We start from the raw sequence: 230,686 nt of genomic DNA, 5'->3' as shown, positions 1-230,686 counted from the left end.
ATCAGCCTCCCAATTCCACTCACTCCCATCATCATTAAGCGATGGGCTTAAGGCAAACTCAAAATGCTTCGCGTGAGGGATAAGCCCAAGATTATAAATCCCTCGTGGCAATGTGGAGATGATGATAAACTCATCGCTCTTAGCAGCAAGGTCATTTGGCAAAATAAGCTCATATCCTGATAACTTAGCGCGTGTGATAAGTGAGCCTATCTCCTCAATTTGCTCATTAGAAACTCCCGCTTTTTGCAATGCATCGCGCATACTTTGCTCTCCTTGCGTATCACCTGCACTCTCTTTTTCTAGCAATGCCACAATCTGCGGATAAGATTCTACGAGTTTAGCACTCTCACTTTTATCCTGCTCTTTTGCAGAATCCGAACAAGCACATAAGAAATACACACATAGCACATATACAAGTAGTTTTTTCATTGTTACTCCTTAGGTTAAGATGATGATAGCACTTTAAGTTCAGCACAAATCTTATCATATTTTTCTTGTGTCCGTGTTAAACTCAAGCGATTTTGCTCTAGCACGGCTTTAGGAGCATTTTGTATAAATTTTTCATTACCTAGCATAGATTCTAGCTTCGCTATTTCCTTTTCAAGCTTTTGTTTTTGATGGCTAAGACGAGCGACAAAAGAGCTTAAATCAATGCCGCTTAAGCGCACATAGCATTCACAATGCTCACCTACATCGCCCACACAGCCCTCAACCTTTGTTTGCGTAAAGTGCAAGTGCTCTATTTTAAGCATTTTGCATACAAATTGTGTAAGTAAAGACTCATCAAGTGGAGTGTGGATCTTCACATAGACATCGCCAATAGGCGCATTGCCAAGCTCAAACATAGCCTTCAAGCGACGGATACACACTATCACATCTTGTATTAGCTCAAATTGATGTATTAGCTTAGCTCCTGCATTATCGCTCCTATCCTGTGCCTTAGGATAAGGAGCAATCATAATAGAATCTGCAGATTCTATATCACTCGCGCTAAGGCTATGCCATAAATAATCCGTGATAAAGGGCATATAAGGGTGCAGGAGTAAAAGGGCGGACTTAAAAATTGCGCCTAGCTCATAGATAGAATCTTTACTCGCCTTAGCAAGCTCAACCCCCCAATCGCAAAATTCCCCCCACAAAAAGCGATACAAAATACTCGCACCCTGCTCAAAACGATAGCTCTCTAACGCCTGACGTACTTCATTTGTCGCTAAACAGAGACGTGCATACATATACTGTCCTAATGGCGTTTTTATCTCCATATCTTTAAGGTTTGCAAAGCCCTTTTGCTTTGCAATCTCGCCGCCAAGCTGCTCTAAATACATATTGAGGAATTGCGTGGCGTTATAAAGCTTGTTTGTAAAATTTTTTGTGTTTTCAAGCACCTGTGTGGAAAGCTTCACATCACGCCCTTGAGCGCATAATATCGCAAGAGTGAATCGCAGCACATCCGCGCCATAGGTTTGTATCATCTCTAAAGGATCAATCACATTTCCCTTGCTTTTACTCATTTTTTGCCCATTTTCATCACGCACAAGGGCGTGGAGATAGACATCTTTGAAGGGCAATGCTTGAAGCAAAGATTCCCCGCTTAAAAGCATACGTGCTACCCAAAAAAATAAAATATCAAATCCTGTGATAAGCAGGGAATTAGGATAGAATGTTGCTAAATCCGTATCGTCATAAAGCGAGGATTGAGCTTGTGTATCGCCATTGCCCCAGCCTAGAGTGCTAAACGCCCATAAGCCGGAGCTAAACCACGTATCAAGCACATCTTCATCTTGCTTTGTAATCATCTTATGGCATTTAGGGCAGGTGGGATTCTCACTCTCTGTGGCGACTTTCTCACCGCATTGGCAATACCACACCGGGATTCTGTGCCCCCACCAAAGCTGACGTGAAATGCACCAATCTTTTAACTCCCTCATCCACGCATTATAGTTATTAATCCATTGTGGTGGAAAAAAGCGCAATTCCCCATCATTGACTTTAGCAATCGCCTTTTGTGCGGCTTCCTTTTTGACAAACCATTGCTTAGAGATATAAGGCTCTACGACATTGCCGCAGCGATAGCATTTACCCACTTGATTGCTATAATCCTCTATTTTTTCGATAAAGCCTAGCTCTTGCAATCTCTGCACGATAGCCTCTCTAGCCTCTAGTCTATCCCTCCCCGCAAATTCCCCCGCATTCTCATTTAAAATACCTTTTTGGTCAAACACCACGATTGAAGGGAGATTGTGCCTTTTGCCCACTTCATAGTCATTCATATCGTGCGCGGGAGTTACCTTCACGCAACCACTTCCAAACTCCATATCAACGTGAGAATCCGCGACAATGGGTATAGGGCGATTAAGAATAGGCAAGATTACATTTTTGCCAACGAGATGTTTATACCGCTCATCGTTAGGATTTATCATCACGGCAGTATCACCAAAGAATGTTTCCGGGCGAGTGGTAGCCACGATAAGTGCTTGTGTGGAATCTGCAATAGGATAGCGCAAATAGTAGAGTTTGCCGTGATTTTCCTCATACTCTACTTCAATGTCTGATAATGCGCCATCTGCCACGCACCAATTTACCATATAGTAATCCTGCACGATTAAGCCTTGATTATACCATTGCACAAATGCCTTTTTAACAGCATTTTGTAAGCCCTGATCCATTGTAAAGCGTAACCGCGACCAAGCCGGGGTGATACCCAAATGACGCATTTGATTAAGAATCGCCCCGCCGCTTTTTTCTTTCCATTCCCACACTTTAGCGATAAATGCTTCACGTCCTAATGTATCCTTATCTAAGCCCTGTGCTAAAAGCTGCTTTTGTACGACATTTTGCGTGGCAATCCCTGCGTGATCTAAGCCGGGCTGATAGAGCGTTTTATATCCGTCCATTCGCTTAAAACGTGTGATAATATCTTGCAAAGTAAAAGTAAGTGCGTGTCCTATATGAAGCACACCTGTCACATTTGGCGGGGGCATCATAATGCAAAAAGATTTAGGGTTAGGGCTTTGCCATAAGTGCTTATTACCTGCTATGTCAAAATATCCCCTTTCCTCACACAGCCGATAAAATCGTGATTCTATATCTTTATGGGCATAGCCCTTTTTATTTTCTTGCGGATTTTGAGTTGTGGGATTCATAAAATGCCTTTGTGGTATTTAATTTGCTTTAAATTTTGAGTGTAATATAATACCACAATGCTAAAAACAAATGGAGACGAGTATGACTTATGAGCTAAAAATGCCTATTTTGGGCTTTGATGATGTCAAAAAGATAGAATTAGAAAAAATTGATGAGACATTTAGCAAGATTCGCGCACTTGATGGAAGCACACCCTTTGAGATGATTCTTGTTAATCCCTTCTCTTTGCTTAGCAATTATGATGTTACCATTCCTACGGCTGATGAAAAGCTACTTGATTTAGATGAAAGCAGGGGCGATAAGGTAGAGCTATATTGCGTGGTAGTGGTGCAAAAGCCTATTGAAAACTCTATTGTAAATCTTATAGCACCTTTTGTATTTAATCCTGCTAATGGCTTCTGCTTACAGGTTACTACCTTGCCTGTGGCACAATATCCGCAATTTAGCAAGGTGCAGCCTTTAAAAGAGTTTTTATCTAACGAAATTTTACAAACTCTCAATCAATAATCCCCCTCTCACTCCTATGCCGCTTTCACAACTTAATGCAGAACAAGCAGCGGCAGCAAGTGCGCCAAGTGGGCATAATCTCATTATCGCTTCAGCTGGCACGGGGAAAACCTCTACGATTGTAGGACGTATCGCCTATCTTTTAAATCAAGGCTATGCGCCTAAAGATATTTTACTCCTTACCTTTACTAACAAGGCAAGTAGCGAGATGATATTGCGCGTGGGGAAAATCTTTAGCGAAGATGTAGCTAAAAATATAGAATCTGGCACATTTCACGCAGTAGCCTATCGCTACTTACGGGAACATCAGCATATCCATCTCAAGCAACCCAAAGAACTGCAAATACTCTTTAAAAGCCTCTATGACAAGCGAGTATTTGTAGATAGAGAGCATAATAAACCATATTCCGCACAATATCTTTATGAATGCTACTCGCTCTTTGTAAATTCTGCTACCAAAAGCTCTTTTGGCACTTGGCTTATAGAGAGAAACCTCCAGCAAGAGCTTTACACGCCTATTTATGAAGACCTTATGGCAGAATTTAGCGAACTCAAAAATACCCATCACTATGCAGACTATAATGACTTGCTTTTGCTATACAGAAAGGCTGTATCGGGGCTTGATAAACCACTTTTTGCCGAAGTGCTTTGCGATGAGTATCAAGATACCAATCCCTTGCAAGATTCTATACTGAATGCGCTCTCCCCGCCAAGCCTCTTTTGCGTGGGGGATTATGACCAAAGCATTTATGCCTTTAATGGCGCAGATATTGGTATTATCAGTAGTTTTAAACATAAATATAGTGACGCGCAAGTTTTCACATTGAGCAAAAATTATCGCTCAAGCAAACATATCTTGCATTTAGCCAATAAAGTCATAGAAAAAAATGAACGCATTTATCCTAAACGTCTAGAGGTAGTCAAGCAAGGAGAATTTGCCCCTCCTAAGCTTATAGTCTATGATGAGCTTTTTTTGCAATATCAGGGCATTGCTAAACGTATCGCTACAAGTAACTTGCCCTATGAGGATACGGCGATTATTTTCCGTAACAATTCAAGTGCTGATGGGATTGAGGCGAGTCTAAGAGAGCTAAATATCCCATCTAAGCGCAAGGGAAGTGTGAGCTTTTTTGACACAAAGGAGGTGAGTCTCTTGCTTGATATTTGCTCCCTCGTGCATAATCCGCGTGATATGATGGCGTATATCCACACGCTAAGTTATGGCAAGGGCATAGGCAATAGTATCGCAAAGGATATTTATGAGGCACTTTTTGCCTTAGGTGCAGGAGACTGCCATAAAGGTATGTTTGAGCCAGACCACACTATAAGGGCATATAAGCAAAAGCATAAAAATACACAACTTGGGCTTTTTGATGATTTTTTTACTTTAGAATCTCAAGGGCGATTTGATGCGCACATCTCTCCATCTTTTGCCTCACACCCAATTTTACAGCACCCTAAGATTCACAAAGATGGCGCAATGTTTTTAAGCGATTTTTATGAAATGCTTCATCAAATCCACCATCTTAAAAGTCCTAAAACACTTGTAAGCTATATCACCCAATCTCCATTTTTTGTAGGCATTATGCGCTCACTTGCCAATACAAGGGCGAAAAATAAAGATGGTAGCATTGATAGCACGCGATTTGACAATGTCTTAGAATCTATCAATCGCAAGTGCAAACTTTTGTTTGATTTATCAAAAAACCATAATGATTTGGGCAAGTTTTTAAATGCGATGATTCTAGGCTCAAGCGAAGCCACGGAGGGAAGCGGGGTACACTTGCTAAGTGTGCATGCAAGCAAGGGGCTAGAGTTTCAAAATGTGTATGTCGTGGATTTAATGGAGGGGAGATTTCCCAATAGAAAGCTTATGAGCAAAAGTGGGAGCTTGGAGGAAGAGAGGAGGCTATTTTATGTAGCTATCACCCGCGCGAAAGAAAATCTTATCCTTTCTTTTGCCAAAAAGGATATGTTAAAAAATATTGATTATGCCCCCTCGGTTTTCTTGTATGAGGGAGAATTACTACACAAAGAGAGTGTGATATAGATTAAGAGTTGCCATATTGCTACGCTGTTGTGGCTATGCCACCGCGTAGTCTTGCTTTGCGGATCTAAAATCCGCTTCGCGCCTAAAGGATACACTTATGACTGCTAACGCATTCATCAAGTGAGTTTCATAGGTTAAATTCACTATTGCTACGCTATTTGCAAGTGTGGATAAGCACTTCGTGCATATATAGCTATGCCACCGCGTAGTCTTACAAATGGGAGCGAAACCTCATAAAGCTACCGCCGTTTTTTTAAGCAAGTCTTATCAAAGCAAAGTTTATACGTAGAATCTAGACAGCATTGTATGCAAAAATCACTTTTATTATGTTTTTATTTGCTTCAAGTTTATATATTATGCGTGATACAAAAACTTTAACACACAAAAAGTGAGGACAAAACAATGATAGGTTTTGAAAAATATTTGCGAGAAAAGCATTTAAAAATCACGCCTCAACGTATTGCGATGCTAAGTCAAATCTATAATAACGGGCATATGAGTGTAGAAGAAATCTACGATCAAATTAAATCAACATATCCTTCTATTTCTTTAGCCACTATTTATAAAAATATAAATGCCCTTTGTGAGGCAAATATTTTACGCGAGATCAAAGCCCCCAAAGATAAGCAAAAATATGAATTAAGTAGCGATAAGCATTTACACGTATATTGTGAGGTATGTGGCAAACTAGAAGATATTAAGCTTGAAACAAGTTATTTGGAAAATGATTGTGGGCAAAAAAGTGGTTATGCCATTTCTGATATTTCTGCTGTGCTTATTGGCACTTGTCCGCAATGCAAAGAAGATAAGCAAAAATTAGATGCTTAAGATTAGGGTATAGCCCTATCTTAAGTTTGTTTGTCTTCAATATGGGTAGTAGTTAAAAACATTATAACCCTACCTCAATCAAATTCATAAACCCCTTATGATGAAATAAGTCTCTTTATTCGCTTACAGCTCTCCTCTTTGCCAAGTGTGGCTAGCACCTCGCAGATACCAATCCCGCCGCTTTTGCCTAACAAAGCACATCGTAAAGCGGGCATTAGCTTACCGATTTTAAGTTCATATTTTGCAGCATAATGATGAAGATAAGATTCTATATTTTGCGTAGATTCCCATATATCACTCTCTGCGTCTTTAAATAGATTTTCTAAAGCCATAATAGCAGTGCTATCAAGCTTTGAGCGCATTTTTTCATCATATTCACAAGGAGCATTAAATACATCATTAAATCCTTGTGCAAACTCTACAAGTGTGCGGGAGCGGTCTTTAAGCGCAGGGTAGAGAATCTCACGCACCTTAGGGCTAAGCTTTGGCACATTAAATGCGCTCAAAAGCTCCTCAAGCATAGCATTATCGGTATTTTTAATATAATGCGCATTAAGCCATAAGAACTTATCCTCATTATAGGCACTAGGCGCACTATTAAGGGCATTGGGATTAAACAGCTCTAGCATTTCTTTGAGCGAGAAAATCTCCTTATCGCCATAGCTCCAGCCCAAACGCACAAGAAAATTTAAAATCGCTTCAGGCAAATATCCCATTTTATAGTAATCCATCACTCCCATTGCACCATCACGTTTGCTTAGTTTGCGCCCTTGAGGATTAAGAATCATCGGCACGTGAAAAAATCGTGGAATAGTAAAATTAAGTGCGTCATAAACAATAATTTGCTTTGGCGTATTGCTTAAGTGGTCGTCCCCTCGTATCACATCAGTAACACCCATCAGCGCGTCATCAACTGCTACGACAAAGTTATAAGTAGGTGTGCCATCACTCCGCGCGATGATAAAATCATCAAGTTCCTTAGCTTGAATACATATCTCGCCTTTCACGCCATCGCTAAATCGTATCTCCCCTTCAAGCGGGGCTTTTATACGCACCACAGGGGCAACTCCCGCCGGAGGTGTGCCATCAAAATCGCGATAACGATTGTCATAACGTGGTGTTTGCTTTTTAGCCTCTTGCGCCGCGCGCAGTGCCTCTAGCTCCTCCTTGCTCATATAGCAATAATACGCCTTTTTAGAATCTAAAAGCTGCTTGATGTATTGCTTATAGGTATCAAAGCGCTGACTTTGATACACCACTTCACCATCATATTCTAACCCCACCCAATTAAATGCCTCCACAATTGCTTTTGCTGCTTCTGTGGAATTTCTCGCTAAATCTGTATCCTCAATACGAAGTAAAAACTTACCACCATTTGCCCGTGCATAAAGATAGTTAAACAATGCCGTGCGTAAGCCTCCAATGTGTAAATACCCCGTGGGAGAGGGTGCAAAACGTGTAACAATATGAGCCATTTTATCCCTTTGTGAAACTTCAAATGCGTGAGTAGTATATAGTATTTTAACTTTTAAGTGGCTTTTGTAAGATTCCCAAAATATCATTTTTACACATTATAATACCGCATTCATTTTATGCGTAAGGATAGATATGTTTGCAATCACAGGGGGCGGCACAGGTGGACATTTAGCCATTGCTAAGGCTCTAGGTGAGGCTTTACAAGATGAGGGCAAAGAAGCCATTTATATAGGTTCGACTTTGGGACAGGATAAAGCTTGGTTTGAACATTCCTCACTTTTTAAGCAATGCTATTTTTTGCCCTCTGTGGGCGTGGTGAACAAAAGCGGTTTGGCTAAGCTAAAAGCCCTTTTTATACAATCTCAATGCGTTTTACAAGCACATAAGATTCTAAAAATTCATCAAGTGCAATGTGTGATTAGTGTGGGGGGATTTAGCGCTGGGGGCGCGAGTATAGCGAGTGTGCTATGTAGGATACCGCTTTTTATTCACGAACAAAATGCGATTAAAGGCAAACTCAATGCCATTCTCACACCCTTTGCTAAGGCCATTTTTGGCAGCTTTAAGGCAGATTCTAAACATTTTATCCGCACATCTTATCCGGTAAGAGATGAGTTTTTCACCTCTGCGCGAGTGCGCACACATATAGAGAATCTGCTGTTTTTGGGTGGTTCTCAAGGGGCAAAGGGCATTAATGACTTTGCCTTGCAAATCGCATCTAAGCTTTTAGAGAGAGGAATTACAATCACTCATCAATGCGGAGAGAGGGACTATGAGCGTGTGAAGGCAAAATATGAGGAAATGGGGATTTTAACAAAGATTGAACTTTTTGCCTTTGATACTCATCTTGTCAAGCGTTTGCAAAAGGCAGATATTTGCATAGCACGTGCGGGGGCTTCTAGCTTATGGGAAATGAGTGCAAATGGGCTTATTGGTGTATTTGTCCCCTATCCATACGCGGCAAAGGATCATCAATACTACAATGCGCTTTATTTTACAAATGAGGACTTAGGGCTTTTAATGCGGGAATCTGTCCTTGATATAAAGGCGGTTTTAGACTTTTTAGACACTATGCGGGGTGATGCTTTGAGCCAAAAATCGCAGCAAGTAATGGATAAGATTAAACCAAATGGGGCAAAAGAGATTTTAGGGCATATTGCTAGGCTAATGCAAAAATAATAAGACTAATAGCAATGCCAAACATCATACAAGCGACAATCCCTTCAAGTATCCGCCACGCAAGAGGTGAGGTGAAATAGTTTGAAAGTGCATTTGCCCCAAAACCTAGCAGCGCAAACCACGCCATAGAAGCACCTATACAGCCTATAAGAAAAGCTACTTGAGATTGAACACTCACTCCAAGACTACCAAGTAAGACAATGGCGTCTAAATATACGTGTGGATTTAGAAGCGTAATGCTAAGGGCTGCTCTAATAGTATGTGAGAGTGATGAATGAGTGCTATCCTTTTGTATGGAAATGCCTTTGTGTGATTGCAAGGCTGCTTTGCAAGAAGATATGCCATAGTAGCATAGAAATATTGCGCCCAAAATCGCTAAAATTTTACTCCATAGGGCAGATTCAGCAAATATACTCCCAAAGCCCAGCACGCCAACACTCATTAGCACCACATCGCACGATACACACGTAGCACATACAAACAAAGTATGTTCTTTTTTAATAGCTTGTTTGATAACAAAGGCATTTTGCGCCCCAATAGCCGAGCAAAGCCCAAAAGAGACGAGGAATCCTTGCCAAAAACTATACATATTGCCATAAGTCTACTGATTTAAAGGACTACTATAGGTATCCATACGTTTGATAATGCGCTCTTTATCCACACCTTCTGCAATAATAGGCTGATAATTATTAAAACTTCGCTCCCCGCTAATACGCACGGGGATAAAACTATGCAATTCGCTCCATTGAGGCAAATGCACGATTTGTTCCACTTTGGGATGAGTGATATAAATCATATCTTTGCTTAAAGATTCAAGTCGTTTTTGTCCATCATTAAAGGCAAAACGCACTTGATAGATAATACTATCTTTATCGGCAGGATTCTTAGCCCCGCCATAGACAAAATTCCCTAGAGAATAAATGATTTTTTTGCCCTTATATTCCTCTATGCCTTGCAGCACGTGCGGGTGATGCCCGATTATTATATCCGCCCCATTATCAATAGCAAATCTCCCAATTTCTTGCTGAATCTTGTTAGGATAATGCTCCCTCTCCTCGCCCCAATGAAAGCTAAATATCACTATATCCGCGCCCTTTTCACGCAAGGCTTTAATCTCATTTTTCACCTGCTCTTTAATGCCAAGATTCCACCCGCGATGTCCTGCCATACCGATTTTTTTGCCCCTTATTTCATAAATGCTTAAAATCCCCTCCCCGCTATAAAAAATCTGTGCGTTTTTAAGATGGGTTTGAGTGTCTTTAAAGCCTTGCATACCATAATCACGCGTATGATTATTAGCAATATTTACTGCCTCTATGCCCCCACGTTTTAGAATCTCCACATAGCTTGGGTCGCCTTTAAATGCAAAAGGCTTGATTAATCTATCCCCATTATGCGTAGTCAAGGGTCCTTCAAGGTTAGCTAGGCTCATATCATCATTTTCAAAGATATGCTTGACTTTAGCAAAAAAGTAGCCATAATCTCCGCCCACTTTCTTAAAATACCAATTAAATGTTTCTCCATTACTCCCATAATAATCCCCGAGGATATTATCGCCTACAAAACTTATGGTGATAATATCCCCCTCTTTTGTGCTTATGCCCTCTGGTTGCACTTCTCCTACCTTGCTACCAAAGCAACCGCCAAGTAGCAAAAGTGAAACTCCATATATCATAATATGCCGATAAAAACGCATTTTTCTCCTTTGTGTGTAAGGCTCTTTACTTGAAAATGGCATTGTAACGAAATCTTAAAAAAGTTTGCTATACTTCTGCTGACCCTTTCATCTAGCTGGCCAAGGATACCACCCTTTCTCGGTGGAAACGGAAGTTCAAATCTTTCAAGGGTCGCCACAGGGATAAAACCCTGCTTCTTATCTTATTAAGGATTTATTTGATGGATAGTGAGTATTATCAAGTGAGTCCATAGGTTTAGATTCAATATATTTTAAAGGATTATGGTGAAACTCATCTCGTGGAATGTCAATGGTTTAAGAGCCTGTGTGAATAAGGGCTTTATGGATTTTTTTACCCAAAGCAATGCTGATATATTTTGCATTCAAGAATCTAAAATGCACAAAAATCAGGCGGACTTTGACTTTAAGGGCTATCATAGCTATTGGAATAGTGCAGAGAAAAAGGGTTATTCTGGCGTGGTGGTGCTAAGTAAGCAAAAACCTTTAAATGTGGAATATGATATGGGTATAGCCCATCACGATAAAGAAGGGCGCATTATCACTGCTGAATATGATGAGTTTTATCTTGTCAATGTCTATACGCCCAATGCTAAACGTGAGCTTGAACGCTTGGATTATCGTATGGAATGGGAAGATGATTTTAGAGCATTTGTCGGAAATTTAGGCAAAAAAAAGCCTGTGATTATCTGCGGGGATTTAAATGTCGCACATAAAGAGATTGATTTAAAGAATCCCAAAACCAATCGCCGCAACGCTGGATTCACAGATGAGGAACGTGGCAAAATGAGTGAGCTTTTAGAATCTGGCTTTATTGATAGCTTTCGGTATTTTTATCCCACATTAGAGGGGGCTTATAGCTGGTGGAGCTATATGGGTAAGGCAAGGGAGAATAATACAGGTTGGCGGATTGATTATTTTTTATGCTCAAATGCTTTGCGAGAGCATTTAAAAGATGCGTTTATTTATCCGTATATTTTTGGTAGCGATCATTGTCCGGTGGGACTGGAGCTTGATATATAGCAGGGATTAAGGGTGAAAGCGCAGATTCTTAAATTGCTCCATCTTAAGCAACTCTATGGGAGATATGCCTGTGGAGAGCAATATAGTAGCCATTTTTATCGCCAAGTCCCCGCTGTGCCACTACAAAATAATTTAGAATCTGCAATTAAAAACTGCTCTTTATGTAATCGTATCAAGCATTGTAAAGAACCTAGCATAGGGCTTTTTAATCCCAAAGCTCCGCTTTGCTTTATTAGCGAAATACCCCTTATTGATGAAAAAGGGCAGTTTGTGCAAAATAAAAGTGCACTTATGTTAAAAAACATAATCGAACGTGTTTTTCATCTTTCCATATCGCACACCTGCATTCTTTCATTGGTAAAATGCGATGGGCATAATCTGCATATTGACAAAAGTGAGATACTCTCCTGTATGGGCTTTTGCCTCTCCCAACTGCAGAAAATCGCACCAAAAATATGTATTTTGCTGGGCAATCAAGTAGCAGAGCATATTTTAGGACAACATTTAGAAGGGGGTAGAATTTTATGGCACAATAACAAACAATTTTTGGTTACTTATTCCTTAAATGAACTTGTGCGCAATCCCTCTCTTAAAATAGAAACACACAATCACTTTTTGATTGCAAAGGGACAATTATGAAACAAATTTGCCTAAAAGCATTGATGCTTTTATGTCTATGCGGAATCTTTGCTATAAATGCTGTGGCAAAAAGCTATATCATCTCTCCACTTCCATTGCCACAGCAAGAAGTGCTTAATATCAGCACGGATAAATGTAGCTCTTCGTGTTTGCTCAATTATTTTGCAAAGGGGCAATTTTTCTCATTTATAGCGTTTTTTGACCCACAAAGTGAGAATGCAGAACTCCGCTCAAAACTTGCTAGTGTGCTTGAGGATTTGGGTATTAGCGATGCTATGATACCTACGACATTGCAAAGCAATGCAAAAATTAGACTAGCACTGCTAATGCCAAAAAAAATCATTGGGCGTTATAGTTCAAGCAGTATTGATACAATTTTAGCATACCTGATGGCAAGAGGAAATGATTTTATGTTTGAAGTATTCGATACAGGCGATGAAAGCCCCAATAATCTTGAAAATACTTACGAACGTATTGTGAAAAATCAATATGATTTTGTGATTGCTATTCTTACCCCAAATGGTGCACAGGAGTTTGCAAAGCTTGATATAAGCCTTCCTACCTACCTTCCCACAATCAATAAACATAGTATTCATACCCATATACCTAAGAAACTCCTTTTTGGCGGAATTGATTATGAGGCACAGATTGAACTCTTGCTTTCTTTAACAGGAGATAAAGATATTGTCGCTTATAATGATAGTAGCTCTGTGGGACGGCATCTAGGAGAAATATTAAAAAATAAAAGTGATAAAGTCGTATTTGAAGAAGTTGTAGATTTTCAATCAGCGACAACATTTTCCCAAAAATTAGAAAAACACGAAAAGTTTATTGCTGATAATGTCATCTTTTTTAATACCCCTGTTACCAAAACAGGGCTTATGGCTTCGCAGCTCGCACTCTCTAAGGAAGTGCCAGACAAGCTACTTTCTACGCAAATTAACTTTAACCCCTCACTTTTACTACTGATTCAAAAAGACGATCGCAAGAATCTATTTATCACAAATGTTATCAATAACCAAAACCAACGTCTTGTGGAATATGCAGCATTGCTTGGTGGGGATTTGCGCTATGACTGGGTGAATTATTCTACCGCCATAGGTGTAGAGCAGCTTATTTTGAATCATATTCATCGTGGAAATCATTTCTTTACAGAACGTATTAAAGATTCGCAAGTAGAATACGTAAACAGAATCTATAAAAGTGATGCGAAAAAATTCTATGAGTATAAATAAAAACTATCCTTTTATATTTAATGCAAATGAGTGCGACGGCTGTGGAGGGCGATGCTGCACAGGGCAAAGCGGATATGTATTTGTAAGCGTTTATGAAATGCAAAGAATCGCTTCAGCTCTTGCCTTGAGCTTTGAATCATTTTGTACGCAATATGTGCGTAAGGTCGGGTATCGGTTTTCATTTTTAGAAAAAGCACATTATAATGGCTTAGCCTGCATATTCCTTGATGGTGCAAGCGGCAAATGTAGCATTTATCCTTATCGTCCTAAACAATGCCGCACCTTTCCTTTTTGGGAATCTCACAAAAACCTTGATAGGCATTCTGTTATGCTGCTTAAAAGTCAATGCCCGGGTATATGCCCAAAGGAGAAAAAATGAGAATTATAATGGCACTATTTTGCTTTATATGCCTATCTTATGGGGCATTCAATGAAGATGATTATCTTTTTGAAGCATTAGATTATGAGGCACAAAATCAATTTGAGAAAGCACGAGATTTGTATTTAGTGCTTTATGAGGAAACTAAAAAGTTAGAATATTTTAAAGAGGCTATCGTGCTTTCTTCTAGTTTAAATAATCCCTCCGCTACACTTGATTTTGCTAATGAATATATCGCACAAGGAGGCGAAAAAGACTTAACACTGCGTAAAGTATTTTTAGATTGTTATTTGAAGCTAGGTTTGAGTGAGAGAGCCCTTGAAGAAGCAAAAAGTATTGCTAAAAGTGAGCCATCTCCTATACTTGATGATATTTTAGGTTCGCTCCTAGCAAGCAGAGGCGAATACAAAGAAGCATTAAAATATTTAAATCGGGCTTATAATGCGACCAAAAATCCTGATATTGTGCAAAAAATCATTGTCATAGAAATTGCACAATCCCACGAAAAAGAGGCATTGCGAATTTTAGATTCACATATTGAATCTTATGGCTGCACTGGGAGCTTTTGTAAATTTAGCATTGATGTATATGCGAGATTTGCCAAGGTTGATAAAATAGAGCAGTTTTTTGAACATATATTTAATGAAAACCCTACGATTGAGAATGCACGTAATCTTATTCTTATTTATGCCTATCAGCAAAAATTCAAGCAGGCTTCAAATATTGCCGCACAATTCCCCTTTAAAGGACAGATTCTCTTAGATTTGTATGTCGCACAAAAAGATTATCTCAACGCTTCTTTACAGGCAAAATATTTATATGAGGAAAATCAAAATCCTTATTATTTAGCATTAGAGCAAATCTACGCCTTTGAATCCTTAGAAAACAAGCATAATATGACAAAAATACATAGTATTGCAGAGAAACTTAAAACTGCCCTGAATCTTATGCAAACACCTGATAAAGACACACCCAAAGATCATCGTCTTAATGCTTCTTTACAAAACTTCCAAAGTAGTGAAGTGGGATTTTTCCTTAATTTTCTAGGGTATTTGATGATTGATTATGATATTGACATAAAAGAGGGGGTAGGACATGTCAAAAAAGCTTTAGAGATCTCACCGCTTAATCCTGCTTACCTTGATTCCCTTGCTTGGGGATATTACAAGCTTAAAGATTGTGCAAACGCCAAGGAAACCTTTGGTCTTATCCCTCAAAATGATGTAAAAAAAGAACAAGAATTACAAGAACATAAAAATCTTATCGATAAATGTGCCATTCCTTGAGAGTTATTAAGTCTAATTAAATAAAAAAATGATTATTCCAAAGCACGGCGAAATCTTGAAAGCAAAAATACACATACACCAATCTTGTTCATACTTACACCTAAAAACAGCTTTGACAACTTTTAGCATTCTAAAAGCCAGATTCTATAAACGAGTTTTACAATATAAATATCTCAAAACTTTTTGCCTTCATAATTTTTAGATTTCCTCATTAAAAGATGAGAATTTTGAAGCAATTCCCCCAATCTTCACAACTAAGTAATGAGAAAACCATAAGCTATACTCTGCTTTTGACAGAAAGAGGGCACTCTTTTTTATGCTAAAAAGCAAATTATCCTCTGCAAACAATAAGAAGCATAGACTCTCCTTAGTTTTAGAGCAAGCTTAGAGAAAAAGAAATATGCTAATTGAGAGAATAACACCCCCTCTCTCTTTATTTATCAAAAAAGCAAAGCAAAAAGTTTAACCATAATGCAGTGTATAAACACAATAGTTATGATTTTATACACTTTTAGATTATCAAGTAGGATCTTATATTTTCTACACTATAATATCCAAATAAAAAGGAGGCAATGATGTTTGACACCCTGACAAGCTCGTTTAAGAGCATTATGAATAAGATTCGCTTTAGCGATGATGAGAAGGCATTGCAAAGAGCATGTGAGGAGCTAAAAAAGACATTGCTTAAAAATGATGTCTATCATAAGGCTACAAAACATATCGTGCAAGTCGTGCAAGAGCACACAAAACAAGCAGGTATAGGCAAACAGAGCTTTAGTGCCGCTCTGCAACACGCCCTAGCAGATATTTTGCAATCATCAAAAGGCTATGGCATTAGCTTTTCCCCCACTCCGCCAAGTGTGATTGTGATGGTGGGCTTACAAGGAAGCGGTAAAACCACTTCGAGTGCTAAACTCGCGCTTTATTTGAAGCAAAGAGGTAAAAAAGTGCTGCTTGTAGCTTGTGATTTGCACCGTTTAGCGGCTATCGAGCAGCTTAGCCAACTCGCCCAAAGCATAGAAGTAGATATTTTCACGCCCAATCTTGCAAGTAAGCCAAATGACGCGATTTGCGTAGCTAAAGAAGCGAGACAAAAAGCTGTAGCGGGACATTATGATGTAGTGATTGTCGATAGTGCTGGGCGATTGGCTATTGATGAAGCATTAATGAATGAATTAGCCGCAGTAAAAAAAGCAATAAATGCCACAGAATGCCTCTATGTAGCAGATTCACTAAGTGGGCAAGATGGTATCCGCTCTGCGGGACATTTTAATGAAAAAATTGGCATTGATGGTGTGATACTCTCTAAATTTGATAGCGATACAAAAGGCGGTATAGCCCTCTCCATCGCTTATCAAATCGGTATTCCACTCAAATTCATAGGAAGCGGAGAAAAGGTCGCTGATTTTGATGTTTTCTTGCCTGATAGAATCATATCGCGCCTTATGGGAGTAGGAGATATAGTCTCCTTAGCAGAAAAAACAGCAAGTGTGATAAGCCAAGATGAAGCTAAGCAAATTACCAAAAAGCTCAAGAAGGGGCAGTTTAGCTTTGAGGACTTTATCGCACAAATTGAAAATGTTAAAAAGCTTGGCTCGATGAGCCAAATTGTCTCTATGATACCCGGGCTTGGCAATATGGCAAGTGCATTAAAAGATGTGGATTTAGATAAATCAAGTGAGGTGAAAAATATCCGTGCTATGGTCAATTCTATGACAAAAAAAGAACGTGAGAATCCTAGCCTACTCAATGGTTCAAGGCGCAAAAGGATAGCACTTGGGAGCGGACTAGAGGTAAGCGATATAAATCGTATCATTAAGCAGTTTGACCAAGCTTCCAAAATGGCAAAAAAGCTTACCCAAAAGGGCAGTATGCAAGAACTTATGAGTATGATGGGAAATTTAAAAATGCCAAAATAATGATTTAAGAAAAATTTGTCTTTTTGTGTCAATTTATTTGATATTTAGGTGTTACTAAAATGTTTAAAATCTAAAAACTCATCTTTTAAATCCTGTCATTATTAAATTTATATAATTTTGATTTAGGCATAGTTTTAAAACAAAAAATCAAAATTATAAGGAGACTATTATGGGAAATCGAGTAGAACACGACTTTATCGGTGAGCTTGAAATCACAGATGATGTATATTATGGGGTGCAAACATTTCGCGCATTACAAAATTTTAATATCACGGGCGATAAGCTAAGTAGCTATCCTAGTTTCATTAAGGCATTTGCACAAGTCAAAAAAGCAGCGGCTCTAGCAAATAATGAGCTTAATCTGCTTGATGATGCAAAAAAGGACGCGATTTGCAAAGCGTGTGATAGGTTAATTGCTGGGGAGCTAAGAGATCAATTTGTCGTAGATATGATTCAAGGAGGGGCAGGAACAAGCACTAATATGAATACAAATGAAGTGGTAGCTAATCTCGCTTTAGAAATTATGGGGCATAAAAAAGGCGAGTATCAATACTGCCACCCAAATGACCACGTAAATCTTTCACAATCAACTAATGATTCCTATCCTACAGCTATCCATGTAGCCCTTTATGATGAGCTTTCTGCATTAGCAAAGGATATGGAAGTCTTAAAATCTTCATTTGAAAAAAAATCAAAAGAGTTCAAAGATGTGCTAAAAATGGGGCGCACTCAGCTCCAAGATGCCGTGCCTATGACATTAGGACAAGAGTTTCACACATTTGCAGTAATGATGGGGGAAGACATTGCTAGAGTGCTTGAAGCAAGAAATCTTATCACTGAAATTAATATGGGCGGCACAGCCATTGGCACGGGCATTAACTCTCACCCTGATTATCCAAAAATCGTGCAAAAAAAGCTTTGTGAGGTTACAGGACACCCATTCCAAACCGCAGATGACTTGATTGAAGCGACACAAGATACTGGCGCGTATGTGCAAGTGAGCGGCGTGCTTAAACGTGTAGCCGTTAAACTCTCTAAAGTATGTAATGACTTGCGACTCTTAAGCTCTGGACCTCGAGCGGGATTAAATGAAATCAACCTCCCTAAAATGCAGCCCGGAAGCTCCATTATGCCCGGTAAAGTGAACCCTGTAATCCCTGAAGTAGTAAATCAAGTCTGCTATGCCGTGATTGGCAATGATGTGACCGTGAGCTTTGCGAGTGAAGGTGGGCAGCTCCAACTCAATGTGTTTGAGCCTGTAATTGCCTATGGTTTGTTTAATTCTATCTCTATGATGAGAAATGCTATGCTCACACTTGCGAGTAGATGTATTGATGGGATCACCGCAAATGAAAAGGTATGCAGTGATTTTGTGTATAACAGCATTGGTATTGTTACCGCGCTTAATCCTTATATTGGTTATGAAAATTCCGCTTCTATCGCTAAAGAATCTCTGCAAACAGGCAAACCTGTTAAAGAAATCGCCCTTGAGCGCAAATTGCTCACAAAAGAGCAACTTGATGAAATTTTCCAACCCAAAAATATGCTTAATCCACATATGAGTGCAGAAGATAAGGCGAAGTTTCAAAAACACTCACCTTTTGCATAGATCCTTTTTACAAACCTTAAAGATTTTAAGCATCAATTATTAAGAATCTTTAAGACATACCTTATTTTAATTTATATTAGGGGATATTTATGGAACATATACTTCTTATCTTGCAAATAGCAGTGCTGCTTGGGGCAATCTTTATTGGTATTCGGCTTGGAGGTATGGCAATAGGCTATGCTGGGGGCTTTGGCGTAGTGGTGCTATGCCTTATACTTGGTATGAAGCCCGGGGATATTCCTTGGGATGTTATTTTAATTATTATGTCTGTGATTGCAGCTATTGCTGCTATGCAATTAGCTGGTGGTTTGGATTATATGGTGCAAATAGCAGAAAAAATCTTGCGCAAGAATCCTAAATATATCAACTACCTCGCACCCACGGTTACTTACTTCCTCACATTTCTAGCTGGGACAGGACATACTGCCTTTTCAATGATACCTGTAATTGTAGAAGTAGCAAAGGAACAAAATATCAAACCCTCTGCCCCGCTTTCTATCGCTGTGATATCAAGCCAAATCGCCATTACCGCTTCTCCTGTAAGCGCGGCAGTAGTATATATGACAGGTGTGCTAGAGCCACTTGGCTGGAACTACCCTACCCTACTTCTTGTGTGGCTTATCACTACATTTAGTGCGTGTATGCTCACTGCATTTGTGATGAGCAAGTTTTTTCCGCTTGATTTGAGCAAAGACCTCATCTATCAAGAACGCCTTCAAGCCGGACTTGTCAAAGCTCCTATGGGTGCACAGCATATTGAGCTTAAAAAGGGGGCAAAGCTAAGCGTAGCAATTTTCCTTATCGGTGTGCTTTGTGTGGTAATTTATGCTACTTCTATTTCTGATGTCGTGCGTAAGCCCATACTTAATGCAGTAAGCAAAAATATCCCTGCGTATTATTTTGATGATAGAGTAGATTCTATTGTAAAAGAAGCAAAGGAAAATTTGAACAAAGAGGAATTTAATGCAGTTGCACCGAGTTTAGAATCTTTGAAAAAAGCTTATATGGATTCTAAAAGTGTGATTAAAGCGAGTGTGGCAAAGGGTGAGGCAAATCTAACGGCGACTTTCCCATTTAAAGAAGCAAAGAGTGCGCTTTATACGATTGCAAATGATGCAAATCAAAAAGCCCTTGAGAGTTTAGAATCTAGCCTTGCAGACTTAGAGCAAAATGTGGATTCTATCCTTGCTGACTGGGCGCAAAAAGACGGCATAGTAGCAAATCTTAGTGCAATGGTAAAAAGCTACATTGACCCTGTGCGATTGCCTCGCGATGGTGCAATAATGAGCTTTATGCTGCTGATTGCGACATTAATTACGATGTTCTGCAAAATTGAGAGTAGCAAACTCTTTGAACAAAGCACTTTTAAAGCAGGAATGACGGCTTGCATATGTGTGCTGGGTGTAGCGTGGCTTGGCAATACCTTTGTAGGCGGCTACAAAGAACAAATTGGAGATTTAGCTGGAGCTCTAGTAGAGGATTATCCTGCACTTTTAGCCATAGCATTATTTTTTGCAAGTATGCTGCTTTACTCACAAGCGGCAACAGCTAAGGCGATTATGCCTGTGGTAATTGGCGCACTTGGAATCACTGCGGCTAATACAGATTCTGCATATATTATCGTAGCGAGTTTTGCAGCTGTCTCCGCCCTCTTTGTTTTGCCCACTTATCCTACCCTACTTGGTGCAGTGCAAATGGACGATACAGGCTCTACACGTATTGGCAAATATGTGTTTAATCATAGCTTTATTTTGCCCGGAATACTTGCTATTAGCTTCTCTGTGGCTCTAGGCTTTATAATCGCTCCATTTTTTGCTTAAAAGATTTAAGTTATTTTGAATCAGCCAAGGACAACATGCATTACTTGGGAATCAAAATTAAATTATGCTTTAAGCAAAACACACTATAATGCGCTACTTAAAAAGTCAAAACTTAAGGAGATGAGATGGCAACAGTAATTAGACTTACTAAAATGGGACGCAAGAAAAAACCTTTTTATCGCATTGTTGTAACAGATTCTCGCAAAAAGCGCGATGGCGGCTGGATAGAATCTTTAGGATACTACAATCCTTTGGTAGAGCCAGCACTTGTAAAGTATGATACTACACGTTTGGAGTATTGGAAAAGCGTAGGTGCAAAGATGAGCGAAAGGGTGGCAAAACTCACTGCAAAATAACTAAAACAATAAAGAAGTAATTATGGTTGAAGATTTTATTAGAGAATATGCAAAAAAAATTGCTAATAAACCTGAGGCAATAGATATACAAATACAAGATGCAGAAGATAATACTCGTGAGATTCTTATCCTTGCTGATTCACAAGATGTGGGACGACTCATAGGGCGAGATGGCAAGATGGTAGGTTCACTCAAAACTTTTATCTCTAGCACAAAAGCCAAAAATGGTAGAAGTTATAGAATCGCCGTGCAAGCCCATTAGAATCTAAATGCCCAAAGAGCCAAAAAAGCAATCCTCTCTTCTTTTAGTCGCTAAAATCGGGCGGGTCGTTGGCATTAAAGGAGATTTAAAACTCTTCATTATAAGCGATTTCCCTGCTATTTTTACCCCTAAAGCCACATTTCATACTGCTACATTTGAGACACTTTGCATCCATTCATACAATGCTACACAAAATCTTGTACGTTTTGAGGGCTATACCTCACGTGAGAGTGCAAGTAAGCTTGTGAACTGTGAGCTATACTCTACCCTTGAGGAGAGCAGGGTGATGTGTAGATTGCAAGAGGGGGAATATCTATGGCAGGAGATGATAGGCGTGAGCGTCTGTGATACGCTAGGAGAGAGTAATATGAAACTCGGAGTGATCACAGATATTGAACGTATCGGCACATTGGATTATCTCATCATAGCCACAGATTCTATGCTTGTAAGTAAGGGATTAAGCAAACAATTTCTTATCCCTAATATCGCACAATTTGTGCTATCTCTCTCTCCTCAAGGTGTGATAACGCGCAATGCCCTAGCACTCCTTGAAGAAAGCTAAGATAATGAAATTTTCTTTTTTGAGTCTTTTCCCTGCACTGATAGAATCTTACTTTAGTGATTCCATACTCAAACGAGCCATACAAAATGGTTACATTGAAATAGAATGTATCAATATCCGTGATTACGCCCTTGATAAATATAAAAAAGTCGATGAACCTCCTATAAGCGGGGGTGCGGGGCAGGTGATGAGAGCTGATGTTTTAAGTAAAGCATTAGCACCACTCAAACAATCACATATCATTTTTTTAAGTCCTTGTGGGAAGCCTTTTAATCACAATGACGCCGCACGTTTAAGCCATAAAGAGCACATAAGTCTTGTATGTGGGCGATATGAGGGCTTTGATGAACGTGTGATTGAGGAATATGCTAATGAAGTTTTTAGCATAGGGGATTTTATCCTCACGGGCGGGGAATTACCCGCGCTTATGCTATGTGATAGCATTTCAAGATTTATTGATGGGGTGCTGGGGAATGCTCAATCTCTACAGGGTGAGAGCTTCGGGGAAAATCTGCTTGAAGCACCTAATTTTGCAAAGATTCATAACACATCATTTTCCGCCGTGCCTTCAGTGTATTTAAAGGGAAATCATAGTAAAATCAGCGGCTTAAAAAAACGCTTGGCGATATGTAAGACAAAGTATTTTAGACCAGATTTGTATCAAACATATCAAACATCTCTAAAGCGTGGGAATAGAAAGGAATAGTTATGAGAAATCGTTATATACAAAGCTTTAATGATATGCAAATTGGCGATAAGCAAGTGCCACAATTTAAGGCAGGGGACACTCTAAAACTAGGGATTAAGATTCAAGAAGGCGATAAAAGCAGGGTGCAATATTTTGAGGGTGTATGTATCGCTATTCGTGGCAATGGCGTGGATAGAACTTTCACAACAAGAAAAATCGGTGCAAATAACATCGGTGTGGAAAAGACATTTCCCCTTTATAGCGCAAGTTTAGAAAGCATAGAGGTATTACGTATAGGACGTGTGAGACGAGCTAAACTCTACTACCTGCGCACAAGAAAAGGCAAGGCTGCTCGTATTAAAGAATTACGCAAGTAGCTCCCTATTATTCACCCTTGCACTACACACCACATAGTTTTACCCCATAGAAAATGAGCAAAGTATCTGCAAGGCAGATAGATACAGAGCATATTTTCCTGCTTTGTGTCATTTAAACCTTTCTTTTATAAATTACAAGCACAAAAATATATGATGTAGCAGATTCTGCAAAAAAGTAAAAAGCTATCCACTTTTCTCTCAAAATAGAGGATAGTTCATTGCTTATTTTCCTCATACATTCCCTTTGGCAAAGGATAGCTTTAATCTTCACTTTTCTTTATAGTGCAGAGGAATTAAGCAGTGGGGTATATTCTTAGGCAAAAGAGGAAAGAATAATCGCATTTTTCTCTATTGACTAGATTATTTGTTTGCTCTCCTCTCAATGGTAAATAAAACCTTTGCTAGAGAAAGGGATATTCTATTTTTGTAGGGATTTTATCTTATTGCAGCCAACATCAAACATTAAAATAAAAATATTTTTAATCTTTCATTCGACAAATATCTATACGTTTTATCAAGATTCTATGAGTAAAAACGATGTGCTAGATAACAAATTCATAAGATAATATACATATACCTCCTATATGTATATTTACAAATATATGCCATAATCGTTATAATTTCAATGAAAGGATTGCTAATGAAAGAGGCTTCATTTTATATCGAACAAATGACTTGTCAGGCGTGTTCAAGTGGGATTGAACGCGCATTGAAACGTAAAAGCTTTTGCCACAGCATAGATGTGCATCTTATCAGTAAAAAGGCACATATCTGCTATGATGAAAGCCAAACAAGCCTTGAGGAGATTTTCGCCATTATACGCAAGATGGGCTATGAACCGCATTTAGGCGATACAGATTCTCCACACACCCCAAATCCTACGCACAATATTTTTATCAAACTCAATGATTTTATAGAATTTTTAGACGCGCGATTCTTAAACACACGCAGGAGGCTTACTCTAAGCATTTATTCTACATTCATAGTGCTTTTGCTCTCTTGGGGAGAGATGTTGCATTTATGGCATATCCCTTTTAGTGTGAGCTACCCTACTATGCTGTTTTTCACGCTTGTGGTTATGCACATTGGCAGAGGGTTTTACTTGCGCGGGTTTAAAGCCCTTTTTATACGTAATCCTAATATGGATTCACTCATTGCCATTGGGACAAGCAGTGCGTTTATATATAGTCTGCAAGGGCTATTTGGGATAGAAACTCATACATATTTTGATAGCGTATGCGTGATTATCACCCTTGTGCTGGTGGGAAAAAACATTGAGAATAACTCCAAAAAAGATGCGCTTGATAGTGCTTCTTTACTACTAAAACTCAATCAAAAGAACTTGCAAAAAGTGTGCTTAAATGAATCTCACTCACTTTCAAATGCACCCTGTGAGAGCATCCTTACTCAAGATGTGAAGGCAGGGGATATACTAAAGATTCTGCCCGGAGAGATGATTATGGTGGATTGCGTGGTAATAGAGGGGGAGAGTAGCCTCGATACTGCCGCGATTAATGGCGAGTCTCTCCCTATTTTAGCGCGTCCTAACGATGTGCTCTTTTCAGGAAGCATTAACCTTGATGGTGTGCTGTATGTCCGTGCAGAGAAAAATGCCAAGCAATCCGCTCTGGCACAGATTCTCCATCTCGTGGAAAAAGCCCAAGAGAGCAAAGCCCCTATCGCTTCACTTGCAGATAAGGTAGCGGGGGTATTTGTGCCGCTTGTGATATGTCTAGCTTTAGCTGCGGGGGCGTTTTGGTGGGGTATGCGGGATTTTGAATTTGCCTTGAGTATCTTTATCGCTACGCTTGTGATTTCCTGCCCTTGTGCGTTGGGACTTGCCACGCCAATGGCGATTCTCCACGCGCAAAGTGTTTCAAACAAAATGGGCGTGTTTTTTAAGGATGCTAAGAGTTTGCAAACTTTGAGTGAAATTACACATATTGCTTTTGATAAAACCGGCACACTCACGCAAGGCTTAAGCATAGAGCAGATTCGTATATATGATACATCAAAGAGTGAGCAGGAGATTTTTAATCTAGCTTATACTCTAGAATCTACGAGCACACATATCATCGCACAAGCCTTTCAAACGCACCCTTTAAGCCAAAACGCAACCCTCTATCCCATAAGTGAGGTGCAAAGTATCCTAGGGCAAGGCATTAAAGCCACTATCAACAACACTTCCTATATGCTTGGTACTCTTGGGATAATCCCGCCGCACTTACATAGTCAGCTTCACACACAGGCAGACAAAATTACTTTCTACCTTGCTACAAATGATTGTCTCCTTGCGGAATTTTCTTTACAGGATTATGTGAAGCCCGATGCAGCATTGACAATAGCGCATTTTAGGGCTAAGGGTATAGAATCTACCCTCATTAGCGGGGATAATGCCGCCAATACACAAAGAATCGCTCAAGCGCTTAGAATTACTAACATATTTGCTAAGGCAATGCCGCAGGATAAAATGCGTATTCTTAAAGAAAAAGCAAAGCAGCATAAGGTGCTTATGGTGGGCGATGGTATTAATGACGCTCCAGCCCTTGCCCTTGCGCACACATCAGCAGCCTTTAGCTCCCCACACGATATAGCTATGCAAAGCGCGGATATAGTAATCTATAATCATAAAGTGATGAGCGTCTATAACGCATACGCGTTGGCAAGGGCGAGTATTGCGAATATAAAGAGCAATCTTGTTTTTGCCTTTTGCTATAATGTCGCTTTTATCCCTTTAGCAATGGGCGCGCTAGGTGGATTTGGGATATTTCTGCACCCGATGTTTTGCGCATTGGCAATGAGCCTCTCTAGCATTAGTGTGGTGTTCAATGCAGCGCGATTAAGGCGATTTAAGATTCTATAATGCTGGGTGCTTACAGAATCTTACATACGTTTGGATAAATTACCTAGCCCCGATACGTAGCATTTTGTAGCTCATTACCATTTTATTAAGTGCAGATTCTGCTAATTCCACACATCGCGCATAAAAAAGCGCAATATCATCATTAGGAATATGAAGCGCACATACCATCATCGTATGCAGTATGTGGGAGATACTCCCCTCAAAGAGTATGCCTACAAATGGCAGCCGTGCGGATTGCTTAAGGCAGAGAGCGTGAATGCTATCAATACGCGTAAATAGCTCACGTTTGTTTGACACGATTCCATTTCTTCCCTCCACACCCTGACGCAAAGCCCCCAATATCGCCTCCTTATAGGCATTGACTTCATCTTCATAAAATCCCTTATGCTTAAACACAGCATTCCTATCCGCACACATATAGCCTTTAAGCTCGGCTATATATTTATGCTTATCAATATCACGGAGCGTGAAGTCATCTATACTTACCGCATGTGTGCAGCGGATATATGCTCCACTACCAAGATTCATTACAAGTTTAGGCTTAAAAACATTTATCGCCTTAGTCATCATCGCACTTGATAGACTAAATAGCGCATCTGCATATACTTCATACTCTCCATTGCCCTGTACTTTATAGGCGTTTTTGGGTATTGTGCTTTCTTCTTCTCTATAGTATGAGCCTTGCGCGTGTTTTGCTTTGCCCTTAATATAGCCGCAATCAAGTCCGCAAATAATCACCTCATCGCTCAATAAACACGCTAGAGCAAATCCCGCGTTCCCCACATAAGGCGCGGCAAACTCAATCACACTTTTTGCAGCATTAAAATACGCACTTGCACTTCCCCCACGCATAAACATATAAGCCTCTTTAGCAAGACTTATCGCGCTAGGCTGCACCATATTGCCGCATAAAAGCGTGGTATCGCTTAATGGCGCAGATTCTAAAACATCTTTGAGATAGGCTATGCGTTCAATTTCTATTTGAAAATCAGGGTTAATTCCCGCATTTTTAAGCGGTTTTAAAGCCGTACCACAGCTAAAAATAATCATATTGTGCGCATTTTGCTTAATAAAGGGTAGCAAATGGTCTAAACTCGAGCCATTACCCACCACACAAATAGGGGCATTCACGCGATTGGGAAGATTCAAAATAGGATAGGAAAGCCTCTCTTGCTTCCCAAGATTCATAAAGGTATTTTTCACCCCTATCATCTCATCATCAAAGCTCCCCCAACCACGTGCATTGACCGCATAGCTTTGCGCTACCTGCTCTTGTGCGTTTTGTAGCTTAGGGCTATCATACAAGCATAGCTCCAAGCGCAAGAAGTTATTTGTAATACGCTTATGCGTAAAATAATGCTGCACAAATTCCTTGTTTAACAAATCTTTCACAAAAAGATAGCAGGAGTGTTCATTCACCCGCTCAAATAAAAGCGGATAATCCACAAAATAGAGTGAGATTCTAAACAAATCCATATCTTCTTCAAAAAGTAAAAGTGAATGAAAAAAATAGCCCTTTTCAAGCAAAAATTGTAAAAACATACCCCCAAGAAGCCCAAAAATCGTCATATTAGGCAAAAAATATGTAGGCAGATGAAAGCGATTAGCCCCGCCAAAGTCATTTAGCATCATATCAATCATAGGATTACAAGCACTTGCAGTAAGCGGGAGGCTCTCCTCATCAAGCTTATGAAGAGCTAGATTATTTGTGTAAATTGTGTAGGCGGGATTATTGAGCGGATTTTCCGCTAGGGCAAGATTTTGCTCTAACATAGTGTGCTTAAGTGCTCCATCTGTTGCTCTTGTGGGATATACAAAGCTCTTAGAAAGCACATCAATGATATTGATATTGTGATTATGTAAATAGAGATTGTATTGCTTAATGGGGGCTTTCAAGGCATTAAAAAGCTTTGTGTTAAGCAAGGAGAAAAAATCCATATTAAGCGCGTATCGCTTAGCTGTATAAGACTCTAAAAGTCCTAATTCGCCACTCTGGCAAATCTGCAATAAACCCATAGAATGCCTAGAATCTTGTAGCTCACTCATAACATATCCATAGCATTACAACACCTCTGGGCGACCATTTTTCATAACGACTAAATCCTCGATTCTCACGCCAAATTCATTAGGCAGATAAATGCCCGGCTCAATAGAAAAAATCATATCATCTTCGATAATATCATCACTCAAACGCGATATGCGCGGGAGTTCGTGTATATCAAGCCCTACGCCGTGTCCTGTGCTGTGGATAAAATATGCCCCATAGCCACTTTTTTCAATCACATCTCGTGCAATGCTATCAATCTCCTTGCCACTCATACCGCTCCTCACCTTAGCGATAGTCTCTTCTTGTGCCTTTAGCACAATATCATAGATTTTTTGCATAAATTTATCTTTAAAATACTGTTTTTTACTGAAATGCACCTCGTCTCTTATCGCCGCTGTGCGCGTCATATCCGAACAATATCGCTTATATTTAATCCCCGCATCAAAAAGCAATATATCATTTTTAGTCAAAAAACACTTAGGGCTAGGCAGAGCGTGGGGCTTTGCGCCATTGGCATTAATACCTACAATTGGTTCAAAGCTTAAATCATACTCCCCAAAACAACTTAAAAACTGCATAGCTTGGTAATGAAGCTGCTTTTCACTAGGAGATTTTTTAAACATCTTGCCTATATATTTTGCAAAATGCTTGAAAGCTTTTTTGTTGAGCTTTTGACTTTTAGCGACAAGGGCAATTTCTTTGGGCGTTTTTTTGATACGCAAAAGCTGATGGAAGTTATCTCTAGGCTCTAGGGCGCAATCAATCTTATCAAGGGCTAGTTTAAGACGATCATAAAAGGCTAGATTTAGTTCTCGGGGGTTAAAAATAATATTTTTTACTCGCAACTTTTGCAATATCGCCTGTGTGCTTTGAATAAAATCTGTAGATTCTATTACTTCACTTGCATAGGAATGCTGCTTTGCCTCAAGGGTATAGCGGGAATCTGTAATAAAATAGCACTCTTCTCCCACCCGCAAGATTAACGCATTATCGCAGCTAAAGCCACATTCATAATATTGTGCGTTTTCATCAAATATGAGGTAGGTATGTGGGGGAGTTACTTTTTTCATGTTTTTTTGCTTTGTGCCTGCTGTGCCTTGAGGGCTTGCACTTCATTAACAATTTGCAAGATTCCAATCAATGCCAAATGATAGCCAAATGCACCAAAGCCCGTAATTACTCCTGCACTCGCTGCACCTGTATAGCTTTTTGCACGAAATTCCTCACGTGCGTGGATATTGCTAATATGCACTTCAATCACAGGCACACCGCAGCTTGCAATTGCATCAGCAATCGCAATAGAAGTATGCGTAAATGCTGCGGGATTAATAATTACTCCTGCGTATTCTCCACCGATACACTCTTGCAATTTATCGATAATCTCGCCTTCAAAATTGCTTTGAAAAAACTCTAATTCTGTGCCATTTTGCTTTGCCTGATTGGATAGGTTTTTATGAATCTGCTCTAATGTAAAATGCCCATAGATATGTGGCTCACGATGTCCTAGAATATTAAGATTTGGTCCTTGAATCACTAAAATTTTCATATTACCCCTTTGTGATTGTGATGTAAGGCATTATAGCAAAATAAAGGCAAGATAGTTAATTTCATTATGTCTTTGCTAAATCATAAATCTAAGGTGGTGCAAAATGATTATTGGACTTTTAAGGGCATATTGATGTTAGCTTCACATAAAGATTCTATCGCACAATCACCACATTTCTATTGTGGTAAGGCACACAATCATCCTATGAGCCTATCTAGTATTCCATAGAACAAGGTATTATAGAATCTTACACGCATCGCAATGATTCTGTATTGTCTTTTCTTTTTGCAATCGTGTTTGCCGCCAAAGGTGGCGATTCCAAGTATTCAAAGTGATATAAAAGCATTGCCAAAGCGATAGCTTCGTGCGGGTAGGGATTGATTTATGTTGCAAAAAAGTTTATGCCTATTCATAATAGCAAATTTGCCCTTGCACCACATAGCTGGAAGCAGCCTTTGCAAAGTCTATATGCCCTCTACAATAGAGAGGCAAGATACTGCCCTTCACGCTCATTACACCACGTATTGGCGAGATAACGCCACTATGTGAAGATATAGCAACTACGCGTTAGTAAGAAGATGTCTTTTGCTAGAATCTTAATGCGAGCAAGAATCTTTAAAATGTCGTGTGATACTTGCTCCCACAATGCAAGAGTCTAAGATATTGGGCTTTTTGATACAGAGTGTAAGAGTGCAAATCGCTGGAAATTGCGTTTTGAGTTTTTGAGTAATGTCAATAAGAGCAGATTCCAAAAGCTCATAAGTCCCATTCTGTAAGTATTGTTGTATGCTTTTGCATATATGCGCGTAATCAAGAAATGCTTGCGCTGGACTATACATATAAGTAATATCAGCTTCGATAATAAGCTTTTGCGGAGTGTACCGCTCAAATGGTAGCACCCCAATAATCGCCTCACAAGTGAGATTCTCAATATACAGAGTAATGCTTTCCTTCACAATACTTTGCTTTCCTGCCCACTAAAAAGTCGCCTGATATTAGGAATATGCGTATAGAGGATAAGTAATCCTATAAGCACTACAGGCGTATGCGTGTGAATCTGCGCGGTAATAGAAATACTATCTGGCAAAGGCAGAACATAAGGTAGCACAAAGGTAAGTATAATACCGCTTAAAACACCTACAAGCGATGAAATAGAAGAGATTTTAAAGACCTTGCCTACAACCCCCCAAATAATGAGACCACATATACCTTCAAGAGGAATAAGGAGTAAAACAGAACCAATTGCTGTAGCCACGCCCTTGCCACCCTTGAATCCTAAAAATGGGCTATAGCAATGCCCTAAAATGGCTAAAAGCGCGATAGTCCATTGCGTTTCATAGCTCAAACCCAGCATTTTAGCAATAGCCACCACAATTAAACCCTTTGTCGCATCAAGCACAATAGTAAGAATGGAAAAAATCTTAGCTTTTTTTTCATCTCTTTCTTTTAGGGCTCGATAGACATTAGTCGCCCCTATACTGCCCGAACCAGACTGACGAATGTCGGTTTTGTAAAATATTTTAAGCAAAAGCCAACCAAATGGAATCCCTCCAATAAAAAAAGCAAGGAGATAAAATATCACATTGATATTTGAAAGGATATACAGCAAACTAGACAAAACACTCATTACATTCCTTTGTATGTGATAATAAAAACGCAGATTATAACATTATTTGGCGATGAGTTGAAGTTTTGTATTTGTAAGTGTGCTAAACTCATCATCATAGAAATATACATTCTCTAAGCCTTCCCCTATAAGCTCTGTACCTAAGATACTTGCAGTATGCCCTGAATAGCATACAAGCACACATTTTTTATCTGGATTGTTTTTTATAAAAAAATAAATATCATAGGGGTTATTGAGATGGTAAGAATCTTTGATATGACACAATTTGTAATCTTCCTCATAGCGCATATCAATAATACAAAAACTTTCATCTAAATCTTTTGCATAAAGGGGTGTGGCAAGACTAAGATTGTTTTTTCCTTGCAGTTTCATAGACATTCCTTTAATTTTAGATTTGATACTATTGTATCGCAGATACGATAATGACATTTTCATTAAATTATTCAACCATAGATTTAAAGATATAAGTAGGCTATTTTCAGTCTCTAGATTTGCATAAAATGCTGATTATATAGAATCAAAGTTTGAGCAAAACAAAAAATAAGATTCTCAATTCATTTAATTCACAAGTTAAAGTATATCTTTACTTAAAATAATATTTTGTCGTCGTATTCTTGATGAAATCTAAGCTAAAATCCATATTTTTTGAAAAAAAATACAAGGATTAATCTAACTTGTTTAAAAGATATGCTAAAATTGCAATTTTCTAAACTAGCCATTAAAGAAGGAGACAATTTGAAACTGCTGGTTGTTGATGATAGCTCTACAATGAGAAGGATTATAAAAAATACCCTACAACGTTTAGGATATGAAGATATTTTAGAAGCTGAACACGGCGTAGAGGCGTGGCAGATTATGGATAGCACTGAAGGCATTCAAGTGCTTATTACCGACTGGAATATGCCTGAAATGAATGGTTTAGATTTAGTAAAAAAAGTTCGTTCCGATGAGCGATACACATCTATCCCCATCATTATGGTTACCACTGAAGGAGGCAAGGCGGAGGTGATTACCGCGCTTAAAGCAGGAGTGAATAACTATATCGTTAAGCCATTTACGCCTCAAGTATTGAAAGAAAAATTAGAAGTTGTGCTAGGTGTCAATGAGGACTAGGCTTCCACTTTATGCAAGGGCTGGATAAACAAACATATTGGGAGATTATTATCCACCCAAATGGCTTTGTAGAGCAATTTGCCGATTTTATACTTCAAAAAACTTCTTATGCTATTGAATACCTTGATATAACCCCATCAAATCCTTTTGCGATTATTTATAATGATGATTCTTGGAAAAGCATAGGTTTTGATATACAAAAAGCTAAACAAAGCACGCAACCCACACAAATTATTAGTCGCATAGGTAGAGATGATATTGATTTGCCCACATTTATAGAATCTCTACGGGATTTTGCCCTTTGGCTTACAGATATACATAATGAACGGATAGGATTTTACTATCATATTGAGGAGAAGCAAAACTGCGATTGGATAGCAGCCTATAAAGATTCGATTACGCCTGTGCAATGCGGGAGATTCTATATCCGCCCTTTATGGAGAGAATCTTCCCACAAGCAAGGCAAAAATGATAAAGAAATCATCATTAGTCCTGCCCTTGCCTTTGGCTCTGGACATCACGCAAGCACTGCTATGTGCCTTGAATTGCTAGGCGAAATAGATTTACAAAATAAAACATTGCTTGATGTGGGCTGTGGAAGTGGTATTTTAAGCATTGGTGCTTGTAAGCTTGGTGCAGAAGTCTATGCCTGCGATACTGATGAATGCGCTATTGAGGAAAGTCGTAAAAACGCTACATTAAATCAAGTCAATTTTAAGAAAATTTGGCAAGGTAGCATTGCTCAATCACCCTTAGATACGCCTATGCAATATGATGTCATAATGGCAAATATCGTCCCCTTTGTTCTCAATCTTTTACACGATGATTTGAAGGCAAAATGTAGAAAAAATGGGCTTTTGATACTTTCAGGGATACTTGATGAATATAAATTTGATATAATAAAATCTTTTAATGATTTTAATGTGCTAGAAACTCGCTGTAAAGATGAGTGGGTAGCCTTGAAATTAACTTTATGATAATAAAAGGGACAATATGGAAAATCCTAATGATAAAAAACCGCCATTTAAGCAGAATCCTTTTCTTACATTTGCTATTTTTGTAATTCTAGCTTTGCTTTTGTTTAAGCTATTTTCCCCTAGTGGAGGAGATTCACTCACGGATAGATTTTTGGGAGGGAGCGTTACAAAAGAGATTACATATAATGAATTAAAAGAGCTTATCTCAAGGGGTGAAATTGCCTCTGTAAGTATTGGACAGACATATATTAAGGCATATTCGGCTAGTAGCTCTCCGCGGATTCTCTACACGACAAAAAAAGTAGCTGACTTGGGGCTTGTACCTTTGCTTGATGAAAAGAAAATCGAGTATAGTGGCTTTAGTGAGGGAAGCTTCTTGGGCGATTTAGTAAATATGCTCCTACCTATTTTCATTATCATTGCGTTGTGGATGTTCCTTACTGCACGTATGCAAAAGAGTATGGGTGGGGGAATCTTTGGTATGGGAAATGCAAAAAAGCTCGTCAATGCTGAAAAGCCCAATGTCCGCTTTGATGATATGGCAGGTAATGCGGAAGCAAAAGAAGAGGTTGTAGAGATTGTAGATTTCTTAAAATACCCTGAACGCTATGCGGCTGTGGGAGCAAAGATTCCACGAGGGGTGCTTTTAGTAGGACCTCCTGGAACGGGTAAAACACTCCTTGCTAAAGCCGTAGCAGGAGAGGCTAATGTGCCATTTTTCTCTATGAGTGGGAGTAGCTTTATTGAAATGTTTGTGGGCTTAGGCGCTAGTCGCGTGAGAGATTTGTTTGAAATGGCGAAAAAGGATGCACCAAGCATTATTTTTATTGACGAAATCGATGCGATTGGGAAAAGCCGTGCAGCAGGAAGTATGGTAGGTGGCAATGATGAGAGAGAGCAAACACTCAATCAACTTTTGGCAGAAATGGACGGATTTGGTTCTGAATCTGCTCCGGTTATTGTATTAGCCGCTACAAACCGCCCAGAGATTCTAGACCCTGCATTGTTACGCCCGGGGAGATTTGATAGGCAAGTGCTTGTGGATAAGCCTGATTTTGAAGGGCGTTTGGAGATTCTCAAGGTGCATATTAAAAATGTAGCTTTGGCTCGTGATGTAGATTTACACGAGATTGCTAAATTCACAGCTGGGCTTGCCGGAGCAGATTTAGCAAATATTATCAATGAGGCAGCACTTTTAGCAGGGAGAGAAAATAAAAAAGAAGTAAGCCAGAAACATCTTAAAGAAGCAGTCGAGCGGGGTATTGCAGGATTAGAGAAAAAGTCTCGTCGCATTTCTCCCAAAGAGAAAAAGATTGTTGCTTACCACGAGAGCGGGCACGCTGTGGTTTCAGAGATGACAAAAGGTGCAGATAGAGTAAATAAAGTATCTATTATCCCGCGTGGTATGGCAGCACTTGGATACACATTGCACACGCCTGAAGAAAATCGCTACCTTATGCAAAAACACGAGCTAATAGCAGAGGTCGATGTGCTTTTAGGCGGACGTGCAGCTGAGGATGTCTTCTTGGGAGAGATTTCCACAGGAGCGAGCAATGACTTAGAGCGAGCTACAGGCATTCTAAAATCTATGATTAGCTATTATGGTATGACTGATGTAAGTGGGCTTATGGTGCTTGAAAAGCAACGCAATACTTTCCTTGGTGGTGGTGGAGCGCAGAGAGAATTTAGTGAGCAACTCGCACAAGAAATTGATACCCATATCAAAAATACGCTTGATGAACGTTATAATCACGTAAAGAAACTTTTAAGCGATTATAAAGAAGCGATTGAAAATATGGTAACCGAACTTTTTGACAAAGAAGTAATTGATGGTGCGCGTGTGCGAGAGATTATACAGGAATATGAGGCAGAGCATAATTTACCAACTCGCCTTATCCCTATTGAGGAAGAAGCTTAAGGAGACATTATGACAACCACACAAATCATTGCAAAACAAGGCTGGATAGGTGCATTAGTATTGCTTGGAGCGTTTTTGCTTACACTATGGTTTGATTGGAATCTATGTGCTTTTGTGTTATTTGTCCTCCTTGTGCTGTGGCTTATTATGTTTCGCAATCCAGAGAGAATCCCAAATATTAACGAAAGCAATGCTTTTACCTCCCCCGTCGATGGGATTATAAGAGATATTCAATCCATTGAAGGAGAAATAAACATTCTTATTGAAACTCGCTTCATTGATGTGGGTGTAATACGCGCTCCATACGATGTAGTCAAAGGAGAATGTCAGGAAAAAAGGGGATTAAGCCTTACGTGCTGCGCTAAAGATAAAACAAATCTGCTCAATGCCTCTATGTCGTTTCAAAGCTTGGAGGACAGAAAATTCACTCTAGATTTTTATCCTATTTTTTTCTCATCACATCATATTTTTGCTTCTAGCGATTTAAATGTAGGTGAGCGCATAGGCTTTATGAAAGCTGGTATGACACGCATTAACATTCCTCAACAAAAAGGGCTAAATGCCGCAGAAGTAGAACTTAAGGTAAGCATAGGTGATAGAGTAAAGGCATTACAAAGCGTTATAGGGTATTTTTATGAAGTTTAACCCACTTTTTATTCTGCCTAATCTCTTTACTGCTGGAAGTATTTTTTTAGGCATATTAAGCGTTGTCTATGCATCAAAAGCAAATTTTGAGATGGCTTGCTGGCTGATTTTACTCTCAATGATCTTAGATGGGCTTGATGGAAGAGTAGCACGACTTACTAATACTGCGAGTAAATTTGGTGTAGAGTTTGACTCTCTTGCTGATGTGGTAGCATTTGGTGTAGCCCCAGCTTTTTTACTCTATTTTTATATAGGTATAGACTATGGACGTTTAGGCACGAGCATTCCTGCATTATTTGTTATATTTGGAGCTGTGCGTTTAGCACGTTTTAATATCACTTCAATCTCTGAACCAAACTTTTTTATCGGTTTGCCTATTCCTTCGGCAGCTGTGATTGTGATGTTATGGATACTTGTTGATTTAAAATATGATTTCATTAAAACATACCATTATGAATATTTAATGCTAGGGGGAAGCTTTATTGTAAGTATTCTTATGGTGAGCAATATCCGTTATCCAAGTTTTAAAAAAATACAATGGAATTTTAAGTCATTTATTGCTGTTATTTTGCTGCTTGGCATTATCTATATTAGCCCGCAAGAAACTTTATGTGTGTTGATGAGTAGCTATGTCATCTATGGTATTGTGCGGCGGATTATTATTGTAATGAAAATGCGCTTTCATACAAAGTCTAACCAAAGAAGCAACGGTGCATAAACTTATATTTAGTGATTTTGTGTTAAACTAGGCTATTTTTAGAATCTTAAAGGGGTGAATATGTCCAAAACGAGTATGGCAAAAATTGACCAAGTAACAAGTCTTCACAAAAATAATGAGTTACAACTCCTTTGCTTTCGTTTAGAAAAAGGCAAAGATTTATATGCTGTGAATGTATTTAAGATTCGTGAAGTGATTAAATATAATGGTGCATTGACCGTTGTTACACACGAGAATAATAGTCTCGTAGAAGGGCTTATCACCATTCGTGAATTAACTATTCCACTTATTGATATGCGTAAATGGTTTTTCTATGATACTCACAATAAGGGCAAAGATTTGCGTAATTGTGGAGTGAAAAGAGAACCCGGAGAAGAAGACATTATTATGATCTGTGAATTTTCACGTTGGACTATTGGTGTAAGAATCTATGAAGCAGATAGAATCCTTAATAAAAAATGGACAGAGATAGAGCAAGGTGTGGGTGTAGGCGGTGGCGGACATAATGGCAAGCTTGTAAGCCGCACACGATATTTTGATGGACGTCTCGTGCAAGTAGTGGATATTGAAAAAATGCTACTTGATGTATTTCCATGGATTGAGAAAGACAAAGAAGAGGGCATTGCTAAAATCTCTCAAGTAGAAACAACTAAGAGTATTTTGCTCGCAGATGATAGCCCCACCGTGCTACGCACTATGCAGCTTATCCTTAATAAACTTGGAGTAGTCCATCACGACTTTATCAATGGCAAACATTTGCTTGATTATCTATTTGCCCCTACCACAGATTTAAGCTCAATAGGTATGATTATCACAGACCTTGAAATGCCTGAAGCAAGTGGTTTTGAAGTTATCAAACAAGTTAAAGCTAATCCTGCTACAGCGCATTTGCCCATTGTAGTAAATTCCTCTATGAGTGGAAGTAGCAATGAGGATATGGCGCGCTCACTCAATGCTGATGAGTTTATCTCTAAGTCCAATCCTGTGGAGATTGAAGCCGCAGTGAGACGATTTGCCCTCAAGTAAAATGCGTCTTGCCTCGACACTTTTTCATATTTCTACCCCGGCATACATCCTTGAAGAAGAAAAGCTTAATGCAAACCTTGCCTTATTAGATTCTATCCAAAAGCATAGCGGTGCAAAGATACTCCTCGCACTCAAAGGCTACGCGTTTTGGCGTGTGTTTGATAGGCTTAAAAATACATTAAGCGGTAGCACTGCGAGTGGGCTATACGAGGCGCAATTAGGCTATGAGCAAATAGGAGGGAGAGAGCAAGGTAAAGATATATGCGTGTTTTCCCCTGCCTATAAGCATAAAGAAATGGAACAGATTCTGCAATATGCCACACATATTATTTTCAACTCCTTTGCGCAATGGCAGAGCTTTAAACCCCTTATTGATACAAAAAATCAACTCCTTCAAGCACAAAATCTCCCTCCTATTGAAGTGGGTTTGCGTGTAAATCCTCTGTATAGCGAGGTAGAGCCACCTATTTATAATCCCTGCATTAAAGGCTCACGTCTAGGTATCACACCTCAAGCATTTGAGCGGGGTGTGGCAGAGCATGGATTAGAAGGTATTAGTGGGCTACATTTTCATACACATTGTGAGCAAGATAGCAGTGCATTAAAGCGGACATTGCCACATTTTGAAAGGCATTTTCAACGCTATATAGAGGGTAAAAAATGGATTAATTTTGGCGGGGGACATCATATCACACGCGAAGACTATAATTGTGATTTGCTTATATCGCTTATCAAGGATTTTAAGGCAAAATATCATACAGAAGTGTTTTTAGAACCCGGCGAAGCGGTGGGTTGGAATGTAGGATTCTTACTAGGTGAAGTCATAGACATCGTGCAAAATGAAATGTCTATTGCCATACTTGATGTGAGCGCCGCAGCACATATGCCTGATTGCCTTGAAATGCCTTATCGCCCCAATGTAACAAAGCTATCTCATCAAAATGGCTTTGAAGCCGATAAAGGCGTGGAGGTAGGAGCATATCGCTATCGTTTTGGGGGTCCTACTTGCCTTGCAGGTGATGTGATAGGGGATTATAGCTTTGATACGTCCTTATGTGTAGGCGATAGAGTGATTTTTGAAGATATGCTCCATTATACTATTGTGAAAAACAATACCTTTAATGGAGTGCCTTTACCCTCGCTTGGCGTGATTAATCCACAAGGCGCATACACGCTTCTTAAAAGCTTTGATTATATGGACTACAAGCAGAGAAATTAAATGATAGAGTTTAAGAATCTTTTGATGTTAGCCCCTCTTGCAGGATACACGGATTTACCTTTCCGCAGTGTGATTAAAGGCTTTGGCGTGGATATTACGGTAAGTGAGATGATAAGCTCTCACGCCCTTGTGTATAGTAATGCAAGAACTCTTAAAATGATTGAAAAATCTGCAGAGGAGCAGCCTTATAGCGTGCAGATTTCTGGCTCAAAAATAGAGGTTGTAAAAAAAGCAGTGGAGATTCTCAATACTCAAAGTGGCATTGATATTATTGACTTAAATTGTGGCTGTCCCGCTCCAAAAGTAGCCAATCACGGCAATGGAAGCGGATTGCTTAAGAATTTAAACTTGCTTGTAAAAATAGCAAATCTTATCAAAGAGAGTACTAAAACGCCCTACACAAGCCTTAAACTGCGGCTAGGCTTTGATAAAAAGATTCCCAATGAAATTGCCCAAGCGCTCAAAGATATATCCGCTGATTTTGTAGTGATACACGGACGCACACGAGCAGATGGGTATAAAAAAGAGCGGATTGATTATGATGCTATCGCGCATATTAAGCAAAATGTGCCTATGCCTGTGATAGCTAATGGTGAGATTGATAGCGCACAAAAAGCACAAGAGGTGCTTGCCCACACAGGCGCAAATGGTGTGATGATAGGTAGAGCCGCGCTTACTACGCCTTGGATATTTTGGCAGATTAAGCATAGCACGCAGGAGATTCCCCCCATTGTCAAAAAAGAGCTTGTTTTGGAGCATTTTGAAAAAATGATACAATTCTATGGGGAACGTGGGGCGATTATGTTTCGTAAGAATCTTCACGCGTATGCTAAGGGACACGAGGGCGCAAGTGAGTTTCGCCATCTTGTCAATAGCCTGAATGATGTAGATGTGATAAGGGCTGAGATTGAGCAGTTTTTTTCACATCATCAAATGGTATCGCAGGATTTCCCCCAACTTATCCATCTCAACAAAAGGACAAGTTAATGAAAAGTATTTTTCAATGCTGCCTTTTAATGCTTATGGTGGCGACAAATGTTTGGACAGAGGAAAAAGAAATGCAAGAAAGTCCATTGCTCGAGCAAATACGTAGTGCTGATGCTGAATTTTATCAAGGCGTGGTAATGTGGGTAAAAAATGGCGATGAGGCAAGTAAGTTCCTTAAAAATGCTTGTGATAAGAAGCACCCCGGAGCGTGTTTATATCTAGGCAACTATTATGAAATTAAATCTCAAAATAGTAAAAATGCTCAAAACGAACTTAAACAATCACAACAATATTATCAATTAGGCTATGAAAATAGTATAGAAGCGTGTAGAGAGGGCGCAATAGAATGGTGTGCTATACAGGCGGTGGCTCTTATTGATGGGCGAGGTGTGCCAAAAGATGTGCAAAAAGGCTTAGAGTATTTAGACATTATGTGTGAGCGTGATATGGAAAATGCGTGTTTTATGCTCGGCTCATATTATTTTTACGGAATAAATACCAAAAAAGACTTATCAAAGGCACAAATTTTTAACCATAAAGCATTAGAGCTAGATTCTAAAGCTTGCGATGAGCAAAGATTATATGCATGTGTAATGAGTGCAGAAATCTATCAACAAGGTTTAAGTGTGCAGATGGATTTATCAAAGGCAAAGGATTTTTACCATCGGGCGTGTAAGCTAGAAAATCAATTCGCCTGTGATTATGTGAATAAATTGAAGTAAGCAGCCCTTGCGGGCTATGCTTTTTAGTAGAGTTCAGGCTTCGGTGTTTGCTCATTTGATGCAGGAAGTTGGGGGTAAACCACTTCAGGTTTTTTACCTGTGAGTGAATGTAGGAATGCTTCAATACTTTTGGCTTCTTGATCGGTGATAGCAATGCCAAGCTGGATACTTCCCATTTCCTTAATTGCATCTTTAAGCGACCAAATCGCACCATTGTGGAAATATGGAGCAGTTTCAGCTACATTCCTTAGGGTAGGTGCTTTTACCATACCATTTTGATCTCCTTTAAAACCTCCAAGTTTCGCAAATTTATATTTTGCTGTCACTTCAAAAGGCTGCATTGAGCCGCCGAGATTCACTCCAGTATGGCAAGCGGTGCAACCCTTATCAATAAAAAGCTTCAATCCTGCTTGCGCCTCCTTACTTAAAGCCTTCTCATCACCCTCTAAAAACTTATCAAAAGGAGAAGGCGTAATCAATGTGCGCTCAAAGTTAGCAATCGCATCAGCAATATTTTCAAAACTTACTTTTCCATAAATCTTTTTAAACGCATTCACATATTCAGGTAATGAAGCAATCTTCTTGACGGCAAGATTTGCTGGTGTTGCCATTTCTACTTCATTTTCAATAGGACCCTTTGCTTGTTCAATCAAGTTTCCTGCGCGCCCATCCCAAAATTGTATCGTATTAAATACAGAGTTATATACAGTTGGGGAATTTAAATGCTGATGATTTGGGCTCCATTTATGCCCTACAGCAGCGGTAATCCCATCAGCACCACCTAATCCTAGATTATGGCAAGTATTACAAGAGATAAGACCACTTTTTGAAAGTCGTGGATCAAAATAGAGTTTTTTTCCAAGCTCTGCTTTTGCTTCACTAAAGGCACTTGATTTAACATTATTTTCTTTAAGAAATTTATCTATTTCTTTTTGATTCTTTGGCAAGGGTGCTAATCCTGCACTTTTTGCTTCTTCAATTAATGTCTTGGCATACAATGCCGGAACAGATACGAGCATCAATGAAGATGCCATAAGCAACTTAAGTAGTGTAACTTTCATCTTAAAATCCTTTAAATGTTGTTTTGGGTTGCAAGAATAAAATTTTTGTGTTTAAATATAGATAAAAATTATTAATAGATATAAAAAATTATTAGTGTATCTGTATTATTATTTTTACAAAATTATGAGATTCTAAATCTGTTATGAGCAATACAGCTTCACATAAGATTTTAAAGTCAAATCAAAAACGCATCTTTTAAGGTTTTTTAAACAAAGTTTTAAGTAAAATATCACCCTACATTGAATTTAAAATTTAAAGAAAGCAGGTGAAATTATGCCCGGTATCAAAGTAAGAGAAAGCGAGACTTTTGAAGAAGCTTACAGAAAGTTCAAAAAACAGACTGACCGCAATTTAGTAGTAACAGAAGTGCGTGCCCGTAGATTTTTTGAATCAAAAACAGAAAAGCGCAAAAAGCAAAAGATTAACGCGAAGAAAAAAATGCTTAAAAGACTTTATATGCTTCGCCGATATGAGTCTAAGCTCTAAGCAATCTCTACTAGCAATGCAGCCTTTGTATTGCTAGATACACCCCCCCCCCTTACCCCACCCTAACAAAATAACGCACAATTAGTTTCAAACTAATTGTTTTAGAGGTAATAGAATCTCTAGCCTATTATGTCTTTGTTTCTATAACTGGAGGGGCTTAAATGTGCAAGTGTAGCTTATCCTACCTCTTATTCCCCTCCTTAAAAAAGAAACAAAAGAATCGAGTGTTGAGTTTACTTAATGGGTAAAGCAAAACCCATAGAAACTGAAAGCCTTTTTGGGAGAATATTTTAAATCCATATAAGGAAATTTTATAAAGGTGCTAGGGCTTGATACATTTGTTTATGGGGTGGCGGAGCGGACGGGGCTCGAACCCGCGACCCCCTGCGTGACAGGCAGGTATTCTAACCGGCTGAACTACCGCTCCACAATTATAGAATCTACAACCCGCGATATTGTTTAAGCGGATTATCACAATAGTGGTGGTCGCTACAAGGCTCGAACTTGTGACATCCACCTTGTAAGGGTGGCGCTCTACCAACTGAGCTAAGCGACCATTAGTATAAAGAGAACAGAAAGCATCAAAACAAAAGTGGTGACCCCTAGGGGATTCGAACCCCTGTAGCCACCGTGAAAGGGTGGTATCCTAACCGTTAGATGAAGGGGCCACTTCTATTTTGGTGGTGACCCGTGTTGGATTCGAACCAACGGCCCATTCCTTAAAAGGGAATTGCTCTACCAACTGAGCTAACGGGTCATATTTGTTTTGCCTTATCTAACTTTTACAAACAAAAAATAGTAATGTGAAAACTTGACAAAAAAAGAGTGCAATTATAGTGAGTTTGCTCTTTTTTGTCAAGCCTTAAGCAATGCTATTAACATCTCAAGCGCTTTTGTACAGCTCTGAGATTGCACTGCGTATCTATCGCCATCAAATTGATAGCGTATTACCACAGCCTCACTGCCCTTTATCTGTGCACCGATAAATACACAACCCACAGGTTTTTGCGCACTTCCTCCACTTGGACCAGCAATACCGCTTGTAGCCAATGCTACATCTGCTCCACTTTGTGTAAGAATCCCCGCACACATCGCTCGCACTACAGGCTCACTTACTGCTCCATATATTTGCAAATCTTCTTGGTTCACACCAAGCCAAGAAGATTTAATTGTATTCGCATAGCTTATGATCGCCCCATCAAGCACATTTGATGCCCCACTAAGTGCGGTAAAATGATAGCTTAAAAGTCCTCCTGTGCAGCTCTCTGCGATACCAATCTTATATCCTTTGGCGCATAAAAGATATAAAGATTCCTCTGCTAGTGCCGCCTTTAGGCATATTTGTATGGTAAAATCGCTATCTTTTGGCTTCATTTGGTAACTCCTTGAGAGTAAATCTTACTTTTTGCTTCATTTTTTTTATAAAAAATACTACACTATCTCATCTTAAAATAAATATTCAAAACATCATAAAGGAGGTGGATTATGGGAAAGCAAGAAAAGCAGATTGTCATTAGACCTGAAAATGAGGCGAACATAAAAGATGTCTATAAGCGTAAAAATGGGTGTATGAAAGAGGATTTTTATATCCACGAGCTCACAAAGTTACAAATTGAACTCTTAAAGTTGCAAAATTGGGTAAAAGCTACTAATCAAAAAGTTGCCATTATTATGGAAGGGCGAGATGCAGCTGGTAAAGGCGGCACGATAAAAGCCCTAACAAGCCGTATGAATCCGCGGAGCTGCAGAATTGTTGCTCTGCCTAAGCCCACAGAGGCAGAAAAAACAGAGTGGTATTTTAAACGTTATATCAGCACCTTACCTAGTGGTGGGGAAATTGTCTTTTATGATAGAAGCTGGTATAACCGCGCAGGTGTAGAAAAAGTAATGGGCTTTTGCACCCAGGAGCAATACAAAGAATTTATTACACAGGTATCAAATCTTGAGCAAATGCTTATTTCAAGCGGAATGATTATCTTTAAATACTTCCTTGATGTGGGGAGAGAAGAGCAAAAACGTAGAATTTTGCGCCGCAAAACTGACCCGCTTAGAATGTGGAAACTTAGCCCTATTGATAGCAAATCTTTAGATTTATGGGAGCAATACACAGAAGCGTTTGAGAAGATGTTTGCGCGCACACATACGCACGTTTGCCCTTGGACGATTGTTAATACCAATGACAAAAAACGCGCTCGTCTTAATGTCGCACGTGATATTCTAAGCAAAATTGACTATGAGGGCAAAGACCAAACAAGTGTATGCCTTTTGCCTGATCCTAGCATTGTATGGACATATTCTCAATATCAATCCACCCATCTTGATCCTACAAAAGAGATTCAAAAACAGCTTGAAGAGCGCAAAAAAGCCAAACGTGCAGAAAAAAAGGCACAAAAAGCTGCCAAAGAAAGTACAACAAAAGACAAAAAGTCAAAACCTAGCACACCCACAATCAGGGCTAAACCTACAACACCAGAAGAAACGCTTGCCAAAAAAGCCAAAAGCACACAAAATTAAACTAAAAAACTTCCCTTAAGCCTTTATTAATATGAGGCTTACCTCCGCACTTCAGTAATCAAGCATAAATACTCTAAAGATTAACATTATCTTGCATTATCCCAAAAACATTTTGCCACCTTTATGAAGATAACTCCCTACTCTCTATCACCACTTACTGCATACCTTACAATGCGCAAAATTCAAGCATTTGAACATATCTCTACCAACTCATTTTATGCCTAAAAAGAAAAATATAATGCAATTAATATCTTCATATCAATACATAATATTATATTCTCAGGTTTTAATTGCTACAATTTATACAGCAATATAGAGCAAAAGGATTAATAATGTGTCCAAGGCTTTTATCTTTTATACTCTTTACGTTAATCAGTATCGCTTATACAAGAGATTGGGGCTATCATACAGATATAACACCATCTATTGATCAATTCACAATTTTATATAAAAATGATTCCAAAAGGCTTATTGGCAATAAACCCTCAATACAACTCAATTTCAATAACGCAAGCAATGCAAAGTTTAAAAACACCAACCACACCTTAGTGCAGCTTTATCTCCATACACCATTTAACCCACATATAAAAGAGCTATCTCTTCCTCCAGAAACTCATCTTTTTGACAAGGATAATCCAAAGCGGCTTCCTATGCTTACAGTGCTCTTTAAAGAGAGAAAAGAAAAATTTCTCCTAGAACACATCACACAAAACATTCCTAATAAAATCAATGAGCCTAAGGCTCTTACAGAACTTAATATCACCGATCTTATCCTTAATAGACACGGATACCATACATTTAGTGGTTGGCTTATGGAATCATATGGAGATGATATTTTGGTGCTAAAGACACCATTACAAGCCTCTAAAAAACGCCTAAAAAAATAAATCCTAGAATCTATCTCTTTATCCTCCCTACACTACATATATAGAGCAGTATCTTCACAAGACTTTCAGGGCGAAACCACACTCTAAGCGAAGCACACATACAACGTAAATATGCGCCATCTTTCGCCTGTGCTTGAAGCCACATTAGCACAATATACATAGAATCTTTGTGGGATACCCACTGCCCTCTCACACAAGCCAAGCACTACAAAGCTTTTTAGCACATCTTCAGCAAGTGTGATGGAATCTACTTGTGCTAATATGCAATCTACCCTATCTAATAGCATCTTGTTATGCATCTTATTCCACACGTAAGGTGTCAAAGTATGTGTATTAGGGAAAAGCAAATCATAGGCATTGGTATATACTCGCTCTTTTTACTCCATAAATACGTCGATTTAGAATCTCAAATATTTCAAACCTGCAATAAAGAGTGCAATGAAAGTCATAGACAGAATTAATGAATTACTTAAAGAGCAAAATCTTAGAAAAAAAGAGCTTGCTAATCGCCTCATTGATTTAGGTGTGCGTGCGAGTAAAACAGGTGAGACACCTACGATTTCTAGCATTTATGCCTATCTTAATGGCAATATTGAACTCAAAGCAGATATGATACCCTTCATCGCTGAAGCCTTAAATGTAAGTGAGCAGGAGCTTTTTAGCAACGCAGATTCTCTAAGGATCTTACGCAAAATCTATGCGCGTAATCCACTTTATAATAAATATAATCATATTATCGAACTTCTTGAATACATCTCCCCTAAATCCCTTGAAACCCTCGAAAAAACGCTTCTTGGCTACAAGCAAAAAACACTAGAGCTTAGTCACATTATCGAAAAGATATAAAATCTCTTAGCACACTACCTTTCTTATATCTACCTACAATCACCCAATGCAAAATAAGCCGCACATCAATCACAAGCAAAATCAAACATATAAAGCCACTCTTTAGAAACTCATCAAAGTAATTGTGTAGATCTCAATTATCAAATGTATATCTTTACAAGGATATGCTAAGGGCAGAATGCTAAAATTTTAGTTATTTTTTACAATCTGTTGCAAGAGAGAAAAATGCTAAGATATACGAGAGGTTAGGACATATTTTTAGCTCTCAAAATGAGGGTGATGTAAATGTAGATGGGAGTGATGTAAAAGCTGTGCTAGATGACGGGCAAGGTGCGACACTTTTTGGCTTTGGTGAGGGCACGGGTGATAACGCAGCCATTGAGGCAATGCGTATGGCAATAGAATCTAGTAAATGTATTATGCAAGGGGCTAAAGGTGTGTTAATAAACTTTGAAACGCACCCTGATTGCCCGATGAATACACTTAATGACGCAATGGAAATGGTGCATTTATCAGTTGATGAAAATGCAAATGTGCTAATGGGAATGAACACACGTGATAATATTCCAGCAGATTATGTGAGTGTTATTATCTTGGCAAAACATCAGCCTTTATCTTTCACATATACAAAACAGATTTAGTTTTTAGGATTTATCCGGGTAAAACACCGCCTTAAATTTAAAAAGCGATTAGTATAGCCTCATTTATATCTAAAAGCTCTTTTATATTGATTAATTAACTCGCCTTTTTGTTTGTTTGGCTACAATCTATCTTAATCGCTTTGCCTTATTTGTGCTATGGAAATAAAATCATTATTTGGAGACTCTAATGAAGCTTTTAGATAATCTCACACTTTTAAGAATCTGCATTATTTTAATCCTACTTAATACCATTATTTTGCTTGGCTCGCAATATTATGTCTATACCAAACATTGGGATTTATACTGGTTTAGCTCGTTTTTTTATCGCGAGTTATTACTTTGTGTGAGCTATTTTTGCATCTTTTGGATTCTCTCTTTGCTTCCGCACTCTCTTGGCAAAGCAATAGCTTGGATTATATTTAGCATAAGCCTTGTGTGCTTTATTATTGATGTATTTTTACTCTATACATTTGATACTAATCTCAATTCCTATCTTGTCATTGTCGCATTAGAAACTAATCCGCAGGAGAGCGCGGAATTTCTCCATAACTATGTGAGTGTAGGGCTATGTGTGCTGTATGTGTGTTTCACTCTTGTGTGTGCTGTGCTATGGCGGTGTATTAAGCCTATTCAACAAACGCGTAGGAGGATAAAGGGCATTCTTATATGGCTTATTGTAAGCATTGGAATCCTCCTTAGTATGGCACTTACACACACAAAGCCACTCAATGAGGATTGGCACGATATGCTCTATAACTACACCAGACAGATTTACCGCGCCCTGCATAGCACCTATACCTTTATGGAGGAATACAAAACCCTCAATGCCAAGTTTGAATCCCTCTCTGCACAACTCCAAGTCAAAAAAGCAAAAAATCATATAGAAAATATCGTGCTCGTCATAGGAGAATCCACCCAAAGAAACAAACTTAGCCTTTATGGTTATCCATTGCCTACTACACCATTATTAAATACTCTAAAAACAAATAATCCTAAGAATCTCCTTATTTTTAATGATGTTATCTCCCCTCACGCTCAAACTCACGAATCCCTCTCCCTCTCCCTTACCCTAGCTAATCAAGATTCACAAGGAATCCCTACTACAAACACAAAAGCAAAGCAGACAATAAAACCTTGGTATGAATCTCTTAATATCATCGATGCTTTCAAACTAGGAGGCTATCATACTTTTAGTATTTCTAATCAAGAGCCCGTATCTCTCTTTGGTAATGCTGCAGCAAGTATCCTTAAACGCGCCAATGAAGTGGAATTTGTGAATATCAATGACAAAATGAGCACGACTAAGTTTGATGAGAGCATTTTAGAATTGCTTGATGAGAGCTTGAAGCAGCCAGCCTATGCAGACTCTAAGCAGCATTTTTATGCCCTGCATTTGATGGGCAATCACGCAAAATATTATAATCGCTATCCGCTTGAGTTTGCGCATTTCACCCAGCAGGATATGCTTTGCACGCAGCATAATAGCGGAGATTCTATCAGTGGTGGCAGTATAGAGGAGAATATGCACTATGATAATGCCACGCTTTATGGCGATTTTATCTTAAGTGAAATCATTAAGCGATTTGCTACGAGTGATAGCCTTGTGCTATATTTTAGCGATCACGGCGAGGAAGTGTATGATTTTAGAAATTTTATCGGGCATAGTGATTCTAAAATCTCTCGTTTTATGGTGGAAATTCCCTTTATCATCTATGTGAGCGATACCTTTATACAAAAGCACCCAGCATTATATAAAAAACTGCAAAAAGCACAGAATCAACGCTATATGAGCGATGATTTGATCCACACATTGCTTGATATAGCAGGTATCACATTGAAAGGCTATGAGCCTCAAAGGAGCATAATAAGTAGCAATAAGACATTTTTAAACAAAAGAGCGCGTAAAGTGGGAGCAAAAGACAATGTCAAAGATTATGATAAGGATTTAAAATCCCAGCAAAGCTATATAGAACAAGGGCTATGCAGACAATAGCAGAGCTTTAAGGTTATGTAATGAGCTCAAAATATGGGTTTTATAAGTTGATTTCTATCCGCTTTCTCGCTTAGCTATCGTGATGCAAAACATCTGGAAAAAAGAGGGCAGTTTCGAGGATATACCTCTCACCTCCGCCGATGTTGCAAGTGTGGATAGGGTGAGGCTCTCTCCCTGATTGCAAAAAGATGTAATCCTGTAAAGGTAAAAAGCGGAGGCTTTATTCTTTTTTGGGCTAGGGAGAGGGAAACCTTTTTTTGTCCTTACAGGATTTCATCTTTTTGCAATAAATAAAGAATCTAAAAGTATTAAGATAAAAATATCTTTTGAGATACTAAATATCAAGCAAAACCCATCAATTTCACTCCCTTATCACAAACGCTAAAAACGCAAAATCAATAAGTCAAAAGAAACACCCCAAAAGCTTTGAGTCATAAAAGATTGAAGCCTTTTGCTTAGCATAATCTTTTTTTAAATATTGATATTTTATGATGTGGCTTTATTTTATCTTAAGGAGCGCAGGTATGAAAATACTCATTTGTAATCTAGGCATTGGCGGGGGCGGAGCAGAGAGAGTGCTTATAGACTTTCTATCCTATTGGCTAAGAGAAAGTCAAATGGGGGGGGGGGATATAAACCCTAAAAGCGATATAGATTTATTCTTAATTGAAAAGAAAAAGCAAGATACGTATCTGCATTGGTGTGAGGAACATCTCCACAAAGTTTTTACATTTCCCCATATTTTTGGCAAAGTGCGATTCTTAAATAAATTTTGGAAAAGACGTGTGCTACGCAATCCTACATTAATTAATTATTTCATCAAAGAACAATATGATGTCAATATCGGCTTTTTGGAGGGTATCAGCACGATATATATTTCTCAAAAGCAAGGCGGCAAAAAGATAGGCTATATTCACATTGCCCTAAATGAAATGAGAGAGGGCAAACGCGATAAAGCCGAGCTTGAGGCATATCTCAGGCTTGATAGCATTATTTGTGTGAGCAATTATGTCAAAGATTCCCTCCTTAAGCTTTATCCTCAGCTTTCACATAAGCATATCGAGGTGATTTATAATCCCATTGATAAAGATGGCATTATGCAAAAATCTCTCGCGCACGATATTCAAAAGGATAACTTTGTCTTTATGCAAGTAGGGAGACTCACATACCAAAAGGGGCTTATCACACTTTTAGAGGCGAATAAAATCCTGCAAGACAAGGGCTATAACTACGAGATATGGCTGCTTGGTGAGGGTGAGCGATACAAAAAAGAATTAGATTCTATATTAGCGGCTCAAAATGTCAGCAATGTGCGCTTTCTAGGCTTCCATAGCAATCCTTATCCCTTTATGAAAATATGTGATGTGATGGTGCTTGCTTCATATTTTGAGGGCTATGGGTTAGTTTTAGCAGAATCCTGTGTGCTAGGTAAGCCCATCATCGCAAGTGATATTCCCACGAGCAAGGAGATTTTGTATAATGAGAATCTAGGCGAGTGCGGAATGTTCTTTGAGAGTAAAAATGCCTATGCCCTAACCCAAGTAATGGAAGCGATGTATAATGCAAAGGATACAAGGGAGAAGTTTGCCGCTCAAGCATTGGCACATTCTCAATCTTTTGATGTGGCTAGGAGCATTAAGCAGCTAGAGGGGCTTTTGCAAGGGTAGCGCCCTATAAGTTTTGTGCGCCTTTGTGAATGCTTATAGGCTTTTAATCTTTTTTAAGCCCTAAAGTGCAAAAGCGACTTTTTGCCGCGATAGTTTTAAGATAGATATTGTGATTAGATTCTAGCATTGTGCGGGTGCTTTCAGGGTGATAGAGATGATAGGCGATACCAGCAAATTTGAGCCGCCGCAATTCCCCACCATTAAATAAAAATCTCGCCACAAATTCGGAATCTTCCCTCCCCCAGCCCTCAAACGCCTCATTAAAGCCATTTATCGCCACACAATCACTCTTATAAAAGCTCATATTACACCCGCGAATGCCCTTAATAAAGTCTTTTGTATCAAAAAAGCAAGCTCTAATGCGCGAAGTGGCAAATACCATTTGAGAGAGCAAAGCAGAGCGTTTTGCCTTAAATCCCCCATATCTAAAGGCATTCTCAAAGGCATTCTCCGCCTTATTTGTGAGAATCTCCTGTGTGGTTTTCTCATCTAAAATCACGCGAGAGCCTTGCAAAAACACACCTCTTTTAGCATAGCGTAAATGGTCTTTCACAAAATGAGGATTAACTATCATATCGCCATCTAGGATAATGATATACTCGCCACGTGCGGCATTTATAGCGCGATTGCGGATTGCACTTAGGCGGAAGCCTTTATCTGCGTGCCAAATATGCCTTAGAGGGCAGGGGAAATGGGCTTGATAGGATTCTATAAGGGCTTTTGTATCCTCAGTGCTGCCATCATCGGCGATAAGCACTTCAGTAGGCAAGTAGACAAGATGTTTGATAGAATCTAAGACAATTTTGAGGGCTTCTTTAGCGTTATAAGTGGTGACGATAAGCGAGCATAATTGGGGGGGGGGCGTATCTTGTTGCAATTCATAGAGCTTCATATATTTGAAAAAACTCCCCAAACCATTGCAGACACTAATCACAAAGCCCTTATAGCCATACAATATACCCTTGTTGAAAAAATAATTACGAAAGAATGTCCAAAAGCCGTGAATAAGGGCTTTTAATGGGCTTGATTTTTTATGTATATTTTGCTCCGCCCAAAGACTAGAGTATCGCTGTAATTTATCAAGTAAATGCGCGATATTATCATACGCATAGTGCTTTATGCCACTTTGCAAATGCACTTTTTGCGCGTTTTGAGGGATTATCACGCTTTCATGCACAATATTGTCATTAAAGGCTGTGAATCCTTTGTGAAAGAGCCGCCACACATAGTCTGGATACCACCCACACGCCTTAATCCACTCGCCATTGTAAAGATTCTTACGTGGCAAGGCGTAGATACAATGCTCCTGCATAGAATCTTGCATTGATTCTATAATCTCAAAAGTGTGGGATTCTAGCACTTCATCGCTATCAATGCTAAGTATCCAACTATGCTTAGCATAGCTTATAGCTAGGTTTTTCAATGCCCCAAAGCCGATAAACTCGCTTTGATGAATCTGCACATTACTAAATGCTTTTGCAATCTCAAGCGTCCTATCCGTGCTGCCATTATCAAGGAGGACTATATCATCAAAGCCTTGCAGAGATTCTAAGCACTCTTTGAGCGTATATTCAGCGTTTTTGACAAGGATTGTTACACTTATGGGAAGTGGTTTCATTTAAGCAAACTTTAATGTGGGATTGTAAGAGGATATTGTAGCAAAGTTTTATTTATGATGGCTTAGCTAAAATTGTGGCGCAATACTCTTATGCAAGGCTATAAGCGCAAAAATCAAAGGCTATTCTACCGTGACACTTTTAGCTAAATTGCGAGGCATATCCACATCATTGCCTAAACGCACGGCAATTTCTAGCGCAAAGAGTTGCAATGCCACCATCATTACAAAAAATTCCTCCATATAGCTTTGCGTATGTGGAATCAAAATCATATCATCAACACCCTTAATTGCCTCACTACTCACCGCACAAATAGTTGCATCACGCGCACTTAGCTCCTCTACATTGCTCTTAATCTTATCAAAAAGTAGGTGTCTAGGCATAAGCGCGAGGGTGAAAAGCTCTGCATCAGCTAAGGCAATAGGTCCGTGCTTCATTTCTCCACTAGGATAGCCCTCTGCGTGGAGATAGCTAATCTCTTTAAGCTTCAATGCCCCCTCTAACGCAAGAGGATAGAAAATATCGCGTCCAATAAAGAAAAATCCGTGTCCGTGCAAATATCGCTTAGATAAGCGTTTGATATGTTCGTGTATATGAGAATCTACCTCTGTGATTTTTGCTGCATTTATCATTTGGGTAATATGCGATTTTAAGCTATCGGGCGCGATATGCCCACGGAGCTTACCTATATACACGCTTAGAATCCACAGCAACATTATTTGCGTGGCGAAGGCTTTTGTGCTTGCCACGCCCTTTTCAATCCCAGCACGTGTGAGCAAAGAAATATGAGATTCCCTCACAATAGAGCTATTATCGACATTGCAAATAGCAAGGCTTTTTAAGCCATTTTTCTTAGCAAGTTTGAGAGCCTCTAGCGTATCAGCCGTCTCTCCACTTTGAGAAATCACAATAAAAAGCTCATTTTTATTCATTACCGGCTGTGCGTAGCGAAACTCACTTGCAATAAGCACATTTGTTTTGATTTTTGCCAATCGCTCAAAGAGATACTTTGCGCCTAATCCCGCGTGGTAGCTTGTCCCACACGCACAAATGCTAATGCTTGTAATATCATCAAAAAAGTGAGGTTCTATCTCATCAAGGATTATATCCCCCTCACTTACGCGCCCCATCATCGTTTCAAGCAGGACTTTATGCTGTTCATAAATCTCTTTTTCCATAAAGTAGCGATAGCCCTCTTTTTGTGCATAAGACTTCGTGCCTTCCAGCTTTTTAGCCCCTTTAAGTGAGCTAAATGCACCCATTTTCATCACACCCATATCACCATCTTCTAAATACACGACCTTATCCACAAGCCCAATCAAAGGTGCATCAGAGCTTGCAAAATAAATTTCCTCTGTATGTGTCGCGCTTTTACCAATGATAAGAGGTGAGCCATTTTTCGCATAGAAAATACAATCAGGGGCTTTTTTAGTAATAAGCAAAATCGCAAACGCCCCCTTAAGCTTGGCAATACTCGCCTCAAAAGCTTTAAGGCAATCAGCCGTATCTTTAAGCTGCTCTTCGAACAAATGCACGATAACTTCTGTATCGGTTTGAGAAAGGAAGCAATGCCCCTTAGATTCTAAATCTTGTTTGATTTCTTGGTAGTTTTCAATGATTCCATTATGCACGACATTGCTAAAGGCAGCGATATGTGGGTGGGCGTTAGCTTCAGTAGGTTTGCCGTGTGTCGCCCAGCGCGTATGCCCAATAGCCACGCCAAAATTGCTAGAGCTAAAATCTTTACATTTTGATTCTAAAGCTTCGATTTTCCCCACAGCACGAAAAGTATATAGTTCATCTTGGCTTAGCACGGCAATCCCCGCACTATCATAGCCACGATATTCTAACTCCTTTAAACCATTAAGAAGGATTTGCTTTTTCTCATTATTGCCAATATAGCCTACGATTCCACACATAAGATTTCCTTTTTAGAGAGTGAGTTACGAAACTTTCCGCATTTTACTATAAAATTATTCATAGCTTTTTACACAAGCACAAATTGCTATAAACAAATCTCTTATCGTGGGAATTATGAATATTAGACTATGCCCTTAGGATTATCTAAGCTAAATGCCTTATAGAATTTGCGAGGGTGGATAAGCATAAAGTAAGAATAAAGGCATAGCAAACTCCATTTAAGCCCTATCTAAAGCATATTTGACTGCGTTAAGATAGCTTTGTAAGCTCACTTTAGAATCTTGCTTATACGCCTTATCATACGCCACGCCGTGATCTACTGAAGTGCGTAAAATAGGGAGATTTAAACTCACATTAATGCTCTCCTCAAAATAAAGTGCCTTTAGGGGAGCTAATCCCACATCGTGATACATACTCACAAAATAGCGGAATCTAGCGCGATTTAAAGGCGAAAAAGCACTATCGGCAGGATATGCACCAAAAAATATCTCCTTGCCTAGCTCCGCATTTGCCTCCTGCACGGCTAGAGTAATGAGACTATCCTCATTACCCATCACGCCCTCGTCGCCACAATGCGGATTAAGCCCCAGCACACAGCAAGTTTCACTCAGTTTCACTGCCCTAGCAAAACGTAATAAAAACTCTTTCACACTCTCCTTATTCACACATTGACTGACTTCATTTAAGGCAATATGGTCGGTAAAAAGTGCGACAAAGAGCGATGGACAGCCTAACATCATAATGCCTTGCGTTTGAAAATATGATGAAAGCGCGTGTGTATGCCCGATATATGTTATTCCTGCCTTTTGCCACGCTTTTTTATGGATAGGGAGCGTTACTAAAGCCTCGCACTCTCCACTTTGAGCAAGTTTCACACCCTGCATAAAGCTCTCATAGCTATATTTTCCGCTTTGTGCGCTTATGCAACTTGGCTCAATCAGATGTTCTAAATGATATGTAAAATCTCCCACACAAGCCATATCCAAAGATACAGGGCATTTTAAAAGTACTCCTGCAGATTCTAACACATCTCTATGCACACAATAGAGCGGCTCACACCATTGTGCAATATATTGATGTGCTTTTAGGGCAATTTCAAGCCCTATGCCATTGACATCACCAATGCTAATGGCTATTTTTGACACATTGCTTCTCTCATCTGTATGATGGCACGTTCGAGCCCTACAAATACTGCCCTTGCGATAATGCTATGCCCGATATTAAGCTCACTGATATGCGGAATAGCCGTAATAGCCCCAACATTTTGATAGTTTAATCCGTGTCCAGCAAAGCACTCCATAGTGCGCACCTCCGCGCTAGAAGTCGCTAGAATCGCACAATGAGCGATATTCTCTAGGCTAATGCGAATTTCATTAAACAGCTCATTTCTAGGGAGATTTATATCTGCGATACAATGATGTGTGTGAGCGAGATTGCTATAAGCCATAAGGTGCAGATTAGCATATCTGCCCGTGTGTAGCTCTACGGCATTTGCCCCTAGCTCACGCGCTAAAAAAATAGATTCTTTTTTTGGGTCGATAAAAAGGGCACTTGCAATCCCTACAGATTCAAAGGCTTTTATACTCTCGCGTATGCTATTATAATGTGCTTCTATATCTAAGCCGCCCTCTGTGGTAATCTCCTCTCTTTTTTCCGGCACAAGCGTAATGCGATGTGGCTTTAAGGCACAAAGATAATCGATAATTTTCTCATCAAGGGCGGATTCTATATTGACAGGCAGGGGGCTTGATTGGACAATGCGCTTCACATCGCTATCGTGAATATGCCGCCTGTCCTCGCGCAAATGTAAGGTGATTTGGTTCGCCCCGGCATTTTTTGCCACAAATACTGCCTCCAGCACATCTGGCTCATAAATTGCCCTTGCCTCGCGCAAAGTAGCGATATGGTCGATATTCACACCTAATTTTACCCTCATAAATGCTCCTTAGATTCTATCGTTTATTATTTTTCCATCGCAATCACGCCACTGCGGATAATCTCTTTAGGGTTGAAAGTTTTTATCGCAGCAATAAATTGGCTAATGGCATTGGGCTTGTCTGTGGCAATAACGATGATGTATTTTTCATTAGCATTAACAATTTTGCCATTATACGCCTTGCATAGCACTTCTATATCTGCTAAACGCTCACTTAAAGGAATCTTTACTAACACGGCTTCTTTCTCAAGCAAATCATCGTTTGAAACCACACTCACCACAGGGATAAGCTTATGAAGCTGCTTAATAATCTGCTCTATCACCACGGCTGAACCTTGTGTTACAATTGTAATGCGCGAGAGATTAGTATTAGGGATAGGTGCAGTAGTCAAAGATTCTATATTATAGCCCCTTGCTGAAAAAAGCCCTGAAATCCGCGCTAAAACGCTATGCTCATTAATCACATTAATACAAATGCTTTTTTTAAGCTCTTTGTGCTTTGTTTCCATTATTTGCTCCCTTTAGAACTATTTTTGTTTTTTATGAAGTATCATCTCGTGCAACGCCCCGCCCGTTGGCACCATAGGCAGCACATCTTCGTGCCTATCTACTATCACCTCAATAAAAGCTACTTTTTTTGCTGCTAGGGCTTGTTTTAAAGCATTTTCAAATGTCTCTTTGCACTCTACTCTAAAACCCACACCGCCAAAAGATTCTATAAGCTTAATAAAATCAGGCTGCATACTTAAATCTACGTGGGAGAAGCGATTATCATAAAAGAAGCTCTGCCATTGCCGCACCATACCTAAGTAATTATTATTCAAAATCACGCTCACAAGGGGGATATTATACTCCACGCAAGTCATTAGCTCTTGGATATTCATTAAAATCGAGCCATCGCCTGTAATATTGATAATATGCTTATCCTCACGGGCGAGTTTTGCCCCAAGTGCCGCAGGTAGCCCATAGCCCATCGTGCCAAGTCCGCCGCTTGTGAGGAATTGACGTGGGAAGCTAAAGGGATAGAATTGCGCCGCCCACATTTGATGCTGCCCCACATCAGTGGTAATTATCGCCTTATCGCCTAGCATTTCGCCGATTTTTTGCACGACCCATTGAGGCTTGATAGAATCTGTGCTACCCGTATAAGTGAGCGGATTTTGCTTTGCTAAAGTGTGCAAATACGCCTTCCACTCGGCGATATGCTCACTATTGTATGTACTAAGCTCAATCATCATATCGGCTAATATATGCTTCAAATCCCCAACTATGGGGAAATCCACGCTTACAATCTTGCCAATAGAGCTAGGATCAATATCAATATGCGCGATTTTCGCACCCTTAGCAAAATCGCTTAATCTACCTGTTACCCTATCATCAAACCTCGCGCCCAAGCACACGAGCAAGTCGCACTCACTCACTGCCATATTCGCCGCATAGCTGCCGTGCATTCCTAGCATTCCTAGTAGATTCTCATCATTATGCGCTAACACCCCACGCGCAAGGAGTGTCTCCACACAGGGAATCCCTGTGCGATGGGCTAACTCCCGCACATCTTCACCCGCATTAGAGAGAATCGCCCCGCCCCCGATATACAAAAGCGGCTTTTTAGCGCATATAAGGGCTTCACAAAGCTTTTTGATTTGACGAGGATTGCCCTTAATCGTGGGCTTATAACTTTGCAATGTAATACTATTTGGATAGGTAAATTCTCCTAATGTGCCTGTAATATCCTTTGGAATATCCACCAGCACGGGACCCTGACGCCCACTTTTAGCGATATAAAAGGCTTCTTTCAAGATTCTAGGAAGCTCGGTAATATGCCGCACAAGGAAATTATGCTTCGTGCAAGGGCGTGAAATCCCCACTGCGTCAATCTCCTGAAATGCGTCTGTGCCAATTTGCGTGATAGGCACTTGTCCGCTAATAACTACTAGCGGGATAGAATCTGTATAGGCAGTAGCGATGCCGGTAATAGCGTTTGTAAAGCCCGGACCTGAAGTAATGATAGCCACGCCCACTTCTCCACTACTACGTGCATATCCATCGGCTGCATGCACCGCACCTTGCTCGTGCCGCGCTAAAATATGATTAAAATATTGTTGCTTGTAGATTTCATCATAAATATGTAAAACGGCACCACCGGGATAGCCAAATATGACTTTAACGCCCTCTAAATGCAAGGCTTCAATCACCATTTGTGCGCCTGTTAGCTGATTCATAAAAAACCCCCTTATCCTTCATTGTTGAAAAAGCTACATAATACCTAATTTTATTAAAAATCTACTTAGTGATTTTGCGAATTTTATTTTCTTAAAAATTATTAAACTTTGAGAATATTTTATGCTTGCAAATAATACAGCGAGGGTTCAACTCCTCAATATATGATTATAATTTCAAGGGTTTTTTATGATATATCAATATGTGCTACAATTGTGGGTTTTAAGCTTAAGGGGTAGATATGGATTCTTATGAATATGGTGAATTGCTAAAGACTTTACACACAAAATGCGAGAATATCGCAAAGATTCTCAATCCTCAAGCAATGCAAACAGAGCTAGATAAGATTGAATCTTTGCAAAGTGATGAGAGCTTTTGGAAAGACGCACAAAAAGCAGCGGAAGCAGCCAAGCAAAAGCGCAAATATGAGAGAATCTTGGGCAGTTTTAACGCAATGAAGCAAGAGCTTGATGACGCACAAGAACTCTATGAAATCGCTACAAACGAAGCAGATTCTGCTACATTAGAGCTACTTTTTGAATCCGCCTCTGCCCTACAAGAACATATACAAAAAAATGAAATACAAGTGATGTTGAGCGGGGAGAACGATGGTTCAAATGCGATTATTACCATTCAGCCCGGTGCAGGTGGGACGGAGTCGCAGGATTGGGCGAGTATACTCTATCGTATGTATTTGCGTTGGGGTGAAAGGAGAGGATTCAAAGTTGAGCTACTTGATTTGCAAGATGGTGAAGAAGCGGGAATCAAGGGTGCGGCGTTTATTATAAAAGGTGAAAATGCCTATGGCTATGCAAAGGCGGAAAATGGCGTGCATAGATTGGTAAGAATCTCCCCATTTGATGCCAATGCCAAGCGGCATACGAGCTTTGCAAGTGTGCAGGTAAGTCCCGAGCTAGATGATGATATACAAATTGACATCGAGGATAAAGACATTCGCATAGATACGTATCGCGCGAGCGGTGCAGGAGGACAGCACGTAAACAAAACAGAATCTGCTATTAGAATCACGCATTTCCCCACCGGCATAGTCGTGCAATGCCAAAACGATAGAAGTCAGCATAAAAACAAAGCCACTGCCATTAAAATGCTTAAATCCAAGCTCTATGAGCTAGAAATGCAGAAAATGGCGCGGAGCAGCGCTACGGATAAAAGTGAAATCGGCTGGGGACATCAAATCCGCTCCTATGTCCTTGCCCCCTATCAGCAAGTCAAAGATTTACGCAGTAATTACGCTACAAGTGATACTAATGGTGTGCTTGATGGAGATATTGATGCGCTTATAGAATCTGTGCTTATCCACCAGCATACACAAGCTTAAACAAAACCTTTTTCAAGTGCCATTTGATAATAATTTATCCTGTTTTGAGGTTTTTGAATCTTTCTAGCAATATGCTTTAAGGATTTAGTTTTTTGCTTTTTACAAGGGTGAGCGAGGTATATATTGCCAAGCTAATTTCAACTTGTATTTTAGCACTAGCCAATACTTGCGCATTTAAGCTTTTCGCCAGATTACCTACTCGCCCTTTATAAAAAAGAAACAAGAGAATCCCGCATTCGTTTGAAGTGATGGTTTGCTTAATAAGTATCAAAAAACCATAAATTTGAGCAAAATCTCTACATTTTCCTCACAATAGATTTAATATATCACTTTGCACAAGAAGCATATAAGTAATAGTCCCGCAGATAATGCTTAGCACGGGAATCTTAAAAGCAGTATGTATGCCTACCACCACACATACGGCGACAATCTCATTTAGCCCATAGGGATATTGGCTTAAATCCGTATCCTTAAGGCAATACACAATCAGCATAGCAATAATCGCACTTGGCAGCACTTTGCCTAAAAAGACAATATACGCAGGAGTAGATTTAGCAAAATCCAAAATGGCAGGAATCTGCTCAAGGCGGTATTTAGCCCAATGAGCGCAACAAGCAACATAGAATGATAGATTTCAGGCAACAAGGGACTTCCTCCTAAGGCTTAGCACAATGCAGATTCCTAACAACGCAGGAAGCAAGAAATGCCCCGAACCAAAGATACATAGACACACAAGGCTTATGATAATACCAATAAGTGCTGGAGTGCGCATAGCCTTATTACGCCATTGCTCGATAAAAATCACAACAAAAATCGCACTCATCACAAATTCTAAGCCCTTAGGCTCAAAGTGAAGATATTCACTCAATAATGCCCAAAGAGTGCAGCCCACCACCCAATAGCATTGATTCAAAAACGAGATAAAGAAATCAAACCATTGCCTATCCACTCCCACCTTTGGTGTCTTAAGATTTAAAAGTGCTAAAGTCTCATCGGTTAAGGAATAAATCATATAGTAAGATTTTTTACCCATTTGTTTAAAACGCTCCAGCATACTGATAGAGTAAAAAATTTGACGTGCATTAATCATTGATACAAGCAAGAAGCTCTCCCATAGCCCCACACCATTTGCCATAAGCCCAACAGCGATAAATTGTGTCGTGCCACCATAAATAACAATCGCCATAGCAAACGCCCAAAGTGCATTAAAGCCGGATTTTTGTAGCAAGATTCCAAACACAGCACCCATAAAAACATAGCCAAGCATAATGGGTATCGTATGCGGGAAGGCGTCTTTTAGTGCAGGGATAATGCAGGAGGGGCTAGGGGGCAGCATAAAAATTTGCTACATTTTTGTTTTCGCGCTGATCCCGAGCAGCTTTAGCCCAAGCGTGAGGCTATGGCTAACAACTTTAAGCACATAGAGATAATCATCTTGCTGTAGAGTTTGCAGGATTTTATGCGCATTATAGAATCCGTGCAGACTCGCAGCGAGACTTTTAAGATATTCGCATATTTTTTGAATCTCTCTATCGCGGAAGCTAGATTCTATCATTTGAGGGAGACAAAGGGCTTCAAACAAAAGCGCCTTTGCATCATCATTGAGGTTGAGGCTATCTTTTAAGGGTAGGTCACCCATTACAATCCCTGCCTTTTCAAATATCGTGTGGATTCGCGCATTGGCATAATTGATATAATACACAGGATTGCTAGAATCCTGCTTGTTTAGGTCATTGACATCAAATTCTAGATGTGTATCGGGCTTTTTAGAGAGGAAAATAAAGCGCAGAGCGTCCGCCCCGATATCTGCTACCACATCTTTAAGAAGGATAAAATTACCCGCGCGCTTACTCATTTTGTAAGGTTCTCCGCCTTTGAGAAGACTCACCATTTGAGACAAAAGCACTTCAAGCTTGCCCTCATCATAACCTAAAAAGTGAATAGCTGCCTTCACACGTGCAATATAGCCGTGATGGTCTGCACCCCAAATATTAATATAATGCGTAAAATCCCGCATAAACTTATCTCTATGGTAGATAATATCTCCAGCTAGATAGGTCGGTTCGCCATTTTCACGCACTAAAACGCGGTCTTTCTCATCGCTAAGTTGAGAGGAAGCTATCCATACTTTGCCCTCACTCTCGTAAATGCCCTGATGTGCTTTGAGGCTATTTAATGTGGCCTGCCATTGCGCATAGAGGACTTTTTCACTCACAAAGTTATCAAAGCTTATACCAAGCAATGCAAGATTTGCCTTAATCTCTTCTAGCATCGCATTCTTGCCAAAATCCGCCAATGTGGGGATAGAATCTTCACTTTTAAATATATCCTTTCCAAAGTGCTTTTCGCACTCTTTGGCTAAATTGATGATATACTCGCCCCTATAATAGCTCTCCGGATAGCTTACCTCCTGCCCTAAAATATGCTCTTGCGCTGCAAGGAGGATTGAAAGCCCTAGCATATCAATCTGCGCTCCCGCATCATTGATATAATATTCTGTATCTATCTCATAGCCTAGAAATCGCCCTACACGCGTGAGGCAATCCCCATATACCGCCCCTCGTGCGTGTCCTATATGTAGCGGTCCTGTAGGGTTCGCGCTTACAAATTCAATGAGAATGCGCTCTTTTGAGGCTGGATTCTGTACAGGTTGCGTGAGATAAAGCTTTGCTTGTTGATGTAAGAATGCGTGAGAGAGTGTAAGATTCACAAATCCATTGAGGGCTTCTACCCTTTCAAACGCTGCATCTTGCGATAATGCTTGAGCAATGTCTTGGGCTAGATGGATAGGATTTGTCTTTTTTACTTTTGCTAAGCTGAAGGCAAGAGGCGTAGCAAAATGCCCTAAATCCTTATTTTTAGGCTTCTCTAAGACAATAGAAACACCCTCATCATCTATTCCACAGCTCTTAGCAAGTATGCATTTAATATGTGAATACATTAAGCCTCTTGCTTTGTGGTAGTCTCTTTTGCACTTTCTTCTTTTGCTTGAGTTTGTTTAATGGAAGCATTTTGCGTATTTGTATCGTTATTAGCAGCTTCCTCCTCATCTTCTTTTATGGCTTTTTTAAAGTTTTTAATCCCACTGCCCAAGCCCTTAGCAAGTTCGGGAATCTTTTTCGCACCAAAAAGTAAAACAACTATAAGTAAGACAATCAGTAATTGCCAAATGCTAGGGGGTGTCATAGAATCTCCTTTATAAGAAATATAAGTATTATATCAAAAGAGTACAAGTATATGCTAAATGCATATAAATCGTGCTTAAGCCTCATTCTGCCATTGGTGGATAATCTCGCTAAATCTATCAATCTGCTGATATTTGAGTGAGCGAGTGATGGCGATAATAGCTTGTGTGGCGCTCTGTAAATCATCATTAATCAGCACATAATCAAAGTGTTGCAAATGCCGCATTTCATTATAAGCCTTTTCGAGGCGGTATTCTATCATCTGCATATCATCAGTTTTTCGCTCTATGAGGCGATTTTTAAGAATCTGCTTGTTTTTCGTGGTAATGAAAATAGATTTAGCAAAGTCCCCAAAATGTGCTTTAATGCTTTGATGTCCTTGCACATCGACATCAAAAAGCACGATTTTATCTCGCGAGAGAGCTTCTTGCACAGGTTTTAAAGAGGTACCATAAAAGTTTGTATGTACCTCCGCCCATTCTAAAAATACATTGTGTTTAATATCTGCTAAAAACTGCTCTTTACTCACAAAGTGATAATGCACTCCATCGACCTCGCCATCGCGCTTAGTGCGGGTGGTAGTGGAGATAGAAAAGTATATATCGGGGATAGATTCCATTAGGGCTTTTGTGAGGGTGCTTTTCCCACAGCCACTTGGTCCTGATATGATAAGCACCGCTCCCTTATTCATTTATTTTTATCTTTAAAGCTGATGTTGATGGTTACTTCTAGTCCATCAAGCATAGATTTGAAATCATCAGCTTGCAGGCTAGAAATGCTACTTTGGACAGAATTTGTGATAATGTTTTTAACAAATTCTTGTGATGAGGCAGCCTCTTTAGATTGAGCTTGAGGCTGTGCGGGAGCGATAGCTTCATCTTGGGCTTCTGTGAGAGAGGATTCAAAATCTGCGAATTCTTCCCCAATGGGCTCTTCAATGTCTTCCTCTTGGGGAAAATCAAGCTCCTCACCTAAGGCAAAAGCAACTTCTGGCTCTTTAAGCGAGCTAAAATCCTCTAGTTCATTATTTGGCACAGCGCTATCAAGGGCATTAAGGGCTAGGCTCACCTCATTGATTTGCTCTTTATCAAGCACAGGTTCATTGGTAGATTCACTTGATAGGACGTCATCAAGCGGAATACTCTCCACATCATTGAGCAAGTCATTTGTGAAATCCCCATCTCCTAAAAGTTCTTCATTGGGCTGGGTTTGTCCTAATATATTATTGATGTCCATATCCTCTGTATCCGCGCTCACATCATCTAAACTCTCGTCTCCATCTTTCCCTACTTTTTCCTCATCTATTGTTGCATCTGTTTCTTTTTCTAATGCTTCTTCATCTAAGTTATCTAAGCTTTCATCTAGGGCTATATTTTCCATTGTAGAAGATTCTAAATCAAGCACATCTGTGCTCTCTTCCTTTGCTTCTGTCTCCTCATTTGTATCTAGGTTTGTATCTAATGCTATATCATCGCTTATATTATCAAGCTCATCTAGGCTCTCACTTGATTCTGTTTGAGCGGTGTCATCTTGCGCCATTTCGGTCATATCCTCGATATTATCAGGGCTTGATTCTGTAATGTCTGCCATTGTTTCCTCGCTTTGCTCATTGTTTGGTGCTAATTGACTATCCTCTACTTTTTTTAATTTCTGGTTATCCTCCACATCTAAGGCAATATCATCTAAACTCTCGTCTCCATCTTTCCCTACTTTTTCCTCATCTATTGTTGCATCTGTTTCTTTTTCTAATGCTTCTTCATCTAAGTTATCTAAGCTTTCATCTAGGGCTATATTTTCCATTGTAGAAGATTCTAAATCAAGCACATCTGTGCTCTCTTCCTTTGCTTCTGTCTCCTCATTTGTATCTAGGTTTGTATCTAATGCTATATCATCGCTTATATTATCAAGCTCATCTAGGCTGCTTAGATCAAGTTCTGTATCTTCTAATGAGGTATTTGATACCTCATTACTTAAATTTTCAATATCAAGCCCCTCATTTTCAGCAGTGCCTGCTTCTTCTAAAGTGTTTGTAGTATTACCTAGTATATCAAGCGATTCTGTGAGTGTTTCTTCAGCGGGGCTTTCTTCATTTGGCAGAAGCAAATCATCAGAATCTGCAAGAAGCGAATCGATTTTGTTTAAATCATCATCAAGAGTATTGAGCGTAATATCAGCACTTGCCTGATGAGATACATTATGAGCACCATCATCTATATGCACATTACAACTTAACTGTGAGGTGATAATCTCAAGGATAGTTGTAGGCAAAAAAGGCTTTTGCACATAATCATCAAATCCATCAATACGTTTGGCGCCTTTATTATAAACAAGGCATTTGCGTGTGTCTTTGAGAGCTTCAAGATAAGTAGTTTTATCAAGCAAAAGACAATCATCATCAACGATAGCATAATCATATTTTAAATCTTTTAATTGGCTTGATTCTGTAATAATCTTAAGCTCTACGCCTGCCTTTTTAGCTGTGATTTCTACAAGCTTTTGGACGATTTGATTGGTGTTAATGAGCAAAAATTTCATAGAAGCTCCCGTTTTATTGCTTTTTTTGTGATAGTAACCTAAAATTATAGCCAAATCGATACTACAAAAGGAATAAAATGCGTCAAAAATTTAACAAAATATTAAAAATTTGCTTGATTATGGGGATGCTTCACACGATACATTTTGCAGAGGATAAGCTCTATATGCTACCCTATGAGCAAAAAGTAGCTTTTAATGCGCTCAAAAATGCACTTCAGGGCGCAAAAAGTGAAATAAAAATCAGCATTTATAGCTTTACATATAATGATATTGCAAAAATCCTGCGGGATAGCGCAAAAAGAGGTGTGAAAGTGCATATCATTTATGATAAGGAAGCCAATATGAATAATAAAACTTCGACGATTGGCTATCTTGCAAAATATAATAATATTTCAGTTTGTCTGCTAAGTGGTATACGTGCGGCAAATAAGCAATATTATGGCATTATGCACCAAAAAATGGCGATTATTGATAGGCAAGTATTGATTATAGGCTCGGCAAACTGGAGCAAAAATGCGTTTGAAAATAATTTTGAGACATTATTTATAAGCACCAATCAATCTTTTGTGAAAAAGGCATTGCAAAGCTATGAAAAGATGATGAATGCCTGCGTAGGATTCTAAATAAATCCTTGCGTGCTATAGCATTTCTTTGCGCTATTGTCTCTTGAAATACAAGACTCTTGCATAGCTTTTACATTTAGTGTATGGATTTTCACTTTGAAGGTGCGTGCTAAGGCACAATTTAGCCATTTTGTAAGAAATAAAATAGGCTTTGTATTTCGGGCAATCCCCTTACACAAGCAGAAATGCGGCACGAAGAACAGGAGCAAAGGCAACAATAGAATCTAACCCTACGAACTCACTTTACAAGTGTGGATAACACTGCGTGTATATTATGAACACTTCGTGCAAGTGATAAATTGCATAAGCAAGTCAGCTAATCCTTTCATCGTAAATGGTAAATGTATGCTTGGAAATAGCATTAGTAAGCTTTTAGGTATGTGGCTTTTTTCGTGTGATTTATTTTATATCAGTAAAAATTGAGATTTTATTCTAATTGTGTTATTGTAGTTTAAGTGCTACATAAATCTTACAAAAGGAGCTAAGCCCCCTTCCCCTTATAGACTAACCTTAAAAAGCTTTGATAGATACCACTCACTCCAGCAGCGCTAACCACAAGGGAAAAGGATTAATACAATGAATAAGGTTAAATCTTTTATCATATATACTTGAGCTTATCTATGATTTGCAAATTTGGTTCTTAAGGATTTAGATTCTATAATGTGAAGATTCTATAACTTGTATCAAGGAGTAAATATGACCATACAACTATCAGTGAGAGGTATGCACTGCGGTAAGTGCGTGGATAAGGTAGAAAAATTTGTAGGAGAGATAGAGGGGGTAAGCTTGATTGATGTCGATTTGCAAAAAGCGCAAGTGAAAGTCGAATTTAGCCCTCCGGCTACACAAGAAATGATTACTGAAGCGATACTTGATGCAGGATTTGATGTAAATGCGAACAATTCTTGATTTTTTCAAAAAGTTTTTTCCTTATATTAAGGGGCATTATGCTTCCTTTGCTATTGCTATTTGCGCTTCTCTTGTCGTGGCGGCTTGCACGGCAGGGATTACCTATCTCTTAGAACCATTGCTTGATACCCTATCGGGCAAAACGCCTCGTGCTAATCCGCTTTTTAGCTTTGATGAATTAGTTCAAAATGGCTCATTGGCATTAACTATGGTATCTATGATTGTGGGTGTGTATTTTGGCAAATCTGTTGGCACTTATATACAAGCTTATTTTATGAATCTCATCGGGCAGGATATTGTGCGGCAAATGCGCGATAGAATGCTTTCTCATATGCTAAGTCTTGAGATGGCATTTTTTAATAAAATGCGTGGAGGGGAGCTTATCGCGCGAATTACCAATGATATTGGCATTATCCGCTCGGCAGTATCAAACTATATCACAGAGTTTATTAGAGAGAGTGTTACGATTATTGGCTTAGTGGCAATTACGATTTATCAAAGTCCAAAATATGCTTTTGTATGTTTGGTGGTTATTCCTTTGGCAATGATTCCTATTAATCTCATCATCAAAAAAATCAAAAAATACTCCCGCACTATCCAAGAAAAAAATGCAGATATTACTTCTAAACTGAATGAAATTTTTAATAATGTCGAGGTGATTAAAGCAAGTAATGGGGAGAAGGTAGAGTATCAAAGCTTTTATACTCAAAATATGCAGTTTTTTAAAATCAATATGAAAGCTGTGCGGGTGGGTGAGCTAACCACACCTATTATGGAGCTTTTAGGGGCTATTATGCTTGGTTGCGTGGTGTATATGGCAATCATAGATATTTCACAAAATAAGCTAAGTGTGGCGCAATTTTCTTCATTTGTGGGGGCACTCTTTTTTATCTACACGCCTTTGAAACGACTAGTCAATCTCTATGCGCAAATGCAATCTGCCATAGTCGCAAGTGACAGAATCTTTGAAATCCTCAATCAAAAACAGCAGATTCACGACGGCACTTTGAGGCTAAATCCTCCCATTAACGAAATTACCTTAAAAGATGTGCATTTCCATTACAATGCAGATGTCTATGCCCTTAATGGTGTGAGTATAACATTTGCAAAAAATAAAATTACCGCGCTTGTGGGTAAAAGTGGCAGTGGCAAAAGCTCTATTATCAATCTTATTTTGCGTCTTTATGATGCTAGTAACGGAGAGATATATATCAACAATCAGCCTATCAAGGACTATACGCAAAAGAGTGTGCGCGATAATATGGCAGTGGTTACGCAGAGAATCTTTATTTTCCGCGATAGTATTTTAAATAATGTAGCCTATGGTGGAGAGATAGATGAAAAAAGGGCTATTGAAGCGCTCAAACTCGCTCACGCTTGGGATTTTGTAGCAGCAATGAGTGAGGGCATACATACGATTCTTGATGAGTTTGGCACGAATTTAAGTGGTGGGCAAAGACAGAGAATCGCCATCGCACGAGCGATTTATAAGAATCCTGAAGTGCTTATCTTTGATGAAGCAACTTCCGCCCTTGATGCACAAACAGAAGAGGCGATTAAGGAAAGTATCAAGGCTTTAAGAAAAGATAAAATTATTATTATCGTAGCCCATCGCCCCAGTACGATAGAGCTTGCCGATGAAGTAATACATTTACGAGAGGGACAAATCATCAAAAAAGAGCAAAAAGCATAAGGGCCTTATATTTAGCTACTGCCCTTATGTGTGGGGATTAAAGCTTAGATTTGATTTTCAGGCAAGAGCTTTGAGAGTGCTTTAAGCATACGTGTCCAAATGCTTGTATCTGGTGGGTAGCTAAGCGTTTGTATTTTACCCTCGTGTTCTCCCTCCCAATATGTTTTTCCGTGATTTTCATATACTTTCCACGCATCTTCCATATCTTCAATCAAATCAGCCTTAAGGGCTTTAGCAAATTGTGGATTATCAAAAATCACCACAGATTCTGTATTAAGATAAATTGAGCGTGGGTCAAGATTAAAGCTCCCAATCCACGTAATAGTATCATCAAATACGATACTTTTGCTATGCAAAGAAGCCTTAGACTTTGAGATTTTGTCCCTAAGCTTTGATTTGCCCTTGCCTAAATATTGATACTCATATACTTGTGCGCCGCCTTTCACAAGGGCATTGCGATACCTCTCCCACGCGCCATATACGACAAGTGAATCAGTAGAAGCAAGAGAATTGGTGAGAATCTGCACCTCTATACCCGAAGCAAGAAGTGTTTCAAAGATTTTCATACCCTCTTTACCCGGCACGAGGTAGGCAGCAGAGATGTAGAGATTATTATTTGTGCGATTTAGAATCTCCACAAGTGCCTTTGCAATAGGCTTTGGCGTTTGAGTATCTTGCACTTTTTGCGGAGCATCACCAATATATGTAGCATTGCCCCAATACAATGTTTTATTATTATATTTGTCTATGAGCGTGTGCATTTCTTCTTCGTATCGCTCCCATTGTGGATTAGCCTTGATTTTTTCCATAGAAGCTTTAAATTTTTTAATGGAGGATTTAAGCGGCAGGAGCGAGACGGGAATAGAGCGGTGAAAATTCCAATATTCATAAAAATTGTCTTTAGCATCCTTTGCTACTTTGCCAACAAAAAGCACATCAGTATCCACAAAATTCACATCAATATTTTGGTCAAAATAATTATCTGCAATATTGCGCCCACCGATAATAAGAGCTATATCATCAACAATAAAAAGTTTGTTATGCATACGATGATTGATTCTATCAAAGTCAAAGACCATTTCCGGATAGCGCAGAATCCTTGAGCGATTTTTATAAGGGTTAAAAATCTTTACTTCAATATTAGGATGGCTATCAAGGGCGATAATATCTGAAAAATCAGAATCTAGTCCATTATCATCAATAAGCAATTTGATAATAACGCCCCTTTGAGCAGCAAGCCAAATCTCGTGCATAAGGATACGAGAAGCCATATCATTTTTGTAAATATAAGTTTGCAAAATAATGCTTTTTTTTGCCATACGAGCGAGGTAGGCACGGCTTAAAAACGCATCAACACCATCACTTACAAGCACCCCGCCTGTAAGTGTGGGATTGTTTTTAAGTATTTTAATATGAGGCGCGGCAATGTTACTTGTTAGCGGGTCAAAGATGGGCGGGGGATTAGAGGAAAGCATTGAGGGATCTTTAATGTCTTTAGTCGATGCTACAATCGAGGAACAACCAGCAAAAACAAAAAGGCATACAAGAGTAAAAAGAGCGATATTCGTTGATGAAAGGAAAGTAGATTGTATGAAATGTATAAAGTGCATAAAAGTCATCTTAGAATCTACCCCTCTATAAAAAGGGGCAAAAGATTATTTCTTCAAACCTACACTTACCATTTTGCGACGCAAATAAGCGATTTTGCTTTGCAATGGGAGTTCTTTAGGACAGGTATCATGGCAAGCAATAAGGCTCATACAGCCAAATACACCATCATCATTACCCACAAGTTCATAATAATCCTCATCAGTTCGCTCATCGTGTGGATCAATCATAAAACGCACGATTCTATTCATACCCGCAGCACCTACGAAATCATCTCTCATTACTTTAGTTGCACAGCTTGCGATACAACAGCCACATTCAATACATCTATCAAGCTCAAAGATTTCATCGGCTACATTAGGCTCAATAGGCATTTCAAGTTTAGAAATATCAGGGGCGTGCTGTGTATGTATCCAGCTCTCTACCCGTTTTGTCATACCCGCAAACCATTCGCCTGTATTCACGCTCAAATCTTTAATAAGCTTAAATGCAGGAAGTGGCATAAGTGTAATAATGCCATCAGCGAAATCCTGTGTGAGTGTTTTACACGCAAGACGTGGGCGTCCATTAATCATCATCGCGCAGCTTCCGCAAATCCCTGCACGGCACACAAAGTCAAAGCTTAAATCCGGGTCTTGCTGCTCTCTAATCATACCCAATGCGATAAAAACCGTCATAGAATGTGCTTCTTCTATTTGGTATTCGCGAAAATGTGGCTTTGAGACCGCACTTTGTGGGTCAAACTTCAATGCTCGAATAGTTAGTATTCTTCCTCTTTGTTGTGTTGCTGCACTCATTGTTTGTCTCCTAATCGTTGATTTCTTGCTTTAAATTTTGGCTGGAGATTGAAGGGCATTAAAGCTTCTTGCAAAGCGTATCTATCGCCACCTTTAGCTTGGATTTCTTGCGTGATTTTGTCAATTTCAGCTTGACGAATCGCACTATTTGGGTGCTCTATAATCATACCCTTAGCTCCATACCCACGGAATCCCGGCGCGATTTCCATTTTCATAATGTCCAAATCTTCATACGTTACCGTTGGTAAAGTTTGATTTGGGTTTTCCCAGCTTGTGAGAGTGCGTTTTAGCCAATTTGCATCATCTCGTTTTGGATAATCTTCACGTGTGTGCGCACCACGAGATTCTGTCCTATCAAGCGCACCTTTTGCTACGCATAGCGCAATTTTAAGCATTTTTGGTGTGCGGTAAGCATCTTCAAGCTCAGGGTTATTGTGCATTTTCTTATTTTGCACACGAATATTCTTACTTCGTTTATAAAGCTCTTCAAGCTTATTAACAGCTTCTTGCAAACTTTTGCCATCGCGGAAAATCCCTACATCATTATCCATAATATCTTTCATCGCATTTTTTAACACATAGACATCTTCATTGCCTGTGCTATTGAGCAATGCACTAAGATAATCTTGTTGTTTTTGGACAAATTTTTCAAGTGTGGAAGTTTGCACATCAACTTGTGCCCCTTGACAATGTTCTGTAAAGTATTCACCAATAATCATACCTGATACCACAGCCTCACTCACAGAGTTTCCACCAAGTCTATTAAATCCGTGCAAATCCCAGCAAGCCACTTCACCCGCTGCAAATAAGCCTTTGAGATGAGTCTCTCCCTTATAGTTTGTGCGAACACCACCCATAGAATAGTGCTGCATTGGTCTTACGGGCGCCCAAACACCCGGTGTAGCAGGATCGATTCCAGCAAATGTCTTGCAAATATCCTGCACATCACGCAAGTTTCTCTCCACGTGTGCGCGTCCTAAGATAGAAATATCAAGCCACAAATGATCGCCATAAGGGGATTTAACACCCTTGCCATTGCGTATATGCTCAAGCATTCTTCGTGAAACCACATCTCTACTTGCCAATTCTTTCTTTTCTGGCTCATAATCAGGCATGAAACGATAGCCATCAACATCACGTAGCACACCACCATCACCACGACAACCCTCAGTGAGTAAGATTCCGCTAGGGACAAGCGGGGTGGGGTGGAACTGCACTGCCTCCATATTGCCAAGCTTCGCCACACCTGTCTCCATAGCAATTGCCGCCCCTGTGCCTTCACAAATCACGGCATTTGTGGTATTGCGATACACTCTACCATAGCCACCTGTGGCAAGAAGAGTGCCTTTAGAAACATATGCAGAAAGCTCACCTGTTACTAAATCCCGCACCACAGCACCATAGCATTTGCCATCTTGATGAATGAGTGAGAGGGCTTCTTTTCTGTCTTGGATATCCACACCAAGCTTATAGGCTTCATTAGCCACTGCATAAAGCATAGTATGTCCGGTAGCGTCTGCTGTATAGCAAGTGCGCCATTTTTTTGTGCCGCCAAAGTCACGTGAATGGATATAGCCGTGTCTAAAGTCATCTTCGGTAATAGTTACCTTTTCACCATTAATTACCGCAGGTCTATCTCCCTTTTGGATTCTCGTCCAGGGCACACCAAATCCTGCTAACTCACGAATCGCCTTAGGAGCTGTGGTAACAAACATTCTTGCTACATCTTGATCACAACCCCAATCACTTCCCTTCACAGTATCTGCAAAGTGTAAATCCTCATTGTCTCCATCACTCTTTACAGAGTTTCCTAGACTTGCTTGCATACCACCTTGAGCCGCAGCAGAGTGGCTTCTTTTCACCGGTACGAGAGATAATACAATCGTGTTTAAGCCTACTTGTTGTGCTGCTATAGAAGCCCTAAGTCCTGCCAAACCACCTCCAATAATTAAGGCATCACTATATACTACCTTCATTTATTCTCCTTTTCCTTGTGTGTGCTCATCTAAGATTCTGTATTCTTCTATGCTTTTGCTACTATCTAGTCCGTGTCCAATTTGCATATAAGCAATATATGACGCGATACCAAGCACAAGGCAGAAAATAGTAAGAGCAAGTTTAATAGCTCGCAAAGTTTTTATACCTAAACCTTCAAACCAACCCCATTTAATACAAAGCCTATAAAGCCCAATAGAGCCGTGAAACTCAACCGCGAAAAGCAAGAGCGCGTAAAGAAGATAAAAATCTTGGTGATAAAATCTATATGCAGATGCACTAGGACCAATATTTTCTGGCTGAGTAAGCATAATAAATACATGTGGCATAGCAAGGAAAAATATAGCAAAACCTGTAGCTGCTTGGATTACCCAATATGTCGTATCGCCGTGCTTCATTAAGTCCTTATGAACACGGAGTGCCAGGAATTGCTTGTAGTTAATAGGAAATTTTCTCATTGCTAAAAATGCGTGTGCTACAAGCACAATGATAACAATGGCAACAATTACGGAAACAATCCTTGGCTCACCTGCTTCACCAAAAATCATACTTCCTTCGAAGAACTTTGTAACCTTATACATCGCTTCCTTGCTGATAAGAATGCTGGACACAAAAAGCAAGTGAGCTAACATGAATAGCCCCAAAAACAATCCTGTCGCACTTTGCCAAAAATCAAGCCTTGCTGGGACATTACTTTTTTTTCTTTGAGGCGTTACTCCTGTGTAACTCTCAATTATCTTATCCTCTCGCATATGTTCTCCTGTTTGTAGTTTGACCTATTAAGCTAACACAAGGGCTATCTTGTGGTTATTTTAAAAAGGTGAGCCTACATTATAAGCAAATAAAGATTAAAGTTTTTTTATATTTTCTCTGTGTTATTCTCATTTTTGCAGATATTGTAATGTTATAGAATCTTAAGGAGCTAAAAGTCCATTGCTAAAGCTTTTTATGCCTTTTTGAAAAATATTTTCTCCGGTGCTAAGTGACGAATTGGAAAGTTTGGTATGACACTGAATACAGCTATTTAGCACGATATGCTCTTTTGCAAGGATGGGTGTTTGAATCTTGCGCATATCGTGACAGGCAAAGCAGTCTTCCCCACAGCTTCCCATATCAATTTGCGCCATTTTTGCCTCTGTATGACAGCTTTTACACACAAGCATAGGAGCGTGTCTTATATCATTTTTATAGTCTAGGTTTGCATGACAAGCCTTGCAATCCCCAGTGCAAGCAAATACGATATTGATACATAAGGCACAAAAAAGCCATATTATCGCTATTTGCCGCATTCACCCACCGCCAACAAAGTCTAAAATCTCCACTTCATCGCCATTTTGCAACACATAGCTTTCCCACAAGTCTTTTTTTACCACCTGTGTGTTAATAGCTATTGCCATTGCCTTATGAGCTATGCCTAAATGCTCTATGAGCGTTAGAATCGTGCAGTTTGTATCTAATGGATATGCTTTGCCATTGAGGATAATGCTATTCATACTTGCTCCTTATGGTTTTTTGTTAAAAAATGTAAAATAGCCATTTTTGATATGTTTTTGCGGTGTGCGTGAAAGCACCAAATCCCCCTCTTGTGTGTCTTTTGTAATCGTGCTACCTGCACCAATAAGCGTATTTTGAGCAATTTTCACAGGGGCGACAAGCTGCACATCACTTCCCACAAATACATTTTTGCCTATAATGCTCTTATGCTTTGCCTTGCCATCATAATTACAGGTAATCACTCCCGCGCCAATATTGCTCCCGCTATCAATCTCACAATCCCCCAAATAGCTTAAATGCCCTGCCTTAACGCCATTGAGGTTACTCGCCTTAGTTTCAACAAAATTACCAATATGCGTATTTTTGATATGACTTTTAGGGCGGATATGAGCTAGAGGCCCTATATCGCTTGATTCTATAATGCTTTGCTCAATCACGCTATGAGCTTTAATGTGAGCATCTCTAATCTCGCATTCCCCGAGTATTTGCACTCCTTGCTCGATGATACATTCTCCATAAAATCGCACTTGAGATTCTATATAAATGGTATGAGGCAGGTGCATTATCACGCCTTGCTCCATTGCAGCATCTCTTAAGCGAGTGAGCATTACCTCTTGTGCATTGGCTAACTGCACCTTAGAATTCACCCCCATAAATTCTGCTTCCTCTACTATCAACGCGGCAATGGATACATTATCCTGCTTGGCATAAAAAATCACATCAGTGAGGTAAAATTCCTTTTGTGCATTTGTATTACTAATACGCGCTAAATACTTCTCCAATATGCTTTTGTGAATCTTATACACCCCCGCATTTACATCTTTAATCAATAACTCTCGTGCATTTGCATCTTTTTGTTCGATGATTTTTTGCACAGCATTATTTTCTATCACCACACGCCCATAGCCATTAGGATTGTCTAAATGCAGCACACTCATTACAATGGGCGCATTATTAGCACATAGGGCTTGAAGCGTATGTGAGCGGATAAGAGGCATATCTCCATTAAGGATAAGCACCTCATCATATTTGTAGCAAAAGGGTTTTTTGCATTCTGCGCCCCTGCCTCCTTGCATCAGTGCGCCTGCTGTGCCGGGAAAATTGATATGATCTTGTGTGTGAAAATGTAACCTTTTTTCATCATAGGCTATTTTATAGGCTTTAAGCACAGATTCTTTGATAAGGTTTTCTTGGTGATAAAGCACGATATGCACATCATCGCTTAAATACAATGCCTCATCAATACTATAAAACAGCATTACCTTGCCACAGATTCTATGAAGCACCTTTGGCGTGTTTGACTTCATTCGTGTGCCAGCTCCTGCTGCAAGAATCACTATTGATATATTCATACACTTCCTTTAAGCATAGCAAGATACAAACCTTGATTTATGTAATTTTAACACACAAAATTTTATAATACGCCCTTTATTCTTTCGATTTGGGAGTGATTTTGAAAAAACTTTTATGGATATATGGCATTTGCGTGTGTTTTTTATCAGCTGAACCAAGCTCTAATATCACACCTGTGCTTCCATCACCTTCAAGTATCCCCTCTGTCCCATCGCTCCCTAATAATCCCGTGCTGCCTTCAGTAGACTTATCTATTACTGCACCACAAGAGCCTACCGAGCTTGTTACAACACTTAATATCGTCCTTATCATTACTCTACTTGTGCTTGCGCCTTCCCTTGTGCTTGTGATGACAAGCTTCACACGTATTGTTATTGTTTTTGCTTTTTTACGCACCGCACTTGGCACACAGCAGTCTCCTCCTACGCAAATCCTTGTAAGCCTCGCGCTTGTATTGACTTTTTTTATTATGGAGCCAGTAGTAACTAAAAGCTATGAAGTAGGCATTAAGCCCTATACAGAGAAGCAGATTTCCTATGATGAGGCATTTGAGCGCGCCATTGTGCCATTTAAAGATTTTATGATTAAAAACACACGTGAGAAAGACCTCGCGCTATTTTTTAGAATCCGCCACCTTGAGAATCCCCAAAGTGTCGATGATGTACCTCTTAGTGTGCTAATACCCGCCTTTATGATAAGTGAGCTAAAAACTGCCTTTTGGATAGGTTTTTTACTCTATCTGCCCTTCTTGGTCATTGATATGGTAATTAGCTCCGTGCTTATGGCAATGGGTATGATGATGCTCCCGCCAGTGATGATTTCCCTCCCTTTTAAAATTCTAGTATTTGTGCTAGTTGATGGGTGGAATCTACTCATTGGGAATCTCGTGCAGGGATTTAAGTAGCTGCAAAGATGGAATGTGCGCATTTTGGCATTTGTGGCGGGTGTAATAACACTGCCTTAAGCTATAAGCAGCAGTTTGAAGGCAAAATTGCGCAAACCACACAGGAATTTTACCCCTTACTCAATAAACAAAATGTGAGGATTGAAAGCTTTGATTCTCTAGAGAGTGGCTTTCGCGCTCGTGCGGAATGGCGGATTTATCACGATAATGGCACAATGCACTTTGCAATGAGTGCCTTAGAATCTGCCCATAAAGTCCCCATTACACAATGCCCGATTTTACTCCCCATTTTGCAAAGCCTCTTCCCACTCCTGCTTGATATATTACAACACAATCAAATCCTTCATCACAAGCTTTATGCGTGTAATCTGCTGTGCAGTATGCAAGATGAGGTGATTATCACACTCATTTATCATAAGCATTTAGATTCTCTATGGGAAGAAGCGGCACAAAAAGCGCAATATAGGCTTACAAAAGCACTCAATGTGCCATTGCATATCGTTGGACGCAGCAAAAATCAAAAGTGTGTATTAGGCAAAACTTATATATGTGAATCTCTAAGTCTCTTGAATGGCACTTATCATTATCAATATTTTAAGCAAGAGGGAGCTTTTAGTCAACCAAACCCGCTTATTAATCTTAAAATGCTTGAATTTGTCGCCTCATCGCTGCAAAAACTCTATCCTAAGCCTATTTGCGATGCTTTGGAGATTTATTGTGGGAGTGGGAATTTCACTTTGATATTGTCTGCATTTTTTAGAAAGGTGTTAGCCACAGAAGTAGTAAAATCCGCTATCGCCCTGCTTAAAGACAATATGACACAAAATCATATTACAAACATTACCCCCGTGCGGCTTAATGCGCGTGAAAGTATACAAGCTTTATGTGGGGAACGTGCCTTTTTTCGCCTTAAAGATGTGGATATTGCATCTTTTAATATTGAGTGTGTGCTAATCGACCCACCTCGCAGCGGTGTAGGTGATAAAGCAATTTTAGCATTTTTACAACGTTTTCCTAGCATTATCTACATTTCGTGCAATCCTAGCACTCTCACACAAGATTTATCTATCCTTTTACAAACGCATAGTATTGCGCGATTTGGGCTTTTTGACCAATTCCCTTATACACATCATAGGGAATGTGTAGTGATTTTGCGCAAAAATCTTTTATAGGGATTACTTTACTGCCCCAAAAAGAGTTTGCCTACCGCAAGAAAGGCATTTTTTAGCTCATTTTTGAATGTATAAATAATTGTAGAAATGGTAAGGATCAGCACGACAAAAGCAATGGCGATTTTTACAGGGAATCCTATGGCAAGAAGGTTGAATTGCGGGTGGGTCTTCATAATCATACCAAAAATCACATCAGAAAGCAGAATAATGGCTAACACAGGGAAAGCCATAGAGAATCCCACAGCAAAAATATTACCAAAAGCCTTAACAAAATATGCCACACTCTTTGGTTCAAAGACAAATCCCCCTAAAGGCGTGGCACTAAGGCTATGAGACATGATAAGAAAAATCGTATGATGAAAATCTAGGCTTAATGCGATAAGCAGTCCTAAAATCGCAATGAGTTGCGCAATGATAGGCTTTTGCGCCCCACTCACAGGGTCATAAGCACTCGCCATAGTAAGCCCCATAGTAAAGCTGATAAGCTCCCCGCCAAAACTAAGCATAGCAAACACAATTTGCAAACAAATAGAAGCCATAAAGCCTGACATTACTTCAAACAAAACTGCAACGATAAACTCCTCCATACTGATATCGGGCAGTTGCGTATTGACTAGGGGAAAAAACGCCACGCTCATAAAAAACACCATTCCTGCGCGAACATTAATGCTAATAAGCTGATTATCAAAAAAAGGGAAAAACGCAAACACCCCACCAAAACGTGCGAGTAGTAGCAAAAATACAGCGACGCTATTAGGCTCTGTGATGTAAGCGACAAGCTCCATAAGGGCTATTCTTTAAATTCTTGGTATTGCAACTTCGCTTTTTCTAGGATTTCCTCCGCACTTTTTAGGCTTTGCATACCGCTTTCATAAAGGGCTAAAGATTCTTTTAATGTGATTTCTTGGGAGTTTAGCTTGTTTAAGACAACTTTTGCCTTTTCAATCAAGTTTTCAAAATCCTGCCCATTGGCAGTATTATCATTTCTTTGCTCCTCTGTGGTGGTGCTATCAAAGATAGAATCTTGTGTATTTGGCATATCCGCTCCTTAGCCGTGATAATTGGGGGCTTCTTTGGTAATATCTACATCGTGCACGTGAGATTCCCTCAATCCCGCAGAAGTAATCTCTACAAATTCCGCCCTCTCCCATAATGTAGGAATATCCTTACTCCCTAGATAGCCCATTGATGACTTCAGCCCACCCACGAGCTGATGCACCACATCGCCGACCTTGCCTCGATATGGCACTCGCCCCTCCACGCCTTCAGGCACAAGCTTATCCTGTGCTGTGCCTTCTTGGAAATACCTATCCGCACTGCCCCTTGTCATCGCCCCCATACTTCCCATACCACGATAACCTTTATATTGTCTGCCTTGATAGATGATTAAATCTCCTGGGGATTCTTCTGTGCCAGCAATGAGGCTGCCTATCATCACACTTGAAGCCCCTACGGCTATGGCTTTAGCAATATCACCTGAATACTTTATACCTCCATCGGCGATAATAGGTACATTGTGCTGCTTTGCCACTTGTGCGCACGCATCAATTGCAGAAATTTGAGGCATACCCACACCCGCCACAATCCGCGTAGTGCAAATGCTACCCGGTCCTATGCCTACCTTTACCGCGTCTGCTCCTGCATTGATTAAATCCTTTGTAGCTTCAGCTGTTACGACATTACCTACGATAACATCAATCACAAGTTTAGATTTAATCTTTTCTAATGTCTTAATCGCATTGACAGAATGCCCGTGTGCACAATCTAACACAAGCACATCAGCCCCTGCATCAGTGAGTGCTTCAGCCCTCTCAAACTGCTTCACTCCAATAGCCGCGCCCACCTTTAGCCGCCCAAAGCTATCCTTGCAAGAGTTTGGGTATTCTATACGTTTTTGAATATCTTTAATGGTGATAAGCCCTTTAAGCGTGTAGTTTTCATCGACAATAGGGAGCTTTTCGATTCTATTTTTGTGCATAATCTCCTTTGCCTCTTCTAAAGTCGTGCCAACCTTAGCCGTTACAAGAGAATCTTTTGTCATCAAATCACCCACGAGTTTATTCAAATCGTGTTCAAATCGCACATCGCGGTTTGTTAAGATGCCAATGAGTTTGCCATACTCATCGACAACAGGTACACCTGAAATCTTATAATTATCTGTAATCGCCTTAGCATCGGCTAATGTACTATCCGCACGTATATAGATAGGATCGACAATCACACCGCTTTCGCTCTTTTTCACACGTTTAATCTGCTCGACTTGAGAGGCAATATCCATATTTTTATGGATAATCCCAATCCCCCCTAATCGCGCCATCGCAATGGCTGTGCGATATTCTGTAACTGTATCCATCGCCGCACTCACAAGGGGAATATTAAGGGCAATATTCTTGCTTAACATCGTTTGGGTATTGACTTCTTGGGGCAATATCTGTGAATATGCAGGGACAAGCAAGACATCTTCAAATGTAAGAGCTTTTTGCGTAATTTTCATTTCTTAACTCCTTTAAGCAAGTGCTTTTTCTAATCCATAAGCAGCATTAAGGATTATCTGCTCCTTAAATTTTGCGCCAATAAGCTGCATACCTATGCTTAAACCATTTTCATCTTTATCTACAGGCATACATAATGCCGGTAATCCCGCTAGATTTACCCCAATAGTATAAATATCACTTAAATACATCTCTAAGGGAGAATGCGACGCGCCAAATTTAGGAGCGACACTAGGGGCGATAGGCAGTAAAATTGCATCGCATTCATTGAGAATCCCCTCATATTCTGCACAAATCTTTTGCCGCACTTGCTGGGCTTTAAGATAATAAGCATCATAATATCCGCTGCTTAAAACAAAGCTTCCTAACAAAATACGACGTTTGACTTCCTCGCCAAAATAAGCCGAGCGAGTATTAAAATACACATCTTTGAGATTATCTCCTTGAGCACGACTCCCATAGCGAATCCCATCAAAACGCGCGAGATTCGAGCTTGCCTCTGCTGTGCAGATAATATAATAGGTAGAGATATGATAGCGCGTATCAAGCATAGATTTTTCCACAATGCTATGCCCCATAGATTCTAAGACTTTAATGCTTTGATAATAGGCTTTTTGCACTTGTGGTGTAGCGTCTTTTAAAAAATCTTTTAGCACGGCGATTTTATAACGTGCATTAGAATCTAAGTCTTTGAAGGTATTAAGGGACGGGAGACTAGCACTTGTCGAATCTCTCTTGTCATATCCACTAATGGCATCAAGGAGCAATGCCGCATCTTCTATATTTTGCGTGATAGGTCCTATTTGGTCTAGGCTTGAGCTATATGCCACTAAACCATAGCGGCTTACTCGCCCATAGCTTGGCTTTAACCCTACACAGCCGCAGTATCCTGCTGGTTGGCGGATCGAACCTCCTGTATCGCTCCCTAATGACGCGATGGCAATCCCTGCTGCCACAGCTGCCGCACTTCCTCCACTGCTGCCACCGGGCACTCGCGAGGTGTCAAGGGGATTTTTCACTCTTCCATAGCAGCTCGATTCGCTCGTGCTACCCATTGCAAATTCGTCCATATTCGCACGTCCAAAAGCACACATTCTATTCTCGTGCAATCGCGTGATTACGTGTGCGTTATATGGGGAAATATAGCCTTTTAGAATCTTACTCGCACAAGTAATCTCCCAACCTTTCACATTAATATTATCTTTAATGAGGATAGGCACACCGCTACCACTCTCTATAATCTCGCCAATATAGGCGTTAAGTTCTATCTTTTCTTTTGCCTTTTGTATAAGAGAGGCTTTTATCTCCTTGAGTTCGCCCTCGCTTTTGTTTAACGCTTCTTTAAGTGTTATCATACTCGCTCCTTATTAAGCCTAAAATTATAGAATCTTCTTGCTTTAAACAACTATAAACATTCATAAACCTTTTTGATAAAGGATAATTGCGAAGTGGTATGCAAAAGTAGCATATCAGCTAATACGAGCGCTACCATCGCCTTAGCCACTACACTGCCACGCACTGCCACGCAAGGATCGTGCCGTCCTTTGATATGGCATATTTGCTCCTCACCTTGTGTATTGAGCGTTTGTTGTGGGATAAAAATGCTCGGCGTGGGCTTAAAATAGGTCTTTAGCAAAAGTGTATTGCCATTGCTAATACCGCCTAAAATGCCCCCGCTGTGATTACTCATAAAGCCCTCTTTGCTCATCTCATCATTATGCTCATTGCCATATTGCATACTTGAACGCACCCCATCGCCAATTTCTACCGCTTTGATAGCATTAAGCCCCATTAATGCTGCCCCTAGCGCCCCATCTAAGCGATGATAAAGCGGCTCACCTAATCCCGCAGGAATGCCCTCTGCACGGATAAATGCCACTCCACCAATGCTATTGTGCATCTTTTTAGCCTTTTCAATCAATGCCTTTTGTGCTGTTTCACACGTTTTATCCAATGCAAAAATATCACTTTGCTTTGCATAGCTAAAATCATATTGTGTCGCACTAATATCGCCAATAGCATAGATTCCACTCTCTACCTTAATATTGCATTCTTTAAGGAGCATTTGCGCGATAGCTCCTGCGGCTACCCTCGCTGCACTCTCACGTGCGGAGCTACGCCCTCCACCGCGATAATCCCTAATGCCATATTTTTTAAAATATGTATAATCAGCGTGTCCGGGGCGGAAAATGTCTTTAATATTTGCATAATCACTGCTCTTACTAGAAGTATTGGCTATCCATAGCCCTATGGGTGCACCTGTGCTTACCCCATCAAACACTCCGCTTAGAATCTGCACTTTGTCTGGCTCTTTACGTTGTGTGCTATACGCATTGCGTCCGGGTGCACGCTCACACATAGCAGATTCTAAAAATGCTTCATCAATGTATAATCCCGCAGGCACACCATCAATCACGCAGCCTATGCCCTCGCCGTGAGATTCCCCAAAAGTACTTACACGAAATGCCACTCCAAAGGTATTCATTTAGGCTCCTTAATATGAGTTTCTTGTAAAATCTTTTCATAAGCAATTTGTGCGCATTTTTGTTGGGCTTCTTTTTTTGAATGCCCTATTTCACGTGCATATTCTATGCCACGGATATGAAGTGCAATCTCAAAGACTTTTCTATGATCAGGACCATTTTGACCAATAAGCGTATAAGTGGGCACTTCGTGAAATAATGCTTGGGTAATCTCTTGCAGGGCAGTTTTATAATCTGTAAAGAGTGAGGGCAAATCAATTTTTGCATAGTTTGATTCAAGGAGATGATAAACAATTTTACTAAGATATCGAAGATGAGATTCTAAATAAATAGCTCCCATAAGAGCTTCAAACGCATTTGAGAGAATAGAATCTCTCTCTCGTCCATTATTATTCTCTTCAGCTTGTGAAATATAAATAAAATCACCTAGATTAATAGATTTAGCAAGCCTCATAAAACCCGTTTCATTTACAATACAAGCACGAAGCTTGCTTAGCTCTCCCTCTCTAGCACGAGGCAATTTTTTAAATAGATATTCTCCCACAAGCAAGTCCAGCACCGCATCACCTAGAAATTCTAGCCGCTCATTATTATAGGGCTTTTTGCAACTTTTATGTGTGAGGGCTTCAAGTAAAAGTCTTTTGTTTTTAAAATGATAGCCAATTGTATTTTCAAGCAAATACGAATCTTTAGGTAATCTTATATTGGTCATATATCTCCTTTATTAAGAAATGCTTGAGCAGATTGTTTAGCGAGTTTATCGCAAAGCTCATTTTGTGGCACACCCGCGTGGGCTTTCACCCAATGCGCGATGACTTGATGGGGCATAGCAGCTTGTATATAACTTTGCCATAAATCAGGATTCTTTACATCTTTGAACTGCTTTGCCACCCATTTTGTGAGCCACTCATTAATGCCATTACACACATAGCGGGAATCGCTATATAAATGCACGATGCACGGCTCTTTGAGTGCTTTAAGAGATTCTATAACAGCTAAAAGCTCCATACGATTATTCGTCGTATGAGGTTCTCCGCCGGTAAGAATCTTCTGTTTATCCCCAAAAGAAAGAATTCCACACCAGCCGCCTGCGCCTGGATTCCCAAGTGCGCTTCCATCACAATATAGGGTAACTTGCTTCATTATCAATCTTTCGTATTTTACACAGAACATCACTATTAAGCAATTCTCCACAATGCGAACATCGCGCATTTTCAAAAGGAAAGATATGTTTACAGCTATGGCAGCGATATTCAAAGTCTAAATCCACTGCCAAAGCGGAATACTGCTTTAAGATTCTCATATTTTCTAGCTCAAACATACTGCAACTTTGATTATCCACTATCCAGCCTTTTGCACGATACACATCAGCAATCTCCTTGTGTGTGATAGATTCTAGTGGCACATCTACCCTCTCAAACTGCCATAAAATATCAAGCAATTTTGCTATATTGTGGCTTTTTAGCACTTCTTCCCAAAAAAGCGAGTGGTTGGTATCTTTGAAAAATGCAAGAATAATCCTCTCAAGCTTTGGTTCTTTATCTTTCATCTTAGATAATTTGCTTATCTTGCTTGCAAGAGGTATATTATGGCTATTAATTAATAATAATGTGTGGAGATATAACTTATTTAACCCAATAGCATAAAAAAACCGCTCATTTCTGCTTGAAGGATCATTTTCATAAATCTCCTCAATACACTCAAGTGCGTCAATGGCATTTTCATACTCATTCAAACGCTCATAGGTTTTTAGCAGATAAATCAGCACTTGTGGATTTTTAGGATAATTTTTAAGAATCTCCAAAAAAATATTTTTTGCCCTTTGCAAGAATCCAGCGGCATAATAGGCACTCCCAAGATTCTGTAATATTTCAACCTTTGACTTAGCGCCCTCTTTAGAATGCTCTAAATTTTCCAAAATACTTAGATAAATCTTAATAGCTTCTTGCGTATCGCCACTTTGGATATAGGCATTGGCGATAAATTGCAAGGTGGGGATAGGATTTTGAGAAAGCCTAAGAAACTCCTCTACACCCTCTCTAAGCCCTATAAACTCATAGGATTTTGCAAGATTTTTAAGGGAAGTTTCTTTTTGTCTTTCTTTGTAACGATTGCGGTAGTAATCAAGCAGAATTGCTATTGCAACAATACTAACAAGTATAACAATACCAACAAGTGGGTCAGTATAAGAAAACATCGCTATTCTCTTAGAGTAATGATATTAGCACTTGAGCGAATCTTATTAAAATGTTCTTTTATGATACTTTGCTCTTTTTGTGCCATAATTTTTTGACTTACAAGTCCTTTGGCTTCTTCAAAATTAAGTATTTTCTCACCTAGCCTCTCTTTTATCAAAAAACTTACATAGCCATTACCTCCTGTGGTGAGCACGGGGGTAAATTCATTATTAGGGGTATGTATGAAGATTTGCGCAATTTGCGGAGTGAGAGAAGAGAGTGCGATAGTTTCATTAAACTTCTGCACCCCTTGCACACTTTGCTTGGGCGCACTCATCGCCTTTTCCAAATCAGCTTCATTTTGTGCAAGATAACGCACCACACTTACTTGTGATGGAACCATAAATTCACTTTTATGATGAGTATAGTATTTGAGCAACTCTTCTTCACTTGAAATACTGATATTAGAAGCGAGGATTCGTTGCATAAGTTCTTTGGTTTGCAACTGCTTTTTGACCTCTGCCCTATATTCCTGTAAGCTCATTCCCTCACGGGTTACTTTGCTTAAAAGCCGTTCTTTGCTAAGATTAGCATTTGCAGCAATTAGCGCAATTTCCTCATCAATTTTAAAATCATCTACATTGATTTTAAAACGTTCGATTTCATCATCTTTTAATCGCTCATTAATTAGAAAGTCAATAGCTGCCTGCCTAGAGATTTTACGTTGTGCCTGCAAAGATTGAATCTCATATAATGTAATTGCGTGTCCATTCACCCGTAAAGCCACACCAGCGACTATTTCAGCATATATGCTAGCAACACACACACACAACATAAAGCCATAAATGACAAATTTCATTTTTATCCTTTGATATTTGGGTGAGAGATTCTACCATATCAAAGCAACTTCAAGACAATTTAAATATCCTCCACTTAAAGCTTAAATTAAGTATTGGATAAACGCCCTCACTTTTTGAGAATAACAAAAATGAAAATCTACATTGTCGATTCATAACTTCTAGGAGATAGCCATCCGTTTATGTCGTTTATTTCATAATTTATAATCTGCTCTGGCACTTGGCTTTCTGGCATAGGCTTAGAAGCAATAAGACTATATAAGATATTTGCCATACAAAACGCTCAGAGTAACAAAAAATGGGGGTGGGGATAAAGAAAATTAATATACAAAATTCTATCACGATAATGTAGCCATAAGAATCTAACCTTTAAAAACTCACCTAATAAATTTCTAAGGTAACGTCTTAGCCATAAACTAATACATTTTGTCCTTACAGAATCTGCCTTATGGCTACATAAATGCGAAAAGATATTTGCACTGCCCAAGAAAACTATAGAGCACGAAGTGTAAAGCGCAGTTATAAGCAAATCTTAAGCAAAAGCACCTTTGATAGTATTTACCCAATTTTGGATTCTATCATTGCTTAAATCCTCTTGATTCACCTCATCGATGATAAGCCCCACGAACTTGCCATTTACCACCGCTTCGCTATCATCATAAGTATAGCCATCTGTGCTTGTTTGCCCAATGATTTTGCCTTGCTTTGATACTTTTTGATAAATCGCAGCGATACCATTGCAGAATGTATCACTATATACTTCTTGGTCGCCAACGCCCACAAGCGCGATAGTTTTCCCCGCGAATACCCCCTCATCTAAGCCTGAAAGAAAACTATCCCAATCATCTTGCAAATCACCTGAACCATAAGTAGGTGTAGCCAAAATAAGATTGCTAAAGCCTTTTATATCATCAGCTTTAGCCTTAGCCACATCAAATACTTCACAATCACCCAATTTATCGGCGATTCTCTGTGCTACTTCTTGTGTCGTGCCACCATCACTTCCGTAAAATAAACCAACTTTTTGCATTGTAAGTCTCCTTTTTTTAGTATAGAAATGATAGCTTATAGCAAAAAAGATAATAAAAAGTAAAACTCTCGTCAATTATAATAAAATAATAATTATTTTTAATTTTTATTTAAGTATTAAATCTTTAGAATTCATAAAATTTAATTTTAGGGTAAAAAGAATGAAAATAAATCCTATCAACTTATCCCTACTTATGCTTGTGTCTCAAGTGGTAATCTATGCCGATGAGGATTCGCAATTAGCGCAAGTCCCCCCTCCCCCCAGAAATATAGAAGATAAAAGCGATAAAAATACGCAAAGACAAGTCAAACTCTCTACTTCTGTCGTAACTGCTCCCACTGATTTAGAAACCTACCAAAGTGGAGAGACTATTAATCAACAAATGTTAGAGACTAATCCTAGCGGTAATGGAGACATCACAAGCATACTTAGAATCCTTCCCAATGTCCAATATGATAACGCACAGCTAAAAAGCACCACACCCGGAGAAATCGACCCTGCAAATATTAGCATAAGCGGAGGGCTTTTCTATCAAAATAACTTCCAGCTTGATGGATTTAATATCAATAATGATCTAGACCCAGCAGGTGGCACAACAAATGGTCCCGCTGCTTTAAAGAGCGGCAGGAGTCAAGGTTTCAATATCGATACTTCACTTTTAGAATCTGTCTCTGTGCAAGATTCTAATATCTCTGCAGCCTATGGGCGGTTTACCGGTGGGGTGGTAGAGGCAAATATCCGCAAACCTCGCAATGATGGCTTTCACGGAAACATTAGCTATCAATACACGAGTGATAAATTCACACGATACTTTATCCACGAAAATGCAGAATCTGCCTTTGCCACTTCAAGTGATGAAAACTATCAGCCTCATTTCACAAAGCACCTCATCAAAGCAAGTGTGGAGGGCTATATAACAAAAAATTTAGGTTTAATCGGAGCATTTTCCACGACAAGAAGCTATATTCCACTCAATGCCTATTCCACCATAGCCACTGCTAATACAACCATAACATCAGCAGAAGCTAATACTCAAAGAGAGCAAAAAAGAATAAGTGATAATTACTACCTCAAAGCCCATTATAATCCCACAGAATCTTTTACTCTAGAAGCAAATATCGGCTATATACCGCAATTTAATACTTATTACAATAATGTTGCTAAAAATAGCTACTACACTATGCAAAGCGGTGGTTGGCAAGCAGGGCTAAAGGCTCTATGGGATACGAGTTTAGGACTATGGACAAATAACTTAGGTTATTCACGTTTGCAAAACTCAAGGCGAAGCGATGCGAGTTATTTTTTTAGTTGGTATGCAAGTAGCGAAAAAAATTGGGCGATAAATTCTGCAGGGAGGGCAGGAGAAGGCGGTTATGGTGATAATGACCAACTACAAAATACATTAACCTACAAAAGCGATATGGCTTTTGAGCCTTTAGATATATGGAAAACTTCACATACTTTTCGCATAGGTGGGGAGCTAAGCTATCAAAGCCTTGCAAACAATCGATTGACCGACTATTATGGATTTAGTAACCCTGTAAATACAAATAATATGAATTGTCCTGTTGGAGCTGATAATTTGGGGCTTTATGCTTGTAGCAATGCTTCTCCTATAACCACCGCTCAATCTTCTTGGAGCGGACAATATTTCAATGCCGTGAATCTTTATCTGCCTAAGGGGACATTGGAACTCAATACCTTTTCTTATGGAATTTTTGCAGAAGATGATATAAAGCTTTATTTGCAACAATATGGAGAGATAAATACACGATTTGGGCTTAGGCTAGATGGCGATAACTATATGGATAAGCATACTCTAGCCCCTCGATTCTCAATGAATTACACTACACCAGCCAATAGAGCATATAAAAGCACCTTTATCTTTGGAGCAAATCGCTACTATGGACGCAATTTATTTTCTTATCGACTTTATGACGCACTCTCTACAACTGCAGGAACGTATAATCGCACTTCTCCCACAGATGATTGGGTTTTTACTCCAAATAATAACCGCACTTCTAGCACAAAATTTAGCCAACTCAATGTGCCTTATGATGATGAGCTAATGATAGGGATTACACAAAATCTATGGGCTTTTAATGCGACATTGAAATACATTCATAGAGAGGGCAAAGATGAGATAATGAGACGAAGTAGAAGCACTTCAAGTGGTAATGCCCCTGCTATTGCGGGATATAGCAATACGTATAATTTCTATACCAATGATGGCAGCTCTCAAAGCGATATCATCACCTTCACACTTAATAATATCACACCACTAGAGACTTTTGGGGTGAAACATCACTATTTATTGGCATTTGACTACACGAACACCAAACGCACTTATAATCTTTTTTCTGCAGATGAAGCATATTTTGATGATAATGATATTGTTTATAATGGAGAGATTATCAAATATCGCAATAGACCTACGGATAACTACACACGTCCTTACACCTTGCGACTGAATACCACACATAGCTTTAATATTTGGAAAACTAAATGGCTATGGAATAACTTTTTTAGATATAGAGCGGGATATGAGCGAATGGTGCTACTTACTCGCACGAGTGCGGGGTATAATCCTAATTATAGCAACCTCCAGCAATATGGTAAAATGCGCTTTCAAGGTGCTTTTACTTGGGATATGCGGATAGGTTTTGATGTCAATGTCTATAAGGGCAATACATTATTTATGAATCTTGATATATACAACGTATTGAATACACAAAATATGACGACTACCAGCGGCTCTAATACCCTAGTCTATGCTACTAGCACGGCTATCCCTGTCTATGAAGTTGGCAGGCAATTTTGGCTACAAGTGGGGTATCGGTATTAATACTTGACAAATAGCTATCTCTGCTCTCCTCTCACAAGCACCAATAAGGAGAAACAAAACAACCCCTATATGCTTCCCCTATCTCTTAACCCCCGATTGCACTTTGAGACTAAATACATAAATTTTTGAGAGAGAAGCTACATAAAGTCGCATTTGCTTGTCTTTTGTAGCACGCAGGCCTTGTTTTTGCAAGGCTGCTAATGCCTCATCATTAAGGCTAAAGGCAAAGTTACCCACCACTTGAGGTAAGATAATCTCTCCTATCACCTTCCCCTTTGGGCTAAAAACCTGTATGCCACTCTGGCTGCTTGACCATACATTGCCCTGCTTATCTACCTTAATACCATCAGGAAATCCAGATTCTATAACCACAAATACCCTGCCCTTACGCAATGTCTTATCCTTATCAATGTTATATGCAAGTATTTGGTGCTTCAAACCCTTATCATTCACATTATATGCTAGCTCACTATCAGCAATATAGAGAATCTTCTCATCAGGGCTTAAGGCTAAGCCATTGGGCGTTCTAAGAAGCGGGGTGCGAAGGCGCACAATAGTTTTTGTATGCGATGAATAGCGATAGATAAATTCCCCCTCCTGCTCTGCTTCTCCTCTATAGCCCTCAAGTGGATTGAGTAAGCCAAACTTAGGATCGCTAAACCAAATATCGCCATCACTATCGACAATCACATCATTAGGGCTATTGAATTTCTTATTTTGATAGGAATCTATAAGCACTTCCCACTCTGCCTTACCCTGCGTGTTTAATCTCTCAATAGCCCGCTTCCCGTGTGAAGCAGCGATGATTCTACCCTCTCTATCAAGGGTATGTCCATTTTGAAAATGCGATGGCATAAGCCAAGTGTGAATCTTAGAGCGAGTAACATCATCTTGATTTATCCTTACTTCTAAGACTTTATTTGCCTTGACATCGCTTACAATCACATTGCCATTAGGCAGCACTTGGGGACCCTCCAGCCAAATGCCCTTATCATAAAGCACAACAGGCTGCTTAGTAGTATCAATAAGGGCATTAAAAGTTTCATCATATACCTTAAAGCTTACCTCCTTTGCCTGCATAATCCCGCAAAATATCATCAAGAGGGCTAATCGTAATTGATACATTATTATCCTTGTCAAAGTTGCAAAATGCAGATTCTAGCATATTGTAAATGCTGTTTAGACCCCTGCACTGCTGTAGGCAAAACCACTTACATACTCCACATATTGTGCTACTGCAATGTATTCGCCGCATTCACACAGAGCAGTTTGCTAGATTACCCTCTCACTCCACATTATGCAAAGTGAATTTTAAGGTTTAGATTCTCTATTTTTTCTCCTAATACAAGGCATTAAGTAATCTCAATGCTTTCCCCTATAAAAATGAGACAAAAAAGCATCTAAGAAGTGCATTTGCAATGCCATTGCCTATTTACCTATAAACTCTCTAATACCTTTTGAGCGTGTCCTTTGGCGCGGACATTATAAAAGCTTTGTTCTATCAAGCCATTTTGATTGATGATAAAAGTGCTGCGGATAATGCCCTGCACTTCCTTGCCATACATCATTTTTGTGCCATACGCACCATAAGAGCTTGCCACGCTTTTATCACTATCGCTTAACAAAAGCACTTTGAGCGATTTTTTATCAATAAAATTTTTATGGCATTTAGGACTATCAGGGCTAATGCCTACGATTATGGCATTTTTCGCACTAAACTCTTCAAGTAATGCGCTAAACTCCTCTGCTTCAATAGTGCAGCCGGGCGTATTGTCCTTAGGATAAAAATATACAACAACCTTCTTGCTTAATAAATCTTGCAAGGCAATCTCTATTCCATCGGCACTTGGCAATCTAAAAAACGGTGCTTTATCTCCATTTTGTAATCTCATACTCTCTCCTTTTGATTGGGTTTAGAATCCTGCAAATCCACAGGGCTATCAAAACATTCTATATATGTCCTTATACTTTCTAAAATATCAGGCTTTATTGTGAGTTTTAGCCTCATCATGCTTAGAGGCAGCCCATAATCAAGCAATTTTACCTCATCTTTGCTCGTTACAAGCAAACTTGTGGCATTGTATTGACTGATGGCTTGTTCTAAAAATGCCTTGTCAAATCGCGCGTGATCACTTAGTGTAATCTTACCCACCACATCGGGCAAAAATTCATCAAGTCGCGCGGGATTGGCAATAGCGGTTAAAAGCAGCATTCTCTGACTTGGGGATTCTATATTCACCTCCCGCGTATAGTCTATCCCCTCGCGCACAAGAATATCTGCCGCTTTATAGGCACTTGGAATCTCGCGATACATACCGCTTGGCAGACAGAGGGAAAAATAAGGCTTCAAAAGCGGTATAAGCACGATATTAAGCTTTTTAAAAGCAAAGCGGAATCCATCATCTAAAAACACGACTTTTGCGCCCATTTGCTTGGCTTTTTCTATGGCTTTTTTTCTATCTTTGCATACGATAACACTCGCGTTTTTTAGCTCCCTTGCAAGGAGATATGGTTCATCGCCAGATTCTAATTGTGAGACGCGAATCTCCCCCCATTCACTCACGACTACAAGTCCTTTTGAAGCACGTTTATAGCCCCTTGAGACAATTGCTACTTTTTCAAAATGCCTTGCTGTTTCGATAATAAAAGGCGTTTTGCCGCTGCCCCCTACGACGAGATTCCCCAAGCTCACAATCGGCAGGGAAAAATCATAGAATTTTCCACATTTACGTCTTATCAAAGCACATATCCCATACAGCAATGAAACAGGTAAAAGCGTGATACTTAAGCACTTTTGCCATATATTTGGGTTATAAAAATAACTATCAATCCACCGCATTGCATTCTCTATAATGAAATATCGTAGGCATTGTGCGCTTAAAGGCATTGTTCCACACACGCGCACATAAGGATTCTACCATATTAGCTTCAAAGCCCTTTTTGCATAAAATATTTTTTATCTCCTCGCGAGATTCTATATCTATGTCTATGCCGCCCATATCGCTAAGAGCGCGTAAAAAGGTATCAATACATTCATAGCTGTATCCTAAATCCGCTTCATCACTTTGATTAAAAAGCAAATCCGCACTAGGCTTTTTGCTAATGATATGTTGAGGCACTCCAAGCATTTGCGCGAGGGCAAACACCTCTGTCTTATAAAGCCCACCAATAGGATTAATCGCACAGGCTAAATCCCCAAAAATCGTCCCATAGCCTAAAAGAATCTCGCTCTTATTGCTTGTACCTAAGACAAGGGCATTATCCGCACTCGCACCATCATAGAGGAATGCCATACGCATTCTTGCGCAGAAATTCCCCATACGCATTTTCTGCAGACTATCAAGCTTACTCATCAATCTATCTAGCTCCATACCCTCCTCTTGTGCGAAGCTTTTTTGAAATGGGCTTAACTGAATGATTTTACTATCAATGTCTAAAAATTGTGTCAAAGAGAGGGCATCATCAAAATGTGTATGATGCGAGCTAAGGGAGGGCATAAGCAATGCACGGACATTGTCTTTCCCCAATGCTATAACTGCTAAAAATGCCACTACCGCGGAATCCACCCCACCGCTTAAGCCCAAAATGGCTTTTTTGAACCCACGTTTTTCAAATTGCTTTTGTATAAATCGTGTGCCTTCTTGCACAAAAGCGTCCATTTGTATCCTTAAACTTGATTGAAATTTCGATGTTGCACATTATAACATAGTTAAAAATAAACAAAAACTTTAACAAAAATAAACAATATTTAAGCCTTTTTTTCATACGATAACAAGTTTTTTTAGAATCTACACAAAAAGATAAGGAGAAAAGATGCAAGACGCAAAAAGACGCGATTTTTTAGGAATGGCTCTAGGTGGCCTTGCTGCTGTGGGCACACTCGCTTCTCTGTATGCTATGAAGCGTTCTTGGGACCCATTGCCTAGTGTTGTATCGGCTGGATTCACGACATTTGATTTAAGCGCATTGCAAGAAGGTGTGCTTCAAACGGTGGAATGGAGAGGAAAGCCTGTATATATTCTTAAAAAGGTAGCAGGTAGCCAAAAGACAGAGGGTAGAGACTTTGAAGTAAATGGTGCGATTTACACAGTAGGGATTCAAATTTGCACCCATTTAGGTTGTATCCCCGGATTCAATCAAGGAACGCAGGAATTTGCTTGTGCGTGCCACGGGGGACGATTTAACGCTTCTGGTGTGAATGAGGCTGGGACTCCACCACCTCGTCCTATGGATATTCCGCCGTTTAAGATTGATGGGACAAAAATGGTATTAGGTGAAGAGGGGCAGGAATACAAAGCCCTTTTTGAAACAAAAAAGGCGTAAGGAGACAATATGGAAGTGAAAAAAGCTGAAGGCTTGGTGGATTGGCTAGACCAACGCCTTGCTATCAAAAAATTCTTAGAAGTGATGATGACTAAATATTGGATTCCCAAAAACATCAACTTCTTGTGGGCGATGGGTGTAGTGCTACTCACATTATTTGCTTTACTTGTGGTGTCTGGATTCTTTCTTTTATCCTATTACAAGCCTGATGTGAATCTAGCTTTTGATAGTGTGAATCAAACAATTATGACTGAGGTGGCATTTGGCTGGTTATGGCGACATATCCACGCAGTGGCTGCAAGTATGATATTCCTCATTATTTATATCCATATGTTTGTGGCTATTTATTATGGCTCGTTTAAAAGAGGGCGTGAGATGGTATGGATTGGCGGTATGCTACTTTTTGTGCTTTTCTCTGCAGAGGCTTTTAGCGGCTATATGCTTCCTTGGGGGCAAATGAGCTATTGGGCGGCTGCTGTGATTACCAATCTTTTTGGCGGTATTCCTGTAATTGGTCCTGATGTGGTAGAATGGGTGCGTGGTAACTTCGTCGTGGCAGATTCTACACTAACACGTTTCTTTATGCTTCACGTATGCCTTTTGCCTATCGTGATTCTTGGAGTGATTGCACTGCATTTTTATACATTGAGAATGCCCCACGTAAATAATGAAGATGGTGAGCATATCGATTATGAAGCAGAGGCAAAAAAATATGAAGAGGGCAAAAAGAAAGAATCTAAAGTCATTCCTTTCTGGCCTGTATTCCTTTCAAAAGATATTTTTGTAGTATGTCTGTTTATGATAGGATTCTTTTATTTAGTGTGCTTCCACTTTGATTTTGCAATGGATCCTATTAACTTTGACCCCGCAAATAATCTCAAAACCCCTGCTCATATTTACCCTGAATGGTATTTCTTGTGGAGCTATGAGGTATTACGCGGATTTTTCTTCAGTGCTGACCTTGGGCTTATTGCTTTTGGTATCGCACAAGTAGCATTTTTATTCTTGCCTTGGCTAGATAGAAGCCCTAGAATTGCTCCTGCACATAAACGCCCGGGTTATTTTGTGTGGTATTGTCTGCTTATTATTGATATGGTTGTGCTTACTATCTTTGGTAAGCTTCCTCCTGAAGGGATAAATAACTTTATTGGTTTTGTTGCTTCTATTGGATTCTTATTTCTTGTATTTGTAGCATTACCAATTGTAACCATCATTGAAAACAAGAAAGGAGCACACTAAAATGAAAGAGATAAAAATTTTAGCCATTATCGTAGTCATTGTGGGTGTGCTGTATTGGGGTGTAGAGCCATTGGCACATTCTATTTTCCACCCTGAAGTAGCTAAGGCTGATTTTGAGTTCAAAGATTTGCAAGACATTGATGTAAGCAAAGGCGATGCAGAGCGTGGAAAGACACTTGTAGAGACTAATTGTGCCTCTTGCCACTCGCTTAAAGATGTGGGTATTGAAGGTGGAAATATGGCAATGTATTTCCGCGATAATAAAGAAGCCACCGTCTTTACACCTGACCTTTCCACGGCAGGCGCTATCTATAATGAAAAATTTTTGGCAAACTTGATTCTTGATCCTGTCAATACACTTCATCTTGCCCATAAGTTCCCTAATGGCGACTTCCCAATGGTGCAATACTTTGGCAATGTAGATGCGAATCAAGAAGTAGCCGATATGGTGGCTTATCTTAAGTCAATAGGTGCTATCGCGCTTAAAAAACAAGTGTTAGAATCCGAAGAGTTTGCTACTAAAAAAGAGGCGATTGAAAAAGCCGATGTCTCTAATGAACAAAAGCAAAAGCAAATCGCTACGCTTGAAGAAAAGCTCACAGATAAAGCAGTATTCCTCAATGCTTGTTCTCGCTGCCACACGATGAAATATGACAAAGTGGCTTCTCACACTACACCCGAAAGCCTCAATGTATATCTTGGCTCTACTGCGCCGGATTTGTCTATGATGATTCGCAGCAAGGGTGTGCATTATTTGGAATATTTCATTAATGACCCTCAAAAGGTATCTTACAAGGCGATACAAGAGGCGATTATTCAAAAAGAAGGCGCATTGCCAACAAGCAATGACAAAAAGAGCGATTGGCAAGATGAGCGCGATTATAGCAATCTTGCTAAAGAGCTTGGTGTAATGCCTGTGGGACTTTCTATGCCGCGTGTGGGCTTGACGCAAGAAGCGCAAGAACGTGTTATTGCATATTTAGAATCTATTGGCGATGCTAAAAAGGCTGAGCGTGAGCATTTAGGCGTGTATTTGATGATTTTCTTTGCGGTGATGAGCGTGCTTGCATACTTGTGGAAAAGACGCATTTGGAGCCAAGTGCATTAATTCCCTCTCCCCCTCTAGGCTCTCCTTTGTGAGAGCCTCTTCTTGTTGACATTATTATAATCTAGCTTCTCCTCTATAGCAAAAGATTTTCTATATTCTAAAATATATCCACATAGCAAAATGCTAGAATCAGCATTTTAAAGAATATGTAAGGAGATAAGTAAATAACGATGAGCGTATTTTTACACTTTTACCACATTCTCAAAATGATGAGATAACACAAAATAATGCCGATAAGCAAAAAAGTAGCCCATAAAGATGGGGCTTTGCCAACTATCAAACTTGATAAAATATAATGCTTTAGATTTTGAAAAATCACATTCTAAAGGCACAATATATAAGATTTCACACGATTATCAAATCGAGGAGATTCTATGGAAGAGAAATAAAGCATTAGAATCGCTTAAAAGCCATAATGTGCAAATTCCCAATCTACTAAGAAAGATGAATGAGCCTAAAACTTTAAGTGCTAATGAGGTGGCAAATATAGAATCTGCCTTAAAATAAACTTCCCTGTGTGCCTTTTTTATCTTTCAATCTCCACTCGCCCGTTTCTTTGTCCTCGTCAGCAATTTCATTGAGAATCTCTTTGATAAGCTTGTTATTGGCTTGGATTCCATTCTTAAGTAAAGGTAAAATATGCAAACAAAGCTTATCAAGCTCTACACCCCTATTTTCTTTTTGTGCTTTTGTGAGTTCTCCTAAAATATAATACCTCGCCCTCTCCTCTATTGGAATCCCATAGTTTAAAATACTCGCCTCATCGCGTATATGATAAAGCTTAGAATTTGGCTCATAGTCAAAGCGTTCATTAATAAGCAAAATCACATTTTCAAATTTCCCCATAAGCTCATAGTATCCGCCTTCAATCGCCATTTTTACAAGATGAGCGTGGATAGATTCTAAACTTGTACCATTATTATCTACAATAATTTTTTCCACATCTTTATACATTTGCTCTAGGCTCTGCTCTCCCGCTTCTAACTTGGTTCTAGTCTTTGGATTATCTATTTTTTTAAAATAAATAATAAGCTGCCCTTTTAGCACACGCGTAGGATTTTGCACTTTTTTAAAGCTTGCTTGTCCATTATCTTGTGGCACACTGCCGACATACTCAAAACCTACATTTTCGGCAGATTCTATTAAGATTTGAAAAAGTTTTGGGTCTTGATGTTGAAAAACAAAGGCAAGCCAACGATTCCACTTCAGCACACGATACGTTTCTTTTAGGGACTGCTTCATCAAATCATAATATTCGTATTTGCTTTTCTCTAAACTTCCTTTTTCTATACACTCTTTTTCTTTCAAGCTAGAATCCACAGGCAAATCAAGCCATACATTCCACATTGTGCTAAGGTCTAAATAAGGAATCTTCGCCCCATAGGGTGGGTCGGTGTAGATGAAATCCACGCTTTCAGATTCTATCTCTTTGAGATTCGTAGCGTCTGCTTGAAAGATTTTTTCTCCATTGGTTTTCTCTAGCAAAGAATCTGTATTCTCTACATTTTCTCTTTGAGATATGAGACTTCCACTAAAGTTCTTAATCACGCGTTGTAAGGGATAAAAATAGCTTTGGTAAAATAAATCTCTTTCATCTCCCAACTCTAGCTTGCCCCTACGAACACGATTAATTTTGCCTCTAAAGAATGTTAGCAATTTGATGTTTTGCTGGATTTGGCGCAATGCGGTAGCGATAATAAGTATAAATGCCACTAACTCCACCACCTCTTGGGGTCTCGTGAAAAGTAAGGTTACACATACTCAAAGTATTATAAAACGCCAATATTAGCGCATAGCGCATATTTCTTTTGTGGATTCTGCTCTCTTTGCTTCCACTTGGTGTGGTGTGTTTGAAAATAAGCTTTCGTAAAAGGGCGAGTTCTGCAAGTTGAGTGTTGCTAAAAAGCCTCAGCACAGATTCTACATCGCTACCCTTTGGCAGAATCTCATCTTTAGGAATCCATAACATAGAATCTTGTTGCTTTTGTGTAGCCACTTCTCCAAACTCAGAATCTATGGCATTTGGATAATAACTTACATTTTTTAGAATAGCTTTAGCTTCTTTTTCGTTTTTGGGTTTTAGAGATTCAAATTCTGCGATAATTTCTTCGCTTAGGTCATAGAGTTCGCTTAAATCCACCTTTGCAGATAGGGCTTTTACCATAAAAATACTAAGCGGATTTAAATCTGTGTGGATTCCCAAGCGTCCATTCATCATCGCCTCAATCGCCGTTACTCCACTGCCTCCAAAGCTATCTAGCACCACATCACCCTCATCGGTGAAGTTTTTGATATTTTGGGTTACAATATCCCAGCTTTGCCTCGTAAAATATGCCGTGCAGCCAAAATGCCTTGCTTTTTTCCTCTTTTGAGGCTTTAAAATTGCCTTTGGTAATTTCCTGCTTAAATACCAACTATCGGGCTTTTTTACTCTTACGCTTTGTGTTTGTAAATCTTGCTTTAAAGAGGATAAGCCCGTGCTTAAAACTTGCTTTAAAAGCTTGAATTTGTCATTGTCAAAGTCATTTTCAAAAAGCTCTTCACATACAAAGCCATAAAGCAAATTTTGTCCATTTGTCTCAAAAAGATTAAAATTTTTGCCATTACAAAGTGCATAATATGGAGCTTTGAGTTCAGCATTTATCGCATAGTAAAAAGCTTGTCTTTCGGCTTTGCTTTGCATATCTACTTTTACGCTTGGAGCTTTTGCATCTAGCACACAATAAGCCTTTTTATCCAAATACAAAACATAATCAGGAAAACGAGTAAAAGTGATTTTCTCATTGCTTCCTGTGATAGTAGGCTTTGAAAGTGGCGCAGACAAAGCCATTTCTAGCTTGTTTGCATTTTTGATTTTTAATACAAAACCCAAAGCCTTTAAAAGCGGAGAAATGATAAATTCTCGCACAGAATCTTCTTTGAAACCTGCACTATCAAGTAAGCTAAAATTAAAGGTTTGCATTTTATCTCCCATTTCTAAGCCATCTCTTTACATCATCGTTTGCGATACCCTACAACACTAAATATTCTTAGCTCAATGCTGCATTTAAGCTTAGCATTATAGCCATTTTTTACTTAAAGGCATTTCTATGCTGTGCTTAGTATGGTAGGATTCTTACAAGTTTTGAAAACCTTAGAATATCTAGCATATAGAAATTATAGAATCTGCCCTTGCGCGTGGGGTAAAAGTAATCATTAAATATGGCTTAAAGCCTAGAAATCGCTTTGATAAGGTCAGCATAGATGAAAAATCACAAGCAATTTTTGATGCATTGAAAAGCCAATATCCGCAATATTTTTTCACTAAAATAGATAAGATCATTCTAAGATTTGTATTTGTAATAGTGCATTTATGATTATGGGGAGCTTTAATTGGCTAAGTTTTAGGGAAAGGCAGACAAAGATAATAAAACGCTTGGGGAAACATCAAGCATTAATCGCAAAAAGGGTGGTGCACAAAAGGAGATAAGCAAGTTTCAGTAATATCCTCCATTTTGCCTTAACCCCAATAGAGTGCATAACCCAATGTAAAAGAATTTCTAAGACTTCATATTATAGAATGCGTTTTTTATATTACTTATGGTTAAGACAATCAACACAGATTCTATAAAGATTTCATACAAGGAGCAGGAATGGACTTACTACAAAGGGCTTTAGCACAGGAGGCGCATTTAGATGCAAAGGAGCTAAGCAAACTCTATGATTATGATATTTTTACCCTAGCCCAAGCAGCTCAAAGCATACGTACTAAGCTCTATGGCAAAAAGGTATTTTTTAATAACAACCGCCACATCAACCCAAGCAACATTTGCGCCGATGTATGCAAATTCTGCGCATTTTCTGCCTCACGCAAGAATCCTAATCCCTATTCTATGGGGATTGATGAGATTCTCTCACTGGCACACAAAGCCTATGAAAATGGCGCAAAGGAGCTGCACATCGTCTCAAGCCACAATCCCAACTACACGTATGAGTGGTATTTTGAACTCTTTAGAGAAGTCAAAAAAGCCCTACCTCACATTCATTTAAAAGCCCTTACTGCCGCAGAGGTGGATTATTTAGATAGAATCTCTAAAAGGGGTTATAAAAGAGTGCTAGAGGATATGGCTCAAGCGGGAGTAGATTCTATGCCCGGAGGCGGGGCGGAAGTCTTTGATGAAAAGGTGCGCTCCTACATCTGCAAGGGCAAGGTAAGCTCACAAAGATGGCTTGAAATCCACCAATATTGGCACAATTTGGGCAAGATGAGTAACGCAACAATGCTCTTTGGGCATATCGAGCAGAGAGAACATAGAATCGACCACATATTACGATTGCGTGATGCACAGGCTCAAAGTGAGCAGGTAACACAAAAACAAGGCGGATTTAATGCCTTTATCCCGCTGCTTTATCAACGTGAGAATAACTTTCTTAATGTGAGCACCTTCCCTAGCGGACAGGAGATTCTAAAAACCATAAGCATAGCGCGAATCCTACTTTATAATATCCCGCATATCAAGGCGTATTGGGCGACTTTAGGGCTAAATCTCGCCATTGTCGCACAGGAATTTGGTGCTGATGATATGGATGGCACAATACAATTAGAAAGCATACAATCCGCCGCAGGTGCGAAAAGCAAGAGCGGTTTAAGCAAAAATGAACTAGTCTGCCAAATTAAAGATGCGGGATTTATCCCCATAGAGCGAGATTCTCTGTATAATGAATTAGCAGAGTGCTAAATGCATTGCTCTCATTGTCAGCTTGAATACGAACCCTCCGCGCTTTTCACACGGCATAATGAAAAGGGCGAGGAGCTGCATTTCTGTTGCAATGGCTGTGAAAATGTATATTTCCTCCTCCAAGACGCTGCCCTTACAAGCTTTTATGATAAGCTTAGTCGTCCCCTCACCCCGCCAGAGCTTCATAAGAGTGATTTAGCGCACTTTGACACAGAATCTTTTATGCAAAAATACGCTCATAAAGTAGATGATACAGGGCTGTATGAGGTGCATTTAATCATCAGTGGGATCCACTGCGCAGCGTGTGTGTGGCTCAATGAAAAGATTTTGCTTGATACGCAGGGCGTGCAGAGCGCGGCGATTAACTACACGAATAATAAGGCAACAATAATTTGGGATAGCACACAAATCCCCTTAAGCGCGATTATAGAGAGGATTGAAAGCATAGGATATAGCGCATATGTGTATGATAGCAGGATTCAAGAAAGCCAAAATAAAGCGCAGATGAAAGAATACTATATGCGCGTGATTGTGGCACTCTTTTGCACGATGAATATTATGTGGGTCGCCATCGCCCAATACAGCGGGTATTTTTTGGGTATACAAGCAGATGCAAAAGATATTTTGAATCTTGCTTCCTTTGTCCTCTGCACTCCTGCACTTTTTTACTCGGGCTGGGTGTTTTACCGCTCAAGCTATTATGGGCTGAAAAATGGCTTTATCGGTATGGATTTGCTCGTGGCGGTAGGCTCTACGCTCACTTATGGCTATTCGATCTATGCCGCGCTCACACGGAGCGGGGAGACTTACTTTGAATCTGTGAGTATGATTATTACCTTTGTACTCATTGGCAAGTTTTTAGAAGTGAGGGCACGGAAAAATGCCGGCGATAGCCTCGATAAGCTTAATCACCTCCTACCTACAAGCGTTGAAGTATGCAATGATGATGGCACGATGAGGCAGGTTGCGCCTGAGGCGGTGCAACTAGGCGATAAGATTCTCGTCCGCGCGGGAGAGAAAATCGCTATTGATGGGGTGCTTTGCTCTGCTAATGCGCTTTTTGATACAAAAGCTATCAGCGGAGAATCTCTCCCCTTAGAATGCGTAGAGGGTGATAGTGTGCTTTCAGGCTATGTGAATCTTAATCATCAAATTTTCTATACCGCCTCTAAGGCATTTAGCCAAAGCCTTATGAGCCATATTATCGCGCTTGTTTCCTCCTCGCTCAATCACCGCCCATATATTCAAAATCTCGCCAATAGCCTCTCGCAATACTTCTCCCGCGTGATTCTAGGTCTCGCCCTGCTATGCTTTCTAGGCTGGTTTTTTATCGGTAATGTGGGTGCGGAAATATCGCTTATGATTGCCATATCTGTCATTATCATCGCCTGTCCGTGTGCCTTAGCCTTAGCGACCCCTATCGCCTCTGTGGTGGGGATAGGCAAGAGCTATGCTGTAAATGTGTTATTTAAAGAGGCAAGATTCTTGGAAAGCCTTGCAAAAACCACCATTGTAGTGTTTGACAAAACTGGCACTCTAACGCTTGGCGAACCAAAAGTGCAAAAATGCCATTTGCAAGGTAAGTATGATGAATCCCTCCTCCTTGCCTTTGTGCGTTTGTCTAAGCACCCGGTGGCTGAAGGCATAGCGCATTTTTTAGAATCTAGGCTAAAAGGGACTGCCGCAATTACATTAGAGCATTTCACACAATTTGACGCACAAGGCATTAGCGCGACTTTTGTAGATTCTAACTCCCGCACTTTGCAACTTGTGGGAGGGAATCTTAACTTTTTACACAAAAAAGGCTTTAGTGTGCCGCAAATAGAGCTTGGCGGGGGTATGGTATTTGGCTTTGGGGTGCAAGAGGGCGATATACACACGCTTTATGAGATTTTTGAACTCTATGATGAGCCTAAACCTCACGCACGAGCATTGATAGAATCCTTGCATAAACGGGGGATAGAGAGTGTTTTATTAAGCGGAGATAGGGAGCAGAGTGTGGCGGAGGTGAGCGCAAAGGTAGGCATTAAGGCATTTCATTCCTCACTTTCCCCCTTGCAAAAGGCACAATGGATAGAATCCTATAAGCAGCAAAATCCCTCAAGAACGCTTGTGATGGTAGGCGATGGCATTAATGACACACCGGCTTTAAGCAAAAGCGATATTGCTATTTCTATGGGCGCGGGAAGCGATATTGCTATTTTGAGTAGCGATGTGATAATTCTCGATGATAAGCTTACTACCCTGCATAATGCCTTTGAAATCGCCCACAGGACATATAGCACCATTAAGCAAAATATCGCTTTAAGCATTGGCTATAATGCTTTGAGTGTGCCTATTGCTATGGCAGGATTGGTAATCCCGCTCTTTGCAGCATTATCTATGAGTCTAAGCTCACTGATTGTTGTGCTCAATTCTATGCGCTTGAGACGTTTTGATGGCGTGAAGTAATAAAATGGGTAAATTCTTTTAGAATCATCAAAAAATAAAGTAAAAAATTTGTGTTTTATGGTTTCTTGTGAAGTTTTAACGTAACATTCAAAGGGAATTTAAATTTTTAACAGGAGGCATTTATGAAAAAGCATATTGTGTTTTTCGAGGCAGTAGGCGGCAGCGATAAAGGTAGAGATGGGCATAGAAAAGATACTGTGCCGATGATGGACTATCTAAAAAAACTCGGCTGGAGCGCGGAAGTCGTGTTTTTCACCGATGAGATTCTTAAAGATGAGAAAAAGAAAAATGAAATCTATGAATATGTCAAGGGTGCGGCTGATGCGTATGTGTCTCGTGTGAATCCGGGCAATCTCAAAGAGGAAAAACTCTATTTTGATGTGCTACGCAAACTCTGTGACTCAGGCGTGATTGGTATGCCTCACCCTGATGCGATGATAGGCTATGGAGCAAAGGATGCTTTGACAAAGCTCCGCAATACAGAGCTTGTTCCAACAGATACTCTAGCATATTATGACCCTGCAGAAGCGCAAAGAATTGGCGTTAAATGGGAAGCGGGTGGGGAGCACGACTTTAAGAAAAACTTCCCAAAAACATTGGCAAAGGGTGAGCGTGTGCTAAAGCAAAATCGTGGCTCAACGGGCGAAGGTATATGGCGTGTGCAAATTAAAGATCCTAGCAAATATCAAGGCGTGAGTGAATTGCCTCTTGATGCGGAAATTCGCTGCACAGAAGCAGTGGATAATCACGTAGAGGAGCACAAACTTGGCGAGTTTATGGATTTTTGCGAGAAATACCTCAAAGGCGATAATGGTATGCTTGTGGATATGACATTCTTACCTCGCATTAAAGAAGGCGAGATTCGAATCCTTATGCTTTATAAAGACCCTATCTATGTTGTGCATAAAAAACCAGCTGAAGGCGCGGACGCATTCTCTGCAACACTCTTTAGCGGTGCGAAATATCGCTATGACAAGCCAGAGCAATGGAGTGAGCTTGTAACATACTTCCTTAATAATTTGCCAGAGATTAAAACAAAGCTTGGGAATTATGACTTGCCTCTCATTTGGACAGCAGATTTTATTTTGGATACTGATGCAAATGGCAAGGATAAATATGTGCTAGGTGAAATCAACTGCTCTTGCGTGGGCTTTACCTCTCCTGCAGAATTTTTGGATAAAACGGCTCGCCGCGTAGCTAACACAATTATTAATATTGTAGAAGATGCAAAGTCTTAATCTATTCTCTCTTCTATTATGCCTTTGCTATTTGAGACTAAAAGTCTCTGCAAAGGTCTTGCATACTTAAGATAAAGCCTCTCGTGTGTCCCTAAAGGATATACTTATAACCAAAGCTACTCTTTATTTATCAAGTGAGTCTCAAAGGTTTAGATTTTCTATTTTATTTTCTCTTTTTCTTTTTATGAGGGGGAGGGGCTTGAATCTTGAAGTCGGTTTGAGAATATACCTCTCACTCTCCCTTATATATCGTTCGCTAGATTACCCGCTCACCTCCTCCTCCCCTTACGACACTTTAAGAGGTTTTGCAAGTGAGGATTGCAACCTCAAGCACATACGGGAGCGGAGGGACTAAGTCCCATAAGGGTAAATGCGGCGATTTACCACAATGACAAAGGAATATGTGACATAGAATCTAAAGTTGGTGTAAAATACGATGAGTAAAACAAAGGAGTTAAATGTGCCTATGTCGCCTAAATATATGCTAATCTATTTATCTGCTATATCGAGGGTAAGACATATTGCATTGTTGCTTTTGCTTCCATTTATTGCATTTTGTGAAAGTGATTTTAAAAAAGATAAACATCATATACTAAGTGTGGTGAGCGAAAATGACGTCTATTTCGAGGATTTCATACGTTCTGATAAATATTATACAGCGGGACATTACCTAAGCTATACAAGCAAAGAATTTGATAATAGTTTTTTGAATAAAATGAAATTATTTTCATATTTGTCTAAGCATTCTTTTGCACGATTGAATGTATCGCTTAGCCAAGAAATCTATACCCCCGCAAATAAATCTGCCACCAAGCCATCAAGTGATGATATGCTCTATGGAGCAGCAATCCTTGCTTCTTTTAGCTCTATCAATAGGACTAGAAATTTTATGGAGCAGCTTGGCGTTGATATAGGGCTAGCTGGTCCTCTTGCATTAGGAGAGCAAATCCAAAATAGCGTCCATAAACTTACGGGTAAAAATCCCTCACGTGGCTGGGATACACAAATAAAAAATGAATTTTTACTTAATTTGCATTATGGAATTATTTATCCTTTGAAACTTATAGACAATGTTTTTGATATTTTGCCACAGGGGCAATTTTTTTTGGGGAATACTTACACCGCCATAAGTGCTGGAGCAAGATTGCGTATAGGATATGGCATAAAAAACGACTTTGGAATCCAAAAATATAAATCTAAAATGTCTCAAGTGATAGTTAATAACGGGCTAAAAATATATGCTTTAGCAGGAGTGAATGGCTCTATTGTGGGACGTGATATATTTATAGAGGGCAATACCTTTAAAGGGGTGAAAAGCCACCTCAATTTAGAGCGCACTCTATATGAATATGAGCTAGGAGTGGCAATAGGATATAAAAATATCTCGCTTAGCTATCTCTTCACTAGGGGTAGCAAGAAATTTAAAGAGCAAGACGAGTTTCATAGCTATGGTTCTTTAAGGCTAGATATGAGCTTTTAGAATCTGCTTATAATGGCAGGATAAAGAAAACAAAGGCTTGATTATAATGATATAAATGCTATTGCTAAGATTCACTAAGCTTTGTAGAAAACAAACGCCTAAAGCATAAGATAGAATCCCCCCCCCCTCGCTATGGCTTTTTGATTTTAAAGGAGTTTTAGCTTTGGTTGATAAACTATCCTCAAAAAATTCTATTTTATTTTACAAACGAGCTGATTTTCAATTTGCACATAAATTTCATAGGATATAAACAACTAAGATAGGTTTGCCAATTAATATGTAACCTCCTACTTGATGTGCTTAAGCCACTTTAAAGCCTTTCATTCATTATGAAAAAGAGTATTTGTTATAAAGTGATGTTTTATCAAAAAATGCTACAATCTATCATTTATTTATTTTCAAAAAGAGATGTGATGGACAATATAAAGGCTTTAAGTTTATCTATGCTAAAAGAAAAAGGTTTGAGAGATTTTTGTGTTATTGATATTCGCTCCAAACTCGCCTTTGCCTCCGCACATTTAAAAGATTCTGTGCATTTGCCTACACTGAAAGATATACTTTTATTCTTACCCCCCCCCCCCGCCAGCTAACATCTCATCGCGCTAAATCTTTGGCATTAAAACCTATTCTCATCGTGTGTTTTAGTGCTACCGCGGCAAAGAATCTTGCGTTAAAACTTAGCAAAAATACTGATTTTTGGCATCTTTATCCCCACAAGGATATTTTTTATCTACAATGTGGCATTATGGAAGCCTTTGATAATGGCTTTGAAGCTATTACAGCAGATATTGTAGATTCTATACATTCCTCCGCTCCCGTGGATAATCTCATTACAACCACCATAGAAAACATAAAACATCGTTTTCTTACCACAAAACGTGTGTGGGTTGTCGCTTTTAGTGGAGGTAAAGATTCTACTTGCTTATTGCAACTTGTGTATGAAATGCTTGCCTCTTTGCCTAAACATCAGCAAAGACAGACGTATGCTATCGCTTCAAATACGCTTGTAGAGGCTCCTCATATCGATGCATTTTTACATAATGTTGTAGATTCTATCAATACTCATGCGAGAGAAAATCACATTCCCTTTGAAATTTTGCAAGTAAAGCCAAGCTTCAAAGATGACTTTTGGGTAAATCTCATTGGAAAAGGTTATCCAAGCCCTACTCGCACTTTTAGATGGTGCACTGATAGGCTAAAAATCACTCCTGCAAAAGCTGAAGTGGCTAAAATCACTCACAGATATGGTTCAGCGCTCCTGATACTTGGCACAAGAAAGGCAGAATCAAGCCATCGTAAAAAATCTATACAAAAGCGCATACTTAATGAAGATGGCTACTCTCAACATCACGATTTCCCCGATACATTGACATTTGCGCCAATCGCAGAATGGAGTACAGATGAGGTATGGGCGTATCTCACTACTCATAAGCCCTTATGGGAAAAAGACCATAGCGAATTGTTTAGTCTCTATGCAAAAGCAGGCGGTGATGAGTGTCAATTTATCACGGACTTAAGTCAAAGCAGTTGTGGTGGCTCGCGATTTGGCTGCTGGGTATGCACGGTGGTAAATGAGGATAAGTCCTTGCAGGGCTTTATAGAATCTGGTGAAAAACATCTTAAACCCTTAAATGATTTTAGAAATTATATCAAGCGTTTAAGGGAAAATGCTAATGCGAGGGCGGATTACAAACGTGATGGTAGGGCAGTGTATAAAGTAGGAGGATTAGGACCATTTCTAAGCCACAAACGCAAGGAAATACTACAAAGACTTTTAGAGACTGAAAGGGTATTTATGCAAAATGGCGGAAAGCAACTCATCAGTGATGAGCAGATTCTAGCCATACAAAAAGAGTGGGATAGGGATTTTGACTTTAATAAGAGTGCCATTATATTAGCAAAGGAGGTAGGCAGAATGAAAGATATAGACTTAGAGCAAGGCAAGTTACTCCATAAGGAGATTTTAGAGCATATAGTGAGCGAAAATGAAAGCAAATGTAATGGTATAGATACTACCCAAATAGAGAACCTTATTAGCTCTTGTATAGATATTTATAATAACAGCTCCCTTAAAGGACGCAATAGCGCAGGAGTGCAAATCAAAAAAGAGATAGACAAATTACTTGATGACAAGACAAGTAAGCAGGAGGGCTAAATGTTTATAGAAAAAATCACTATTTGCAATCTTTTTGCTTATTATGGAAAGGTAGAAGTGGTGTTTAAACACATTGAGGGCAAAAATCTCTATTGTATTTATGGTAATAATGGCTTTGGTAAAACGAGTTTTATTAACGCTTGCAAAATTGCCATTTGTGGCAGCGGGCTAAATGAGTTTAATAGAGAAAGTGGTTTGTATAAGAAGCACAAGGAGGTTTCTTCGGCTTTAGCATTTATCAAGGGTGATAAAAAGGGTTATAGTGGTGTGCTAAATACCAATGCCCTTAATGAAATGCAAGAAAATTTTTACATTAGCCTTGAGGGCAGGATAAACCAAAAACATTTTGTGATTAAGAGGGCATTTGAAAATGTATTTGATAATGTGAGTGAGCGTATCACATTGTGTTTAGGCGATGAAAAATTTGCTGATGAGGAGGCACAAGAGAGAATCAATGTAATGATTTTGCCAAGTAATTTTGTGGATTTTTTCTTTTTTAATGGTGAGGAAATCGGCGAGATAAGCAAGAATCTACGGAGTAATCTAAAAGAGAAAATCGAGGAGATTTTACGCATTAAGCCTTTAGAGCTTATGATAAGGCAAATTGATAATATCAAGCAAGAGTTGCAAAAACAAGCTATCGATAATGATAAACAAAGGGCAGAATTTGAAACTAAAAATAGGCAACTCACAGATGGTAAGAAAACTCTAGAATCCACACGCAAACGTTTAAAAGATTTACAATCTTACATACAAGATAATCAAAGTCGCATAGCACAATTACACAAAGAAAAAGACAAACTTATAGCTGATAGTGATGAAGCGCAAAAAAAGCTTTATAGAGAAAGAGACACACTAGATGAGAAGTTGCAAACACACAAAAGCCATCTAGAAGAAAACTTAAAATATGTGATTTTCGATAGTAATCCTAAGATTCTATCACAACTCAAAGATGAACTTAAGCATATACAAGAAAGCAGACAAAGCCAAGATATTGATACGTATAATAGGCTTTTACCCGAGCTTAAAAGCCACTCTCTCAATATTATAGAATCTAAAGCGCAAGAAGAAAATCTACAATCCTCAAATATAAATATAGATACATTGCAAGAAATTATAGAAAAGGTGCTTGATACTCTCCCACAAAGCCTAGCAGAAAGCGCTTCTTACTCCTCTTACATAACACCCGCACTTATTACTACTCTAAGCCTTAGCCTTATTCGATTTGAAAATGATAGCTTAAGTAGCGATATTACAGCTATTAAGGAACTAAAAAATAATCTTAGCGACATTAAACACGAGATTGATGAGCTTTATGTCGATGAATATACACAAAACAGGAAGCTGGAAAAGGAACAAGAGATTGAAAATCTAATGCAGGATACAAAACATCATGAAGAAATGATGAGAGATACAAAAGCAGAAGAGAATAACTTACAAGAAACAATCAATCACTTGCAAAGAGATGTTGAATCTCTCAAGCAGCACATACATTTAGAAAGGATAGAAGATAAATTGCAGATTCTAGAATATCTACAAGAGACTCTTAGGCAATATAAAACTAAGCTTATTTTATGTTTGAAAGAAGAGCTAAAAGATAAAATCTTGCAAAAATATCAACTCCTTACACAAGATAATATCGCGGGAGTAGAGATTGATGAAGCATTTGAAATCACCTTAAAAAATGAGCGATTTGAAAATATTTACATAGGCTCTCAAAGCAGCGGACAAAATCAGCTTTTAGCTATTGCAATCTTTTGGGCATTAAGTGAGTTATCTAACGCTCACATTCCGCTTATTATCGATACACCATTAGGTAGGATTGATGGAGCAAATCGGGCAAGAATTATCCAAAATTACTACGCACAGAATCTGCAAACTATTATCCTGCCTACCGATACAGAAATAAGCACAAGAGAATATGAATATGCTAAGCCTCATATCGCAGGATTATATAAGATTGAAAACCAAAGCGATAGAAGCCACGCATACATTAAAGTAGCCACAAAAGATGAAATATTATAGGAGAAGATTATGGCAGATTTTTACACAACCAATCACGAGGAGACTCTTATAGATAGAATCCTCAATCAAGGCTTAGAAAAAAAGGATTTGCCCAAATATTATGTTTTACGTATCGCTATTGCTAAGGCACTTAGTCTGCCTAAATCACCGCTTAATGCTCCTTTATGGGAGAATAAAAAGCTAGGTGGCGATAGGGGTAAGGAATATCATTTAGAGCAAATCACAGGCAAAGGCAAAGATGAAAAAGAAGATTTTGATGTAGCTTTAAGAGCGTTATTTTATGTGCAGCACAAAGATGAGCTAGATGCCCAAAAGCAAAATATTTTTAGCGATGAGAAATGTTACACAGATATTTTAAGCAAATATATAAAGAGAGGATTATATGAAATACACAATAGCTACAAAAATAGCGATTGCTTCTATCAATGGTGTTTAGATAATCTGTCTTTAGAATCTCGCCTTGCTAATGTGGGTATCGCACAAAACAAACAAGCACAACAAAAAGGTGGAGACAAGAGCCACTGCCTAGTTGCATATTTTGAGAAATTTGCTATTCCTATTCATATTGTGAATGAGAAAGATTCGTATAGGCATTATATCATCAAAGTAGAACTAAAAGATTCTACGAAAATTGATGCTTTTATGAGGCATTGCAAACATTTAGACACAGAATTTGGAGAAAAGGTGCAGATTCAGCGATGTATGGGTGTGAGCAAGACTTTTGATATATGTATTCCAAAAGATAAAAATCTTTGGCAATACCCTAGCGAAAGAGCATTCGCACAAGGCTTAGAAATGATAAAAAGAGGAGATTATAAGCTTGGAATCTTTGCAGGAATGGATAGGGACAAAAAGCCCTTTTGTTTTGACTTGGTAGAAGCTGTGCATTGTTTTGTTGGAGGGACAACAGGAAGTGGCAAATCGATATTCCTTCAAAATATCATCACTTGTTTATTGCAAAACAAAAGTACAGAAATTACTATCATTGACCCAAAAGGCGGGGGTGATTTTGCAGTATTTAGAGAGAGGGAAAAAGTTGAGATTCTAGACACAAGCGAGGCAGAAGCAGCAATAGAATCCTTTGTCGAAGAAATGGAATCGCGCTATCAAAGTAACGCACAAGGAGTGAGTTATGAGAGTATGTCTTATAAAATTTTAATCATTGATGAAGTAAATGATTTGATAAAAAATAAAGCTATTAGCGCAAATATCGCACGATTGAGCCGAAAGGCAAGGCAGTCAAGAATCCACCTCATTCTAGCCACACAAAGACCCGACGCTAAGGCATTTGAGGGAGAAATACGTTCTACGATTCCCTCTCGTATAGCCCTAAGTGTGCAAAAAAGCACAGAATCTAAAATTATCCTTGATGAGACAGGGGCAGAGAAACTCACCGGTAGGGGTGATATGCTCATTAAGCTTGTTAGCAGTAGCGAAATGAAACACATACTAGGCGTAAAAGTAGGAAATATACAAGCATTTCTTCCTTAAAGCCCTTTCCATCACTTAGCTTATGAATATAGCTAGTGAATCTTTCTTTTCATCTTCATTCCGCCTGCACGACACATTAAACTTTACATTTTGCCCTTGTTTTAATGCTTTCCTCTCTTTTTTAACCCCATCTTTTCCCACTCTCTAATTACTTAAATAAAACTTAATTAAAAAAATTTATATATAAATCTAAACTTAACTAATATTTATATAAGTTTATATGCTATACAATTCACTCGCAATATCACAATATCTATCCACAATCCACCAAAGGAGGCATTTATGGAAAATATATTCAAAGTTGAAATCATCACACGCGCAGAAAAGCTCAATGTGCTTAAAGACGCCCTAGTCCAAAAGGGCATTAAGGGTATGACGGTAAGCAATGTGATGGGTGCAGGGACGCAAAAAGGCAAGACAGAGATCTATCGCGGGAGTGAGCAAACCTTTGATTTGCTCCCCAAGATTCGCATAGAAATCATCGCTAAAGAAAGCAGCATAGAGGAGATTATCACTACCGCTAAGCAAACGCTCAACACAGGCAGCGCAGGTGATGGCAAGATTCTCATTATCCCCCTTGCAAATGTCATTCGCATTCGCACGGGGCAAACCGGAGAAGACGCTATTTGACATCGAGCATAAAGCAACAGCACTATTTTGACTTAAAGGAGATACTATGAAAGCAATTCTTATATTTTTATTATTCACAAATACCGTATTTGGCACACATACAGAGGGCACAAATGATATTGTAGCGCTTGATATGCTCTTTGTTATGGCTTCTTCAGCCCTTGTTTTGCTGATGACTCCTGCTCTAGGGCTATTCTATGCAGGTATGGTAAATCGCCACAATGTCCTTAGTACGACCTTAAATAGCATTATGCTCTATGCCATTATCGCCCTGCAATGGGTTATTATCGGCTATACACTCGCATTTGGCAATGATATAGGGCTATTCATCGGTAGTCTCAATCATCTCTTTTTATCCAACATAGATTCTATACACGGCAGCATACCCGAAAACCTCTTTGCATTTTTTCAAATGCTCTTTGCCGTGATTGGTGCGGCTATCATCACCGGCTCGGTGGTTGAACGTATGCGCTTTGGAGTGCTTTTGATTTTTATCCTCTGCTGGAGCACACTTGTATATGATGTATTAGCCCATTGGGTGTGGGGTGGTGGCTGGCTTGTCGCCATTGGCTCTTTGGACTTTGCTAGTGGTGGGGTGGTGCATATCGCTGCAGGTGTGGCTGGGCTTGTAGGCTGCCTAATGCTTGGCAAACGCACCTTTCATCAGGGGCTTTTGCCTCACTCGCTCCCGCTTTCATTCATCGGGGCGATTTTGCTATGGCTAGGTTGGCTAGGATTTAATAGCGGCAGTGCGCTAAGGGTAGATTCTGTAGCTTTAAATGCCTTTATCACTACGAATTTTTCTGTTGTTGGGGCAATGCTCTCGTGGATGCTCTTAGAATGGCTCAAATATGGCAAACCAACCTTGCTAGGCTCTATCACGGGCATTGTCGCTGGGCTTGTAGCTATCACACCTGCAGCTGGGTTTGTTACCCCATTTGCGGCTATCATCATTGGCTTTCTCGCTTCGCCCATTTGCTTTTTTGCCATCAGTTTTTTGAAGTCAAAATTTGGCTATGATGATACACTTGATGCCTTTGGTTTGCACGGCGTAGGGGGAATCTGGGGTGGGATTGCCACAGGGCTTTTTGCTACAAGTGCGGTAAATGAAGAACTGCTTGAGGAAGCGGCGGGAGAGGGCTTATTTTACAGCGGGGATTTCACATTGCTTATTGTGCAAATTATCGCTATTGTGGCGTGTTTTGCGCTATCTGCGGTGGTAAGCTATGCGATTTTAAAAGTCATTAGTCTATTCACACCTTTACGCGTGGATATAGCACAAGAAGAAAATGGCTTAGACCAAAGCCTACACGGAGAAATTGCCTATCGATAAGCTAGATTTATGATGTTTTGCTATTGCCCTTGTGATATTTTACGAAGATGGATAAGCCAAATCGCTTGGGCTTTTCCACTTGCGGCTTAAGCCACTGCATTTGCACTTTACAATTTTTAAGATACACTTACCACTCCACATCCACAAAGTAAAATAGTCCATTCCTATAATTTATCTTTCCGCACTCTATATACTCGCATTCCTCCTAGCTCTTGCAAAAAGGAGTATCCCTGCCAATACCCATATTGCTAATGCGATAATAGAGGGTAGCTTAAGGGGTGCTGGAGAAAATGGCACAAAGATTAAAAGGTCAAATATAATGCTTAAACCCAAAGCCAAAAGGCTTGAAATGCTAATGCGCTGCCTCTCTCTTTGCTTTAGCAAAAGCGATATAATACTTACATATAAGAATCCAACGATAATGCCAACGCAAGACATATCTACAATATACAGCAAAGATTCTCTACCAAAAATAACCATCACGCAAGATATGAATCCTATCACATAAACAACCCGATAAGATACATTAAAACGATTTTGCTTGATAAGTGTCGCGGGGATAAAGCACGTTATACTTAATCGTTCAAAAATTTTGCTTGTGGTGATAAAAAATCCATTAATCCCGCTAAAAAGTGCACTTAATACACCTATGCAAAGCACTATGCTTCCAAAAATACTAAAATACCCCTCTATGCTTGCGTGCGTAGCCCACCCAAGATTAATTATCTCATCTCTTGCCACGCCAAAAGCGGTAATACATATTAGCATCGCATAAAGTGCAAATCCTATCCAAATGGAGAGATAAATAAAAAAATTAAATATGCCTTTGCAATAGGCAATAGCTTGTATAATCTGCACTCCACAATCAAACCCCAAATACGCCCAAGGAGCGAGAGCAAAAACCGCCATTACGCCATAGAGGCTTATCTCTTTTTGATAAAAATATGAGAGAAAGTTCTCATAAGAGGCAGAATCTATGCCCATTATGACAAAAAATAATACCACGCTTCCGCACAAAAGCAATGTAAATATCTTTTGCAATAAGAATGCAGCCCTTATGCCTAATATATTAAGAATCCCCATACACACGATACTTGACATACTTATCACTATATCTAAAAGATAAATCGCATTGCCATTGATATGATAAAGCACGATATCGCCAGAGAATCCAAAGGAATGGCTCATCACATTAAGTGCTGTAGCATTAAGCGGAATGATACATAAATACGCCAAGCTTATGAACCACCCACAAATAAAGCCGTGTGTGCGCCCCAATACTTTAAGGGTAAAATAAAATTCCCCTCCGCTCCTTTTGTATCGTTGAAGTAGATATGTATATTGTGCTGCGATGATACAAATAGCCACACCCCCAAGCCCTAGCCCTATAATGCTTTCAAGCAGTCCCGCCTTGCTTAAAAATAAATCTTGAGGCAGGATAAACGCTCCCCAACCTATAATGCACCCCACGCACAAAAACAAAACAGAGGTATTTTTCATATGTGCCACAAGTCGCCAAAATATCTATCAAAGCTTTGCGGGGAAAATTTTCCTGTGCCTCCATTTGGGGTAAAGGTAAGCTCTCCTACATACACCCTAGAATCTACACAATACAAATCCACGCGCACATAATTCATAGGGGCTGATAAAAGATTGGCAAGATGAAGCATTAGATGAAACTTGGTAGGCTTCTTCGGGGGTATATCACTTGGTGGATTCAGATACATAAAATCAAGTTTTTGCCATTGTGTGTCAAATACATCATTGCGCGTATGTGTGGCATTAGCAACTTGGATAAAAGCCACCTCTCCATTAAAGCAATGGAATCTAAAGTCCTCTATACACTCTCCTAGTAGTTCTTCAACAAAAATGCGGGGCTCTATGTCTTTATAATGCCACTCGCGATATTGCTCATAGTAATTATGCTGCAAATGCCACATTATTTTATCTCTTGCTTGAGATATGCCATCTTGTAAAAAGGCTTCTTTGTCTTGCACCATAACTACTCCGCCGCAATCGTGATTGGTTTTTATGACAAATTTATGGGGCAAAATGCCAAAATCAATAGCATCAAAAGTTTTATAAATGCCATAAAGCTTAGGGAGATAGAGGCATTGATTACTCATAAAGAGGCTATCGTATATGAGGTCTAGGGGTTCAAAAAGTTGGGAGGTAAAAGTTAAAAGATGTAGGTTAGAGGGAGTTTGTATCTTAGATTCTATGCTTTTAGCACACGACCCCCCCCCTTGCACACGATGAATCTGCCATATCTTTTAAGATATGTGAAATATAGATTCTTGCTTTTAATTTATCACTCAAAATGGTGTAAATGGGATTTCTATCAAAGAGTATTCTATGAATGATTTTTTCATTAAATGTATGCGGATTGCGAAAGTCTGCCTTGTAGCCAAAAATCTTTTTATGCCTTTTTAAAAAATATGTTTCATCGTTCATTGCCTTTTCTCTTTTGTGCTTATATGCCAAAAGCAATGGGCGGATATATGCTTGATATATCGCATTATTTTTTATCAATGACTTTATGCTCATCACTCACTCCTTACACTCTAAAATAAAAAGCATAAATATAAAACAAACTAAAAAAAATTTCGCTTAAATCAATAAGATTTGATGAAAAGAGAAAATCATATTATGCCTTTGCTGTTGCGATGTAGACACCGCATTTACACGAAGTGCTAATCCACACTTGCAATATGTAAAATGAAGCGGGCGAGAGATTTGGCTCATTATTGGATTGCATATATATGGATTGCTTCATTGTGGCTTCGCCACTGCCTCGCAATGACGGGCTGTGGGTTTCAAAATGCCTTGTCACCTGAGAAAAGCCCTCTACGTGTATAAAGCTGCTCTAATCCCTCCTTGCGATTGTAGCCTTCACTCGCGCCGCATTCTATACATTTACTCTTTTATTAAAATGATGAGGGAGATTGGCATAAAATATCAGCCCATCTGGGCTTTAGAAATGTGCGTTATGCAGCCTAGCAAGGGAAAGTGTAGGATGAGTTGCATTTTTACTTGCATAGAGTGTGCAGTGGGAGCATGGCGGTAAGCTCTGTAATACTAATCCCAAAGATCTGGTTTTGCAAAATATGGGCGATTCTTTGGCTCTCATTTGGAAAAGCTCTTTGTGGAGGAGGGAGAGCATAGCGCGCACCTCTCTAGGCTAGGTAAAAACCTCGCCAAAATCCCGCACAGGCTCTTTGCTTTTGATTTGAGAGGTGGCTAGGGGGGTGGGGCTGTGTGATACGGAATGCGATAAAAGAGGTAAATTTAATACAGATGAGTGTGTAGATCACGCGTATTATGATGATTTTGTGCTTAAGTATAGCTTAAGCACAAAATCATATTTCATACAATGTTTGAAAATCTAGCACTATGCTTAAACTCATACCTCTAGCTTTATTAGGCGTTATTATCCAAACTCTGCTGAATCCTGCTCTTAAGATCCTCAATAATACTTTTTGTGGTGTTATTTTGAGCGATTTCGCTTTCAATAGCCTTGAGTGCTTTACTCACCGAGCTATGATCCTTCATACCTAGCTCTTTAGCGATCATTGGCATAGAGTTAATAGTCAAAGCACGAGCGAGATAAATCACCACGCGCCTAGCAAAGGCAATCTTACGATTGCGCTCTTTAGATACAATCTCACTTGGCTTGATATTAAGCTCCTTACTTACTACTTTAATGATATTATTTAATGTAATACCCTCTAGCTTTTCATTTTGATAGCTTTTGAGCACATTTTCAGCGACTTTACGTGCACTGCTTTCTGGAGAGAGATTCAAATTTAAGTTAATCGTAGAGAGAATCCCCTCAATCTGGCGAATGTTGCCGTGTATATTAGAAGCAATGTAATCAATCACCCCTCTATCAAGGCTGATACGATTGATTTCGCATTTAGACATAATGATGGAAATTTTTGTCTCAAGGTCTGGATTGGTAATCTCTGCCATCACCCCGCCCTCAAATCGTGAACGTAGCCTATCTGCTAAACCTTTAATCTCCTTAGGGGGCTTATCACTTGTCATCACAATTTGCTTTTGTGCGTTGTAAAGGGCATTAAAGGTATTAAGTAGCTCCTCTTGCATACCATCTTTACCACCTAAAAACTGCACATCATCAATGAGCAGGTAATCACACTTGCGATACTTATCACGGAATCCATCCATCGTGCCACGCTTAATCTTCTCTGTATATTCGTTTAAAAACTCTTCAGCTGGCACATATATGACATTTTTATTTTGCTCCTTGACATAATTACCTATTGCATTTAAAAGATGTGTTTTGCCAAGTCCGGAATGCCCATAGAATACGACAGGATTATACATACTTGCTTGCTGCTGTGCTACAAGTTTTGCTATCGTGTAGGCGTGTTCATTAGATTTACCGACAACAAAATTTTCAAATGAATAAAAGGGATTGAGAGAGAGGATATTGGTTTGAAACTGATTTGTGCTTTTATTCACCTTTAAACTTTTCACATTTCCTTTTTTCTCTTTAATTTTAATGTGAATTTCTGGGCGGATACCATTAGAATTTTCGTCTTTAAAAATATCTGCGATTATGTCGATATAATTACCTTTTATCCAATTTGCTACAAAAATATTTGGCACATAAAATACCTCTAAGTCTGTCCTAGAGGTATTTTCATCATATTCCATAAGAGAAATATACGAATCATACTCTTGGTGCGATAGTTTATTTTTAAGTTTCTTTAATATATTATCAACCTGCAATTTATTAACCTTAGATTATAGACGATATATTACGCTTGATGACGTGAATAAAATGTGAAAACTTGCAATATCTTAGAGTGATATTACCAAGAATTGCTAAGAAATTATCATTCCAAAAATGAGGGGAAATCATAATGCAAAAAAAAAATTATGGGTTAAATCGTGTATATTTTAGGTATTGACCCCGGGAGTAGGAATTGCGGCTATGCCATTATACACTTCACGCCTCCACAGGCTCTAAGACTTGTCGAAGCAGGGATTATTAAAATCAAAGAGCGCGACTTGCAAAGCCAAATTGTCGAATTTGTCGAGGGTATTGACTTGGTGCTAAAAACACATACAATCGATGAGGTAGCCATAGAAGATATATTCTTTGCCTATAATCCCCAAAGTGTGATTAAACTCGCGCAGTTCCGCGGGGCTTTGAGCTTAAAAATTCTCCAAGACATCGGGCATTTTGCCGAATACACGCCCTTGCAAGTAAAAAAGGCTCTCACAGGCAATGGCAAAGCAGACAAAACACAAGTGGCTTTTATGGTGAAAAAAATCTTAAGCATTAAGGGTGAAATCAAGCCCCTTGATATTACTGATGCCATTGCCATTGCTATCACGCATTCCCAGCGAATCCGCACAGGTGGCATAGATTCTATAGAATCTATGCCACAGCTCAAAATAAAGCAAAATCTATGAGTGTAAAAGCCCTAAAATTCTTTGATACACAAAGCCAAAGCCTCTACACATTAGCAAATAATCGCCTTATTATAGATAGTCAAAAGCCCACATCTGTAGATATTGCTTCTCCTACGCTCTCACATTTCACACATCTTAGCCTTGAAGTGGAAAAAGCCGCCCTTAAAAGCGCTCAAGATTCTGCCCATATCAGCTCTTTACTCTTCTCCCTTGCCTATCAGCAATCCGCTCTGCATAAACCCCCTTATGCTTATGAAATCTACTTTATCCCCCGCGAACACTCCTTTGATGAGGAAAAATGTATATATGAGACATGTTTTTATGAAAAATACACCTTTTCACCCAAAGCCTCCATTATCACAAGCGATATATTTTTACCCTCTGCATTGGCTGCTTTTGAGATGAAAGAAAATAGAGTGATATGGATAGAATCTTATCTGTGCTATTTTGAAAACAATGCGCTTAAAGAAGTGCTGCATTGTGAATTAGGCGCGGATAACACATATTTACAATCCATCGCTTTACATATTGCTTATTTACAAGAAGCCTATCATCAGTATTTCACACATTTGTATTATTTTATGCCTGATGCATTAGTAGAAAATGCAGCTTACCTTGATTTATCTACCACAACACACCACGGACAAACTTTGCCTATCAAGCCCTTAAGTGAGATATGCAATGATACGCGTGGCCTTACATTTGAGACATTAAAAGCTACTTTAGCCCTGCATTATGCTATGTTTTATCAAAACCAAACTTTGAATCTTCCTAATTTCGCCTCAAAGCCCTCTGCCCACAAAAAACTATATGTCTCTTTTGGCATAGTGGCAATGATATTTTTATATATCTTTCCTCTTGCCCTAATGTTTTATAATCAACATTTGCAAGAGGATATTTCAAGCCTTAATGCAAAGAGTGAATCACTCTTTGCCTCTCAATCTATTGTCCATAATACATTAGAGCAAGAAAATCTCCAAGCCCTTACTCGCAAACAAAATATGCTCATAAAAAATCTACACGATATAGCCTTGTGGCAGCAGAGCTATCATCTACGCTATGACTTTATGCAAGAGGTATTAAAACCCCAAGAATCGCCTCTTATATATGAGGGCGTAAGCTTTCACTTTACTCCTCATATTTTTGTAGCTCTACTTGAGATAAGTGCCCCCAATCAAATTCATATCTCTACACTCCTTGCTACACTCAATACTCCTACACAAAAAGCCTTTTTGCAAGATTCTATCAAAGAGACATTTGATACAGATAATAAATCTTCACATTTTTATGCCCATATCGTGGTGGTGTATAATGTCATTTAAACATTACTTTAATATTATGCACTCTAGGATACAGAGCCTTCTCTCCGCTAAAAGCAAAAGAGAGAAATCCCTTTTTATCGCTGCACTTACCTTGTGTATTGTATTTGTTATGCTTGATTTTGTGTATATGCCTTTAATAGAGCATAATCGCGCCCTTAAAGCACTGCATACACAGACTTTAGAGGAATTTGCCACTTCATCAAATTCACTCCAAAATGTCAAGTTACTCCATTTAGAACAAGCGCAATCTATGCATTCTAAACGCACAATGCTTGAGGAAAATCTCTCTATCCTTAAAGAATATATACAATCCCAAGAAGATTATCTTAACCCCTTTGCCCTTATGCCTAAGCTCATTGCCTTTGCCAAAACACAGCATCTTAATCTTTCTACTTTAACACCCTACCCTATGCTTGATGCCTTAAACATCGAGGGTATGGGGTATTTTGATAATATTATCAATTTGCTTGAATATATAGAATCTCATCGCTTTTTTAGCATTGATAGCTTAAGTCTTAAGCCCTTTAATGGCAGGGAAATATATTTTAATCTGCTTATTATTGATAATCGCCTTAATCCCCAAAGGCTCAATTTATGAAACATATATGCTTAATATGTCTATGGACTATATCTCTTTATGCGCTAGATTCTGCATTTCACACACTTATTGCGAACCTAGAAGCATTCTCTAAAGACACCATCAAAAATAAAATACAGCACCTGCATAATCCTTTTGAGCAAAACCATACCCAAGAAACACTAGATCTCTTTGCTATTATTAATGGTAAGGTCCTTATCAATGAGCAATGGCTGCATATAGGGGAATATATTCAAGACTATAAAATTATAGATATACAGCCAGAGCATATTGTCTTACAAAAAGGTAAAACCCGCTATAGCCTTGCCATAGGCAAAAGTATGAGCCAAAATAAGGAGACAGAATAATGCTTTGCATATTACATTTTTCAGCTACACTTGTAATTTATGCAAAGATTGGGCTGCACTAAGGGGGAAATATGAAAGCGTGTTTTAGAATTCTTTATTTTTTACCAATACTACTTTTTTCCTGTGATTCACCCATTAATATTCACTCAAGTAGCAATGTCCCTCTAAGCAAAATCATCGAGGAGGTTGCCGCACAATGCCAACTTAATGTTATCTACCTCCAAGAGAATACCAAAGCAATGCTCGATAGCAAAAAGATGGCGATTCATATCCAAAACAAGCCTATTAAAAAGGTTTTAGATAGCCTTATTATTAGCAATGATTTTTATTACAACCTGCATAATGAGACCTTAAAAATCGGCTCGCTTCTTACCAAAACCTTTGAAATTAGCTATATTGCCACCACGCGCGTAGGCTCTAGCAACACTGACATTGTCTTTTCACAAGATAATCAAATCCAATCCGTCTATAATACAAGCCTACACAACGCCCCCTTAGCCATTTCAAACTTTGAGCTCGATTCCCAATCGCATAAAATGGCAATAGGCAAAGCGACTGCAAATAATCCTAATATAGGTAAAAGCGGGACAAAGATTTATAGCATTGATGAGATTGACTTTTGGGGTGAGCTCCATAATGAAATCGCTGCTATTGCCTATGCACCCGGCGATAGCTATCAGCCTAATCCCATAGAATTAAAGGGAAAGAGCAAGGATATTATTATCAACAAAGCAGCCGGGCTACTCACTATAACCGCCACACCCACACAGATGAGACGTATTGAGGCTTATATTAAGAATTTGAATGAGAAGATTCAAAAGCAAGTGCTAATTGATGTGCATATTTTTAGCCTCCAGCATACCAATAATCAAACCTATGGCGTGGATTGGGGTGAGTTTTATAAATTAGGGAATCTCTCCACTCTCCCGCCAAGCGCGGATTCTCAAAGTAGCAATGTGAATGTAGATTCTTCAGGCAATAGCTTTGCGATTAATATTTTCTCACAAGGTGTGAGCATTAACCGCATTATCGAGTTTTTGCAAACTTATGGCAAGGTGCAGTCCATCTCTAATCCCAAAGTTTTAACGCTCAATAACCAACCTGCTATCATTAGCGTAGGCAGTGTGCTAAGATATTCACAAAATACGACCTATCAAACCACCACGCAAGGCACTTCGATACAAAACAACGCCCAAGCCTTCCCCTCTGTCTTTGCTGGAATCCTCCTTGATGTAACCCCAAGCATTAAAGATAGTAAAATCATTTTGAAAATCAATCCCTCCATTACCAAAACTAAAGATATCGCGATTGAAAATCAAACAACCGCGCTAGAAACGCCCCCTAACCTCTCCACAAAGCAGCTTCCTCGCTCGTGCAGGTAAAAGATGGAGAGCAAATCATATTGGGAGGATTGATTGACAAAACAGAGGGGCAGACTATCCGTAAAGTGCCGATTTTAGGCGATATTCCGCTGATTAAATATCTCTTTAGCTATAAGAGAAATATCAAAGAAACCCAAGAAATGATTATTGTCATATCTCCACATATTATCAATCTTGAATCAAATATCACCTCAAAGGATAGGACAATCATCGATGAGATTATCGACTTTAGCCAAAAAGATACATTAAAAGACACCCAAGCTAAAGAAACCACCAAACAAGAAGCAGCCGCAGATAAACAACGCAAAGCTAATTCCCAACCAAGCCAAGATTCCATACAAGATATTCCACAAAATCCCACCATAGAGGATATGTAATGGATGTGTCATTCCCCCCTATCAATCTCCATAGCTTAAAGCTTAGTGAATCTTGCCTCAATGCCCTTGAATACAAGTTTATCCAAAAACACCAATGCCTTATCTTTGATATTACACAATCCCCTCAAACAATCCATATCGCCCTTAAACACACTAATGCTCCCCTTAGCCTTATCCGTACGCACATTTTGCGCCTCTATCCTCAAGCACATTTAGTATTTTTTACCACCGATGAAAAGTCTTTTGCGCTCCAAGCCCATCATATTTATCTCTTTCAACACTTTAATACATTGAAAAACGCACTTTTGAAGCAGCACGAAAGCCCAAATGATACAAACAATAAGGATACCGATATAAGCGTAGTAGCATTGCTTGATTTTATCCTGCATACTTGTATTATGCAAAAGGCAAGTGATATACATTTAGAATCTTTTGAAGCAAATGGCAAAAGGGCAGCACGTATTAGAATCCGCATAGATGGTATGCTAAGAGAATTGTTTAGTTTAGAATCTAATGTGCTCGAGGCGTTGAGTTCGCGCTTAAAGCTAGAATGTGAGCTAGACATCACGCAAACACGTCAAAGCCAAGATGGACGTTTCAAGCGGGTATTTGATAATCATCATTTTGACTTCCGCCTCTCTATTCTCCCAGCCTTTGGCGGAGAATCGCTAGTGATTAGAATCCTCGCTAAAGAGACACAGAATCTAAGTCTTGAGGGCTTAGGATTTACCAAAGAGCATTTAACCACTATCACAGGGCATATTCAAGCACAAAATGGCATTATCCTCCTCACAGGACCTACCGGCAGTGGTAAATCCACGACACTCTATGCAATGATAGAATCTATCAAATCCCCTGATAAAAAGATTATCACCCTTGAAGACCCTATCGAGTATCACACACAGCTTACTACACAGGTGCTTATCCACAATAAATATGATTTTGGCTTTAGTGAGGCTTTGAGGGCATTATTGCGGCACGACCCTGATGTCCTAATGATAGGTGAAATCCGTGATAAAGAAAGTCTTGATATTGCGCTAAGGGCTGCTCTCACAGGGCATTTAGTATTAAGCACATTGCATACGAATGACGCGCTTAGTGTGGTAGAGCGGTTGCTTGATATGGGCGCACAGGGCTATCTTATTGCTTCAAGTTTGCGTTTAGTGATTTCCCAAAGGCTTGTGCGCAAATTATGTCCATATTGTAGAGCCCCACTTAGTGCCAAAGAAATGTATAATAAGCTTTTGCAATCTCATCTTTTGCATTTATGGGATAATATAAAAGATGGCACATTTTTCGCTCCTTGTGGCTGCGTGCATTGCAATATGCAGGGCTTTAGCGGTCGTTTGCTTGTCGCAGAATGTTTGCAAAATACGTCTTTATTGGGTGAGTATATCAAATCACCGCAAGATAAGGCGCATATACACGCAAAGCTTAAACAAACGGGCTTTAAAAGTATGCTAGAGGTAGGTATGGAACTGCTCAAAAACGGGCAGAGCAGTTTTGAAGAAATTTATAGGGTGTGTAATATATGAAAAAGCTACCGCAAAAATACTTAATCAAGGGCATTAAAGACAATCAACACGTGCAAATCACTTTGCTTTCAACCTCATTAGAGAATGCTAAAGAACAGAGTTTGAATAAATACAATATCTATCCTATTGAAATCAAAGCCCTAAGTGGATTTGAATTTCTGCATTTGCAGATACTAAGACTAGATAATAAAATCACCAAGCAAGATATTGCCGCACTTTTTATGCAAATCTCTACTATGCTAAGTGCGTCTTTGCCTATTCTTGAAGTGATTGAAGTATGTGCGAAAAATACCAAAAAATCGCCCCTAAAGCGGACATTGCTTGAAATCGCTTATCGATTGAATCTTGGACAGAAGCTATCCTTGGCTTTTAAGGAGCATAGAGCAATCTTTGGCGATATGACGTGGAATATGATAGCCCTTGGGGAAAAGAGCGGAGAGCTAGGCGAGATCTTTAAAATGCTTAGCAATCACCTCATCAAGGAGTATAAAAATAAGGGCAAAATCAAACGCGCCCTGTTTTATCCCACGCTCGTGCTACTAAGCATTATAGGGGCATTTATCGGGCTTGTGCTATTTGTGCTACCTGAGTTTTTAATGATGTTTGAGGAACTCAAAGTTAATCTCCCTATCTACACTAGAATCCTTATCCATTTGAAAAGCTTTTTTACACATTTTGGGCTACTCTTTTGTGTGCTTGTGTGCGGGGGTGGGCTTATGCTATATAGATTCTATAAGCATTCGCAGAGCTTTAGACATTCCCTCCACGCCTTTGTTTTGCATATTCCTCTCATTGGTGAAATCATTAAACTTAATATGTTTTATCAATACACCTTTACGCTCTTTTTACAGCTTAAATCCGCCACTCCGCTTGATATGGCACTATCACTCAGTAATAATGCCCTTTATAATCTCGCCCTAAGGGCTGCATTTATTCGAGTCTTAGAATCTATCAAAAATGGCAAAAGCCTCTCTCTCGCCCTCACACAAGAAAATGTCATAGATGATATTTCTTTGGCTCTTATCGCTGCTGGGGAGCAGAGCGGCAAACTCCCTGAAATGCTTGAAGTATGCGCGAAGCGATTTGAGGAAATCGCACAAGAAAAGATAGATTTTCTCATCTCTCTTATTGAGCCGCTTTTAAGTCTTGTAATGGGTATCCTTTTGTTATTTTTAGCACTAGGGGTATTTGTGCCGATGTGGGATATGAGCAGTGCAGCCATCAATGGCTAAATTTCAAGACTTATATTCTTAAGATATGGACAAAACAATGGGTTTTACCAAAAATAAAAAATAGCAAAAGTTCTATACATTTTCTATTGTGCTTATTTATATAAGTGAGGTATATCCTCACTTATATAAAAATTAAACGCACGAGATGCTAACCCCTTAAAACATCGTAAGGGTGGTGAGTGGGTAATCTAGCGAGCTAATTTCTTTAAACCTCTCCCCCTTATAAAAAAAGAAAAACATAAAAAAATTTCAAACTTCAACAAAAGTTAATGTGTATTAAAAAAGAATCAAACAAAAGCAATTAATTTACACAATAAACAAAGTAGAAGCTTTTATTATTTTTTATCTTTTGCAAAAATACCATCAAATCGTTACTACTTTGCCACTTTATTTATTTTGCCAAAAAGCGTGTGATATATGAAAAAAATTATTTGTTTTTTTATCCTATACTTAGAGGGTATTTCACATATATTTCACAAAAGGAGACGATATGAAAAAAATTATCGCAGGTATGGTTCTTATAGGAAGCTTAGCGTGTGCGGCTGTGATTGACGCAAATAAGGCAGAGGTTAAATGGACAGCATTTAAGACGTCTACAAAAATTGGTGTAGGTGGCACATTTAACGATGTAGTATTTAAATTTGGCAAACCAAATGTCGCTCAAAGTTTAGAATCTCAACTCAATAACGCCACAGCAACAATTGATATTATGAAAGTAAATACTGCTGATGAAGGCAGAGATGAAACTATCCGCAAAAACTTTTTTGATAAATTTAGCAAAAAAGACCCTATCAAAGTAACATTTAAAGATGTGATTGAGGGTAAAGGTAAGGGCACGATTCTAGCAAGTGTGCGTATGAATGGTAAAACAAATAAAGTGCCTATGCAATTTGAAGTAGTGGGCAAAAAGCTTGTGGCAAAAGGTGTGATTGATTTAAGCGAGTTTAATGCTGAATCTGCACGTGCAAGCTTGCAAGCAGCTGTGTCTGACCTCCACGAGGGCTTGACTTGGTCTCAAGTAGAAATCGCCCTTGAAGCACCTTTGAAATAACCTTCAAATACAACAAGCTTAATATGGATATTAGGCTTGTTTCTCCTCTTCTCTCATATTAAGCCTAAACTATTTAAAAAGCTTGTCTTATAATTTGCAATCTTACGATAACGTAGCAATTTAATTTGCTTCCTATAAGCTACGCTAAATGATTTATAATGCCACATTTCACACAGCTTACATTTGATATATGGGAAGTAATCTTAATAGGCGTAGTGATAGTATTTGTAGTATATGGACTGACCAATTATATAAAAACTAAAGAAGTGGTGGAGTTACCCAAAGACAAGACTATTAAACGTCCTGAGAATATGTGTGAAGGCACAATCACAATCAAAAAATTAATAAATGCTAAAGAAGCAAAGATTTATTATGCCCTTACAAAAACTTTTAAAGAAAGCTATAACATAAACCCTCAAGTCTCTTTTAAAGTCTTTTTGGTAGGTGAGCAAGATATACATACGTGAAAAAATTTTGGCGATTTTTATTGTGATTTTTTAATCACACACAAAAGAGGAGAACACAAAGATAAACCTTTGGCTGTGATAGCATATCACGGAGGTAAGCATTATGGCACAGAGAACAATTTGCTAAAGTGCGCAAAAACGATTTCATCAAGGCTCAAGTGCTTCATAAAGCTGGTATGAACTATATAGCCATTAAAGAAGCAGACATCAAAAAAGATTTAAAATATACTGATGATAAATTGCTTGAATCCCACATTGCCAAGCTTTATTCCATACTATCACCTTCATAGACCTTAATATCCTCAATAATATATCTTGGACGCCTTTTAGATTCTGTATAAATTTTGCCAATATACTCCCCGATGATACCTAAACTCAAAAGCTGAATCCCACTAAAAAAACATAACAATATCGCTGTAGAAGCCCAGCCAAAAATCGCATCATGTGTCCAAAATTTCACATACAGCACATAACATAAAAAGAGCAAAGCAGCAATAAAAAACACAAAGCCTATCACACTCACCAGCCTTAAAGGCGCTACGCTAAAACTTGTAATGCCATTAAGCGCAAAAGCACACATTTTTGCTAATGTGTATTTACTCTCTCCCATAGAGCGAGGCTTGACATCAAAATACACCCTATCAATCTTTAGCCCCATATCCATAATCACACCCCGCAAAAACAAATTGCTCTCTTTATAAGCCCCCAATAATTGCAGCGCTTTTGCACTCAATAGCCGATAATCAGCGTGATTTTTAACCACCTTTGTCCCCATAAGTGCCATAAAGTCATAAAACACATTTGCACTCTGCTTTTTAAATAGAGAATCTGTATGACGGTCATTGCGGATACCAAGCACAATATCACTTCCTGCTTGATATTTACGGATAAACTCATCAAACATATTTTCATCTTGTTGCAAATCACAATCAATACTAATAGCACAATCACATTTATGGGCTGCATATTCTAGCCCAGCTAAGAGGGCATTTTGATGTCCAAAATTCCGCGAAAGCTTAAGCGTAATAAAAGCAATACTCCATTTTTTGCTTTTTAAGTAACTGGGGGGGGGCAATAGCGATATACTATGCTGAATGTGCTGCCACGTATTGTCACTACTTCCATCATCGACAAGCACAATGGCACTTTGAGGCGCAATCTGCGCAGATTCTATCATCATATATAATTTTTGAGAAAGTTTTTCTAAAGTATGAGAGATGACATTTTCTTCATTAAAGCAAGGCACGATAACATAAAGCTTAGGGAGTATATTGCGCATAGAGAAACCTTTAAAGATGGTGTCAAAGGGGAGACTTGAACTCCCGACCTCCGGCTTATGAGACCAGCGCTCTAACCAGCTGAGCTACTCTGACATTAAAATCTCTTAGAATCTATGGAGCAAATAAAGCTGATAATTCTATGCAAAAAGTACTAAAAAGTCAAGTTATACACGCATTCATTGGCAATAGCGACCCTTAAAAACACTAGACCTGTGAAAGCATAAACTTATCATACGCATTTTTATAGCGTTGGATAAAATCATCTATCATTGAATGCTCCACCCCAAAAGCCCTTTGTGCATTTAGCTTATGTATATCTATATTTTCTTGCTGTTTAGAATCTTTGCCTTGATAAAAGGCAGTAAATCGATACAAACTCTGTGCCATAAGGATTTTTTCACTCTCGCTTAAATCCTGCGTAGCCCACAAAAAGGCTTGATATTCCGCATCGCTCATTAGCTCAATCACCTTTAAACCATAAGTGATACGATTTGTATTGCCATCTAAGTCTTGAATCTTAGCACTTGGTGCAATATCTTGTATTTCTTGCACATCATTTATCTTGTTTTCATCTTGCGCTGCGTTTGTAGCCACAGATGAGGGAGATTCTGCCTCTGTGTCTTTATTTATCTCATCGGCTTTGTGTTTTAAGGTATTATCTTGTCCCTTTATGTGATGGGTATTTGGTATGGCTATTTGACTGCCTAAGCTTCCCTCAATACGCAAAATGCGCTCCTTTTGTAAAATGTTTACTTCCTTTTGCCACTAGCAAAAAACGCTCCATAATCACTAAAAATTGCTAAAACATTATGCTTTTGGGATACAATACGCGATTTAAAGGCTATGGAGGTGAAAAATGGATTTGGCACAGATTCAAAAACTTGATGAGACTTTCATCCTTCACACGTATGGGCGCTCCCCTGTGGCATTTGTGCGTGGGGAGAATGCACGGCTTTTTGACACACAAGGCAAGGAATACATCGACTTTGGCGCGGGGATTGCCGTATGCAGCGTAGGACACGCTAATCCCCGCTTGACAAAGGCTATCGCCACCCAAGCACAGAATCTTTTGCACACATCAAATCTCTATTACATACCCCATCAAGCCGCCTTAGCAGAGCGACTTATCAACCTCTACCAAGATAAAATGATTGATAAAAAGCCTATGCGTGCCTTCTTTTGTAATTCCGGTGCGGAGGCAAATGAATGTGCGATTAAAATCGCTAGAAAATATGGCAAAAGCAAAAATGCCTATAAAATCATCACTTTAGATTCTAGCTTCCACGGACGCACGATAGCCTCACTCAAAGCCACAGGGCAAAAAAAAATGCACGAGCATTTTGGACCATTCCCCGATGGATTTGTGTATGCTAAGGATATTGATGATATTTATAATCACCTTGATAATGCAACTTGTGCGGTGCTATTAGAGCTCGTGCAGGGCGAGGGGGGCGTTTGCCCGATGGATAGGGATAAAATCCAAGCCCTAAGCAAACATCTTAAAAGTAAGCAGATTCTATTAATGATAGATGAGGTGCAAACGGGCATATTCCGCTGCGGAGAGCTCTTTGCCTCAAAGGTATATGGCATAGCCCCTGATGTCATTACCACAGCAAAGGGATTAGCCGGTGGAGTGCCTATCGGTGCAGTTATTACCTCACTTATTGATATTTTTCACTTTGGCGACCACGGAAGTACCTTTGGTGGGAATCCGCTTGCTTGTGCAGCAGGGCTTGAGACATTAGATATTTTACATCATATCCACACAGATGGGACATTGCAGCGTAGGATAGAATCTTTTCATAACGCGCTTGAAGATATTGTGAAGCACTTTAGCCATATTTTTACGCATAAAGTGGGCTTGGGGCTTATGTGTGGGCTTTACACTAATGATATCGCTATACAAGAGCACATTATCACAAACGCATTAGAATCTGGTGTGATTGTGCTAAAATCCGGCAAAGGCGTGGTGCGCTTCCTCCCTGCGCTTACCATTACCCAAGATGAGATAAATGAGGGATTTACTCGTTTGAAAAATGCGCTTAAAAGCCTCTAGTGCATAGGCGAGATTCTATGCAGGAGCACATACCCTTTAGTGCCTATATGTCTCAAAGCCTCTATGGGCAAGATGGCTACTACACCTCGCCCCATCGCGTAGGCACAAAGGGAGATTTCTACACATCTGTGAGCACAAGTAGATTTTTTGGTGGGGGCATTGCTACTTATATACTTTCTTTGGTTGAAAATGGCGCATTGTCCCTGCCTTTACGTATCGTGGAGATTGGCGCAGATAAGGGCTATTTGTTAGGCGATATTGCCCTATTTTTAGATGCCTTGAGTGAGTATCTCCTGCCACAATGCAACTTTATCACCATAGAGCCTCTGCCTTCACTTGCAAAAGCACAAGAAGCGCATTTTTCCACGCTTAAATCCTCCATCCCCATACATTTTGCTACCTTCACAGATTTTACTGCCATTCCAAAGCCACAAATTCCAACAAGCCTTTTTGTCATTACCAATGAATTGTTTGATAGCTTCCCTTGTGAAGTGCTAAGCGAGGGCAAAACGCTCTATATTAAGCAAGATTCTCATATATGGAGTGGGATATGGCAAGATGTAGAATCTCCAGCACTCAAGGCAAATGACATACGCATTCCTAACATATCTACTTTTAGCGGGGTTGTACCTTTGTGGAATTCTTTTCTCACATCACTTGCCATATTTGCCAAAAGCCACACACAAAGCTATTTTATGAGTTTTGATTATGGTAGCTATGGAATAGATAACGCCCTTAGCTATAATCCTAGATTCTATCATCAGCACAATGTGCTTACCTTAGCGGATTTTTTACAAGAAAAGAGCGATTTCCGCACTTTGTATCAACAAGCTGATATAACCTATGATGTAGATTTTGAGCTTTTGCATTTACTTTTAAGCAATGTAGGTTTTAAGCAGATTTTTAGCAAATCCCAAGCGCATGTGCTTATCGAGGATATGCATCTCTTAGCACTTTTAGAATCTTTTAGCGCACAAAAGAGTTATAAACATTATTTTAGAGAGATTCAAAAGGTAAAAACATTATTACACACAATGGGCGAACGTTTTAAAGGCATTTGCTATAAGCTCGTTTCATAGGTCGTTTGCACGCTATTAACAAAAAAAAAAAAAAACGATATAATACAAGCTTTTTACTTTTTTAAGTAGCAAATTAAGGAGGAAATATGATACTTCGTTCATTAGGTGCTAAGCTAACTCTTAGCATTATAGGCATTTTTTGTATTATTATTGTAACTATTAGTGCTTTTAATTTCCAAAAAACTAAAGAAAGTGTTATAGGAATTTATCAGGGGATACAAAAACAAACACTTGAATCAAGCTATAAAAGCATTTATATCACTATGGAAGAGGAAGGGCGGCACCATCTGCACGCTTTAGCAGAAAATATTCTTGCTGTGGGTAAAAATAATATAAGCACACAACGTTCATTTCTTCAAGCGGTTTCTTCACTTGTAAAATATCCTATAGTCGCTCTTGTGTATGATGATGATGGCAGTGCTATTATCATAGATTATGATTCAAATGCTTCTGTTAAGTCTTCGGCAGAATGGAGCGATACAGAGGGTGCGGATTTGCGCACTCGCCCTTGGTATGTAGAAACCAAACAAAAACAAAAAGATATTGTTACCCCTGTATATGAAAACAAAGTGGGCAAACACAAAGGGCAAAGTTTTTCTACCATTACTACACCGCTTATTAAAGATGGCAAGTTTATTGGTGTTATTGCATTTGATATAGATGTCTCATCATTTCAAGCACGTTTTAAGTCTTTTAGCAGTCCCGAATTACCCTCACTAGCGATATTCATAACAGATAGTCAGGGCAAAGTATTCTCACACGAGGATATGGAATCTGTGAGAAACGGCTCTTTAAATAGTGCGGAAATAGCATTGAAAGAAGCCTTACAAACGAATAAAGAAGGCACTTTTGACTATGTATTTAAGCTTGAAAATGGCAAAAATATCAATAAAGTTGGATTCTATAAACAATTTCCCTTTGGTTGGACTATGGTCGCCGCAGCTGAAAAGTCTGACTACACACGTCTTATTAACCTTAACCTCATAGCCACCATCATTTTAGCCATTGTAACCATTACTCTAGGCACAATTATTATCTTCTTTATTATACGTTTCTTTACAAAGCCCATTGCGAGTATCAAAAATGCTCTTATGGATTTCTTTGCGTATCTTAACTATGAACGAGAAAGTGTTCCAGAGCCTTTACGTCCTAGCAGCAAAGATGAGCTTAGCGTTATGGCAGAAGCCATTAATGATAATATAGAAAAAACAAGAATCGGCTTAGAGCAAGACCAAGCCCTTGTGAAAAAGTCCCTTGAAGCCATTGATGAAGCCAAAAGTGGCCACGCTACTAAACGCATTGAACTTACTTGCTCTAGCCCCTCTCTTAACCACTTAAAAGATTCAGTCAACGAACTTTTAGAGCTCTTAGCTTCAACCGTGGGAACAGACTTGCACGAACTTATGAGGGTCTTTGACACCTACACCAAGTTAGATTTCACCACAGAAGTAAAAGATGCAAAAGGACGAGTAGAAGTTGTTACAAATACTCTAGGAGAAGAAATTAGAAAAATGCTTACCACTTCTGCAAACTTTGCTCATACATTAAGTAAAGAAGCACAAAGTCTCCAAGAAGCAGTGAATAATCTCACAAATCTCACTAACTCTCAAGCAAGTAGCTTAGAGCAAACTGCTCAAGCTGTAGAAGAGATTACTTCATCTATGCAAAATGTAAGTGGTAAAACAGGAGAAGTCATTCAACAAAGTGAAGATATTAAAAATGTTATAGGTATTATTAGAGATATAGCAGACCAAACAAACTTACTTGCTCTTAATGCAGCAATAGAAGCAGCAAGAGCAGGAGAACACGGCAGAGGATTTGCAGTGGTAGCTGATGAAGTAAGAAAGCTAGCAGAGAGAACTCAAAAATCTCTAGGAGAGATAGAAGCGAATACAAATCTTTTAGTGCAAAGTATTAATGATATGGGAGAATCTATTAGAGAGCAAACTACAGGTGTTACTCAAATCAATGAAGCTATCTCTCATTTAGAATCTGTAACACAAGAGAATGTAGAAATAGCGAATGCAAGTGCTCAAATCAGTGAGAGAGTAGATAGTGTAGCTAGAGATATACTTGATGATGTGAATAAGAAGAAGTTTTAGGGGGGATAAACTTTTATTGATTTAACTCCTTTTAGTTATTTATTTAACTCTCTTTATTGAGTTAACTATTTAACATTATTGAATCTCTTTGTTTTATTTATAGAGAGAGCGTAAGGACTTTATTTAAGTTATCAAGGCAAGAATCTCTAGTCTATTCTAATTTTTCTTTTTCTATAAGGGGGAGAGGCTTAAATGTGCAAGTATGGGCTAGTGCTAAAGCACAAGTGTGGGGTTGCTCCTTTTTAGTAGGAGGAAAATCTTTCAAGGATTAGGGGCGAGTAAATCTTTTTTTGCTAAAGAACATTCATTGTTTATTTTTATATCTATTATATCAGCGAGAAAATGAGTTCTACATTTTAAGCCTTAAGCCAAGTTTTAAAAGTATTAATATATAATCCGCGTTTCTTTTTATCATTTCATAATGCAAGGCTCGATAGCTCAGTCGGTAGAGCAGGAGACTGAAAATCTCCGTGTCGGTGGTTCGATTCCGCCTCGAGCCACCACGATTGCCCTCCTTTACTTTCATTTTCTCTTAAAGCGACGCAAGTAGGACTATTTGAAGCCTTTATCTTTTTATTTGGCTATTCTCATTTCTGTTTGTTTTCTCTTTGTTTGAAAACACTTAAGAGAACTATATATACTTACTTAGAAATTCGATAAAAGGCAAGTAATGGGTCGTATAACTAGAAAATTTTTGACAACAATATAAAGAAATATCGTGTAGTTAGAAGCAATCCTAGTATTCTCATTTTATTTGTATATTCAAATGGGGTACAAGGATAAAAGCCTGGTGCTTAAGAGCTTAAAGCCGCTATTTGTCTCTTTCTCCCTGCTCTGATTTACTAAACCCACACTCATTTTGTCTATCATTGCATACCATAGAAAAAATATATAAACAAACTGCTATAAGGACAATAATGAAATATAAACATTTAGGCTTTCTCTATGGCTTACTTATTTTGGGCGTTATCAGTGCGTGTGCTATGGCTATCTCTGCCATACTCACACCCTTTCTTTCTCCACTTATTGTGGGAATCTTGCTCGGGGCAGCCCTCTCACCACTTTATCCGCGCCTTGAAAAAGCCTATGATATACAAAGTGGCATTACCTTTGGGGCTAAAAAGCTCCTTAGGGCTGGGATTGTCTGCTATGGCTCATATATCACACTCGGGGAAATCGCTACACTTGGGCTAAATGGATTGCTTGTCTCTCTCATCGTAGTGAGTGTGGTCTTTGTATGTGCTATTGTCATAGGCAGAATGCTTAAACTTGATAATGAAATCGCTATGCTCGTGGGGATTGGGAGTGCAGTGTGTGGAGCAGCAGCAATCCTTGCCTTAGAATCCACGTTAAAAACGCACCCGAGCAAAAGCTCTGTGGCATTGGGATTCATTGTGATTTTTGGGCTTTGTGGTATGATAGTCCTGCCTGTAGTGTATTATAGTGGATTATTACCGCTCAATGACTACCAATGGGGCATTTTCATCGGCGCTAGTCTGCACGAAGTCGCTAATGTCGTAGGGGCTGCTGCCATATCACCTGAATCTCAAAATGTCGCCCTTATCGTCAAAATGACACGTGTCGTGCTGCTCGTGCCACTTTTGCTGATTATCTCATATATAATGTTTAAACTCGCCCAAGAGCGTATAGCCCACGAAGATTCTCAGGCAAAAGCGCAAAATGCCCTCTACATTCCCTACTTTGCTTTAGGTTTTCTAGCCGTAATAGTGTGTAATTCCGTGATTGACTTTCCCGCAATAGTGATAGAATCTACACAATTTGCCTCAAAATTGCTTCTCGTCTTTGCGATGGTGGCTTTAGGGCTGCAGATTGATTGGCAGAAATTCATCTCCTTTGGAGCAAAAACATTTGCCCTTGCATTAACTTTGTTTATTATACTTCTGTGTGGCACTTATGCCTTAGTGTATGTATTATTTTAAGGAGTAAAGATGATAGCTAGTTTGGATGCGGCGTCCTTTAATGAAAGCATTAAGCAGGGCTATGTAGTAGTGGATTTTAGCGCTTCTTGGTGTCCGGATTGCAGGTTTATTGACCCTATGCTTGAAACATTAGATAAAGAATTAAGTGAAAAAGTCAAGTTTTTTAAAGTAAGCTTTGATAAAGAAACGCAGCTTAAAGATACTCTCAATATTCGCAAGATTCCTACACTTATTTTTTATAAAGATGGCAAGGAAGTGGGAGAGCGCTTAATTGAGCCACGCTCTATAGAGGCTATTAGAGACGCGATAAATACTCTCACAACTGCCCCTTAAAGCTTACTCTGCCAAGTAGTTTGCATTTAAGCCATAGCTGGAGTATAGAACTCACAGCCCACGCTAAATAGCAAGGAAATGCGTAAAAATGCCTACCTCTTTGAATGGCCTTATGGATTTTTACTCGCTTTTTGCACGCTCATTTGTGGAATCCCCTGATGAAGATAGTCTGTCAAAGGCGTTTTGATAAAGCCCGGACAAATGGTTGTGATAAGCACATCTTGCTGCTTCAGACTTAAGGATTCTCCTAAGCTTTTCACAAAGCTTTTTGACGCACTATAACTTGGCACATTGGGCAGGGCAATTAAGGCAGCAATGGAGCTTATCGGCACGAGATTTGCCTCTTGTATTCTCTCAATCTCTCCTGTTTTGAAAATATTGCAGTGCATAAAATGCTCCATACATAACACCCTTAGTATTTGTGCTACATATTTCAAAATGCCTCTCTACACACTCTTTCTCGCCCATTGCAATACCCGCATTAAGAATTATCACATCAATACATATATGAAATATCTCCTCATACCACCTTTTATATGCTGCCTCATCGCCCACATCAAAGCACTCAATCTGCATTTGCAAATGTGGATTTAACGCTATAAGTTCGGCTTTGCTTTCACTTAGGGCTTGTGTATTGCACCCTACAATAAATCAATGCGTCGCTTCCTTAGCATATCATAGGACTAAAGCCTTGCTTATGCCACACTAACCCCTATGATTCCCACTACAAAAGTATCCATTACACCTTCCTTAAAATATTCACCCTATCACAAATGTGTTAATGCAAATTACATAAACATTTGTAGCAATATGCTACAATTTTGGGCTAGTTTTGCCACAATATTTTACCCAGCAGAGAGGATAATATGATAAATATTGCTATCAATGGCTTTGGACGCATTGGACGGAGCATCGTGCGCTCATCACTGCCATATAAGGAGCAAATCCGTATTGTCGCCATAAATGATATATATGATTGGGAGATTCTTAACTATCTTTTAGAGCACGATAGCACTCATCGCACTTTGCCCTTTGGGACAACCTATCAAAACCACACGCTTAGTTTCACTCAAAGTAATCTGCCGCCCATTGCAACGCTCAATCACAAAGATTCTAAAGCATTAGACTTCGCAGCCTTTGGGGCGGATATAGTCATAGAATCTAGCGGACAATTTTTAGATACTCCCTCTATCGCACATCATTGTCAAAAAGGCATAAAAAATGTCATACTCTGCGCTTCTCCCACAGATAATATGCCTATTTTTGCGTGTGGCGTGAATGATGATACATATAATGGCGAGGCTATATTTTCTAACGCCTCCTGCACGGCAAATGCCCTAGCCCCACTCTGCAAGGTAATTGATGAATCTTTTGGCATTGAGACAATGAGTTTTTGTATCATACATAGCTATACTAACGAGCAATCTCTCCTTGATAGCGTCTATCCAAATGACAAAAGACGCTCCCGCGCCGCCGCACAAAATATTATCCCTACAAGCACAGGAGCTACGCATACCCTTACCCGCCTCCTCCCCACACTGCAGGGCAAAGTAGGCGGACATAGTGTGCGTGTGCCTGTATCAAATGTCTTGCTACTTGATATTACCTTTATGCTCTCTGCCCCCGCTCACGCAAAAGCCCTTAATGAATCTATTATCAACGCAAGTCAAAGCACAATGAAAGGTATTATCGGCATAGATACCAAGCAGGGCGTGAGTAGCGACTTTATCGGTAATCCTCATAGCGTGGTATTCGCGCCGGATTTAACCTACGCGGTAAGTGAGAATATGTTGCGCGTAATGGCGTGGTGCGATAATGAATGGGGCTATGCCAATCGTGTGCTAGATATGGTACGAAAGTGCGCGAATGTATGATGAGATTCTAAATCGTCTTAGCCCCACCAATCAAGCCCGTTTAAAAAAGCTCAAAATTACCTCTTTATTGCAGTTTGTCATCACCCACACGCCCAAATCCTACACAAATACTACCCTCTCTCAAGACCTTGCTATCAATCGCAACTGTGTTTTTAAAGTGCATACTCAAGATATACAAACCTTAGGTTTTGGCAACCAAGCCCGTTTGAAAATCTACGCTACGATGAGTGATTTTAACCAAGAGCCGCTTTTTATGAATATCTTTCACGCCAAAGCCTTTCATAAGCAACTATTTGCGCCCGATAGGGATATATATGTAATGGGTAAGCTTGAATTATTTAATCACCACTACCACATCACACAGCCTAAAGTGATTACAGAGATTAATACTATTCGCTGCCATTTCAAAACCACCGCACTTAATACTAAGTCTATGCAGGAGCTATGCAAGGCGTTTGTGAGTGTTGAGAATCTCCTTTTATGCGGGATTCCCAATCATATTGCACAAAAAATATATGAGATTTTTACGCCCAATGCGGCATTTTGCGTAGCTTTTAGTGAGAAAAATGCGCTTCCTCCTGCGTATTTACACGCACTAAAATTTGTTGAAATCTATCATCACCTTGCCCTTTTTTCTAAAAAAAGGCGGTATTTTTCCGCAAGATTCAAATGTGAGAATGATATAAACGCATTTATCCATTCACTACCCTTTAGTCTTACACAAGGACAGAATCAGGCTATTGCGGATATAAAGGCGGATTTTTGCAAAGATGTGGCAGCAAAAAGGCTCATTATGGGTGATGTGGGCTGTGGCAAAACGATGGTGATTCTCTGCGCGGTGATGATGTGCTATCCACATACAAGCATTCTTATGGCACCTACGACTATTCTTGCTGAGCAGCTTTATGAGGAAGCAAGGCGGTTTCTCCCGCCATTTGTACGCCTCCACCTTATCACGGCTAAACACAAAGTCCCCACCCAAGAAGCCATACAATCACATTTCATTATCGGCACACAAGCCCTGCTCCATCGTGAGCTTGAATTAGAAAATCTCGCGCTTGTGATGAGTGATGAGCAGCATCGCTTTGGCACAAACCAACGATATATCCTAGAAAAAATCGGGCAAAGCAAAGATGATGATATGCAAAGCCTTTTTAGAGAATCTACCCCGTCTGAAAACAACACAAAGCCCCACGTGCTACAATTTTCCGCTACGCCAATCCCACGCACTCTAGCGATGATTAATGCAAGTCTTATTGATATGAGTGTTATTAAGGATTTGCCTTTTAAAAAGGACATTAGCACGATGATTATTGACAAGGCACATTTTAAGGAGATGTTTATGCATTTACAAAGCGAAGTGGCAAAAGGAAATCAAACCATTATCGTTTATCCTTTAGTGGAGGAGAGTGAGAGCTTGGATTATCTCTCATTGAATGAGGGCTTGGGCTTTTGGCAAAAACATTTTACAAATGTCTATCACACCTTTGGTAAAGATAAAAGTAAAACGCAAGTTATTAACGATTTTGCCCGTGATGGGACGCTGCTCCTTGCCACAACGTTGATTGAAGTAGGCATATCCTTGCCAAAAGTTTCTACTATTATAATCGTTGCACCCGAACGATTAGGACTAGCCACCCTACATCAATTGCGTGGGAGAGTAAGCCGCAATGGACTAAAGGGCTACTGCTATCTTTATACACACCAACCTACAAACGAGCGGCTAAACGCCTTTTGTCGCACACTAAGCGGATTTGACATTGCCGAGCTTGATTTAAAATACCGCCGTAGCGGGGATTTACTAAGTGGAGAGCGGCAAAGCGGCGATGAGTTTATGTATATTAACATCAGTGAAGATGAGACAATCATTATTGAAGTTAAAGCTCTTTTAAAGCAGCAACAACAAACCCATTAAACTCATTGGTTTTGTAAAGATCTGCTAGCAGATCTTTACAAAACCAATGCTATTCTTAAGCGCATTTAAATAAGATTCTATACATTTAATGAATAGCGGTGGTAATGCTTTCCATTTTGCTTTCTCTTATACTTGATATACTCTATATACTCTTTGCATCTATTGATAATCCCACACAAAAGCAGCAGGATATATTTCTTTCTGTATGTGAGCAGATTGCTTATCGTGAGGCAGAGCTTATTGCTAATGATTTGCTTACATCTAAAGAGCCTAGCTCATCTCATTTGCAAAGGGCTATTACAGATGTGCTAGATAAACAGACAACCTACAATCCACGATATATAAAAGACTTATGAGCGATATGCTTATGGCAATTTTACAAGCTTAGATAACCTCTTTGATAAATGCTCTATGCAAGGATATAGCGCATTCTTAAATACATACACAGATACACACAAAAGCCGCCTAGAAAGCTACCTAAACGATAGCCTCGCAACATCGCCACAGACAATACACCTTAAGATTTATCAGCTTACTTTGCCAAAAAAGTGCTTAGTCCTTTGTGAAGTCTTAACCATAGCATAGAATCCAAAGCTTATAAAGCATATCATCGCTAAGCCTAAGCCCACACTAAGACTTGGCAAAGACATTAGCTGATATTTGAGCAGCCCAAATATCATAAAGGCAAAAAGCGCATAGCTTATCATACGCAAAAAGGACAAGCTCATTTGCGCCCCTACGATAAAGCGCGTAGAAAATGTTACTTTATCCTGTGCTTTGGAGTTTTGCTCGGCGTTGCTTGTAGAATCTTTAGCTTCTTGGGTAGATTCTATAATATTGCTTTGTGCCTCTTGTGTGGCTTTTTCAGCCCTCACGCGTTTAAGTAACGCACCAAAAGAGCTACCCACCACAAGATTAAACCCCACAAACCCTACTTCAAAACTTGCTAGAGATTCCACGCCTTGCATAAAAGCTACAACCCCACCTACAAGCGCTAATCCCGTTACAATGGCTATACCGATAGAGTATATTTTAGTAATATCTGCCATTTGAGATATCTTCATCATCATCTTTACTATCAGGCTTGTAGCTATAACGGGGGTTTTGCGCTAATTCCTGGGCTTCTTTTTGCGCTCTTTTATATGCCCGATAGAGATTTAAGATCGCCGCACCCACGCCCCACACTACGCCTAGCCAAAATGTCCATTTATAGCCACTTAATCGCTCTAAAAGTATGCCTATACCTATCCCTAGCAAAACTGCCACCACGATAGAAATCCCCACGCTTAGTTCATTTGCTCCGCTCACCACCGCACTTAACCTTGGTTTTTGCTCTGCCTTGTTTGCAACATCTTGCTTTGTATCATTTATATCCTGCTGATTTGCTTGTAGATTCTCTTTAGGATTCATCGTTTGCCTCATCTCATTCATATACGATTTCAGTAAATGCTTCTTGTGCCTTTGCAATGACTAAGTCTATCATTTCCTCATTCATCGCGCTGCAGATAAAGCCGCTCTCAAACTGCGAACACGCAAAATACACGCCCTTATCTAGCATTTTTTGATGAAATCTAGCAAACATCGCCGTATCGCTCCTTTTAGCATCATCAAAGTTTTTCACCGCCCTATCATTAAAGAAAAACCCAAACATACTACCCCGATAATCCACCTGCAAGGGAATATTATGTGTCGCAGCAGCATTCTTTAAACCATTGGTAAGCCTTTGTGCGAGGTTTTGAAGCGATTCATATAAATTCGGATTGTCTTTAATTTTACGCAGTGTCGCTATCCCCGCGCTCACCGCGATAGGATTGCCGCTTAAAGTCCCGGCTTGATACACCCCACCCACAGGAGAGAGCATATCCATAATATCCGCCCTCCCGCCAAAAGCCGCTAGAGGCATACCTCCGCCAATAACCTTGCCATAAGTTACTAAATCTGCCTCGATATTATAGAATCCTATCGCGCCATTTACCCCTGCTCGAAAGCCACTCATCACCTCATCGATGATTAAAAGCGCATTGTGTTTGTCGCATAATGCCCGCAACTCCTGCATAAATACCTCATCAGCAGGAACAAACCCCATATTCCCAGCCAACCCCTCGATAATCACACACGCGACATTTTGCGATGTCTCAAAGCACGCCCGGACAGATTGTATATCATTGTATCGCGCCACTAAAGTGTGCTTTGATATATCTGGTATCACGCCCGGGGAGCTTGGATTCCCAAACGTAGCACAGCCGCTTCCCGCACTCACCAGCAGACTATCGCTATGCCCGTGGTAGCAGCCCTCAAACTTGATAATATCATCTTTTTGCGTATATGCCCTTGCTAGACGCAACGCGCTCATTGTCGCCTCTGTGCCAGAATTGACAAGGCGCATTTTCTCTATACTTTGCGTCATACTGATAATTTGCTTTACTAGGGTTGTTTCTTTTTGCGTAGGCGCACCAAAGCTTAACCCATCTTTAATCGCCAACATCAGCGCAGATTCTACAAACTCATCAGCGTGCCCAAATATCAACGGTCCCCAGCTTTGCACGAAGTCAATATAGGCATTATCATCTTCATCATAGATATACGCACCCTTACCCCTAGCAATAAATCGCGGTGTGCCGCCCACCGAGCCAAACGCCCTCACAGGGGAATTAACCCCACCGGGAATCACCTGCTTTGCCTCATTGAAGTCATTAATACTATGCAAGATATTCATCGCGCAATCCTTAAAGGAGATAAGAAATTATGCATTATAGCAAATCCGCAGATTCTTTTTGCCTTTTTGGATAAAACAAGTTACGAAAAAATATCTTAATTTGCCCTTTTAACGCAAAAAATTAGCAATTTAAAGGGGAAAGCCTTATTTTTGCTTGCAAACTGATAGCAAAACCCCATTTTTTATTTTCTGCAATTAAGTAAAATCTATCAAAAACACACTATAATCATATTTTTGATTTTTATATAAAGGTGAGTAGTGATTGTTCGCGTTCCTGCTACAAGTGCTAATCTTGGACCGGGTTTTGATACACTAGGTTTAGCACTGAATCTCCACAATACTTTTAGCATTGTCCCATCGCGATTAAGCAGTATCCATATCTCCGGTGAGGGGAGGGAGCGCCCAAAGCTGCGGGTGGATAATGTGTTTATAAAGATTTTTAATGAGATTTTGACCTTACATAACTATCCTATCCGCCCTTTTAAGCTTAGCTTTAATAATGCCATTCCTATATCGCGAGGGCTTGGCTCAAGCTCTGCAGTGATTATTGGTGCGATTGTGAGCGCGTATCATATTATGCAAAAGCCCATCAATAAGCCCGAAATATTGCAACTTGCACTCAAATATGAAAATCACCCTGATAATATTACTCCTGCGCTTTATGGGGGATTTAACATCGCTATGCTAGATAGCCAGTCTCCCAAAAGAGCAGCGTATAAATCACGTGTTATAACCTTGCAATCGCCTTTACCAACGGATATTAAGGCAGTAGTAGTGATTCCAAATACAGCTATTTCAACCAAACTCTCCCGTCGCACCCTGCCTAAAAAATATAGCACTAAAGATGCAGTATTTAACCTCTCTCACGCCTGTATGCTAAGTGCGGCATTTATCACGCATAAATGGGAACTATTACGAGAAGCGAGCAAGGATAGATTCCACGAGGAGGTGCGTATGAAAAATATGCCCATACTTTTTAATCTCCAAAAGACAGCTTTGCAAAATGGCGCACTCCTAAGCACACTATCCGGGAGTGGTTCATCGTTTTTAAATATTTGCTATGCTGATGATAGTGCAGCGTTAACGGCAACTTTACAAGAGCAGTTCCCTAAATTCCGTGTGCTTACATTAGCATTTGACAATATAGGCGCAACGCTAGTAGAATCATAGAATCTTTAGGTATAATGCTATGAAACAACCCAAGCAAACACGTATGTGTATCAAATGTCGCAAAAGATTTCATCAAAAGGAGCTTCTAAGACTGCAGAGTGATGGTTACTCCCTATGTCAGTTTAGCGGGAGAGGGCGAAGTTTTTATGTGTGTGAGGAATGCTTAACGCAGCCCAAAACACTCCAAATAATTCTTAAAATTAACAAACTCAAACCAAAACAAGAGCATATTGTGCGTTTAAAGGAGATACAGAATCTATGGGAACTAAGATAAGGTTAGCAGACATAGGAAAAGAATTTGGCAAAAATGCAAGCTATGCTTTCGAGCAAGCTAAAGCCATAGGGCTAAATGTAAAGTCCGCATCAAGCTCGATTACAGAAGAAGAAGCAAGTATACTTTATGAATATCTTACCACAGGTGTAAATCCAAACATACAAGCCACACAAGATACGGCAGATTTAAAGCTTGAGGGTAAAAAATCTAAGAAAGCTTCCACAGAAAGCAAAGCTAAAAAAGAAACCAAAACCACAAAGACAAAGCCCAAAGCAACCAAAAAAGAAAGCACAAAAGCGAAGGCGGAAAATTCAAAAGAAGAAACAAGCCAAGAAGCGCCTGAAAATACAGAGCAAGAAGCCATTACAGAAGATGTGAAGCAAATTGCACCTATTGAACCCAAAAAAGGATTGCGCATTGTAAGGAAAAACAAAGAGCAAGAGTCTAAAATTACAGAATCTAAAAAAGAAGAAAGCAAGAAGCAAACTCTAAGCTACAAAGAACTTCTAGCAGAAAGTGCTAATGAATCGCCAAAAAAACCCAAAAGAGACAAGCCCAAATCTAAAGTCGCACACAAACATACTGACCAAAAAATGCACATACTTGATGATAGAGAAATTGCCTTTGATTATGATGATGAGCAAGATGAAATTATGCTTTTTGACTTGAATGAAACACAAGTGCGCGATGAGGAGGAAGAAAATCAAATCCGCCAAGCCATAACCGAGCGGGTGCATATCCATCGTAAGAATCCGTGGATGAATGAAGGAAGCATTAAACGTGGGGGCAGAAGACGCAAGCCTATCAAAGTGCCAAAAAATGAGGATAAAATCAAAGGTCCCATTTCTATCCCTGAAGAAATCCGCGTGTATGAGTTCGCTGAGCTGATTAAAGCAGAACTCAAAGATGTAATTAAAGTGCTTTTCAATCTCGGTGTAATGGCAACAAAAAATGACTTTTTAGACAGGGACGCTATTGAAATTCTTGCCGATGAGTTTGAACTTGAAATATCCATACAGGATACACAAACAAGCGAGATTTTAGAATCGAGTCTCCTTGAGGATTTGCCCCAATTTGAGCGTCCGCCGGTGGTTACGATTATGGGGCATGTCGATCACGGGAAAACCTCTTTGCTTGATTATATCCGCAACTCACGTGTAGCAAGTGGTGAAGCTGGGGGCATTACCCAACATATCGGAGCGTATATGGTGGAAAAAAATGGCAAAAAGATTAGTTTTATCGATACACCCGGACACGAAGCCTTTACGCAAATGCGTAGCCGTGGGGCACAGGTAACGGATATTGCCATTATTGTGATTGCCGCAGATGATGGTGTGAAACAGCAAACTATTGAGGCGTTAAACCACGCTAAAGCCGCAAATGTGCAAATTATCATCGCCATGAATAAAATGGATAAAGAAAATGCCAATCCCGATAAGCTTAAGGCAGAGTGTGCGGAGCTTGGATTTACTCCCATTGATTGGGGCGGGGAACATGAGTTTATCCCTATTTCTGCAAAAAATGGCGATGGAGTAGAACATCTGCTTGAGACAATCCTTGTCCAAGCCGAAGTGTTAGAGCTAAAGGCAGCACAGCAGGGCAATGCTAGAGCGATTGTGCTTGAGGCGAGTTTAGAAAAGGGGCGCGGACCTGTGGCTACGATTATTATGCAGCAAGGTGTGCTCAAGCTAGGAGATTCTGTCGTAGCGGATACAGCGTTTGGACGTGTGAGGGCATTGCTTGATGATAGGGGTAAAAGTATTAATGAGCTATATCCTTCGGGTGTGGCGGTTGTTACCGGATTGTCCTTAGTGCCACAAGCTGGGGCGGTGCTACTTAGCGTAGAAAGCGATAGTATCGCTAGGGAACACGCTCAAAAACGAGCCCTTTACTTGCGTCAAAAAGAATTGAGTAAAAGCACAAAAGTTACGTTTGATGAGCTTGGCGAAATGGTCGCACAAGGCAATCTAAAGACACTACCCCTTATTATCAAAGCCGATACACAAGGCAGTTTAGAGGCGATTAAGGCAAGCGTAGAGAAGTTAAGCAATGATGAAGTGCGAGTAAATGTTATTGGTTTTGGCGTGGGCGGCATAAGTGAAAGCGATATTGATTTGTGTGCTACAAGTGATAATAGTGTGATTTTGGGATTCAATGTCCGCCCAACTGGCAATGTCAAAGCAAGGGCAAAAGAGCTTGACGTGGAGATTAAAACCTATTCTATCATTTATAATTTGCTTGATGATATTAAAGCATTGCTCGGGGGGCTTATGTCACCTGTGATTGAGGAGGAAAACACTGGACAGGCTGAAGTGCGTGAGACATTTAATATTCCTAAAGTAGGTACAATTGCCGGGTGTATGGTGATTGATGGAAGTATTCAAAGAGGCATTAAGGTGCGGCTCATACGTGAAGGCGTAGTGGTGCATACGGGGGCTATCGCTTCGCTCAAACGTTTTAAAGATGATGCGAAAGAGGTTTCAAAAGGCTACGAATGCGGCATTATGTTAGAAAATTATAATGATATTAAAGTAGGTGATGTGTTTGAAACATTCACAGAGGTGCAAAAAGCACAAAAATTGTAGATTCTAAAACAACACATTATGGCTTGCTAGCCGCCGGTATAGTAGAATGCACGTGTGGAATGCCGCTCCTTTGACATTTCGCTCTCCCATTGATTTTTTTCGGGCTTGTTTTTTATCGCAAGGCGCAGAAGTTCACGCATTTGGGCTTTATCCCCTTTGAGTATGGCATCTTTAAGCGAGATACTTTCTTGGTAATACAAACACGGGCAAATCACGCCATCACTTGTCAAGCGGATACGATTACAAGTAGAGCAAAAATCATCTTCGTGCGGCGAGATAATCCCAAAGATAAAAGGTTTTTCCTGATGGGGGGCAAAAGATTTTGCAGTAATGCTATAAAGCTTTGCCGGACCAAAGCAATCGTTTTTCTCCACCTGTGTGAGATAGTGAGCATTGATAATCTGCAGAATCTCCGCATTTCTTAAGCCCTTTAAACCATCTTTGGCGTGGATATTCTCCATAAATTCAATAAATCGTATGCCAAAGCCGTGTGTGTAGGCAAAATGCAGCATATCGATAATCTCATCATCATTAATGCCTTTCAGCGGCACCATATTGAGCTTGATACCCAAACCGCATTCCTTAGCCGCAAAAATACCTTTAAAAATCTGCTCTAATCCATCGCGTTGAGAAATAACTTTTATCCGCTCTGCTTTGAGAGAATCTAGTGAAATATTAATGCGTGAAAGCCCCGCATTTTTAAGGCTTTGAGCATATTTTGCGAGAAAAAAGGCATTGCTTGTAAGGGTAATTTCAATATGCGGCGCATAGGCATAAATATGTGCTAAAAAATCGCATAAATCCTTCCTTAGCAGCGGCTCACCACCGGTAATGCGGATTTTTTTAATACCATTATCAATGGCGATTTTGATAAATTCTAGCATTTTATCGAGTGGCAATTCATCGCACATCACCTTATTAAAGGGCGTATCGGGCATACAATACTGACAGCGGAAATTACATTCTTTAGTAACTGATATACGCATATAATCGATTTTTCTATTAAATGAATCTATAAGCATTTATTATTTCCATAGTGATTATGAGATAAAAGCACAATTATACAAAATAAGTTACAATAGGTGTGCGAAAATGCGAATCATATATGAGAAAAAAGGAATTATAAATGACTTATGAGCATTTTGCAAATAAACTTAATAACCGCATTTTTGGTAAAGACTTACATTATGAAATTTTACTCACAGTCTTAAATAATCCAAAACGATACACCGGTATTTTTAGAATCACAAATGCAAAGACAAAACTTATACAAAATACAACACAAAGTTGCGAAATTAAATTTGGAGATTTTATAGAAGAAATCTTAACTGAATATATTGCAATGATGTGTTATGAGGATCTAAATAAGAATATAGGAATAGATGAGGACAATAATCATTTAAATGCCGACCAAGCATTCAAAAAAGATGACAATATTTATCTAATAGAACAAAAAATTAGAGATGACCACGATAGCACGAAAAAAAGAGAGCAGTATAGCAATTTAATTAAAAAAATCAAATGTCTAAAGCAAAATTTTCCACAACAGAAAATAAAAGCTTGTATGTGGTTTAGTGATGAAAGTCTTAAAAAGAGTAAAAAATTTTATAACGAACAAATTGACAACAACACTGATGATATGGTGGAGCTATATATTTTTTATGGCAGAGAGCTTTTTAAAATATTTTTTGAAAGAACTGATATTTGGGATGAAATTGTTCGTTATCTTAAAAAGCATAAGCAGGAAAGAAGTAAGGAGATACTAAACGTTCCTGATTTTGATACAAGCAGTGAAATAAAAACAGCACTTTTGCAAATCAAACACAATAATCTAACTTTGATTAAAAACTTGCTTTCTTCTCGCACTGATTAATTACGTGAAGAACTTTTCCCTACAAACCTCAACCTAAAAGGACTTTAATGAAAACTACTTTAGCACTCAATACAATCACACAGGGCGATTGCCTTGAGATTTTACCCCAAATTGCAGATTCTAGCATAGATGTAATATTTGCCGACCCACCCTATTTTATGCGCACGGAAGGAGTCTTAAATCGTCCAGAGGGGAGTACATTCAGCGGCTGTGATGATGCTTGGGATAAGTTTAGCGATAATGAAGCCTACAAAGCATTTAGCTACATTTGGCTCAAAGAGGCAAAGCGGATTTTAAAGCCTAATGGCAGCATTTGGGTGATAGGTTCACATCAGTGTATTTACACGATTGGGGCGATTATGCAGGATTTGGGCTTTTGGTTTATCAATGATGTAATTTGGCACAAAAGCAATCCCACGCCCAATTTTCTAGGCACGAGACTCAATAACTCCCATGAGAGCCTCATTTGGGCGGCAAAGGATAAAAAAAGCAAATACACATTTCATTATAAAACAGCTAAAGAGCTAAACAATGAGATTGTAGGCTTTGAAAAGGGACAGAGAAAGCAACTAGGAAGCGTGTGGAGGCTGCCTGTGTGTACGGGAAATGAGCGACTTAAAGATATGAATGGAGAAAAGCTACACAACACGCAAAAGCCCGAAGCGCTCTTATATAGAATCATCGCCATAAACTCTAGTCTAGGCGATGTGGTGTGCGACCCATTTGGGGGGACATGCACTACTGCGGCGGTGGCAAAAAGGCTAGGGCGAAATTTTATTACCATTGAGAAAAATGCTGATTATATACAATATGCTAAAAAGCGGCTAGATTCTATCATATTTGAGGAGAGCGATATAGCAAAGGCAAGTTTTGATAAAAAGCCCTTGAAAGTAAGCTTAGAGACACTTATAGAAGCTGGATTTTTAGAATCTAATGAAAAGCTGTATTTGAAAAATACGCCCTTTTGTGCGCAACTGCAAAGCGATGGAAAGGCTATCTTTGAAGGGCAAAGTTATGATATTCACACACTTGCGGCAAAATTAAAGCAGGCAAAAGTAAAAAGGCTCAATGGCTTTATGTATTGGGAAGTGCAGCGTAAGAATAGAATCTCACTCTATGACATAAGGGAGCAATACCGCACAAAAATCAAAAAGACATATTAATATTTGGTATTCACATTTCTCACTACACAAGAACTAAAACCAAACTAAGCAGCGATAGGCATTCCCACAAGCACAACAGCACGGCAATATAGAATCTTTTGCAAGAGGGCGGCTAAATATTTTTGCGCAAAGCATAAATCTCTTTCATCGCATATTGATAAAGTGGTGCTTTTGGTTCTATATGATTTGATGTAAAGGGAAAACATATTTGTAAGCAACTTTAGCCCTATATCTACCCACATTTTAAAACATATCATGCTTATTTCACTTGCGTGTCTAAGATTCTACAATGTTTTTAAGAATGCCTCAAGAGCTTCAAGCTCCTCATTGGTAAGATGAAGTTTTTGCAGAAGCGAATCTGTGCCGGGAAAGGGTAACTCTCTTGCCGCTTTTGTGTTCTCTTGCCCTGGTTTAGGAGGGCTTGGGTGAAACATTCCTGCATTGTAAGCATTTAGCACACCTGATAAATGCGGAAAAAGCCCATTGTGCATATAGGGCGCGGTTTTTGAGATATGGCGCAAGGAAGGGGTTTTAAACCTACCTATATCATCAGGATTACCCGTTACTTCATATCTGCCTAAATCCTCATATTTACGCCCAATAAAATGCAATCCTAAATTATGATATTTCCCATCACTTAGAGCCACGCCGCTATGGCAATTCATACATCGCCCTTTTGTGCGGAAAAGGTGCAATCCCCACACTTCTTTGTCCGTGAGGGCGTCCTTTTTACCTTTTAAGAATCTATCAAATCGCGTAGGGTTAGGCACAAGGGAACGTTCATAAGTGGCTATGGCTTGCGCCATAAGCTCGGGAGTGATTTTAACACTGCCAAAGGCTTCTTTGAATTTCTCTTTATAGGCGGGAATTTTAGCGATTTTTTTCGCTGCAGATTGTGGCGTGTAAGCCATTTCCTTAGGGTCAGCTATGGGGAAAAGGGCTTGGGATTCTAGACTTTCTGCTCTGCCATCCCAAAATTGCTCCGTGCTAAAGGCAGACATTACTACGCTTGGGGCATTACGATGTCCTAATTGACGATTATGCCCATAGCTTACCCTCCTCCCATCACCAAAGCCAAATTCTCTATCGTGGCAAGAGGCGCAAGCGATTTGATTAGAAAACGAAAGCTTAGGCTCATCAAAAAGCATTTTGCCTAGCTCTACTTTTGCTTTAGAATAGGGATTAGAATCTGGATAGGGTGGAGATTCTGGCAAGGGGGCAAGCTCTTGCCATTCTACGCCCTTATCAATATGAGGCTTTTGCCATTGTGATGGGGGCAGGAGATACATCTCCCGCAAGGCATTCATATTTTTAGGCACAGCATGGGAGTATACCGCACATAGAATGAAAAGATAGATGTAACCTTTCACAATGATTTTCCTTAGTTTTTGTTCAACACCCTACTCTAAAAGAGTTTTGCCTGTATTATTTTGCTCTATATCACCATATGTTTGCAAAAAAAGATGAAGTTGCTTATATTCATCTTTAGTAAAAAATCTCTTTTTCCCACAAGGCAGGGCGTTTAAATGCACAAAGCCATAACTTATGCGTCTTAAATCCAAAACTTTCAGTCCAAATGCGCCAAAAAACCGTCTTAACTCACGATTTTTTCCCTCTGTAATGCTTACCTTGAGTTTGCTGTATTTTTTATCATTTTTAAGTATTTGGTATGAGGCAAAGGAGGCAAAATTCATACTCACAATATCGCTCTTACTATGCCCTCCTGCACGTGCGTCTTCACATTCTAAGCCCTCTTCCATTGCCTTAATGATAGATTCTGTAATAGCCCCATTAAGTTTAAGTATGTAGCCACGTTCTAAAGATGATTCCATAAGTGCTTTTGCCACAGGAGTGCTATCTGTAAGAATGAGTAGTCCCTCACTTACAAAATCTAGCCGCCCCACATAAATAAAATGCCTGAACTTCTCTCCCAAACTCTCATATATGACGCGCCTATTGCGATTATCACTCTTGCTTACTAGCTCACCCTTAGGCTTATGATAGACAATGCAGGTAAAATGCTCCTTTGGCATAAGCTTTTTACCATCGATAAACACGCTCTCCCCCGCTTTTAGTACAGAGTGTAATGTCGCCTTCACTCTCCCTACTCTCACACGTCCCTCACTGATGAGTCTATCGGCTTCTCTGCGCGAATAACTACTATGATGTGCGATATATTGATTAAGACGCATTATTTTAAGCCAGAAAATACATTCCCTGCACTGCTTACGCTTCCTCTAGTTTTCATCAGTGAATAGTTATGGCAGCCAGATTCAATGCCATAATCACAAGCCAACCCAAATAGCTCTATTGCCTTGCGTTTATCCTGCCTTACGCCAAATCCTCCATCATAAAGCACCCCTAGATTGTTACAGCTTTGCAAATGTCCGCTATCACACGCGATAGTAAAGTATTTTGCCGCATTATAGTAGCTTTTCTCCGCACCGCTTGAGCCTGTGGCATACATCCAACCTAGATTCCCACAACCTACAATATCACCTTGCTTGCAGGCAACATAATTCATCTCAACATAACTCATCGAATCTTTCGTCATACCATAAATGTTATAGGTATTGCTCATCAAGCCTAAATTATAACAGCCCAAATCACTCCCTAACTGACACGCGCTATTATAGTAAACCAAAGCCTTTTGATAATCCTTTTTCACACCTACGCCATTAGCATACATCCAGCCAATATTTGTGCAGCCTAGAGAATCTCCTCCCTGACACGCCACTTCATAGAGTTGGGCGGCTTGATTCTTATCTTCTTTAACACCTTGTCCGTTATCATACGCCATAGCAAGATTCGCACAAGCTACAGCATCGCCACCCACACAAGCCTTATAATAGTAATTCGCAGCCTTTTGTGGCTCAGGCACACCCGTATTTGCTCCATACATATAAATAAGCCCAGTGCCAAAGCACCCTGCTGCGTTACCCTGCTCACACGATTGTGTAAAAAGCCCTAATGCACTTTCATAATCACCATCTTTTGCAAAGCTCATAGCTGCCTTAAGCGTTGTATTGGACTGTTCAACATTTTCAAACATATCATCAATAGGTGCGCCCCCGATTTGATTTGCCGGTGTAAGAGGCGTAGCACCTAAAAGCCCCGAGGGAACACTATTTGAATTTGATGAAACAGGTGGGCTTTGTGGAGATTGTGCAGTTTGCGGAGTAGATTCTTCTAAAGGTTGAGATGTATTAGATGCCTCAGGAGATTCACTAGAGATACTCCCCTCGCTCTCTTGTGGTTCTGCAAAGGCAATTGCCACAATACATACCATCGCCCACCCAAGCCGAAGAATTATTTTCATTCTCTATCCTCTCATAGTAAATTTGCCTCATAGCTACCAACTGCAAAAGCAAAAACAATGCCACCTTACTCTATTATTTAATGCAAAGCCGCATTAAGCTCTATTTTACGATTGCTTCTAAAGGCTATCATCTTGCCGCTTTGACTATCGCAGCGGAAGTGAATGCCGTGTTTACCCGAGAGTTCTTTGCCCTTATAGAGATTGCTTTCTTTAATCACAAAGGTATCATTGATTTCAGCAATTTTACGCGCTTCCTCTTCATTGATATAAAACACCCCGCCAGCTAGCACTGCAATCCCCCCATCGACAATACACCCATCACCCAAGCTAATGCCTGTTGCGCTATTCACACCCAGAAGGCAGTTTTTACCAATGCTAATAGGCTCACTATTTCCCCCGCTTAACACACCCAAAATACTTGCACCGCCGCCTATATCTGTGCCTTCACCCACAATCACGCTTGAGCTAATACGTCCCTCATTCATACAAGCCCCAAGCGCCCCTGCGTTAAAATTCACATAACTTGCCCCGGGCATTTGCGTATAGCCACCTGCGCCTAGATATGCGCCAAATCGCGTTTTTGCAGCATCTAAAAGGCGGATATTATCATATTGTGGAATGACTTGCATAAGGTATCGCGGAAATTTATCCACAAAGTCAATATGCGGGAACTCCCCCTCCATCTTTAGCCGCACTTCATTTTCTCGTAACCAATCAAGCTCATAGGGCTTATTCCCGCTCCACGCGACATTTTGCAATAATCCAAAGATTCCATCAAGCTGCAAGGAACGCAAAGGGGCTTTACCCAAAGAGAGAGCCAAAAGCTTGAGATAAGCAGATTCCACACTCTCGCATTTTGTGTCTTTATAGAGAATACAAAAGCGATAGCGGCTTCTACCGCCTTTTGTTTTGAGTTTGCCCTTTTCCATTTGTTTTTTAAGCTCTAAAATCACTTGAATATTTTTATGTGTTTGCGAATCTCCCAACGCCTCGCTTAAAAATGGCGCATATAACTCCAATGCCTTTGCTACAAACGCATTTGTAATCCCATATACCGCTTCATTTTCACTTTGCGCTATGAGCTCCGCCTCCTGTGCGCTTTCACACAGCACGGCATAGGTGCCCAGATTCTCCCCTTGCCAGTTAAGAGTGGGATAAGTCGCACACAGCACAGCCTTAGATTTTTTGCCAATCTCCACCCGCGCAATACCAAAGCCCAAAGGTGCTTTATAATCTGCCTTCTTTTGATACTCATCAACAAATAATTTAAATTTTTCAATTCCCATAGTTGCTCCTTAACAACGAATAATTTGTGGCATTTTACATTATTATGCTAAATTTAAACAAGCAATAGAAGCAATGCAAACAAAGCTTTACGTGAGAAAAGAATGCAAGGCTAGATTTTAGTCTTTAAATCAAAAATACAAGATGATGAAAAGTTGGCACATCTTATCTTAAATACCCAAAAGTGTGGGGAAACAATCCATCAAAGAGCTTTACCCCCTAAGTGAAAAGTGGATAATCTTAAAAAATAAGCATTAGCGGAGTTTTCTCAAAACCCAAATCTAATGCACCTCCCAAAATATTAAGGATACAAAATTCTTTTTGTTTCATTCTATTTATTTTGAAAAGTTTATATTGCCTATACTGGAGGCAATATATAAAGTGGCTGTGTGAAGGCCGTAAAAGCAGATGTATCAAGTATTTGAGGGAGAGCAAATTCTATCTCTTGAGGTTGAGATTCTAAGTTTTGTTTGAGAGCGATTTCACCTTGGGGATTGATATAAAAATAACTTGTCCCAAAAGCTTTGATATATGCACTTTGTGTAAAATAAAAGCTCGAAGTGGCAAAAAGCCCTATTTTATATATACTTTGCAATGTATGCAGAAAAATATGTATAAGCTTCAATGCGCTAAAGCTCCCCGGACCATTAGCATAATAGATAGATTCTATTTTTGTATCTTTATAGGCAGGGTTTTGCTCTGCGGTGGGGAGCAAAGATTCAAAAAGGCGAGGTAGCCCTATGAGAAGAGGCTCATCACTTTGCAGAGATTCAAATAATATATTATTTTCATACAAGCCGCACAATATAGGGCTATTCACACTCACTAGAACAATATCAATGTGTCTCATAAGCGTATTCGAGGTTTTCCTCCTCTGCCTTATCTTCAAGATTAATAATTTCATAGGCTTTTTCATCGCTTAAAAGCTGTTTAGTAAGGAAGTGATTAAGCTTGTGGCTTCCTGCAAAAGATATATATGTCCCAAGCAGTGGCATACCAAGCAATGCCATATCGCCAATGGCATCCAAAATCTTATGCCGCACAAACTCCTCTTTATAACGCAACCCCTCTTTATTCAAAATCCCACTTTCATCAAGCACGATACAATTACTCAAATCCCCGCCCTTTGCCAAGCCTTTAGAGCGCAAATAATTCACCTCGTGCAAAAAACCAAAAGTTCTAGCCCGTGCGATTTCCTCCTTGTAAGCCTTTGTAGAAAAAGTAAATTTATACTGCTGATTGCGGATAGCGGGGTGGTCAAAATCGATGCTAAAGTCAAAAATCATCTTTTCGCTTGGCTCTACGCGGACAAACTTTTGCGCTTCTACAATCTCGATAGGCTTTCTAATAGCAATAGCCTTTTTATTTGCATTTTGCACACAAATCCCCGCCTCCTCAAGGAGCATACAATAGCCTATCGCACTTCCGTCCATAATAGGTACTTCTTCATTATCAAGGCAGATTCTTAAATTATCAATCCCATAGGCTGCGATTGCAGATAAAAAATGTTCGATAGTGGAAACCCGCACTTTGCCCTTGCCAAGCACGGTTGCCATTGTCGTATCTACCACATTTTCAGGCTTGAGTTCAATGCTTACGCCCAAATCACTGCGATAAAATACAATCCCGCTATTTGCTTCCAAAGGCTCAAGAATCATTTTTACCGGCACACCCTTATGCAGCCCAATCCCCACAATTTCAACTCGCTTTTCAATCGTCTTTTGCTTCATTTCAAATCCTTTATCGCCACATTATCGTCTTTTTTAAAAATTATCTTGAATAATGCGCTACTTTGGTTAATTTTCTGTAAAATCTCTGCGTCAAGCAGTATATCTTGAAACAAAATAGCAGGGGCAAAAATCTTCTTACAAATGATAAATTCCCCCCTTGCCTCTATGCTCCCACTACACTCTCCGAGCAGAAATAAATTCCCCTCGGCGAAAATATGTGCGCCACTATTGACTTGAGATTCTATCACCACATCGCCCCTATGAGCTATCTCCTCTCCGCTTCGCACGACTTTTTTTACCCAAAGTGTGCGGGACAAATTTTGTGGCTCATCTTTTGGGAGTTTTTCCTCTGCTTTATGTTTTGTTTGAAGCGCATTCGTACCAGCAGAGCGGAATTTTGCAGAATATGTATGTATTGTGCCACTCAAGAGTGCGAAGCTCAAATTATGCGTTTGTAAAAAAGTCGATAATTTTTCACTTATCTCACCTCTAAAGCCAAGGATATGGTGCTGCAAAAGGGGCAAATGCTTCTCAATAAAAATGATACATTCCTCACTATCAACATTTTCTTCAAATTCAAATAGCCTTATGGTATGCTGACGCGTCTTTATCATCACTTTACTTTTTGGTATAGATTAAGGCGTATTCTTAGCAAAATCTTGCGCTTTCTTAAGCACATTAATAACATTATCATCAATCCACCTTTGGTCAAACCATTCATTCAAGCGCACAAAATGCCCTTGTACCAAGATTCCAAAATGTAAATGGTCTCCAAACGCCCAGCCTGTCTGCCCTGTCTTGCCAAGTTCCTGTCCCACACTCACTTCATCGCTCACCTCCACATAGCTCTCCTGCATATGTGAGTAAATCGAGGATACACCAAAGCCGTGATACAGCAGCAAGGTATTGCCATAAAGTCCTAAATGACTTTTTAAAAGCACCACTCCCTTATTGCTTGCAATAATGGGCGCATTTTTCACACTTGCCACATCTATGCCTAAATGCACCGCTTCACTGATTTTTTCTTTATTTAAAAAATAGGTGCGATAATCGCCAAAATTACCCACCACCTTTGAGCCTTTAAGTGGCATAAATGCGTGAAAATCCTCTGCGAAGCTAATATTTGAATTTAAATCACTACACGCCTTTAAGATTCTACTCTCATCTTCTTGCCTGATGGTTTCATTAAAAAATACAAATCGTTCTACATTGTTTTCAAAAGGCTTTAAATGCTTTTGATTGATTTGTGCGAGGAGTTCATTGAGTTTGCCATTGAGAAAATCCTCTTTAATAGCGATATTAGAGCGATAATAGGGAGCATTTATATTGCGCGCGATAGGTAAATTATATTTAGTAATATTTCCCGCCTTGTCTTTAGCAACAACCTGTGCGCTAAAAAATTTATTTTTTAATGGCCAAGCAATGATTCCCACATAAATATCATTATTGAGATATGAAAAGAGTTTAAAATTATCTGTCCCATTACTGATATACACATTATCTAATGCCATATCTTTGGCTTGCACAGCTACTACAGCACTGCCTCCACGCACAATTTGACCCGATGAGGCGATATTTTTTACCACAGGAGCAGTAGTATCAACGACTAAGCTCAATTCAATATTGGCTGTATTGCCGCTAAAAAAATGTGCATTGCTCCAATCGGTTACAGAAATCTTATACTGAATAGACGTGCCATTTTTAAGAGGAGTAGAAGACTTAGGAAGCGGGATTCTAATCGTTTTTGGCTTATTTAAGACTATTTCTTTTTGGTCGCTCAATATCTCTCCATCAAAAACCATTTGCACGCGATAATCGCGAATACCGCTCTCATCGCTAAATTCTACAAAGATTTCATCATTGAGATTCCAATGCGTAGGCACTTGATTGCTAAACTGTGGGGCTTTTGTCTCAAACATAATTGAACTAAAAGCAATGATGCCTACAACTATAAGTATGACTATACCTACACTCACTACGATTAATCGCTTATTATCCATAGCAAAAACCTTATTTAAGCAAAAAATAGCCCTCAATTATAGCACAAATCACTCCCTTATACACCAAAATGCTTAAAAGTCCTATGCGCGTGATGAAGCTTTATCGTTTGCTGCCTGAAGTATTTTGCTTAAGCCCTCTTTACCCTCTAACGCATCAAGATACGCCACTTCGCCCAATACCTGCACGACTGCGCCAAAAAGTTCAGGCGGAATGCTTTGATTTAAATCTAATTGCCGATAAATAGCTCGTGCAAGAGGTGGATTCTCAATAATTCTAATACCATATTCCCTAGCGATGCTTTTAATGCGTATAGCGAGTTCATCTATACCTTTTGCTACAAGCACAGGGGCTTTGCCTAGTTTTAGCTCTTCTTCTCCGTATCGCAATGCCACCGCATAATGTGTAGGGTTAGTAATCACCACTGAAGCGGTGGGAATTTCTTGCATCATACGACTTTGTGCGAGTTTTTGCTGCATTTTGCGAATCTTTGCCTTAATCTCTGGGCTTTGCTCATATTGCTTATACTCATCCTTAACTTCTCTAATACTCATTCTCAGGCTTTTGGTATATTGATACCTTTTGATAAGATAGTCACTTGTTGCCATCACAAAAAATAAAATCAGCAATACACCAATGAGAATCAATGCCTTTTGTCTAAACCACAGAATCTGCGAATAAAGCCCTGACATAGAGACACTTGGCAATTCGTTAAAAAAGCTCACAAACACCGTAAATCCTACAATAAAGGCAACAAATACCTTTAGAGTAATCATAAAGCCATCAAGCATTTTTTTAAGTGAAATAACATTTTTAATCCCGCTAATAGGATTAAGCTTAGAGAGCTTAGGTTTAATAGCTTTAGGGGAAAGCAAAAGCCCAAATTGTGCAATATTAGCAAGCACACCTGTAATCATCAGTGCAATAAAAATCGGTGCTAACATAACAAATACCTCAAAAACAATGCTTAGCATAAGATTTTCCAACAAATGGCGATCTACATCAAGCATAATTAATGTATTCACATACACAAAAATTTTTTGCGCTCCCTCTACCCAAAAGGGTATGAGTAAAAACATCAGCCCCAAGCCCACAAGTAAAACAAAAAATCCAGCAAGTTCTGGACTCTTGCTTACATTCCCCTCCTCTCTAGCCTTTTGAATCTTATGGGCACTCGGGGCTTGAGTCTTTTCTTCATCATCTGCCATTTGCTAATCCTAGCCCTTATTTTGCAATGTTTCCAAAACACGCAAGGCTTGTGTGTAATCTGTCATTGTGTTGATATTGAAGCATTCCTCATCTGTGGCAGTAATGCCTTCACTTGGGTGGGATTCTATAATGCGGTGCAGGGCATACATTTTAGACTTATATGCCCAAAGGAGCGCATCAAGCAAGGAGATATGCCATTTTGAAATAAGATAATGCGCCTTATCCGTGCTTTTAGCATACGCGATAGCTGCGCTTGAAGTAGCAATTTTATGCAAAGTATGAGCAGTAATAAATGGCGTATCTACGCTAATGAAAAGCAATTCTTGCGCTTTGAGGGTATTAAAAGCATTAATCATACCCACGATTGGGGCATAAATGGGGTCTTTTTCTACCAGAAATGGCGCATCAAAGCAAAATTTATCCCGCTGCTTCGTGCTGATATAGACATCATCGCTTATCTCTCTTAAACGCATAAATACCCATTGGCTAAGCGAATATCCGCCCAATGGAATCTGTGTCTTGTCCTTACCCAAACGTGAGCTTTTCCCCCCTGCGAGAATCACGCAAGGAATAGCGATTTTTTGCATTTTTACTCCTTTGCCATATTTTAAGCTATCAAAATCACTTTTGCTTTATATCATTAAAATACTTTAAATTAGATAGTAGCATTCAGTGCGAAAAAGTGTCTATCTTTAAACTCCATAAGACTTTGAATCGCAAAAATCTATGAAAAGCGATGTGCTCATAACTACGCGTTACTTAAATTATAGGGGCATAGAATCAGCCATAACGCAGTTATGCTTAGTCTCTTTATCGCTATCCTTAGCAAGCTTCCCTTTTGTGAGAATATTATCAAATCCCTATACCCTCATCCTCAAAACTCCATACCTAAGGTAAGGCTTGTGTTTATCAAATAATAATCCGCGCCCATTGCATTGCTTAAGCCAAGTCTTGCAAAATACTGATTGAGACGCGATTGAGCGGTTAACCCACTATAAAAACTACGTATTGAGATTAAAATTCTGCCTAAATGAATAAGTAGCAAAGCCCTTAAATGAGACATCTTGCTACTAATGTTGTCAAAAATGGGCAAAGCAACATTTTCTGCAATGCTATCTATCCCAGCTTGATACACCCCTGCACTTACGACATCAAGATTCCCAAAATATTCGCCATACTCTATAGGCAGGGCATTTGAAAGGTATTGCCTTTAAGAGTAGAGACAAGCCGCTGTGTGTTAGAATCATAACTAAAATGAAGCATATTGCTTGATTTAGTTTTTATACTATCAAATTTATCTGCATAGCTATTTAATGTGTCTAAAATCAAGCTATGTGCTTTACCCCGCTCTTTAATCGCGCATCTCCATTATAGAAAATTCTAGTATCCCACCGCTAATATTTTTTATTTGCATTGCTAATGCTCCCCTGACCTAGCAAAATCCCGCCTACCTTATCAGTTGTAAGTATGGAGCTGCTTGTGCTGCTTACATTAAGTGTGATTGTGCTGCCATTTATAGCATAGGCATTATGGCTTATCTCCCCGCCTGTAGGCACAAATATGCCGCTTCGCTCGGCATAGGCATTACTCTGTGTGAGTTTACCAGAGTTTGTAAGCTCAAGCTCCCCTTGCACTACTCTTGTAGTACCCTCATAGCTATTTATTCCGCTTAATGCAAGTCTGCCCTCACCTGTTTTAGAAACCCTAGACTTTAGGATGACATCAAACCTGCGGACAATCGTCATAGGCAAAATCACATCGTGGTATTTGTGCCCTTGACATACATATCGCGCAAAATATCATCTGCCACATTCCAAATAAAGCTAACAATGGATTGAAAATCTTTAGTTTGTATAATTTTCTTGCTCTCATCAATGCTATTGTTAGCATTATGGCTTGTGTTATTTTTAGTATATGCCCATAACACAATCTTTTATAACAGAATTCTCAACCCTTGCCTTGCAATATGCTTTTATTCGATTCCAAAGCGACATCAAGCACACTGCGGTTTTGAGAATCTAGCGCGTGGATATTTGCGCCAAGCTTGATAAGCATTGCCATTGCCTTGCCAATAGGTGCTACATCAGATTTTGCCGCATACATGAGAGGAGTTTGCCCCTCGCAGCCTTTCACGGCACTTTTGCTCTCCATATCCGCCCCAAAATGGTGAGCGAGGGCGAGTTTTTCTGCCTCTTGCTTATACGCCCAGTGGTGCAAAATATTTAAGCCATCTTTACCCAAAGCCTCAAAAGTTGCCCCTTTAGCCAAAAGATAAGCAATCAGCCTCTCATCTCTGCCGCCCCCATCGCAATAATATTGCAACACATTGCGAAAGCCATCATTATCACTCGCCTTAAGCCCATAGCGAAAAAGACACTCTAACATATCAAAATTCCCGCTTTGCTCATAAACTAGGGCTGCTTTTTCAAGGCAATGTGCGGCATTAAAGAGTGGCTCTTGCTCCTCATCAAAGGTCGGTGCATAAAAACTCTCATCGATGGCAAAATCTTTTAAAAATATTTTTACTTTATCCACTTGATTATTAGAGATAAGCTCCCATAGCTCATTTTGCAAAATATCCATTTCTTTATGGGTAAGCTTTTTGATTTCTTCATATGTCATATTATCCCTTTATTTGCCCTTTTTTATGGGACATTATAATATAGATATAATACGGGGAATGCATTACATTGCAATATCCTAATGGGCGCGTTGCTTCGTAGAGTAATGAATGATGTTTGCTAGAAGTTGAGCAATGTTATCAACAATAGCTCTATTGGTAATCCCGTATCGCTTTGCAATTTCGTTAATATCAGTAGAAGCTACAAATACATTATGCCCTGAATCTTCCCATACAATAATCTTCAATGGCAATTCAATCCCTATTTGCTGATTTTCTTGCATTAAAAGTGTCCCGACTTTTGGATTCCCAAAAACTATAACCTTTGTTCGATTAAGCGGCAAACCGGCATCTTTGGCATTCTTAGCGTGATTAAATTCTGCAAATATTGGTATGTCTTTTTGTGTCAAAAAGACATACGCATTACTAATTGTTGTTTCAAAGTCATATTGACTTTTTGTCATCTCTAATGCGTTGCTTATGCTAGCTATCATCATTAGAAAAGCTATAAATCTTACAATATTCATTATTTATCCTTTCTCCCGTTTTGGGCACTGCGCCATTGACAGCATTGCTTACTAATAGCACATAACGCTTCAATCATTTGCTTTTTACCTCTTTTTTATGGAGCATTATAGCATATCGCTGGAATTTTCTTCAACAAATGAAATGCAGCCCTTGACAAACACCAAGTGGTAGGTTTTATAATGCTTTTGCTTAAAGCAGATTCTATATTCAAAGGAGCAATATGCAAGAGAGTAAGAGCCTTTCACGTCGGGAATTTCTGCAAACAAGCGCATTAGCGACATTGGCAGCAGGGAGCATATTAGTGGGTTGCGATACAGATTCGAAGCATACGCAATCGAGCACAACCTTACAATCATCAATTCAAAACACACAAGGAGCAACTATGCAAATGATTACTTTAAACAATGGTGTGAAAATGCCAATTTTAGGCTATGGCGTATATCAAATTGAAGATATTAAAGAATGTCAGCGATGTGTCGAAGATGCCTTAGAAGTGGGCTATCGCAGCATCGATACCGCACAAAGCTATTTTAATGAAGAGGCGGTAGGAGCGGCGATTAAAGCAAGTGGTATCAAGCGAGAGGAAATTTTTGTAACTACCAAGCTATGGATAAATCACGTAAGCGAGGCAAAAGCCCCCAAAGCCTTTGAATCTTCACTTAAAAAACTAGGGCTTGATTATGTGGATTTATATCTCATTCATCAGCCTTATAATGATGTCTATGGGGCGTGGAGAGCGATGAGTAAGCTCTACAAGGAGGGCAGGATTAAAGCTATTGGCGTGAGTAATTTTTACCCCGATAGGTTAGCAGATTTTTGCCTCAATAATGAAATCACCCCCGCACTCAATCAAATTGAATGCAATCCTTTCCACCAGCAGCACGAGGCACAAGAGATTCTTAAAGAATACAATGTCGCTATGGAATCGTGGGCACCTTTTGGCGAGGGGCGAAAAGATATGTTTAGCAATGCCACACTTACTCAAATTGGCAAACAATACAATAAAAGCGTGGCACAGGTAATTTTGCGATGGCTTGTCCAAAGAAATATTATCGTCATTCCCAAAACAACAAAAAAAGAGCGAATGATAGAGAATTTTTCTATATTTGACTTTGTCTTAAGCGAGGCGGATATGGCAGCAATCGCAAAACTTGATGATAAAAATAGCCTCTTTTTTGACCACCGCGACCCAAAAATGGTAAAATGGCTGAGTGAATACAAGGCAGATATTTAAATAAAAAGGAACAATATGCAGGCATTACTGATTAATGGCTCAAAGGTTTTTAATGATTCTAAAGCAGAGCTTAGCCATACGTTGCAAGAAGTGGCTAAGGAGCTGCTAGAGCAAAATGGCTTTACAATAATCCAAACGCATATCAATAGTGGCTATATCATACAAGAAGAGCTACAAAAGATTTTAGATTCTCATCTTATCATCTATCAACTTCCTGCGTGGTGGATGGGTGTGCCTTGGATTGTAAAAAAATATATCGATGAAGTCTATACAGAGGGCGAGGGGCGGCTTTTTCAAAATGATGGCAGAAGCAGTGTCGATCCTAGCAAGAATTATGGCAGAGGTGGACTAGCAAAGGATAAAAAAGTAATGTTTAGCGTTACTTGGAATGCCCCGTTAGAGGCTTTCACAGACAAAGAAGAGTTTTTTGAGGGTTTGGGCGTGGAGATAGTGTATTTGCCTTTGCGAAAAACGCACGAATTTATCGGTATGAATGTGCTGCCTACCTTTATGTGTAATGATGTAGTGAAAAACCCGCAAATTGAACGCTACATCGCTGATTACAAAGCACATTTGCAAAAATATTGCATAAGCTAAATACATTATGTCATTATTGCACCACCTGCGGATTTTATAAATGCTAAAAGAATTAGCCGTATTTTTTATCGCTGCCTTTTTTGAAATTCTAGGCTGCTTTAGCTTTTGGGCAGTATTTAAACTGCAAAAAAGCCCCTACTTCCTCATTTTAGGCGTGATTTGTGTGATTGCCTTTGCCTTTCTACTTACAAAAGGTGAGCTTGAATTTGCAGGGAGGGCGTATGCCATTTATGGCGGCGTGTATATTGCAAGCTCATTTTTATGGCTTTATATCGTGGAAAAACAGAGCTTTAATATATATGATATCGTGGGCGTTTTGTTCGTATGCTGTGGCATTTTGATTATACTTTTTGGAGCGAAAATAACTCATTTATAACTGAAAAGGGAGCATTATGCGTTGTTATATAGTTGATGCCTTTAGTGATACGCCATTTTGTGGGAATCCTGCAGCCATTTGTGTGCTAGAGGATTTCTTAGAAGATACACTTATGCAAAAGATAGCCATTGAGCATAATCTATCAGAAACGGCATTTATTGTTAAGCAAGACAGCGGAGATTGTGCTCTGCGTTGGTTTACACCTGCTAAAGAGATTGATTTATGCGGACACGCTACTTTGGCAAGTGCATTTGTGGTGATGAATATTATAGAATCTCATGCTAAAGCAGTCCATTTTCATACAAAAAGCGGGATTTTAAAGGTTATAAAAATGGTTCCTTGTTTGAAATGGATTTTCCTAGTTTTCAACTCACGCCTATTAGCGTTACACAAGAGATGAGTGAGGCGATTGGCTATATGCCACAAAAGGCATATTTGGGGCGGGATTCAGTTTGTATTTTAGATGAAAATCAAGTGATAAATGCTACCCCTGATATAGCAAAGGTTAAGCATTTGCAAGGTGAATTGCTGCATATTACAAGCAAGGGTAGCAAATATGATATTGTTAGCCGCTCCTTTGCACCAAAGCACGGCGTGGCAGAAGACCCTGTATGTGGAAGTGGGCATTGTCATCTTGTGCCGCTGTGGAGCGAGATTCTTAATAGGGCAAAAATCACTGCCTACCAAGCTTCAAAACGTGGTGGGGTGCTGTATTGTGAATATCAAAAAGAGCGGGTAAAACTCGCAGGTAAGGCGTATTTGTATTCGATTAATGATATACAAAATCTCTCATCATAATGCAAGACAAAAGGATTAACTAATGAAAAATATTGTGTATAAAATCCTCTCGCTTAAACCTAATGAATGGAAGATTCTAATATGTGCGACTTTGTTTATATTCATACTCTTTGCAAGTTATGCGGCCTTGCGTCCTATACGCGATACGCTAGGGATTCACAACGCAGAGGAACATCTCAAATGGCTGTTTTTAGGGACTTTTATCGCTACAATATGTGCCTCACTTTTTGCTATGTTTTTAAGCGGAAGTATGAATCGAAAGCGTTATGTGGATATAATTTTTAGCTTCTTTGCGCTGAATCTGCTAGGGTTTTTTATCGCTCTGCTTGTGCTTGATGAGGAGAGTAGGGGCTTTACATATTTGAGCTGGATTTTTTATATTTGGGTGAGTGTGTTTAATCTCTTTATTATCTCAAGTGCGTGGAGTTTGCTTGCTGATGTATTTAGCAAAGAGCGGAGTAAAAGGCTTTTTGGCATTATCTCTACTGGGGCGAGTTTGGGGAGCATTCTAGGGAGTTTAGGCGTTAGCATTTTAAGCAAATATATTAGCATTCATCATTTTATTTTTGTTGCTTTGTCTTTGCTACTTTTGGCAATCCTTGTAGAGAAGCTATTGCTTAGAGAATCTTATCATCTCCTAAACGATGAGGCACAAAAGCAGGATTTTTGTGCGAGGTTTGAAAACCCCATAGGCTCTAAAAATCCTTTTAGTGGCATTGCTATTATCCTTAAAAGCAAATATCTCTTAGCCTTTGTGGGCTTTATTTTGCTGCTGACAAGCGTCTCTACTTTTTTATATATGGAGCAAGCGCGTATCATCAAAGCACTTTTCCCTACCAAAGAAGCGCGAATGGCTGCCTTTGCGAATATTGACTTCATCGTGCAAACTCTAAGCTTTATTATCCAAATCTTTTTTACGGCAAAAATCGTTGAATGTTTGGGCTTAAAATGGCTTTTATCTATGCTTGGCTTTGTGATTAGCATAGGTTTTATTATCTTGGCTTTCACACACCCTGCGTTTTTGCCTTTCATCATTGTGATGTGTATAAGGAGAGTGGGTGAATATGCCTTAGTCAAGCCCGGGCGCGAAATGCTCTTTGTGCCACTTGATTCTAATGCTAAGTATAAAGTAAAAAACTTTTTAGACACGGTGGTGTATCGTGGCGGCGATGCACTCTCCGCACAGATTGAGGGGGCTTTGGTAAAAATAAGTGTGAGTGCAGTGCTTTTATGCGGGGCAATTATTTCTTTTGTGTGGGGATTATTGGGGCTTTTCTTGGCAAAAAAATATGATGAGAGCCAATGAGAGGAGATTACTAGGGGGCTGCATTTTGATGTTTTGCCCCAAAATATAAAATCCTGTAATATTTATACTCAATTTGTCTTACAAAGATAGAATCAAAACTTCAACAAAATTTTTAAGGAGAATTTATGAGAAAAATAGCATTTTGTGCGGCAGTTGGATTACTATGTGGCTCTTGGCTTATGGCGACAGAATATGTGGTCGATGCGAGTCACTCATCAGTGGATTTTAGCGTGAAGCATATGTCTGTGAGCAATGTCAAAGGAAGCTTCAATAAGTTTAGAGGGGCACTTGAGATCGATGGTAAAACTATCAAGGCACTTAATGGTGAAGTGCAAATCGCTTCTATCAATACCAATAGCGATAAGCGCGATAAACACTTGAATGCTGATGACTTCTTTGATTCTAAAAAGTTTCCTACAGCTACATTGACACTTGTAAAACATAATGGCAAAAAGCTTGATGCAAATATCACTATGAGGGGTATAACTAAGCAAGTAACCTTTAATGTAGAATTAAATGGTCCTGTGAAACACCCAAAAACAAACAAAGACATAGTGGCACTTACATTAGAAGGCAAACTCAATCGTAAAGATTTTGGCATTGGCACCAATACAGGCAATGCTATGGTAAGCGATAATGTCAATATAAAAATCGAGCTAGAAGCAGAACAAAAATAATTTTGCCTCATCATTTTTTACAAGATTCTCTAATTAAGGGAATCTTACCTCCCTTACTCCCTAAAATATTCAAACACATATCATTGTTATAAGCAAATGCTTCATTCTTATCATTGCAAGCACCTACCGCTTACACTTTGATTCACAAAGCTTGCAGCTGTATTATACAAACTCATCAGCTTCTATTCACACATTTGTAGGCACCAAAACCTCCATTATCTATTCTTAAAGCCACCATAGCGTGGTTTCTCCTTTTCCACCTGTATTAATCAAGCGCAACTTGGCAAACAAATGCAAGATTCTAGCAAAAAGGCGATTTTTAGAGCCATTGATGGAAATTTAAGAAGACTACAAAGCGATTATATCGATATTTATATCCAGCACAGAGTGGATACAGATACGCCTATTGAGGAAGTTACACAGACTATGAGTAAGCTTATCAAAATGGAAAAAATTCGCGGCTGGGGCTTGAGCGGAGCAGCGGCAAACCATACAAAGAGCACATAAAATCCGCCATTTAAGCGTGGTGCAAAGCCAATATTCTATGGCGTTTAGAGAGCTAGAATCTAATGGAGTGCTTGATATATACCAAAAGCTCAATATCGCATTTGTGGCGTATTCTCCGCTTGATAGAGGCTTTTTGACAAGGCTACGGATATCGGAGCGATTTTCCACGTCTTGGCCCTGAACTTTAGAGGCAAATCAAGAGGTGATTACATTTATCAAAAATGTGGCAGATTCTAAAAGTGTGATGAGAAAAAGGCGAGTATCGCGCAAATTTTACTCGCGTGGCTGCTCTCACAAAGAAACTTCATCATTCCCATACCAGAAACGACTAAAATACGGCGTTTGGGTGAGAATCTTAATGCCTCGCTGATTAGCTTTAGTAAGGCTGAGCTTGATGAAATCAATGCAAATTTAAGCAAAATAACTATCGTAGGTGAGCGATACGCACCCGGTAGCGATGCGACTAAAAGCGTGGGGTTGTGAGATGCCTACCAACAAGCCCATTAATATGTAGCAAAAGAAACTGCTTGAGCTAGAATCTTGCAAGCAGGAAGGGGGTTGTGAAAAGTCAAAGTTTTATTGCAAAATGTGTATTGACAAATTGTTTTTTTTTTTTTTTGATAGAGTAAATTTTATATTTCACATAATAAGGAAAAACTAATGAAGCTAAATGATGAAATATGCGAATTTTTACGCACAAAGGCAGGAGAAGAAGTGGCAAAACTTGGCATTGATATAAGCTTTGCTGTGGTTGATGAAAGCGGAATTTTGAAGCTTTTTCAAAGATTTGGCGAGGCACTCTTAATCAGTGTGAATCTCGTGCTTAAAAAGGCTTACACAGCTGTGATTACGCGTTCAAAGACAAAAGATGTCGCCGCTTGGGCAAAGGAGGGCGGTGCTTTGATGGGTATACATACCACAAGCAAGCAGATTTGTTTAGTCGCAGGGGGCTATCCGCTTTTTGCAGGGGAAAGGCTTATTGGCGGCATAGGCGTTGGCGGAGGAAGCGAGGCTGAAGATTTACAAATCGCAGAAGCCCTGCTAGAAGCCTTTAAGGAACGTTATGGAAACTCAATTGACAGGATAAATTTTTGATTGCAATCTTTGCACGATTCAATATTTTCACTCAAATAATAGGTTTTCAGGCACATTGGATATCAGCTAGAGATTTAAAGGAAGTAATCAATGAAATTTCTCATCTCTTTGCTACGTTAAGCACGATAGGCTTTTTATAGTCGCTTTGAGCGGGGTTATGCTATTTTTCACTTTGATTTTGGCGGGGCGGAATTTTGCATAGATGGCTGGGATTAGCGATGATTATTGCTGTGATTTTGCATATTTGGGTGAATTTTAACGCTTTGAAAAAATATTTTCACAAAAAGCAAATTTTAATGGTAATTTTAGCTTTTGCATTAAGCCTAACCGTTGTTTTGACATTGCTTCAAATCCTAACAAAGAGCTTTTTTTGGCAATTCGCACAATCAAATTTAAATGACATTTTAAAACTTTTGCAAACAAACCAACGAGCATTTTTTCATATTTTATTACCCACAATCATTTCATTTTTACGCCCGATATGAGCTTTGTTGAGTTTATAAAGGCAAATGAACTTGATGAAGATGAAGTAATCAAAGTGATTTTGACAAAATAATATAATCTTTCCCCTTGACAAACACCTAGTGTCAGGCTTTATAATGTTTCTTTGTAAATCTAAAAAGGAGTAAAAATGAAAAATATTGTCCTGCTTTTGCTGCTATGTAGCAGCATTTTGTTTGCAGTAGAAGCGAGGGTAAAAAACCCTTGTAATCGTCTCGCACCCCTACCCTGAAAGCTCATTTTTCATTAAAGCCTTAGAAAGTGCAGCAAGGAGCGTGAAAAATGTAGAAGTGCGTAATCTTGAAAGCCTCTATGGTTTTGATACAAGGGCGATTGATGGGACAAAAGAGCGGCAAATTACGCGTGAATTTCAAAGAATCGTCTTTTTATTTTCTACGCATTGGTTTAATATCACGCCGATGATGAAAGCTTATTTGAACGAAACTTGGAGTAGTGTGGGACCTGACTTGTGGAAGGGCAAAGAAATGCTTGTTGTCTCAACCGCAGGAGGCGAGGCAAGCACCTATGGCAAAAATGGCAGAGTGGGCATAGAATTAAAGGATATTTTTGTTTCGATGAAAGCAAGTGCGGATCACGCTGGAATGACCTACCTCGAGCCTCTTGTGTTTCAAGGAATAAGCCGCAGTGCAATCAAAAACTATCAAAATGCTTTGATTCAAAGATTGAGCGAGTGAAATAGCAGAGCTCTACGCCTATGTAATTTGCAAAAAGAGGCTGACTCCATAAATGATAGCAAAGTGGATTGCCGCGAAAGCGCTGCGGACTTTCTCGCAATGACAAATCCTAATATCATCGCAAACATTCGCAAGGAATATAAAGCAATCCATACCAAAAGGAACAACGATGAAAGATTTAGTCGCTTATTTCTCTGCCACAGGCATCACCAAAGATATAGCCAAAACCCTTGCAGATGTCGCAAATGCCGATATTTACGAGATACTGCCAAAAGAACCTTATAGTGTGGCGGATTTGGATTGGAATGATGAAAATTCTCGCACCAGCAAAGAATGCAAGGATAAATCCTCACGCCCTAAAATCGCCCAAAGTATCGACATATCGCCTTATGGACGGATTTTTGTGGGCTTTCCTATTTGGTGGTATCACGCACCCCATATCATCAATACCTTTTTAGAATCTCATAATTTTCACTCTAAAATCATCATTCCCTTTTGCACGAGCGGAGGCAGTGAGCTTGAAACCTGTATGAAATTTTTAAAAGATTCCGCTCCAAAAGCGGTGTTTCAACAGGACAAAAAATTTGATTTTGGCAGCAGCAGAGGCAGTATAAGAAAATGGCTTGAGAGTTTGGAACAAGACAAGAAATAAGGTTATTTCCAAGCCTTGCGTGAAGCAATTATTGTTTATCAAATGAATGTATTAAATCATTCATATATTGTATTGAGATAGGATTTCATAAAGGGCTTGAATATTATTTTTTGAAAAAATTTTTATTTCAATGTATTCGGTAAAATCGATGAATGTTTATCATTATCAATAGTCTTAAAATTTCCTATAAAATATCTTTTTATATTTTTATTTTCTAAATAAAGTTGAATCATCTTACAATTTTCCAATAAAGTTATTTCAAAAAACGTTTTATGCCCGCTTTTGCTGTATTCAATAAAATGTGTATTATCTAATATTTCAATGTTCATTATATCACTTCGCCAATGATAATTTTGAAAATCAGCCACCCTATTAAAAACATCTTTGATATAATGATTGATGATTTGATTTATATGTGATTTTGTCATCAGTTTTTTTTAACCTTTTAGTAGATTCTGTGATTGCAAAAGACTTTAAGTGATGCCTACATAAACTCCTCAATCTATATTCTAACAATTCTAATTCTAATTTATGATCAATTTGAAATTTAACCCCTTGACAAACACCAAGTGTCAGGGCTTATAATACCTTTTGCTTTAAAGTAAGATTCTATAACAAGGGAGCAATATGCCACATCGTAGAGAGTTTTTAAAGACTACAAGTTTGCTAGGTATCGTGCTTGGGCTACATACTAGCAGTATTTTCAGCACACTTTTTGGGATAGATTCTAAGCATATCACTATGCCAAAACGCACACTTGGCATAGGAACTTATGCCTTTGAAGTATCCACCCTTGCCTTTGGTTGTATGGGGCTCAATTATCATCGCAGCGTCCGCTTAAGCGAAAAAGCAGCTCTAAATTTGCTAGAATCCGCCCTTGATAGTGGCATTACACTCTTTGATACCGCACAAGTCTATGGACCCGATACAAATGAAATCTTGGTGGGCAAATTGCTTAAATCCTACAAAAAAGACAAGATTTTCATCAGCACAAAATTTGGCTTTGGCAAAGATATAAGTGTGCTTGATAGCAGCCCAAAACGCATAAAAGAGGTGGTAGAGCAAAGTCTTAAAAGACTACATTTAGAGCAGATTCCCTTGCTGTATCAGCACCGCTTTGACCCAAAAACACCCATTGAAGAAGTGGCAACTTGCGTAAAGGATTTAATCAAAGAGGGTAAGGTAGCGCGATTTGGCGTGTGTGAACTAAGTGCTGCGACTATTGAAAAAGCTCATCAAATCTGCCCTATTACCGCCGTGCAGAGCGAATATCATTTGATGTGGCGCAATGTAGAAAGCGAGCTTTTCCCTACATTAGAGCGGCTTGGCATTGGCTTTGTGGCTTACTCACCATTAAATCGCGGTTATCTTAGTGGCAAACTCAATGCAGATTCTACATTTGACCCAAAAAATGACAATCGCGTGAATTTCCCTAGATTCCAACCTGAAGCAATGAGGGCAAATTACAAAATCATAGAGCTTTTACAAGCATTTGGCAAGGGTAAAAATCCAGCTGCCAAAGATGGTAACGCCACTCCTGCTCAAATCGCCCTAGCCTATCTACTCGCTAAAAAGCCTTACATCGTGCCACTTTTTGGAACGACCAAAGAAGCGCATCTACAAGAAAATTTGAGCGCTTTAAATATAACATTGAGTGCAAATGATTTAAAAGAGCTTGATTCTAAACTTGATACAATCACTATTGTAGGCGATCGCTACCCACCCGAACAAGCCAAGAGGGTGGGACACTAAAGCCTACAATGTAAAATTATCATAGCTTATCATAAAATACAGCATACCAAAGGGAATGCAAAAATAAGCATTATGTAATTTTTCAAATAAAAAGGTAAAAATAAAGTGGGGGCATAAGCACCAAGCCAAAAAGCAGTAAATACGCTGATGTTATGCCGCTACAATGCAAAAACCAAGTCGCATAATACATACTTAACGCTATCAGGGTGATAAAAAAATAAGCGCAAACTTGTATTGCTATTTTTGTAAGCAAGATGAAACTTGTTGCAACTAGACTTCCTAAAATAGATTCTAACATAGTAAGCCAAGCTTGAGGGCTGCTATTTGAAGCAATTATGTCATTAGCAGGAGGGAATGCAATCTACACGATATGAGGTAAAAGCTACAAAACATATAACCCACAGCCAAGGAGTGAAAAGCCAAATGTGGGGACAAAAATTTCATCACAACACCCTACAATACTTCATTGTAGGATTATAGCCGATACAAACAATCTGCATAATCAAATTATTTCTTGTGTGATACAATGCCATAAACACAAGGAGAGGCTTTGAATCTTTACATACTCACAGAAGAGCGACCAAAAATTGAGGTTTTAGAGATAATCATCAAGCAATTTTTAAAAGATAAAAATTTTTGTGCGTTTTTGGATAATTTAAGAATCTTGCCAATCATTAAGGATTCTACATTTAGCTTTTCTTATGAATTAATCGGTGTGCGAAGTGAGCAGATTGATAAAATTTACTTAGAAATTGTGAGCGGGAAAAGTAGCTTTGTAGATTATATGGTGTTTTTTCAAAATCATAAGCCTACACAAGATGATAAGCCATTTTATCTTATAGAGGAAACAAAAACTGATGATAGCGAAAGTAGAAATACAGGAGTTTATCAAAGAATTTCTAAATTTGTTTATGCGGAGACTTTTTATCCTAATGCTAAAAAAATTATGCTCTATAACATAAGAGTAAAGCAAAAAGAAAAACCTACCCAAACTTCTATCTTTGGAACGAGAATTTTAAGGACTTTGGGCGTAGAAATTCTAGGAAAAGACCTTAAAGAAAATGATGAAATTTTAAAGCCCTTTTCAAGCATTAAAGAATTAATTGTATTTAAATCTCAAATGCGAAAAGCTCCAAAAGGTAATGTGCCAATTACCATAACGATAGACGATAGGGAATTTAAAGTCGATGGCTTACCAAGCGATGATATATCAGTTTATACCCCTACAAATAAAATACTAATTTCAGCAAGACTCGTAAAAAGTGGCAGATTAGCTCACGACCCAAATATTGGTGCGGTAAGTGGTATAGCTGGGGCATTAAGAAAATTAGGATTTAAAGGCGATATTGAAATCATATCACACGGATTAAATCAAAATCAAATAGGAAACAAGAATAAATTTATAAAAATTGCAAATTTATTAAATCTTTCTTTGCAAAAGCTTACAATCCCACAAATAGAGTAAGAAAAAGCATATTGGCACTATGAAAAAGAAAGTGAAAAACTTGGAACTATTTTTATTCATTTATTGGTGGAAAATTTTTCAAGTGGAAAGGCTATTTTTGAAAATCACGCAGGATGTGAAAAGGGATATTTTATTACAAGAGATAATCAAAGTATAGCTTTGCAAAAATATGAAAACAAGGAACTTTACAAAAGTGGGAATAAAAATGCCATAGTTTTTATCCCCGATTTAATTTTGCTTGATCTGCAGCATTTAGAAATTATTAATATTGAGGGCAAGACATATGAAAATCGCTATCAAGGCATAGAAAAACTAAAAAATTATGATTTTATAGAAAAAGAATATATTAAAAAATATTATAAAGAATTTAAAATTATTCGCTCTGTCGTGCTTTATGGAGGATATGAAGAAAAAATTATAGAGCTTGAAATTGGCTTTTTGCTCAATAAAAAAGGTCAAATAATTTTAGGTATAAAAGCACCTAAAATTTTTCGTTTTGCCCTTAAAAATTTGCTTGATTTTTGGAAAAAGCAATGACTAAACCCTTAACTAAACAACTTTGTTTCCTCAAATCCCCCTTAAACTACATAGGTGGAAAATATAAAATCCTCTCTCAAATCCTGCCTTTGTTTCCAAGTAAAAGTGATATATTTTTAGATTTATTTTGCGGGGGTTGCAATGTGGCTATTAATGTTAATAGTAAGCTCAATAATACTTCAAAGCTCCCTCAAGCTGATAAAATTATATGCAATGATAATTTAATTTATCTTATTGATTTCTATCAATTTTTACAAAAAGAAAATACAGAATCTATTTTAGAGCAAATTCATTTGACTATCAAACAATATGATTTAACTTTGCAAAATATTCAAGGATACAATGCCTTAAAAGTTGATTATAATCATAACAAATCACCGCTTTTACTCTTTGTGCTTATCGCCTTTTCTTTTAATCATCAAATCCGTTTTAATAATGCTCATCACTTCAATACTCCTTTTGGTAAAAATCGCTCTAGCTTTAATGAAAAAATGAAAAATAATTTAATAGCTTTTTCTAAGGCTTTAAAAACAAAAAATATTAGCTTTTTAAAGCTTGATTTTTTGGAAGCTTTAAAGGCTGTAAAACTTACTCAAAATAGCTTTGTCTATGCTGACCCTCCTTATCTCATCACGCAAGGGGTTTATAATGATGGCAAAAGGGGCTTTAGTGGCTGGAATAAGGTTTTAGAATCAAGTCTTTTAAATGCCTTAAATATCTTAGATTCTAAGGGTATAAAATTTGCCCTTTCTAATGTGCTTTATCATAAGGGCAAGGAACATACAATCTTGCAAAATTGGCTTAAGCAAAGTCCGCATTTGTATACGCATTATGTAAATTTTTCTTATAAAAATTGTAATTACCAAAGCAAAAGAGCAGATTCTCAAGAAGTGCTGATTACAAATTATAATCCACTCAAAGTTATGTGAATGCGATTTATTGGTAATAAAGAATCTTTAGCTCCTCAAATTTTTACTCTTTTGCAAAAGTATAAGGTCATTGATAGCCAAAAAACACAAAGTTTTTTTGATCTTTTTAGTGGCAGTGCAAGTATGGCAAAATTCTTTAAAAAACAAGGCTTTCAAATTTATAGCAATGACATACTTTATTTTTCTTACTGCCTACAAAGAGCCTATATACAAAACAATGAAATACCACAATTTAATGGCTTAAAAAAACTTATAAATTCCACTAATACTACCAACTCACTTTTTCAAAGCCATTATCAAAAAGTGCTTTTATTTTTAGATTCTATTCCCATACAAAAAGGCTTTATTTATAATCATTATGCACCAAATGCGACAAAAGATTTAAAAATTCCTAGAATGTATTTTAGTGATAAAAATGCAGCAAAAATTGATGCGATTCGCTTACAAATTGAAGCTTGGAAAAATAATAAAGCCATAAATGAAAATGAATATTTTATTTTGTTAGCTACTTTGATAGAATCTGTATCTTTTTATGCTAATGTGGCTGGGGTGTATGCGGCTTTTTGCAAAACTTGGGATAAAAGAGCATTAAAAGATTTTAATTTAAAAGAAATAGATATTTTAATAAGCGATAAAAAACATTTTTGCTTTTGTGATGATGGTGTAAAGCTCTTGCAAAATTTACATAAAATATTTGATATACTCTATCTTGACCCACCTTACAATCACCGCCAATATGCTCCAAATTATCACTTAATAGAAACCATTGCAAAATATGATAATCCCAATATTAAAGGCATAGCAGGGCTAAGAGAATGGCAAAATCAAAAAAGTGCCTTCTGTAATGCTAAAAATGCCTTAATAGAGCTTGAAAAAATCATTAAATATAAAAACTATAGAAATCTTGTTTTGAGTTATAATAGTGAGGGCATAATGCAAAAAGAAGCTATTACAGAGCTTTTAAAACCCTTAGGTAATTTGTATTTTGAAAGCATTTTGTATCCTCGTTTTAAAAGCAACAACAAAAAATCTCAAAAATATATCAATGAATATGTATGGATATTGCAACTTTAATATTCTCCCCCTTGACAAACACTAGGTGTCAGGTTTTATAATTTTACAAACTTTTAACATATAGGAGCAAATATGATACATCGTAGAGATTTTCTCAAAACAGCTTTGGTTGGAGCGGGATTAATGGCTATGCCAAGCTTCCTAAGCGCACAGGCAAAGGCAAAAAATGCTATTTTAAATCAAACTTTTACGCTTAATGATGGAGTGAAGATACCTAAACTTGGGCTTGGCGTGTGGAAAATTGATGATTCTATTATAGAGGGCGTTATCAAAGAAGCCTTTCATATCGGCTATCGGCATATTGACACGGCACAAGCCTATCAAAATGAGCGTGGCGTAGGAGCAGCAGTAAATCAAGCTATCAAAAATGGCTTAAAGCGTGAGGAGATTTTTATCACAAGCAAGGTGAGGGCAGAATATAAAGACAAAAAAAGTGCTACAGATTCTATTGATAAGAGCCTAAAAACGATGAAGCTAGAATACATTGATTTAATGCTTATCCACACTCCACAGCCTTGGAGTGATTTTCGAGGAGGGGACTATTTCAAAGAAAATATTGCCGTTTGGGAGGCTTTAGAAGCTGCTAAAAAAGCGGGGAAAGTACGTAGCATTGGGGTGAGCAATTTTTTACAAAAAGATTTAAAAAATCTTTTTGTAAATACAAGCACAAAACCCTCTGTCAATCAGGTTTTAGCCCATATTGGCAATACACCTTTTGATTTGATAGACTTTTGCAAAAAGCAGGGCATTTACGTAGAAGCCTATTCACCTATCGCGCACGGCGAATTGCTCAAGGATTCTCGCATTGTGAAAATGGCGCAAAAATATCAGGTAAGCCCCGCTCAAATTTGTATCCGCTACACTTTAGAGCTAGGGCTCATCTCTTTGCCAAAGAGTAAAACTCCCGCTTACATCGCACAAAATGCAGCGGTGGATTTTAAGATTTCTAAGGCAGATTTAGAGATTCTAAAAAAGCTTGATTTTAAAGGCTATGGGGCATTTTCAACCACACCTGTATTTAGTGGGAAATAATATTTACCTACACACAATGTATGCTTAGCCCTATAGAAGGGCTAGGATTCTACAATAATTATCTGCGAAACACTGCTTTAATTACCCCTTTTACACACTCAACTGCTTGCCACTTGTGTGTACTTCACTCACACCATCGCTGATAAGTCCTATCAAGCTATCCTCAAGCAGCATAATTTCATCAGCACAAAGCATACGTGTCATACCTGTGCTGCTTGTTACTCGCTCATTATTACCCTTTATCTCATAGTTACCAAAGAAATTATTGCACCCAGCATTGCCGTTTAAGTAGATTAGATTCAAATCTAACAAATGCCCGATTTTCAGCTATCTTAATATTTCTTTCACTGCCATTATCAATGAGTGGCTTCCAAATACCAAGTGCGTATAATCTGCTCTTGAGGATTTTGCGTATCGCTACAGCCTATCATCAATATACCTAGAATCCATATATACTTTACCTCATCATTGCCACTCAAGCTCCCTAAACACTTCCTTAATGCTTGAATGCACCTTAAGATTACTTACAAATGTATGACCAAAATGATCATCTTTGATTCTCAAATGCAGCTCGTGCTCCCCTTTAAGGCTTTGTGCGTGGGCTTTAAGCTTTTCTAAAATACCATCTTGCACACTTTGGGTATCCACCACCACGCACAGCGGCATACACATATCAACCTGTGCTACGCTCATATCAATAGGAATAATCTCATCTTCACTTTTTTCATCTGTCTTTTTAAAGATTGTTTCCACCTCTTCTTTTTTTGCTTCCCTTAACGTAAGAATTTTTAAGATACGGAAATTTAATCTATCCTCTTTATCCTCCACCTTGCATTTAAGCGCTATTGGCTCTTGTAAATCGATTTTCTCAAGGCTTTCAAGCTGCTTTTCAAACACCATAATCTCCATACTGCCGCCATAATCTAAAAATTCAATACTTCCAAAAGGCTTACCACTTTTTTTACTAATCCTTCGTTTGATAGATAGCACCTTACCCACAAGCATACACGAAGAATCAACTTCAAGATTCTCTAAATCTATACTTTTTACAATGCCCTTAATGCTTTGAATCTGCTCTTTAAAATCATCAAGTGGATGCCCGGACACATAAATCCCCATACATTCATATTCATAATCAAGCAAGGTCTTCACATCATACTCGCCTCTATCTTGAATAGATAAATAAATATTAATCTCCACATCATCACTACTAAACAAAGAGTTATGAATCATATCTTTTGCCTTGTCTTTCTCTCTGCCCTTTTCACAAAGCACATCAATATTTTCAAGCATACTTTTGCGCGAATAGCCTAGATTATCTAACCCGCCAGATTTAATAAGTGGCTCTAGTGAACGTTTAGTAAGCTTTGAAAAATCCACTCGTGCGATAAAATCCTCTAAACTTTTATACGCGCCATTTTTCTCACGCTCCTGTATAATATTTTCAATAGGCGCATCGCCCAAGCCCTTAATCGCACTCAAGCCAAAAATAATTTTTTTCTCCCCTTCAAACTCACCCACACCAAAGTCATTTTCAGAAATATTCACGTGTGGAGGCACGATGTCAATATTAAGGCTTTTGACTTCATCGATGTATTTTGCCACAGATTCTATTTTGCTCGTTTCACTTGTGAGCATTGCTGCCATAAATTCGTGTTCGTAATATGTCTTTAAATAGGCTGTTTGGTAGGTTATCATCGCATACGCCGCAGAATGCGATTTATTAAATCCATATCCGGCAAATTTAACAATAAGCTCCCATAAATCCTCCGCCTTAGCCCTATCATAGCCTTGCTTTTGCGCCCCATCGGCAAATTCTTTTTTGAGTCTTAGCATTTCATCAATCTTCTTTTTTCCCATCGCTCGACGGACTAAATCCGCCCCGCCAAGTGAGAATCCACCGATAGTTTGCACGATTTGCATAACTTGCTCTTGATAGACGATAACACCATAAGTGGGCTTTAGTATCGACTCTAGCGAGTTAAAGGCATAATTGATACTCGCTCTGCCGTGTTTGCGGTCAATAAAATCATCAAGCATACCCGATTCCATAGGACCGGGACGATAGAGGGCAAGCATCGCCACGACATCTTCAAATGTGCTGGGCTTTAGCTTTTTAGCCAACGCTTGCATACCCTCAGATTCTATTTGGAATAGCCCTAGAGTATTACCACTCTGGATACTCTCATAAACCTTAGAATCCTCCATTTCCATAATGCTAAAATCAATCGCCTTGCCATATCGCTTTTTAATAAGCTTAATAGCATCATCAATCACGGTAAGCGTCTTGAGCCCTAGAAAGTCAAATTTAATCAAATCTACCGGCTCAAGCCAATTCATAGAATACTGCGTAGCCACACCATTCATCTTGTCATTGGTATAAAGCGGCACTTTGTTCCATAGCTCCTCTTGTGAATCTATCACAATAGCCGCCGCGTGTGTCCCTGCATTGCGTTTTAATCCCTCTAAAAGCACCGCATAATTCCACACTTGTTTTGCTAAAGCATTACTCTCAACCAACTCCCGAATCTTTGGCTCTTTCTCCCACGCACCATCTTTCTCCTGCCCATCCTTGCCTATATGTTTAGTCAGGGTAATACCAAGCTCATTAGGAATAAGCTTTGCAAACGCATCTGCATCATTATAGGGCATATCAAGCACACGCGCGACATCACGTATCACGCCCTTTGCCAAAAGCGAACCAAAGGTAATGACTTGTGCTACATTATATTTGCCATAGGTATTTGCTACATATTCTATCATCTCACCACGTCTACGTTGGCAGAAGTCCATATCAATATCAGGCATACTCACACGCTCAGGATTCAAAAACCGCTCAAAAAGCAAACCATACTTTAAAGGGTCAATATTAGTAATCTTTAGCGAATACGCCACAAGACTTCCCGCCGCAGAGCCACGCCCGGGACCCACAGGAATGCCATTTTGCTTAGCAAAATTCACAAAATCCCATACAATAAGCATATAGCCCGGGAATTTCATCGTATTAATCACATTGATTTCTTGCTCTAGACGCTCTTTATACTGCGTATGCAAATTTTCAGGGATATGCTCTAGACGCTCATCTAGCCCCTGCCTACATTTATAAGCAAAATACGCCGCATCATCAATAGATCCTAAAGGGCAATTGAGTATTTGGGGGAGATTTTCTTTTAAAGCATAATCTTGCGTGTTTTTAAAGGTAGGCGGCGTAGCGGGGGTATTAGATAATAGCACTTCCCCTGTATGCTTATTTCTAATCTCTATATTTTTAAGATTTAGCTCTAAGCGGCATTTTTGCGCGATTTCTTGTGTGTTTGCAATCACTTCAGGTATATCGCAAAAGAGCCTTTGCATTTGCTCGGGCGATTTGATATAAAATTCTTTCACAGAATGCTTGAGCCTATCTTTGTCATTGAGCGTTTTTCCCATTGCCACGCACATAGCAATTTCCTGTGCGCTTGAATCTTCTTGTAAGGTATAGTGCGTATCATTGGTGGCAATCACCTTTACCCCGCATTCCTTGCTTAGCCTAAGAATCTGCTCATCGATAAAGAACTGATCGGCAATGCCGTGTCGCATAATCTCTAAATAAAAATCATCGCCAAACATATCCTTATATTCTAGCACAGCTTCTTTCGCTACTTCATAGCCTTTCGCGCCATAGCGGACATTACGTGGGTTATTGATATTAAGCTGCCAATTCACCTCTCCTTGCAAACACGCTGAAGAACATACAAGCCCCTCGCTTCGCTCCCTAAGCAATGCCTTATTAATACGTGGATAGTAGTAGAATCCTTGAATAAAAGATTGTGAGCTAAGATACATAAGATTCTTATAGCCCACTTCATTTTTCGCAAACAAGCAAAGGTGAAATCGCTGTTTGACATTTTTATCATTCAGCACATCGCCATTATGGATATATGCCTCTATGCCAATGATAGGATTTAGCCCCTCCTCTTTCATTGTTACATAAAAATCAAGTGTGCCAAACATATTGCCGTGGTCAGTTACTGCCACTGAGCTCATACCTAATTCACGGATTTTTTTCGCTAAAATTTTAATCTTATTTGCCCCATCAAGGAGGGAATATTCTGTATGTAAATGTAAATGTGTGAAACTCATCATATATCCTTTTTAAAGCAGCAAAATCCAGATAAGGAATTATAAAACAAACTTTTGTTAGAAACGCTTAAATTGAGAAAGATTCTTTATTTAAGCCTCTCACCCACCAATTAACGTCTAAAGGAATACCTTTTGTACTATGTAAGCAAAATCTATACGCAAAAATATAATCGCCCTGCATAAAGTTTAATTTACATATTGTATTTTAATATTTTGTGATATAATCGAGCTTCTTATGGAAACCGCAAGGAGTGAGATGTGATAAGCCTCAAGGGCATTAGCAAAACCTATCCTAATGGCTTTTGTGCCTTAAAAAATATCGATTTGGAAGTCTCAAAAGGCGATATTATGGGGATAATTGGCTATTCTGGTGCGGGTAAAAGCACACTTATACGTATCATTAATCGCCTTGAAGAGCCTACAAGCGGGGAGTTAAAAATCGATAATATAAATATACTCAAACTCAATCAAAAGCAACTCCAAGCCCAAAGGCAAAAAATTGGTATGATTTTTCAGCATTTTAACTTACTTAGTGCTAAAAATGTGTTTGATAATGTCGCCTTTGCCTTGCGGATTGCCAAATGGGATAAAAAGGCAATTAAACCTCGTGTAGATGAGCTTTTAGAGATGGTAGGCTTAAGCGAGAGAGCTGCATTCTATCCTAGTCAGCTAAGTGGCGGACAAAAGCAGAGGGTAGCCATTGCTAGAGCCTTAGCCAATCACCCTAAAGTGCTACTATGCGATGAGGCAACTTCCGCCCTTGATACAAAAACTACGCGCTCTATCCTTGCGCTTCTAAGGGAGATTCAGCAAAGGCTAGATTTAAGCGTGGTGCTTATCACACATCAAATCGAAGTCGTGCGCGAGATTTGCAATAAAATGTGTGTGATGAGCGATGGGGAAATCGTAGAGCGGGGTAGTGTGAACGAAGTCTTTGCCAAGCCTAAGCACCCTATCACACAGGAGTTAATCGCATTCCTCCCGCAAGATGACAAACATATCATCACTCATTTAAGGGATTTACGCAATGTGTATAGGGTGATTTTTACCGGTGTTTACGCGCAATCTCCACTTATTAGTCAAATGATAAAGCATTTTGATATTGATGTGAATATCCTAAGCGGACATATTGATGAACTTGCTACAGGGGAAGTGGGGCATTTGACACTAAAGATTATTGCCACAGATGATAAAAGAGATAAGGCATTAGCGTGGCTTAAAACGCAAGGCGTGAGTGTCTTTAGCATAGATTCTAATCCGCAGGTGCAAGGAAAGTGCTATGCTTGATTTTTTGAATCTGTGTGAAAAGCATTTTTTGCTTATATTGCGCGATATTTTTAGCGACCCTGTGGCATTTAGCTTAGCAAAAAGCGTGTGTGAAACCATCTATATGGTGGTATTTTCTGTGTTTTTTGCCTGTGTATTTGGGCTGCCTTTGGGCGTGTATTTGAGCGCAATTAAGCCCTCTGGCATTATGGCAAATGCCCTTGTGTATAGAATCTTAAGCGCGATTGTCAATATTGTGCGTTCCTTTCCTTTCATCGTGCTGATATTTTTGCTTTTACCGCTTTCAAAAGCCCTTATTGGCACGAGCATTGGTAGCACGGCGGCGATTATCCCGCTTGTGATTGCAGCTACTCCATTCATCGCACGGCTTTTTGAGGGGGCGTTTGATGAAGTGGATAAAGGCTTGATAGAAGCCACAATGAGTATGGGGGCGAGTAGATTCCGCGTGGTGCTAATGATGATAAGCGAGAGCCTCCCCTCACTGGCAAATGCCATTACCATTACAGCAGTAAGCTTAGTGGGCTTTTCAGCTATGGCTGGTGTGGTGGGTGCTGGAGGGCTAGGAGACTTAGCCTATCGCATAGGATTCCAATCTTTTAAGCCCGATGTATTGACTTATGCGGTGATTTGTATCATTATTTTGGTGCAATGTATCCAAAGCAGCGGGGACTTCATCGTCAAGCGTTTGCGCGCACATCGTTAATCTTAATTCAAAGGAGGAAAATGAGAAAACTAGGCATATTACTTTTAACCATATTGGCATTTATCGGTTGTGGCGATGATAAGGCAGATTCCCATATAGAATCAAATACGCAAACGCAAGACAAGGCAGAACTCACCATTTTAAGAGTGGGTGCTACGCCTGTGCCAGCGGCAGAGATTCTAGAATTTATCAAGCCACAGATGAAAGCGCAAGGTGTGGAAATGCAGATTCAGCAATTTACAGATTATGTCGTGCCTAATGTGTCCTTAGCAGAGGGAAGTAGCGATGCGAATATGTATCAGCATAAGCCCTTTATGGATAAGACAAATGAGCAAAAGGGCTATCATCTCGTGGCTCTAGCACCCATATATATCGTGCCACTAGGATTTTACTCTAATAAGTTTAAGAACATTGATGAGTTTCCACAAGGAGCGACTATCGCTATTCCCGGTGATGCGTCTAATATGGCAAGGGCGTTTATTTTGCTTCACGATAATGGTGTGATAACGCTCAATGACGCGAAAAACCTTAGTGCAAGTGAGCTTGATATTGTAGAGAATCCTAAGGGTTTGGTGTTTAAGCCCTTAGAGGCGGCGGGATTGCCTAAGGTGCTTGATAGTGTCGATGGAGCTGTGATTAACGCAAACTACGCACTTCAGGCGCAAATGAGTATTAAGGAATCGCTTTTTCACGAGAATGATAAAAGCGCGTATGTGAATGTGCTTGTCTCTAGGGAGGACAATCAAAATGATGAGCGCATAGCGGTGCTTAAAAATGCACTTCTAAGCGATGAGACAAGGGCATTTATTCTCTCAAAATACGAAGGGCAAATCCTCCCTGCCGCTCAAGATTCTACAAAGGAGTAAGTATGAAAAAACTAGGCATATTACTTTTAACCATATTGGCATTTATCGGTTGTGGCGATGATAAGGCAGATTCCCATATAGAATCAAATACGCAAAAGGTAACACTCAAAGTGGGTGCTACGCCTGTGCCACACGCGGAGATTTTAGAGTTTATCAAACCGGATTTAGCAGAGGAGGGCATAGACTTGCAAATCGTGGCATTTACTGATTATGTAACACCTAATGCGAGTTTGGATGATGGCTCACTTGATGCAAATTTTCATCAACATAAGCCTTTTTTAGATGCGCTCAAAGCGGATAGAGGGTTTGCATTAGAGCCGATTGCAAATATCCACGTAGAGCCTATTGGCTTGTATTCTACTAAGTTTAAAGATATTGATGAATTGCCTTATAATGCGGTGATTGGCATTCCTAATGACCCAAGCAATGGTGGGAGAGCCTTGCTTTTGCTTGAAGCCCAAGGGCTTATCAAACTTGCAGATTCTAGTAATCTCAACGCCACAGATCTAGATATTATAGAGAATCCTAAGCATTTAAAGATTAAGCCTGTAGATGCAGCACTTTTGCCTCGCACATTGGGCGATGTTGATGCGGCGGTGATCAATGGCAATTACGCGCTTCAAGCAGGGCTAAAGAGCAGTGATGCATTGCTTTTAGAGGGAGCGCAATCGCCCTATGCGAATATCTTAGTCGTGCAAAGTCAAAGGGTTAATGATGAAAACTTGCAAAAGCTCAAAAATGCCTTGCAATCTCAAAAAGTCAAGGATTTTATCAATGAAAAATATCAAGGCGAAATTATTCCTGCCTTTTAATCATTTTAATTAAGAACAGATTCTGTATTGTCCTTGCATTCTCATAATTAATGTAAGGACAATACAATAAGATTTTACCTTCAGCCAGACTCGTAACCCAACTATCCTTATTAATATTAAGAATATAATTTTGATAAAAATATTTTATCTTGATCTTACCACGTACTACTAAGGATTATATATTCTCGGCACGGCCACACTACAATTACCATAAATAAAACCATTGTTGTTATCCAAGAATTATTTGAATCCTCGTTTTTAGCTTTATCCTATATCTCAAAAAATGAGTAAAAATGTATCACTTAAATTACATATTTTTTAAATTACATATTGTATTTTAAAAAATATGTAATTTATCAGTATAATCACTCCATAAGTTGCAACACACTTAACACAAATAAAAAACCATAGGAGGTAAAGTATGGGACACAAAAAACACATTCGTTTCAATGCGTTTGATATGAATTGCATTACCCACTTAAGCCCGGGTTTATGGCGTTATCCCGGAGACCAAGCCTTAAAATACAAGGACATTGAATATTGGCAAAATGTCGCTCGTATAGCTGAAAAGGGGCTATTTGATGCAATTTTTATCGCTGATGTTTTGGGCGTATATGATATCTACAATGGCGATGATGAGGCGGCATTGCGCGGGGCAGTGCAAACACCTGTGAATGACCCTGTGCAATTAGCGGCTATTGGCGCGGCAGTTACCAAACACTTAGGTTTTGGAATCACTGCTGGCGTGCCTTTTGAGCACCCATTTCCATTTGCAAGGCGGCTTAGCACACTCGATCATCTTACCAAAGGACGCGTAGGTTGGAATATCGTAACAGGCTATCTGCCTAGCGCAAACGCGCAAATGGGGACAAAAGAGCTTCCACACGATGAGCGGTATGAGGTAGCTGATGAATATTTAGAGGTAATTTACAAGCTTTTGGAAGGCAGTTGGGAAGATGATGCAGTGATTTTAGATAGGCAGAATGGGCAGTTTGCTAATTCTGCTAAGATTCACCATATCGGGCATAAAGGCAAATATTTTGATGTACCCGGAATCCACGTATGTGAGCCAAGCATCCAACGCACGCCCGTGTTATTTCAAGCGGGCAATTCCCCGCGAGGTATGCGCTTTGCAGCGGAAAATGCGGAGGCGATTTTTATTTCGCCCATCTCTAAGGAATACACAAAAACCGCTGTCAAGCAGATACGCAATGAACTTATAAAAGCAGGGCGCGACCCACATAGCGCGAAAATCTATGCATTAGCGACCATCATCACTGATGAAAATCAAAAACTTGCCGAAGCAAAGCACAAAGATTTGCTAAGCTATGTCAATGAGGAAGGCTCTTTGGTGCTTAATTCAGGTTGGCTAGGAGAAAATCTTGGCAAATACAACCTTGATGACCCGCTCACAGAAATTACATCTAATGCGATGATTGGCAAGGTAAAGGAATTTGCCGAATCTCGCACCGATGAGGGCAAAACTTGGACTTTAAGGGAACTGATTAAAATCGCTGGAATTGGTGCATTAGGCAATAAAATCATCGGTGGCAAAAAAGAAGTATGCGATACCCTGCAAGAACTCATAGAATATAGCGATGCAGATGGGTTTAATCTCGCCTATGCAACCACACCGGGAAGCTTTGAGGATGTAGTGGAATTTATCGTGCCTGAACTCCAAAAGCGAGGCGTGTATCAAGAATCCTACACAGAGGGAAGTTTGCGCCATAAGCTCTTTGGCAATGGTGATAGGCTGCCCTCCTCTCACAGAGGGGCGAAATACCGCGTAGGTGGCGAGAAATCTACGATAGATGATTATGCCAATAGTGGTAGAACTAAAAAATAAGGAGAATCTATGCTCTATAATGAATACAAAAAAGGGATTTATATCCTGCATGAGAACCTTGAGTGGATACCACCCTTTGCTGATGCGTTTAAACGTGCGGGAGTGGAGTTTAAAGAAATACTTCTAACACGTGGCGGGATCAACCTTGATGTGCCTCCACCCGAAGGTGTATTTTGGAGTAGACTTAGTGCTTCAAGCCATACGCGCAACCACGCGGATTCTAAAGAATATGGACGGGCGATTTTAGCGTGGCTGGAATCTTATGGCAGAAAGGTGATTAATGGCAGTAATGTGCTTGAATTTGAAGTAAGCAAAGTGAGGCAATATCTCGCTTTAAACAACGCAGGATTCCGCACACCAAAGACCATAGCGGTTTTTGGCAAAGATGATTTGCTTAAAAGCGCGGAGGCTCTGCAAACGCCCTTTATCACAAAGCATAATCAAGGTGGAAAAGGCTTAGGTGTGCAGCGATTTGAGAATCTTAAAGAGCTAAAGGATTATGTAGAATCAAGTGCCTATGAAGCCCCTATTGATGGCATTACGCTCTTGCAGGAGTATGTGCGCTCTAAGGAGCTTTTCATTACGCGATGTGAATTTATTGGTGGAAAATTCGTATATGCTGTGCGTGTAGATACAAGTGGCGGAGCGTTCAAACTCTGTCCTGCCGATAGTTGCGACATTGAAAGGGCAGAAGCCCTGCCTGAACTTGCTGGAGCAGCCTGTGATATAGGCAGTGGCGATAAGTTTAGCGTGAGGGAGGAGATTACCACACAAACGCCGCTCGTGCAGCAGTTAGAGACATTTTTGCAAAAACATCATATAGAGATTGCCGGGGTGGAGTTTATAGAGAGCGATAAAGGCGAAAATGTGGTGTATGATATTAATACCAACACTAATTACAACAGCACTTTAGAATCTAAGCTCCGCGCACAAGGGCAGTTGGGGGCAGCAGATAAAGTAGTAAGCTTTCTACATCGGCTTTATGAAGGATTATAAAGGATTTATAAGGCAAGAGGGGGCTTTTTAGCTTGGATTCACCTTGTGGCAGGAGGAGATGCTAGGGATTCAAAGTGGGCTAGGCTACCTCATCATAATAGATGGACGTAATCTCATCGCTATGGAATATGATGATTGTGGCGATGATTTTTATAGGGATTTTAGGGCTTTGTGTTCATTGAGTTTTTAGCCTTTTGGGATATAATACTCTAAAGCGCAAACTTGGAGAAAAAGTATGATTGCAATCAAACATTTATCACAATCTTTTCATCAAAGGCAGATTCCAAACAATATCAATTTAGACATTAAAAGGGATGAGTTTTTCGCTTTGATTGGGACAAGTGGCTGTGGCAAGAGGACATTATTAAACATCATTGGCGGATTTGAGGACTTTAATGATGGAATCTTATCTATTAATGGACGCCCTTTCTTCCATAGAGCGAATCTCATAAACTGCATAAAGATTTTTCAAGAATATGCCCTCTTGCCGTGGTGCAATGCGCTTGGTAATGTGAGTTTCGCGCTTTTGGGAAAGGGCTTTAGCGCTATTCAAGCCCGACAAAAAGCATAAGAATACTTACATCTCGTGCATTTAGGAGGCTAGAGCTTTTAGAATCTTAGGTTACAAAAGCTCTAGCCTTAAAAAGCTAGAATTTAACACAAAGGAATATTATGAAAGTAGCACAAACTAGTTGCACAAGATTAGAGCCTATCGATAAAGAGGGCTTAGAGGAACTCGTAAAGGCGGGTAAGGCAAACCCGAATGCGATTAAAACGCTCAAGTGCAAAACGGTTGCGGAGGGCAAGTTTCGCCATTTGAACTACATTCGCAATCTCCCTGCCTATGTGGTCGATGAGCCACCTACACTCTTAGGCGATGATACCGCACCAAATCCTAGCGAAACTCTTTTGGCTGCACTTGGCAGTTGCCTTGCTGTTGGGATTCACGCTAATGCAGTGGCAAATGAGATTGTGATTTCTAAGCTTGAATTAGAACTTGAAGCAGATATTAATATCACTTCTGTGTGGGGAGTGGGTGATTTGAGCGAGGATAAGCCATTGGGATTTACCGATGTGCGTGTAAAAGTCATTTTAGAATCTAATGTAAGCAAAGCAAGAGAAAATGAGCTTATAGCACACGCTAGAAAATACTCTCCTGTAGCAAATACGATTGCAAGAGCAGTGAATTTATCGGTGAACTAGATGAAAAAATATTGATAAAATATTCTCTACATCAAAAGAACAGAGAAAGGCGATTAACAAGGGATTCTGTCCTTATAAATCTCTCAAGAATTTAAGTTAAGTTGGGCTTTTGAATCGTTCAAACATCGCCAAAATCTCTAGTGTGTGTGCGAATACAGGCTTTGCGTGTGGGCGCAGTATGCTTTATACCATTATCTTTTGCATAGGCAGAATCTACGCAAGGAACGTGATTTTTAAGGATTATTTTATGATGTGATAAACAATCCCGCTCATTTGATGCTCCCGCGTATTCTGCCCGGATTTGTGCTTTTGTGAACAGAGGTATAATATTGGGTATTATCCAAAATGCTATAGCAGGTATTGAAAAATATATGAAAAAGGATAGAATCCAAAAGCTTGATAAGAAGATAAAGTATTTGTATGCTAAAAAAGAATTTTTGCTTCAAAAAGCTCAAAAACTAGCAAAAGAATCTCTATGGCACAAAAACTTTTCATCATATCTTAAGCTCAAGCTCCATTTTGTGAAACTAGCCCTTAAGACTTCTCATGAGCAAGCGCGAGTAATGGTTTTGGAAAGATTCTATGAGAGAGTAAAATTTTAGAATCTTAATCTTGTGAGTGTTATCACACCTTCAATCGCTCATATACACAAGCTCTTAAAAGCCTGATGTAATATTTGCAAAATTATTTATAACGAGACAAATCACACAAAGGAAGCATTATGAAATTTGGTTATTGGACACCGGTATTTGGAAGCTGGCTAAGGAATGTTGATGATGATACCACACAAGGGAATTGGGAGTATATCAAGGATTTGGTGCTACGTGCGGAGGATTTGGGCTATGTGCTCACCCTTGTGCCAGAGCTGTATTTGAATGACATTAAAGGCGAGAAAGCTGATGCACTTGATGCGTGGGCTATCGCTAATGGTTTAGCAGCTATCACGCAAAAAATTGAGATTCTAGCAGCCCTCCGTCCGCAATACCATCAAGTCGCACTCACAGCAAAGCAAATTGCCACTATTTCGCAAATTTGTAATGGACGCTTTAGTATCAATATGGTATCAGCGTGGTGGGCAGAGGAAGCTCGGCAATATGGCATTAACTTTGATGGGCACGATGATAGATATGCACTCACACACGAATACACCAATGTACTAAGGGGATTTTGGGAGCAAAGCCCCTTTAATCACAAGGGCAAATATTTTACATTTGAAAATGCCTATAATGAGCCTAAACCACCTAAGACTCCCCTTGTGTATGCCGGAGGTGAAAGCGAGAGAGGGAGAGATGCTATCGTGCAGTTTGCCGATAAATATCTCTTGCACGGAGGCACATTAGAGGAGGTGAGAGAAAAAATCGCCGATATGAAAGCGCGTAGGGCAAAGGCGGGTAAAAGCCCATTCTTGGGTTTTGGTATGGCAGCCTATATCATTATCCGCGATAGTGAGGCAGAAGCGTTAAGAGAGCTAGAGCGCATTACTACGATTAAAGATGAAAAGGCTTATGAAAATTCTTTCAAAAATTTTACGAACAATTCGCAGCTTGATGTAGAAATCAGCAAACGCGAATACAGCGTGTCAAATCGCGGGTTGCGTCCGCATTTTATAGGCACAGCACAGCAGGTAGCAGAGCAAATCAAAGCCTATGAGGAAGCAGGGCTTGAGCTACTCATCGTGCAATGTGCGCCGATGAAAGAGGAACTAGAACGTATCGCCAAAGAGCTTATGCCCTTAGTGAGATAGATTGGATCTCTATGGCTATGCTATTACGCTAAAGTGCTGCTTGGTCTCCTATATTTTACTATCGCCATACCTCCTACTAAAGCTCTTATGGTTTAAAACGGCTTCTCATAGGATAGATATGGCTCTAGTAAATATATCTTGCCATTAGAATATTACATCGCTACGTTCTTTTCATACTTAAGCAAGAGGCCAAGGAGGCTTGATTAAGCTATTATCTATACAAAACTGCTTCACAAATATTAAAGAACATTTAATTTGCAAAATTAAAACACTATGCTTTTAGCTAGATTTGAACTATTAACAAACTTTTAATGCAAGATTCACTAAGATTGTATGCAAATTAATCCCCTAAGGAATCCCCCCCATGGTAGAAACAATAGAATGTAAAATTAACATTACACTTTTGCACTATACGCCGCTCAATGTTTGTAGCAATGCTATCCGCACTTGTTGGCAGAGCTTTGATAAGAGCGATAATGGTGGGGTAAAAGATTTAGAGCTTATCGATAGAGTAGGTAATAAATACAAACACGCAAGCACCTTAGAGCATCTCTATTATAATTTTTATATTCAAGGCATTTCACGTGCGTGTTTGCAGGAGTTAGCTCGTCATCGTATGGCAAGTTATAGCGTAAAATCCTCACGTTATACATTAAAGGAACTAAAAAATCTGCCGAGCTTCCTGCCTATCAATGATGAAAATCTCGCACGCGCAGAGGAATTTGTCGTTTTTACAAGTAATGAAAAGGTTAATATTGCCTCGCTTCACGCCCTTGAGCGACTGCGTGAGATTTTATGCGATAATGTAAGCAATGATATGGCTAAGTTTGCTATGCCAGAATCCTATCGCACAGAACTCAGCTTTAGCATTAATGCAAGGAGTTTGCAAAACTTTCTTTCTCTGCGCACATCTAAATCCGCGATGTGGGAGATTCGCGCATTAGCTCTTGCACTTTTTAAGGCCCTCCCGGAGGAGCATAAGTTTATCTTTGAGGATTGCATATCTTCATAAGTGTTAGCATTAGGGCTGCATCTATTTTTTGTCTTTGCAGGATTTTGCAAGAGTAATTTTATATAAACGCAAATGCGATACAAAATAGAATGATAAAGACATACATGGATTCTACAATTTTATAAAGAATTTTTATCGCCTGTATAGTTTTTATTGCTAGAATCATAAAGCTTTTATTAGCAGTATTTTTCTTAATATGAGGAGTTTGTTATGAGTCATACAAAATATCAAAGAGGCTATTTTATGCCTCCTGTGGAAAGTTTAGAGTGGAGTAAAAAAGAATATATTAAATCCGCGCCTATTTGGTGCAGTGTGGATTTACGCGACGGCAATCAAGCCCTTATCACTCCTATGAGCCTCGAAGAAAAAATTACATTTTTTAAGCTGCTGCTAAAAGTGGGATTCAAAGAAATTGAAGTGGGATTTCCCGCGGCGAGTGAGACAGAATATCGCTTTTTACGCACATTGATCGAAGAGAATCTGATTCCTGATTATGTGAATGTGCAGGTGCTTACTCAAGCTAGAGAGCATATCATTAAAAAGACTTTTGCGAGTTTGGAGGGTTGCAAAAATGCAATCGTGCATGTGTATAACTCTACATCATTTGCGCAAAGGGAGCAAGTCTTTAAAAAATCTAAGCAAGAGGTGAAGCAAATCGCCATTGAGGGCGCGACATATCTTAAAGAATATGCTGCAGCCACAAAGGGAAACTTTCGCTTTGAGTATTCGCCAGAAAGCTTTAGCGGCACAGAGGTGGATTATGCCCTTGAAGTGTGTAATGCTGTGATTGATGTCTTTAAGCCCACTATGGATAAAAAGCTCATCATCAATCTCCCTGTAACTGTGGAGATGAGTCTCCCACATATCTATGCCTCTCAAGTAGAATATATGTCTAAGCATCTCAATCATCGTGAAAATATACTTATCTCTCTCCACCCGCATAATGACAGGGGCTGTGCGGTAGCCGATGCGGAATTAGGGCTTTTAGCAGGGGCGGATAGGATTGAGGGCACACTTTTTGGCAATGGTGAGCGCACGGGTAATGTAGATATTATCACCCTAGCAATGAATATGCACTCACACGGCATAGACCCTAGGCTTGATTTTAGCAATATCCCTGCTATTTGTGATGTATATGAGAAAGTAACAAAAATGCAAGTTTATGAGCGACAACCCTACTCGGGCAAACTCGTATTTGCAGCCTTTTCAGGCTCTCATCAAGATGCGATTGCTAAAGGTATGGCTTATCATCAAGAAAAAAATCTTCGCACGTGGAGTGTGCCATATCTCCCTATTGACCCTAAAGATGTGGGGCGCGTGTATGAAAACGATGTGATTCGTATCAATTCACAAAGTGGCAAGGGCGGGATAGCCTATATTTTGCACCATCATTATGGGATCAATCTCCCCCCACTTTTAAGAGAAGAATTTTCCTACTATGTGAAAAATATCAGTGATAAAGAACACAAAGAGTTAAGTCCTGATGAAATTTGTGAGATTTTTCAAAACGATTTTGTGAATCTTACCTCACATTTTAGTATCAAAGCCTTTCATTTCACACAAAAAGATGATACACAAAACCACATAGAAGCCTCCCTAGAAACATCCAATGCAAAAGGAGAATCTAGCTTAATCACAAGCAGTGGCAATGGGCGGCTTGATAGCGTTGCAAATGCACTAAGGGAGTATCTTAAAATGGATTTTGAAATACTCGATTATAGTGAGCACGGACTTAAGAAGGGTTCGGATTCTAAAGCTGTGTCATTCGTGCAGATAGAAAGCAAGGGCAAAAAATGCTTTGGTGTGGGCATAGATAGTGATATTATTAAGGCTTCGGTTTTTGGGCTAGTAAGCGCACTTAATAGAATCTTGAATTAATAAATAAAACAACAATTAAGGAGCATATATGGGAATGACAATGTCTCAAAAGATTTTAGCTAATCGTGCGGGAATGGAGAGTGTAAGAGCAGGTGATTTGATTATGGCAAAGCTTGATATGGTGCTTGGTAATGATATTACCACGCCTGTAGCGATTAATGCCTTTAAGGCGGCAAAATTTGAAAAAGTTTTTGATAAAGATAAAATCTCTCTAGTAATGGATCATTTCGCTCCAAATAAGGATATTAAGGCAGCTACGCAAAGTGCGCAATGCCGATGTTTCGCTAAGGATTTTGATATTTCACATTATTATGATGTGGGGAATATGGGCGTGGAACACGCGCTTTTACCCGAGCAAGGCATTGTAACCATTGGCGATTTAATTATCGGGGCGGATTCTCACACTTGCACTTATGGAGCGTTAGGGGCATTTTCTACCGGTGTAGGCTCTACGGATATGGCGGTAGGAATGGCGACAGGACAGGCGTGGTTTAAAGTCCCTAAAGCGATGAAATTTAACCTCAAAGGCAAGTTGCGTCCATTTGTGAGTGGTAAAGATGTGATTTTACATATCATTGGTAAAATCGGCGTTGATGGTGCGCTCTATAAAAGTATGGAGTTTAGCGGTGAGGGCTTAAAGAATCTTACCATCGATGATAGACTTTGTATCGCTAATATGGCAATTGAAGCGGGGGCGAAAAATGGCATTTTTGAGGTTGATGATATTACAATTGATTATGCCAAAGGGCGCACGAGTAGAGAATTTAGAATCTACAAAGCCGATGAGGACGCAGAATATGAGCAAATTTTTGATATTGATTTAGATTCTATCGACCATACCGTGGCATTCCCACATTTACCTGAAAACACAAAGGAAAAAACTCAATGGGGAGAAGTGAAAATCGACCAAGTGGTTATTGGCTCTTGTACGAATGGGCGATTAAGCGATATGGCAGTGGCAGCAGATATTCTAAAAGATAAGCAAATTGCTAAACATACACGCTGTATTATCATTCCTGCTACGCAAAATATCTATTTAGAATGTATCAATAGGGGCTATTTAGAGACATTTATTAAAGCCGGGGCTGTGGTTTCTACGCCTACTTGCGGACCTTGTCTAGGCGGGCATATGGGTATTTTAGCCGCAGGTGAGAGATGTGTAGCGACTACTAATCGTAACTTTGTGGGCAGAATGGGGCACGTAACAAGCGAAGTCTATCTCTCTTCGCCCGAAGTAGCGGCTGCAAGTGCGGTAAGAGGGACTTTAAGCGCGCCACAAGATATATAAACAAAAGGAGCAAATATGAAAACAAAAGGATTTATCCATAAATATGGTGATAATGTAGATACTGATGTGATTATTCCCGCGCGATACCTCAATACCGCTGACCATAGAGAGCTTGCGAGTCATTGTATGGAGGATATTGATAAAGATTTTGTCAAAAAGGTAAAGGCAGGAGACATTATGGTGGGAGGCTGGAACTTTGGCTGTGGGAGTAGCCGAGAGCACGCCCCTATTGCGATTAAGGCAAGTGGGATAAGCTGCATTATCGCTAAATCCTTTGCAAGAATCTTCTATCGCAACGCCATAAACATAGGACTTGCAATTATAGAATCTGAAAATATCGCTCAAAGTATAGAAAATGGCGATGAGGTGGAAATTGACTTTGATGCGGGGGTGATTAAAAATTGCAATAAAAATGAGCAATTCCACACAACACCTTTTCCGCCTTTTATCCAAGAAATCATTAATGCCAATGGCTATTTGAATTGGATTGCTAAAAACAAGGCAAATGCTTAAAATACTTAGCTATATAAAATAACTAAAGGAGTGCAAATGAAAAAGCATATTGCTGTCATTTATGGCGATGGAATTGGCAAAGAAGTGGTAACACAGGCACTAAGAATCTTGCAAGCCATCGCAGATAAATATCATCACACATTTGTCTGTGAAGAGGTCTTAGCCGGGGGCTGTGCGATAGATGCTTGTGGAGAATGCCTCCCTAAAGAAAGCTTAGAGTTATGTAAGAAAAGTGACAGTGTGTTACTTGGTGCGGTGGGCGGTCCTAAATGGGATAATGAGCCTAGTCATAATCGCCCTGAAAGTGCGCTTTTAACCTTACGCAAGGAATTAGGATTATTTGCTAATATCCGCCCAGCGAAATTGTTTGCAGAGCTTAGTAATGCAAGTCCTTTGAAAAGTGAGATTTTAAACAAGGGCATTGATTTTATTATCGTGCGGGAGCTGATTGGGGGCGTGTATTTTGGCGAACACAAGATAGAGCAAAAAAATGGCGAGAAAGTCGCAAGTGATGCGATGACATATAGCGCCTCGCAAATAGAATCTATCGCAAAGGTCGCCTTTGAACTCGCAATGAAGCGCAAAAAGCATATCGTCTCTGTGGATAAGGCAAATGTGCTAAGCTCATCACGGCTTTGGAGAGAAACAGTAGAGGAAGTCGCAAAAGACTATCCGCAAGTAACCCTTAGCCATATGTATGTGGATAATGCAGCTATGCAGATTTGCCGCGCACCTGGTCAATTTGATGTGATTCTTACCGAAAATATGTTTGGCGATATTTTGAGTGATGAGGCGAGTATCATTACTGGGACAATTGGCGTTATTCCCTCTGCCTCACTATCAAACACATCTTTGGGAATGTATGAACCAATACACGGCAGTGCACCAGATATCGCCGGGCAGGATATTGCTAATCCTATTGGAACGATTCTTTCTGTGGCGATGATGTGTGAACTATCCTTTGGGCTAAAGGCTGAATCTGAAGCGATACAACACGCCGTGCAAACCACCCTAAAAAAGGGCTACCGCACAGGTGATATGATGAGTGATGGAATGCAAAAAGTAAGCTGCACACAAATGGGTGATATGATTTTAGAATCTTTGCAAGGCTAACTATGCTCTTTAACTCCTATCTCTTTATCTTTTGTTTCTTACCTTTAGTATGGATAGGATTCCATATTTTACGATATAAAAACCATATAAAAAGTGCAAAAATATTTTTAATATCTGCAAGTTTATTTTTCTATGGGTATTGGAAATGGCTTTATCTGCCTCTATTGCTTAGCTCTATGATTATTAATTATTTTATAGCAACAGCAATCCTTAAACATAATTCTACTTTGCTTATAAATGCAAAGAATATGCGGGGGGGGGGCAAAAGTAAAATATACCTTATTGTAGGTATCCTCTTTAATCTATTCCTTTTAGGATTCTTTAAATATACTGATTTCTTTTGTGAAAACTTTAATCTTTTTTCTGCGCTTTTGCATTTAGATTTTACTCTCCCTCTGCCTCATATTCTCTTGCCCCTGGCTTTATCTTTTGTAACCTTTCAGCAAATTGCCTTTTTAGTGGATTGTTATAAATGCATTGATATAGCTGATATACAGGGAGGATTCAATACTCATATTAAAGCTAAAAGCGAAGATATTTGTAAAAATGACAAATCTAACAATAGAGATTCTAAAAATAATACAGAATCCGCAAAAGATTTCAATGCTACATCTGCAAAACAAATCCCCTATCATAAAACTTATTACAAGATAAATGATATAAAAAAGCCTCATATTCACTTTATTGATTATTGCTTATTTATTAGCTTTTTTCCACAACTTATTGCTGGTCCTATTGTCCATCATAAAGAGATAATGCCACAATTTAATACCTTATCTCCATATATCAAATGGGATTATGTGGCTAAGGGATTATTTATCTTTACTATTGGATTATTTAAAAAAGTATGTATCGCTGATAGCTTTGCTAAATGGGCAAATGCAGGATTTAAGTCTGTGGAGAATGGCGAAGTGCTAAATACAGCAGAATCTTGGGCTACCTCTTTATCTTATACTTTTCAACTCTACTTTGATTTTAGTGGATATTGTGATATGGCAATAGGATTAGGGCTATTATTTGGCATTATGCTACCTATTAATTTTAACTCCCCCTATAAGGCTTATAATATCAGTGATTTTTGGAGGCGGTGGCATATCACATTAGGGAGATTCTTAAGAGACTATCTCTATATCCCTCTAGGTGGGAATAAGAATCTCAAATATGCTTCTTCTAAATATTATATATGCTTAAATAAAATACTCACTCTAAGAAATCTCTTTATCGTGGCATTTTTAAGCGGTGTGTGGCACGGGGCAGGCTGGGGATTTGTGATGTGGGGAGTGCTGCACGGCTTAGCAATGATAATCCATAGAATCTATATGTGGTGGATAGAAAAGATAAAAGAGGGAGTGTCTAAGAGATTCCATAATCAAAAAAAGATACATTACTTAATGCTCCATATAATAAAAAGGCTCTACATACAAAAAAACGTATCCTCTCTACAAGGTATAAATCTATACTCTTAGCCTTTTTAGATTCTAAACTCTATGCCATACTTTGTTGGTTTATTACTTTTAATTTTATCAATATTGCTTGGATATTTTTTAGAAGTGAGAATGTGCAAGGGGCATTGAATCTGTTAAAGGGGATGGTTGGAGGCAATCTTATATTACCTACTTTTTTAGAATCTTCACTGCATTTTTTAGATAGATATAGTGTGAGGTTTGGCAAATGGGCAGTGAGCATAGATGACTCCTCTGTTATTATATTTTTTAGTGTGTTTGGGGCTATGGTTGTATGCTTGAAGTTAAGAAACACTATTGAGCTTATAAACAGCTTTAAGCCCACATATTGCACACTTTTGCAAATACTTATATGCTCTGTTATCGCATTATTGTGCATTGATAGGGCTCAACAATTTTTATATTTTAATTTTTAAGGACATAGATGAGCGATAAAAAATTTGTTATAGCATACATTTCTATTATCAGCATATTAGTGCTAATTGTTACAGGAATATTGTATTATTTATCGCGAATTTTTGAACACAATAGTTTTGAAGCAATCATCCAACGTCAAATAATAAATAATTCTCTTTATGGAACAGCATTAAACGAAAATGTATTTGCTTATAAACTTGAACTTATTAAGCAAAGTAAGCCAAAAGTTATTGCTCTTGGTTCATCAAGGGTATTACAATTAAGAGAGGAGTTTTTTAATACTTCTTTTATTAGTGCTGGAAATGCAATGAATACCTTGAATGAAGGGCAATATTTTTTAGAAAAAATGCTTAAATTTCATCAGCCCGAACTCATTTTATTAGGTTTAGATATATGGTGGTTTCACCCACACTTTCCAAATAATGTTAAAGCTCCTTATCATAGCATTACAGGAACTAATATAAACTATGCTAAGTTAATAGACATAATCAAATTAATATATAAACAAAATTTTTTTCAATTTTCATATATTATCGATAATCATTTTATTAGAAATCCTTATACGCGTCTAGATTCTTTAGGTTTAAATGCTATGCATAAAAGTCGGGGATTTCTTAAAGATGGCTCATATATCTATGGAGAAATCTTTGAATCTTATCCTACACAAGATGCACGTTTTCAGGATACACTTGAAAGAATAAATCAAGGTACTAGGAAGTTTGAATACGCTTCTGCTATCGATGATAGTCGTCTTACAAACTTATTAAACATAATGAATACTTTGCATAAACACAATATTAAGGTGATAATTTTCTTTCCTCCAGTAGCCCCAAGCATATATGCTGCAATGAAAGAGAAAGAGATGGAGTATCAATATGTTAATGAACTCTTTTTTACTCTGCAGAGATTAAAAATTAATTTTTTAACTACCACAATTCTGCTATTTTGCACAATGATAATTGTGAATTTATTGATGGGTTCCATGGAGGTGATATATTTTATGCAAGAATATTGCGCAATATGGCAGAAAAGAGCCAAACGTTAATGCCTTATGTTAATATCCTATATTTAAATGAAATTATAGATTCTCACGCAGGGAAAGTTTTTTCCAAAGATAATATCAGTTATTTTTATGAACAAGATTTTTTAAGTTTAGGGTGTAAAAAATAATTTTATGCTCCTTAAAGTGATATAATCTAGGCTTTGCCTGATAGTGATTAAGGCACATTAAATCTAAAAATACATTATAATATCATAAAGGTTTTAATGATAAAGTGAGTGAAAATTGGCTCTTGCTATGGACTATAGAATCTAACCTTTTAACTCACCTGATGAATTGCAAGATAAAACAGCAAGAATCGTTTATAATAAACAAAATCCGCTCTATAAATATTAATAAATCCTTAGACAAAACCTGTGATTTAGATACAATAATCAAAGAAACTTGAAAAATATTTTACTAAAGGTGTTTGTTTAAATCTTATATAAAATTACACATCAAGATGTTTTACATCTTTAGCATGCTCTTGTATATAGGCTCTACGTGGTTCTACCTCATCTCCCATAAAGAGTGTAAAAATCTCATCAGTATTGCTTTCATCATCAATTCTCACACGTAAAAGTGTGCGATTAGATGGAATCATTGTAGTTTCCCATAATTGATCTGGATTCATTTCACCTAAGCCTTTGTATCGTTGAATATACGCGTCTTTTTTAGCACTTTCTTCAATTTTTTCTAAAAATACAATTAAATCTTCATTATTTAAAAATTCTAAATTCCTTTGAGCGATTTTTTGGTAAATAAACCGTGCTTCACTGAAAAAATTATCTTGTGAAAGCTTATCATCAATATTGAGTTCTACAAGCCCTACTTTTGTCTGCACATAGAGTGTAATGCGTTCTTGACTGATATTTTTATTTAGAATGTTGCATTCTTTACTTTGGAGGAAAGATTCTATATTTTGGCTAAGTTTTTCAAGTGAGAGTGAATCTAAATGTGGATTTTCTACTAAATATCGCACAACTTCTATCATAGGATAGCGTTTCTCAAGCTCTTTGAGAATAGAACGATAATGTGAAATAAATTTAAGAATCTCTAAAAGTTCTCTATTTCCTATACCCTCGAAGCTAAAATTTTCAATGCCATTTTCGATGAGATATTCACTTAAAGTTCGTTCATCTTTAAGATAAATTTCTTTCTTGCCTTTTTTATAGCGATAGAGCGGAGGTTGAGCGATATAAATATGTCCATTTTCAACAAGCGGCTTCAAATAGCGATAGAAAAATGTCATTAAAAGCGTTTGGATATGGCTACCATCGACATCAGCATCTGTCATAATGATAATTTTATGATAGCGGAGCTTCTCTAAATTAAACTCATCGCCAATTCCACAGCCAAAAGCGGTAATCATATTTTTAATCTCATCACTTTTTAAAATCTTATCAAGGCGAGATTTTTCAACATTAAGAATCTTCCCACGCAATGGTAAAATAGCCTGAAAAGTTCTATCACGTCCTTGCTTTGCACTACCACCAGCACTATCACCCTCTACAAGATAAATTTCAGATTCTCTAGGATCCTTACTTTGACAATCTGCTAACTTACCCGGTAATGTCCCCACAGAAAAATTTTCTTTCTTACGTGTCAAATCACGCGCTTTTTTTGCTGCTTCACGTCCTCGCGCTGCCATAATGGCTTTTTGCATAATAGCTCGTGCTTCATTAGGATTTTCCTCAAAGAATTTTGAGAGTTTCTCATAAGTAAGCTTTTGCACGATTGGTTTTACAAAGGAACTGCCTAGTTTGCCCTTAGTTTGCCCTTCAAATTGGGGGTCAATGACTTTTGTAGAAATAATGGCTACAAGCCCCTCTCTCACATCTTCACCGCTTACTTTAGAATCTTTTTCCCGTGCAGAAGCATTTGCCTCGATATAATTCATGATTGCACGACTAAGCCCCGCACGAAATCCTGCCTCGTGTGTACCACCATCGGGTGTGCGGATATTATTTACAAAACTTAACACTTTTTCATCATAACCCTCATTATATGCAAGGGCAACTTCTATTTCACATTCTTGCTCTATGGTATCAAACCCTATAACTGATGAAATAAGAGGTTTTTTATTAATATCTTGTATAAATTGGCTTAATCCCCCATCAAAATGGTAATTTTCCTCTAATCCTATGCGTTCATCTTTGAAACAAATTGTAATATTATGATTAAGATATGCCATTTCTTTAAAACGAGTGATAAGTATCTGCGCGTCAAATTCTAGCACTTCCATTACTTCGCCATCAGGGAAAAACTCTATTGTAGTGCCGTGTTTTTTTGTATCTCCAATAATTTCTAAATTACTTTGAGGAATGCCTTTTGCAAACTCTTGGCGATAAATATGTCCATTTTTATTAATAGTCATAATAAGTCGCTTTGAGAGCGCATTTACCACACTTACACCTACGCCGTGTAAACCGCCTGAGACTTTATAAGTATCTTGATCAAATTTCCCGCCTGCGTGCAATGTAGTAAGTACAAGTGTAGCTGCAGGGAGATTTTCAGTAGGGTGAATATCTACTGGAATTCCTCGTCCATTGTCTTCGATAATTGCACTTCCTTCTGTTGTAAGTGTGATATTGATATGATCACAATGACCCGCCATAGCTTCATCAATGGAGTTATCTACTACTTCATAAATCATATGGTGTAAACCGCCTATATTGGTATCACCAATATACATACCCGGACGTTTACGGACAGCTTCTAAGCCTTTTAAAACTTTAATATTACTTGCTTGGTATTCTTTTTTTTCCATTGTGGAAGCTCCATAGAAGATTCTAAAAATGAATTAGAAAACTGTGATTAGAGAATCACGGGCATAATGACGGTTGAAAAATTTTCATTTATAACGACGAAGGGTGTATTTGGTTCATTGATACAAAATGTAAATTCATTACCATCAATTTGTGAAAGAAAATCTAAAATGTATTTAGAATTAATGCCTAGAGTGAGATTTTCAATATTAGTTGATACTTCAATTTGCGTAGAGGCTTCACCGCTTTCTTCATTAAGAGATTCAAAAAGCACTTCATTAGGAGTAAGTGTAATTTTGATGTTATTTGCTAGTGATTTGACAAATTGCAAAGCATCAATAAATTTATCTTTAGGAAGCACTATTTTATGCTTAAATTCTTTAGGAATGATTTTTTCATAATCAGGATATTTGCCATTGATAAGTTTAGTATAAAAAGTGTATTCATTGTTTTTAATAATAAGATGTGTAGTATTATGATAAATTTCAAAGTTATCTATAAAGAGTTTTAAAATTTCATTAATAGCCTTTTTAGGTATAACAAGTGGTAACGTGTCCACAGATTGGCTTTTATATTCAATAAGTGCAAGTCGTCTTGTATCTGTGGCGACAAAATTAAAGCCATATTCTTTAATATCAAGAAGTGAGCCGTTTAATTCATATTTAGGATTATTAGTATCTACAGCTGGATTGATTTTTTTAATAGAATTTAGAAATTTTGTGGATTCTATGTGGATTTTCTTGTTTGTGTCATATTCTGGGAATTTTGGAAATTCATCAGCATTAAATGTAGGAAGTTTTGTTTTTGATTTCCCTTGAGAAATATGTAAGATGGAATCAGAATCTTGTTTAATTTCAATTGTTACATCTCCATCTTTAAGATTTTTAATAATATCAAGGATTTGTCTACCATTTGCTGTAGCGTTTCCTTGAGATATAGAAGGTATGTTGATATGAGATTCAAGCCAAATTTCATAATCAGTAGCTCTGATGATTAATGTATCATTTTGCGCTTCAAAGTAGATATGTGAAGTGATTTGTGAGCGATCTCGTTTATCAAGGAAGTTTTGACAATTTGTAAGAACGCTTTCTAATAAGCTCTTTGGAAGTGAGATTTTCATTTGCGGTGTCCTTTAAATGATTTCTAGTAGAAGTAGTAGAGAGCGTGAAAAGGTGAAAAAAGCTTTCAAACTACTATTTTGCTTCAAAGTTGAGCGTGAATAATTGATGAAATTATATCACATATTTTCTTATCATTATATCTAATTTTTTTATATTTTGGTAGTTTTAGGTGGTCATTAATCTAGAATCTTGGAAACTTACAAGCTTTTGTTATAATCTTTGTAGTATAAGTTTTTAAGGTGTATGATGAGTTTTGAAGTAAAGGTTACATTAGATAGGATATATATAGAGCTTCAAGGGCGATGTGATTACACATTAGAGAAGAAATCACAGGTTGTTTTAAGGAAGTTTGTAAATGCTCACGCACATATTACATTGGATTTCACTCATACTTCATCAGTTGATTTTGTCTTTTGTAGTTTTATGTATGGGCTTTTAAAAGATAAAGACTTTGAGATGATAGGGGTAAATTCTCAAATAGAAGCGATGTTTGCGCTTATTAAACGAAATTTAGAGAATTCTAAAAACACGCAATCTTCTTTTTCACTACAGCTTTTTCCTATGGTGAAGTATTTTTTTATGAATGTTGGTAAGAAAATAATGCAATTTTATGAAACTTGTTTAAACTTCTTACAATTTTGTGGGACGTGTTTATGGTATTTTTCCCGTGCAGTAGTTTTTCCTCATCGTTTTAAAATAAATTCAATTTTTTATCATATTAATGAATCTGGTTTCAAAGCTTTACCTGTGGCACTTTTAACAGCTTTTATCGTAAGTTATGCGATTGCTTTGCAAGGTGTATTGCAATTAGAAAAGATGGGTGCACCGCTAATGAGTGTAGAGATTGTGGCAAAGCTCTCTTTACGTGAGATGGGACCTTTTATACTCGCTATTGTGATTGCAGGGCGAAGTGCCTCAAGCTTTAGTGCACAACTTGGAGTGATGAATCTCACAGAGGAGAATGATGCACTTAAAACGATGAATCTTAGCCTTTATGATTATCTTATTTTGCCACGCATTTTAGCTTTGGTGATTATTATGCCTTTGCTTGTGTTTGTAGCTGATGCGGTGAGTCTGTTTGCAGCAATGCTTGCGGTGAAAATGCAAACAGGCATTAGCTTTGTGCAGTATTTAGAGAGATTCTATGAATATGTGGGGATTAATAACTTTTGGGTAGGTGTGGTGAAAGCTCCTTTTTTTGGTGCAGCAATTGCGCTTGTAGGGTGTTTTCGTGGGCTATATGTGAAAGGTGATACAGAATCTATAGGGCTTGAGACGACAAAAAGTGTGGTAAATGCACTTTTTTGGGTGATTCTCATCAATGCAATTTTTTCAGTTATTACAACAAGGCTTAATGTATGAATATTATTGCAGTTAAAAATCTCTACACACAATATAATGATGTAATTATCCACAATGGGATTAGTTTTAATGTGAAAAAAGGTGAAATCTTTGGTATTTTGGGAGGGAGTGGCTCGGGTAAAAGCACTCTGCTAAAAAATATGCTCTTTTTGCAAAAGCCTACTTCAGGGGAAATTACTTTTTTTGGCGAGGATATTTGGGCTTTAAGAGAAGATAAACGTGATAAGATTCTTAATCGCTGTGGTGTGATGTTTCAATTTGGGGCATTATTTTCATCAATGAATGTGCTAGATAATGTAGCATTTTTACTCATACAAAAAAGTCAATATGATAAACAAACTATTTATGACATTTCAAAAATGTGGCTGGAATTAGTTGGTTTAAATGTATCTGTGGCAGAGAAATATCCTTATGAATTAAGCGGGGGAATGAAAAAACGTGTTGCCTTAGCCCGAGCTTTGGCATTAAGCCCAGACATTTTGTTTTTAGATGAGCCTACAAGTGGACTTGATTTGCAAAGTGCAGAGCGATTTGATATGCTTATTGTGAAACTTAAGGAAATACTTAAAATTACGATTGTTATGGTTACACACGATTTAGATTCTATCAAAGATAGTGTGGATAGATTGATTTTGCTTGAAGATAAACAAATTGTGTTTGAAGGCTCACTTAATGAGCTTTATAGTCAAATGTATCATAATCAAACGCAGGGTAAAATCTTCACGGGCAAACGTGGAGAACGTTTTTGGCAGAATTTTAAAAATGATAGAATATAGTTTCATATATCCTTGTATTCTTGCGTGATTTTACAAGTATGGAGAGAGTAATCTAACGAACACTTTGTGCGTATAAATGTTTCCATTATGGCATTTATTATGAAACGTTAATTTATACTTGCGAAGTAAGTTTTTAAGGTATAAAATCTATGATTCTCCCCACAAGTGAAGTATATCTTCACTTGTATAAAATCAATCGCACGGTAGTGCCAACCTCTTTAAAGCGTCGTAGGGTTGAGGGATATAAGGGGAGGGAGCGACTTTGCAATTTAAGCCCCTCCCTCTTAAAAAATAAAAAGTAGCGTAGAAATAATGAAAAAAGGAGCATAAAATGGAACGTAATGTGCAATATGTATGGATTGGAGCGATGTTTTTTATCGTCTTAATCTTTATGATTGCTTTTATTATGTGGCTTAATCGTTTTGAAATAGATTCTACAAAATATAAACAATATTACGCATATAGTTCAAGTGAAGTAGAGGGTATAGGCATAAATACACCTATCCGTTATAAAGGTATTAGCATAGGACGTGTGAAAGATGTAAGCTTTAAAAACATAAAAGAAGGCACGATACAGATTCAAATGCTTATAGACGCTCATTTAAATGTGCGAGAGAATGCAAAAGTAGTGATTAGCTCTCAAGGATTAGCAGGGGCGAATTATCTTTCATTGATACAGGGTGATGGTGGAGAATTAAGGGAAAATGCAGAGGGGAGGAAGGTCATTGAGCTTGATAAGGGCGGGTTTGAAAAGATTATCAATAAAGCAAGTGAATTAAGTGATGATATGAGTGTGCTATTAAAAAATGTCAATAGCACTCTTAATGAGCAGAATATAACAGAGGTTAATGCAATTTTAAAAGAAATGCGCTTGACAATGGAACATTTGCAGCATATAAGCGCACAGATTGATACGCAAACAAAAAATGGCGAGTATAATGTGCGTGAGATACTTACACCTACGATTTTGCAGCTACAAGCGACATTACAAGATATGAGTAAGTTTTTTAGAGAGGCTTCTATGTTTTTAGATAAAGTGGATAAAAATCCCTATGATAGCCTCTTTGGGAAGCAAGAACATAAAGAATCCAAAAGATAAGGAGAGCAAATGAGATGGATTATTTTAAGCGCGTGTATGCTATTTTTAAATGCCTGTGTTGATGTGAAAATTGTTTCATCTATTGATAAAATTACATATTTTAATCTCTATAATCCACAATCTTTTGAGAATACAAAAACTTGCAAGAAAATATCAAAATTAGCGATGTTTGATATATATGCCAATGCTCCCTATGATAATAGCAATATTTATATTTTTAATATGCAAACTTTGCAAGTAGATACATTATTTGCTAAGAAATGGATAAGCTCACCAAAAGATATGCTTAAGATGGCACTGCTTCTTAAGGCACAAGAGCAGTGTTTTGAGCTTTCAACCCCACCATTTGGGACACAAAAGATACATAAAGCCTTAAAGCTTTCCTTGCTTTCTTTACAAATTTTAAATGACAAAGGTAGCTATAAGGCACAAGTGAGTGTTTTTTATGAAATAATGGGTATGAAAACACATCAAAACAAAAGCGGTATGATAGAATCTTTAGTTCCATTAGATTCTATAAATGATGAATATATCGCCCTAGGCTTTGCTAAAGCAAGTGATGAGATACTTAAACAGCTTTTAAAGGTGCTTGAGGCATATAAAGGATAATCGATATAATGCTTTAAATGGACGGCTTTAGTGTGATAAAGCAGCCAAAGAAAAGATAGGTATAAAAAAGTATCTTGTAAAAGATTATATGCAATTTTAGCTTTTTATTTTACTTAAAAAGCAATACTTAAGGGATTTTCACCCTTTAGAGTTTGATATTTAAGAGCTTAAATTTAAAATTGAATTTCTTTACCCTTATCATCTTGTATAATCCAGCCTTTGGGTGAGGGCAAAATATGATAAGTTGCTCCTGTTTCTAAATCAAATACATAGCAGGGTGAGCTTTCTAACTCTGCTCTTTGCACGGGAATGACTTTAAGTCTCTCACACACTTCTTGCATATCTTCACACAGCGCACTAAAGCCACACATCATCAGTTTATACCGCATAGGATTCTCCATTTTTATTTGCAATATTGTCATTTGATATTTTACAAAAGGTATCAAAATGTCGTGGTTTTATGATACATAAATACAGGAAAATAAGACTTTGTCTTAGGTATTAAAGCGTATTTTCACTTTATATTTGCATATAATTTATTAGGGCTTAAGTGATATAAAGCAACTCCTGAAGTGAGGATACTACCATTTAAACCTATTTCCTGCCGTGTAAGAAATTTCTATGATTTAAAAAGTGAGCTAAGGGCATCAATTCCAAGTTTTTCGCTCTCTATTTTCTCTTCTTTATCTGGTGTGCGCTCACTTGCTAATTCCACAAGCTCAATATCACATTCACATAGCATACTTGCCAAGCGGATATTTACGCCATTTTTTCCAATGGCTTTGCTCTTTTGGTCGCTTTTGATTTGCACGATTGCTTTTGGGCGTTTATTCTCTGCACCTTGCTCTATTTTCACACTCATTACACTTGCAGGTGTCAAAGCCTTAGCCACAAAGATTTCAGGTGTGCTATGATACTCTACACAATCAATATTTTCGTTTGCCAATTCCTTGCTCACTGCATTGATACGCACACCTTTTACGCCCACGCAGCAGCCAATAGGATCAATCCTCGCGCTATTAGAATACACCGCAACCTTTGCCCTATCCCCCGGAATCCTCGCGCTCTTAAAAATAATCACCTCATTATCTTTAATCTCTGGCACTTCCATTGCTAAGAGTTCTTCTAAAAATTTTGGTGTCGTGCGTGAAAGCTCCACTTGCAAACCATTGCGATTAATGTTTACAAATTTGAGAATGGCTCGCACACAATCACCTACTTTGAATTGCTCGCCCTTAATGCGATTTTTCTGTGGCAAAATAGCGCGGATACTCTCAATTTCAATAAAAGTATTGTCTTCTTTATCTATGCCTACCACTTGCCCATTAACGATTTTACCCACCATAGCGCGGAAATTTTGCAAGATTTGGTCTTCAATGGAGCGTTGCAGTTGATATTCAAGATTCACAAAAAGCTTGTTAATTGCGCCTCTACTCATCGCCTCTAGTTGTATTTCGCAATCCACTTCATCATTTATTGCCACATCGCTTAGCTCTTTTGTGTTAGATAGAGGGATATAAATGGCTTTTTCTTCCTCATTGAGCTCCTTATCATCAGCACATACCTTCATACGATAAAATAGCCTTAATGTCCGCTCTTTGCTATCTTCTTCGACAAAATAATTATGATAGGGATTAATTTCTTCACGTGCAATCTTAACTAACCCCTCTTTGACAATCTCTAGCACCACTTGATTATCTAAGCCCTTGTCATAGGCAATCAAATCAATAATGTCTAAAATCTTTTCCATTTAAATCATATCTCCTAGTCCTATTGGATACCCTATGTGGCTGTGTGAGGCTAAAAGCTTTCTTAAAATACCATAAGGCTTATTAAAGAAGAATCTCATTGTAATGAAATTTTGCTTAAAGTTTCAAAAATATGCCTATTTTTAGCTATAATAACCGATTCTAAAATAATACTTAAGGAGATATTATGGAACTCAAACTTGCCAAAACCACACTTCAATCTAAAAGCAAAGCAGGAGCAAAAATCAGCTGTGAGGATATATTAAAAAAATGCACTCAAGGCACACATATCTTTTACTTTGACAAAGAAAATTCACATAAAGATATGCAAAAGGCTTGTAGCTTTTTCCAAAAAGCCGGGCATAGTACACATCTGCACGAAGTGCGTTATGCGCTTGACGAGGGAAGCTATATCTATGAGCTACATATTATTTAATTATCTAAAAAAGAAAAAATATTGACTACAAGGAATATGAAATTATTTATCCAAACGATGGGTTGTGCGATGAATGAGCGTGATTCAGCACATATGATTGCTGAATTGCAGGATAAACTGCAATATACCCTTACAAATAATGCCAAAGAGGCAGATTTGATACTCATTAATACCTGCTCCGTGCGGGAAAAGCCTGAAAAAAAACTATTTTCAGAAATTGGAGCATTTGCTAAAGAAAAAAAACAAGGTGCAAAAATCGGTGTGTGTGGTTGCAGCGCGAGCCATCTAGGGGCAGAGATTATTAAAAAAGCCCCGAGTGTGGATTTTGTGCTAGGGGCAAGAAATGTCTCTAAAATCACGCAAGTCCTTTCTCGCCCAAAGGCTGTGGAAGTGGATATTGACTATGATGATAGCACATACGTCTTTGCTTCGCCCCAAACTATGGGTATTAAAGCAATGCTTAATATCTCTATTGGTTGTGATAAAAAATGCAGCTATTGTATCGTGCCTTTCACGCGAGGCAGGGAAATCTCTATCCCCAAAGATTTGCTTCTCACAGAGGCAAAAAAACTTGTGCAAAATGGCGCAAAAGAGCTATTGCTTTTAGGACAGAATGTTAATCATTATGGCGTGAGATTTTCCCACCCTCACCCTAGGACAAACTTTACTGATTTATTACAGGAGTTAAGCCAGATTGATGGATTGTATAGAATTCGCTTTACCTCGCCTCACCCGCTACATATGGACGATGAATTTTTAGAAGCATTTGCTACTAATCCTAAAATTGCTAAGGGCATACATATCCCTTTACAAAGTGGCTCTAGCAGGATTCTTAAAATGATGAAGCGTGGATATGATAAGCAATGGTATCTCTCACGGATAGAAAAGCTTAAATCACTTCTGCCTAATGTCGGTATAGGCACGGATATTATCGTAGGATTTCCCACAGAATCCAATGCAGATTTTGCAGATACAATGGAGGTGGTAAAAATCGTAGGCTTTGATACGCTATATAGCTTTGTATATTCGCCACGTCCGTACACAAGTGCATATAGTTATGATAAAAGTATGCAAGTTCCACCCGAAGTAGCAAAGGAGCGTCTAGCGCAATTACAGAATCTTCATAAAGACATCTTACGTAAAAAGGCGCAGGAGGAAAAAGGGCGTGTATATGAAGTGCTAGTAGAAAATCACCGTGATGATGATATGCAGTGCTTTAGCGAGGGGCGCACAAGCCATAATAAACTTATTAAAATCATAGGCAAAGCCCTGCCTATCGGGGCTATCGTGCAGACAAAGATTACACATAATGAGGGCGGGGCGTTAATGGGTGAATTTATAAGAGAGCTTAGTCTTAAGGAAGCTTTAGAGTTTAATATAAGGGCGGCTAATGCTAAGTAGAGAGACAAAAAGACGCATTTTAAGCAAGATTCTCCCGCCGCTAATGTATGGAATCTTGCGACTTTTATATGTCTTGACACGACATAGATTCCACATCAATGAATATGCAAAAACACATAATTTCATTGGGGCTTTTTGGCACGGGGAGCTGCTTATGCTGCCTTTTTTATATAAGTATTTTCAAAAGCACGTAAGCAAAGAGCGCGATAAAGGCTTTTATATTGTGCTATCTCATCATTTTGATGCAAGTATTATGGCAAAAGTCTGCGCTATGTTTGGCTTAAAAAATGTGCGCGGCTCAAGCTCTAGAGGAGGGTTAAAAGTTTTAATAGATGCCTTTGGACTTCTTAATAATGGCTACGATGTAGCCCTCTCACCTGATGGACCAAAAGGACCTTATCATTCTATTGGCGATGGTGTGGTGGCGATGAGTCAAAAAACAGGCAAACTTATCATTCCTTTACGTGTTGTATGTAGTCGATACTGGGAGTTAAAAAGCTGGGATAAGTTTCGTATCCCTAAGCCATTCTCGCGAGTGGATTATTATATGCTTGATGGTTTTGTAATCGACAAAAATATGAATGTTGAAGATGCAAAAGTATTGGTGCGCACACACTTAGAAAAGGAACTTTAAATGCTTGTGTATTCCTATATATTGAGAGAAGTTTTACTCGATTCTAATAAAACTCTAAAAGAGCGAGGAGAATTGATTTGCTAAGATTTTTGCTTCGTCCATTTTTTTCTACAATCCTTATTGGTGTAAATCTCGATGGGAAGGTATGCTCGCTTCAAATTGTAGTGATGAAAAATAATAAAGTCAAAAATACCATCAATAAAGAATTTAAAATCGTAGATAAGGAGTTGCCCATAGAAGCAGCAAAGCTCATTAAAAGCTATAAACGTAAATACCCCTTCACTTATCTTAGTGCAATGAGTAAGACTTATAATCAAGGCTTAGCAAATTGCTCTAAAAAGGGCGATCTTATCAAATTTGGTGTCAATTCTAAAACATCACGTATTGTTGAAATGCCTAACCAATGGCTTTTTTATATTCAAAATCTCGCAGTAGATGAAAATCGTGTCAAATTTATTCGCGCTCTTGGTTTGGATCTGTTATTCTCTCCTTTTATGCTTGTGTATGAACACATCAAGAATCAGCTAGGCAACAAAATTAAGCTCTATGTATTGCAGGAACGGGCGAGTATGACGCTTTTTGTAGCTGATAAAAAAGGGGTGTATTTTGGTGGATTTTTTATGATAGGTGGAGAGTTGGAGCAAAGCGATGATGATAATAGCTCTATGACAGAGGTACATTCTTTTAAAGAGCTAAGTGAGTTGGATTCCATACTTGGTTCACTTGATGAGCTCAATGAAATTGGTGAGCTAGAGGATTTAGACGAAGAGCTTATACGCAAGGAGTTCGCACCTGATGAAGTGGATTCTCAAAAACAGCAAGAGGCTGAAATGTCTCGTTTAGAGGCTTTAAGAGATTTAGCACGTGCCTCAAATGCAGCGGAGATTCTCAAAAATTCTATTAGCGAGTTTTATAGCAATCCTATCTACAATGCCCAGTTTATAGAAACTATCGTAATTCTTGATACTTATGGTATCACCAAACAAGCCCTTGATCATATCCGCCAATCTTTAATGATTGATGTGAAAGTGCTTCCACTGAATATCCCTGAAGCACTTATTAGGCTTGCTAAAGCAGAGCTTGGTAATCAAGGATAAGATATGACTTATAGCTTTATACGTCCTAAACCTAAAAGTATTTTCAAACGTTATACAAAAATTTGGTTTTTTTACACAGTGTTAGCCGTGGTTTGCATATATGCTTTCGCACAAGCCCTAGAAAAACAAAGTATTGAGAAAATTAACGAAAAAGCTCAAATAGAAGAAACTATCCAGCATACAAAACTCAAAGCCATTGTAGTAAAAGACTATATAGAGCGGCTTGATTATGAAGTCAATCTTGGGGAGAAAATCCAAATACAAAACAAAATGCTAAAAGATGGGCTATCTAATCTCCTCAATCTCATTCCTGATCAAATTACAACAAAAAGCATAGAGCTAGATTACAATATGCTTGTGATGAAAGGCTTAACACCTTCAAAAGAAGTGTATAAGTTTCTTTTAGAAGCCCCATTACGTGCAGTTTTTACACAGACAAAAGTAGAGTTTTATCCGCTTATGAGTGGGTGGTTTAACTTCGTCTCTGTAAGCAAGGCAAATCCTTCACTCAAACCCCTTAAGCCGACTAGCCAAGGAGCGCAGTAATGGATAGTGATTTTCGCACAGATTGTACGCTTAAGAATCTTGCATTTTTTTGTATGTTTGTTGGTATTTGCGGATTTTGTATTATTAATATGCTTCTTCCTAAAATTACTGAATACAAAAAACAAGCGTTAGAGACCAAAAAATCAAGAACAACCCTCAATCAAGTCAATAAAGATTATCTCGCTATAGAAGCACAGCTTAAAACACTCTCTACCCAGTATTACAAAATTCTCTCAAGCCTGTATAATGAGGGTGATGAAGCAAAGCTACAAGATTTATTACAAAGTCAATTCAGTGCAGTAGAAGTAAAAAAATTAAATAGCACAAAAGAACAAGAAATCATCGATACTCGCTATCAAATCATTGGCTATGCCCCAGATACCCAGAGCATTGAAAATTTTATCCTATGGGTAAATAGTATGCCTTACTTTGCACGTGTGGAGCTGCCTATTAAAATGGAATTTGATGAAAAAAGCAAGCATATTTATTTTGTAATGATTGTTGGGCTTAAAAATTCTGCCTACAGAGAACATCAAATTATTCTTGAAAATCATTTGCGATTTGATCATTTTAAGTCTTAAAAATCGCTAGAATCACTATGCTAAAGCATTATTCCGTCTTAAAAAATGAGCTTACAAGAGGGTTAGAGTGGCAGGGTGGTGTGCTGCTAGATTGCACACTAGGTTTCGGGGGGCATAGCTTTGCCTTTTTAGAATCTAATCCAAACACACAAATATATGCCTTTGACAGAGATAGTTCTGCTATTGCTTTAGCCAAGGAGCGCTTGAAGGATTATGCCTCGTGTGTTTGTTTTTACCATCACCCTTTTTCACACGCGCTTGAAAGCTTAAGTGATGATGTGCTAAAGCAGACAAGAGGCATTATCGCCGATATAGGGGTAAGCTCTATGCAGCTAGATGAGGAGCATAGGGGCTTTGGCTTTTATTCTAAAAGTTTAGATATGCGTATGGATTCACAATCCCCGCTTAGCGCACAAAACGTGCTTAATACCTATTCTCTCGTGCAGCTAGAGACGATTTTTAGAATCTATGGAGAAATAAGACAAAGCAAGAAACTCGCTCATCTCATTGTGGAGCAAAGGCAGAAACAGCCCTTTGAAAGCTGCCTTGAATTAAGTAACTTGATTGAGAGGCACTTCCCACGTGTGGGTGGATTACACCCGGCCACATTAGCATTCCAAGCACTGCGTATTGAGGTCAATGATGAGCTAGGAGAATTACGCACTTTGCTTCAAAGCATAGAGAATGCGTTTGTTAAAGGAGTGTTGTATAATTGCAGGGTAGGTATCATCTCCTTTCACTCGCTTGAGGATAGAATCATCAAGCAGTATTTCAAGCAATGGAGTAAATCCTGCATTTGCCCACAGGAGCGCTATAAATGCGAATGTGGCAATAACCACGCTTTAGGAGAAATCCTTACTAAAAAGCCTATTGTGCCAAGCAAAGAGGAAATCGCTCAAAATAAACGCTCACGTAGTGCGAAACTGCGTATTTTTGCCTTAGGAGAGAAGTATGAATGAAACACCCTCTTTGCACGATATTATCTTGCCACATTCACGTGTGAATGAATGGGAGAAAGACGCGCTTTTAGAGAATCTCCCAAATAAAGAAGTAGATGTCAAGGAAACAAAGAGCTTAGGGTTTAAGGAGTTAAAAATAGCAATGTTCATTTTCTTAGCCCTGCTATTTTTGTGTGTGCCAAAAATCTATCTCTCTAATACGATTTATTACCTGAGTAAAGACATTGTGAGCCTACAAACTCAGCACGATATACTCCTTGATGAAAACAAACGCTTAAAACATGAGATAGAAACCCTCCGCTATCGCTTTTTGATTTTAAAGGAGTTTTAGCTTTGGCGCAGTCATAATCGAAGGTTTACAATTATTTTCTTGTGAGCTATTTATGACAAATAGACTAAAACTAGAGGATTTATTTAGATTATATCCCTCCTTAAAAGGCACTAAGTATACTTACATATCTAAGTCTTATATAGAGGAAGAAAAACAAAAGAGTTATTGTTTTAGAAAGTAACTTTTGCCAAAAATAGGCAACAAAAAGCATTTTCATTTACTTTACTTATCTTTTTTTAATAAAAAAATAAGTTGATTTTTCATTTCTCTCCAATAATACTCACGTTATAGCAATGCCTCTAAGTCCCTGTATGTCGGTAAAATTGCGACTAAACATTATTGATTATTTTACAAACTTATCGTTAAACTATATATTTAGAATATTTTTAAATATATAGTTTAATTTTAAACATAATTAATATATAATTTAAAGTATAATTAAATATGTTATTAAGATTCTAAGTCTGTCTCTTCATAATGAAGTTAAAAGACAAGAAGCATTGTATTGAAATATCATATTAAGTTATATGCGGTAAAAATCAGGGGCAGGGGTGCTTTATGTTTTATTATCAGCCATACAAGAGGGTTTTAACCCCAAGTAGTGGATGCAAATCAACCAAATCTTTTTTATTATGTGCAGCAAGTATGTTATATATTGCTTGTTTATGCTTTATCCCCACAGTATTATTGTCTAAAACTTATGATGAAGCCGTGATTACTTCTCTTAAAAATGGGGGCAAACTCTATAAAAAAGCTTGTGCCCAATGTCACGGTGGTAAAGGGAAAAGCATACCTCCCGGAGGAGCACTCCACGAACCCATTGCTGGTATGCCTTATGCTGTATTAGAGAGCATACTTTTGGGCTATCGGCAAGGTATGGGAGATAATGGTGGGGCAAAAGGGACAATGAGCGCAAGCCTTATGCGCTTTAAATTTACCGATCAAGATATAAGAGATATAGCTTTGTATGTAGAAAATCTTAAACCTAAAGAAAAAACAGATGAGCAAAAAGAAACGTATAATGCAGCCTTAGAGGGATATTATTATCAAGTGGCTGCATATAAAGGGCAAATGCCTCCTAGCATATTAAGTAAAATTGCCCAATATCCCTATATCGTGCATATGAGCGAGAGCAAAGGCGAAATACTCTATCGCTATCTTATAGGTGCCTATGCATATCAAGATCTCAAAAAAGATAAACAAGCCATAGAAATACTTACTAAACAAACCCATATTCAACGCAATATGAAACCTATGATTCGCCACGTAGATCAGACTCTTTTGTTGTCATTAGTTGATAGAGCTATAGGGCTCGTCGCTTTAGCCAAAGCCAAAGAAGTATTTGTGCAGCAAGCTCCTATTATACCAGATTCAAATACCCCAAATAAAGATAATACAAGTCACAACAGCTCTACAAGAACTCTTCGCAACAAAGAAGAGCAAACCAAACAAGAAGACATAAGCCAAAAGAATATCCCAACATATACAAATAAAGAAGATAAGAAAGTAGAAATTAAGCATAAAAAGACACAGGAGAAAGATTCTAAAGAAAATGCTCCAATAAAAAGTGAGCCCACACAACTCACCCAAGAGCATAAGAACGCCTCTATACGAAATCTCTTTGCAGACGATGAGCAAGAAAATGCACAATCTGCTTCAAACAAAAAGACTAAGAATCTCGCAAAGAATAAAGATGTTCTTACAGATTCTAAAGATACAGAGCTAAATGCCACAATCCATACCGATAAAAAAGCAGATATTAAAGAAAGCTCTTTGCCTTTTACATCTCACCTTAAAGAGGGATATTACTATATAGTAGCCACTTATGCCAAAGAAATACCCCCCCATACACTTAAAAGCATTGCCTCACATCAGTATATATTGTATCAATCAAATAATGGAGAGTATGTCTATATAATGATAGGTGTTTATAAAGATAGAAAGCATATGCGATTACATTTCTCTCAAGCCCAGAAGATGGCAGAAAGCATACATATTAAAAAAGGACAGCCAAAGCAAACTCCCCGACCAGCAAGAATGGAAAATGGAATCTTAAAGGAGATATGGCATTAAACGGGCTAGGAGTAAAGCTATCCCTTTTGTCCTAAAATAAGCTACAATAATATTTTACACAGCAGTATTTTAATCCTGCCTTATGGGCTTGAGCCTTGTTTCGCGCCCATAGCTTGATATAGATAGATTCACAGAGGTAAATATGATTTGGCTTGATATTATTGACCCAAAATATGTGATGTTTTTCAAATCCCTTATCCCACAGCTCCAATCCTTTGATGAGGTGATTATCACCACACGCAAAAGTGAGGGCTATGATGAATGCGCAAGGCTTTTAGGGCTTTTTAATATCCAAGCCACAGCCATAGGTGGCTATGGCGGAGAAAGTAAGCTCGGCAAGTTTGAATCTCGCCTTGAGCGGCAGAAAGGATTTCTCACACTTTTTGAGAAATTAGGCAAAATACCACGCCTTTTTATCACAGGTGCTAGTGTCGATGGGGTGCAATGTGCCTTTGGCTTAGGCATACCCATAGTGCATTTTGCTGATACACCTATAGCTGATGAGGTATTTAGCAAAGAGAAGCTTACTCTTCTCTCCCGTCTCACGATTCCACTCTCTACGCTTGTGTTTCGCCCTTTTATCGTGCCAGAGATATGCTATACGAGTGTGGGGCTGCTCCCATCGCAAGTTATATCTTATGATTTTATCGATGTGGTATTATGGCTACAAGATATGCCCTCTTATGAGCGGGATTCTAAGCAAAGGGGAGCATTTGTGCGTGAGTATGGGCTAGATTCTAAACTACCCATTATCTTAGTGCGGGAGGAGGAGTATAAGGCGCATTATGTGAAGCAAAAGCTGCCTATTATTTATGAGAGTATTCCATTGCTAAGTGATATGGCAAATGTGTTGATTATGCCACGTTATGAGAGCGATAGTCTAGAATCTGCCTTTAGCACATATAAGAATGTGAAGATTCTTAGAAATAAGCTAGAGCCAAAGGCATTTTATCCATTTATTGATGTGCTAGTAGGTGGGGGTGGGACAATGAATCTAGAAGCGTGTTATTTAGGTATACCGGTGATTTCTACACGTTCGCTTTTGCTTTTTCACGATAGATTTTTGCTTGATTTGGGGCTAATGTCTCACGCAAAGAGCGCATTAGAAGTAAGCAAACTTGCACAAAAATGGCTTACGCATACCCCTTTACGCAAAAAATGTGATGATGTGTTTGCTCCTAATGGCGCGGACTTTAGCACGATTTTGCCACATATTGCAAATTTTTTGAAACAATAGAATCTAAGAAAGTATTTTTGAAAATCATTAGGACTTAGGTTTATAATTTTTAAGAGGAAATCAGTCTAAGAATCTATCCCATTTAGCAGAAGATTTATGCTTAAAAGTTACATAGGAGTGTAGATGAGCATAAGCGCATATACACTCACACGATTTTATATAAGCCTAAGATCCTACTTGGGCAAGTGAGATTCCTCAAAGCACAAATGATAGGCTTATATCTTAAAGGTGCTCATCATTTCATCAAGCGTTTTGCTTTGTTCACCAAGAGCTTGGGAGTGATTTTGTATATTTTCACTAATTTCTACGATTTGATTCACGCACGAGGCGATTTTGATACCATTTTCCACGATAGCTGAAGCATTTTCATCTACTTTTTGTGCGCCCTCTAGGTTTTGTAGAGATTTTTCCATTGCTTCTTGCACCAATGAAGATAGAGATTCTATATTGGCATGCATCACTTGAGATTGCTCTGTAAGGCGAGTCATAGATTTAGAGCTATTTTCCATATCGGTAGAAACTTCATCTATGGATTGCAAAATAGATTGGATAATGCCGCTTGTCTCGGTAATAGAGTGCTGTGTGCGCTCAGCTAACTTTCGCACCTCATCAGCGACCACAGCAAAGCCTCGTCCGTGTTCTCCTGCTCTTGCTGCTTCAATAGCTGCATTAAGTGCTAAAAGATTGGTTTGATCGGCAATCTCAGTAATCGCTATAAGCACTCCTTGAATATTTTTTGCCTCATTAGCAAGAGAGAGTATCTTTTGCACATTTTCGTGCTCTTTTTGTGCATCTTGAGCAATCTCCTCATTGACGGATTGTATTATGTGCTTTGTTTCTCCCATATTGTTTAATACACTATCTAAAGCCTCTTTTGTTGCATTTGAAAGTGTAATATTTTGCTTTAAAATATCTGCACTTGCTTCGCCTATCTCGGTATTATCTTTAGAGATTTTGGCAATATCCTTGGTGTTGTTGTCAAGTTGGATAGATGTTTTTACAAGAGTTTGTGTGATGGAGAGATTATTTTTGATAAGCTTTACTACTTCCAAGAATACATCGTGGATATAGCGGATAAAGGCATTTACAGAGTGTGCCATTTTTGAAATTTCATCATTTGCAAGAATCTTTACCTGCTCTGTTAAATCTTTATTTTGTGTGATATAGGCAAGTTTGGTATTGACATTATTTAAACGTGTGAGGATATTTTTTACCACAAATACACTAAAACCAATAGTAAAAAGCAGCACAAAGCCATACACCACAAGCAATATTTCAAAAGTAGCCTTCAAGGAATCAAGTTGTGCAAGTGTGAGATTTCTGATGCGTGTGGCAATAAAGTCCTCTATATCTCTTAGCACATCAATTTTTGCTGTAATAGTATCAAACCAATGTTTCGCATTAATGCCAAAATCTCCTGTATGTCGCTTTTGGGTGAGAATATCACGCATTCTTTGCACTTCAGCAAAGCTTTTATCTTTGATGGCTTTGTTATAAACATTATTGCTTTCCTGTGAAGCGATAAATAAAAAAATCTTTAAAAAACTTTCTTGCTCGGATATAAGAGAAATCGCCTTATCATAAAGCGCATCGCTTGGTGGGATATTAGCAGCAAATATACCATTGATTGTGGCTCTCTCTAGCCCAGCCCTCTCCTTTGCATAAAGGAAGTTTGTATAAGCTATCATAGCTCGAGCTAAAATGGCATTATTGATAAGATTAGCAGATTTTGTAATGCCATCAAGTAAAAGTGCAATGGTAGAAGTGTAGTATCCTATTATCTGTGGGGTGATATTTTCTTGTGAGGTGATAGCGTTATCAGCTTTTTGCCTTGTTTGTTCTATTTTTAGGATAGATTCTAAGCCTTGCTGCAAAGTAGTGAGAAAGGCTTCATTTAAATTACTACTATTTGATAGCATATCTTGCAATGTCTTGATTTCTTTGTTTGTGCGTGTGCGCTGCTCTTTAAGCTCATTGCTAAATTGCTTCCCTTGAGAGACCACAAACCCTGCACTTAAACCCCTTTCCTTTTGCATTTCGTGCACAAGATCTGAAATTTGTTCAGAGATGCGAATTTGCTCTTGCAGCACCTTAACCTCGTTAATTGATGTGAAAGTTTGTGAAAGCTGCAAGCAGAGAAAAGAGATAAGAGCAAGAAGTGGAATGCCCATAAGAGAAACTATTTGAGTTTTAATGCTCAAATGCCGAAGTAGCGAAAACATAAATATCCTCCCCGTCATTGAAGATAAAAGGTGCATAAGCCTATCCTTATATCTAAAAAGTCTTTATTTTTTGCTGTTTTTGCTAGGAAATATGCGCTAAATGCGCAAGAACTTTACCAAAAAGGAAGTTTTGCTTGTATGCAGTGACTTTGGCGCGGTAATATCCTTCGCTTAAAGGCAGCATATTGCCACTTTTATCACACATCTCGCTATCATTGATGAGAATCTCCCCATCAATATCCCTGCCCCACAGCACAAGCCGCGCCCTATAAAAATACTCGCTTATCTCGCTTTTACCCTCCACGATAATATTCACTTCCTGCCCCACAAGAGCTTTATTTAGAGCCTTTTGCTGCGCTTTGATAATGCGATTAAGGGCATTTATACGGGTATTTGTGATTTTAGCGCTTACTTTAGGTAGCTTATAGGCTAGGGTGTGTTCTTGCGGCGAGTAGGCAAAGAGATTAATCCTATCAAAGCCAAAAGATTCTATAAACTCGCACAACTCTGTAAATGCCGCTTCATCTTCGCCGGGGTGTCCAAGCACAAGGCTTGTGCGGATAAAGCTATGTGGCACTGCCCTCATCGCCCTTAATAGTTCTAAATGTGCCGCTTTATCTGCTCCTCGTCTCATCGTGCGTAGCATAGAATCTGCGATATGCTGAATGGGCATATCAAAATATGGTAAAAAGCACTTTGAGGCAGCAATAGATTCTATGAGTTGTAAAGAAGTCGTGCTGGGGTAGAGATAAAAAATCCTACAACTTATATCAAGGTTAAGATTATCAATAGCCTGAATGAGCCGTATAAGCCCATCTTTTTGCCCTAAATCACGCATATATGAGCTAGAATCTTGAGCGATAAAACTAAAATCTCTAAATCCTTGATTATAGAGATTTGTCAATTCTTTGAGTGTGGATTGCAATGTGCGTGAATGGAGTTTGCCTTTAAATTGTGGAATTGCACAAAAGCTACATTGTTGATTGCAACCCTCGCTAAGTTTAATATAAGCGTGAAAAGATGAGCCGACAATCACGCGCTTATCGTTTTCATCAGCCAAAAAGACTTTATTAGACGCTATGCCGCGCCTTTGAGCTATCATATTATCGATTTTGTCATAATCGCTCACGCCTGTGATAATATCAATCTCTGGTATTTCTGCTTTAAGTTCATTAGCATATCTTTGCGAGAGGCAGCCGCTTACCACAAGCAATGCACCCTTTTTGCGATTGCTTGAGGCGTGGAGAATAGTTTGGATACTCTCTTGCTTGGCAGATTCTATAAAACCGCAAGTATTAATGATAATTACATCAGCACTCTCAAGCTCTTGCGTGAGGGCATAAGATTGTAATCGTCCAAGCATTACTTCAGAATCTACAAGATTCTTTGTGCAGCCAAGTGAGATGAGGTGGAGACTCTGCTGTGCTTTAAAACGCATTGTTTGTGAATCCTTTATGAAAATAAAAGACACATTGTAGGCAAATTTGACTTAAAAAAGATTATGTTACAAAATTACATTACTCAAAATATTGATATATAAAATAATAACAATTATTATATTATATAGTATAATTATTCAATCAAATCATAAAGTTTTGGTTTGAGATAATCTTTAAAAGGAGGTGTAGTATGTGGGCTTTTGTTGCTGGAATACCTCTAGGTCTTTACTTTTAATTTGAGGGTATCAGGATAGATTCTACCTTGATAATAATGTTTAGCACTAAGCTTTAATGCTAAAATAAAGAGGAGGATTTATGTTATGGTATTTATTCGATTGGTCTCCACTTATACTAAGGTTTTGGTAAAAAAGTGCGATTTTTATATTAAGCTGTGGTTTGCTAAGTTGATGAGTTTATAATCTTATTAAATCATTAAAGGAGATAAAATAAAAAAAATTCTTGCTTTTATTACATTTATTTTTGCATTCTGTGCTTTTGGAGCACAGGAGCAGAAATACCGCTTCATAGCAGGTGGAAGTATAGGTTCTCAAACCACTTGGTTTAAAAATGCTGATACAAATGTCAAATGGAGCAATATGGGCGAGACTTTGTATAACAAGAAAGGTGGTTTAAGTGGACGCGGCGCGGTGGGCTTACAGATAAACACGAGCCAAAAGCTTTTTACGCGTATCCTTGTTGAAGTCGCAGATTCAAATCTCTTGAAAAGTGATGCGAAACCATCATATAGAAGCTATGGTATCACTTGGGAAGAAGGGTATAGATTCGCTCCACGATTTTATACCTTTGGCGGACAGGGTGTGCATAATGCACACTTAAGCTTAATGATGAGAGCACAAAAGGATTTGGGGTAAATGTGAATCTAGGATTAGGCTTTGTGCTAAGTGATTTTGTTAGCCTTGAAGTAATGGGGCGAGGCAGCTTTCCTCTAAGTGATAAATTTAAGGAATTAGGAGCTAATAATAATGAATCTCTACCTATGCAACTTAGTTACCTCGCGAATATTATGATTGCTTTTTAAGAGCGTAAAATATCCCAACGCGGTGTGATTTTGCCATCGACTTGCTCGGTGGCACACATACCCATAATATTATATCCTGCATCGACATAATGCACCTCACCGGTAACGCCACTTGCAAGAGGACTGAGCAAATACATCGCTGCATTTCCTACCTGGTCAATACTCACATTCTCACGCAATGGCGCATTTGCTTCATTCCATTTGAGCATAATATTAAAATCACTTATTCCACTTGCAGCTAAGGTTTTAATAGGACCTGCGGAGATAGCATTGACACGAATGCCTTGTTTTCCCAAGTCATAGGCAAGATAGCGCACAGAAGATTCTAAGGCAGCTTTTGCCACGCCCATAACATTGTAGTTTGTTACATATTTGACACTACCAAGATAGGTAAGTGTGAGAATCGCCGCATTTGGATTAAGCAAGGGAAGCATAGTGCGGGAGAGTTCGATGAGTGAATATACAGAGATTTCCATAGCGGTATTAAAGGCTTGTTTGCTCGTTTGGATAAAGTCCCCTTCTAGCGCATCTTTAGGAGCGAATGCCACAGAATGCACGATAAAATCAAGTCCTCCCAAATCCTTTTTGATCGCGTTAAAAAGTGCGTTAAAATGCTCCTCTTTACCCACATCAAGCTCATACACGCGCTCCTTTGCCCCAAACTCCTCTGCGATAGGGCGCACTCTTTTCTCTAAGGATTCGTTTAAAAATGTAAAAGCTAAATCTGCTCCTTGTACCTTACACGCTTTGGCGATACCATAAGCAATAGAGCGGTTATTTGCTACACCTACGATTAACCCCTTTTTCCCTGCTAAGATTCCAGACATAGCTGCCTCCTTGACCTCAAATAAAATAAGTCTATCATTATACACTTTAAGTTTTTAACACAACCTTACACATTGCTTTATAAGCCTACCAAAGCGTTATAATCCCTAGAAGCATTCCATAAAACTTAATGGCAGCATTACCGATGGACGCTCTTTGTAGTGTTTATGTGGGATTTGCAGGTGAGAGAGATTCACACGTAGGGTGTTAAAATAGATTAAATCTATATCAAGAGTGCGAGGGGCGTTTTTAAAAGCCCTTTTTCGTCCTCGCCCAAACCGCCGTTCCGCATAAAACATCAGCCTATATATCTCCCTTAGACCCATATCACTTTGACATATCATAATCGCATTATAAAAGTCATTTTGCATTTTAAAGCCAAAGGGAGGATTACGCCATATAGGAGAAGTAGCGCAAATATGGAGGCGGGAATGTGCCTTTAGCCACATAAAGAGCGATTCTAAAATCATTATGCTATGCTTGTGTGCCTTTGGGATATTTGATCCTAGAGAAAATACCGCCATATTGCGCCATTGCTTTGTATATGAGGCTTGAAAAGGATAATGCTTTGAGCTTAGAATCCCTGCTTTTTTACCCTTATTGTCTATTAACATCATCTACCTTTGTATTTGTCAAAATATTATAGAATCTTAGCCTAAATTCCATATTGTTAAAGGCAGAGCGATGAAAAAATTTGAAAAAATCTTGCAATATATGGCTTTTTTAGCACTTTTTAGCACGTTGTGTTTCGGGGCGAGTTTTGAGGAGACACTTAAAGAGACATTGAAAAAAAGTGCAAAACAAGATGTAAAGATCATCAAAATCCAAAATCTCACCTCAACACCTGATGTGAAGCTCGTGCTAATAGCCGTAGGCGATATGCAAATACCCATTTTTGCCAGCAAAGATGGCAAAGTGGTAATTGGTGTCTCAAATGTATTTTTTGCCGACAAAAGCGAGGATATGGGAGCTGTGAGCAATCTCATTAAGCAGACAGACACCAGCTCTAAGCCTGATAATGCTACTCTTGAAACATTTTTTAAAAAAATTGCTAAAGATGAATACATCATCCTTCATTCCCCCAATAAAAATGTGAAAAAAATCACCTATATTGTTTCTGATCCTAATTGCCCCTCCTGTCAAAAGGAATTGCAGGGTGTTGAAAAGCGATTGGTAGATTCTGATGTGTATATGCTGATTGTTGGCTTTGTGGGGCAAGATTCACCACTGAAGGCGAGTATGATACGCGATAGATTGCTTGATGCAAAGGACAATAAGCAAAAGCTTAGTGTGCTAAGAGAAGTCTATACCCCGCATTCTAAGGTGCCTACAAACTACCTTAACATTGATACAAAGGACACGATGAAAATCAATCAAAAAGTTGTAGATGCGGGTATCAAAAGTGTGCCATTTATTTATGAGAGCAAAAAATAGGAATCTTAAATTACAAAATAAGTAAAGTGGATAGATTTATAGAAAGCTTTTGTTATGCTTTTTCATCTCACAAAGATAATGATTGATGAAAAGTTGATAAATTCTAGGGTTTGCTATTTTGGCATTGCTTAGGCTTGAGGTATCAATGGCAAATGGTGTCTATTGTCTTGCTACTAGCTTTTTAGATTTATTAATTCTTAGCCCACTTTATATCTCAAAATTGTTTTTGGTTGAGTCACCTTTTATTGACTTTAGATAGATTCTCTTTGGTTATGGGATATTGATGTGAATCTCCTCTTCTTCTGTAAATGTCTATTTTGCCAAAAGAATTAGGCTTTTCATCATAAAATTAATATGGAGTACCAGCCATTTTCTACTCTTTTGTGCTAAAAGATTTCATTAATAAAGAGGTTTGTTGGCATAATGGGTTGCAAGCATTATTCTTTTGCTTCACATTTGCAAGTTAAGCTTTTCAGGTATAGAATCTACATTATAAATTTCATTTACGAGGAGCAATAATGCCGCTTGATTTTAGCTTATGGTGTGATTTTATCCAAAAGGATTTTTTAGAAAAGGAATTTGTTTCATTGGTAGATTCAGGGGCAATACAAGGAGCGACAAGCAATCCTAGCATTTTCGCTCAAAGCCTTAAAACCTCCGCCTATGCAGCAGCTATACAAGCCCTCAAAGGCGCGAAGCCCAAGGCGATTTATGAGCATCTTGCCATAGCAGATATTAAGAGGGCAGCAGAGATTCTAAAGCCTTTGTGGGATAAAGATAAGAGCAAGGGTTTTGTAAGCATTGAAATCGACCCATTTTTGAGTGAAAATGCTGCTAAAAGTATAGATGAGGGCATAAGACTCTATAATGCCATAGCTATGCCTAATGTGATGATTAAAGTCCCAGCTACTCCCGCAGGATATGAAGTGATGAATGCTCTTACACAAAGGGGTATAAATGTCAATGCCACACTTATTTTCACACCAAATCAAGCCAAAGAATGTGCCATTGCATTAAAAGAGGGCATACAAACCTCACACATTCAAGCTGTGATTAGTGTATTTGTCTCACGTTTTGATAGGGCGGTAGATACTCATTTAGAGCAGCATTTACAGGCTAAAATGGGCATTATCAATGCGATGGATTGCTATGGGGAAATTGAGCATTTCAAAGTGGATTCTATCCGCACACTTTTTGCTTCTACAGGCGTGAAAAGCGGGGATTTACCACCAAGCTATTATATTGATAGCTTGATTTTACCTCATAGTGTGAATACTGCACCGCTTGAGGCGATTAGAGCTTATGAAAATAGCACAAACAAAGCACAAAAATCACTGATTAGCGCACAAGAGCGCAACGCATTTTGGGGGGAGGTAAGCAAAGCGGGGATAAATTATCAAAATTTATCACAAAAGCTTTTAGATGAAGGGCTTATAGCCTTTCAAAAGAGCTTTGAGGATATGCTTAGGGCTTTATAGGCTTTATCTATGAAGCAGAAAACTATTGATTGGGATTAGTAAAGCCAAAGCCATAAATAAAAACACGTTCGAGGCTATGTGAGGTTGTCTTAGAATGATTTGTCTAAACAGAGAATGTTACGGATTGAAGTCATAAACTAAAGGCTACTTGAGAGGATACCCTACCTATTTAATAGTAGATAGGGTATGGGGGGGGGGGGGTTACCAATCCGCCCTAAAACTTATCCAATATGCTCTTGCGGGCAAGATTCTTTGATAGGGATTAATATATGATGTGCCACCCCTTCCACTGCTATAAGTAATCAAATTATCTGGATCATAGAATTTCACATCAAGGAGATTATTCACCGCAAAAGTGAGGGCATAAGTTTTATTAAACTTATAGGTAGCCGCAATATCTACTAACTGATAATCTTTATAATACTTCCCTACAAGTCCTCGCGCACTTGTAGCAAGACTGCTTTGTTGCACTGCGGAAGTGGGTGTTTGGAAGTTACCACTCCAGCGAATATAGGCATCAAAGTTCTTATAGTGATAGTTTGGCTTAATGGTAAATTTATGTTTAGGAATATTGTTTATAGGCTCACCTACAAGAAATTCTTGATTTGCATTAGAGACACTAAGTGTTCTTGAATAAGTAAATCCATAACTTGCATCAAGAGAGATTCCATAAATAGGCTTTAGCTTAAAGCTTGTCTCTGCTCCTGTGAGCATAGCACTATCAAGGTTGCGATAAAAGGCACATTGATTAGCACCCGCTGCATCACATAATACACCATCGATAGTAGTTCCGGGTTGAATGCCTGTAACGCTTGAAATTTTATTATTAAAATCTGTATAGAATCCGGTTAATATTAGCATAGCTGGTTCAGTATCAAGAATAGCGCTTAGCTCATAGCTCACACTCTGCTCGGGCTTTAGGTTTTTATTACCATAAGATGCCGTGGTTGTGTTATTGTTACCCCTATCGGTGCTTAACGTATAACCCTCATAGAGATAGCTAAGCTGTGGCACAAGCACCCCTGTGGCAATGCCAGCCTTAAAAGTAAGCCAATCGGTAGGATTGTAATTCACATAGAATCGAGGATTAGGGATAGCCTTAAAAATATCGCTGTAATTGTAGCGTAAGCCTAGAGTCGTGCTAAAGTATTGATTGATGAGATATTCACCCTCGGCAAAAGGGCTACTTGATTCATATCTCTTCTAAAGCCATTGTTTTTAGTATAGAGCTGCTGCCATATATAATACACTCCACCATTAAAGATAAGGCTTCCTGCTCTACCAAAATCAAAATCATCAGTAAAGGTAGATTGAAAAATAAGGTCTCGATTGTATCGTCCATTCGCCCAATCTACGGTATTTCCTTTTGATGAACCTGGCCAAAGCCCACTACCCCAAGTGCTATTGGTATCAGCGTGAGAAGCCCATTGTGTTTGACTATATTGTATATAACTATTGATTTTACCCCAATCATAATCTGCGGTGTGGCTTAAAATATTATTAAATTTATAGAAATCTCTTACCGCAGTAATGCTGCTTGATGATGTTTTGAGGCTTCCTGTCCGTGCAAAGAATACTTCAGAATCTAAGTAGATATAATTATTTTTATTAGGCGTGAAGTTGAGCCGTCCTCCGGCATTCCATTGGGTATAGCCTGTAGCAGACCAATTATAATATGGATTGCTAAAATTTACGCTGCCATTATTGCCTGATGTATATGTGATAGGTGTATGGGGTCCCTTACCGGGTTCATAAAATGCATTTTGCCCACCCCATTTGTAGGCTCCACGAAGATTCAAAGAAAGCATTTCTTTTATAAGAGGGATATTCATATAGCCATTTATTCCATATTGAGGACCAAAGGTTTGAGGATGTTGGGAAAGTGTAGTCTCAAGTTGGATTCCCTGCTAAATCTATCGCTATGTTTTTTAGTAATGATATTTATCACCCCACCCATTGCATCGCTTCCATAGATGATAGAAGCAGGTCCTCGAATAACCTCGATCCTCTCTATCATACTAGCAGGAGGCATAAAGGAAGTAAAGGTGCCATTAAAGCCATTAGCATCAAAGCCTTGAGCGACATTTTGTCGTTTGCCATCAATAAGGATAAGCGTATAAGCTGAGCCAAGCCCACGCATAGAAATGGTATTACCCCCTGTTTTTCCGGCTTCCACATACACACCCGGAATATCTTGCACCGCATCGCCTAGGTCTCTAATAGGGCGAGTGAGTATTTCCTCACGTGGGATAATGGCTATACTTGCCGGAGCATCTTTTATATCTTGCTCATAGCCTGAAGCACTTACCACAGAGCGCCCTAGATTAACCTTGCGGACATTTTCATCATCTACATTTTGACTTGATTCTTGGCTATGCCCCCCCCCCATTTGGTTATTTGCTGAATCTAGCGAATCTGCGATTGCAAAGCTACTTAGCAAACTTGCTACTAAGGTGCTATACGGAATAATTTTCATTGTTCCTCCTTGAAAATTTTAAGTGATACTATCATTTACAAACAATAATAAGAATGATTTGCAAATGAATAGCTGATAATAGCAAATGAAAACTAAAGTGAAAATTAAAAAGTGTGAGAAAAGTTATATTTTAATTATGAGTATAAAGGGGCTTTGGCAGAAAATACCTATAGATTCAAGGATTAAAGGAGGCGAAGGCGATATGAGAGCTTGTCTTTAAAGATTTGTTTTAAAATACAAGGAGTTCTCGTTTAAGTTTATTAAGTGCGTCAATTTGTGCCTTGAGCTTTTCTATTTCAACATCAATTTGTGCGAGTAAATCAAAACCAAGATGTTCGGGCATATCCTGTGAGCCGCGCTTAATCATAATATAATCTACAAGCGAGATTTTAGCGATATTGAGCAATATGGTAATATCATCGCGAATATCCTCAATATTTTTAAAAATTTCATCTATTTTTTCAAACATACTCTCCTCCTTATGAGACTATTTATGACTATTTTAATCCCGCTGCAATCAAAGTATGTAAGTGTATAACACCTTGTATATGATTTTGCTTATCTGTGATGATAAGTAGCTGAATCTTGTTTGCCTCCATCATTTTGAGTGCGTCAAAGGCAAGAATATTTGGATTATCGCAAGTTTTTGGAGAGCGCGTAGCATATGCACTCACAGGAGCGTCAAGGCGAAAATCAGCATTCATCATCGCTCTGCGCAAATCCCCATCGCTTAAAATCCCCCATAGCGCATT

Annotated in this window: 230 protein-coding genes, 7 tRNA genes and 2 pseudogenes (2 of these 239 cut by a window edge); 137 read left to right on the top strand and 102 right to left on the bottom strand. The window is 38.9% G+C overall.

Going from position 1 to position 230,686, the window contains the following annotated elements; translation table 11 throughout:
• Both V3I05_RS06370 and V3I05_RS06365 read right to left on the bottom strand, forming a co-directional pair.
• Positions 1-429, bottom strand: the 5' portion of a protein-coding gene (locus V3I05_RS06370; RefSeq protein WP_295698692.1) for a rhodanese-like domain-containing protein. 240 nt of this gene lie to the left of the window's left edge; only the first 429 of its 669 coding nucleotides appear in the window; it begins with the start codon at positions 427-429; the stop codon falls past the left edge of the window.
• Positions 430-443: 14 nt separating this feature from the next.
• Positions 444-3,143 carry a valine--tRNA ligase gene (locus tag V3I05_RS06365; RefSeq protein ID WP_343352999.1) on the bottom strand — a complete coding sequence of 900 codons (2,700 nt, stop codon included), beginning with the start codon at positions 3,141-3,143 and terminating at the stop codon, positions 444-446.
• Between the two features lie 82 nt (positions 3,144-3,225).
• Between V3I05_RS06365 and fliW the strand changes: the two genes are divergently transcribed.
• The 3 genes from fliW (at position 3,226) to V3I05_RS06350 (ending at position 6,529) form a co-directional block, all read left to right on the top strand.
• Positions 3,226-3,651 carry a flagellar assembly protein FliW gene (fliW, locus tag V3I05_RS06360; protein ID WP_295698696.1) on the top strand — a complete coding sequence of 142 codons (426 nt, stop codon included), beginning with the start codon at positions 3,226-3,228 and terminating at the stop codon, positions 3,649-3,651.
• A 16-nt stretch (positions 3,652-3,667) separates the two neighbouring features.
• Entirely contained in the window at positions 3,668-5,701 is a 2,034-nt protein-coding gene (locus V3I05_RS06355; protein WP_300449707.1) for an ATP-dependent helicase, read from the top strand.
• 402 nt (positions 5,702-6,103) lie between these two features.
• Positions 6,104-6,529, top strand: a complete 426-nt coding sequence (locus V3I05_RS06350) for a Fur family transcriptional regulator (RefSeq protein WP_295698699.1) — start codon at positions 6,104-6,106, stop codon at positions 6,527-6,529.
• 95 nt (positions 6,530-6,624) lie between these two features.
• Here the strand turns inward: V3I05_RS06350 and gltX are convergent, their stop codons facing one another.
• Complete coding sequence (gene gltX / locus V3I05_RS06345; protein ID WP_343352997.1) at positions 6,625-8,004, bottom strand: glutamate--tRNA ligase; 1,380 nt, start codon at positions 8,002-8,004, stop codon at positions 6,625-6,627.
• A 133-nt stretch (positions 8,005-8,137) separates the two neighbouring features.
• Here gltX and murG point away from each other — a divergent pair, with 133 nt between their 5' ends.
• Positions 8,138-9,184 (top strand): undecaprenyldiphospho-muramoylpentapeptide beta-N-acetylglucosaminyltransferase, encoded by a 1,047-nt coding sequence (murG, locus tag V3I05_RS06340; RefSeq protein ID WP_343352996.1) that lies wholly within the window; start codon positions 8,138-8,140, stop codon positions 9,182-9,184.
• On the opposite strand, the gene V3I05_RS06335 is transcribed toward murG, so the two are convergent.
• Both V3I05_RS06335 and V3I05_RS06330 read right to left on the bottom strand, forming a co-directional pair.
• The gene (locus V3I05_RS06335) at positions 9,165-9,773 is read right to left on the bottom strand and encodes a LysE/ArgO family amino acid transporter (protein ID WP_300447709.1); all 609 of its coding nucleotides are present in this window, start codon (positions 9,771-9,773) and stop codon (positions 9,165-9,167) included. The two genes, murG and V3I05_RS06335, sit on opposite strands and share 20 nt — an antisense overlap.
• A gap of 12 nt (positions 9,774-9,785) precedes the next feature.
• On the bottom strand, positions 9,786-10,880 hold the full coding sequence (locus tag V3I05_RS06330; protein WP_295698708.1) for a CapA family protein: 1,095 nt from the start codon (positions 10,878-10,880) through the stop codon (positions 9,786-9,788).
• A gap of 80 nt (positions 10,881-10,960) precedes the next feature.
• Between V3I05_RS06330 and V3I05_RS06325 the strand changes: the two genes are divergently transcribed.
• The 15 genes from V3I05_RS06325 to V3I05_RS06255 all read left to right on the top strand — a co-directional run bounded on the left by V3I05_RS06325 (position 10,961) and on the right by V3I05_RS06255 (position 25,895).
• Positions 10,961-11,037 (top strand) — tRNA-Glu (locus V3I05_RS06325).
• Positions 11,038-11,144: 107 nt separating this feature from the next.
• Positions 11,145-11,900 (top strand): exodeoxyribonuclease III, encoded by a 756-nt coding sequence (locus V3I05_RS06320; protein WP_300447751.1) that lies wholly within the window; start codon positions 11,145-11,147, stop codon positions 11,898-11,900.
• Positions 11,901-11,912: 12 nt separating this feature from the next.
• On the top strand, positions 11,913-12,539 hold the full coding sequence (locus V3I05_RS06315) for a uracil-DNA glycosylase family protein (RefSeq protein WP_295698710.1): 627 nt from the start codon (positions 11,913-11,915) through the stop codon (positions 12,537-12,539).
• Positions 12,536-13,774, top strand: coding sequence for a hypothetical protein (locus V3I05_RS06310; RefSeq protein ID WP_295698712.1), 1,239 nt, complete (start codon positions 12,536-12,538; stop codon positions 13,772-13,774). The genes V3I05_RS06315 and V3I05_RS06310 overlap by 4 nt, the downstream gene beginning before the upstream one ends.
• The gene (locus V3I05_RS06305) at positions 13,761-14,153 is read left to right on the top strand and encodes a YkgJ family cysteine cluster protein (RefSeq protein WP_300447713.1); all 393 of its coding nucleotides are present in this window, start codon (positions 13,761-13,763) and stop codon (positions 14,151-14,153) included. Before V3I05_RS06310 ends, V3I05_RS06305 begins: the two co-directional genes overlap by 14 nt.
• Positions 14,150-15,439, top strand: coding sequence for a tetratricopeptide repeat protein (locus V3I05_RS06300; RefSeq protein WP_300447715.1), 1,290 nt, complete (start codon positions 14,150-14,152; stop codon positions 15,437-15,439). Before V3I05_RS06305 ends, V3I05_RS06300 begins: the two co-directional genes overlap by 4 nt.
• A 575-nt stretch (positions 15,440-16,014) precedes the next feature.
• Positions 16,015-17,358 (top strand): signal recognition particle protein, encoded by a 1,344-nt coding sequence (gene ffh, locus V3I05_RS06295; RefSeq protein ID WP_300447717.1) that lies wholly within the window; start codon positions 16,015-16,017, stop codon positions 17,356-17,358.
• 169 nt (positions 17,359-17,527) lie between these two features.
• Complete coding sequence (gene aspA / locus V3I05_RS06290) at positions 17,528-18,967, top strand: aspartate ammonia-lyase (protein WP_300447719.1); 1,440 nt, start codon at positions 17,528-17,530, stop codon at positions 18,965-18,967.
• An 89-nt stretch (positions 18,968-19,056) separates the two neighbouring features.
• Positions 19,057-20,787, top strand: a complete 1,731-nt coding sequence (locus tag V3I05_RS06285; RefSeq protein ID WP_343352991.1) for an anaerobic C4-dicarboxylate transporter — start codon at positions 19,057-19,059, stop codon at positions 20,785-20,787.
• 125 nt (positions 20,788-20,912) lie between these two features.
• Positions 20,913-21,143, top strand: coding sequence for a 30S ribosomal protein S16 (gene rpsP, locus V3I05_RS06280; protein ID WP_295698724.1), 231 nt, complete (start codon positions 20,913-20,915; stop codon positions 21,141-21,143).
• Between the two features lie 22 nt (positions 21,144-21,165).
• Positions 21,166-21,405: a KH domain-containing protein gene (locus tag V3I05_RS06275; protein WP_295698726.1), complete on the top strand. Its 240-nt coding sequence runs from the start codon at positions 21,166-21,168 to the stop codon at positions 21,403-21,405.
• Between the two features lie 7 nt (positions 21,406-21,412).
• A complete protein-coding gene (gene rimM / locus V3I05_RS06270; protein ID WP_300449690.1) occupies positions 21,413-21,967 on the top strand; it encodes a ribosome maturation factor RimM in 555 nt (184 codons plus the stop codon).
• Positions 21,968-21,971: 4 nt separating this feature from the next.
• Complete coding sequence (trmD, locus tag V3I05_RS06265) at positions 21,972-22,673, top strand: tRNA (guanosine(37)-N1)-methyltransferase TrmD (RefSeq protein ID WP_295698732.1); 702 nt, start codon at positions 21,972-21,974, stop codon at positions 22,671-22,673.
• Between the two features lie 2 nt (positions 22,674-22,675).
• Positions 22,676-23,032, top strand: a complete 357-nt coding sequence (gene rplS, locus V3I05_RS06260; protein ID WP_295698734.1) for a 50S ribosomal protein L19 — start codon at positions 22,676-22,678, stop codon at positions 23,030-23,032.
• A 640-nt stretch (positions 23,033-23,672) separates the two neighbouring features.
• Entirely contained in the window at positions 23,673-25,895 is a 2,223-nt protein-coding gene (locus V3I05_RS06255) for a heavy metal translocating P-type ATPase (RefSeq protein ID WP_300447726.1), read from the top strand.
• A gap of 39 nt (positions 25,896-25,934) precedes the next feature.
• Here V3I05_RS06255 and V3I05_RS06250 read toward each other — a convergent pair whose 3' ends face one another.
• From V3I05_RS06250 to V3I05_RS06225, 6 genes are all read right to left on the bottom strand, one after another.
• Positions 25,935-27,941: a 6-hydroxymethylpterin diphosphokinase MptE-like protein gene (locus tag V3I05_RS06250; protein WP_295698738.1), complete on the bottom strand. Its 2,007-nt coding sequence runs from the start codon at positions 27,939-27,941 to the stop codon at positions 25,935-25,937.
• A 15-nt stretch (positions 27,942-27,956) separates the two neighbouring features.
• Positions 27,957-29,012 (bottom strand): M24 family metallopeptidase, encoded by a 1,056-nt coding sequence (locus V3I05_RS06245; RefSeq protein ID WP_295698740.1) that lies wholly within the window; start codon positions 29,010-29,012, stop codon positions 27,957-27,959.
• Positions 29,009-29,488, bottom strand: a complete 480-nt coding sequence (aroQ, locus tag V3I05_RS06240) for a type II 3-dehydroquinate dehydratase (RefSeq protein WP_295698742.1) — start codon at positions 29,486-29,488, stop codon at positions 29,009-29,011. Before aroQ ends, V3I05_RS06245 begins: the two co-directional genes overlap by 4 nt.
• 596 nt (positions 29,489-30,084) lie before the next feature.
• Positions 30,085-30,444 (bottom strand): dihydroneopterin aldolase, encoded by a 360-nt coding sequence (locus tag V3I05_RS06235; RefSeq protein ID WP_343352986.1) that lies wholly within the window; start codon positions 30,442-30,444, stop codon positions 30,085-30,087.
• Positions 30,441-31,115 (bottom strand): glycerol-3-phosphate 1-O-acyltransferase PlsY, encoded by a 675-nt coding sequence (gene plsY / locus V3I05_RS06230; protein WP_300447732.1) that lies wholly within the window; start codon positions 31,113-31,115, stop codon positions 30,441-30,443. Before plsY ends, V3I05_RS06235 begins: the two co-directional genes overlap by 4 nt.
• A 42-nt stretch (positions 31,116-31,157) precedes the next feature.
• Complete coding sequence (locus V3I05_RS06225) at positions 31,158-31,487, bottom strand: rhodanese-like domain-containing protein (protein WP_295698749.1); 330 nt, start codon at positions 31,485-31,487, stop codon at positions 31,158-31,160.
• A gap of 363 nt (positions 31,488-31,850) precedes the next feature.
• Here V3I05_RS06225 and V3I05_RS06220 point away from each other — a divergent pair, with 363 nt between their 5' ends.
• From V3I05_RS06220 to V3I05_RS06180, 9 genes are read left to right on the top strand one after another with little or no spacing between them, the layout of a single operon-like run.
• Positions 31,851-32,228, top strand: a complete 378-nt coding sequence (locus tag V3I05_RS06220; protein ID WP_295698751.1) for a chemotaxis response regulator CheY — start codon at positions 31,851-31,853, stop codon at positions 32,226-32,228.
• A gap of 11 nt (positions 32,229-32,239) precedes the next feature.
• Complete coding sequence (locus tag V3I05_RS06215; RefSeq protein ID WP_343352985.1) at positions 32,240-33,205, top strand: 50S ribosomal protein L11 methyltransferase; 966 nt, start codon at positions 32,240-32,242, stop codon at positions 33,203-33,205.
• Positions 33,206-33,221: 16 nt separating this feature from the next.
• Positions 33,222-35,123, top strand: coding sequence for an ATP-dependent zinc metalloprotease FtsH (ftsH, locus tag V3I05_RS06210; protein WP_343352984.1), 1,902 nt, complete (start codon positions 33,222-33,224; stop codon positions 35,121-35,123).
• A gap of 9 nt (positions 35,124-35,132) precedes the next feature.
• The gene (locus tag V3I05_RS06205) at positions 35,133-35,768 is read left to right on the top strand and encodes a phosphatidylserine decarboxylase (RefSeq protein WP_343352983.1); all 636 of its coding nucleotides are present in this window, start codon (positions 35,133-35,135) and stop codon (positions 35,766-35,768) included.
• Positions 35,758-36,486: a CDP-diacylglycerol--serine O-phosphatidyltransferase gene (gene pssA, locus V3I05_RS06200; protein ID WP_343352982.1), complete on the top strand. Its 729-nt coding sequence runs from the start codon at positions 35,758-35,760 to the stop codon at positions 36,484-36,486. The genes V3I05_RS06205 and pssA overlap by 11 nt, the downstream gene beginning before the upstream one ends.
• Positions 36,487-36,546: 60 nt before the next feature.
• Positions 36,547-37,512 carry a chemotaxis protein gene (locus V3I05_RS06195; RefSeq protein ID WP_300447741.1) on the top strand — a complete coding sequence of 322 codons (966 nt, stop codon included), beginning with the start codon at positions 36,547-36,549 and terminating at the stop codon, positions 37,510-37,512.
• Between the two features lies 1 nt (position 37,513).
• Complete coding sequence (gene nspC / locus V3I05_RS06190; protein ID WP_295698955.1) at positions 37,514-38,731, top strand: carboxynorspermidine decarboxylase; 1,218 nt, start codon at positions 37,514-37,516, stop codon at positions 38,729-38,731.
• Between the two features lie 3 nt (positions 38,732-38,734).
• Positions 38,735-39,718 (top strand): tRNA dihydrouridine synthase, encoded by a 984-nt coding sequence (locus V3I05_RS06185; RefSeq protein ID WP_300447755.1) that lies wholly within the window; start codon positions 38,735-38,737, stop codon positions 39,716-39,718.
• Positions 39,718-40,440, top strand: a complete 723-nt coding sequence (locus V3I05_RS06180; RefSeq protein WP_300447744.1) for a tetratricopeptide repeat protein — start codon at positions 39,718-39,720, stop codon at positions 40,438-40,440. The genes V3I05_RS06185 and V3I05_RS06180 overlap by 1 nt, the downstream gene beginning before the upstream one ends.
• 23 nt (positions 40,441-40,463) lie before the next feature.
• Here the strand turns inward: V3I05_RS06180 and V3I05_RS06175 are convergent, their stop codons facing one another.
• Positions 40,464-41,501, bottom strand: a complete 1,038-nt coding sequence (locus tag V3I05_RS06175; RefSeq protein ID WP_300449677.1) for a cytochrome-c peroxidase — start codon at positions 41,499-41,501, stop codon at positions 40,464-40,466.
• A 274-nt stretch (positions 41,502-41,775) separates the two neighbouring features.
• Here V3I05_RS06175 and rpsU point away from each other — a divergent pair, with 274 nt between their 5' ends.
• Positions 41,776-41,988 (top strand): 30S ribosomal protein S21, encoded by a 213-nt coding sequence (gene rpsU / locus V3I05_RS06170; RefSeq protein WP_295698765.1) that lies wholly within the window; start codon positions 41,776-41,778, stop codon positions 41,986-41,988.
• Positions 41,989-42,338: 350 nt separating this feature from the next.
• On the opposite strand, the gene V3I05_RS06165 is transcribed toward rpsU, so the two are convergent.
• The 5 genes from V3I05_RS06165 to V3I05_RS06145 all read right to left on the bottom strand — a co-directional run bounded on the left by V3I05_RS06165 (position 42,339) and on the right by V3I05_RS06145 (position 43,362).
• A tRNA-Asp gene (locus V3I05_RS06165) sits at positions 42,339-42,415 on the bottom strand.
• 53 nt (positions 42,416-42,468) lie between these two features.
• Positions 42,469-42,544 (bottom strand) — tRNA-Val (locus V3I05_RS06160).
• Positions 42,545-42,581: 37 nt separating this feature from the next.
• Positions 42,582-42,656 (bottom strand) — tRNA-Glu (locus tag V3I05_RS06155).
• Between the two features lie 13 nt (positions 42,657-42,669).
• Positions 42,670-42,745, bottom strand: a tRNA-Lys gene (locus tag V3I05_RS06150).
• A gap of 98 nt (positions 42,746-42,843) precedes the next feature.
• The gene (locus tag V3I05_RS06145) at positions 42,844-43,362 is read right to left on the bottom strand and encodes a CinA family protein (protein ID WP_300447190.1); all 519 of its coding nucleotides are present in this window, start codon (positions 43,360-43,362) and stop codon (positions 42,844-42,846) included.
• Between the two features lie 111 nt (positions 43,363-43,473).
• Here V3I05_RS06145 and ppk2 point away from each other — a divergent pair, with 111 nt between their 5' ends.
• The gene (gene ppk2 / locus V3I05_RS06140; RefSeq protein WP_295698769.1) at positions 43,474-44,502 is read left to right on the top strand and encodes a polyphosphate kinase 2; all 1,029 of its coding nucleotides are present in this window, start codon (positions 43,474-43,476) and stop codon (positions 44,500-44,502) included.
• Between the two features lie 332 nt (positions 44,503-44,834).
• The gene (locus tag V3I05_RS06135; protein WP_300447192.1) at positions 44,835-45,389 is read left to right on the top strand and encodes a hypothetical protein; all 555 of its coding nucleotides are present in this window, start codon (positions 44,835-44,837) and stop codon (positions 45,387-45,389) included.
• 83 nt (positions 45,390-45,472) lie between these two features.
• Here the strand turns inward: V3I05_RS06135 and V3I05_RS06130 are convergent, their stop codons facing one another.
• The gene (locus V3I05_RS06130) at positions 45,473-45,688 is read right to left on the bottom strand and encodes a hypothetical protein (protein ID WP_295698773.1); all 216 of its coding nucleotides are present in this window, start codon (positions 45,686-45,688) and stop codon (positions 45,473-45,475) included.
• A gap of 27 nt (positions 45,689-45,715) precedes the next feature.
• Between V3I05_RS06130 and V3I05_RS06125 the strand changes: the two genes are divergently transcribed.
• From V3I05_RS06125 to V3I05_RS06105, 5 genes are all read left to right on the top strand, one after another.
• A complete protein-coding gene (locus V3I05_RS06125; RefSeq protein WP_343352980.1) occupies positions 45,716-45,850 on the top strand; it encodes a hypothetical protein in 135 nt (44 codons plus the stop codon).
• Positions 45,828-46,235, top strand: coding sequence for a helix-turn-helix domain-containing protein (locus tag V3I05_RS06120; RefSeq protein WP_300447194.1), 408 nt, complete (start codon positions 45,828-45,830; stop codon positions 46,233-46,235). Before V3I05_RS06125 ends, V3I05_RS06120 begins: the two co-directional genes overlap by 23 nt.
• Before the next feature lie 311 nt (positions 46,236-46,546).
• On the top strand, positions 46,547-46,876 hold the full coding sequence (locus tag V3I05_RS06115) for a hypothetical protein (RefSeq protein ID WP_343352979.1): 330 nt from the start codon (positions 46,547-46,549) through the stop codon (positions 46,874-46,876).
• A 187-nt stretch (positions 46,877-47,063) separates the two neighbouring features.
• On the top strand, positions 47,064-48,869 hold the full coding sequence (locus tag V3I05_RS06110; protein ID WP_343352977.1) for a phosphoethanolamine transferase: 1,806 nt from the start codon (positions 47,064-47,066) through the stop codon (positions 48,867-48,869).
• 524 nt (positions 48,870-49,393) lie between these two features.
• On the top strand, positions 49,394-50,536 hold the full coding sequence (locus V3I05_RS06105; protein ID WP_343352975.1) for a glycosyltransferase: 1,143 nt from the start codon (positions 49,394-49,396) through the stop codon (positions 50,534-50,536).
• A gap of 43 nt (positions 50,537-50,579) precedes the next feature.
• Here the strand turns inward: V3I05_RS06105 and V3I05_RS06100 are convergent, their stop codons facing one another.
• From V3I05_RS06100 to V3I05_RS06075, 6 genes are all read right to left on the bottom strand, one after another.
• Complete coding sequence (locus V3I05_RS06100) at positions 50,580-52,154, bottom strand: glycosyltransferase family 2 protein (RefSeq protein ID WP_343352973.1); 1,575 nt, start codon at positions 52,152-52,154, stop codon at positions 50,580-50,582.
• 120 nt (positions 52,155-52,274) lie between these two features.
• Positions 52,275-54,071: a glutamine--fructose-6-phosphate transaminase (isomerizing) gene (glmS, locus tag V3I05_RS06095; protein WP_300447203.1), complete on the bottom strand. Its 1,797-nt coding sequence runs from the start codon at positions 54,069-54,071 to the stop codon at positions 52,275-52,277.
• A gap of 219 nt (positions 54,072-54,290) precedes the next feature.
• On the bottom strand, positions 54,291-55,217 hold the full coding sequence (pdxA, locus tag V3I05_RS06090) for a 4-hydroxythreonine-4-phosphate dehydrogenase (protein WP_300447204.1): 927 nt from the start codon (positions 55,215-55,217) through the stop codon (positions 54,291-54,293).
• Positions 55,205-56,008, bottom strand: a complete 804-nt coding sequence (locus V3I05_RS06085) for a pyridoxine 5'-phosphate synthase (RefSeq protein WP_300447207.1) — start codon at positions 56,006-56,008, stop codon at positions 55,205-55,207. The genes pdxA and V3I05_RS06085 overlap by 13 nt, the downstream gene beginning before the upstream one ends.
• A 26-nt stretch (positions 56,009-56,034) precedes the next feature.
• Entirely contained in the window at positions 56,035-56,517 is a 483-nt protein-coding gene (gene ilvN, locus V3I05_RS06080; protein WP_295698791.1) for an acetolactate synthase small subunit, read from the bottom strand.
• A gap of 18 nt (positions 56,518-56,535) precedes the next feature.
• Complete coding sequence (locus V3I05_RS06075) at positions 56,536-58,230, bottom strand: acetolactate synthase large subunit (protein ID WP_343352972.1); 1,695 nt, start codon at positions 58,228-58,230, stop codon at positions 56,536-56,538.
• Positions 58,231-58,469: 239 nt separating this feature from the next.
• Between V3I05_RS06075 and prfB the strand changes: the two genes are divergently transcribed.
• Positions 58,470-59,567 (top strand): peptide chain release factor 2, encoded by a 1,098-nt coding sequence (gene prfB, locus V3I05_RS06070; RefSeq protein ID WP_295698794.1) that lies wholly within the window; start codon positions 58,470-58,472, stop codon positions 59,565-59,567.
• Positions 59,568-59,874: 307 nt separating this feature from the next.
• On the opposite strand, the gene V3I05_RS06065 is transcribed toward prfB, so the two are convergent.
• The 6 genes from V3I05_RS06065 to V3I05_RS06040 all read right to left on the bottom strand — a co-directional run bounded on the left by V3I05_RS06065 (position 59,875) and on the right by V3I05_RS06040 (position 65,287).
• Positions 59,875-60,132: a branched-chain amino acid transporter permease gene (locus tag V3I05_RS06065; RefSeq protein ID WP_300449644.1), complete on the bottom strand. Its 258-nt coding sequence runs from the start codon at positions 60,130-60,132 to the stop codon at positions 59,875-59,877.
• 69 nt (positions 60,133-60,201) lie between these two features.
• Positions 60,202-60,903 carry an AzlC family ABC transporter permease gene (locus tag V3I05_RS06060; RefSeq protein WP_295698798.1) on the bottom strand — a complete coding sequence of 234 codons (702 nt, stop codon included), beginning with the start codon at positions 60,901-60,903 and terminating at the stop codon, positions 60,202-60,204.
• Positions 60,904-60,912: 9 nt separating this feature from the next.
• Positions 60,913-62,508: an arginine--tRNA ligase gene (gene argS, locus V3I05_RS06055; protein WP_343352970.1), complete on the bottom strand. Its 1,596-nt coding sequence runs from the start codon at positions 62,506-62,508 to the stop codon at positions 60,913-60,915.
• Positions 62,508-62,753 (bottom strand): twin-arginine translocase TatA/TatE family subunit, encoded by a 246-nt coding sequence (locus V3I05_RS06050; RefSeq protein ID WP_295698801.1) that lies wholly within the window; start codon positions 62,751-62,753, stop codon positions 62,508-62,510. The genes argS and V3I05_RS06050 overlap by 1 nt, the downstream gene beginning before the upstream one ends.
• A 75-nt stretch (positions 62,754-62,828) precedes the next feature.
• Positions 62,829-63,443 (bottom strand): guanylate kinase, encoded by a 615-nt coding sequence (gene gmk, locus V3I05_RS06045; RefSeq protein WP_300447216.1) that lies wholly within the window; start codon positions 63,441-63,443, stop codon positions 62,829-62,831.
• Positions 63,440-65,287 carry a hypothetical protein gene (locus V3I05_RS06040; RefSeq protein WP_343352969.1) on the bottom strand — a complete coding sequence of 616 codons (1,848 nt, stop codon included), beginning with the start codon at positions 65,285-65,287 and terminating at the stop codon, positions 63,440-63,442. The genes gmk and V3I05_RS06040 overlap by 4 nt, the downstream gene beginning before the upstream one ends.
• A gap of 77 nt (positions 65,288-65,364) precedes the next feature.
• Between V3I05_RS06040 and V3I05_RS06035 the strand changes: the two genes are divergently transcribed.
• The 3 genes from V3I05_RS06035 (at position 65,365) to V3I05_RS06025 (ending at position 68,512) form a co-directional block, all read left to right on the top strand.
• A complete protein-coding gene (locus V3I05_RS06035; protein WP_295698807.1) occupies positions 65,365-65,910 on the top strand; it encodes a phospholipase D-like domain-containing protein in 546 nt (181 codons plus the stop codon).
• 696 nt (positions 65,911-66,606) lie between these two features.
• On the top strand, positions 66,607-66,819 hold the full coding sequence (locus V3I05_RS06030; protein ID WP_295698809.1) for a copper ion binding protein: 213 nt from the start codon (positions 66,607-66,609) through the stop codon (positions 66,817-66,819).
• Complete coding sequence (locus V3I05_RS06025) at positions 66,803-68,512, top strand: ABC transporter ATP-binding protein (protein ID WP_369699025.1); 1,710 nt, start codon at positions 66,803-66,805, stop codon at positions 68,510-68,512. The genes V3I05_RS06030 and V3I05_RS06025 overlap by 17 nt, the downstream gene beginning before the upstream one ends.
• A gap of 44 nt (positions 68,513-68,556) precedes the next feature.
• Here V3I05_RS06025 and V3I05_RS06020 read toward each other — a convergent pair whose 3' ends face one another.
• From V3I05_RS06020 to glmU, 7 genes are all read right to left on the bottom strand, one after another.
• Positions 68,557-70,131: a phospholipase D family protein gene (locus V3I05_RS06020; protein WP_343352968.1), complete on the bottom strand. Its 1,575-nt coding sequence runs from the start codon at positions 70,129-70,131 to the stop codon at positions 68,557-68,559.
• 36 nt (positions 70,132-70,167) lie between these two features.
• A complete protein-coding gene (locus tag V3I05_RS06015; protein ID WP_295698813.1) occupies positions 70,168-70,917 on the bottom strand; it encodes a fumarate reductase iron-sulfur subunit in 750 nt (249 codons plus the stop codon).
• Positions 70,914-72,893, bottom strand: a complete 1,980-nt coding sequence (locus V3I05_RS06010) for a fumarate reductase flavoprotein subunit (RefSeq protein WP_300447223.1) — start codon at positions 72,891-72,893, stop codon at positions 70,914-70,916. The genes V3I05_RS06015 and V3I05_RS06010 overlap by 4 nt, the downstream gene beginning before the upstream one ends.
• Entirely contained in the window at positions 72,894-73,664 is a 771-nt protein-coding gene (locus tag V3I05_RS06005) for a fumarate reductase cytochrome b subunit (RefSeq protein WP_295698817.1), read from the bottom strand.
• 162 nt (positions 73,665-73,826) lie between these two features.
• Entirely contained in the window at positions 73,827-74,201 is a 375-nt protein-coding gene (locus tag V3I05_RS06000) for a hypothetical protein (protein ID WP_343352967.1), read from the bottom strand.
• Positions 74,202-74,405 carry a sulfur carrier protein ThiS gene (thiS, locus tag V3I05_RS05995; protein ID WP_295698822.1) on the bottom strand — a complete coding sequence of 68 codons (204 nt, stop codon included), beginning with the start codon at positions 74,403-74,405 and terminating at the stop codon, positions 74,202-74,204.
• Positions 74,406-74,414: 9 nt separating this feature from the next.
• Positions 74,415-75,758: a bifunctional UDP-N-acetylglucosamine diphosphorylase/glucosamine-1-phosphate N-acetyltransferase GlmU gene (gene glmU, locus V3I05_RS05990; protein ID WP_300447226.1), complete on the bottom strand. Its 1,344-nt coding sequence runs from the start codon at positions 75,756-75,758 to the stop codon at positions 74,415-74,417.
• A 101-nt stretch (positions 75,759-75,859) separates the two neighbouring features.
• On the opposite strand from glmU, the gene fliP reads away from it, so the two are divergent.
• Both fliP and trmA read left to right on the top strand, forming a co-directional pair.
• The gene (gene fliP, locus V3I05_RS05985; RefSeq protein WP_300447228.1) at positions 75,860-76,663 is read left to right on the top strand and encodes a flagellar type III secretion system pore protein FliP; all 804 of its coding nucleotides are present in this window, start codon (positions 75,860-75,862) and stop codon (positions 76,661-76,663) included.
• Positions 76,664-76,671: 8 nt separating this feature from the next.
• A complete protein-coding gene (gene trmA, locus V3I05_RS05980; RefSeq protein WP_295698831.1) occupies positions 76,672-77,835 on the top strand; it encodes a tRNA (uridine(54)-C5)-methyltransferase TrmA in 1,164 nt (387 codons plus the stop codon).
• An 8-nt stretch (positions 77,836-77,843) separates the two neighbouring features.
• On the opposite strand, the gene fliR is transcribed toward trmA, so the two are convergent.
• The 11 genes from fliR to V3I05_RS05925 form a co-directional block, all read right to left on the bottom strand.
• Complete coding sequence (gene fliR / locus V3I05_RS05975) at positions 77,844-78,620, bottom strand: flagellar biosynthetic protein FliR (RefSeq protein WP_343352966.1); 777 nt, start codon at positions 78,618-78,620, stop codon at positions 77,844-77,846.
• 5 nt (positions 78,621-78,625) lie between these two features.
• A complete protein-coding gene (gene xseB, locus V3I05_RS05970; RefSeq protein WP_300447235.1) occupies positions 78,626-78,874 on the bottom strand; it encodes an exodeoxyribonuclease VII small subunit in 249 nt (82 codons plus the stop codon).
• A 9-nt stretch (positions 78,875-78,883) separates the two neighbouring features.
• The gene (gene guaB, locus V3I05_RS05965) at positions 78,884-80,329 is read right to left on the bottom strand and encodes an IMP dehydrogenase (protein ID WP_300447237.1); all 1,446 of its coding nucleotides are present in this window, start codon (positions 80,327-80,329) and stop codon (positions 78,884-78,886) included.
• A 12-nt stretch (positions 80,330-80,341) separates the two neighbouring features.
• A complete protein-coding gene (gene gatA / locus V3I05_RS05960) occupies positions 80,342-81,682 on the bottom strand; it encodes an Asp-tRNA(Asn)/Glu-tRNA(Gln) amidotransferase subunit GatA (protein ID WP_295698838.1) in 1,341 nt (446 codons plus the stop codon).
• A gap of 50 nt (positions 81,683-81,732) precedes the next feature.
• Positions 81,733-82,812 (bottom strand): chorismate synthase, encoded by a 1,080-nt coding sequence (gene aroC / locus V3I05_RS05955; protein ID WP_343352962.1) that lies wholly within the window; start codon positions 82,810-82,812, stop codon positions 81,733-81,735.
• Entirely contained in the window at positions 82,809-83,522 is a 714-nt protein-coding gene (gene rnc, locus V3I05_RS05950) for a ribonuclease III (protein WP_295698842.1), read from the bottom strand. The genes aroC and rnc overlap by 4 nt, the downstream gene beginning before the upstream one ends.
• Positions 83,519-83,953 (bottom strand): ribonuclease HI, encoded by a 435-nt coding sequence (gene rnhA, locus V3I05_RS05945; protein ID WP_295698844.1) that lies wholly within the window; start codon positions 83,951-83,953, stop codon positions 83,519-83,521. The genes rnc and rnhA overlap by 4 nt, the downstream gene beginning before the upstream one ends.
• Positions 83,928-85,007: a tetratricopeptide repeat protein gene (locus tag V3I05_RS05940; RefSeq protein WP_295698846.1), complete on the bottom strand. Its 1,080-nt coding sequence runs from the start codon at positions 85,005-85,007 to the stop codon at positions 83,928-83,930. Before V3I05_RS05940 ends, rnhA begins: the two co-directional genes overlap by 26 nt.
• 2 nt (positions 85,008-85,009) lie before the next feature.
• A complete protein-coding gene (locus V3I05_RS05935; protein WP_295698847.1) occupies positions 85,010-85,846 on the bottom strand; it encodes a peptidylprolyl isomerase in 837 nt (278 codons plus the stop codon).
• Positions 85,847-85,983: 137 nt separating this feature from the next.
• Positions 85,984-86,118 (bottom strand): hypothetical protein, encoded by a 135-nt coding sequence (locus tag V3I05_RS05930; RefSeq protein ID WP_300447247.1) that lies wholly within the window; start codon positions 86,116-86,118, stop codon positions 85,984-85,986.
• A gap of 258 nt (positions 86,119-86,376) precedes the next feature.
• The gene (locus tag V3I05_RS05925) at positions 86,377-86,874 is read right to left on the bottom strand and encodes a flavodoxin (protein WP_295698849.1); all 498 of its coding nucleotides are present in this window, start codon (positions 86,872-86,874) and stop codon (positions 86,377-86,379) included.
• Between the two features lie 160 nt (positions 86,875-87,034).
• On the opposite strand from V3I05_RS05925, the gene V3I05_RS05920 reads away from it, so the two are divergent.
• Positions 87,035-89,719, top strand: coding sequence for a Plug domain-containing protein (locus V3I05_RS05920; protein WP_343352961.1), 2,685 nt, complete (start codon positions 87,035-87,037; stop codon positions 89,717-89,719).
• A gap of 78 nt (positions 89,720-89,797) precedes the next feature.
• Here V3I05_RS05920 and V3I05_RS05915 read toward each other — a convergent pair whose 3' ends face one another.
• The 4 genes from V3I05_RS05915 to V3I05_RS05900 form a co-directional block, all read right to left on the bottom strand.
• Positions 89,798-90,844, bottom strand: a complete 1,047-nt coding sequence (locus tag V3I05_RS05915; protein ID WP_343352960.1) for an SMP-30/gluconolactonase/LRE family protein — start codon at positions 90,842-90,844, stop codon at positions 89,798-89,800.
• Between the two features lie 311 nt (positions 90,845-91,155).
• Positions 91,156-91,611: a thioredoxin-dependent thiol peroxidase gene (gene bcp, locus V3I05_RS05910; protein ID WP_295698854.1), complete on the bottom strand. Its 456-nt coding sequence runs from the start codon at positions 91,609-91,611 to the stop codon at positions 91,156-91,158.
• Entirely contained in the window at positions 91,608-92,558 is a 951-nt protein-coding gene (locus tag V3I05_RS05905) for a tetraacyldisaccharide 4'-kinase (RefSeq protein WP_343352958.1), read from the bottom strand. Before V3I05_RS05905 ends, bcp begins: the two co-directional genes overlap by 4 nt.
• Positions 92,545-93,378, bottom strand: coding sequence for an NAD+ synthase (locus tag V3I05_RS05900; protein ID WP_343352956.1), 834 nt, complete (start codon positions 93,376-93,378; stop codon positions 92,545-92,547). The genes V3I05_RS05905 and V3I05_RS05900 overlap by 14 nt, the downstream gene beginning before the upstream one ends.
• A gap of 154 nt (positions 93,379-93,532) precedes the next feature.
• Between V3I05_RS05900 and petA the strand changes: the two genes are divergently transcribed.
• The 4 genes from petA (at position 93,533) to V3I05_RS05880 (ending at position 96,896) form a co-directional block, all read left to right on the top strand.
• Positions 93,533-94,042, top strand: a complete 510-nt coding sequence (gene petA, locus V3I05_RS05895) for a ubiquinol-cytochrome c reductase iron-sulfur subunit (RefSeq protein WP_343352955.1) — start codon at positions 93,533-93,535, stop codon at positions 94,040-94,042.
• Between the two features lie 9 nt (positions 94,043-94,051).
• Entirely contained in the window at positions 94,052-95,281 is a 1,230-nt protein-coding gene (locus V3I05_RS05890; RefSeq protein WP_343352953.1) for a cytochrome bc complex cytochrome b subunit, read from the top strand.
• 1 nt (position 95,282) lies between these two features.
• Positions 95,283-96,389 (top strand): c-type cytochrome, encoded by a 1,107-nt coding sequence (locus V3I05_RS05885; RefSeq protein ID WP_343352952.1) that lies wholly within the window; start codon positions 95,283-95,285, stop codon positions 96,387-96,389.
• A gap of 258 nt (positions 96,390-96,647) precedes the next feature.
• Positions 96,648-96,896, top strand: coding sequence for a hypothetical protein (locus V3I05_RS05880; protein ID WP_343352951.1), 249 nt, complete (start codon positions 96,648-96,650; stop codon positions 96,894-96,896).
• On the opposite strand, the gene V3I05_RS05875 is transcribed toward V3I05_RS05880, so the two are convergent.
• Entirely contained in the window at positions 96,888-98,102 is a 1,215-nt protein-coding gene (locus tag V3I05_RS05875) for a hypothetical protein (RefSeq protein WP_343352949.1), read from the bottom strand. The two genes, V3I05_RS05880 and V3I05_RS05875, sit on opposite strands and share 9 nt — an antisense overlap.
• A complete protein-coding gene (locus V3I05_RS05870; RefSeq protein WP_343352948.1) occupies positions 98,029-99,351 on the bottom strand; it encodes a DNA methyltransferase in 1,323 nt (440 codons plus the stop codon). The genes V3I05_RS05875 and V3I05_RS05870 overlap by 74 nt, the downstream gene beginning before the upstream one ends.
• 670 nt (positions 99,352-100,021) lie before the next feature.
• Here V3I05_RS05870 and mqnE point away from each other — a divergent pair.
• The 10 genes from mqnE to V3I05_RS05820 all read left to right on the top strand — a co-directional run bounded on the left by mqnE (position 100,022) and on the right by V3I05_RS05820 (position 113,910).
• Positions 100,022-101,107: an aminofutalosine synthase MqnE gene (mqnE, locus tag V3I05_RS05865; RefSeq protein WP_300733111.1), complete on the top strand. Its 1,086-nt coding sequence runs from the start codon at positions 100,022-100,024 to the stop codon at positions 101,105-101,107.
• Positions 101,108-103,558, top strand: coding sequence for a heavy metal translocating P-type ATPase (locus V3I05_RS05860; protein ID WP_343352945.1), 2,451 nt, complete (start codon positions 101,108-101,110; stop codon positions 103,556-103,558).
• A 122-nt stretch (positions 103,559-103,680) separates the two neighbouring features.
• Positions 103,681-104,796, top strand: coding sequence for a Cj0069 family protein (locus tag V3I05_RS05855; RefSeq protein WP_300449601.1), 1,116 nt, complete (start codon positions 103,681-103,683; stop codon positions 104,794-104,796).
• 466 nt (positions 104,797-105,262) lie between these two features.
• Positions 105,263-106,276, top strand: coding sequence for a lipid A deacylase LpxR family protein (locus V3I05_RS05850; protein ID WP_343352944.1), 1,014 nt, complete (start codon positions 105,263-105,265; stop codon positions 106,274-106,276).
• A gap of 413 nt (positions 106,277-106,689) precedes the next feature.
• Entirely contained in the window at positions 106,690-106,866 is a 177-nt protein-coding gene (locus tag V3I05_RS05845; RefSeq protein ID WP_300734010.1) for a hypothetical protein, read from the top strand.
• A gap of 20 nt (positions 106,867-106,886) precedes the next feature.
• Complete coding sequence (gene dndC / locus V3I05_RS05840; protein WP_300859583.1) at positions 106,887-108,431, top strand: DNA phosphorothioation system sulfurtransferase DndC; 1,545 nt, start codon at positions 106,887-106,889, stop codon at positions 108,429-108,431.
• Positions 108,432-110,456, top strand: coding sequence for an AAA family ATPase (locus V3I05_RS05835; RefSeq protein ID WP_343352942.1), 2,025 nt, complete (start codon positions 108,432-108,434; stop codon positions 110,454-110,456).
• Positions 110,457-110,465: 9 nt separating this feature from the next.
• Positions 110,466-111,947, top strand: coding sequence for an FtsK/SpoIIIE domain-containing protein (locus V3I05_RS05830; protein ID WP_300447294.1), 1,482 nt, complete (start codon positions 110,466-110,468; stop codon positions 111,945-111,947).
• Positions 111,948-112,229: 282 nt separating this feature from the next.
• Positions 112,230-112,577, top strand: coding sequence for a P-II family nitrogen regulator (locus V3I05_RS05825; protein ID WP_300447296.1), 348 nt, complete (start codon positions 112,230-112,232; stop codon positions 112,575-112,577).
• Positions 112,578-112,695: 118 nt separating this feature from the next.
• Positions 112,696-113,910 (top strand): ammonium transporter, encoded by a 1,215-nt coding sequence (locus V3I05_RS05820; protein ID WP_300732856.1) that lies wholly within the window; start codon positions 112,696-112,698, stop codon positions 113,908-113,910.
• Between the two features lie 186 nt (positions 113,911-114,096).
• Here V3I05_RS05820 and V3I05_RS05815 read toward each other — a convergent pair whose 3' ends face one another.
• From V3I05_RS05815 to dnaA, 5 genes are all read right to left on the bottom strand, one after another.
• A complete protein-coding gene (locus tag V3I05_RS05815) occupies positions 114,097-115,410 on the bottom strand; it encodes an APC family permease (RefSeq protein ID WP_343354255.1) in 1,314 nt (437 codons plus the stop codon).
• On the bottom strand, positions 115,407-116,162 hold the full coding sequence (locus V3I05_RS05810) for an ATP-grasp fold amidoligase family protein (protein ID WP_295698902.1): 756 nt from the start codon (positions 116,160-116,162) through the stop codon (positions 115,407-115,409). Before V3I05_RS05810 ends, V3I05_RS05815 begins: the two co-directional genes overlap by 4 nt.
• Positions 116,137-116,457, bottom strand: a complete 321-nt coding sequence (locus V3I05_RS05805; protein WP_295698905.1) for a hypothetical protein — start codon at positions 116,455-116,457, stop codon at positions 116,137-116,139. Before V3I05_RS05805 ends, V3I05_RS05810 begins: the two co-directional genes overlap by 26 nt.
• Positions 116,458-116,557: 100 nt before the next feature.
• Positions 116,558-116,743: a hypothetical protein gene (locus tag V3I05_RS05800; RefSeq protein ID WP_343352937.1), complete on the bottom strand. Its 186-nt coding sequence runs from the start codon at positions 116,741-116,743 to the stop codon at positions 116,558-116,560.
• Positions 116,744-117,330: 587 nt separating this feature from the next.
• A complete protein-coding gene (gene dnaA, locus V3I05_RS05795) occupies positions 117,331-118,665 on the bottom strand; it encodes a chromosomal replication initiator protein DnaA (protein WP_343352936.1) in 1,335 nt (444 codons plus the stop codon).
• Between the two features lie 162 nt (positions 118,666-118,827).
• Here dnaA and ruvC point away from each other — a divergent pair, with 162 nt between their 5' ends.
• From ruvC to V3I05_RS05745, 9 genes and pseudogenes are all read left to right on the top strand, one after another.
• The gene (gene ruvC, locus V3I05_RS05790) at positions 118,828-119,355 is read left to right on the top strand and encodes a crossover junction endodeoxyribonuclease RuvC (protein WP_295698913.1); all 528 of its coding nucleotides are present in this window, start codon (positions 118,828-118,830) and stop codon (positions 119,353-119,355) included.
• A complete protein-coding gene (locus tag V3I05_RS05785; protein ID WP_300447304.1) occupies positions 119,352-120,677 on the top strand; it encodes a hypothetical protein in 1,326 nt (441 codons plus the stop codon). Before ruvC ends, V3I05_RS05785 begins: the two co-directional genes overlap by 4 nt.
• Positions 120,667-121,275 carry a hypothetical protein gene (locus tag V3I05_RS05780; RefSeq protein WP_343352934.1) on the top strand — a complete coding sequence of 203 codons (609 nt, stop codon included), beginning with the start codon at positions 120,667-120,669 and terminating at the stop codon, positions 121,273-121,275. The genes V3I05_RS05785 and V3I05_RS05780 overlap by 11 nt, the downstream gene beginning before the upstream one ends.
• Entirely contained in the window at positions 121,272-121,622 is a 351-nt protein-coding gene (locus V3I05_RS05775; RefSeq protein ID WP_300447310.1) for a hypothetical protein, read from the top strand. The genes V3I05_RS05780 and V3I05_RS05775 overlap by 4 nt, the downstream gene beginning before the upstream one ends.
• Positions 121,623-121,693: 71 nt before the next feature.
• Positions 121,694-123,381, top strand: a pseudogene (gene mshL / locus V3I05_RS05770) (pilus (MSHA type) biogenesis protein MshL).
• On the top strand, positions 123,381-124,916 hold the full coding sequence (locus tag V3I05_RS05760) for a GspE/PulE family protein (protein WP_300447316.1): 1,536 nt from the start codon (positions 123,381-123,383) through the stop codon (positions 124,914-124,916). Before mshL ends, V3I05_RS05760 begins: the two are co-directional and overlap by 1 nt.
• Positions 124,913-126,148, top strand: coding sequence for a type II secretion system F family protein (locus tag V3I05_RS05755; protein ID WP_343352931.1), 1,236 nt, complete (start codon positions 124,913-124,915; stop codon positions 126,146-126,148). Before V3I05_RS05760 ends, V3I05_RS05755 begins: the two co-directional genes overlap by 4 nt.
• A 490-nt stretch (positions 126,149-126,638) precedes the next feature.
• On the top strand, positions 126,639-127,199 hold the full coding sequence (locus tag V3I05_RS05750) for a YceI family protein (RefSeq protein WP_295698930.1): 561 nt from the start codon (positions 126,639-126,641) through the stop codon (positions 127,197-127,199).
• Between the two features lie 158 nt (positions 127,200-127,357).
• On the top strand, positions 127,358-127,666 hold the full coding sequence (locus V3I05_RS05745; protein ID WP_300742382.1) for a DUF2726 domain-containing protein: 309 nt from the start codon (positions 127,358-127,360) through the stop codon (positions 127,664-127,666).
• Positions 127,667-127,931: 265 nt separating this feature from the next.
• Here V3I05_RS05745 and V3I05_RS05740 read toward each other — a convergent pair whose 3' ends face one another.
• From V3I05_RS05740 to V3I05_RS05730, 3 genes are all read right to left on the bottom strand, one after another.
• Positions 127,932-128,945 carry a glycosyltransferase family 2 protein gene (locus tag V3I05_RS05740; protein WP_300743460.1) on the bottom strand — a complete coding sequence of 338 codons (1,014 nt, stop codon included), beginning with the start codon at positions 128,943-128,945 and terminating at the stop codon, positions 127,932-127,934.
• Between the two features lie 17 nt (positions 128,946-128,962).
• A tRNA-Met gene (locus V3I05_RS05735) sits at positions 128,963-129,039 on the bottom strand.
• Positions 129,040-129,150: 111 nt separating this feature from the next.
• Positions 129,151-129,672 (bottom strand): hypothetical protein, encoded by a 522-nt coding sequence (locus V3I05_RS05730; RefSeq protein WP_295698936.1) that lies wholly within the window; start codon positions 129,670-129,672, stop codon positions 129,151-129,153.
• A 130-nt stretch (positions 129,673-129,802) separates the two neighbouring features.
• Here V3I05_RS05730 and V3I05_RS05725 point away from each other — a divergent pair, with 130 nt between their 5' ends.
• The 6 genes from V3I05_RS05725 to V3I05_RS05700 all read left to right on the top strand — a co-directional run bounded on the left by V3I05_RS05725 (position 129,803) and on the right by V3I05_RS05700 (position 136,456).
• On the top strand, positions 129,803-131,002 hold the full coding sequence (locus tag V3I05_RS05725; protein WP_343352927.1) for an aspartate aminotransferase family protein: 1,200 nt from the start codon (positions 129,803-129,805) through the stop codon (positions 131,000-131,002).
• Positions 131,003-131,019: 17 nt separating this feature from the next.
• Positions 131,020-132,081 (top strand): SAM-dependent methyltransferase, encoded by a 1,062-nt coding sequence (locus V3I05_RS05720; RefSeq protein WP_295698942.1) that lies wholly within the window; start codon positions 131,020-131,022, stop codon positions 132,079-132,081.
• Positions 132,082-132,167: 86 nt separating this feature from the next.
• Positions 132,168-134,183: a methyl-accepting chemotaxis protein gene (locus tag V3I05_RS05715; protein ID WP_343352924.1), complete on the top strand. Its 2,016-nt coding sequence runs from the start codon at positions 132,168-132,170 to the stop codon at positions 134,181-134,183.
• Between the two features lie 427 nt (positions 134,184-134,610).
• Positions 134,611-134,686: transfer RNA gene (locus V3I05_RS05710), tRNA-Phe, on the top strand.
• Positions 134,687-135,100: 414 nt separating this feature from the next.
• A complete protein-coding gene (locus V3I05_RS05705; RefSeq protein WP_295700133.1) occupies positions 135,101-136,123 on the top strand; it encodes a YeiH family protein in 1,023 nt (340 codons plus the stop codon).
• A gap of 9 nt (positions 136,124-136,132) precedes the next feature.
• Positions 136,133-136,456 carry a thioredoxin family protein gene (locus V3I05_RS05700; RefSeq protein ID WP_295700136.1) on the top strand — a complete coding sequence of 108 codons (324 nt, stop codon included), beginning with the start codon at positions 136,133-136,135 and terminating at the stop codon, positions 136,454-136,456.
• A 110-nt stretch (positions 136,457-136,566) separates the two neighbouring features.
• On the opposite strand, the gene V3I05_RS05695 is transcribed toward V3I05_RS05700, so the two are convergent.
• A complete protein-coding gene (locus V3I05_RS05695) occupies positions 136,567-136,845 on the bottom strand; it encodes an SDR family NAD(P)-dependent oxidoreductase (RefSeq protein WP_343352922.1) in 279 nt (92 codons plus the stop codon).
• Positions 136,811-137,032 (bottom strand): hypothetical protein, encoded by a 222-nt coding sequence (locus V3I05_RS05690; RefSeq protein WP_343352921.1) that lies wholly within the window; start codon positions 137,030-137,032, stop codon positions 136,811-136,813. Before V3I05_RS05690 ends, V3I05_RS05695 begins: the two co-directional genes overlap by 35 nt.
• 290 nt (positions 137,033-137,322) lie before the next feature.
• Here V3I05_RS05690 and V3I05_RS05685 point away from each other — a divergent pair, with 290 nt between their 5' ends.
• The 3 genes from V3I05_RS05685 (at position 137,323) to V3I05_RS05675 (ending at position 140,601) form a co-directional block, all read left to right on the top strand.
• The gene (locus tag V3I05_RS05685; RefSeq protein WP_343352920.1) at positions 137,323-138,330 is read left to right on the top strand and encodes a type I glyceraldehyde-3-phosphate dehydrogenase; all 1,008 of its coding nucleotides are present in this window, start codon (positions 137,323-137,325) and stop codon (positions 138,328-138,330) included.
• A complete protein-coding gene (gene recG / locus V3I05_RS05680; RefSeq protein ID WP_343352919.1) occupies positions 138,323-140,245 on the top strand; it encodes an ATP-dependent DNA helicase RecG in 1,923 nt (640 codons plus the stop codon). The genes V3I05_RS05685 and recG overlap by 8 nt, the downstream gene beginning before the upstream one ends.
• Positions 140,246-140,343: 98 nt before the next feature.
• Positions 140,344-140,601 (top strand): hypothetical protein, encoded by a 258-nt coding sequence (locus tag V3I05_RS05675; protein WP_300743357.1) that lies wholly within the window; start codon positions 140,344-140,346, stop codon positions 140,599-140,601.
• A gap of 171 nt (positions 140,602-140,772) precedes the next feature.
• Here V3I05_RS05675 and V3I05_RS05670 read toward each other — a convergent pair whose 3' ends face one another.
• Genes V3I05_RS05670 through hemL form a run of 3 tightly spaced genes read right to left on the bottom strand, consistent with a single transcriptional unit; the run spans position 140,773 to position 142,961 of the window.
• Positions 140,773-141,309, bottom strand: coding sequence for a hypothetical protein (locus V3I05_RS05670; protein ID WP_295700150.1), 537 nt, complete (start codon positions 141,307-141,309; stop codon positions 140,773-140,775).
• Complete coding sequence (locus V3I05_RS05665) at positions 141,278-141,655, bottom strand: AtpZ/AtpI family protein (protein ID WP_343352916.1); 378 nt, start codon at positions 141,653-141,655, stop codon at positions 141,278-141,280. The genes V3I05_RS05670 and V3I05_RS05665 overlap by 32 nt, the downstream gene beginning before the upstream one ends.
• 13 nt (positions 141,656-141,668) lie before the next feature.
• A complete protein-coding gene (gene hemL, locus V3I05_RS05660; RefSeq protein ID WP_300447169.1) occupies positions 141,669-142,961 on the bottom strand; it encodes a glutamate-1-semialdehyde 2,1-aminomutase in 1,293 nt (430 codons plus the stop codon).
• Between the two features lie 258 nt (positions 142,962-143,219).
• Here hemL and thrB point away from each other — a divergent pair, with 258 nt between their 5' ends.
• Genes thrB through infB form a run of 3 tightly spaced genes read left to right on the top strand, consistent with a single transcriptional unit; the run spans position 143,220 to position 146,990 of the window.
• The gene (gene thrB / locus V3I05_RS05655; RefSeq protein WP_295700158.1) at positions 143,220-144,131 is read left to right on the top strand and encodes a homoserine kinase; all 912 of its coding nucleotides are present in this window, start codon (positions 143,220-143,222) and stop codon (positions 144,129-144,131) included.
• Positions 144,132-144,150: 19 nt separating this feature from the next.
• Positions 144,151-144,405: a DUF448 domain-containing protein gene (locus V3I05_RS05650; RefSeq protein WP_295700161.1), complete on the top strand. Its 255-nt coding sequence runs from the start codon at positions 144,151-144,153 to the stop codon at positions 144,403-144,405.
• The gene (gene infB, locus V3I05_RS05645; protein ID WP_300447167.1) at positions 144,390-146,990 is read left to right on the top strand and encodes a translation initiation factor IF-2; all 2,601 of its coding nucleotides are present in this window, start codon (positions 144,390-144,392) and stop codon (positions 146,988-146,990) included. The genes V3I05_RS05650 and infB overlap by 16 nt, the downstream gene beginning before the upstream one ends.
• Before the next feature lie 26 nt (positions 146,991-147,016).
• Here infB and moaA read toward each other — a convergent pair whose 3' ends face one another.
• Positions 147,017-148,012, bottom strand: a complete 996-nt coding sequence (gene moaA, locus V3I05_RS05640) for a GTP 3',8-cyclase MoaA (RefSeq protein WP_343352913.1) — start codon at positions 148,010-148,012, stop codon at positions 147,017-147,019.
• A gap of 104 nt (positions 148,013-148,116) precedes the next feature.
• Between moaA and V3I05_RS05635 the strand changes: the two genes are divergently transcribed.
• Together V3I05_RS05635 and V3I05_RS05630 are read left to right on the top strand one after the other, a co-directional pair.
• On the top strand, positions 148,117-148,863 hold the full coding sequence (locus tag V3I05_RS05635) for an HpyAIV family type II restriction enzyme (protein WP_343352912.1): 747 nt from the start codon (positions 148,117-148,119) through the stop codon (positions 148,861-148,863).
• A 47-nt stretch (positions 148,864-148,910) separates the two neighbouring features.
• Complete coding sequence (locus V3I05_RS05630) at positions 148,911-150,026, top strand: site-specific DNA-methyltransferase (protein ID WP_343352910.1); 1,116 nt, start codon at positions 148,911-148,913, stop codon at positions 150,024-150,026.
• Between the two features lie 44 nt (positions 150,027-150,070).
• Here the strand turns inward: V3I05_RS05630 and V3I05_RS05625 are convergent, their stop codons facing one another.
• From V3I05_RS05625 to V3I05_RS05545, 17 genes are all read right to left on the bottom strand, one after another.
• Positions 150,071-150,283 (bottom strand): hypothetical protein, encoded by a 213-nt coding sequence (locus tag V3I05_RS05625; protein WP_300447161.1) that lies wholly within the window; start codon positions 150,281-150,283, stop codon positions 150,071-150,073.
• Between the two features lie 27 nt (positions 150,284-150,310).
• Positions 150,311-151,396: a cytochrome-c peroxidase gene (locus V3I05_RS05620; RefSeq protein ID WP_343352909.1), complete on the bottom strand. Its 1,086-nt coding sequence runs from the start codon at positions 151,394-151,396 to the stop codon at positions 150,311-150,313.
• 30 nt (positions 151,397-151,426) lie between these two features.
• Entirely contained in the window at positions 151,427-152,218 is a 792-nt protein-coding gene (locus V3I05_RS05615; RefSeq protein WP_295700174.1) for a pseudouridine synthase, read from the bottom strand.
• Positions 152,218-153,345 (bottom strand): tetratricopeptide repeat protein, encoded by a 1,128-nt coding sequence (locus V3I05_RS05610; RefSeq protein ID WP_343352908.1) that lies wholly within the window; start codon positions 153,343-153,345, stop codon positions 152,218-152,220. Before V3I05_RS05610 ends, V3I05_RS05615 begins: the two co-directional genes overlap by 1 nt.
• Positions 153,346-153,422: 77 nt before the next feature.
• Positions 153,423-154,631: a 2,3,4,5-tetrahydropyridine-2,6-carboxylate N-succinyltransferase gene (locus V3I05_RS05605; RefSeq protein WP_300447154.1), complete on the bottom strand. Its 1,209-nt coding sequence runs from the start codon at positions 154,629-154,631 to the stop codon at positions 153,423-153,425.
• A 356-nt stretch (positions 154,632-154,987) separates the two neighbouring features.
• Complete coding sequence (locus V3I05_RS05600; RefSeq protein ID WP_295700181.1) at positions 154,988-155,479, bottom strand: hypothetical protein; 492 nt, start codon at positions 155,477-155,479, stop codon at positions 154,988-154,990.
• Complete coding sequence (gene lpxC, locus V3I05_RS05595) at positions 155,466-156,359, bottom strand: UDP-3-O-acyl-N-acetylglucosamine deacetylase (RefSeq protein ID WP_295700183.1); 894 nt, start codon at positions 156,357-156,359, stop codon at positions 155,466-155,468. The genes V3I05_RS05600 and lpxC overlap by 14 nt, the downstream gene beginning before the upstream one ends.
• A complete protein-coding gene (locus V3I05_RS05590; protein ID WP_295700185.1) occupies positions 156,356-156,973 on the bottom strand; it encodes a septum site-determining protein MinC in 618 nt (205 codons plus the stop codon). Before V3I05_RS05590 ends, lpxC begins: the two co-directional genes overlap by 4 nt.
• A 21-nt stretch (positions 156,974-156,994) precedes the next feature.
• Positions 156,995-158,359, bottom strand: coding sequence for a M23 family metallopeptidase (locus V3I05_RS05585; RefSeq protein ID WP_295700187.1), 1,365 nt, complete (start codon positions 158,357-158,359; stop codon positions 156,995-156,997).
• A gap of 81 nt (positions 158,360-158,440) precedes the next feature.
• Positions 158,441-159,565: a flagellar biosynthesis protein FlhB gene (gene flhB / locus V3I05_RS05580; protein ID WP_300447153.1), complete on the bottom strand. Its 1,125-nt coding sequence runs from the start codon at positions 159,563-159,565 to the stop codon at positions 158,441-158,443.
• 9 nt (positions 159,566-159,574) lie between these two features.
• Positions 159,575-160,153 carry a molybdenum cofactor guanylyltransferase MobA gene (mobA, locus tag V3I05_RS05575; protein WP_295700190.1) on the bottom strand — a complete coding sequence of 193 codons (579 nt, stop codon included), beginning with the start codon at positions 160,151-160,153 and terminating at the stop codon, positions 159,575-159,577.
• A gap of 287 nt (positions 160,154-160,440) precedes the next feature.
• Positions 160,441-160,611 carry a hypothetical protein gene (locus V3I05_RS05570; protein WP_300856185.1) on the bottom strand — a complete coding sequence of 57 codons (171 nt, stop codon included), beginning with the start codon at positions 160,609-160,611 and terminating at the stop codon, positions 160,441-160,443.
• Positions 160,612-160,745: 134 nt separating this feature from the next.
• Entirely contained in the window at positions 160,746-160,895 is a 150-nt protein-coding gene (locus tag V3I05_RS05565) for a hypothetical protein (protein ID WP_295700192.1), read from the bottom strand.
• A gap of 65 nt (positions 160,896-160,960) precedes the next feature.
• Entirely contained in the window at positions 160,961-161,323 is a 363-nt protein-coding gene (locus V3I05_RS05560) for an autotransporter-associated beta strand repeat-containing protein (RefSeq protein ID WP_425531734.1), read from the bottom strand.
• Complete coding sequence (locus V3I05_RS10660; RefSeq protein WP_416372906.1) at positions 161,320-161,493, bottom strand: hypothetical protein; 174 nt, start codon at positions 161,491-161,493, stop codon at positions 161,320-161,322. The genes V3I05_RS05560 and V3I05_RS10660 overlap by 4 nt, the downstream gene beginning before the upstream one ends.
• Positions 161,494-161,513: 20 nt before the next feature.
• Positions 161,514-162,188, bottom strand: coding sequence for a hypothetical protein (locus tag V3I05_RS05550; protein ID WP_300447151.1), 675 nt, complete (start codon positions 162,186-162,188; stop codon positions 161,514-161,516).
• Between the two features lie 78 nt (positions 162,189-162,266).
• Positions 162,267-162,713, bottom strand: coding sequence for a DUF302 domain-containing protein (locus V3I05_RS05545; protein ID WP_295700196.1), 447 nt, complete (start codon positions 162,711-162,713; stop codon positions 162,267-162,269).
• A 221-nt stretch (positions 162,714-162,934) separates the two neighbouring features.
• On the opposite strand from V3I05_RS05545, the gene V3I05_RS05540 reads away from it, so the two are divergent.
• The 13 genes and pseudogenes from V3I05_RS05540 to V3I05_RS05475 all read left to right on the top strand — a co-directional run bounded on the left by V3I05_RS05540 (position 162,935) and on the right by V3I05_RS05475 (position 171,152).
• Positions 162,935-163,948: an aldo/keto reductase gene (locus V3I05_RS05540; protein ID WP_343352903.1), complete on the top strand. Its 1,014-nt coding sequence runs from the start codon at positions 162,935-162,937 to the stop codon at positions 163,946-163,948.
• A 15-nt stretch (positions 163,949-163,963) separates the two neighbouring features.
• Positions 163,964-164,545 carry an NAD(P)H-dependent oxidoreductase gene (locus V3I05_RS05535; RefSeq protein WP_295700203.1) on the top strand — a complete coding sequence of 194 codons (582 nt, stop codon included), beginning with the start codon at positions 163,964-163,966 and terminating at the stop codon, positions 164,543-164,545.
• A gap of 40 nt (positions 164,546-164,585) precedes the next feature.
• Entirely contained in the window at positions 164,586-164,921 is a 336-nt protein-coding gene (locus V3I05_RS05530) for a YnfA family protein (protein WP_300450522.1), read from the top strand.
• Between the two features lie 16 nt (positions 164,922-164,937).
• Positions 164,938-165,321 carry a PhzF family phenazine biosynthesis protein gene (locus V3I05_RS05525; RefSeq protein ID WP_300447149.1) on the top strand — a complete coding sequence of 128 codons (384 nt, stop codon included), beginning with the start codon at positions 164,938-164,940 and terminating at the stop codon, positions 165,319-165,321.
• Positions 165,270-165,719, top strand: coding sequence for a PhzF family phenazine biosynthesis protein (locus V3I05_RS05520; protein ID WP_300450516.1), 450 nt, complete (start codon positions 165,270-165,272; stop codon positions 165,717-165,719). Before V3I05_RS05525 ends, V3I05_RS05520 begins: the two co-directional genes overlap by 52 nt.
• Before the next feature lie 22 nt (positions 165,720-165,741).
• Positions 165,742-167,025: an NTP/NDP exchange transporter gene (locus V3I05_RS05515; RefSeq protein ID WP_343352901.1), complete on the top strand. Its 1,284-nt coding sequence runs from the start codon at positions 165,742-165,744 to the stop codon at positions 167,023-167,025.
• Between the two features lie 125 nt (positions 167,026-167,150).
• On the top strand, positions 167,151-167,702 hold the full coding sequence (locus tag V3I05_RS05510; protein WP_295700211.1) for a YceI family protein: 552 nt from the start codon (positions 167,151-167,153) through the stop codon (positions 167,700-167,702).
• A 291-nt stretch (positions 167,703-167,993) separates the two neighbouring features.
• Positions 167,994-168,390, top strand: a pseudogene (locus tag V3I05_RS10655) (aldo/keto reductase).
• A gap of 80 nt (positions 168,391-168,470) precedes the next feature.
• A complete protein-coding gene (locus tag V3I05_RS05495; protein WP_343354254.1) occupies positions 168,471-168,692 on the top strand; it encodes an aldo/keto reductase in 222 nt (73 codons plus the stop codon).
• 177 nt (positions 168,693-168,869) lie between these two features.
• Complete coding sequence (locus tag V3I05_RS05490) at positions 168,870-169,304, top strand: GlcG/HbpS family heme-binding protein (RefSeq protein ID WP_343352899.1); 435 nt, start codon at positions 168,870-168,872, stop codon at positions 169,302-169,304.
• A 194-nt stretch (positions 169,305-169,498) separates the two neighbouring features.
• On the top strand, positions 169,499-169,789 hold the full coding sequence (locus V3I05_RS05485) for a hypothetical protein (RefSeq protein WP_300447142.1): 291 nt from the start codon (positions 169,499-169,501) through the stop codon (positions 169,787-169,789).
• 225 nt (positions 169,790-170,014) lie between these two features.
• Positions 170,015-170,500: an NAD(P)H-dependent oxidoreductase gene (locus V3I05_RS05480; protein ID WP_343354253.1), complete on the top strand. Its 486-nt coding sequence runs from the start codon at positions 170,015-170,017 to the stop codon at positions 170,498-170,500.
• A gap of 169 nt (positions 170,501-170,669) precedes the next feature.
• Positions 170,670-171,152: a flavodoxin gene (locus V3I05_RS05475; protein WP_289688018.1), complete on the top strand. Its 483-nt coding sequence runs from the start codon at positions 170,670-170,672 to the stop codon at positions 171,150-171,152.
• Positions 171,153-171,274: 122 nt separating this feature from the next.
• On the opposite strand, the gene V3I05_RS05470 is transcribed toward V3I05_RS05475, so the two are convergent.
• Positions 171,275-171,580: a hypothetical protein gene (locus tag V3I05_RS05470; RefSeq protein WP_289688017.1), complete on the bottom strand. Its 306-nt coding sequence runs from the start codon at positions 171,578-171,580 to the stop codon at positions 171,275-171,277.
• A 199-nt stretch (positions 171,581-171,779) separates the two neighbouring features.
• On the opposite strand from V3I05_RS05470, the gene V3I05_RS05465 reads away from it, so the two are divergent.
• From V3I05_RS05465 to V3I05_RS05435, 7 genes are all read left to right on the top strand, one after another.
• On the top strand, positions 171,780-172,904 hold the full coding sequence (locus tag V3I05_RS05465; protein ID WP_300447141.1) for an aldo/keto reductase: 1,125 nt from the start codon (positions 171,780-171,782) through the stop codon (positions 172,902-172,904).
• Positions 172,905-173,329: 425 nt separating this feature from the next.
• The gene (locus tag V3I05_RS05460) at positions 173,330-173,458 is read left to right on the top strand and encodes a hypothetical protein (protein WP_300450508.1); all 129 of its coding nucleotides are present in this window, start codon (positions 173,330-173,332) and stop codon (positions 173,456-173,458) included.
• A complete protein-coding gene (locus tag V3I05_RS05455; RefSeq protein WP_343352898.1) occupies positions 173,455-174,369 on the top strand; it encodes a hypothetical protein in 915 nt (304 codons plus the stop codon). Before V3I05_RS05460 ends, V3I05_RS05455 begins: the two co-directional genes overlap by 4 nt.
• A gap of 66 nt (positions 174,370-174,435) precedes the next feature.
• Entirely contained in the window at positions 174,436-174,906 is a 471-nt protein-coding gene (locus tag V3I05_RS05450; RefSeq protein ID WP_343352897.1) for a hypothetical protein, read from the top strand.
• Positions 174,903-175,835, top strand: coding sequence for a DNA adenine methylase (locus V3I05_RS05445; RefSeq protein ID WP_300447129.1), 933 nt, complete (start codon positions 174,903-174,905; stop codon positions 175,833-175,835). The genes V3I05_RS05450 and V3I05_RS05445 overlap by 4 nt, the downstream gene beginning before the upstream one ends.
• Positions 175,836-176,909 (top strand): DNA adenine methylase, encoded by a 1,074-nt coding sequence (locus tag V3I05_RS05440; RefSeq protein ID WP_300447127.1) that lies wholly within the window; start codon positions 175,836-175,838, stop codon positions 176,907-176,909.
• Positions 176,910-176,981: 72 nt separating this feature from the next.
• Positions 176,982-177,941, top strand: a complete 960-nt coding sequence (locus V3I05_RS05435; RefSeq protein ID WP_295700230.1) for an aldo/keto reductase — start codon at positions 176,982-176,984, stop codon at positions 177,939-177,941.
• Positions 177,942-178,031: 90 nt separating this feature from the next.
• Here V3I05_RS05435 and V3I05_RS05430 read toward each other — a convergent pair whose 3' ends face one another.
• Genes V3I05_RS05430 through dnaE form a run of 3 tightly spaced genes read right to left on the bottom strand, consistent with a single transcriptional unit; the run spans position 178,032 to position 182,063 of the window.
• Positions 178,032-178,244: an META domain-containing protein gene (locus V3I05_RS05430; RefSeq protein WP_300447125.1), complete on the bottom strand. Its 213-nt coding sequence runs from the start codon at positions 178,242-178,244 to the stop codon at positions 178,032-178,034.
• Between the two features lie 53 nt (positions 178,245-178,297).
• Positions 178,298-178,420: a hypothetical protein gene (locus V3I05_RS05425; RefSeq protein ID WP_295700235.1), complete on the bottom strand. Its 123-nt coding sequence runs from the start codon at positions 178,418-178,420 to the stop codon at positions 178,298-178,300.
• Complete coding sequence (gene dnaE, locus V3I05_RS05420; protein ID WP_300450502.1) at positions 178,407-182,063, bottom strand: DNA polymerase III subunit alpha; 3,657 nt, start codon at positions 182,061-182,063, stop codon at positions 178,407-178,409. Before dnaE ends, V3I05_RS05425 begins: the two co-directional genes overlap by 14 nt.
• A gap of 258 nt (positions 182,064-182,321) precedes the next feature.
• Between dnaE and V3I05_RS05415 the strand changes: the two genes are divergently transcribed.
• The 19 genes from V3I05_RS05415 (at position 182,322) to V3I05_RS05325 (ending at position 200,249) form a co-directional block, all read left to right on the top strand.
• A complete protein-coding gene (locus tag V3I05_RS05415) occupies positions 182,322-183,350 on the top strand; it encodes a methionine ABC transporter ATP-binding protein (RefSeq protein ID WP_295700241.1) in 1,029 nt (342 codons plus the stop codon).
• Positions 183,343-184,053: a methionine ABC transporter permease gene (locus V3I05_RS05410; protein WP_300447120.1), complete on the top strand. Its 711-nt coding sequence runs from the start codon at positions 183,343-183,345 to the stop codon at positions 184,051-184,053. The genes V3I05_RS05415 and V3I05_RS05410 overlap by 8 nt, the downstream gene beginning before the upstream one ends.
• Before the next feature lie 20 nt (positions 184,054-184,073).
• Positions 184,074-184,919 carry a MetQ/NlpA family ABC transporter substrate-binding protein gene (locus tag V3I05_RS05405; RefSeq protein ID WP_300450500.1) on the top strand — a complete coding sequence of 282 codons (846 nt, stop codon included), beginning with the start codon at positions 184,074-184,076 and terminating at the stop codon, positions 184,917-184,919.
• 2 nt (positions 184,920-184,921) lie between these two features.
• Positions 184,922-185,731 carry a MetQ/NlpA family ABC transporter substrate-binding protein gene (locus tag V3I05_RS05400; RefSeq protein ID WP_343352892.1) on the top strand — a complete coding sequence of 270 codons (810 nt, stop codon included), beginning with the start codon at positions 184,922-184,924 and terminating at the stop codon, positions 185,729-185,731.
• Between the two features lie 421 nt (positions 185,732-186,152).
• The gene (locus V3I05_RS05395; RefSeq protein WP_300447114.1) at positions 186,153-187,577 is read left to right on the top strand and encodes an LLM class flavin-dependent oxidoreductase; all 1,425 of its coding nucleotides are present in this window, start codon (positions 186,153-186,155) and stop codon (positions 187,575-187,577) included.
• A gap of 9 nt (positions 187,578-187,586) precedes the next feature.
• Positions 187,587-188,573: an alpha-L-glutamate ligase gene (locus V3I05_RS05390; protein ID WP_343352890.1), complete on the top strand. Its 987-nt coding sequence runs from the start codon at positions 187,587-187,589 to the stop codon at positions 188,571-188,573.
• 58 nt (positions 188,574-188,631) lie between these two features.
• A complete protein-coding gene (locus V3I05_RS05385) occupies positions 188,632-188,763 on the top strand; it encodes a hypothetical protein (protein ID WP_295700256.1) in 132 nt (43 codons plus the stop codon).
• A 45-nt stretch (positions 188,764-188,808) separates the two neighbouring features.
• Positions 188,809-189,144 carry an ATP-binding cassette domain-containing protein gene (locus V3I05_RS05380; protein WP_295700259.1) on the top strand — a complete coding sequence of 112 codons (336 nt, stop codon included), beginning with the start codon at positions 188,809-188,811 and terminating at the stop codon, positions 189,142-189,144.
• Positions 189,145-189,245: 101 nt separating this feature from the next.
• Positions 189,246-189,776 (top strand): OsmC family protein, encoded by a 531-nt coding sequence (locus V3I05_RS05375; RefSeq protein WP_295700261.1) that lies wholly within the window; start codon positions 189,246-189,248, stop codon positions 189,774-189,776.
• A 109-nt stretch (positions 189,777-189,885) separates the two neighbouring features.
• A complete protein-coding gene (locus V3I05_RS05370) occupies positions 189,886-190,032 on the top strand; it encodes a hypothetical protein (RefSeq protein ID WP_343352889.1) in 147 nt (48 codons plus the stop codon).
• 73 nt (positions 190,033-190,105) lie between these two features.
• Positions 190,106-190,378 (top strand): hypothetical protein, encoded by a 273-nt coding sequence (locus tag V3I05_RS05365; RefSeq protein WP_300447112.1) that lies wholly within the window; start codon positions 190,106-190,108, stop codon positions 190,376-190,378.
• Positions 190,379-190,497: 119 nt separating this feature from the next.
• Complete coding sequence (locus V3I05_RS05360; RefSeq protein ID WP_295700267.1) at positions 190,498-191,520, top strand: LLM class flavin-dependent oxidoreductase; 1,023 nt, start codon at positions 190,498-190,500, stop codon at positions 191,518-191,520.
• Between the two features lie 364 nt (positions 191,521-191,884).
• Positions 191,885-192,532: an FAD-dependent thymidylate synthase gene (gene thyX / locus V3I05_RS05355; RefSeq protein WP_300450489.1), complete on the top strand. Its 648-nt coding sequence runs from the start codon at positions 191,885-191,887 to the stop codon at positions 192,530-192,532.
• A gap of 210 nt (positions 192,533-192,742) precedes the next feature.
• Positions 192,743-194,410 (top strand): 2-isopropylmalate synthase, encoded by a 1,668-nt coding sequence (locus V3I05_RS05350; protein WP_343352888.1) that lies wholly within the window; start codon positions 192,743-192,745, stop codon positions 194,408-194,410.
• A gap of 28 nt (positions 194,411-194,438) precedes the next feature.
• Positions 194,439-195,698, top strand: coding sequence for a 3-isopropylmalate dehydratase large subunit (gene leuC / locus V3I05_RS05345; protein WP_295700275.1), 1,260 nt, complete (start codon positions 194,439-194,441; stop codon positions 195,696-195,698).
• Between the two features lie 15 nt (positions 195,699-195,713).
• A complete protein-coding gene (gene leuD / locus V3I05_RS05340) occupies positions 195,714-196,211 on the top strand; it encodes a 3-isopropylmalate dehydratase small subunit (RefSeq protein WP_295700277.1) in 498 nt (165 codons plus the stop codon).
• A gap of 36 nt (positions 196,212-196,247) precedes the next feature.
• Positions 196,248-197,324, top strand: a complete 1,077-nt coding sequence (leuB, locus tag V3I05_RS05335) for a 3-isopropylmalate dehydrogenase (RefSeq protein ID WP_343352885.1) — start codon at positions 196,248-196,250, stop codon at positions 197,322-197,324.
• 176 nt (positions 197,325-197,500) lie between these two features.
• On the top strand, positions 197,501-198,790 hold the full coding sequence (locus tag V3I05_RS05330) for an MBOAT family O-acyltransferase (RefSeq protein ID WP_425531749.1): 1,290 nt from the start codon (positions 197,501-197,503) through the stop codon (positions 198,788-198,790).
• 421 nt (positions 198,791-199,211) lie between these two features.
• Positions 199,212-200,249 (top strand): hypothetical protein, encoded by a 1,038-nt coding sequence (locus V3I05_RS05325; RefSeq protein ID WP_343352882.1) that lies wholly within the window; start codon positions 199,212-199,214, stop codon positions 200,247-200,249.
• Positions 200,250-200,694: 445 nt separating this feature from the next.
• On the opposite strand, the gene gyrB is transcribed toward V3I05_RS05325, so the two are convergent.
• Positions 200,695-203,013, bottom strand: a complete 2,319-nt coding sequence (gyrB, locus tag V3I05_RS05320; RefSeq protein WP_343352881.1) for a DNA topoisomerase (ATP-hydrolyzing) subunit B — start codon at positions 203,011-203,013, stop codon at positions 200,695-200,697.
• A gap of 47 nt (positions 203,014-203,060) precedes the next feature.
• Positions 203,061-204,131: a DNA polymerase III subunit beta gene (gene dnaN / locus V3I05_RS05315; protein WP_300450476.1), complete on the bottom strand. Its 1,071-nt coding sequence runs from the start codon at positions 204,129-204,131 to the stop codon at positions 203,061-203,063.
• 247 nt (positions 204,132-204,378) lie between these two features.
• On the opposite strand from dnaN, the gene V3I05_RS05310 reads away from it, so the two are divergent.
• The 4 genes from V3I05_RS05310 (at position 204,379) to V3I05_RS05295 (ending at position 207,978) form a co-directional block, all read left to right on the top strand.
• Positions 204,379-205,494: an ABC transporter permease gene (locus V3I05_RS05310; protein ID WP_343352880.1), complete on the top strand. Its 1,116-nt coding sequence runs from the start codon at positions 204,379-204,381 to the stop codon at positions 205,492-205,494.
• Positions 205,491-206,270, top strand: a complete 780-nt coding sequence (locus tag V3I05_RS05305) for an ABC transporter ATP-binding protein (protein ID WP_300450470.1) — start codon at positions 205,491-205,493, stop codon at positions 206,268-206,270. The genes V3I05_RS05310 and V3I05_RS05305 overlap by 4 nt, the downstream gene beginning before the upstream one ends.
• A 331-nt stretch (positions 206,271-206,601) precedes the next feature.
• Positions 206,602-207,369, top strand: coding sequence for an MlaD family protein (locus V3I05_RS05300; RefSeq protein WP_343352877.1), 768 nt, complete (start codon positions 206,602-206,604; stop codon positions 207,367-207,369).
• 9 nt (positions 207,370-207,378) lie between these two features.
• Positions 207,379-207,978 carry a hypothetical protein gene (locus tag V3I05_RS05295; RefSeq protein WP_343352875.1) on the top strand — a complete coding sequence of 200 codons (600 nt, stop codon included), beginning with the start codon at positions 207,379-207,381 and terminating at the stop codon, positions 207,976-207,978.
• Between the two features lie 173 nt (positions 207,979-208,151).
• Here the strand turns inward: V3I05_RS05295 and V3I05_RS05290 are convergent, their stop codons facing one another.
• Both V3I05_RS05290 and nusA read right to left on the bottom strand, forming a co-directional pair.
• Positions 208,152-208,367 (bottom strand): hypothetical protein, encoded by a 216-nt coding sequence (locus tag V3I05_RS05290; protein ID WP_295700321.1) that lies wholly within the window; start codon positions 208,365-208,367, stop codon positions 208,152-208,154.
• Between the two features lie 230 nt (positions 208,368-208,597).
• Positions 208,598-209,728 (bottom strand): transcription termination factor NusA, encoded by a 1,131-nt coding sequence (nusA, locus tag V3I05_RS05285; RefSeq protein WP_300447088.1) that lies wholly within the window; start codon positions 209,726-209,728, stop codon positions 208,598-208,600.
• Positions 209,729-209,913: 185 nt separating this feature from the next.
• On the opposite strand from nusA, the gene V3I05_RS05280 reads away from it, so the two are divergent.
• From V3I05_RS05280 to V3I05_RS05235, 10 genes are all read left to right on the top strand, one after another.
• Complete coding sequence (locus V3I05_RS05280; protein ID WP_295700325.1) at positions 209,914-210,162, top strand: HP0268 family nuclease; 249 nt, start codon at positions 209,914-209,916, stop codon at positions 210,160-210,162.
• 36 nt (positions 210,163-210,198) lie between these two features.
• Positions 210,199-211,563, top strand: coding sequence for a tRNA (N6-isopentenyl adenosine(37)-C2)-methylthiotransferase MiaB (miaB, locus tag V3I05_RS05275; protein ID WP_295700328.1), 1,365 nt, complete (start codon positions 210,199-210,201; stop codon positions 211,561-211,563).
• Complete coding sequence (locus V3I05_RS05270; RefSeq protein WP_295700331.1) at positions 211,553-212,197, top strand: lysophospholipid acyltransferase family protein; 645 nt, start codon at positions 211,553-211,555, stop codon at positions 212,195-212,197. Before miaB ends, V3I05_RS05270 begins: the two co-directional genes overlap by 11 nt.
• 77 nt (positions 212,198-212,274) lie before the next feature.
• Positions 212,275-213,294 (top strand): hypothetical protein, encoded by a 1,020-nt coding sequence (locus tag V3I05_RS05265; protein ID WP_295700334.1) that lies wholly within the window; start codon positions 212,275-212,277, stop codon positions 213,292-213,294.
• 3 nt (positions 213,295-213,297) lie between these two features.
• Positions 213,298-213,840, top strand: a complete 543-nt coding sequence (locus V3I05_RS05260) for a hypothetical protein (RefSeq protein ID WP_295700336.1) — start codon at positions 213,298-213,300, stop codon at positions 213,838-213,840.
• On the top strand, positions 213,840-214,421 hold the full coding sequence (locus V3I05_RS05255) for a hypothetical protein (RefSeq protein WP_343352873.1): 582 nt from the start codon (positions 213,840-213,842) through the stop codon (positions 214,419-214,421). Before V3I05_RS05260 ends, V3I05_RS05255 begins: the two co-directional genes overlap by 1 nt.
• 17 nt (positions 214,422-214,438) lie before the next feature.
• A complete protein-coding gene (rsmH, locus tag V3I05_RS05250) occupies positions 214,439-215,380 on the top strand; it encodes a 16S rRNA (cytosine(1402)-N(4))-methyltransferase RsmH (protein WP_343352872.1) in 942 nt (313 codons plus the stop codon).
• Positions 215,373-215,711, top strand: coding sequence for a hypothetical protein (locus V3I05_RS05245; RefSeq protein WP_295700343.1), 339 nt, complete (start codon positions 215,373-215,375; stop codon positions 215,709-215,711). The genes rsmH and V3I05_RS05245 overlap by 8 nt, the downstream gene beginning before the upstream one ends.
• Before the next feature lie 645 nt (positions 215,712-216,356).
• The gene (locus tag V3I05_RS05240) at positions 216,357-217,784 is read left to right on the top strand and encodes a cytochrome c (RefSeq protein ID WP_343352869.1); all 1,428 of its coding nucleotides are present in this window, start codon (positions 216,357-216,359) and stop codon (positions 217,782-217,784) included.
• A 142-nt stretch (positions 217,785-217,926) separates the two neighbouring features.
• Positions 217,927-219,021, top strand: coding sequence for a DUF354 domain-containing protein (locus V3I05_RS05235; RefSeq protein ID WP_343354235.1), 1,095 nt, complete (start codon positions 217,927-217,929; stop codon positions 219,019-219,021).
• Positions 219,022-219,236: 215 nt separating this feature from the next.
• On the opposite strand, the gene V3I05_RS05230 is transcribed toward V3I05_RS05235, so the two are convergent.
• Together V3I05_RS05230 and rimO are read right to left on the bottom strand one after the other, a co-directional pair.
• The gene (locus tag V3I05_RS05230; protein ID WP_343354234.1) at positions 219,237-221,243 is read right to left on the bottom strand and encodes a methyl-accepting chemotaxis protein; all 2,007 of its coding nucleotides are present in this window, start codon (positions 221,241-221,243) and stop codon (positions 219,237-219,239) included.
• 82 nt (positions 221,244-221,325) lie between these two features.
• Positions 221,326-222,681 carry a 30S ribosomal protein S12 methylthiotransferase RimO gene (rimO, locus tag V3I05_RS05225; protein WP_300447071.1) on the bottom strand — a complete coding sequence of 452 codons (1,356 nt, stop codon included), beginning with the start codon at positions 222,679-222,681 and terminating at the stop codon, positions 221,326-221,328.
• 597 nt (positions 222,682-223,278) lie between these two features.
• Between rimO and V3I05_RS05220 the strand changes: the two genes are divergently transcribed.
• Both V3I05_RS05220 and V3I05_RS05215 read left to right on the top strand, forming a co-directional pair.
• A complete protein-coding gene (locus V3I05_RS05220; RefSeq protein WP_300447069.1) occupies positions 223,279-223,554 on the top strand; it encodes a hypothetical protein in 276 nt (91 codons plus the stop codon).
• A gap of 2 nt (positions 223,555-223,556) precedes the next feature.
• Positions 223,557-223,721: a hypothetical protein gene (locus V3I05_RS05215; RefSeq protein WP_300447067.1), complete on the top strand. Its 165-nt coding sequence runs from the start codon at positions 223,557-223,559 to the stop codon at positions 223,719-223,721.
• Here the strand turns inward: V3I05_RS05215 and fabI are convergent.
• Complete coding sequence (gene fabI, locus V3I05_RS05210) at positions 223,718-224,548, bottom strand: enoyl-ACP reductase FabI (RefSeq protein WP_300450454.1); 831 nt, start codon at positions 224,546-224,548, stop codon at positions 223,718-223,720. The genes V3I05_RS05215 and fabI overlap by 4 nt on opposite strands.
• A 105-nt stretch (positions 224,549-224,653) precedes the next feature.
• Entirely contained in the window at positions 224,654-225,160 is a 507-nt protein-coding gene (gene folK, locus V3I05_RS05205) for a 2-amino-4-hydroxy-6-hydroxymethyldihydropteridine diphosphokinase (protein ID WP_295700357.1), read from the bottom strand.
• A gap of 70 nt (positions 225,161-225,230) precedes the next feature.
• Between folK and V3I05_RS05200 the strand changes: the two genes are divergently transcribed.
• Together V3I05_RS05200 and V3I05_RS05195 are read left to right on the top strand one after the other, a co-directional pair.
• Positions 225,231-225,980, top strand: coding sequence for a protein-disulfide isomerase (locus tag V3I05_RS05200; protein WP_295700360.1), 750 nt, complete (start codon positions 225,231-225,233; stop codon positions 225,978-225,980).
• Between the two features lie 518 nt (positions 225,981-226,498).
• On the top strand, positions 226,499-227,458 hold the full coding sequence (locus V3I05_RS05195) for a transaldolase (protein WP_343354233.1): 960 nt from the start codon (positions 226,499-226,501) through the stop codon (positions 227,456-227,458).
• Positions 227,459-227,659: 201 nt separating this feature from the next.
• Here the strand turns inward: V3I05_RS05195 and V3I05_RS05190 are convergent, their stop codons facing one another.
• The 5 genes from V3I05_RS05190 to V3I05_RS05170 form a co-directional block, all read right to left on the bottom strand.
• A complete protein-coding gene (locus tag V3I05_RS05190; protein WP_343354252.1) occupies positions 227,660-228,616 on the bottom strand; it encodes a TonB-dependent receptor domain-containing protein in 957 nt (318 codons plus the stop codon).
• The gene (locus V3I05_RS05185) at positions 228,589-229,290 is read right to left on the bottom strand and encodes a hypothetical protein (RefSeq protein ID WP_343354232.1); all 702 of its coding nucleotides are present in this window, start codon (positions 229,288-229,290) and stop codon (positions 228,589-228,591) included. The genes V3I05_RS05190 and V3I05_RS05185 overlap by 28 nt, the downstream gene beginning before the upstream one ends.
• Before the next feature lie 8 nt (positions 229,291-229,298).
• Positions 229,299-229,934, bottom strand: a complete 636-nt coding sequence (locus tag V3I05_RS05180) for a TonB-dependent receptor plug domain-containing protein (RefSeq protein ID WP_343354231.1) — start codon at positions 229,932-229,934, stop codon at positions 229,299-229,301.
• 229 nt (positions 229,935-230,163) lie between these two features.
• Complete coding sequence (locus V3I05_RS05175; protein WP_295701127.1) at positions 230,164-230,403, bottom strand: DUF2443 family protein; 240 nt, start codon at positions 230,401-230,403, stop codon at positions 230,164-230,166.
• 28 nt (positions 230,404-230,431) lie between these two features.
• A protein-coding gene (locus V3I05_RS05170; RefSeq protein WP_300446566.1) for a KpsF/GutQ family sugar-phosphate isomerase crosses the window boundary here: on the bottom strand, positions 230,432-230,686 show its end. It continues 717 nt past the right edge of the window; only the last 255 of its 972 coding nucleotides appear in the window; its start codon lies beyond the right edge, outside the window; the stop codon is at positions 230,432-230,434.

It is taken from the genome of Helicobacter mastomyrinus (assembly GCF_039555295.1).
Lineage (GTDB): Bacteria > Campylobacterota > Campylobacteria > Campylobacterales > Helicobacteraceae > Helicobacter_C > Helicobacter_C mastomyrinus.
The sequence above is the reverse complement of the archived record's forward strand: the minus strand, read 5'-3'. Positions and strand labels throughout refer to the sequence as shown.

Excerpts from the sequence above, each read along its gene's own strand:
- V3I05_RS05405 (WP_300450500.1), top strand. The coding sequence starts at position 184,074 with ATGAGAAAACTAGGCATATTACTTTTAACCATATTGGCATTTATCGGT.
- V3I05_RS05935 (WP_295698847.1), bottom strand. The coding sequence starts at position 85,846 with ATGAAATTTGTCATTTATGGCTTTATGTTGTGTGTGTGTGTTGCTAGC.
- trmA (WP_295698831.1), top strand. The coding sequence starts at position 76,672 with ATGGAATGTGCGCATTTTGGCATTTGTGGCGGGTGTAATAACACTGCC.
- V3I05_RS06205 (WP_343352983.1), top strand. The coding sequence starts at position 35,133 with ATGACAACCACACAAATCATTGCAAAACAAGGCTGGATAGGTGCATTA.
- V3I05_RS05635 (WP_343352912.1), top strand. The coding sequence starts at position 148,117 with ATGACTTATGAGCATTTTGCAAATAAACTTAATAACCGCATTTTTGGT.
- V3I05_RS05200 (WP_295700360.1), top strand. The coding sequence starts at position 225,231 with ATGAAAAAATTTGAAAAAATCTTGCAATATATGGCTTTTTTAGCACTT.
- V3I05_RS06075 (WP_343352972.1), bottom strand. The coding sequence starts at position 58,230 with ATGAATCAGCTAACAGGCGCACAAATGGTGATTGAAGCCTTGCATTTA.
- miaB (WP_295700328.1), top strand. The coding sequence starts at position 210,199 with ATGAAATTATTTATCCAAACGATGGGTTGTGCGATGAATGAGCGTGAT.
- fliW (WP_295698696.1), top strand. The coding sequence starts at position 3,226 with ATGACTTATGAGCTAAAAATGCCTATTTTGGGCTTTGATGATGTCAAA.
- V3I05_RS05745 (WP_300742382.1), top strand. The coding sequence starts at position 127,358 with ATGCCACATTTCACACAGCTTACATTTGATATATGGGAAGTAATCTTA.
- V3I05_RS06335 (WP_300447709.1), bottom strand. The coding sequence starts at position 9,773 with ATGTATAGTTTTTGGCAAGGATTCCTCGTCTCTTTTGGGCTTTGCTCG.
- rpsP (WP_295698724.1), top strand. The coding sequence starts at position 20,913 with ATGGCAACAGTAATTAGACTTACTAAAATGGGACGCAAGAAAAAACCT.
- glmU (WP_300447226.1), bottom strand. The coding sequence starts at position 75,758 with ATGAATATATCAATAGTGATTCTTGCAGCAGGAGCTGGCACACGAATG.
- V3I05_RS05530 (WP_300450522.1), top strand. The coding sequence starts at position 164,586 with ATGCTAAAAGAATTAGCCGTATTTTTTATCGCTGCCTTTTTTGAAATT.
- V3I05_RS05610 (WP_343352908.1), bottom strand. The coding sequence starts at position 153,345 with ATGAAAATAATTCTTCGGCTTGGGTGGGCGATGGTATGTATTGTGGCA.
- V3I05_RS05510 (WP_295700211.1), top strand. The coding sequence starts at position 167,151 with ATGAGAAAAATAGCATTTTGTGCGGCAGTTGGATTACTATGTGGCTCT.
- V3I05_RS05690 (WP_343352921.1), bottom strand. The coding sequence starts at position 137,032 with ATGCAGATTGAGTGCTTTGATGTGGGCGATGAGGCAGCATATAAAAGG.
- V3I05_RS05235 (WP_343354235.1), top strand. The coding sequence starts at position 217,927 with ATGATTTGGCTTGATATTATTGACCCAAAATATGTGATGTTTTTCAAA.
- V3I05_RS05705 (WP_295700133.1), top strand. The coding sequence starts at position 135,101 with ATGAAATATAAACATTTAGGCTTTCTCTATGGCTTACTTATTTTGGGC.
- V3I05_RS05290 (WP_295700321.1), bottom strand. The coding sequence starts at position 208,367 with ATGCGGTATAAACTGATGATGTGTGGCTTTAGTGCGCTGTGTGAAGAT.
- V3I05_RS05280 (WP_295700325.1), top strand. The coding sequence starts at position 209,914 with ATGGAACTCAAACTTGCCAAAACCACACTTCAATCTAAAAGCAAAGCA.
- moaA (WP_343352913.1), bottom strand. The coding sequence starts at position 148,012 with ATGCTTATAGATTCATTTAATAGAAAAATCGATTATATGCGTATATCA.
- V3I05_RS06330 (WP_295698708.1), bottom strand. The coding sequence starts at position 10,880 with ATGCGTTTTTATCGGCATATTATGATATATGGAGTTTCACTTTTGCTA.
- V3I05_RS05700 (WP_295700136.1), top strand. The coding sequence starts at position 136,133 with ATGATAGCTAGTTTGGATGCGGCGTCCTTTAATGAAAGCATTAAGCAG.
- V3I05_RS05665 (WP_343352916.1), bottom strand. The coding sequence starts at position 141,655 with ATGAATCCTAAAGAGAATCTACAAGCAAATCAGCAGGATATAAATGAT.
- V3I05_RS06365 (WP_343352999.1), bottom strand. The coding sequence starts at position 3,143 with ATGAATCCCACAACTCAAAATCCGCAAGAAAATAAAAAGGGCTATGCC.
- V3I05_RS06175 (WP_300449677.1), bottom strand. The coding sequence starts at position 41,501 with ATGAAAGTTACACTACTTAAGTTGCTTATGGCATCTTCATTGATGCTC.
- V3I05_RS05535 (WP_295700203.1), top strand. The coding sequence starts at position 163,964 with ATGCAGGCATTACTGATTAATGGCTCAAAGGTTTTTAATGATTCTAAA.
- V3I05_RS06040 (WP_343352969.1), bottom strand. The coding sequence starts at position 65,287 with ATGAAATTTTTGCTCATTAACACCAATCAAATCGTCCAAAAGCTTGTA.
- V3I05_RS05600 (WP_295700181.1), bottom strand. The coding sequence starts at position 155,479 with ATGAGACACATTGATATTGTTCTAGTGAGTGTGAATAGCCCTATATTG.
- guaB (WP_300447237.1), bottom strand. The coding sequence starts at position 80,329 with ATGAAAATTACGCAAAAAGCTCTTACATTTGAAGATGTCTTGCTTGTC.
- V3I05_RS05750 (WP_295698930.1), top strand. The coding sequence starts at position 126,639 with ATGAAAAAAATTATCGCAGGTATGGTTCTTATAGGAAGCTTAGCGTGT.
- V3I05_RS05350 (WP_343352888.1), top strand. The coding sequence starts at position 192,743 with ATGAGTCATACAAAATATCAAAGAGGCTATTTTATGCCTCCTGTGGAA.
- V3I05_RS05695 (WP_343352922.1), bottom strand. The coding sequence starts at position 136,845 with ATGCACTGCAATATTTTCAAAACAGGAGAGATTGAGAGAATACAAGAG.
- argS (WP_343352970.1), bottom strand. The coding sequence starts at position 62,508 with ATGTATTCACATATTAAATGCATACTTGCTAAGAGCTGTGGAATAGAT.
- V3I05_RS06015 (WP_295698813.1), bottom strand. The coding sequence starts at position 70,917 with ATGAGTGCAGCAACACAACAAAGAGGAAGAATACTAACTATTCGAGCA.
- V3I05_RS05715 (WP_343352924.1), top strand. The coding sequence starts at position 132,168 with ATGATACTTCGTTCATTAGGTGCTAAGCTAACTCTTAGCATTATAGGC.
- V3I05_RS06120 (WP_300447194.1), top strand. The coding sequence starts at position 45,828 with ATGAAAGTCATAGACAGAATTAATGAATTACTTAAAGAGCAAAATCTT.
- plsY (WP_300447732.1), bottom strand. The coding sequence starts at position 31,115 with ATGAGTGTTTTGTCTAGTTTGCTGTATATCCTTTCAAATATCAATGTG.
- V3I05_RS05925 (WP_295698849.1), bottom strand. The coding sequence starts at position 86,874 with ATGCAAAAAGTTGGTTTATTTTACGGAAGTGATGGTGGCACGACACAA.
- V3I05_RS05585 (WP_295700187.1), bottom strand. The coding sequence starts at position 158,359 with ATGGATAATAAGCGATTAATCGTAGTGAGTGTAGGTATAGTCATACTT.
- V3I05_RS05860 (WP_343352945.1), top strand. The coding sequence starts at position 101,108 with ATGCATTGCTCTCATTGTCAGCTTGAATACGAACCCTCCGCGCTTTTC.
- V3I05_RS05775 (WP_300447310.1), top strand. The coding sequence starts at position 121,272 with ATGAAACATATATGCTTAATATGTCTATGGACTATATCTCTTTATGCG.
- V3I05_RS06275 (WP_295698726.1), top strand. The coding sequence starts at position 21,166 with ATGGTTGAAGATTTTATTAGAGAATATGCAAAAAAAATTGCTAATAAA.
- V3I05_RS06005 (WP_295698817.1), bottom strand. The coding sequence starts at position 73,664 with ATGCGAGAGGATAAGATAATTGAGAGTTACACAGGAGTAACGCCTCAA.
- trmD (WP_295698732.1), top strand. The coding sequence starts at position 21,972 with ATGAAATTTTCTTTTTTGAGTCTTTTCCCTGCACTGATAGAATCTTAC.
- V3I05_RS05195 (WP_343354233.1), top strand. The coding sequence starts at position 226,499 with ATGCCGCTTGATTTTAGCTTATGGTGTGATTTTATCCAAAAGGATTTT.
- V3I05_RS06255 (WP_300447726.1), top strand. The coding sequence starts at position 23,673 with ATGAAAGAGGCTTCATTTTATATCGAACAAATGACTTGTCAGGCGTGT.
- V3I05_RS06225 (WP_295698749.1), bottom strand. The coding sequence starts at position 31,487 with ATGAAACTGCAAGGAAAAAACAATCTTAGTCTTGCCACACCCCTTTAT.
- V3I05_RS05785 (WP_300447304.1), top strand. The coding sequence starts at position 119,352 with ATGAGTGTAAAAGCCCTAAAATTCTTTGATACACAAAGCCAAAGCCTC.
- leuB (WP_343352885.1), top strand. The coding sequence starts at position 196,248 with ATGAAAAAGCATATTGCTGTCATTTATGGCGATGGAATTGGCAAAGAA.
- aspA (WP_300447719.1), top strand. The coding sequence starts at position 17,528 with ATGGGAAATCGAGTAGAACACGACTTTATCGGTGAGCTTGAAATCACA.
- V3I05_RS05615 (WP_295700174.1), bottom strand. The coding sequence starts at position 152,218 with ATGCGTCTTAATCAATATATCGCACATCATAGTAGTTATTCGCGCAGA.
- V3I05_RS06035 (WP_295698807.1), top strand. The coding sequence starts at position 65,365 with ATGCGTCAAAAATTTAACAAAATATTAAAAATTTGCTTGATTATGGGG.
- V3I05_RS05780 (WP_343352934.1), top strand. The coding sequence starts at position 120,667 with ATGTCATTTAAACATTACTTTAATATTATGCACTCTAGGATACAGAGC.
- V3I05_RS05490 (WP_343352899.1), top strand. The coding sequence starts at position 168,870 with ATGAAGCTAAATGATGAAATATGCGAATTTTTACGCACAAAGGCAGGA.
- V3I05_RS06060 (WP_295698798.1), bottom strand. The coding sequence starts at position 60,903 with ATGCTGCCCCCTAGCCCCTCCTGCATTATCCCTGCACTAAAAGACGCC.
- glmS (WP_300447203.1), bottom strand. The coding sequence starts at position 54,071 with ATGTGTGGAATCGTAGGCTATATTGGCAATAATGAGAAAAAGCAAATC.
- V3I05_RS05515 (WP_343352901.1), top strand. The coding sequence starts at position 165,742 with ATGAAAAATATTGTGTATAAAATCCTCTCGCTTAAACCTAATGAATGG.
- mqnE (WP_300733111.1), top strand. The coding sequence starts at position 100,022 with ATGGACTTACTACAAAGGGCTTTAGCACAGGAGGCGCATTTAGATGCA.
- V3I05_RS05880 (WP_343352951.1), top strand. The coding sequence starts at position 96,648 with ATGGGGCTTTGCCAACTATCAAACTTGATAAAATATAATGCTTTAGAT.
- aroQ (WP_295698742.1), bottom strand. The coding sequence starts at position 29,488 with ATGAAAATTTTAGTGATTCAAGGACCAAATCTTAATATTCTAGGACAT.
- V3I05_RS06245 (WP_295698740.1), bottom strand. The coding sequence starts at position 29,012 with ATGAAAAAAGTAACTCCCCCACATACCTACCTCATATTTGATGAAAAC.
- V3I05_RS06215 (WP_343352985.1), top strand. The coding sequence starts at position 32,240 with ATGCAAGGGCTGGATAAACAAACATATTGGGAGATTATTATCCACCCA.
- V3I05_RS06285 (WP_343352991.1), top strand. The coding sequence starts at position 19,057 with ATGGAACATATACTTCTTATCTTGCAAATAGCAGTGCTGCTTGGGGCA.
- V3I05_RS05685 (WP_343352920.1), top strand. The coding sequence starts at position 137,323 with ATGATAAATATTGCTATCAATGGCTTTGGACGCATTGGACGGAGCATC.
- V3I05_RS05940 (WP_295698846.1), bottom strand. The coding sequence starts at position 85,007 with ATGTTTTCTTATACTGACCCACTTGTTGGTATTGTTATACTTGTTAGT.
- V3I05_RS05590 (WP_295700185.1), bottom strand. The coding sequence starts at position 156,973 with ATGATAAAGACGCGTCAGCATACCATAAGGCTATTTGAATTTGAAGAA.
- V3I05_RS05545 (WP_295700196.1), bottom strand. The coding sequence starts at position 162,713 with ATGAATATTGTAAGATTTATAGCTTTTCTAATGATGATAGCTAGCATA.
- rimM (WP_300449690.1), top strand. The coding sequence starts at position 21,413 with ATGCCCAAAGAGCCAAAAAAGCAATCCTCTCTTCTTTTAGTCGCTAAA.
- rsmH (WP_343352872.1), top strand. The coding sequence starts at position 214,439 with ATGCTAAAGCATTATTCCGTCTTAAAAAATGAGCTTACAAGAGGGTTA.
- V3I05_RS05300 (WP_343352877.1), top strand. The coding sequence starts at position 206,602 with ATGGAACGTAATGTGCAATATGTATGGATTGGAGCGATGTTTTTTATC.
- leuC (WP_295700275.1), top strand. The coding sequence starts at position 194,439 with ATGGGAATGACAATGTCTCAAAAGATTTTAGCTAATCGTGCGGGAATG.
- leuD (WP_295700277.1), top strand. The coding sequence starts at position 195,714 with ATGAAAACAAAAGGATTTATCCATAAATATGGTGATAATGTAGATACT.
- nspC (WP_295698955.1), top strand. The coding sequence starts at position 37,514 with ATGCGTCTTGCCTCGACACTTTTTCATATTTCTACCCCGGCATACATC.
- V3I05_RS05180 (WP_343354231.1), bottom strand. The coding sequence starts at position 229,934 with ATGAAAATTATTCCGTATAGCACCTTAGTAGCAAGTTTGCTAAGTAGC.
- V3I05_RS06010 (WP_300447223.1), bottom strand. The coding sequence starts at position 72,893 with ATGAAGGTAGTATATAGTGATGCCTTAATTATTGGAGGTGGTTTGGCA.
- V3I05_RS05525 (WP_300447149.1), top strand. The coding sequence starts at position 164,938 with ATGCGTTGTTATATAGTTGATGCCTTTAGTGATACGCCATTTTGTGGG.
- ppk2 (WP_295698769.1), top strand. The coding sequence starts at position 43,474 with ATGGGAAAGCAAGAAAAGCAGATTGTCATTAGACCTGAAAATGAGGCG.
- V3I05_RS05255 (WP_343352873.1), top strand. The coding sequence starts at position 213,840 with ATGGATAGTGATTTTCGCACAGATTGTACGCTTAAGAATCTTGCATTT.
- V3I05_RS05805 (WP_295698905.1), bottom strand. The coding sequence starts at position 116,457 with ATGAGCATAAAGTCATTGATAAAAAATAATGCGATATATCAAGCATAT.
- gltX (WP_343352997.1), bottom strand. The coding sequence starts at position 8,004 with ATGGCTCATATTGTTACACGTTTTGCACCCTCTCCCACGGGGTATTTA.
- V3I05_RS06250 (WP_295698738.1), bottom strand. The coding sequence starts at position 27,941 with ATGAGTGAGCTACAAGATTCTAGGCATTCTATGGGTTTATTGCAGATT.
- murG (WP_343352996.1), top strand. The coding sequence starts at position 8,138 with ATGTTTGCAATCACAGGGGGCGGCACAGGTGGACATTTAGCCATTGCT.
- V3I05_RS06135 (WP_300447192.1), top strand. The coding sequence starts at position 44,835 with ATGTGTCCAAGGCTTTTATCTTTTATACTCTTTACGTTAATCAGTATC.
- V3I05_RS05905 (WP_343352958.1), bottom strand. The coding sequence starts at position 92,558 with ATGCGGTGGATTGATAGTTATTTTTATAACCCAAATATATGGCAAAAG.
- V3I05_RS05380 (WP_295700259.1), top strand. The coding sequence starts at position 188,809 with ATGATTGCAATCAAACATTTATCACAATCTTTTCATCAAAGGCAGATT.
- gatA (WP_295698838.1), bottom strand. The coding sequence starts at position 81,682 with ATGATAACACTTAAAGAAGCGTTAAACAAAAGCGAGGGCGAACTCAAG.
- thiS (WP_295698822.1), bottom strand. The coding sequence starts at position 74,405 with ATGAATAGCATTATCCTCAATGGCAAAGCATATCCATTAGATACAAAC.
- V3I05_RS05920 (WP_343352961.1), top strand. The coding sequence starts at position 87,035 with ATGAAAATAAATCCTATCAACTTATCCCTACTTATGCTTGTGTCTCAA.
- V3I05_RS05435 (WP_295700230.1), top strand. The coding sequence starts at position 176,982 with ATGATACATCGTAGAGATTTTCTCAAAACAGCTTTGGTTGGAGCGGGA.
- V3I05_RS06195 (WP_300447741.1), top strand. The coding sequence starts at position 36,547 with ATGTCCAAAACGAGTATGGCAAAAATTGACCAAGTAACAAGTCTTCAC.
- dnaN (WP_300450476.1), bottom strand. The coding sequence starts at position 204,131 with ATGAAAATCTCACTTCCAAAGAGCTTATTAGAAAGCGTTCTTACAAAT.
- V3I05_RS06105 (WP_343352975.1), top strand. The coding sequence starts at position 49,394 with ATGAAAATACTCATTTGTAATCTAGGCATTGGCGGGGGCGGAGCAGAG.
- V3I05_RS05720 (WP_295698942.1), top strand. The coding sequence starts at position 131,020 with ATGCAGGAGCACATACCCTTTAGTGCCTATATGTCTCAAAGCCTCTAT.
- rnc (WP_295698842.1), bottom strand. The coding sequence starts at position 83,522 with ATGACCAATATAAGATTACCTAAAGATTCGTATTTGCTTGAAAATACA.
- V3I05_RS05890 (WP_343352953.1), top strand. The coding sequence starts at position 94,052 with ATGGAAGTGAAAAAAGCTGAAGGCTTGGTGGATTGGCTAGACCAACGC.
- V3I05_RS05915 (WP_343352960.1), bottom strand. The coding sequence starts at position 90,844 with ATGTATCAATTACGATTAGCCCTCTTGATGATATTTTGCGGGATTATG.
- V3I05_RS06125 (WP_343352980.1), top strand. The coding sequence starts at position 45,716 with ATGTGTATTAGGGAAAAGCAAATCATAGGCATTGGTATATACTCGCTC.
- V3I05_RS05445 (WP_300447129.1), top strand. The coding sequence starts at position 174,903 with ATGACTAAACCCTTAACTAAACAACTTTGTTTCCTCAAATCCCCCTTA.
- fliR (WP_343352966.1), bottom strand. The coding sequence starts at position 78,620 with ATGGAGCTTGTCGCTTACATCACAGAGCCTAATAGCGTCGCTGTATTT.
- rimO (WP_300447071.1), bottom strand. The coding sequence starts at position 222,681 with ATGCGTTTTAAAGCACAGCAGAGTCTCCACCTCATCTCACTTGGCTGC.
- V3I05_RS06130 (WP_295698773.1), bottom strand. The coding sequence starts at position 45,688 with ATGCATAACAAGATGCTATTAGATAGGGTAGATTGCATATTAGCACAA.
- V3I05_RS05855 (WP_300449601.1), top strand. The coding sequence starts at position 103,681 with ATGAAAAAGCATATTGTGTTTTTCGAGGCAGTAGGCGGCAGCGATAAA.
- infB (WP_300447167.1), top strand. The coding sequence starts at position 144,390 with ATGGGAACTAAGATAAGGTTAGCAGACATAGGAAAAGAATTTGGCAAA.
- V3I05_RS05230 (WP_343354234.1), bottom strand. The coding sequence starts at position 221,243 with ATGTTTTCGCTACTTCGGCATTTGAGCATTAAAACTCAAATAGTTTCT.
- V3I05_RS06300 (WP_300447715.1), top strand. The coding sequence starts at position 14,150 with ATGAGAATTATAATGGCACTATTTTGCTTTATATGCCTATCTTATGGG.
- nusA (WP_300447088.1), bottom strand. The coding sequence starts at position 209,728 with ATGGAAAAGATTTTAGACATTATTGATTTGATTGCCTATGACAAGGGC.
- mobA (WP_295700190.1), bottom strand. The coding sequence starts at position 160,153 with ATGCAAAAAATCGCTATTCCTTGCGTGATTCTCGCAGGGGGGAAAAGC.
- V3I05_RS05835 (WP_343352942.1), top strand. The coding sequence starts at position 108,432 with ATGTTTATAGAAAAAATCACTATTTGCAATCTTTTTGCTTATTATGGA.
- petA (WP_343352955.1), top strand. The coding sequence starts at position 93,533 with ATGCAAGACGCAAAAAGACGCGATTTTTTAGGAATGGCTCTAGGTGGC.
- V3I05_RS06100 (WP_343352973.1), bottom strand. The coding sequence starts at position 52,154 with ATGAAACCACTTCCCATAAGTGTAACAATCCTTGTCAAAAACGCTGAA.
- V3I05_RS06025 (WP_369699025.1), top strand. The coding sequence starts at position 66,803 with ATGCGAACAATTCTTGATTTTTTCAAAAAGTTTTTTCCTTATATTAAG.
- lpxC (WP_295700183.1), bottom strand. The coding sequence starts at position 156,359 with ATGAAGCAAAAGACGATTGAAAAGCGAGTTGAAATTGTGGGGATTGGG.
- V3I05_RS05475 (WP_289688018.1), top strand. The coding sequence starts at position 170,670 with ATGAAAGATTTAGTCGCTTATTTCTCTGCCACAGGCATCACCAAAGAT.
- V3I05_RS06350 (WP_295698699.1), top strand. The coding sequence starts at position 6,104 with ATGATAGGTTTTGAAAAATATTTGCGAGAAAAGCATTTAAAAATCACG.
- fabI (WP_300450454.1), bottom strand. The coding sequence starts at position 224,548 with ATGTCTGGAATCTTAGCAGGGAAAAAGGGGTTAATCGTAGGTGTAGCA.
- V3I05_RS06110 (WP_343352977.1), top strand. The coding sequence starts at position 47,064 with ATGAAGCTTTTAGATAATCTCACACTTTTAAGAATCTGCATTATTTTA.
- V3I05_RS06180 (WP_300447744.1), top strand. The coding sequence starts at position 39,718 with ATGAAAAGTATTTTTCAATGCTGCCTTTTAATGCTTATGGTGGCGACA.
- V3I05_RS05440 (WP_300447127.1), top strand. The coding sequence starts at position 175,836 with ATGCGATTTATTGGTAATAAAGAATCTTTAGCTCCTCAAATTTTTACT.
- V3I05_RS06050 (WP_295698801.1), bottom strand. The coding sequence starts at position 62,753 with ATGACACCCCCTAGCATTTGGCAATTACTGATTGTCTTACTTATAGTT.
- rpsU (WP_295698765.1), top strand. The coding sequence starts at position 41,776 with ATGCCCGGTATCAAAGTAAGAGAAAGCGAGACTTTTGAAGAAGCTTAC.
- ffh (WP_300447717.1), top strand. The coding sequence starts at position 16,015 with ATGTTTGACACCCTGACAAGCTCGTTTAAGAGCATTATGAATAAGATT.
- xseB (WP_300447235.1), bottom strand. The coding sequence starts at position 78,874 with ATGCCAAATACACAAGATTCTATCTTTGATAGCACCACCACAGAGGAG.
- V3I05_RS05325 (WP_343352882.1), top strand. The coding sequence starts at position 199,212 with ATGAGCGATAAAAAATTTGTTATAGCATACATTTCTATTATCAGCATA.
- V3I05_RS05930 (WP_300447247.1), bottom strand. The coding sequence starts at position 86,118 with ATGGCAAATATCTTATATAGTCTTATTGCTTCTAAGCCTATGCCAGAA.
- ilvN (WP_295698791.1), bottom strand. The coding sequence starts at position 56,517 with ATGGAAACAAAGCACAAAGAGCTTAAAAAAAGCATTTGTATTAATGTG.
- V3I05_RS05520 (WP_300450516.1), top strand. The coding sequence starts at position 165,270 with ATGGATTTTCCTAGTTTTCAACTCACGCCTATTAGCGTTACACAAGAG.
- aroC (WP_343352962.1), bottom strand. The coding sequence starts at position 82,812 with ATGAATACCTTTGGAGTGGCATTTCGTGTAAGTACTTTTGGGGAATCT.
- V3I05_RS06020 (WP_343352968.1), bottom strand. The coding sequence starts at position 70,131 with ATGACTTTTATGCACTTTATACATTTCATACAATCTACTTTCCTTTCA.
- V3I05_RS05390 (WP_343352890.1), top strand. The coding sequence starts at position 187,587 with ATGCTCTATAATGAATACAAAAAAGGGATTTATATCCTGCATGAGAAC.
- recG (WP_343352919.1), top strand. The coding sequence starts at position 138,323 with ATGTATGATGAGATTCTAAATCGTCTTAGCCCCACCAATCAAGCCCGT.
- V3I05_RS05650 (WP_295700161.1), top strand. The coding sequence starts at position 144,151 with ATGAAACAACCCAAGCAAACACGTATGTGTATCAAATGTCGCAAAAGA.
- V3I05_RS06085 (WP_300447207.1), bottom strand. The coding sequence starts at position 56,008 with ATGAGGGTAAAATTAGGTGTGAATATCGACCATATCGCTACTTTGCGC.
- V3I05_RS05465 (WP_300447141.1), top strand. The coding sequence starts at position 171,780 with ATGCCACATCGTAGAGAGTTTTTAAAGACTACAAGTTTGCTAGGTATC.
- V3I05_RS05540 (WP_343352903.1), top strand. The coding sequence starts at position 162,935 with ATGCAAGAGAGTAAGAGCCTTTCACGTCGGGAATTTCTGCAAACAAGC.
- V3I05_RS05850 (WP_343352944.1), top strand. The coding sequence starts at position 105,263 with ATGTCGCCTAAATATATGCTAATCTATTTATCTGCTATATCGAGGGTA.
- V3I05_RS05630 (WP_343352910.1), top strand. The coding sequence starts at position 148,911 with ATGAAAACTACTTTAGCACTCAATACAATCACACAGGGCGATTGCCTT.
- V3I05_RS05870 (WP_343352948.1), bottom strand. The coding sequence starts at position 99,351 with ATGCAAACCTTTAATTTTAGCTTACTTGATAGTGCAGGTTTCAAAGAA.
- V3I05_RS05815 (WP_343354255.1), bottom strand. The coding sequence starts at position 115,410 with ATGAAAAATACCTCTGTTTTGTTTTTGTGCGTGGGGTGCATTATAGGT.
- V3I05_RS05395 (WP_300447114.1), top strand. The coding sequence starts at position 186,153 with ATGGGACACAAAAAACACATTCGTTTCAATGCGTTTGATATGAATTGC.
- rplS (WP_295698734.1), top strand. The coding sequence starts at position 22,676 with ATGAGAAATCGTTATATACAAAGCTTTAATGATATGCAAATTGGCGAT.
- V3I05_RS05330 (WP_425531749.1), top strand. The coding sequence starts at position 197,501 with ATGATTATTAATTATTTTATAGCAACAGCAATCCTTAAACATAATTCT.
- dnaE (WP_300450502.1), bottom strand. The coding sequence starts at position 182,063 with ATGAGTTTCACACATTTACATTTACATACAGAATATTCCCTCCTTGAT.
- hemL (WP_300447169.1), bottom strand. The coding sequence starts at position 142,961 with ATGAATATCTTGCATAGTATTAATGACTTCAATGAGGCAAAGCAGGTG.
- V3I05_RS05900 (WP_343352956.1), bottom strand. The coding sequence starts at position 93,378 with ATGGACGCTTTTGTGCAAGAAGGCACACGATTTATACAAAAGCAATTT.
- V3I05_RS06145 (WP_300447190.1), bottom strand. The coding sequence starts at position 43,362 with ATGAAGCCAAAAGATAGCGATTTTACCATACAAATATGCCTAAAGGCG.
- V3I05_RS05175 (WP_295701127.1), bottom strand. The coding sequence starts at position 230,403 with ATGTTTGAAAAAATAGATGAAATTTTTAAAAATATTGAGGATATTCGC.
- V3I05_RS05240 (WP_343352869.1), top strand. The coding sequence starts at position 216,357 with ATGTTATATATTGCTTGTTTATGCTTTATCCCCACAGTATTATTGTCT.
- V3I05_RS05830 (WP_300447294.1), top strand. The coding sequence starts at position 110,466 with ATGGCAGATTTTTACACAACCAATCACGAGGAGACTCTTATAGATAGA.
- V3I05_RS06355 (WP_300449707.1), top strand. The coding sequence starts at position 3,668 with ATGCCGCTTTCACAACTTAATGCAGAACAAGCAGCGGCAGCAAGTGCG.
- rnhA (WP_295698844.1), bottom strand. The coding sequence starts at position 83,953 with ATGAAGCAAGTTACCCTATATTGTGATGGAAGCGCACTTGGGAATCCA.
- V3I05_RS05220 (WP_300447069.1), top strand. The coding sequence starts at position 223,279 with ATGGGCGAGACTTTGTATAACAAGAAAGGTGGTTTAAGTGGACGCGGC.
- V3I05_RS05740 (WP_300743460.1), bottom strand. The coding sequence starts at position 128,945 with ATGCGCAATATACTCCCTAAGCTTTATGTTATCGTGCCTTGCTTTAAT.
- V3I05_RS05670 (WP_295700150.1), bottom strand. The coding sequence starts at position 141,309 with ATGAAGATATCTCAAATGGCAGATATTACTAAAATATACTCTATCGGT.
- bcp (WP_295698854.1), bottom strand. The coding sequence starts at position 91,611 with ATGAGATTACAAAATGGAGATAAAGCACCGTTTTTTAGATTGCCAAGT.
- V3I05_RS05305 (WP_300450470.1), top strand. The coding sequence starts at position 205,491 with ATGAATATTATTGCAGTTAAAAATCTCTACACACAATATAATGATGTA.
- V3I05_RS05755 (WP_343352931.1), top strand. The coding sequence starts at position 124,913 with ATGAAAAAGCTACCGCAAAAATACTTAATCAAGGGCATTAAAGACAAT.
- V3I05_RS05360 (WP_295700267.1), top strand. The coding sequence starts at position 190,498 with ATGAAATTTGGTTATTGGACACCGGTATTTGGAAGCTGGCTAAGGAAT.
- V3I05_RS05550 (WP_300447151.1), bottom strand. The coding sequence starts at position 162,188 with ATGACATATGAAGAAATCAAAAAGCTTACCCATAAAGAAATGGATATT.
- V3I05_RS05260 (WP_295700336.1), top strand. The coding sequence starts at position 213,298 with ATGACTTATAGCTTTATACGTCCTAAACCTAAAAGTATTTTCAAACGT.
- V3I05_RS05625 (WP_300447161.1), bottom strand. The coding sequence starts at position 150,283 with ATGATATGTTTTAAAATGTGGGTAGATATAGGGCTAAAGTTGCTTACA.
- V3I05_RS05245 (WP_295700343.1), top strand. The coding sequence starts at position 215,373 with ATGAATGAAACACCCTCTTTGCACGATATTATCTTGCCACATTCACGT.
- thyX (WP_300450489.1), top strand. The coding sequence starts at position 191,885 with ATGGTAGAAACAATAGAATGTAAAATTAACATTACACTTTTGCACTAT.
- V3I05_RS06305 (WP_300447713.1), top strand. The coding sequence starts at position 13,761 with ATGAGTATAAATAAAAACTATCCTTTTATATTTAATGCAAATGAGTGC.
- V3I05_RS06030 (WP_295698809.1), top strand. The coding sequence starts at position 66,607 with ATGACCATACAACTATCAGTGAGAGGTATGCACTGCGGTAAGTGCGTG.
- V3I05_RS05825 (WP_300447296.1), top strand. The coding sequence starts at position 112,230 with ATGGAAAATATATTCAAAGTTGAAATCATCACACGCGCAGAAAAGCTC.
- V3I05_RS06310 (WP_295698712.1), top strand. The coding sequence starts at position 12,536 with ATGAAACAAATTTGCCTAAAAGCATTGATGCTTTTATGTCTATGCGGA.
- V3I05_RS05885 (WP_343352952.1), top strand. The coding sequence starts at position 95,283 with ATGAAAGAGATAAAAATTTTAGCCATTATCGTAGTCATTGTGGGTGTG.
- gmk (WP_300447216.1), bottom strand. The coding sequence starts at position 63,443 with ATGAATAAGGGAGCGGTGCTTATCATATCAGGACCAAGTGGCTGTGGG.
- gyrB (WP_343352881.1), bottom strand. The coding sequence starts at position 203,013 with ATGGAAAAAAAAGAATACCAAGCAAGTAATATTAAAGTTTTAAAAGGC.
- prfB (WP_295698794.1), top strand. The coding sequence starts at position 58,470 with ATGGATTCTTATGAATATGGTGAATTGCTAAAGACTTTACACACAAAA.
- V3I05_RS05725 (WP_343352927.1), top strand. The coding sequence starts at position 129,803 with ATGGATTTGGCACAGATTCAAAAACTTGATGAGACTTTCATCCTTCAC.
- folK (WP_295700357.1), bottom strand. The coding sequence starts at position 225,160 with ATGTTAATAGACAATAAGGGTAAAAAAGCAGGGATTCTAAGCTCAAAG.
- ftsH (WP_343352984.1), top strand. The coding sequence starts at position 33,222 with ATGGAAAATCCTAATGATAAAAAACCGCCATTTAAGCAGAATCCTTTT.
- V3I05_RS05310 (WP_343352880.1), top strand. The coding sequence starts at position 204,379 with ATGAGTTTTGAAGTAAAGGTTACATTAGATAGGATATATATAGAGCTT.
- V3I05_RS05605 (WP_300447154.1), bottom strand. The coding sequence starts at position 154,631 with ATGGGAATTGAAAAATTTAAATTATTTGTTGATGAGTATCAAAAGAAG.
- V3I05_RS05760 (WP_300447316.1), top strand. The coding sequence starts at position 123,381 with ATGGATGTGTCATTCCCCCCTATCAATCTCCATAGCTTAAAGCTTAGT.
- V3I05_RS06000 (WP_343352967.1), bottom strand. The coding sequence starts at position 74,201 with ATGCGGCAAATAGCGATAATATGGCTTTTTTGTGCCTTATGTATCAAT.
- V3I05_RS05845 (WP_300734010.1), top strand. The coding sequence starts at position 106,690 with ATGGACAATATAAAGGCTTTAAGTTTATCTATGCTAAAAGAAAAAGGT.
- flhB (WP_300447153.1), bottom strand. The coding sequence starts at position 159,565 with ATGGCAGATGATGAAGAAAAGACTCAAGCCCCGAGTGCCCATAAGATT.
- V3I05_RS05385 (WP_295700256.1), top strand. The coding sequence starts at position 188,632 with ATGCTAGGGATTCAAAGTGGGCTAGGCTACCTCATCATAATAGATGGA.
- V3I05_RS05400 (WP_343352892.1), top strand. The coding sequence starts at position 184,922 with ATGAAAAAACTAGGCATATTACTTTTAACCATATTGGCATTTATCGGT.
- V3I05_RS05375 (WP_295700261.1), top strand. The coding sequence starts at position 189,246 with ATGAAAGTAGCACAAACTAGTTGCACAAGATTAGAGCCTATCGATAAA.
- V3I05_RS05410 (WP_300447120.1), top strand. The coding sequence starts at position 183,343 with ATGCTTGATTTTTTGAATCTGTGTGAAAAGCATTTTTTGCTTATATTG.
- pssA (WP_343352982.1), top strand. The coding sequence starts at position 35,758 with ATGAAGTTTAACCCACTTTTTATTCTGCCTAATCTCTTTACTGCTGGA.
- V3I05_RS05470 (WP_289688017.1), bottom strand. The coding sequence starts at position 171,580 with ATGACAAAATCACATATAAATCAAATCATCAATCATTATATCAAAGAT.
- V3I05_RS05185 (WP_343354232.1), bottom strand. The coding sequence starts at position 229,290 with ATGAATATCCCTCTTATAAAAGAAATGCTTTCTTTGAATCTTCGTGGA.
- V3I05_RS05270 (WP_295700331.1), top strand. The coding sequence starts at position 211,553 with ATGCTAAGTAGAGAGACAAAAAGACGCATTTTAAGCAAGATTCTCCCG.
- V3I05_RS05295 (WP_343352875.1), top strand. The coding sequence starts at position 207,379 with ATGAGATGGATTATTTTAAGCGCGTGTATGCTATTTTTAAATGCCTGT.